Source organism: Nonomuraea bangladeshensis (assembly GCF_039529455.1).
GTDB lineage: Bacteria > Actinomycetota > Actinomycetes > Streptosporangiales > Streptosporangiaceae > Nonomuraea > Nonomuraea bangladeshensis.
Window position 1 is genome coordinate 281209 of record NZ_BAAAMV010000008.1, and the last position, 227888, is coordinate 509096.

Sequence of the window (227888 nt, forward strand, 5' to 3'; positions counted from 1 at the left end):
ACGGACCTTTGCTGGATGCTGGACGAGATGTGGTCGACACCAGTGGGAGACGGGTCGGACGCCTACTTAGCGAGCCATGAATACAGGGCGACTGGAACCTTGGCAAGGAGAAGAGGGTCGAGGCTCGTCCGCATCGTGGTTCGAGTGCCTGATTACTACATGACCTGCTGAGTTCCTACGATCGAATTCGCCGCCGCGAGCGGCAAACACGCACCGCATGACAAGGTGGCGCGCCACGTTCTGGCGTCACCTCCCTTTCTGCTGCCCAAATCGAATCTTTACCGTCCTCGAAACTCAAACAACAAGAGCCTTGTCATAGATCAGAACCTATGTAAGCATTAGGTCAAATGTCCGGTTAATACCCCTGACACCTCCGAAGGAGGCTAGGCGTGGTATTTCCCAAGAAGGAGGATTCTTTATGAGAATGCGCGCGAAACTGCTCGCCGGCGCAGCGATCATTGCGTCTGCCTTAACGGCTACCGCCGCCTGGGCGGACACCACCTACCCACCCGAGGGCGGCATCTGGAACCACGGCGTCAGCCAGGGGTACACCTACTCGGACTACTGGCATGACGCCGACTGCCATGGTTCTACGGCGGTGGGGGTCTCCACCGTTCGCTCACCGAACATGAACCCCGGGAGTTGGTCGAGGGCCAAGGTGGCCTCTTCGAGCTTCGGAAACGCGGCCTACTACAGGATTGAGGCCGGCGGCTCTTGCCCGTGATCGACCGTCCGGCTTCATGGGTCGGTGTGTCATGCGGCGGGCATACATTACGCTTACCGTGTCGCTAACTCCTGAACTGCGGCATTCACGGTGGAATTGACCATTCTCGGCCGGATCTCTAGGGCTAGAAAGGGTCTAGCCATCTGAGCGGTTAAAACGAGGCGGTCAGACGTCCGGGAGTGCATGAACTCGGCTGGTATCGTTTGCCGGGCCCATGACGTTCGAAGGTCAATGGCGCCAGACCCCTGCCTGGCGCCATTGACGATCACACAGATTCCTCGCATGAATTGCACCGGCCACGTGGTGTGCAGAAAAGTCGCTTGCATCTTCAGGTTCTGATATCGACAGCCGGATTGTTCGTGCTGCGCTAAGGCGTATCCTATAGTAGTTGCCGAGCGCGCAGGTCAGAGTTCAGTCCCGGGAATAAGACAACGTCGTGCATAGGGGGATGGTGTTGCTGCCTCGCAGCATCAGGCTTGCATATGTGCTGGCCATTACGTTCTCTGCGGTGATGGCTTTCAGCCTGGTGAACAGGATCGATGGAGATATAATCATCGGCGCGAAAGAGGTGCTGCGAGTCGCCGATACGGAGAACGCGCCACCTGGGGCGTCGGCGACAGAGAGGCTTGAGAAGTTTGCCCGGGATAGCAGCATAAACGTCGGCCGAATGGCACTTGACCTTGGTGACTTGCGGAAGCGAGTACTCTATCTTGCTGTCGGCGACCCGGGTGATGACTCTGCCGACTGGCTTCGGGATGGTTATCCAGCATTCAATACGGACACCGATATATCAGTACTTCCGATGGCAGCGACCACCGGCCTCGACTCACGCGGCTACTATTTTCTCTTCGGCGACCATGTCGACGCTGGCGTAATAGAGTCTTTTCAGGAAGAGATCCGATCTTTCGGGCTCACAGCGACTGTGGCTCCACCGCTGACCATGATGACGGCATATGCCATCTTCGTCTATGGGGCACCGCTCCAATGCTTCCTGGCGGTCTGCGGGGCGATCATCTGTCTGGTGATGCTCGGCGTTGTCTTTGGTTGCAAGTCCTACGGGATCCATCGGCTACAAGGACGTGGTTTCGCCGGTGTCCTGGGGCGTGACCTCAAGATCATCGCGGCGTTCGGGATATCTTCCCTGAGCGTGAGCATGCTAGCGGCGGCGGGAGCGCTGTTCGCCTACAACCGGCTGCATAGATTCGACTTCTATCTCTTGATATGGTTCGGCATCCTCGGACTCCTTGTCTCACTCGCTCTTGTGGCTCATTTGCTGGCGCTACTGCTCGCCTTCAGAGTCAATATTCCCTCGGCGATCAAAGGGGAAGTCCCGGCCAAGCAGGCCATCGTCGGCATATTCGGCGTCAGGATTCTTTCCGCCGGCGTCGCCCTAGCCATTGCGTCTGCGCTGCTGGTCACATGGCAGGTGCTGGACGGCAAGCAGGAAGGCCAGGAAAAGTTCCGCGCTGCCGGCGACGCGGTCCGAATCTCATTCAATGGAACGCTCGAACAGGAGGGCAATCGCCAATTCCGTGAAGTGGGCGCCTGGATCCGCCAGGCAGATCGGGCCGGGCAGGCAATCGTCTCCCATCGTGGGATGCTCGCCGATTTCTTTCCCGAGCACGCGCCTTATGGTGAGGTCCTGACGGTGAATGACGCTTACCTGGCGCGGCAAGAGGTCCGTACGCAATCTGGAGACAGGGTATTGCGAGACTCGGGTGCAAATCATGTCCGTGTCCTGGTTCCGCCGGCGCTCATGCGCGACGAAGAGCGCATCGCGCGGGCGATGAGTAACTGGGTGACCACTCAAAGCAGGAGGAACGGGGTTCCCTCCTCACCTGTGGAAATATCGGTGGCGTTGGCCGGTCAGCGGCTCTTCACCTACGGATCCGGCGCCGCCGAGGTGGGGAATCCGTTGATCTCGGACCCCATCGTGGTGATTGTTCCTGCTGCTAGGATTTTTTCGGACATCGGCTATGCGGCGTACGCGTCGCAAGCTTCAATCATCTTCACTGAGTCGGACCTCGTCGAAAATGCCCGACGCAATGGGGCGTTCAGGACCTACATCAATGGCGTGGAACCAATCGCTTTGCGAGCCGCTTACGAACACAGAGACATGTCCGTGAGCTTCTGGTTCATGCTGATCAACCTGGTGATCGCCGTAGCGGTCATGATGGTGTCCGCCATCGGGATGAGCCATCTCTACTTCCAGAAGAACGCCCAGCGTATCTTCGCGCAGAACTTGTTCGGCTGGTCAGCCGTCAGGGTTCACAGCCGTCTGCTCACGGCCGAGGTCATCGCGACGCTTTTGTTCGTCGCATACGTCGCCTTCGACACCCTCGAACGGTGGCAGTTTCGAGAACAGGGTGCACCCAGGATGATGGCTCCCTCCGTAGCTCAAGAGATCATGTCGGTGACCGGCTGGGAACCTGCACTGGCCGCAACGCTGGTCTGCGCAGGGCTCTGTGGCAGCCTCGGCGTTCTCGGTGTACTTGGCAGGCGCGCGGGACGGAACGCAGCGGCCAGAATGTGATCAGTATGGACGTCGATGCCTGCTCTAAACAAAGGAAATACGAATGTTGCTGGTGGAGAGCGCGGTCAAGTCGATTGGGGAACGTACGATCTGGAGCGATCTCAGCTTCAGCGTCGAGACGGGTGAGATGATGGCCGTCACCGGGCGGAGCGGGAGTGGGAAGTCAACCCTCCTGAACTGCATAGGATTGCTCGACCGAATAGATGAGGGTCGGATTGTCATAAATGGCCATAACGTTACCAGGTGCAACTCTAAGAAGGCACGGAAATTCCGGAGGGACCATCTTGGCTATGTCTTCCAGAACTACGCCCTTATTGAAGGGGCTACGGTGCGGGACAATCTCGACGTCGCGGTTGTGCGCGGCACTAGGAGGGCAGCGCGGGGATCGTACGAGAGCGTTTTGGATCAGGTTGGGCTGGGAGGGCGGGTAAAGGACAAGATTTTCCAGCTCAGCGGGGGCGAACAGCAACGGGTTGCGTTGGCTCGGCTCCTGGTGAAGCGTCCCTCGATCGTGCTCGCCGATGAACCCACAGGGTCGCTTGACGCGTGGAACGCAGAATTGGTCGTGCAGATTCTCCGGGATATGGCGAACGCGGGTTGTGCGGTGCTCATAGCGACGCACAATGAGCTAGTCGCCAAGGCATGTGACACGCAACTCGAGTTGTAAGTCGAACCACGCCCTCTCGTAGAGAAGCGGTCAACGGCGGCGTGTAGCAAGGGGTGAGCCGGCCGGCCGCCATAGTAGAGCAGTGCCCATCGAACAACGGACACGCCCAGCCGTAGGCGAACTACGCGCATGCCGAGCCAGATCAACAGCAGCTTGCCGTACTACACCGGCATCGGATGATCTGGTCGGTATCGGTGGCTTGGCCATGACCGTTCACGCGAGCCAGGGCATCTACCACTGCCTGCGCTCGGCATCCGAGGGGACCGCGCATCTCGACGGCGGCACCGTTCGGGCTGCTAGGCGACGTGAATGGAGAAACCGTCGCCGCTCACGACCTGGCCGGCCCGGATCTTGGCGGTCTTGCGCAGCTCCACCTCCCCGTCCACGAGGACCAGGCCCTCGGCGATGAGGTGCTTGGCCATGCCGCCGGTCTCGGTGACGCCGCAGTACTTCAGCAGGTCGCAGAGCGGGATGAAATCGGAGCGCAGTTCGAAGTCGAGGTCCACGGGGACAAGCCTAGATACCTCTCATGCGCAGGACGTGCAGGGCCAGCGTCAGGTTGAGCCGCAGGTGCGGGTCGTCGGTGAAGTTGCCGAGCATCCGCTCCAGCTTGCCGATGCGGTAGCGCAGCGTGTTGTAGTGGAAGTGCAGCCGGCGCGCGGTCTCGGCCACGTTGAGGTTGGTCTCCAGCAGCACGTGGAGGGTGCGGCGGAGGTCGGCGTTCTCGGCGTCGTCGTCGGCGGCCAGCGGGCCGAGCGTCTCGCGGACGAACGCGTGCAGCTCGTCGGTGTCGTTGACCAGCGACAGCAGCCGGTAGACGCCGAGCTGGTCGAAGTGGGCGACCGCGCCGGGGCCGTGGAGCTGGCGGCCGACGCGGGCCGCCTTGAGCGCCTGCGCGTACGCCTCGGGCAGCGCGTCCGCTCCCGGGCTCGGCCGGGAGGTGCCGGTGGAGAACGTCGCGGGCGGCAGGTCGGCGAAGGCCGCGGCGGCGTCCTTGGCCACCCGCGCCGCGTCGAGCCCGGCGTCGATCACCGCCACCACCTCGTGCGAGAACCCGGCCACCGCGCCGCGCGGGTCGTGCCGCCTGACGGCCGCCGTCCAGCAGGCGACGAGCCGGTCCTGGGCGCTGCGTTCGTCGCCTTCGGGGTCGAGCTCGGCCACGAGCACGGTCACCGGCCGCGACAGGTCCCATCCGAACGCCCGCGCGCGGCCGTTGACCCGTTCGGCCGTGCCGGCCCGGCCGGTGAGCACGTCGCGCAGGAAGTCGGCGCGGTATTTGCTCTCGACGGCGTTGACCGCCTCCTGCCGGGTGACGACGAGCGCGGCCACGGTGGCGGCCCGCTCCAGGATGCCGACGTCGCTGTCCCTGATCGCGGTCGAGGCGCTGTAGGCGACGATGCGGCCGTGGTGATGCCCGCCGGCCAGCACGGGCACCGAGGCGAACTCCCGGCCGCCGCGCCCCCCTGCCCCGGTCCTGGCGGCCCCGCCGGTTCCGGACTTCGCGGCCCCGCCGGTCCCGGCCCTCGCGGGCGCGCGGGCGGCCGTGGTGGGCGGCCCCTCGCGGGAGATCGACTCGCGCAGCGCGGCCACGTGCTCGGCCGGACCGGCGGTGGCCAGCACGGCACCGGCGCCGTCCACGACCGCCACCGACACGTCGAGGAGCTGCGCCACCTCGGCGGCCACCTCGCCCAGCCCGCCACCGGCCAGCACGACCTGCACCAGCGCGCGGTGCGCCTCCTCGGCGCGGGCCAGCACGGCGGCCTGCCGGTTGAGAATGTCGGTGAGCACCTGGTTGAGGATGTCGTCGAAGCCCACGTCGTTGGGCAGCAGGATGAGCGGGAAGCCGAGCCGGTCGGCCTGCTCCACCATGTCGCCCGGCAGCTCGTCGACGTACCTGCCGAGCTTGATCGCGAGGGCGGCGAGGCCGCGCTCGTCGAGGTCGGCGACCAGCCGGCCGAGCGACTGCGGGGTGTTGCGCAGCGGGTAGCCGGTGGTGAGCAGCAGCTCGTGCGGCTTGACCCAGGCCAGGATGTCGGGGACCTCCATGACGTTGAGCCGCTGCACGATGCGGCCGAGCCCGCTCTCGCCCGCGATGAGCCTGGCCTCCGCGAGGGTCGACACGCCCAGCACCTCCCCGACGGAGACACCGTGAATGATGGTGCCGGTGCTGGCGAGACGGACTGGGGGCTCCATGGGGAGATTGTGACCCCCGGAACGGTCTGTCAGGAAGAGCCAACCTTCCCGCGCACTGTTGGCAAATTTCTCCGTACGGAGGGTTCGCCGGCCGTTCTACGGTCAGGTCCAAGGTCGGTCAGGGAGGTCCGTTGCCCGTCGGTGTCCATGTCAGCACGTCCGCGCGGCGCACCCGCGTCCGTGCCTCGGCTCACGTCCCGGGAGCGGCCAGCACCGCGGTCCGTCCGCTCCTGGAGGCGTCGCGGCGGCCCGCCCGGGTACTCGCGGCGTTCCCCGCCGGGGTCTACCTGGAGGTGCGGACGGAGCTGGAGCCGACGGTGATCGCGGTCATCACCGGCGAGGCGGTCCGGCTCCCCAACTCCGTGCTGCTGGCGGGCGGACTGCCCAGGGTCGAGGTGGGCGAGGAGGCGTGGGTGGGCGACCGGGGCGTGGACCTCGGGCCGCTGAGCCTGCGCGTCCGGCGCTGGTGGGATCCCGCGCCGCCGCTGGGGCAGGTGGACCTGGCGGGCCTGGAGGGGGCCGCCACGGTCCTCGCCCGGCCGGCGGAGCCCGCTCCCGGGCTGCCGGGCAACGGCGCGGTCGCCGCGCTCGCGGCGGCCTGCGGGCGCGGCTGGCTGCTGGGCATGGCGACGGCGGCCGAGCAACTGGTCGGGCTCGGTCCCGGGCTCACGCCGAGCGGTGACGACGTGCTGGCCGGGCTGCTGGTGACGCTGCGGCACCTCGGGACGGCGACGGGGACGGAGCGGGCGGTGTGGCTGGCCGGCTGGCTGGCGGCGACCGTGACGTTCGACGCGCGCACCCGTACCACTCCCCTGTCGGCGACGCTCCTGCACTGCGCGGCCAGGGGCGAGGCGAGCCCGGAGGTGACGGCGGTGCTGCGCGGCGTCGCCGGCGCGCAGCCGCTCGAACCGGCGCTGCGGCGGCTGCGCCGGGTCGGCCACACCTCGGGGGCCGACCTCGCGCAGGGGATCGCGATCGGCGTGGACGCCGTGCTCTCACTCGGCGGGCGTCCGTGAGCGGGGAGGTCGTCCTCGTCCGCAAGGGCGCCTATCACGACTCGGTACGGCTCATGCGGGTGAGCAGGGCGCTGTCGGCGACGCCGGGCGTCGAGACGGCCATGGTCGCCATGGCGACGGAGCTGAACGTGGCGGTGCTCGGCGACCTCGGCTTCACCGTGCCGCCGGCCGGTCCCGGCGACCTGCTGATCGCCGTACGGGCCGACGACCCCGGCGCGGCCGTGGCGGAGGCGGACCGGCGGCTCGGCGAGCTCGAACGGCCCGGTGAGGCGGGGGCGGACGGGCAGCCGCCGCTGACGACCGGGTCGGCGATCCGCCGCGAGCCCGCCGGGCTGGCGGTCGTCTCGGTGCCGGGCGAGCACGCGTTCTGCGAGGCGTACGACGCGGTGGCGGCCGGGCTGCCGGTCATGATCTTCAGTGACGGCGTGCCGGTCGCGCTGGAGCGGCGGCTGAAGGAGCTGGCCGAGGAGCGGGACGTCCTGGTCATGGGCCCCGACTGCGGCACCGCCTCGATCGGCGGGGTGGGGCTCGGGTTCGCGAACGTGCTCGCGCCGGGGCCCGTCGGCGTGGTGGCGGCCTCCGGCACCGGCGCGCAGCAGGTCACCTCGCTGCTCGACTGGGCGGGGGCGGGGGTCAGCCACATCCTGGGCGTGGGAGGCAGGGACCTGTCGGCCGAGGTCGGCGGCCTGTCCACGCTGCGCGCGCTGCGCCTGCTGGACGACGACCCGGCCACCGAGCTGATCGTGCTGATCTCGAAGCCGCCCGCGCCGGAGGTGGCGGGGGCGGTGGCGGAGGCCGTGGCGGGGCTGCGCACCCCGGTGATCAGCGCGCTGCTCGGGCGGGACGCCACCGACCTGACCGACACGGCCGAGGCCGCGCTGCGGGCGCTCGGCCGGCCGGTGCCGGAGTGGCCGTCCTGGCCAGGCCCGGTGCGCGGCGGCGCGCGCAAGGCGCTCAAGGGCCTCTACTCCGGCGGGACGCTGAGCACGGAGGCCGCGCTGGTCGCCGGGCAGGGCGACTTCGTGGACTACGGCGACGACGCCTACACGCGGGGCCGCGCGCACCCGATGATCGACCCCGCGCTGCGCGTGGAGGCGCTGGCGCGGGCGGCGGAGACGGACGTGGTGCTCATGGACGTCGTCCTCGGCCACGCGGCCGACCCCGATCCCGCCGTGACGCTCGCTCCGGCCATCGCCCGTACGCCGGCCACCGTGGTCGTGGCGCTGGTCGGCACCCAGGGCGACCCGCAGGACCTGCACCGCCAGGCCGCGGCCCTGCGGGAGGCGGGGGCGGCCGTCTACCTCTCGAACGCCCAGGCCGCCCGGCACGCCAGGAGCCTCCTGTGACCTTCCTGTCCGCCCCGTCCCGCGTCGTCACGACCGGGGCCGGTCTGCTCGACGAGTCCCTGGCCGCGCAGGCCGTGGCCACCACGCCCGTGGACTGGCGCCCGCCGCTGCCGGGCACCGCCGAGGCGCTGGTCAGGGTGCTGTCCGACCCGCGCAGGCAGGCCGCGAACGAGCTGGCCGCCCGCCGCCTGACGTCCGCCAGGCCGCATCTCGTGGGCGTCCGGCGTGCCTCGGAGGTGCTGGGCGAGGCGCTGGCGGGCGGCGCGTTCCTGCACGCGGGGCCGCCGATCACCTGGGAGCGGGCGTCCGGGCCGCTGCGCGGCGCGCTCATCGGCGCGATGCTGCTGGAGGGCCGGGCGGGCGACGAGCGCGACGCGGAGCGCGGGCTGGCGGCCGGCGAGGCGGCGCTGCGGCCCTGCCATGAGCACGGCGCGGTGGGGCCGATGGCGGGCGTGGTGAGCCCGTCGATGTGGATGTTCGAGGTGCGCGACGAGGAGCACGGCGGGCTCGCGTACTGCTCGCTGAACGAGGGCCTGGGCAAGGTCCTGCGGTACGGCGCGTACGGCCCCGAGGTGCTGGAGCGGCTGCGCTGGATGGACGAGGTGCTCGGCCCCGTGCTCGCCGCGGCGCTGGCCGCGACCGGGCCGCTCGACCTGCGCGCGCTCGTCGCGCAGGCGCTGCAGATGGGCGACGAGCTGCACAACCGCAACCGCGCGGCCACTTCGCTGCTGCTGCGCGAGCTGGCCCCGGCCGTGGTCGAGGCCGCGCCGGGGCGGGCGGCGGAGGTGCTGCGCTTCATGGGCGGCAACGACCACTTCTTCCTCAACGCGGGCATGGCCGCGGCCAAGGCCGCCACGGACGCCGCCCGCGACGTGCCCGGCTCGTCCATGGTCGTGGCGATGGCCCGCAACGGCACCGAGTTCGGGGTGCAGGTGTCGGGGCTCGGCGGGCGCTGGTTCACCGGCCCGGCGGGGGTGCCCGACGGGCTCTACCTCGGCTCGTACGGCCCCGACGACGCCAATCCCGACATCGGCGATTCCACGATCACCGAAACCGCGGGCCTCGGCGGTTTCGCGATGGCGGCCGCGCCCGCGATCGTGCGTTTCGTGGGCGGCGAGGTGGCCGACGCCGTACGGGCCACCCGCTCGATGTACGAGATCACGCTCGCCGAACATCCGGCGTACCAGATTCCCGGGCTCGGCTTCCGCGGCACGCCGGTCGGCGTCGACGTGGCCCTGGTGGCCAGGACGGGCGTGCTGCCGGTGGTCAACACCGGTATCGCGGGCCGCGTGGCGGGAACCGGGCAGGTCGGGGCGGGTCTGGTCGAACCACCCGCACAGGCGTTCGTGGCCGCTTTGCTGGCATTGGCCGCAGCGGTAAATGATCCAATTTCTTGAAATTCGCCATATCTGCACGTCAAGGGCGTTGTAACGACGTATCAGCTTCCCTTGCGCATTCGCCGCCGTTATCGTAACGAACCTCATAATCTGCAAGTAGCGTGATGAACGCACGTGACGGATGAGGGAGATGGGGGCGGGATCATGGCAGCCGACCGCTTGCTCGGCGGATCCGGCCAGGCAGGGGACGCCGTGAGCGGCGCCGCCCAGGGCCAGGGCCGGCTGGTCGGCCGGCGCTACCGCCTGATGTCCCCGGTCGGCAGGGGCGGCATGGGCATGGTGTGGCACGCCCACGACGTGCTGCTCGACCGGGACGTGGCGGTCAAGGAGCTCATGCTGCCCTACGGGCTCGACCAGGCGGGCAAGGAGCTCGCGCACCGGCGGATGCTGCGCGAGGCGAGATCGGCCGCCCGCCTGCAGCACCCCGGCATCGTGACCGTCCACGACGTGGTCGAGGAGGACGGGCGGCCCTGGATCGTCATGGAGCTGGTCCGCGCGTGGTCGCTGGAGCAGGCGGTGCGCCAGAGCGGGCCGCTGCCGGTGATCCAGGCGGCCGAGATCGCCATCCGGGTGCTCGACGCGCTCATGCACGCGCACGCCGCCGGCATCCTGCACCGCGACATCAAGCCCGGCAACGTGCTGCTGACCTCCGACCGCGTCGTGCTGACCGACTTCGGCATCGCGGCCATCGAGGGCGACGTGACGATCACCCAGACCGGGCTGCTCATGGGGTCGCCGGCGTACATCCCGCCGGAGCGGCTGTCGGGGCAGACGATCACGCAGGCGGCCGACCTGTGGTCGTTCGGCGCCACCCTGTACGCCGCCGTCGAGGGGCGGCCGCCGTACGAGGGTCCTGACCCGGTCGCGGTGCTCGGCCAGGTGCTCACCCAGCCCCCGATCACGCCGCAGCGCGCCGGCTCGCTCATGCCGGTGATCGAGGGCCTGCTGCGCAAGAACCCCGAGGAGCGGCTGACCGCCCCGCAGGTCGTCGAGATGCTGGAGGCGGTGCTGCGGGCGCACGGCTCGGTCCGGCCGCGCACGCCCGAGCCGCTGCCGAGCCCGGTGGAGCCGGTGCCCGCCGACCTGCTGCCGCCGCTGGACCCGCCGTCGGGGCCGATGCCCTCGCGGATCGTGGAGACGCCCTCGGGGCCGGTGCGGATCCCGTACGACCCGCTCACCAGCCCGTCGGGCGGGCACGCGATGCCGTACGACGGGCTGGGCTCGCCGTCCGGCAGTCACCGCACCGACCAGATCCCGCGCCCGCAGGGCTTCGGCGACCCCGCCTACCCCGGCGGGCCGCCCCCCGGCCTGTCCCCTGGGCTGAACAGGGAACCGGACGACGACCTGATCGGCGGGTCCGGCCCGCATCCGCGCCCGATCCTGCCGCTGACCACGGACAGCCGCTCCGCCGGCCCCGCGGACACCCCGTGGCCGCTGGCCTCCCCCGACGACCTGCGCGAGCACTCGCGCGGCCTGACCGACGACCTGCGCCCCGGCCGCCTGACCCGGCTGCCCTCCGCCGCGCCGCGCACGGGCAGGAGCCGGCGGCGGACCGAGGACGACGACGGCCTGTGGATGCGCGACGGCCGGCCCACGCCGCTCACGATCGCGGGCTCCCTGGTGGTGGTGGGCGGCGCCATCGTCGCGGCCGTACTCGGCCTGTCGAGCGGCGGCTCCCCCACGCCGGTGGCCGGGCAGCCCGCCGCCACGGCCACCGCACGCACCCTGCAGAGCGAGCCGTCGGCGGCGCCCGACGGCTACCGGGAGCAGACCGCGGCCGGGTTCACGGTCGCGGTGCCCGAGGGCTGGAAGCTGGCGGCGGCGGGCGGCGTGGCGACGTTCACCGGGCCCAAGGACTCCGGCCTGCGCGCGGTGGTCGAGGACGCGAGCCCGGAGGCCGACGGCGGCCTGGCGGAGCTGAGCCACCGGGAGTCCGAGGGCGGGAAGGAGAGCTACATCCAGGTGCAGCTCCAGGGCGTGAACTACCGGGGCTGGAAGGCGGCCGACTGGGAGTACACGTACACGACCGCGGCCGGCGTCCCCATGCACGCGCTGACCCGGTACGTCACCGTGGACGACACCACCGCCTTCACGATCACCTTCGACGTGCCCGAGCTGAAGTGGGACGAGCAGGCCGACATGCGCAAGGTGTTCCTCAACACCTTCCGCCAGACCACCTGACCCCCGTTTTGCACTGACCGTTCCAGAACGTGCTAGCGTGGCCGCCATGGCACGACCGAGGACGTTCGACGAGGAGGCCGCCGTCGAGGCGGCGATGCGCGCGTTCTGGCGGGCGGGTTACGAGGCCACCTCGACGCAGGACCTCTGCGCGGCCACGGGGCTCGGGCGCAGCAGCGTCTACAACACCTTCGCCGGCAAGCACGACCTGTTCCGCAGGGCGCTGCGCCGCTACATGGACCAGCGCGACGCCGCGCTCATCGAGCTGATGGACGGCGAGCTGCCGATCAGGGAGAAGGTGGCCACGGTGCTGGGCTGGGCGGTCGCGCCCGACCCCGACGACCCGGACGGCTGCCTCGTGGTCAACTCGATGATCGAGCTGGGGCCGCGCGACGCGGAGGTCGCCGAGATGCTGCGGCGCGACACCGAGCTGCGGGTGGGGATCATGCGCGCGGCGTTCGAGCACGCCAGGGCGCGGGGCGAGCTCGCGCCGGACAAGGATCCGCTGGAGCTCGCCAGGTTCGTGACCGCCACCGTCTCCGGGCTGCGCGTGCTGGGGCGCGGCGGGGCCGACCGGGCCGCGCTGGAATCCGTCGTGCGGACCGCGCTGGGCGTGCTCTGATTTTTCGTGCCCGAATTTTGGACTGAACGATCTAAAAGGAAGGAGACCGCCGTGCCCTTGGCGGTTTACGTACTGGGCCTGTCGATCTTCGCGCAGGGCACCTCGGAGCTGATGCTGGCCGGGCTGCTGCCCGAGCTGGCCGCCGACCTCGGGGTGTCCGTGCCGCGGGCCGGGCTGCTGATCTCGGCGTTCGCGATGGGGATGCTGGTGGGCGCCCCGGTGCTGGCCGTGGTGACGCTGCGCTGGCCCCGCCGTACGGCGTTGCTGACGTTCCTGGTGATCTTCGCGCTCTCCCACGTGGTCGGCGCGCTGACCAGCGACTACACCACCCTCTTCGTCACCAGGGTGGCCGGCGCGTTCGTGTACGCCGGGTTCTGGGCCGTGGCGGCGGGCACCGTCATCGGCCTCGTGCCCGCCGGAGCCCGCGGCCGGGCCATGAGCGTGCTCGCGGGCGGGCTGACCGTCGCGACCGTGCTCGGGCTGTCCCTGGGCACCGTGCTCGGGCAGCATCTCGGCTGGCGGGCGGCGTTCTGGGCGGTGGCCGCGATGACGCTGCTCGCGGGCGTGGGCGTGCTCACCACCATCCCGGGCGGCGGCGGGCGCGGTGACTCGGCGCCGCGGGTCGGGGCGGAGCTGCGCGCGCTGGTCAACCCCCGGCTCTGGCTCGCGTACGGCACCACCGCGCTCGCCACCGCCGCGCTGCTGGCCACCTTCAGCTACCTGAGCGCGCTGCTCACCGTCACCACCGGGCTGGCCCCCGCCTGGGTGCCCGCCGTGCTGGCCGGATACGGACTCGGGGCGCTCGCCGGCATCACGGCCGGCGGCAGGACCGCCGACGCCCGGCCGTTCCCGACCCTGTTCGTCGGCGTCGCGGGCGTGATCGTCGTCTCGGCGGCGCTGGCCCTGGCCGCCCCGGTCCCGGTGCTCGCCGTCGTGCTGGTGGTCCTGCTCGGCGGGTTCGGCTTCGCCACCAACCCGGCGCTCAACACCCGCGCCTTCGCGCTGGCTGAGGGCGCGCCGACGCTCGCCGCCGCGGGCAACGTCGCCGCCTTCAACGCCGGCATCACGATCGGCCCCTGGCTGGGCGGCCTGGTCATCGACGCGGGCCTCGGCTACCCGTCGGTCTCGTGGCTCGGCGCGGCGATCGGCCTCGCGGCCCTCGCCGCGGTCGCGCTGGCGGCGCGCCTGTCCCGCGGAGAGGCTTCCGCGACCCAGGACCGGGCCGTGCCCGGTGCGGTACGGTCAGCGCTTTGACATCCTCCCCCTCGTGAACGAGGGGGATTCCGACCGTCGCCGGTCGGCCTTCCTGCTTCACCGCCGGTCGCCCGCCGCGAGAGGAGGACTCCCGCTTGAGGTCTTACACCAGCTCCACAGGCGTTTCAGCTCTCCGCCAGCCCGGCGGCGAGCAGCATGTTCTGAGCCGCGTTCACCTCCCGGTCATGAACCGCACCGCACGCACAGACCCACTCACGGACGCTCAACGGCATCTGCCCTTGCAGCGCTCCGCAGAGCGAGCACAACTTGGAGGAGGGAAAAAAGCGGTCTGCCACCGCCAGCGTGCGGCGGTACCAGTCGGATTTGTACTCCAGCATGCGCCGCAGCTCCCGCCAGCCGGCGTCGGAGATGGCGCGGGCCAGCGTGTGGTTCTTGAGCAGGTTGCGGACGGCCAGGTCTTCCACGGCGATCACTTGATTCTCGCGTACCAGCCGGGTGGTGACCTTGTGCAGGTAGTCGCGCCTGCGGTCGGCGATCCGGGCGTGCACCCGCGCCACCTTCAGTCGGGCCTTGGCCCGGTTCTTCGACCCCTTCTTTTTACGGGCCAGGGCCCGCTGTGCCTTGGCCAGCCTGCGCCGCTCACGACGCTCATGACGCGGATTGGCGATCTTCTCACCGCACGACAGCGTGAGCAGCGCGGTCAGGCCCGCGTCCAGGCCCGTCGACCGCTCAGCCGGCGGCAACGGCGCGATCTTCTCCTCCACCAGTAGGGACACGAACCACCGCCCGGCCGCGTCCCTGGACACGGTCACCGTCGACGGTTCGGCCCCCTCGGGCAGCGGACGCGACCACACGATATCCAGCGGCGCGCCCATCTTCGCCAGGGTCAGCCGGCCATCCCGCCAGCGGAACGCCGAACGGGTGAATTCAGCCGACGCCCGCGACCGCTTCCTGCTCTTGAACGTCGGATACTTCGCGCGGCGGGCGAAGAAGTTCGCGAACGCTGCCTGCAGATGCCGCAGCGCCTGCTGCAACGGCACCGACGACACCTCACACAAGAACGCCAGCTCGGGCGTTCTCTTCCACGCGGTCAGCGCGGCCGACGACTCGCCGTAGGAGACGCCGCGGCCCTCCAGCCTGTAGGCGCGACTTCGCTCTTCGAGTGCTTTGTTGTAGACCAGGCGCACGCAGCCGAACGTCCGGACAAGCTGTTCGGCCTGCTCGGGGGTCGGATAGAAGCGGAACTTGTAGGCCCGCTTCACCAGCTGCGCCATTTTTCTATCCTAGGGGCGAGATCACTCGCGCACCGGACGATTCAAAGACGACGGTTCGCCTGGCGGCGCACCGCCTGCTCCTGCCCTGCTCCTGCCCTGCTCCGCAGGAGTCCGATTCCTCCCCTGCCTGAAGGCGGGGTCTCCTCGGAGGTATCTGATGAGACTGGCCAGCATCCACCGATACCCCATCAAATCGACTGCCGGGCACGACCTCACCGAGGCCGAGGTGCAGCCCTGGGGCCTGGCGGGCGACCGCCGCTACCTCATCATCGACGAGCGCGGCGACCTCCTCACCGCCCGCGACGAGCCGCAGCTGCTGTCCTGCGTGGCCCGGCTCGACGGCGACCGGCTCACCCTGACCGGGCCGCACGCCGATCCGTTCCCCGTGGTCCCCGAAGGCACGCTGTCCACCGTGGACGTGTGGGGCACCCCGGTGGAGCTGACCGACTGCGGCGACGCGGCCGCGCGCTGGCTGTCGGAGCTGGCCGGCCGGCCGGTCCGGCTCAAGTGGCTCGACGACCCCACGCGCCGCCGCATCGACCCGCCGTACGGGAGGCCGGGCGACAGCGTGAGCCTGGCCGACGGCGCCCCGCTGCTGCTCACCACGACCGCCTCGCTGGCGCGGCTCGACGAGTGGGTCGCGGAGGGCGCGCTGGAGCGCGGCGAGGAGCCGCCCGCGCCCCTGTCCATGCGCCGCTTCCGGCCGAGCGTGGTCGTGGACGGCGCGACGGCCTTCGCCGAGGACGAGTGGAAGCGGCTCAGGATCGGCGACGTGGCCTTCCGGGTCACCAAGGGCTGCGACCGCTGCGTGCTCACGACCATCGACCCGGAGACCCACGCGAAGGGCAAGGAGCCCATCCGCACGCTGTCCCGGCACCGCAAGTGGGACGGCAAGGTCTGGTTCGGCATCAACCTGATCCCGGACACGACCGGCAGGATCAAGGTGGGGGACGGCGTCACCGTCCTCTGAATGCTCCCGTTTTTCTGAAATATCGCAGAAAAAGGTCTTCCCAGGCGGAAAAGGGTTGCTGCCCTTCTTTGGGGTGTTGTTGAGGTACATGCGAGACTTCACACGTGACCAGCGCCCCCACCAAACCCACCCAATCCTCGCCTGACCGGATCCAGAGCATCCAACGCCGCACCTTGGGCGTGCTGTCGGCGGCCCAGATCATGGGCGGCGTGGGGGTCGCGGTCGGGCTCGCGCTCAGCTCGGTCGTCGTGGACGAGCTGTCGGGATCCACGGTGATCAGCGGCTTCGCGGGGACCGCGACCACGCTCGGCGCGGCGCTGCTGGCCCTGCCCACCGCCAAGGCCTCCGGCAGGGGCGGGCGCCGCGCGGGGCTCACCCTCGCGTACGCGGCCGCGCTCGCCGGCAGCGTGATCTCGGTGGCCGCCATCAGCCTGCGCACCTGGCCGCTGCTCCTCGCCGGGCTGGTGCTGGTGGGCGGCGGCAGCGCGGGCGGCCTGGCGGCGCGCTACTCGGCCACCGACCTGTCGCCGAAGGGCCGCTCGGCCCGGCACCTGTCGCTGGTCGTCTGGGCCGCGACCATCGGCTCCGTGGCCGGCCCCAACCTGGCCGAGCCCGCCGACCTGATCGGCACCCGGCTGGGGCTGGTGCACAAGGCGGGCCCGTTCGCGTTCGCGGCGCTCGCCTTCACCCTGGCGATGATCATCATCCTGGGCCTGCTGCGCCCCGACCCGCTCCGGCTGGCCCGCCGCCTGGACGGCACGGCCGAGGACGGACCCGCCGGGAACCGGACGATCCGCACCGCCTGGGACACCCTGCGCACCACCCCGGCGGCCCGCCGCGCCCTGGTCATGATCGCGGTGAGCCACACGGCCATGGTGTCGGTCATGTCGATGACCCCGGTCAAGCTCCACCACGACGGCTCCACGCTGGACGTCATCGGCCTGGTGATCAGCCTGCACATCGCCGGGATGTACATGCTCTCGCCGCTCGTCGGCTGGCTGGCGGACAAGGCGGGCAAGGTGCCCGTGCTGCTGCTCGGCTCGGCGCTGCTGGTGACCGCCGCCGCGCTCGCCGGCACCGCCGGGCACCGGGTCGGGCAGGTGACGGCGGCGTTGTTCCTGCTCGGCCTCGGCTGGTCGTGCGGGCTGGTCGCCGGCTCGGCGCTGGTCACCGAGTCGGTGCCGATCGAGCGCCGCCCCTCTGTCCAGGGACTGTCCGACCTGATCATGAACGTCTGCGGCGCGACCGGCACGATCGTCGCGGGCGCGATCGTCGGCGTGCTGTCCTACGGCGTCCTGGGGCTGGCCGTCGGCGTCATGGTCGCCCTCGCCGGGCTCTGGCTCCTCGCGGTGCGCTCCCGGCCATGACCGGGATCACTTCGCGTCGCGTAAGGCTCATTTGGCATCGCCGTAGCAGGTGACGGCCACCGCCTCCATGGGGAAGCGGACCGGGGTGTCGCCGAACAGCAGGCGGGTGGCCTCGGCGGCGGCCGCCTGCACCGCCGCGACCGCCTCGTCGGCCTGCTCGCGCGGGCAGTGCACCATCACCTCGTCGTGCTGGAAGAACACCAGCCTGGCCGGCTCGGGCAGCAGCCCCCGCAGCACCGCGAGCAGCGCGAGCGCCCACTCCGCCGCGGTGCCCTGCACCACGAAGTTGCGGGTGAAGCGGCCCCGGTCGCGGGCCGCGCGCCCGCCCTCGGGCCCCGACACGAGCTCGCGCCAGCGCGCCGATGGCGGCGGGCTGGTGCGGCCCAGCCACGAGCGCACCAGCCGGCCCTCCTCCCCCGCCTTGGCGGCGTCCTCCACGAACTGGTAGGCCTTCGGGAAGCGCTGCCGCATCACGGGCAGCAGCTTGGAGGCGTCGCCGCTGGTGCCGCCGTACATCGCCGACAGCATGGCGATCTTCGCGTGGTCGCGCTGCCCGCCGAAGGACGTGGCGAGCGCCGAGTAGAGGTCGATCTCGCCGGCCGCCCTCGCCAGCCCGACGTCACCGGCCATGGCGGCGAGCACCCGGGGTTCGAGCTGGGCGGCGTCGGCCACGACCAGCGTCCAGCCCTCGTCGGCCACCACCACGCGGCGCATGACCTTGGGGATCTGCAGCGCGCCGCCGCCGCTGGTGGCCCACCGCCCGGAGACCACGCCGCCCACCACGTATTCGGGGCGGAACCGCCCGCCGCGCACCCACTGGTCGGCCCACGCCCACCCGTGCGCGCTGAACAGCCTGGCCAGCTCCTTGTAGGCCAGCAGCGGCGCCACGGCGGGATGCTCGACCCGCTTGAGCTCCCACGACCGGGTGCTCTTGAGCTCGACCCCCGCGTCCTTGAACGCCTTGACGAGCTGGCGCACCGAGTCGGGGTTGACCGGGCGGCCGAACGCCGCGGCCACCTCGTCGGCCAGCGCCTGCAGCCTGGCCGGCCGCATGCCGTGCACGGGACGCGGCCCGAGCAGGCCGGTCAGCAGCTCGTCGTGCAAGTCCTTGCGCCACGGCATGCCCTCGTGCGTCATCTCGGCGGCGACCAGCGCGCCCGCGGACTCGGCGGCCACCAGCAGCCGGAACCTGCCCGGCTCGGGCAGCGCCGCGACGCGCCGGAGCTGGTCGGCCAGCACCTCGGCCACCGCCTCCGCCGCCATCGGCTCGGGCGCGAACAGCGTGCCCGGCGGGCTCGGCGCCTCCTCCGGCACGGGCAGCCCGCGCAGCCGCGCGTGGGCGGCCCGCGCCGTGCGGCTCTCGCCGTGGCGGCCCTGGTACGCCAGCAGCAGGCCCTCGGTGAGCGCGAGGTCGTGGCAGCGGCCGACCCGCACCCCTGACTCCAGCAGCGCCGGATAGCTCTCGCGCGTGTCGGCCCACACCCACCGGGACCGCTCGGCCGCCTCGATCTCCCGCACGGCCGCGGCCAGGTCGGCGGGACGGCTCACCTCGCCCCCGACCGGGAGCACCGTCTCTCCGGCGACCACCACGTACACGTGCTCAAGGGTGCCAAACGGCTACGACAGACTGATGCGCACCTCGTCCTCGACGGGCGGCTCCAGCTCCTGGTCGAGGCAGCCGGTGACGGCGAAGCAGCGCAGCGTCAGCTCCTGCGGCGTCACCGAGGCGTGCAGGAAGTGCTTGAAGAACGGCGGCGCGTCCCAGTCGGACAGCTCCGACAGGAAGCGGTGGTTGGTCTTGCCCACCGGCAGCCGCAGCGGCCACGGCCAGGCGCCGAGCAGCCGCGCCGCCCACCGCATCCGGCGGGTGACCTGGACCGGACCCTCGGGCGTGCGGGGCGGCTCGTTGCCGATGCGCTCCGCCGAGATGCACACGGCCTCCCGCGGCCGCAGGTAGAGCCACCTCATCCGGAGCCGGCGGGCGTAGAGGTGGCTGTAGTACGACAGCGAGTCGCCGCGCAGCGGGTAGCACTTGAAGTCGTCCTCGGCCACCCCGGCCACGTCGACCCGGTCGATGGTGTGCGTGGCGTGCATGAACGCGCCGCCGCCGCCGGAGACGACGTACTGGATGACCCGGTCGCCCACCCGGACCGGGTAGCGCTGGTAGTTGTGCACGTCGCCGCCGATGGCCGCGACGTAGCGGTGGGCCGGGTCGCGCACGATGTCGTCGATCGTGCCGCCGCCCTCCAGCGCCGACGGTTTGTACGCGTTGTTGACGTAGATCGGCTTGCCGGTCACCAGGATCTTGGGGCGCGGGTCGAGCGAGACCCGGCGCAGCCAGGCGGTCTGGCCCTCGTCGATGACGTTCTTGATGCCGGTGTCCACGCCGACGATGAGCAGGCTGTCGGTCTCGATCGCCCAGTAGGGCCCCGGCTGGGCTCCCTGCTGGGACGGCCGGCCGCGCAGCGCGCGGGACTCCTTCAGCAGGGCCTCGTCGATGGTCTCCGGCTTGCGCCAGAGCAGCCCGCGCAGGCCGCGGTCCGGCTTGGGCTTGAGGGCCGGCGCGTCGCAGAAGACGCGCATGAAGCCGCCGAGGCCGTCGTACCAGTCGTGGTTGCCGGGGATCGCGTAGATGGGGGCGTCGTAGTCCTTGTACGGGCGGAAGAATTTGGGGCCGTACTCGTTGCCGGATCCGGTCGGATAGATCACGTCGCTGGCGATGACGGCGAAAGCGGTGCCGGCGCCCACTTTCAGCATCGGGGGGACGACGGCGTACTGGGAGGCGTCGCCCTCGCCGGTGTCACCCAGCAGGAGGAAATCGAAATTTCCCTTTACTGGCGGCCTGATGCGAAATTCCGGATCGACCCCGCGAACTTCCTGTTCCGCCACCCACCGCGCCCGCACCTCGCCCGACGGATCCCCGAACAGCCCCGCCAGGATCTCGTTGCGCGAGCGCCACAATGTTCTCGCGTTGAGCCAGGTGAAACCCCGGTCATCCGGTCTTAACGCCGCGAATGTGCCCATCTGCGAGCAGGCCCATCCCGCTCCTTCCTCAGACTCCCGCGAAGAGAGCCTTTTTCCACGCTCGGCCGCCGCTTCCACCATGACCACATCTTTACCTCACTCCACCCTTCACGCATCATGGACGCTCTGTGCCGTGAAGAACACAGAAGGTTCACAATGGTGTACCCTCACCCCCCAAGCAAGCGGTTGGGACCACCGAGGGGAGGCTCCCATGACGCGTAACGGCCCGGACGACGCGACCCGGAGGGGAACCGCGGAGACGGCCGAGATCGAGGGCCTGCTCGCCCTCGCCGCCACCCGCCCCAAGTGGGGCAGGGCGGCACTGAACGTCATGAGCGAGGCGATCGCCAAGTGCAGGGTCCTCCGGCGCAGGTTCCCCGGCGAGCACGACGCGCTGCTCGCCCGCTGCCTCTGGACGGCGGCCCTGATGCTGCTCGACCGGCACCAGGCCGTCGAAGCCCTCCCGCTCGCCCAGGAGGCGGTGGCGCTCACGCGCGAACGCGGCGGCGCCCCCCTGGTGCAGGCGCTGCGCCACCTGGCGAGCGTCGAGGAGGCGCTCAACCGCTTCAGCGAGGCCGCCGCGACCCTGGAGGAGGCCGACCGCGACAACCGGCCGCCGGGCTGACGGCCTCCGCCGAACTGACGGCCTTCACCGGGCTGACGGCCTCCGCCGAACTGGCGGCCTGCGCCGGACTGACGCCTGCGGGCTGAGGGTCTACGGGCCGGCGACCAGCGCGCCCGGGTTGAGTATCCCGGCGGGGTCGAGGCGGGCCTTGACCGCCTGGAGCACGGCGACGCCCAGCGGCCCGATCTCGGCGGCGTAGGCGTCGCGGTGGTCGCGGCCGACCCCGTGGTGGTGGGAGATCGTGCCGCCGGTGGCCACGATGGCCGCGTTCACCTCGGTCTTGGCCCGCTCCCACTGCGCCACCGGGTCGCCGTCCTGGGGGGTGACGACGGTGAAGTAGAGGGAGGCGCCGGTCTCGTACACGTGCGAGATGTGGCACATCACCAGCGGCGAGCCGAGCGCGCCGAGCAGCGCGAGCCGGACCGCGTCGTAGAGCCGGGGCAGGTCCGCCCAGAACCCGGCGGTCTCCAGCGTCTCGACGGTGGCCCCGGCGGCGAGCAGCGAGTCCCGCAGGTACGGCGCGGAGAAGCGCCCGTGCTCCCACGCCCGCCCGGGCTCCTCCCCCAGCGGCTCGCCGCCGAGCCGGGCCAGCACGGCCCCCGCGGCCTCCCGCCGCGCGGACACCGACGCGCCCTCGTAGCCCGCGACCAGCAGGCACCCGCCCGAGCCGCCCGAGCCGATCGCGTCCGGCTTGGCCAGCCCGATCATCGTCTCGGTCTCGTCCGACAGCCGCAGCACGGCAGGCGTCGGCCCCTCCTGGGCGAGCGCGCGCACGGCCGCCGACCCGGCCGTCCAGTCCGGGAAGCGCCAGCCCTCGTAGACCCGCTCGGCGGGGGCTCTGCGCACGCGCAGCCGCAGCGCGGTGATGACGCCGAACGCGCCTTCCGAGCCGAGCACGAGCTGGCGCAGGTCGGGGCCGGCCGCCGACTTGGGCGCGCGGCCGAGTTCGAGCGTGCCGGAGGGCGTGGCCAGGGTGAGGCCGACCACCATGTCGTCGAAGCGGCCGTAGCCGGCGGAGGCCTGGCCGCTGGAGCGGGCCGCGGCGAAGCCGCCGAGCGTGGCGTACTCGAAGGACTGGGGGAAGTGGCCGAGGGTCAGCCCGTGCGCGGCGAGCAGCCGCTCGGCGTCGGGGGCGCGCACGCCCGGCTCGAACTCGGCGGTCATCGACTCGGCGTCCACCGAGCGCAGCCGGTCGAGCCGTGTCAGGTCGAGCGCGATCACGCCGGCGAAGCCGTCGCGGGCGCTCGCGGCGAGCCCGCCCACCACCGAGGTGCCGCCGCCGAAGGGCACGACCGCGACGCGCTCGCGGGCGCAGAGGGCGAGCAGGGCGGCGACCTCCTCGTGCGAGCCGGGCAGCACCACGGCGTCGGGCGCGTCGGAGCCGTCGCCGGCCCGAATACGCAGCAGGTCGGGGGTGGACTTGCCGCGCGTGTGGCGGACCCGCTCCTCGTGCCCGGTCCGTACGTGCTCCGCCCCCACGACCCCGGCCAGCGCCTCCAGCTGGGCCGGGGTGAGGGCGACCGGCGGCAGGCGTACCGACTCCAGGGCGGCGGCCGGCGCGTCGGGGGCCCGCACGCCCAGGAGGTCGCGCAGCAGCCCGCGCACCTGTTCGGGCAGCTCGCGGGCCTTGGCGGGGTCGCCCCAGCCGCACCACAGCATCGGTTCTCGGGTCATGCGTACACTGTGACATATGACGGCTATTCGTCACAATGACGGCGTTCTGGACGCGGCCCGCGACTGCGTGCTGGCCTACGGCGTCCGCAGGACGACGCTCACGGACGTGGCGCGGCGGGCCGGCGTGTCCCGGATGACGCTCTACCGCCGCTGGCCCGACGTGCGCACCCTGGTCGCCGACCTCATGACGCGGGAGTGGGTGCGGGTGCTGTCCGGGCTCGACCTCGGCGACCCGGTCCCGGCGGTCGTCGCGGGCGTACGGAGCCTGCGCGACCACCCCCTCTGGCGCAAGATCGTCGAGGCGGACCCCGACCTGCTGCTCCCCTACCTGCTCGACCGGCGCGGCGCCACCCACGAGGCCGTGCTGGAGCTGCTGGAGCCCGCCGTCGGCGACCCGGCCAGGGCGCGGGCCGTGCTGCTGGTGGCCCAGTCGTTCCTGCTGTCGGCGCCCACCATGCTCGACCCCGTCACCATGGACGAGCTCGACGCCGAGCTCGCCGCCCTGCTGGAGGCCTATCTTGGACAGTTCGCTCAACGCCGCCCGCCGCGCCCGTGAGCTGCGCAGGGTCGCCGAGGAACGGCTCGACGTGCTGGTGGTCGGGCTGGGCGCGACCGGTGCGGGAGCCGCGCTGGACGCCGCCGCCCGCGGCCTGCGCGTGGCCGCCATCGACGCGCACGACCTGGCGTTCGGCACCTCGCGGTGGAGCTCCAAGTTGATCCACGGCGGGCTGCGCTACCTGGCGAAGGGCCAGGTGGGCGTGGCGCACGAGAGCGCCGTCGAGCGCGGGATCCTGCTGCGCAGGACGGCTCCGCACCTGGTCAGGGCGCATCCGTACGCGCTGCCGCTGACCCCCGCCGTGTCACGGAAACAGGCCGCGCTGGTGATGTCCGGCTACCGGCTCGGCGACGCGCTGCGGGCCGCCGCCCGCACCCCGCGCCGCCTGCTGCCCGGCCCGTCCCGGCTGGACGCGGCGCGGGCGCACACGCTCGTCCCCGTCGCCCCCGCGGGGAGCCTGCGGGGCGCGCTGCTGTCCTGGGACGGCCGGCTGCTCGACGACGCCCGCCTGGTGGTGGCGATCGCGAGGACCGCCGCCGCGCGCGGGGCTCGCGTGCTGACCCGCTGCCGCGCCCTGCGGCTCACGCATTCGGGCGGCGGGATGACCGTCGCCGTGCGCGACGAGCTGACCGGCGAGGAGTTCGAGCTCCGCGCCCGCACGGTGATCAACGCCACCGGCGTGTGGGCCGGGACCCTGGACCCCCGCGTACGGCTGCGCCCGTCCCGTGGCACGCACCTCGTGCTGCGGCCGGGGACGCTGCCCGGCCTGATCGCCGGCGTGCATCTGCCCCTTCCGGGCGAGACCAACCGGTTCGCTGTGGTGCTCCCCCAGCACGACGGCCGCGTGTACGTCGGCCTCACCGACGAGCCCGTGGACGGGCCGGTGCCCGACGTGCCCGAGGCCCCCGAGGAGGACGTCACAGCGCTCCTGGAGGTGCTGAACGGGGTTCTCGAGACTCGGGTGGCCAGAGAGGCGGTCGCGGGCGCGTACGCGGGCCTGAGGCCGCTCCTGGCGGCCGGCGGCGCCGGGGACGACGCGGCGGACGGGCGCACGGCCGACCTGTCCCGGCGGCACGCGGTGCTGTCGGAAGGCGGCCTCGTCACCGTCGTCGGCGGAAAACTCACCACATACCGTCGTATGGCGGAGGACGCGGTTGATCGTGCGGTTACGTGCGGAAACCTGCGGGCAGGACGGAGCAGCACCCGGCGCATCCCGCTCGTGGGCGCGCAGCCCCTCGCGGCCGACGGCGTCCCCGCCCGGCTGACGGAGCGCTACGGCGGCGAGGCGGCCGCCGTCCACGAGCTCGTACGGGCGCACCCGGAGGAGGTCGGCCTCGGCATCACCGTGGGCGAGCTCCTGTGGTCCGTCCGCCACGAGGGCGCGCTCGACGCGAGCGACCTGCTGGACCGCCGGACCAGGATCGGCCTGGTCAAAGAGGACAGGGAGCGCGCTCTGCCCGCGACACGTGACGTGCTGGCGCGAATCCCCCACCTCTGATGTCGCCGATCCGTTAGGTTAGTCTTACCTAATTCACAGGCGAACGAGGAGGACCGGCGTTGGGGAAGGGCTGCGACCATCCGCTCGGGTGCCACAGCGGGGAGGTGCCGACTCTCGCCAGCGCCACCGTGGGCGCCCGGCTGTGGCTGCTCGTCGAGTATCCCGGCCCCTGGCCCTCCCACCTGGAAAGCTTCGAACTTCCTGAAGAAATCTCAGAACTCGTCCGCAGGGCGCTCGAACGCGGTATCAGGCCCCAGCTGATCCGCCGTCCAGGCCGCCGGACCCGCCCGCGGGAGCAGGGGATCCGTGTGCTACTCGCGTACGCGGCAGGAGAGCGTCCCTGGCTCGCGAGCGGCATCGTCGCAGGTCCCGAAGATCTTGACCTGGACGCGCTGGTGGCCGGAGTGGTCCCAGGGTCCTGCATACTGGAAGACGAGCCGGTATTTCTGGTCTGCACGCACGCCAAGCGCAATGTGTGCTGCGCCCGCATTGGACTACCCCTCGCTCGGTCCCTGGCCGAAAACTTGCCGGACAGAGTATGGGAAACGTCACACGTTGGCGGCGATCGCTACGCCGCCAACCTCGTGTGCTTGCCACACGGAATTTTCTACGGCAGCATGTCTCAGGCTGCTGCACTGGCAGCGGCTAACGCGTACCGGTCGGGCGAGGTCATCCTCGACCGCTACCGGGGACGCGCAGGCATCCCTGAGCCATTGCAAGCCGTCGAGCACTTCGCCCGAGCCCATACGGGAGAGTGCTCCGTCGGCGCGGTGGCCGTGGAATCCTCCAGGACGGACGGCGACGTCACCGAAGCCATCGTGCGGGTGCGCACGAAGCGGCACGGCGACGTACGGTTCCAGGTTGTGGTTGAGCCATCGGCGTTCACGACGCCGTGTGGTACGGCTTGCGCCGAGACGATCATGACCTACCGGCTGGTTTCGCTGGACAGGCTCACGCCTGTGCGGTACGCCACGCCCGCCCTCGCCTGATCAGGGAACATCACGGCTCCTCCTTGCGTTGGAACAGTGACGCCAAAAGCGTCCAATGCGGCTCAATTACCGAAATACCTCTCACGAAGGTGGTTTTCTCATGTCTCAGGTACGTCGGCAGCTCGCCCGCCCGCGCCCCAGCTGGGGTTGGCAGGATGATGCCGCGTGCCGGGGTGAGGACCTCGTGCTCTTCTTCGGCCCCGACGGAGAGCGGCAGCCCGAGCGTGACGTACGTGAGCGGAAGGCCAAGGCGATCTGCGCCCAGTGCCCCGTCCGCAACGAGTGCCTTGACTACGCGCTGTCCCGGCCGGAGAAGTACGGCACGTGGGGCGGTCTCAACGAGGACGAGCGCGCCAGCGAGCGTCGCCGTCGCATGCGCCGCGCGGCCAGCGCCGGCATCTCCGCGGCCTGACACCTCACCCGGCAGCAACGCCATCATCGCGTGATCACGTAGTTGTTCCGATGAACCGGAGCCTGGCGTCCCACGACCAGGCTCTGGCGAACCCGGTCGGGACAACTGCCTGATCAGGCGCACACGAACCACGAGGAACCCGACGCACGGCGGCCCCCACTAGCCGCCGGGCGCTCGGGTTCCTCTCGTTTTCCGCCTTCGACGAAGGTGACCCCTGATCGGGGGTCGCCGGCCGTGCGCGTTAGAGTGCCCGGCATGGCACGGACGAAGCGGACTCCGGTGACGGCCGACGACCTGCTGCGGGTCGTCCACCTGCCGTCGACCTGCTCGCCGGCGCGCCCGCGGGCGCGTGGGAGCGCAGGGCGGGCTCGCTGGAGTGGACGTGCCGCGAGACCGCCGACCACCTGGCCGACGACCTGTTCGCCTACGCCGCGCAGCTCGGCCCGCGACGTCCGCCGCTGGATGGCTATGTCCCCTTCGCGGTGAACGCCCGCCGGGAGGGCGCGCCCGTGGAGACCATCCGCACGCAGCCCGAGGCCGGGCCGGAAGGGCTGCTGCAGGTGGTGGAGGCGTGCGGCGCGCTGCTGGCCGCGATGGTGCGCACCGCGCCGCCGGACGTGCTCGCCCATCACGGGTTCGGCGACGCCGATCCCGAGGGCTTCGCCGCGATGGGGCTCGTGGAGACGCTCGTGCACACGTACGACCTGGCCGAGGGGCTCGGCCTGACGTGGGAACCACCCGCTGAGGTGTGCGCGCGGGTGCTCGCCCGGCTCTTCCCCGACGCCCCCGAGGACGTCGAGCCGTGGCCGGCGCTGCTGTGGGCGACGGGACGCGCCGAGCTTCCTGGGCGCCCGCGCCGCACGGAATGGCGCTGGTACAGCGCGCCCCGGGACTGACCGGCGGCCCCGGCCTCACACGATGAGCCCGGGCTCACACGATGAGGTCGTCGAACTCCCCGTCCTTGGCCCCGAGCACGAACGCGGCGATCTCCGCGGGGGTGTAGACCAGGGCCGGCCCTTCGGGGAAGCGCGAGTTGCGCATGGCGATCTCCCCGTTGGGCAAGGTCGCCACCTCGACGCAGTTGCCGTTGGGGTTGCTCCGCTTGCTCTTGCGCCAGACGACGGGAAGGCGGCCGGCGGGGGTTCCGTTCCGGAACTCGTGCATGGGGGCGGCTCCTCGCGATCTTACGGATGCACGTGCATCCGCGTTTGCGAAAGGACAATACGGCAGCACGAAGACCTCCATATACCGGACGACCAAAAATCCGGTATGGAGTGGATCACAGGGATATCAGCAGGTCATGAAATGAGACGTTCCAGGAAGCGGCGCGTCTCCCTGGGCGTCTCCGCCTGGACGCTGAGCCGGTCCATGACCTCCATGTAGTGGTCGGAGTCGGCAGGTTTGTCCAGGTAGAGGGCGCTGGTGAGCTGTTCCATGTAGACCACGTCGGGCAGCTCGCGCTCCGGGAAGCGCAGGATGCTGAACGGCCCGCCCGCCGCCGCGTGCCCGCCCCGGTCGAACGGCATGACCTGGACGGTGATGTTGCGCTCGGCCGTGACGTCCAGCAGGTGCGCGATCTGGGCCCGCATGATGTCGGGCCCGCCGAGCGTGCGCCGCACCACCGCCTCGTCGATGACGGCCCACAGGGTGAGGCCGCTCTCCAGCCGCCGCTGCCGCATGGTGCGCAGCGCGACCCTGCGGTCCAGCTCGGACCTCGTCGCCTTCTCGTGGGCGAGCTCGATGACCGCCCGCGCGTAGCCGGCCGTCTGCAGCAGGCCGGGGACGAACTGGTTCTCGTAGGTGCGGATGCTCGACGCGGCGCCCTCCAGGCCGATGTAGACCTCGAACCACGTCGGCAGCACGTCGCCGTACTTGTGCCACCAGCCCGGGGCGTTGGCCTGCTTGGCCAGGTCGAGGAGCTGCTGGCGCTCGCCGGGGTCGGTGACGCCGTACAGGGTGAGCAGGTCGGCCACGTCACGCTGCTTGAAGCTCACCTGACCGAGCTCCAGCCGGCTGATCTTGGCGTGAGAAGCGCGAATCGAGTATCCGGCGTCCTCCCGCGAGATACCCTTCTCCGTACGGAGCCGGCGAAGCTGGGTTCCGAGGAGGATCCGCAGCACCGTCGGGCTCCCCGGCGCATAGCTGAGAAGCTTCCCCTCCGCGCTCTCTGCGCTCACCGTACCGCTCCTAGATCATCTGCACGTGCAGATGCGATTCGCATCCGTAAACTACGAAAAGTCTTGCATTGGTAAGCGCTCCCCGTAAAGATGGGCATTGGATCACCAGACCGCGCTTCGGGGGCCAGAATGACGACTTTCGACGCTCGGCCGCAAGCCGCCATCGGTTCCCGGCCTCCCGGCTGGCTGTTCTCCATCTTGGTGGACGGCCTCGCCGGTGAGTGTGACGCTGTCTTCCCCTTTCAGGAACGGACGGCGCTGGAGCCCGCCTGCGTCGCCACCGCCCGCCGCTTCGTGGACCGGACGCTGGGCACGTGGGGCGTCGGCGACATCGCCTTCGAGTGCCAGCTCGTGGTCTCCGAGCTCGTGACCAACGCGATCCGGCACGGCGGCGGCGCCGCCCAGCTCCGGCTGCTGACCCACGGCCCCGAGCTCGCCTGCGTCGTGACCGACCACAGTCGCACCGTGCCGGTGGCCGCCACGCCCGACGTGTTCTCCGAGTACGGGCGGGGCCTGCGGCTGGTCGACGCCCTCTGCAGCGGCTGGGGCTGGCTCACGACCGGCGCCAGCCGCAAGTGCGTCTGGGCCGTGCTCGCCAACTGAGCGAAGGCTCTGCTCAGACCTGTCCCAGCAGGTCCAGCACGTCGGCGTCGCTGAGCTGCTCGAAGTGCACGTACCACTGGCCGACCGCGCGGAAGTCCACCGGCGTGAGCAGCACCACCACCTCGTCGGCCTCGTGGCGCAGCGACTCCACCGTGCCGAGCGCCCCCACCGGCACCGCCAGCGTCACCCTCGCGGGCCCGGCCGCGGCCACCGCCCGCAGCGCCGCCCGCGCCGTGCCGCCCGTGGCCAGGCCGTCGTCCACGACGATCACCTCGCGGCCCGCCAGCGCGGGCAACGGCCGGTCACCCCGGTAGACGCGCACCCGGCGGGCCAGCTCGCGCCGCTCCTGCTCCACCACGTCCGCGACCGACTCCGGCGTCATGCCGAGCCGGCGCAGCAAGGTCCGGTCGAACACCGGCTCGCCGCCTTCGGCGACGGCGCCGACGCCCAGCTCGGGCTGCCGCGGATAGCCGATCTTCCTGGTCACGAGCACGTCCAGGGGCACGCCGAGCCGGCGCGCGATGGGCGCCGCCACCGCCACGCCGCCGCGCGGCAGCGCCAGCACCACGGGATCGTGGACGTCCAGCAGCCGCTCGGCCAGGCGCCTGCCGGCCTCGGCCCGGTCCGCGAAGAGCTCCATGCTCTCTGCCTACCCACCAGCCCCCGTCCCTCGCCCCTCCGGCCCTGGTCAGGGCCGGAGGGCGACGGGGCGTGCGGCGTCAGGGCCGGCTACGGCCCGAGCGGCGCATCTCCTTCGTGATGATCTTCCACTTGTTCTGCTGCTCCTTGCGCAGCCGCGCGTCCGTCCTGGACGCCATCCAGGCCGCCTCCCGCTGCAGCTTGCGCCAGCTCTCCAGACGCCGCTCCGGCAGCTCGCCGCGCTCCAGGGCGGCCACCACCGCGCAGCCCGGCTCGCCGTCGTGCCCGCAGTCGCCGAACCTGCACCGCTCCGCCAGCTCCTCGATGTCGGAGAAGACGAGGTCGACGCCCTGGTTCATGTCGTACAGGCCGATCCTGCGGATGCCCGGCGTGTCGATGACGATGCCGCCGCCGGTCAGCGGGATCAGCTCCCGGTGCACGGTGGTGTGCCGGCCGCGGCCGTCGGCGGCGCGTACCTGCTGGGTCTCCATGACCTCCGCGCCGGCCAGCGCGTTGACCAGGGTGGACTTGCCGGCCCCGGACGGGCCGAGGATGACCGCCGTGCGGGAGCCGCCGAGGTAGGAGCCGACCAGCTCGACCCCCTCGCCGCGCAGCGACGAGACGGCGTGCACGTCCACGCCGGGCGCGGCCGTGCGGACGTCGGCGAGCAGGTCGTCGAGGCCGTCGTCGAACAGGTCGGACTTGGTGACGAGCACGACCGGCGTGCCGCCGGACTCCCAGGCGAGCGCGACCAGCCGCTCGATGCGGCCGAGGTCGGCGAAGTCGGTGGAGTGCATGGACGGCTCGGCGACGAAGACCACGTCCACGTTGGCGGCGAGCACCTGGCCCTGGCCGTCGCCGGACAGGCCGCCGACCGAGTCGCGGCTCACGCCGCCCCGGACGAACGCGGTGCTGCGCGGCAGCACCGCGTCGAGCTCGTAGCGGCCCTCGGGCAGCAGCCGCAGCGCCGCCCAGTCACCGACGCAGGGCAGCGCGACCGGGTCGGCGGCCGAGGCCCGGCGTACGGGCGCGGAGTAGCGGACGTGGTGCTGACCGTCGGCCGCGATCACCTCGGCGGCGCCGCGGTCGACCCGGGCCACGCGGGCGGGAACGGTGCCGTCGGGCAGCTCGGCGGCACGCGAGTCGGTCCAGCCGAGCAGGGAAAGGTCAAAAGAAGACACTGGAGTGGAAACCTTTGATCGAGAAGGAAGAGAAGAGCCGGGGCGGCGTCTAGCCGCGCGCCCGGAGGTGGACTGACGGAACGCAGAACAGGACGACCCGCATGGTCCTCACCTCCTCGATCGTTGGAACGGGACGACTCTACGCATCCCGCTCCCGGTAGGCAAACCTTTTTGGTCTGGCGTGTCGTTGAACCGCCCCAGGCCGGCTCCCCGTACCTCCTCGCGACGGACACGAGAAAGGGGAGCACATGCGGACGAGCACGTACCCCCCGCCCTCGGCCGACGGAGCCACCGCGCAGGGCAAGCCGCGCGCACGCCACTGGATGCGGCGCGTGCGACCGGAGCACGAGGTGCCCGACGACGAGGTGGCCGTGTCCGCGCTCTACCGGGAGTATCACGGCCCGCTGATGGGCTTCGTGATCCGGCTGACGGCGGGCGATCGGCAATGGGCGGAGGACGTGGTGCAGGAGACCATGATCCGGGCCTGGCGCAGCGCCGAGCGGCTCGACCCCGACGCGGTCTCGCTGATGCCCTGGCTCGCCACGGTGGCCAGGCGGATCGTGATCGACGACCGGCGCCGCAGGGACGCGCGCCCGCGGGAGTCGGGCGACGGGCCGCTGGAGAGCATGCCCGTGCCGGACGAGATGGAGGGACTGCTGCACCAGGTGGTCGTGACAGAGGCGCTGAAGGCGCTGTCCCCGGCCCACCGCGAGATCCTCAACGAGACGATCCTGCGGGACCGGTCGGTGAACGACGCCGCCGCGGCGCTCGGCATCCCGGTGGGCACCGTCAAGTCCCGCGTGTACTACGCCGTGCGCGCGCTGCGGATCGCGCTGGAGGAGAGGGGGGTGACGGCATGACGGCGGGAGTCGAGCACACGGACGTGGGCGCGTACGCGCTCGGCCTGCTCGAAGAGGAGGACAAAGCGGCGTTCGAGACCCATCTGCTGCACTGCGGCGGCTGCCGGGCCGAGCTCTCCGACCTGGCGGGTGTCGCCAGCGCGCTGGACGGCCTCGCTCCCGTGCGGGACCTGTTCCCGCCCGGCGACGACTCCGCGCCCGGGCCGGCCATCGACCTGATGCGCCGCAAACGGGCCGCCGACCGGCGGACCCGCAGGGGGACGTTCATCATCGGGATGGCCGCCGCGGTCACGCTGGTGGCCGGCGGGCTGACCGTCGGCACGCAGCTCGCCGGGGGCAGCACCGCCCAGCTCGCACGGGACCACTCCGGTCACGCCAGCCACATGGGACCGGCCGAGCAGTTCTACGCCGACGGGCGGCCCATCGAGGGCAAGGGCGTGGACGGCGTCACCGGCGGGCTCGTGGTCGAGTCCAAGGGCTGGGGCACGCACGCCGCGCTCAGGCTGGCCGGCGTCAAAGGGCCGCTCCAGTGCGAGCTGGTCTCGGTCGGCCGGGCGGGCGAGCGGCGGGTGATGACCGGCTGGGCCGTGCCGACGGCCGGGTACGGCGTGCCGGGCTCGCCCGATCCGCTCTACATGCACGGTGGTAGCGCCACGCCGCTGAAGGAGATCGACCACTTCGAGGTGGTGACCTCGACGGGCAAGCGGCTGCTGACCGTCCGGGTCTGAACGCGGGGGTTGTCCATGCCGGTACGAAGATCAGCCGTTTCCCGCCTGATGCTGGCCGCCGCGCTGCTCGCCGACCCGGCCGCCTTCCACGCCGCCGTGCGCGACGCCCGGGGCTCGGTCCGCGGCCGCCTGCACCGCCTGTCGCGCCCCGTCGACCTGAACGGCGTGCTCAACGGCCCCGACCAGGCCACCCTCGCCGCGGCGACGACTTCGCGGGGACGGGCGACGTGGTGGCTGCGGCCCGCGGGCGCGGCCCTCGCGTACGCCGCGTCCTGGTTCGGCGCCCCCACGCCGGTGACCGGCGGTCTGGTGGCGCGCGAGGGCGTCACCAGACCGGCCTCGGTGAGCCTGTTCGCGGGCGCCCTGCCGCGGAACGTGACCGGCGTCTCGGGGGTGACGCCGGTCCCGCCCGAGGTCCTGCGGCGGATCGCCGCCGCCCCCAACCGCTGGGACGCGGTGCTGCGGACGCCGGGTCCGCCGGTGCGCGCGCGGCTCGGCGGCGGGCCGGTCACGCACCCGCGCGCCCTCACGGCGCCGGTGCTGCGCGGCGAGCAGATCTACACCTGCGCGCGGCAGCCGTCGGGCGCGTACGCCTTCGCCCAGCTTGGCGTGGCGGCCACGCTGCGCCGAGGCATCGAGCACACGTACGTGACCCCGGGCGGCGGCCCGCCGCAGTGGGTCGCGCCCGACGGCAGCGCGGTGCGCGGCTCGGTCGTCACCCGGACGCCGAACGGCGACGGCGTGATCCCCGAGCTCGTGCTGGACGCCGCCCAGGCGGGCGCGGCCGACGGCCTGCTCACGCGGGTCGCGCAGATCCTGCGGGTCAACACCACGGGCGGCACGGCCCCGGCGGGGCCCTGCGAGCCCGGGACGGAGGCCAGGGCGCCGTACGGCGCCGACTACGTCTTCCTGAGCTGAGGCCCGGCGGGGGGCGACTCGGTCCCGTCCCCCGCCGGCCGTCCCCGGCCGTGCGGCGCTCCCCGGAGCATCGCGCGGCCACCGCGAGCGGGGCGATCCGGCCTGCTCCGCTCGCGCCGGGCGCCCCGCCGCACACGGAGCCCGTGCGGCGGGGCGTTCGCGCGCTCTCGGCTTACAGGCCGGGGGCCGGGAACTGCGAGGTGAGCTCGCTGACCTCGCGGTGGACGCGGGCGATGACGTCCTCGGCGTCGCCCTTGGCGAGGGCGGTGACGACCTCGTCGATCCAGGCGCCGATCTGCCGCATCTCGGCCTCGCCCATGCCGCGCGAGGTGACCGAAGGCGTGCCGATGCGGATGCCCGACGGGTCGAACGGCTTGCGCGGGTCGAACGGCACCGTGTTGTAGTTGGTCTCCAGCCCGGCCCGGTCGAGCGCCTGGGCGGCCGGCTTGCCGCCGATGCCCTTGGGCGTAAGGTCGAGCAGGATGAGGTGGTTGTCGGTGCCGCCGGAGACGAGGTCGAACCCGCGGCTCGCCAGCTCCTCGGCCAGGGCCTTGGCGTTGGCGACGATCTGGTGGGCGTAGTCGCGGAAGGCCGGCTGGGCGGCCTCGTGCAGCGCGACGGCGATGGCGGCGGTGGTGTGGTTGTGCGGGCCGCCCTGGAGGCCGGGGAAGACGGCCTTGTTGAGCGCCGTGGCGTGCTCGTCGCTGGTCGCCATGAGCATGGCGCCGCGCGGGCCGCGCAGCGTCTTGTGGGTGGTGGTGGAGATCACGTCGGCGTGGCCCACCGGGGAGGGGTGGGCGCCGCCCGCGACGAGGCCGGCGATGTGCGCGATGTCGGCCGCCAGCACGGCGCCGACCTCGCGGGCGATGGCCGCGAAGCCCTCGAAGTCGATGGTGCGCGGGATGGCGGTGCCGCCGCAGAAGATGACCTTGGGCCGGTGCTCCAGGGCGAGCTCGCGGACCTCGTCGAGGTCGACGCGGCCGGTGTCCTTGCGCACGCCGTAGCGGACGGAGTTGAACCACTTGCCGGTGGCCGAGACCGACCAGCCGTGGGTGAGGTGGCCGCCGAACGGCAGGCCCATGCCCATCACGGTGTCGCCCGGCTGCAGGAACGCCAGGTAGATGGCGAGGTTGGCGGGCGAGCCCGAGTAGGGCTGGACGTTGGCGTGGTTGACCCCGAACAGCGACTTGGCGCGCTCGATGGCCAGCGTCTCGATCTGGTCGATGACCTGCTGACCCTCGTAGTAGCGCTTGCCGGCGTAGCCCTCGGAGTATTTGTTGGTCAGGACGGTGCCGGTGGCCTCCAGCACGGCCTTGGAGACGTAGTTCTCCGAGGCGATCAGCTTGACCGTGTCGGCCTGGCGGCGCTCCTCGGCCTTGATGAGGTCGGCGATCTGCGGGTCGACGCTAGCGAGAGAACCCATGACTCCCCTGTCATCGTTGACGACTGCGAAGACCCAGGCGCCCGGCCTCCGCTCCTTTCGCTCCCTGGTGGTCGATCCCACCCAATGCGCCAGTCGCGTCTCGCTGTAGACGATAGCGGATGCGGCGGTGGGCTTTCCCCGCTCCGATCAGCGCATCCGCCCCGCTCGTACGGTCAGGCCGGGGTGATCGGTACGTCGCGCAGGACGCCGAGCACCCTGAGGTCGACGTCGACCGTCTCCACGTCCTGGGGGACGTTCTCGAAGATCGCGTACATGCGCATCTGATCGCCGCCGCCGAACGGCGCGGCCGCCATGTCGGTGCACTGGCAGGAGCCGTTCTTGACGGCGGGGCGGATCGGTTCCGCGACGCCGGGCGGGATGAGGTTGACCGCCGAGACGGAGAAGTCGAGCGCGCCGTTGCCGAACTGGTCGTAGAGGGGCGCGTTGCCGGTGCCGACGTTCGTGACCGTCCACTGCAGGCGGACCGTGCCGCCCTGCCGGGTCAGCGCGTCGATCCGGACGCTGAGCCTGCTGCCCGCGGCGTCGAGGGTGGCCGCGACGGTGGGCTCGCCGGACCCGCCTCCCCGCGCCTCCCAGGGGCGGAGCACCGCGAGCGTGGCGGCCACGCCGAGCGCCGCGGCGGCGAGGCCGACCAGGACGGTCGGCAGCAGGCGCCGCCTGGCCGGAGGGGGCGGCGGGTCCTGCCGGGTGGGCGGGGCGACGACGGGCGTCCAGGTCTCGGAGACCGCCCTGGTGGCGGCGTCCACCGGCACCGCGGAGCGCCCCATGAGCAGGTCCATGAGCTGCTGGGCGCTCGGCCGCCTGGCCGGGTCCTTGTCCAGCGCCCGCTCCACGAGCGGCCGGACGCGCTCGTCCAGCCCGTCCAGCGCGGGGGCGTGGTGGATCACCCGGTAGACGACCTCCGCCACCCCGCCGGTGCCGAACGGCGGCCGGCCGGTGCCCGCGTACGCGACCAGCGAGCCCCAGGAGAAGACGTCGCTCGCGGGGGTGGCCTGCTCGCCTCTCGCCTGCTCGGGCGACATGTACGCGGGCGTCCCCATCCCCTGCGCCAGGGTCGCGGGCGCGTGCCCGGAGGTGTCGGCGAGCTGGGCGATGCCGAAGTCGATGACCCGGGGCCCGACGGGGCTGAGCAGCACGTTCGACGGCTTGAGATCGCGGTGCACGACGCCCGCCTGATGGATGGCGGTGAGCGCGGTGGCCACGCCGATGGCGAGCGCCTCCAGGTTCGCGCCGGTCAGCGGCGCCTGGCGGACCACGGAGGCGAGGTCGGGGCCCTCGACGTACTCGGTGGCGAGGTAGGCGACGCCGCCGTCGAACCCGGCGTCCAGCACGGGCGCGGTGCAGAACCTGGCGACCCTCCTCGCCGCCTCGGCCTCCTTGCCGAACCTGCGGCGGAACTCCTCGCGGGCGGCCAGCTCGGGCCGCATGGTCTTGAGCGCGACGCGCCGCCCCGACGCGTCCTCCGCCAGGTGCACCACGCCCATGCCGCCCTCGCCCAGCTTGCTGAGCACGCGGAAGGGCCCGACCTGCTGCCGCATGACGTCCATCGGGGGGATTATCGCGAAGATCCCCGCTATTTGGTACGGCTTTCTCCCGGCCACAGCCGATCGACCTCGGCGTTGAGAATCGCCCCGATGAGCACGGCGAGGGCCGTGATGTAGAGCCACAGCAGCACCGCGATGGGGGCGGCCAGGGAGCCGTACACGGAGACGGGCGAGAACCAGGCCGCCAGCACGGCGCGCAGCACGGCGGCGCAGACGATCCAGAGGAACAGGGCGAGGATCGCGCCGGGCAGCTCGCGGAACCACCGGGTGCGCACCGGGACGCTGACGTGGTAGAGGACGGTCAGGAAGAGCACCGACCCGATGGTGACGACGGGCCAGTAGAGGATGTCGATCATGACGCCGTACTGCGCGGGGAGCGCGTCCTTGAGCAGCGTCGGGCCGACGACCAGGATCGGCATGATGATGATCGCGATGACCAGGCCCACGACGTAGAGGCCGAAGGACATGAGCCGGGTGCGGATGATGCCGCGCTCCTCGCCGAGGCCGTAGGCGACGGAGATGAGGTCCACGTAGACGTAGAGCGCCCGCGAGCCGGACCACAGCGACAGCAGGAAGCCCAGCGAGATGATGGACACCTTGCTCGCGTTGTCGCTGAGCACATCGGTGATCAGCGGGTTGACGACCTTGGTGACGGCCTCCTGGGTGAACAGCAGGCCGGCCTGGTGGATCACCCAGGTCTTGACCTCGGTGACCACGCCGCCGCCCACCCAGGTGCCGATCTTGCCGAGCACCCCGATCAGGCCGAGCACGAACGGCGGCAGCGACAGCAACGCGAAGAACGCCGCCTCCCCCGCCAGCCCCGTCACCCGGTAGGCGACCCCGGCGTTGGTCGAGGCCCGGACGATCGCCCACGCGTTGGTGTCGAGCACCCAGCTCAGCCTGGCCCGGGCATGCCTGACCAAGCCTTTTTTCGGCCGCTTCTTCAGCCGGGAAGGCGCATCGGTGGACGTCATGGCACCCAACGTTCGCAGTGGTTCTTCGGGACAGCTTACGTCCCTGGCCCCTGCCCTAGTCGAGGTCCACGATGCGGGCTCCCAGCGGAAGGAGGGAGACGGGCACCAGCTTGAGGTTCGCCACGCCCATCGGGATGCCGATGATGGAGAGGAACAGCGGGATCGAGGTGACGACGTGCCCGATGGCGAGCCAGACGCCGGCCACCACGAACCAGATGATGTTGCCGATCAACGAGAACACCCCGGCGTCCGGATCGCGCACGACGGTGCGGCCGAACGGCCAGAGCGCGTACGCCGCGATCCGGAACGAGGCGATGCCGAACGGGATGGTGACGATCAGGATGCAGCAGATGACCCCCGCCAGCGCGTAACCGATCGCCAGCCAGATCCCCGCGAACACCAGCCAGATGACGTTCAGCAGAGTGCGCATGCCTTCAGCATGTCACCCGCCGGGCGGCCGCCGGCATCGGGGAACCACCCTGATCGCACCCTGAGGAGCACCCCGTCACGAGGAGCGCGGCGGCCGTCCCTCCCCTGGCGGACCCGCGAACGCCTGGGCGGTCTCCATCCAGGCCCGCGCCGGCTCGCCGACGACCTCCAGGCCGGTGTCCGACAGGTGGATGCGCTGGGTGACGACGAGGCAGAAGTCGAGCATGGGGCCGCGTACGACGCTCGCGGCGTCCGCGGGGCCGGCCGTCCAGACGTCGCCGCCGGGCATGACGAGCTCCACGCGCACCGGCTCGGCCGGCTGGGGCAGGCCGCGCACCGCGAAGCCGTACGGGCGGGCGCGGTAGCCGATCGTGGCGACGTGCCTGAGCCGGTCCGTGGGCTCCCTGACGACCCCGAGCGCGTCGGCCACGTCCTGGCCGTGCGCCCAGGTCTCCATCAGGCGCGCGGTGACGAAGGAGGCGGCCGACATGGGAGGCCCGAACCAGGGCACCCGGTCACGGGCGTCCAGCCCGGCGAAGACCTCCATGCTGCGCCCGCGCGCGGCGCGGAACCACTCGCGCAGCTCGTCCGGCGGCATGCCGCGCGCCTGGCGGGCGAGGTCGTCCACGGAGGTGACGGCGGGCAGGCCGGCCGTGAAGCCGTCGGGGTCGGTGACGGCCCGGGTGGCGGCCTCGTCGAACCAGGCCAGATGGCTCACCTGGTCGCGGACGGCCCAGCCCGCGGCGGGCGTGGGCAGCTCCCAGTCGGCGTCCCGCAGCGGCTCCAGCAGCCGTTCCAGTGACGCGGTCTCGGCGCGCAGGTCGTCCAGCAACTCGGCCATGAGGTCCACGCGCGCCAGCCTAACCCGAACAACGTTCGGGGAGAATAATCGGAGGTGTGATCTGCGAGAGCTGCAAGGACAAGCGTCACGAGGACTGCCGCGGCGGCTCCTGGTGCGACTGCCAGCACCAGAGCCCCGAGCGGCCGGTGGAGTCCGAGCTCGACTGGCCGCGCCAGGGCTAGCCCGGAGAACCGGCTCCCAACTCGGACAGTCCCACACTCTGGACCCGGTCTTGGACATCCCGGACCCCCAAGGTATCGTCGAAGGCATGCCAGCGGACCCCATGCTCGTCGGTCGACGCCACGTCGACCTCCAGCGTGTCCGCAGTGCCATCTGTTGCGACGCCCGCTAACTCCGCTTTTTCTCTGCCGCTGAGCGCGTCGCGACCCTCCTGGAACTTCCTGCCCCTCGATGACGAGGCCAGGTAGGGCCCTTGCGCGCGCCCATGAATCGAAGGACGCGCAATGAGCACCCCTGCCAGCCGCACACCCGCAAGCCGGCATCACAAGCGCCCGCGTGGCGAGGGCCAGTGGGCTCTCGGCTACCGGGAGCCGCTGAACAAGAACGAGGAGAACAAGAAGAACGACGACGGGCTCAACGTCCGCCAGCGCATCATCGACGTCTACTCCAAGCGCGGGTTCGACTCGATCGACCCGGCCGACCTGCGCGGCCGGATGCGCTGGTACGGCCTCTACACCCAGCGCAGGCCCGGCATCGACGGCGGCAAGACCGCGGTGCTGGAGCCGGAGGAGCTCGACGACCGCTACTTCATGCTGCGGGTGCGCATCGACGGCGGCCAGCTCGACCTGGCCCAGCTCCGCGCGATCGCCGACATCTCCAACGAGTACGGCCGCGGCACCGCCGACCTGACCGACCGCCAGAACATCCAGCTCCACTGGGTGGAGATCGAGTCGGTGCCGGACATCTGGGAGCGCCTGGAGGCCGTCGGCCTGTCGACGACGGAGGCGTGCGGTGACACGCCGCGCGTGATCCTGGGCTGCCCGCTGGCCGGCATCGACGTGGACGAGGTGCTGGACGCGAGCGAGCAGATCCGCGAGATCCAGGACCGGGTGGTCGGCAACCCCGCCTACTCGAACCTGCCGCGCAAGTTCAAGACCGCGCTGAGCGGCTGCCCGGCGCACTGCACGGTGCACGAGATCAACGACGTGGCCTTCGTCGGCGTCGTCAACGAGCACGGCGAGGCCGGCTACGACCTGTGGGTGGGCGGCGGCCTGTCCACCAACCCGATGCTCGGCAAGCGCCTCGGCGTGTTCGTCCGGCCCGAGCAGGCGGCCGACGTGCACGAGGGCGTGGTCGGCATCTTCCGCGACTACGGCTACCGCAGGCTGCGGCACCGGGCGCGGATCAAGTTCCTGGTCAACGACTGGGGCGTGGAGAAGTTCCGCGAGATCCTGGAGACCGAATACCTGAAGGCGCCGCTGCCCGACGGGCCCGCCCCCGAGCAGCCGCGCGGCAGCCGCCGCGACCACGTGGGCGTCTTCCCGCAGAAGGACGGCAACTTCTACGTCGGCTTCGCCCCCAAGGTGGGCCGGCTGGACGGCGACGCGCTGCACAGGATCGCCGACATCGCCGAGCGGCACGGCTCCGGCCGGGTGCGCACGACGGTCGAGCAGAAGATGGTCATCCTCGACGTCGCGCCGGACCAGGTCGACTCGATCGTGGCCGAGCTGGAGGCGAGCGACCTCCAGGTGCGACCCTCGACCTTCCGCCGCCAGACGATGGCGTGCACCGGCATCGAATACTGCAAGCTGGCCATCGTCGAGACCAAGGCCACCGCGGCGCAGCTCATCGACGAGCTGGAGCGCCGGCTGCCCGAGTTCGCCGAGCCGCTGACCATCAACGTCAACGGCTGCCCCAACTCCTGCGCCCGCATCCAGGTCGCCGACATCGGGCTGAAGGGCCAGCTCGTCGTGGACGAGAACGGCGACCAGGTCGAGGGCTACCAGATCCACCTGGGCGGCTCGCTCGGCGTCAACGCCGGCTTCGGCCGCAAGGTGCGCGGGCTGAAGACCACCGCCAAGGCCCTGCCCGACTACGTCGAGCGGGTGGTGAAGAACTTCGACGCCCAGCGCAAGGAGGGCGAGTCGTTCGCCGACTGGGTGCAGCGGGCCGACGAGGCGGACCTGCGATGAGCGAGCGCGCGGTTCCCTTCCACTGCCCGTACTGCGGTGACGAGGACCTGGAGCCCTACGAGGGCGACGGCGGCTGGTACTGCCGGTCCTGCGCCCGCGCTTTCAAGCTGAAGTTCCTGGGGATCGGAGTGACGAGATGACGCTGGTGGACATCGAGGTCGGTTTAAGAGATCAGCGCGGCACGCTCGACCTGCAGGACATCGTCGAGTCCGCCGCCACGTTCCTGGAGGGCGCCACCGCCAGGGAGATCATCCGCTGGGCGGCCGCCACGTTCGGCGACCGGCTCTGCCTGACCTCCTCGATGAGCGACGCGCTGCTGATCGACCTGGTGAGCAGGGTGAAGCCGGGCGTGGACGTGCTGTTCATCGACACGGGCTACCACTTCGCCGAGACCGTCGGCACGCGGGACGCGGTGCGCCAGGTCTACGACGTCAACGTGATCGACGTGAAGCCGTCGCGCACGGTGGCCGAGCAGGACCGCGACCTCGGGCCGCGGCTGTTCGGGCGCAACCCCGACCTGTGCTGCTACCTGCGCAAGGTGGAGCCGCTGAACCGGGCGCTGGAGCCGTACCTCGCGTGGATCTCCGGCATCCGGCGGGACGAGTCGCCGGCCCGCAAGGACGCGCGGGTCGTCGAGTGGGACGCCAAGCGCCAGATGGTGAAGGTCAACCCGATCGCCGCCTGGACGCAGGAGGACGTCGACAACTACATCGCTGACAACGGGGTGCTCATCAACCCGTTGCACTACGACAACTACCCCTCGATCGGGTGCGCGCCCTGCACGCGGCAGGTCGCCGAGGGGGAGGATCCGCGCAGCGGGCGCTGGGCGGGCCTGGGGAAGGTCGAATGCGGCATTCACCTGTGATCCCCGGAAGGGGTCTCGTCCCGTTGGCAGGCGGGACGGCCCCCGGTCGCGTGCCACTGGTGGCGGTGGCGCACGGGTCGCGTGACCCGCGTGCCGCCGCCACCGTGGCCGCGCTGCTCGACCAGGTGCCGCTGGACGTACGGGTGGCGTACCTCGACCACTGCGCGCCGACGCTCGGGCAGGCCCTGCACGGCCTGGAGGAGGCCGTGGTGCTGCCGCTGCTGCTCACCGAGGCCTACCACAGCCGGGTGGACCTGCCGGCGGCGCTGAACGAGGCGCGGGCGCACCAGCCCCGGCTGCGCGTCCACTACGGGACGACGCTCGGGCCGCACCCGCTGCTGCGGGCCGCGCTGGAGCGGCGGCTGGCCGAGGCGGGCGTGCGGCCCGGCGACCCGGACACCGCCGTGGTGCTGGTGTCGGCCGGGTCCAGCGACGCGCGCGCGAACGCGGTCGTCTCGCGCATGGCGCGCGAGTGGCGGCGCGGCGGATGGTGGACGGTCCGGGCCGCGTACGCCTCGGCCGCCGGGCCCACGCCCGCGCAGGCCGTGGCGGAGCTGGTGCGGGCGGGCGCGCCCCGCGTGGTGGTGGCGCCGTACCTGCTGGCGCCCGGCTACTTCGCCGACAAGGTGCGGCGGGAGGCGCTGGAGGCGGGCGCCATCGTGGTGGCCGACGTGCTCGGCGCCGCGCCCGAGCTGGTGGACGTGCTGCTGGAGCGGTACGAGGGCGCGCAGCGCGACCCGGTGTCCCTGGTCGGCTGACCCCCGCCCTCGGGTGTGTCAGTAGCCGCGCCCCATGCCGTCGTGCTCGCCGCCGAGCTGGCGGCGCAGCTCGCGCCCCTCGTGCCGGAGCTGGCGGCCGAGCTCGCGCCAGTCGTCGCCGTGCAGCTGCCGCCAGTGCTCGCGCCAGGCGGCGAACCCGCGCCGCAGCGGCTTGGCCCGCGAGTCGCCGACCACCTTGACGTCGCCCATCACGGCGTAGGCGTGCACCCGCACCACGGGGACGTTCATGCCGGGCGCGGCCTCCAGCACGTCGATCTTCTTGTCGCCCATGATCGCCATGCCGTCGAGGTCGACGTGGACGCCGTCGGGGACGATGATCTTCACGTCGCCCATGACGGAGACGGCCGTGATCTCGACCAGGTCCGTGCGCACCTCGGCCTCGCGCAGGTCGAGCAGCACGTCGCCCATCACGGCGACCGCGCCGAGCTCCTGGTCGACGCGCCACGAGCCGCGCCGCTTGGTGTCGCCCATCACCCCCACGAACCACCGCCGCTTGCGCTCCGGCCGCCCGGACGCGGGCGAAGGCGCGGGCACGGCGCCGCCGGCCGGGAGGTCCTGGGTGAGCAGCGCGAGCTCGGCATGCGTGGTGGCGGAGTAGGCGGCCTCCGTGCGGTCGGTCAGCTCGACCAGCGTGAGCCTGCCCTCCACCGAGGCGACGCGGAGTTGTTCGACGACGGCCTCGCGCTCGGCGTCGGACGCGCGGACCCCACCAGGATCGGTCATACTCGCAACATATCGCGTTTCGTCGGCGGCTGACTCCTCCCCCAGGAGGAGTTGCCGCCCGCCGAAGGATGCACGCCCCCGCGTCGGGGACCTGTCGCGGCTTGGCCCAGTGCGCGGCCTCACCAGGCTAGGGTCCGTGTCATGCATGAGGAACAGCTCTACCGCGCGGCGTTGAACGGCGAGACCGACACGGTGGCCAAGCTGCTCGCCGCCGGCGCCGACCCCAACAGGCCCAGCGAGGGCGAGGAGGAGGGCCTGCCGCTCTGCGCGGCCGCCGCATGGGACCGCGAGGAGGTCGCCGAGACGCTGCTCGCCGCCGGGGCCGAGGTGAACGGGCGGGAGGCCGGCGGCTGGACGGCGTTGCTCTGGGCGGCCGCCAACGGCCAGGCCGCCGTCGCCCGGCTGCTGGTCGAGGCGGGGGCCGACGTCGACGCGACCAACGACGACGGCGACACCCCGCTCACCCTGGCCGCCAGGCGCGGCGCGCTCGGCGTGACGCAGGTGCTGCTGGAGGCGGGCGCGGACGCCGGCAAGTACGACGGCGACGGCGACACGCCGCTGGACATCGCCGCCGACTGGGTGGGCGTGCACCTGGAGAGCGCGCTGCTCGACCAGATCGAGCAGGACGGCTGGGAGTACGTCGTGGCCCGCCAGTACGCCAAGGACGGCACCGAGCTGGTCACCGTGGCCGGCCGCTCCCCCGACGGCGAGCACAGCGAGCAGGTCCAGGCGCAGCGCGGCCACGCCGCGATCGCGACCTTGCTGGAGGACGCCGCGGGCGTCGAGACGCCGGTCGAGCGGCTGGTGGCGCGGGCGCTGGCGCACCGCGACGTCGACGAGGACGCCGAGACCTGGTGGATCGTGGCCGACACGCTGGCCAAGCGGGCCGACGACGACACCTACGAGGCGCTGGCCCGGCTGTGCGTGAGCGAGGACGCGAGGGAGCGCGAGTTCGGCGTGGACGCGATCGCGCAGTTCGGCTTCGCCGACGGCGAGAAGCCCTACCTGGAGCGTACGCTGCCGCTGCTGCTCAAGATGGTCACCACGGAGGGCAACGGGCAGGTGCTGCGCTCGGTGCTGGCCGCGCTCGGCCACCAGGGCGACCCGCGGGCGCTGCCCGCGGTGCTCGACATCATCGGCCGCCCGGAGCACAAGCGCACGATGACCGACCCGATCGCGCTGGCCGACGTGCTGCCCCCGGACCACGAGGAGGGGCTGGCCCTGCTGATCGAGATGAGCGAGGACGACGACGCCGAGGTGCGCGACTGGGCGACGTCCGGGCTGGCGGGGCTCGACGCCGATACGCCGCGCATCCGCGAGGCGCTGGCGGCCCGGCTGGGCGACGCCGACCTGCGTACGGTGGCCGAGGCCACGCGCGGGCTCGCCGTGCGCGGCGACGACCGCGCCGCCCAGGGCACCGCGCGGGTGCTCGCCGAGAGCGACGACGAGTACGCGCGCGACCTCGTCACCCAGCCCCTGGCCTGACCGGCGCCGCCGGAGACGGTCACGGGACGCCGCCGCCGTTGAGCACGCGCACCACCCAGTCGAGGGTGCCCGTGCTCAGCGCCTCCTCCGCGAGCCGCTTGCCGGTGGTGGTCGTGATCGCGGCCAGCGAGCTGTCGATCCACCCTTGCGTGTTGTGGTTGCCCTGCTCGCGGTACTCGACGGCCTGGAGGAGGCATTCCAGCTTGTCGGCGTCGCGCGCGCAGACGGCCTCGATGCTGGTCTTCTCCTCGTACTCGGCGACCGCGTCGCGCACCATGTCGGCCACCGGCCCGGCGACATTGCGCGTCTGGTCGGCGGTGACCTCCTCGTTGGAGGCCGCCTTGAGATAGCGCTTGCCGAGGTAGGGGATGTCGGTGACGCGCGTCTCCTGCGAGTCGTGGAACAGCGCCATGAACGCCGCCCGCTGCGGGTCGCCGCCCTCCAGCCTGGCGATCACGGCCGCGATGACCGCCGTGCGGAAGGAGTGGTCGGCCACGCTCTCCGGGTCGCGTACGCCCGCGACCAGCCATCCCGTGCGCTTGTAGCGCTTGAGCAGACCGAACTCGTACAGCAGGTCCGTCAGCCCTGTCACGTCGCTCGCCACGATGAGCCCCCTCTCGTCATGCGCCCCGAGCCCGAACGTGCGCGGGGTGCAGATGTACCCAGCGAGGCGGCGGCTCACCCTCCCGGTCAGGGGCCGGAGAGCGCGGGGGCGGTGCGGAGGACGTCGGCGGCGAGGGCGCGGTCGCCGGTGACCGTCGCGGGGAACGCGGCGGGATCGCCGCGGCCGCCGAGCAGGAAGCAGAAGGCGCGGACGTCCGCCGTCAGGTGCGCGTCGGGCTCGCCCGGCGTGGTCTCCTCGACGCCCAGGGGCAGCAGCCACTCGCCCCCGCCGGCCCCGGTCAGCGTGAGCCGCAGCGTACGGCCCGAGCCGTCCAGCCCCGCGAAGAGCATCGTCCAGGGCAGCAGCCGCGCGCACAGGTCGGCGGTCGGCCGGATGTGCTCGGGGATCGGGTCGGGCAGCCGGACGCCGGCGGCGCGGGCCGCGTCGTCGGCGTGGATCCACGTCTCCAGGCCGCGCCCGAGCACGTGGTCGCGCACCGGCACCTCCAGCCCGTCCAGGGTGGCGGGGGCGGTCTCCGGCAGCCCGGCGAGGTGCCGGCAGAGCGCGTCGGCCTGCGCCCGCCAGTCGCGCCGCGTCTGCTCGGGGCTGCGCGCCCGCTCGTACGCCTGCACGTCGCCGGTGCGCCCCATCGCGTCGAGCGCCCGCAGCGGCGGGCCGAGGACGGGGGCGCCCACGGAGGCGGCCAGCAGCCCGTCCTTCGCAGCGAGGTGCGCGACGAGCTCCTGGAGCGTCCATCCTTCGACGACGACGCGCGCCCAGTCGTCGTCCCCTGCCGTGGCGAGCAGGGCGTCCATGGCGGCCACCCGGCCCGCGTACGGGGCCGCCCACGAGGCCGTGGCGGCCGCGGGCCTGCGCCGTGCCCGGGCCCCGGCCAGGAGCTGGGGCCGCAGCGAGTGGGCCGGCACCGCCGGCTCCTCCATCAGCGCGTCCAGGTAGAGACGCTCGACGGGGTCCATCACACCTCTTCCTCCGCCAGCGCGTCCGCCAGCCGCCTGAGTGCCAGCCGGATGCGCGATTTGGCCGTGCCCTCGGGCACGCCCAGTTCCTCCCCGACCTGCCGGTACGTCCGGCCGCCGTAATAGGCCAGCTCGACCGCCTGGCGTAATCCGTCGGGCAGCTCGGTCACCGCCTGGCGTACGCGTTCGGCCTCGTCGGCGGCGAGCACGCCGTCCTCCAGCCGGGCCGGCTCGCGCTCGAAGAGCCGGGGGCCGAGCGCCGAGACCCGCCGCCGCTCCTCGGCGCGCACGTGGTCCACCGCCCGCCGATGGGCGATGGTCGCGAGCCAGGCGCGCAGCGTGCCCCGGTCGGGGTCGTAGGCGAGCGGCCGCTCCCAAAAGACGAGGAACACCTCCTGGGTGATGTCCTCGGCGATCACCCGGTCCCTGGTGACCCGCAGGGACAGGCCGAAGATCAGCGGGGAGAGCCGATCGTAGACCTCGCCCAGCGCGGACTCGTCGCCGCCGACCACCCGCTGGTGCAACAGGCGGTCGTCGTACGGTGCCTCCACTGGCACCACGCTCCCGTTGTATCCGGACCCAGGCGGCAGGTGCGCCGCGACCCGAGCATGTCATTATTCGCCGCAAAAGTAGAGCCGGATGAGTGCCTCGCCGGATTCGCCGCTCCCGGGGGCAGGGTTCCTGACAGGGTAGGGTCGGAAGTCCGTACAGGAGGGAGCACGTCAATGGCCACCACCCGCACCGCGACCACGCAGTGGAAGGGCGCACTGCTCGACGGGTCGGGCACCGTCTCGCTCGACACCTCGGGCGTGGGCACGTTCGAGGTCTCGTGGCCGTCGAGGGCGGAGGCGGCCAACGGCAAGACCTCCCCCGAGGAGCTGATCGCGGCGGCCCACTCGTCCTGCTTCTCGATGGCGCTCTCGCACGGCCTGGCCGGCGCGGGCACGCCGCCGGAGTCGCTGCGGACCAGCGCGGACGTCACCTTCCAGCCCGGCGAGGGCATCACCGGCATCGTGCTGAGCGTGCAGGGGCAGGTCCCCGGCATCACGGCCGAGCAGTTCCAGCAGGCCGCCGAGACGGCCAAGGCCAACTGCCCGGTGAGCAAGGCGCTGGCCGGCACCACGATCACGCTCAAGGCCGAGCTGCTCTGAAACGTCATCCACGGCGCCGGTATCCTTCCGGCGCCGTGCAGGTGAGGGCATCCGCACATTGAGAGACCAAAACCGGCTTCCCATGCGACAATTGGGCCACATGCGCGAGGTCTGGCCGGGGCAGCCCTATCCACTCGGCGCTACCTGGGACGGCGTTGGCACGAGCTTTGCGGTGTTCTCAGAGGTCGCCGAGCGGGTCGAGCTTTGCCTCTTTCACGATGACGGCTCCGAGGATCGGGTGGAGCTCCCTGAGGTCGACGGGTTCGTCTGGCATGGCTACCTGCCGGGCATCCAGCCGGGCCAGCGGTACGGCTACCGCGTCCACGGCCCCTACGCCCCTCAGCACGGGCACCGGTGCAACCCGAGCAAGCTGCTGCTCGATCCCTACGCCAAGGCCATCGACGGCGAGCTGACCTGGAACCAGGCGCTGTTCCCCTACTACTTCACCGATCCCGGGCGGCGCAACACCGAGGACAGCGCCCCCTACATGCCGAAGAACGTGGTGATCAACCCGTTCTTCGAGTGGGGCAACGACCGGTCGCCGGGCGTCCCCTACCACCAGACGGTGATCTACGAGGCGCACGTGCGCGGGCTGACGATGCGTCATCCCGACGTGCCGCCCGAGCTGCGGGGCACCTACGCAGGGATGGGCCATCCGGCGGTCATCGACCACCTGCTGTCGCTGGGGGTCACGGCGGTCGAGCTGATGCCGGTGCACCACTACGTGCCCGAGCACTTCCTGGTCGCCCGCGGGCTCACCAACTACTGGGGCTACAACACCATCGCCTACCTCGCCCCGCACGGCCGCTACTCCAGCAGCGGCACCCGGGGGCAGCAGGTGCTGGAGTTCAAGGCCATGGTGCGGGCGCTGCACGAGGCGGGCATCGAGGTCATTCTCGACGTGGTCTACAACCACACCGCCGAGGGTGACCACATGGGCCCGACGCTGGGTTTCCGCGGCATCGACAACGCCGCCTACTACCGCCTGCACGACGGCGACCGGCGCTACTACCTCGACTACACCGGGTGCGGCAACTCGCTCAACGTGCGCTCCCCGCACGCCCTGCAGCTCATCATGGACTCGCTGCGCTACTGGGTGCTCGAGATGCACGTCGACGGGTTCCGCTTCGACCTGGCCTCGGCGCTGGCCCGTGAGCTGCACGACGTCGACCGGCTGAGCGCGTTCTTCGACCTCATCCAGCAGGACCCGGTGATCTCGCAGGTCAAGCTGATCGCCGAGCCGTGGGACGTCGGGCCGGGCGGCTACCAGGTGGGCAACTTCCCGCCGCTGTGGACGGAGTGGAACGGCAAATATCGCGATATCGTGCGCGATTTCTGGCGGGGGACGCACTCGGCGCTGCCCGAGTTCGCCTCCCGGCTGACCGGCTCGGCCGACCTCTACGAGTCCTCCGGCCGCCGCCCGGTCGCCTCCATCAACTTCGTGACCTGCCACGACGGGTTCACGCTGAGCGACCTGGTCTCCTACGACCACAAGCACAACGAGGACAACGGCGAGGACAACCGCGACGGCACCAACGACAACCGCTCCTGGAACTGCGGCGCGGAGGGCCCGGTCGAGGACCCGGAGATCGTGGCGCTGCGCCGCCGCCAGCGCCGCAACTTCCTGGCCACGCTGTTCCTGTCGCAGGGCGTGCCGATGCTCTCCCACGGCGACGAGATCGGCCGCACCCAGCACGGCAACAACAACGCCTACTGCCAGGACAACGAGCTGGCCTGGGTCGACTGGTCGAGGGTGCGCACCGAGTCCGACCTGCTGGAGTTCGTCCGCGCGCTGGCGAAGCTGCGCCGCGAGCACCCGGTCTTCCAGCGCCGCCGCTTCTTCCACGGCCGCCATCCCGACAACGGCGACCGCGACCTGGTGTGGCTCACGCCGGGCGGCTCCGAGATGACGGCCGGCGACTGGCACATCGGCTACGCCAAGTCGCTCATGGTCTATCTCAACGGCGAGGCGATCACCGAGCCGGGGCCGCGGGGCGAGCGCATCGTGGACGACTCGTTCCTGCTGCTGATCAACGCCCACCACGAGAACATGCCGTTCACGCTGCCGGGGCCGGAGTGCGGCGACGGCTGGCTGCCGGTGCTCGACACCGCCCACGACTCGATCGAGGACCTCGTCGCCGAGCCGTGGCAGCCGGCGGGAGGCGTGGTGACGGTCACCTCGCGCTCGCTCCAGGTGCTCCGCCGCCCGCGCGAGGCCCAGTAGCGAGGGGCCGTCAGAAGACGCGGGCGGCGCTGGCCGTGAGGAACACCAGCGCGAACACCGTCACTCCGGCGAGGCCGTGCAGCGCCACCGCCAGCACGGGCAGCCCGGACACGGCGTCCCCGTGCCTCCCGCTGCCGAGCCACCTGGTGAACATCACGAACCCCAGCAGCGCCGTCGCCGCCAGCCCGGCCGTGGCCAGCCAGGCGAGGGTCCGGCTGCCGGTGGCCAGCGCGGCGGCCCAGCACGCCATCGCCGACACCGCGAGCGCGGGGTGGGAGAGGATCAGCGCCAGCGGGAAGCGGGTGACCTTGGCCCGGCGGCCTCCGCCGCCCGCCAGCCAGCGGCGCAGCAGGTACGCCCCGGCGAGCGCGGCGATCGTCCACGTTCCGGCGGTGACCAGACCCATGGGCCCTCTCCCCCTGTCGTCCCATGCCTGCCTTGACGTCACTTGACGTTAATCGTCACGTTAAGCAGAGCGTCGGCGTTATGTCTGCCGATACACAAAGGTGCGATATGACCGAGACCGGCGGACGCCCCCGGGCCGGTTGTCGGTGGCGTGTGCCAAGGTAGAGGGGTGCGGCGCATCCTTCCCGACATTTACGACAATCCGGACATCGCCCAGGCGTACGCCTATCCCGAGGGCCGGCCGTGGCTGCGGCTCAACATGGTCTCCAGCGCCGACGGCGCCGCCTGGCTCAAGGGCCGCTCCGGCGGCCTGTCCACCCGTGGCGACAAGCGCGTCTTCCAGGTCCTGCGCGGCCTCGCCGACGTCGTCATGGCGGGCGCGGCGACCGTGCGCACCGAGGGCTACCGCCCGATCGAGCCGCGCGCCTCCTGGGCGGACCTCCGCGCGGGCCGCCCCGACGTGCCCCCGATCGCGGTCGTCTCCCGCACCCTCGACCTCGACCCCCGCCACCCGCTGTTCACCGGCGCGCCCAGCCGCACCCTCGTCATCACCTGCGAGGCCGCGCCGCGCGAGCGGCGGGCCGAGCTGGCCAAGGGCTGCGACGTCATCGTGGCCGGCGACGAGAGCGTCGACCTGCGCGAGGGCGTGGCGCGGCTGCACGAGCGCGGTCTCGGCCGCATCCTGTGCGAGGGCGGTCCTCTCGTCAACGCCCAGCTCTCGGCCGCCGGGCTGGTCGACGAGCTGTGCCTGACGATCAGCCCGCTGCTGGTCGGCGGCGACGCGGCGCGCATCCAGAACGGCGAGGCCGCGCTGGTCGGCCTGGACCTCGTCCAGGTGCTGGAGGAGGACGGGGCCCTCTTCTGCAGATACGTCACGGGGAAGGAAGATCACGCATGACCACGGACCCGACAGTCAACGCGGCGCCGGCCGAGGAGCCCGAGCCGGAGCCGGTGCCCAACCTGGTCGTACGCCCGCCGGTGCCGCCCATGCTGGCCAAACCGGTCAAGGCCATGCCCAGGCAGGACGGCAACCTCTTCTACGAGCCCAAGTGGGACGGCTTCCGCTGCATCATCTTCCGCGACGGCGACGAGGTCTACCTCGGCAGCCGCAAGGAGCGGCCGTTCACCCGCTACTTCCCGGAGATCGTCGAGGCGGTGAAGGCCGAGCTGCCCGACAAGGTGGTGATGGACGGCGAGATCGTGCTGCCCAGGGGCTCGCAGCTCGACTTCGACGCGCTGCAGCAGCGCATCCATCCGGCCAAGTCGCGGGTGAAGCTGCTGTCGGAGGAGACGCCCGCCCAGTTCATCGCCTTCGACCTGCTGGCCATCGGCGAGGAGTCGCTGATGGAGGCGCCGTTCGCCGAGCGCCGGGCCCGGCTGACCGAGCTGTTCACCAAGGACGGCGGCTCGATCCGGCTGACGCCGGTGACGACCGACGACCGGCAGGCGGACGAGTGGTTCGAGACGTTCGAGGGGGCGGGGCTCGACGGGATCATCGTCAAGCCCGGCGACCAGCCGTACGTCCCGGACAAGCGCACCATGTTCAAGGTCAAGCACGAGCGCACGGCCGACGTCGTGGTGTGCGGCTACCGCGAGCACAAGTCGGGGCCGATCGTCGGCTCGCTGCTGCTCGGCCTCTACGGCGACGACGGCAAGCTGCACCACGTCGGGGTGGCGGCGTCGTTCCCGATGGCGCGCCGGGCCGAGCTGGTGGAGGAGCTGCGGCCGCTCATCGCCGACCTCGGCGAGCACCCGTGGGGGCACTGGGCCGAGGCGGCGCAGGCCAACGTGGGGCAGCCGGCCGCCGGGCCGTCGAGGGGCGGCCAGCGCGTGCCGGGCGCGGTGTCGCGGTGGAACGCCAAGAAGGACCTGTCGTTCATCCCGCTGCGGCCGGAGCGGGTGATGGAGGTCGCCTACGACCAGATGGAGGGCGACCGGTTCCGGCACACGGCCCATTTCCGGCGGTGGCGGCCGGACCGCACGCCGGAGTCGTGCACGTACGAGCAGCTGGAGCGTCCGGTCAGTTACAACCTCGATGACATCCTTGCCCACTGAGCGGAATGCCCCAATAGTCTCTAGGCATGAGCACTGGGGATGAGTTGAAGGCCGCTGTCTCGGCTCGCCGAGACTTAGGGCCCGACTTCGAGGACGCCATCGTGGAGTCGTTCCTCGACAAGATGGGCAAGGAGGTCGACCGGCGGGTGGACGAGCGCCTGGCCCAGGCCGGCCCGAAGGCGTCGGCCCAGCGCCGGTCGAACGACGGACAGCGGCTCGCCCTGGCCATCGTCTCCCTGTCCCTGGGCACGGTCGCCACGCTGACGCTGGCGCTCGTGGGCGAGGGGCAGAGATTCCTCCTCATACCCGTCTGGGTCGGCATCATCATCGTGAACGTGGTCTTCAACAACGGCCGGGGCAAGGACTGAGCGCAGCCGGCCGCGGGCGTCAGTCGAGCCAGACGAGGCCCGCGAACCGGCCGCCCGGCTGCTCGCGACGGTGGGAGTAGAGCTCCATCGACTCGATGGTGCAGCGCGCGTCGTGCCGGATCTCCGCCAGCCCCGCGGCCCTGAGCTGGGCCTCGATGCCGGCCCGCAGGTTGAGCGCGGGCGTCTGCCACGACGTCGTGGACCACGTCTCCGGCACCTTCGCGGCCACGCGCTCGCGCAGCTCGGCGGGCACCTCGTAGCAGCGGCCGCACGCGCCGGGGCCGATCAGCGCGACCATCCGGCCCGGCTCGGCGCCCTTCGCCGCCATCGCCGTCACGAGCGCCGTCGCGATGCCCGCCTCGGTGCCGGGGCGGCCGGAGTGCGCGGCGCCCACCATGCGCGCGACCGGGTCGGCCACCAGCACCGCCGGGCAGTCGGCGCCGAGCGAGGCCAGCGCCAGCCGGGGCTCGGTGGTGAACACGCCGTCGAGCGGCGGCGGGTCGTCGCCGAACGGCTCGCTCACGTACGCGACGTCGGCGCTGTGGACCTGGCGCATGTAGACCACGGCCCGCACGCCCAGCTCGGCCGCGACACCGGCGCGGTTGGCGCGCACGGCGGCCGGGTCGTCGCCGACCATGCCGCCGAGGTTGCGCGAGCCGTAGGGCGGGGCGCTGACGCCCCCGTGCCGGTCGGTGACGGCGACGTGCACTCCGGGGGCCAGTTGCATACCCCGATCCTAGAACGCCCCCGGCCCCGCCTCGCCTGGCCCCTTCTGTCAAGCAAGCATATGCTTGGTCGCGTGCCTGACTATCGTCATCTCATCGGCGGCGAGCTGGTCGCCGCGTCCCGCATGATGGAGTCGGTCGACCCGAGCACCGGCGAGGCGTGGGCGCGCGTCCCGGCCGGCGGCCCGGCGGAGGCCGAGGCGGCGGTGGCCGCGGCCGCCGCGGCCTTCCCCGCCTGGGCGGCGCTGCCCGCCCTGGCCCGCGCCCACCACCTGCGCAAGGTGTCGGAGATCTTCGGCCGGCACGCGGAGGAGCTGGCCCGGCTGGAGACCCGCGACAACGGCCGCATCCTGCGCGACACGCTGAGGAGGGACCTGCCGGGGATGGCCTTCCTGTGGCAGCTCGCGGCCGGGCAGTGCCTGGACGCGGTCACCGGCGACACCGTCATCCTGGGGCCGGACACGCTCGGCCTGACCCGGCGCGAGCCGTACGGGGTCGTGGTCTGCATCATCCCGTGGAACTCCCCCATCTCGACCTTCTCCGCCAAGGCCGCGTACGCGCTGGCGGCCGGCAACACCGTGGTCGTCAAGCCCGCCGAGCAGGCGAGCGCGTCGGTGCTGCGGCTGGGCGAGCTGCTGGCCGAGGTGTTCCCGCCCGGCGTGCTCAACATCGTCGGCGGGCTCGGCGAGGAGGTGGGCGACGCCCTCGTACGCCACCGCGACGTCGCCAAGATCAGCCTCACCGGCTCCACGGAGACCGGCCGGGCGATCACCCGGGCGTCGGCGGACGCGCTGAAGCCGATGACGTTCGAGCTGGGCGGCAAGTCGCCCAACATCGTCTTCCCCGACGCCGACCTCGACGCCACCACCCGGGGCGTCACCGTCGACTCGATCTACACGGGCAACGCCGGGCAGGTGTGCGTCGCCGGCTCGCGCATCCTCATCCACCGCTCGATCTGGGACGAGATGCTCGGCCGGATCAGGGACGCCTGCGCGGGGCTGGTGCTGGGCGACCCCCAGGACCTGCGGACCACGATGGGGCCGATCGTGTCGGCCGGGCAGTTCGAGCGGGTGACCTCGTACCTGGAGCTGGCCGCGAAGGAGGGCGCCCGGCTGGTGTTCGGCGGCCGGAGCGGCGCCGAGGTGGTGCCGGAGCTGCCGGGCGGCTACTGGGTGGAGCCGACGCTGTTCGCGACCGAGGACAACGCGCTGCGGGTGTGCCAGGAGGAGATCTTCGGGCCGGTGGCGGTGGCGCTGCCGTTCGACAGCGACGAGGAGGCGCTGGAGATCGCCGACGACTCGCCGTACGGGCTGGCGGCCGGCGTCTGGACCCGCGACCTGGGGCGGGCGCACCGGTTCGTCCGGGACCTGCGGAGTGGGACGGTCTGGGTGAACACCTACCGGCAGATGCCGCCCGGCCTGCCGTTCGGCGGCGTCAAGGACAGCGGGTACGGCCACGATTCGGTCCTGGAGTTCACCCGGGAAAAGGCGGCCATTATCCAGATCTAGTGGATAGAGTTCCGCGTCATGAGCGAGGGGATCAAGGACCGGGCCGAGCCCGGAATGCCCGAGGCGGCGGCTCAGTCGCGGGCGTCGGTGCTGCGCAGCCGCGCCGAGTCGTACATCGCCCTGTCGCGGTACGAGGCCGCGATCGCGGACCTCACCGAGTCGATCACCCTGGTGCCCGACAACGCCCGCGCCTGGCGGCTGCGCGGCGAGAGCCACCGGATGATCGAGCGGTACGACGCCGCGCTGACGGACTTCGACGAGTCGTTGAAGCTGGAGCCCGACAGCGCGTACGCGCTGGGCTCACGGGGGCAGACGTACGCGGCGATGGACCGCCTGGAGGAGGCCATGGCCGACTTCGAGCACGCCCTCACCCTGACGCCCGACTCGCTGTGGATCCTGGAGGCGAAGGCGGACGCGCTGGTGGACCTCAACCGTCTCGACGAGGCCCTGGACGAGCACGCCAAGATCATCAGGATCAACGGCGAGCAGCCGTACCCGTGGGTGGCCCGCGGCGACCTCTACCAGCGGCTCAACCTCTACCCCGAGGCCATCGACGACTACGCCAAGGCCCTCGCCATCGACCCCGGCCACGTACGCGCCCTGAGCAGGCGCGGCGAGGCCCTGCGCATGATCGACCGCTACGAGGAGGCCCTGGAGGACCTCAACCGCGCCCTGGAGCTGGACCCGGACAACGACCGGGCGCTGGGCAGCAGGGGCGCGGTGCTGAGCGAGCTGGGCGACAACGAGGCGGCCCTGCACGACCTGGACCGGGCCCTCGAACTGGACGACGAGTACGTCTGGGCCTACCGGGTGCGGGGCGAGATCCTCCAGGAGCTGGACCGCCACGAGGAGGCCGTTGCCGACTTCACCCGGGCGCTGCACCTCGAATTCGGCGATTGAGCCTCGCGGCGGGCGGCGGACACGATAGAAAAGCAGCGAAGCCCCCGGCATCGACGGGCGTGGTTGTGGTGGCCCTCCCGTTCGCCGGGGGCTTCGCTGTTTTCAGTGCTGTCTCAGATCGCGAGCAGCGCCGAGGCCGGGAGCCGGCCGCCCGCGGACAGCGGACGCATGGCGATCCGGAGCAGCGCCAGCGCGTTGTCGTCGCCGGCGATGCGGTTCGCGCTGAGCTCGTCGCACGACTGGCAGTGATGGATGATCAGCCACTCGCCGTCCGGCCGGACGGTGACGCTGAACGCCGCCATCCGGCCCCGGCAGCCCGCCCGGCGGTCCCCGGGCACCCGGCGATCGACGTGCAGGCTGGTCAGGCAGTGCGGGCAGTGGTTGCGGTGCGCGGTGCCGGGCGCGGACATGGGCACGTCCAGCCGGCAGCCGACACAGCGGAACGCGTCGCCGCGCTCGCCGTGCCGGACCGCGATCTTGCGCCGTTGCGGCCGTTCGCCACGGCCGGGGTTCCTCCTGGGCATGTCACAGATCACCGAACGCCTCAAGAGGGAACGGCGGCTGCGCGAGCGGGCGTACCGCCATGCGCATGAGGATGAGCTGGTTGTCGTCCCCGCAGATGGGGTTGGACGTCAGCTCGCCGCAGCGGGTGCAGCGGTGGATGAGCATCCAGTCGCCGGTGCGCAGGACCGCGATCGAGATCGGGATCATGCGCGAGCGGCACTCGGACGGGCCGCCCTCCACCCGGTCGAGCACGTGCAGCGAGTGCAGGCAGCTCGGGCAGTGGTTGCGGCGGGCGCCGTCGGGCGCGGCGGCGGTCACGGTGAGGCCGCAGCGCACGCAGGCGAACGTGTCGGTGGAGATGGTGGATCGTGGTTTGCCGTTGCTGGACAACGCGGGTTGCTCCTTGCCGGAAGAAGAACGATGAGCGTCGACGAATGCGGCAAGGGTGCGCCTGGCGGGCCGTCGCGCGTATGGACGCGCGGGCACGCCGGTGCCGTGGGCTGTCGTCCTCCGGCCGGTCGGTGCGGGTGAACGCGGGTCAGCGGCAGGAGGGGCCGGCGGCACGTCGAGGCGCACGCCGCAGCGTGACGGTCATAAACGCACTCCCTCCAGGGGCGGCGGGGTCGCCTGCCCGGCTTTCTCCTCGATCCGATGCTGACGATTCGGACTGTAGCCGGGACGGGTGGCGGGGGGCCAACCATTTTTCCCGGGCTGGAGGTACACCGAACAATGTTCTAGGTTCGGTGCCATGAGTATCGGGTTGAGTGAGGAACACCTGGCGCTGGCCGCGTCCGTGCGCGGGCTCGCCGGGCGCGGCGCCGAACACCCGGCGCTGGCCGCGCAGGGGCTCCTGGGGCTGCACCTGCCGGAGCGCTGCGGCGGGCAGGGGTACGGGCTGCTGGAGCTGTGCGTCGCCCTGGAGGCGCTGGCCGAGCGGCGGGCCGGCGGGCCGTACCTGGCGAGCGTCGTGGCGTCGGCCGTCCTGGCGCGGAGCGGTGGCCACGACGACGTCGTGGCCGCCCTGGCGGACGGGTCGAGAACCGCCGCCGTCGCCCTCCGCCCGGCGGGCGAGACCGCCGCTGAGGCACAGCGCCCGGCCGGAGGACCCGCCGGCGGCGTCCTCCGCCCGGTCGGTGGTGGCTTTTCCGTGCTCGCGCTCGGGGCGGCCGGCGCCGACCATTTCCTCGTGCCGGTCGGTGACGGGTCCTGGGCGCTGCTGGGGCGGGACGCCGTCACCGTCACCCCCGCCGACGGCGTCGACCTCGACCGGAGCCTCAGCACCGTGACCCTGGAGCGGCCCCCCGCGGCGGAGGCGGTGCTGCGCGACGCCCCCGTACGGGAGATCGCCGCCGTCCTGCTGGGCGCGGACGCCTGCGGGGTCGCCGCCTGGGCGGTCGCGACGGCCGCCGAGCACGCCAAGGTCCGCGAGCAGTTCGGCCGCCCGATCGGCCAGTTCCAGGCCGTCAAGCACCGGGTGGCCGCCGCCCTCGTGGCCCTGGAGCAGGCCCGCGCCGCCGTCTGGGACGCCGCCCGCGCCCTGGACGGCCCCACCCTCGACGACGAGACCCGCCTGGCCGTGGCCGTCGCGGGCGTGCTGGGGCCGGACGCCGGCGTACGGTGCGCCGCCGACGCCATCCAGGTGCTCGGCGGCATCGGCTACACCTTCGAGCACGACGCCCACCGCTACTACCGCCGGGCGCTGTCCGACCGCATGCTCGCCGGCGACCCCGGCGCGTGGGCGGAGGAGGTGACCGGGCTGGCGGTGGCCGGCGTACGGCGGGCGATGGAGCCGGATCTGCCCGAGGAGGCCGCCGCCGTCAGGGACGCCGTCCGGGCCGAGGCGGAGTCGCTGCGCGCCGAGGAGCCGGAGGCCAGGAAGGCGAGGTTCGCCCGGGAGGGATGGATCATGCCGCACCTGCCGAAGCCGTGGGGCCGGGGCGCGTCGCCGCTGGAGCAGGTGATCATCCACCAGGAGTTCCGCGGACTCAAGCGGCCGAACCTCGGCATCGGCGCCTGGGCGGCGCCGTCCATCGTCGCGTACGGCACCCCCGAGCAGCGGGAACGTTTCCTGCCGAGGACCTTCACCCGCGAGATCGTGTGGTGCCAGCTCTTCAGCGAGCCCGGCGCGGGCTCGGACCTGGCGGGCCTGACGACCAGGGCCGTGCGCGTGGAGGGCGGCTGGTCGCTCACCGGGCAGAAAATCTGGACCTCGCTCGCCCAGTACGCCCACTGGGGCATCTGCCTGGCCCGCACCTCGCCCGACCGGCCGAAGCACGACGGCATCACGTACTTCCTGGTGGACATGTCCTCCCCCGGCGTCACCGTACGGCCGCTCAAGGAGATCAACGGCGACGAGATCTTCAACGAGGTGTTCCTCGACGACGTCTTCGTCCCGGACGACCTGGTCGTCGGCGAGGTGGACCAGGGCTGGCGGGTCGCCAGGGACACCCTCTCCCACGAGCGGGTCGCGCTCGGCGACTCCTGGGGGCCCGGGTCGCAGCACACCGACATGGCCGATCTCATCGCCCGGCTGCCCGCGCTGGGGCAGGCGCGGCGCGAGCAGGCGGGCCGGCTGTGGGCGGAGGGGCAGGCCATCTCGGCCCTCGGGCTGCGGGTGACGCTGTCGAAGCTGTCGGGGGGCGACGCGGGGGCCGCCGCGAGCGTACGGAAGCTGCTCGGCATGCGGCACTCGCAGGCGATCTCCGAGTTCTGCTGGTCGCTCGCCCCGGACGACCCCTACTGGAGCCGCATGATCCTGACGACCCGGGCGTTCACGATCGGCGGCGGGACCACCGAGGTGCAGCTCAACATCATCGCCGAGCGGGCGCTCGGGCTGCCCCGCGACCCGTGACCGTCAGCTCCCGGCTCCGGGATAGTACGGGGCCGCGAGGTGGGCGTACACGATCGTGTTGTCCCGGTAGCTGTGCGCCCGCCGGTCGAACGTCCCGCCGCAGGTCACCAGCCGCAGGCCCGGGTAGGAGAGCTTGCCGTAGACCTTCCGCGCCGGGAAGCCGGACTTCGGCGCGTGCTCGACCCGGTCGACGACGAAGACGGCCACCGAGCGGTCGGCGCGCAGCACCTGCACCTGGTCGCCGCGCCTGACGTCCTTGAGGCGGGCGAAGACGGCGGGGCCGCTCCTCGTGTCGAGGTGGCCGGTGATGACGGCGGCGCCGCGCTGGCCGGGGACGGGGGCGTAGCGGTACCAGCCGGCCAGGTTCAGATGGTCGAGCGGCGGGTTCTGGATCGCGCCGCCGGCGTCCAGGCCCAGCTCCATCAGAGGGGCCGCCACGCCGACGGACGGGATGTAGACGGCGGTGGGGCGGGCGGCCTTCATCGGCCGGGCGACCACGCCGACGGGCAGGGGGCCGGTGACGGGCGCGGCGCCGGGCGGCGCCTGCCGCGCCGTCGTCCCCGCCGTCGTCCCCGCCGGCGTTCCCGCCGATGGGGCCGGCTCGCCGCCGTCCCCTGTCATGCCGCGCAGCCCGTACGCGATCAGCGCCAGCCCCGCCACCGTGACCACGGCCGCCAGCGCCCAGATCCCCCACTGCCCGCCCCTGCCGGCCGTTCGCGCGGGGGGCGCAGGGTCAGTCGGCATCCCGGCGGCGGCGTACCGCGACGCCGGTCAGGCCCGCGCCCGTGATCAGGGCGAATCCGCCGACCGCGAGCGCCCACACCGGCCCGTCATGGACGAGCCCGCCGCCGCCCGTCTCGGGGTGGCCGCGGGGGACCCGGTGCTCGCGTTCCCGGGCCGGCCGCCAGGGCGCGTCCGACGGCTGCGGGGTGGGCGCCGAGGACCAGGAGTCCTGCGGGGCGGGGCCCCCGGACCAGGTGTCGCCGGGGGTCGGGACGCTGGACCAGGTGTCGCCGGGGGCCGGGGCGTCGGAGCGAGGGTCGCCGGGGACCGGCGACCAGGAGTCGCCCCGGCCCGACCAGGAGTCGCCGGAGCCCGACCACGAGTCGTCCCCGCCGCTCGGCCGGGAGGCGGGCGGCCCGGGGTCGCCGCCCGTCCACGAGCTGTCGGCGGGCGCGTCGCAGCGGAGCGGCGGCGGTAGGACGCAGTCGGATCCCGTTCCCGGCACCTGGGGATCGGTGCGGATGACGGCGGAGGCGGAGGCGGAGGCCGCGAGGCTCACTCCCGCCACCGCTAAAGCTGCCACCGCTCCCGCGGCCGCGAGACGTCGCGCTCTTGCCATGGAAGGCTCCCGAAGAGTCGGCTGTCGCCCCCGATGCTCTAGCGAGCCTTGCGAACTATTGGACCGAGCGTCAAGTTATGTGACCGAAGTGAAACAGGCCGGTACGTTCTGTTCGCGGCGTTTGGCTCTCGACCGAGGTGGCAGGGGACCTCGGACAAGCCGTACAAGTAAGGACGAAGCACAATGAGTAACCCACAGCAGCCCGAACTGCGCAGATCAGGCAAATCTGCCACCGAGTCCAAGTCCGCGAACGCCATCCCCGAGACGAGGAGCGGCGGGAAGCGCTCGGCGCGACCGCACGGCACCGACAAGGGCGGCAAAGGCGGCGGCAAGGGCGGCGGCGTGCCCCCCGGACAGCAGTCCCCGCACCCGGAGTGAGCGCCGCCGTGAAAGGGAGCATCCAGTTCATCGGGAACGCGACGACGCTGATCCGCTACAACGGCTTCACGCTGCTGACGGATCCCAACTTCCTGCACCGCGGACAGCGCGCCTACCTGGGCCACGGCCTGGTCTCGCGCCGCCGTACGGACCCCGCCCTGGAGATCGAGGACCTGCCGACCCTGGACGCGGTCGTGCTCTCGCACATGCACGGCGACCACTGGGACCGGGTCACCCGCAGGGGCCTGGACCGCGACACGCCCATCGTGACCACGCTCTCCGCGGCCGGCAAGCTCCGCCGCCGGGGCTTCCGCCAGAGCGTCGGCCTGCGGCAGTGGCAGCAGCACGAGCTGCGGAACGCGCAGGGCAGCGTCACCATCACGGCACTGCCCGCCAGGCACGCGCCGGGGCCGCTGGAGCGGCTGCTGCCGCCGGTCATCGGGACCATGCTGGAGTTCCGTGACCGCGATGAACGGGTGGAGCTGCGCCTGCACATCAGCGGCGACACGCTGCTCGACCGCCGGCTCGACGCGATCCCGCGCCGCTTCCCGGAGATCGACGTGGCACTCGTCCATCTGGGCGGGACCAAGCTGCTCGGGACCGTGCTCGTCACGATGGACGGCAGCCAGGGCGCCTCGTGGGTGGACCTGCTCGATCCGCGCACGGTCGTGCCGATCCACTACGACGACTACACCGTCTTCACCTCGCCGCTGGACGACTTCCGGCACCACGTGGAGCAGGCGGGCCTGGGCGACCGGGTGGTCTATCTGGAACGGGGCGAAACGCGGGAACTGGCTCCGCACCAGATCGCCCGCCACTGACCGCCACACATCAACCTGATGCGCCACCTGGCCCGGCATGGATCGACCCGCCGCCGATTCGTCACCGGCATGCCCCGGCATCCCGGTGCCTCCCGGGCACCCGGCGGCGGCGTCAGGCTTCCGGGTGGCGGGCGCGGCTGGGCTGCACGCGCATCGGCTCGCCCGGCATCTTCGGATAGTTGGGCGGGTAGGGCATGTCGCCGCGATCGTCCTTGGCATAGAGCTCCAGCAGCGGCTCGATCGAGTAGGCGTGGTCGTCGATGGCCGCGTGCACGTCGCCCAGCTCGGCGAAGCGGGCGGGCACGGTGCGGATGTCGAAGTCGCGCGGATCGGCGTCGGCCAGCTCGTCCCAGGTCAGCGGGGTGGAGACGGGCGCGTGCGGCTGGGCCCGCACGGAGTAGGCGCTGACCACGGTGCGGTCGCGGGCGTTCTGGTTGAAGTCGATGAAGACACGCTCCCCGCGCTCCTCCTTCCACCAGGCGGTGGTGACCAGGCCAGGGTCACGCTCCTCGACCGCCCTGGCCAGGGCGATGCCGGCGTGACGGACCTGGATGAAGTCCCATCTCGGCTCGATGCGCACGGCGATGTGCGCGCCACGGTTGCCCGAGGTCTTCACGAAGCCGGTCATGCCCAGCTCGCCCAGGACCTCCCTGGTCAGGAAGGCGGCCCGGCGCGCGGCGTCGAAGTCGAGGCCGGGCTGCGGGTCGAGGTCGATGCGCAGCTCGTCGGGGTGCTCGACGTCGGCGGCCCGCACCTGCCAGGGGTGGAAGTCGATGGTGCCGAGATTGGCGCAGTAGGCCAGGGCGGCCACCTCGGTGACGCGCAGGGACTGCGCCGTGCGGCCGCTCGGGAAGGTGACGGTGACCGACTGGAGCCAGTCGGGGTGCTTGGGCGGCATGCGTTTCTGGTAGATGGCGTCGGTCTGCACGCCGTCGGGGTGGCGCTTGATGTTGGTCGGGCGGTCGCGCAGCGCCCGCAGCGCGCCCTCACCGACGCTGACGTAATACTCCACCAGCTCGCGCTTCGTGGCGCCGAGCTGCGGGAAGTAGACCTTGTCGGGGTTGGTCACCTTGACGGTGCGCTCCCCCACCTCTAGCTCGATGAACGGCGATGCCATGCCCAGGAACCTACAGCCCTTCTCCGACAGAAACCGGGTGGCAGGCCGGTCGCGAGCAGGGTGGGCCCGCCCCGGAGCACTTCTCGGTGGCGGGACCGAGGGCTCGACAGGGCGGGCCTGCAGATCGTCCACCGCCGTTCCGGGCGCTGGCGCGCCACCCGGCCGGCCGTTCCGACCCCTTCAGCGGCGCCAGCACGGGCGTGGGCTGTGCCGCTCATCGGGTCCGCGGACGATCTCACCCCTTCGCAGGAGGCGATGACACCCCCTTACCGACAAAGACGCGAATTCTCCCCAGAATGGATGCTTCACCCTGCGGAGATCTCTTTTTGCCGGATCTCGCACTTCGGCCGTCTCGTACTCTGGGGGTATGGAAAAGGTCGTCAAGAGCGAGGCCGAATGGCGGTCGCAGCTCTCCCCGGAGGAGTACCACGTCCTCAGGGAGGCCGGGACCGAGCGCCCGTTCACGGGGGAGTACGTCGACACCAAGGTCGAGGGCGTCTACTCGTGCCGCGCCTGCGGCGCCGAGTTGTTCCGCTCCGACACGAAGTTCGAGTCGCACTGCGGGTGGCCGAGCTTCTACGCCCCCTCGGAGTCGGACGCGGTGAAGCTGATCGAGGACCGCAGCCTCGGCATGGTGCGCACCGAGGTGCGGTGCGAGAGGTGCGACTCGCACCTGGGGCACGTCTTCCACGGCGAGGGCTACCCCACGCCCACCGACGATCGCTACTGCATCAACTCGGTGTCGCTGCGCCTCGAACCCAAGGCGTGATCACGCAGCGACTCCGCGTACCAATCTTGGGCCACGGGTAAGCCTCCCCGCGTGCGGTTCATCCATCTCCGCCACCGGTGGGTGACGATCGAGACCATCGGCCGGGTCGTCACCCAGCGGTGCGAGGTGTGCTCGAAGACGCGCGTACGGGTGCGTTGAGCCCTCATTCCGGGGCGGGGTGGGTGAGGGTGCAGCTGCGGTCGGAGGGGCCGATGATGTTGGCGAGGACGGGGTTGCCGTTCCCGCCCAGGCGCGCGTGCACGAACACCACGCGGCGGGTCGCTCCGGCGGCGCGCAGGTAGTCCATGCCGCGTTCGCACAGGACGACGGCGGTGCGGGAGTTGCGCGCGGACTCCGGCAGGTTTGTGTAGATGCGTAAATATCCGCCGACGGAGCGGATGTCCGTGACGCGGCTCTGTGCCTTGTCGGCGGGGGTCCAGTGCGCGCGGAAGTAGTCCATCGCGCGGTGGTCGGTGTGCGAGGACGGGCCGTCGGCCCGGTAGCCGTCCGTGCGGTAGTCGTCGGCCCGGTAGCCGTCGATGGTGTAGCCGTCCACGTTGTAGCCGTCGGTGCGGTTGTCGTCGGCCGTGTCCGTACCGGGGATGGCGAGCAAGCCCTCGTCCTGGGGTGGGGTGGCGCCGGGGATCGCGGCCGGGCCGGTGGTGCCGGTGCCCGGGACCGGCGCGGTCGTGGCGGCTCCGCCGTTGAGCGCGTCCGCCGCAGAGGTGGTCTGTCTGGGAGCGGCGGTCCCCCGGGAGGTGGCCGACGAGCCCGGGGCCGCAGTTCTCCCGGACGTGGCGGACGAGCCCGGACCTCCCGGTGCCGCCGGCCGGGCCGCGTCGCTCGCCGCGGACGGAACGCCCGCTCGCGGCCCTGTACCGTCCGCTCGCCCGGATGACGCCGGACCGTCCGACCGCGTCCCGTCCGGCAGCGCGGCGAGTCCCAGCCCGCTCGTCCCGCCGCCGGCCAACGCGCCGCCGAACACCCCGCCGGCGAGCGCCCCCGCCACTCCCCCGGCCAGCACGAGCGCCCCCACGACCATCACGACCACCGGACGCCGAGAGGCCGGACGGGTCGCATCTTCCCGCGCCCCGCGCCCCCACAGGTCGCGCCGCGGGCGCCGGGCCGCGTGTCGTCCGCTCGCGTGCCTGCGGCTCCCCGGCCGCGGGACCTCTTCCCGCCGTGCCGGATCCGGGTCCGGCGTGCGGCGGGGCTTGCCGGGTGGACGCATGGCGGCCTCCTCACCCCCGTGGGCCCCGGTCGGTCGGGGCTTGCCGGTGTAGGACGCCTACGATCACACTACGGTTGTGGCCCAGGACGAGATCCTGCAATGTCATGAGTTACGCAAGACGTTCGGCGATCTCGTGGCGGTCGCCGACGTCAGCTTCGCCATCACCGCCGGCGAGACGTACGGCCTGCTGGGCCCCAACGGCGCGGGCAAGACGACCACGATCTCGATGATCGCCGGGATCCTCGGCCGCGACGGCGGCGAGGTGCTGGTCTGCGGCCGTCCGCACAGCCCGTCGAGCACCTGGGGCAAGCGCCGCATCGGCTACGTCCCCCAGGAGCTCGCCCTCTACCCCGACCTCACCGCCCGCGAGAACCTGCGCTTCTTCGCCCGCCTCCACGGCCTGGGCCGCGCCGAGGCCCGTCGCCGCATCGAGGAGGTGCTGGCCGTCGTCGGGCTCACCGACCGGGCGAAGGACGCCGTCAAGGAGTTCTCCGGCGGCATGAAGCGGCGGCTCAACATCGGTGTCGGCCTCCTGCACCGCCCGCCCCTGCTGATCCTGGACGAGCCCACCGCGGGCGTGGACCCGCAGAGCCGCAACGCCATCCTGGAGAGCGTCGCCGCGCTCGCCGGCGAGGGCACCGCGATCCTCTACACCACCCACTACATGGAGGAGGCCGAACGCCTCTGCGACCGCATCGGCATCCTCGACCTCGGCCGGATCAGGGCCGAGGGCACCCGCAGGGAGCTGGTCGGCCTGGTGGGCGAGCTGGACCGGATCACGCTGACGGTCGAGGGCCCGCGGGTGGTGCCGGCGCTGCTGGCGCTGCCCGAGGTGCGCGCGGCCACCGGGCACGAGGGCCGCGTCGAGGTGATGGTCGAGGACGCCGGCCGGGCGCTGCCCCGGGTGCTCGGCGCGGCCACGGAGGCGGGCGTGACCGTACGCGCGGCCGAGGTGCACGAGCCGAACCTGGAGTCGGTGTTCCTGCACCTCACCGGCAAGGCGCTGCGGGACTGACATGCGCGCGACCCTCCTCGTCATGGCCAAGGACCTGCGCCAGCGGGTACGCGACCGCTCGCTGTTCCTGCTCGCGCTGGTGGTGCCGTTCGCCCTGGCGGCCGTGTTCAGCCTGGTGTTCAGGGGCATCGACGCCCAGCCGGCGCCGACGCTCGCGCTGGCCGACCGGGACGGCGGGCCGGTCGTCACCGCGTTCGCCGAGCAGGCGCTGCGCCCCCTGGAGCGGAACGGCGTCATCAGGCTGCGCCCGGTCGCGGACGAGCGGGAGGCGCGCGCGGCGGTGGAGCGGGGCGAGGCGGACGCCGCCTACGTCGTCCCGCCCGGGTTCAGCGACGCGGTGACCGGCGGCCGGCCTGCCACCCTCCAGATCATCGGCGACTCCGGCCAGGGCGCGTACGTGGCCCGCGCGATCGCCGAGTCGTTCGCCGCCGAGGTCCGCTACGTGCAGGTCACGCTCGCGGTCGTGGACGGCGGGACGTTCGAGGGGGCGACGCTGGTCCCCCGCCCGGTCACCGTCGAGGACCTGGGGGCGGAGCGGCGGCAGCTCTCGCTCGCGGAGGGGTTCGCGGCCGGGATGGCGGTGTTCTTCCTCTTCTTCACCGTGCAGTTCGGCTTCAGCTCGATCCTGGACGAGCGCCGCGACGGCACCCTGGCCCGGCTGCTGGCCGCGCCGGTTCCGCGGACCGCGATCGCGCTGGCGAAACTGCTGACGGGGTTCGTCGCCGGCGTCGCCGCCACGGCCGTCCTCATGAGCGCCGCCGCGCTGCTGCTGGGCGCGCGCTGGGGGCATCCGCTGGGCGTGGGGCTGCTCGTCGTGGCGGGTGTGCTGGCCGCGACCGGGGTCATGGCGCTGGTGGCGACGGTGGCGAGGACCGCCGAGCAGGCGGGCAACCTACAGAGCGTCGTCGCGGTGCTGTCCGGGGTGCTCGGCGGCGTGTTCGTGCCGGTCCAGCAGCTCGGCGACGCCTTCGCCGCGCTCAGCCTGCTCACCCCGCACCGCTGGTTCCTGCAGGGCCTCGCCGACCTGCACGGGGAGCACGCGCCGGCGGTCGCGCCGGGGCCGACGCTGGCGCTGCTCGCCTTCGCGGCGGTCACGACCGGCCTCGCGCTCCTCCGGGCGGGAAGGATGCTGCGGCCATGACGATCGCGCGCGCCGCCGGGGCGATCGCCTGGGCGAACCTGGTCCGGCTCTTCCGCGACCGGACGAACGTCTTCTTCGTCGTCATCTTCCCGATCGTGCTGATCATGGTGTTGGGGCTGTCGTTCGGCTCCGGCTTCCGTCCCCCGCTCGGCGTCGTGAACGCCGACGGCGGCCCCCGGGCGGCCGAGCTGGTACGGGCACTGGAGGCGGCCGGGCAGCGCGTCGTGCCGGTGAGCGGCGACGCCGAGGCGCGCGACGCGGTCGAGCGCGGCAGGCTGGCCGGAGCGCTGATCGTCCCGGCCGGGTACGACCGCGCCCTGCGCTCCTACACCCCCGTCACGCTGGCGTTCATCGGCCGGGACGAGCCTGCGGCCCGCCGGCTCGGCGCCGCGCTGAACGCCGTGGTCACGCGGGTGACGATGCCGGCGCGGGCCGCCGCGTACGCGCGGAGCGCCGGCCTGCCCGGCGGCTTCGACGAGCTGGTGGCGAGGGCGGAGGCCGCTCCCGCGCCCGGCGTCACGGTCGCCGTGAGCGCCGCCGGGGCGGCCGGCCCGTCCCCTCCGGGCGGCTACGAGGTCGCCGCGACCTCGCAGCTGCTCCTGTTCATGTTCCTGACCTCGCTGAACGCCGCCCCGGCGGTCATCGAGACGCGCCGGCTCGGGATCTCGCGCCGGATGTACGCCGCCCCGGTGCCGGTCGGCGTCATCCTGCTCGGCGAGGCCGCGGGCCGGGTGGGCGTGGCCCTGCTCCAGGGCCTGGTCATCATGGCCGGGTCGGCGCTGCTGTTCGGGGTGCGCTGGGGTGACCCGGCCGGCGCGGCCCTGCTGCTGGTGGCGTTCGCGCTGGTGAGCGGCGGGGCCGCGATGCTGCTCGGGGCGGCGGCGCGCACCGAGCAGCAGGCGGGCGCGCTGGGCCTGCTGCTCGGCCTGGGCCTGGCCGCGATCGGCGGCGCGATGGCGCCGCTGGAGTTCTTCCCCGCGCCCATGCGCCTGCTCGCGCACGTCACCCCGCACGCCTGGGCCCTGGACGGCTTCGCCGGGCTGCTGCGCGGGGACGCCGGCCTGGCCGGCGTCCTGCCGCAGCTCGGCGTGCTGACCGGCTACGCGGCGGCGCTCCTCGCGCTCGGCGCGTGGCGCCTGCGCGCCTCTCTGTCGCGATGAAGCCGCTAGGGAAGGGCTTCGACCAGCTCGCGCACCGGCTTGCGGGCGCCGGTGTAGAACGGGATCTCGACCCGGGTGTGACGCCGGGCCGAGGCGCCGCGCAGCGTACGCATGAGGTCGACGATGCGGTGCAGCTCGTCGGCCTCGAAGGCGAGCATCCACTCGTAGTCGTTGAGCGAGAAGCAGGAGACCGTGTTGGCCCGCACGTCGGGGTAGTCGCGCGCCATCCGGCCGTGCTCGGCCAGCATCGCCCGCCGCTCGGAGTCCTCCAGGAGGTACCACTCGTAGGAGCGGACGAACGGGTAGACGCTGACGTAGGCGCGCGGCTCCTCCTCGGCGAGGAAGGCCGGGATGTGCGACTTGTTGAACTCGGCCGGCCGGTGCAGCGCCATGGCCGACCAGACGGGCCTGCTGTGCCGGCCGAGCGCCGTGCGGCGGAAGCGGGAGTAGACGTCCTGCAGGTCCTCCGGCGTCGGCGCGTGCCACCAGAACATGAAGTCGGCGTCGGCCCGCAGCCCGGACACGTCGTAGACCCCCCTGGTCACGACGTCCTTGCCCGCGACCTGCTCCAGCAGCTCCTCGACCTCGACCGCCAGGCCGTCGCGGTCGGCGGGGCACGGCTCGGTCGCCTGGAAGACCGACCACATGGTGTAGCGGATCACCTGGTTGAGATCGCGGGCCTTCGGCCGCGGAGCTCCTTCTGTCATCGTTCCTCTTCTCCTCGCTGGGACAGCTGGTCCAAGATCCGGGCGGCCGCCGTACGTGCGGTGCCGATGCAGGCCGGGATGCCGATGCCGTCGTAGGCCGCGCCGCACACAGCGAGCCCCGGCTCGACCGCGACCGCCGCGCGCACCCGGGCCACCCGGTCGAGGTGGCCCACGTTGTACTGGGGAAGCCCGCCTCCCCAGCGGGTGACCCGGCTGTCGACCGGCAGGCCGCGCGCGCCCATCACCTCGGCCATCTCGGCGATGGCGAGCGACACCAGCTCGGCGTCCTCGCGCTGGAGCAGGTGCTCCTCGCCCAGGCGGCCGATCGAGCAACGCAGGATCACCAGGTCCCTGGCCAGGTGGGGCCACTTCACGGAGCTGAACGTCACCGCCTTGACCGGGCGGCGCTCGACCGGCGGCACGAGGTAGCCACTGCGGGCGGGCGGCTGCGGGAACGCCGACAGCGGGTAGGCGAGCGTGACGACGGCCATGCTGGCGTACTCGATCCTGGCCAGCTCAGCCGCGGCCTTCGGCGCCTCGTCCTGGAGCAGGCGGGCGGCGGCGGGGCCCGGCGCGGCGACGATCACGGCGTCGGCCTCGACGGTCTCGGGTCTCGGCACCGGCCCGGTCACCAGGCGCCAGCCCTGCCCGGCGCGGCGCAGCTCGCGTACGGTGACGCCGGTCCTGACGTCGGCCTCCGACGCCTTGGCGACCGCCTCGGGCAGTGTGCCGACGCCGCCGCGCAGCGTCGTGAAGACCGGCCCGGCGTTCTTCGGGGTCTCCTCGACCAGGTGGCGGGCGGCCGACAACAGCGAGCGCTCAGCCCGGGCCACGGCCGCCACGCGGGGCATCGTGGCCTCCAGCGAGAGCAGGTCGGCGCGGCCCGCGTAGACGCCGCCGAGCAGCGGCTCGACCAGCCGGTCGACGATCTCGCCGCCCATCCTGGCGCGGATGTAGGCGGCCACGGACACGTCGGTGCGGACGAGCGTCGCGGGCAGGATCTGGTCGAGCGGCACGCGCAGCAGCCCGGCGGGCGAGATGATGCCGGACTTCGCCAGCTCGGTCAGGTCGGCGGGCACGCCCATGACCTGGCCCTTCGGCATGGCGTGCAGGGCGCCCCTGGAGTAGATGGCCGAGCTGGTGGTGCCGGGGAAGACCAGCTCGTCGCCGAGGCCGACCGCCCTCGCCAGCTCGGCGCCCTCGGGGCGGCGGGCCAGCATGGCCTCCGCGCCGGCGTCCACGCTCACCCCGGCGACCTCGGAGGCGTGCAGCTTGCCGCCGATGCGCGGGCTCGACTCCAGCACGGTGACCTTGACCCGTTCGTCCGCGCCCTGACGGAGGTACCACGCGGCGGCGAGGCCGGAGATCCCTCCGCCGATCACGACGACGTGCGCCCGATTCCCTTCCACGCCTCCTGACGCTACCGCCTCGGCGGGCCGCCCACCTGCGCGGGGCGCGTGACCGGACCGTGATTCATGCCATCAAACCGATCCGCCCGCCGATCCGTCTTCAAGGCATGAGGAGAATCCGGTACGGCATCACGTCATTGCTCGCGGCAGCCGTTCTGCTCCTGGCGGGCTGCGGCGGGGGCGAAGCTACGGTCCAGGGCGCGTCCGCGCCCGCGGTGGCACAGCAGGACATGGCGGCAGAGGCCCGGCCGATGCCCACGGCCTCGAAGGCGGTCCAGCGCGACGCGAAGGCCGATCAGGTCGGCCTGGTCTCCAAAGTCGAGGTGACCGCGCAGAACCGCCAGGTCATCTACACGGGCAGCATGACGGTCCGGGTCAAGCAGGTCGGTGACGCGGTCGAGCAGGCCAAGCAGATCGTCACCGCGGCCGGCGGCTACCTGTCCAGCGAGCAGAGCAGCTCGGCCAGCAAGGCGCGGGAGACCGCGACGCTGGAGTTCAAGATCCCGCCGACCGGCTACAACGCCGCGCTCGGCCGGCTCGGCAAGGAGCTCGGGACCCAGGTCTCCATGAAGCAGTCCACCCAGGACGTCACGCTCCAGGTCGCCGACGTCGAGAGCCGGCTCAAGTCGGCCGAGCGGTCGCTGGAGTCGCTGCGTACGCTGCTCAAGCGGGCCGACACGATCGGCCAGGTGCTGGACGTCGAGCGCGAGATCGCCACCCGCCAGGCGGACCTGGAGTCGTTGCAGGCGCAGCAGAAGGAGCTGGCCACGCAGGTCGCGATGGCGACGCTCACGCTGCGGCTGCTCGGGCCGGTGGCCGAGGCGGCGCAGCCCGAGGAGGAGTCCGACGGGTTCCTCGCCGGGCTGAAGAGCGGCTGGAAGGCGCTGCTCTCCAGCCTGGTGGTGCTGCTGACGCTGCTCGGCGCGGTGCTGCCGTGGCTGCTGGTCTCGCTGCCGCTGGTGGCGCTGCTGGTCTATCTGGTGCGCCGGGACCGCGCCCGCCGCGCCGGTCAGGGCCGCGTGCCCGCCGCCCCGCCCTCCCGCCCGGCCGACCCTGACCCCGGGACCGCGTGACCCGATCCCGAGGCCGCATGCCCCCGGGACCCGGGGCCCTGTGGCCCGGGTCAGGCGGAGTGCTCGTGGACCAGGTCGGTGAGGCGCTTGAGCTGGTCGGGGTCGGTCGAGGGCAGGACGCCGTGGCCGAGGTTGAACACGTGCCCCTCGGCGGCGCGCCCCTGCCGCAGCACCTCGCGCGCCTTGCGCTCGACGACCTCCCACGGGGCGAGCAGCACGGCCGGGTCGAGGTTGCCCTGCAGCGCCTTGCCCGGCCCCACGCGGCGGGCCGCCTCGTCGAGCGGCACCCGCCAGTCGACGCCCACGACGTCGGCGCCCGCCTCGCCGAGCAGGCCGAGCAGCTCGCCGGTGCCGACGCCGAAGTGGATGCGCGGGACGTCCGTGAGGCCCTCGAAGATGCGCCGGGTGTGCGGCAGGATGAACTCGCGGTAGTCGGCGGGGGCCACCGCGCCGACCCAGGAGTCGAAGAGCTGCACGGCCGAGGCGCCGGCCGCCACCTGGACGCGCAGGTGCGCGAGGACGATGTCGGACAGCCGCTCCATGAGGTCGTGCCAGAGCTCGGGGGCGCCGTACATCATGGCCTTGGTGCGGTCGTGGTTCTTCGACGGGCCGCCCTCGATCAGGTAGGACCCGAGCGTGAACGGCGCTCCCGCGAACCCGATCAGCGGCGTGCCGCCCAGCTCGCCGGTGAGCGCCCGGATCGACTCGGTCACGAACGGCACGTCGTCCGGCTCCAGCGGCCGCAGCGCCGCGAGCCCCTTGGCGTCGCGGATCGGGTCGGCCACGACCGGCCCGACCCCCGGCTTGATGTCGAGGTCGATGCCGATGGCCTTGAGCGGCACCACGATGTCGCTGAAGTAGATGGCCGCGTCGACGCCGTAGCGGCGGACCGGCTGCATGGTGATCTCGACGATCAGCTCGGGGGTCGCGCACGCGGTGAGCATGGGGACGCCCTCACGCACCTTGAGGTATTCCGGCAGCGAGCGCCCCGCCTGGCGCATGTACCAGACCGGGGTGTGCGGAACGGGCTGGCGGCGGCAGGCACGCAGGAACGCGGAGTCGGCGAGATTCACCCATCAAGGGTGCCATGTCCGGGCGCCGGTCCCGCCATCGGTGCTGGGAGACGCGCGGTGTCGGAAAAAGATGCATTGGACACCCAAAATCATGATCAGATAGCAAGATGAAGGTTTACCGGTCTGCTCGACATCGGCGTCCCGTGCGGGTCGAGCACACCCCACGGCCGGGCAGAGAGCCGGTCCCGGCTGCGTCAAATGTTCGCCAACCCACCGCGCGGCACCGATTCAGCGACCACTTTCGGGACACGCCGAGCGCGTTGCGGGGAATTGTCAGCGGCTCGTGCCAACGTCGGAGCCACGACCCGAAGAAAGGCCCCGTTGCGATGTCCGCGTTGTGGAGTTCCCCAGAGCGCCGTAGTGAGCGCTGCGCTTCCTGCGGTGGCGATCGGCCCTTCGAGCAGCCCCCGTGCCCGGACGGGCACGAGCCGGGCGAGTGCCCCGAGTGGGCCTGCTCCGGCTGCGGCCACGCGATCGTCCTCGGCTCCGCCGAGACCGCCCGACCGGTTCGCCAGCTTGTTACGGCTTTGGCTTGATCACCAAGGATGCGCACCCCCGTGGTCCCCTTCCGCCCGACATCGACCTACGCTTCGGCTATGCCACTCGGTGACCAGCCACCGCCTCCGGCCACGTTCCTCCGCGCGGCCCAGAGCCTCCGGCTGTCCGAGGTGCGGCCGGAGATCGAGCTGGAGGACCTGCCCGCGCCCCAGCGTCTGGCCCCCTACTCGGCCGCCATCGGCGCGTCCGTCTACCGCGACGACGACGAGCTCGCCGTCGGCCGGCTGATCCTCCTCTACGACCCCGACGGACAGCGCGGCTGGGAGGGGCCGTTCCGGCTGGTGGCCTATGTCAGGGCCGACATGGAGCCGGAGATCACCTCCGACCCGCTGCTCGGGCCGGTCGTGTGGAGCTGGCTCACCGAGACTCTGGAGTCCCATCAGGCCGACTACTCGGCCGCCGGCGGTACCGTGACTAGAGCCGTGTCCGAGGGGTTCGGCAACAAGGCCGAGGATCCGGTCACGACCGAGCTGGAGCTGAGAGCCTCCTGGTCTCCCGCACAGGAGGATCTGTCCGGCCATGTCGCCGCCTGGTGCGACCTGATGTGCCTGGCCGCGGGCATCCCGCCGCTCCCGCCGGACGTGGCCGCGCTGCCCCGGCGACGTGATGATCCGGAGAGTGACCGTACGAAGTGAGGGCACCAGTCGACACCGCACGAGCGTCATGAGGTCGGTGAACTCATGACAGAAGAACGAACCGTCGAGCCGCTGCTCGAACCCCGCGAGGGCATCCCGCCGGTGATCGCCGACGCGGACGGCCTGGCGAGGATGGTCGAGCGTTTCACCGCGGGCGAAGGGCCCGTCGCCGTGGACGCCGAACGCGCCTCGGGCTACCGCTACGGCAACCGCGCCTACCTCGTGCAGCTCCGCCGGGCGGGGTCGGGCACCGCGTTGATCGACCCGATCGCCTGCCCCGACCTGTCCGCGCTGGACGCCGCCGTGGCCGAGGCGGAGATCGTGCTGCACGCCGCGTCGCAGGACCTGCCGTGCCTGCTGGAGGTGGGCTTCCGGCCCCGGGAGATGTTCGACACCGAGCTCGCCGGGCGGCTGCTCGGCTACGAGCGGGTGGGGCTCGGCACGATGGTGGAGACCGTGCTCGGGCTGCGGCTGGAGAAGGGCCACTCGGCCGCCGACTGGTCCACCAGGCCGCTGCCGGAAGACTGGCTGCGCTACGCGGCGCTCGACGTCGAGGTGCTGGTCGAGCTCCGTGACGTGCTCCACGCGCAGCTCGCCGAGAGCGGCAAGCTGGAGTGGGCACGCGAGGAGTTCGCCGCCGTGCTCGGCACGCCGCCGCCCGTGCCGCGCTCCGACCCGTGGCGGCGCACCTCGGGCATCCACAAGGTACGCAACGTGCGGGCCCTCGCCATCGTGCGCGAGCTGTGGCTCATGCGCGACCGCATCGCCCGCGAGGCCGACCTCGCGCCCGGGCGGGTGCTGCCCGACGCGGCCATCGTCACGGCGGCGCTCGAAGGACCGCGCACCAAGAAGGCGCTGACCGAGATCTCCGCCTTCACCGGGCGCAGCGCCCGGCGGCACATGAGCGACTGGCTGGCCGCCGTCCACCGCGCCCGCAACCTGCCCGACAGCCAGCTCCCCGCCCCGAGCACGCCGGGCGACGGACCGCCGCCGCCCAACCGCTGGGCCGACCGCGACCCGGCCGCCGCCAAGCGCCTGGCCGCGGCGCGGGCCGTCATCGCGGCGCTGGCCGACGAGCACCACATGCCGACCGAGAACCTGTTGCAGCCGGACGCGGTGCGCCGGCTCACCTGGGAGCCTCCCGACGATCTCGACGACGAGACCGTGGCCGACCGGCTGCGCGCCCTGGGCGCGCGGGAGTGGCAGATCACCCTCACGGCCCACCCCATCGCCAAGGCCTTGTCCCGGTTGCAGATCCGGGGCGAGCTCTGACCCCTCGCCCGGGAGCGGTCTCGTGATCATGAGACCGCTCCCGCTACGGCGGCAGTCAGGGGATGCCGAAATTCCGTCGACAAGGCTGTCACCCGCCGCCTAGGTTGCGGATCATGGCAGGAAGCCCCGAGTGCGACTGCGGCGCGGTCGCCGGCCCGCTGGGCGCTTGCGTGGACTATTACCACGCGGTCCTCTCCGAAGAGCAGGCCGATACTCAGATGTACAGGTGGCACGCGCCCGTGGTCTGCGTCTATCTCCTGCAGCATCCCTCCAGAGCGCACCAGAAGTACCTGGACGGGCAGTTCCGCCAGTTGCAGCTCTACCTGGACAAAGGGCTTGACGCGCTGCTTCGCGTGGCGGCTCATCAGGTGGCCAGGAACAACCACCGGGCGCGGGCGGGCTACGACGCGAGCCCGCTGGCGGCGTACGAGCCGCTGCCGCCCGGCGGGCCTCCCGTGCGCTTCCGGGCCTCGTTCTGCGGGTTGCCGGTCAGGGACGGCAGCTTCGTGTTCGACGGGCATCAGGCGTACGGGCACCGCATCGAGCTCATCGCCGAGGCGACAGTGGAATCCTGGAGATCCGTCCAGGCGCAGTGAGGGGACTTGACGCGTTCGGGCGCGCAGCCGTACCGTTCGGGAAAGCGCTTTCCCCGTTTTGTCCTTGAAGGGATCCCTATGAGCGTGCGCACCATCGGCGTCGTGATGAACGGCGTCACCGGACGGATGGGCTACCGCCAGCACCTGGTCCGTTCCGTCCTGGCCATCAACGAGCAGGGCGGCGTGACGCTCTCGGACGGCGAGCGGGTGAAGCTGCGGCCCGTCCTCGTCGGCAGGAGCGCCGGCAAGCTCGCGGACATCGCGGCCAGGCACGCGATCCCCGACCACACCACCGACCTCGACGCCGCGCTCGCCGACGACGACAACCTGATCTACTTCGACGCCCAGGTGACCAGCGCCCGCGTGAAGGCCGTCCTGAAGGCCATCGAGGCGGGCAAGCACATCTACGCCGAGAAGCCCACGGCCGAGTCGGCGCAGGAGGCGGTCGCGCTGGCCGAGGCCGCCACCGCCAAGGGCGTCAAGAACGGCGTGGTGCAGGACAAGCTGTTCCTGCCCGGTCTGCTGAAGCTGAAGCGGCTGATCGACGGCGGCTTCTTCGGCCGGATCCTGTCGGTGCGCGGCGAGTTCGGCTACTGGGTGTTCGAGGGCGACTGGCAGGAGGCCCAGCGCCCGTCCTGGAACTACCGCGCCGAGGACGGCGGCGGCATCGTGCTCGACATGTTCCCGCACTGGCACTACGTGCTGGAGAACCTGTTCGGCCGGGTCGAGTCGGTCTACGCCCGCGCCGTGACGCACATCCCGTCCCGGGTGGACGAGCAGGGCGCCACCTACCAGGCCACCGCCGACGACGCCGCGTACGGCGTGTTCGAGCTCGAAGGCGGCATCGTCGCGCAGATCAACTCGTCCTGGGCGGTCCGCGTGAACCGCGACGAGCTGGTGGAGTTCCAGGTGGACGGCACGCACGGCAGCGCCGTCGCGGGCCTGCGCAACTGCCGCGTCCAGCACCGCTCGGCCACGCCGAAGCCGGTCTGGAACCCCGACCTGCCGGTCACCGCGCGCTTCCGCGACGACTGGCAGGAGGTGCCGGACAACGGGGAGTTCGACAACGGGTTCAAGATCCAGTGGGAGGCGTTCGTCCGGCACGTGCTGGAGGACGCGCCCTTCCCCAACGACTTCGCCTCGGGCGCGCGTGGCGTCCAGCTCGCCGAGCTGGGGCTGCGCTCGTCGGCCGAGGGCCGCAGGATCGAGGTGCCGCAGCTGTGAGGATCGACCTGCCGGGGCACGGCCCGTACACGGTGCGGGAGCGTACGGACTGGGCGGTGTCCGCCGCGCCGGCCGCGAGCCGCGTCGCCTACGCCGCCGCCCACGTGGTGGCCGACCCGCTCGGCGACAACACGCCTGGCTCCCCCGCCGCCGTGGACTGGGACGCCACCCTCCGCTTCCGCCACCACCTGTGGGCGCACGGCCTGCGCATCGCCGACGCGATGGACACCGCGCAGCGCAACATGGGCCTGGACTGGGCGGCGACCGCCGAGCTGATCCGGCGCACCGCCGCCGAGGCGCGGACGCTCGGCGACCCGGCCACGCTGGTGGCGTGCGGCGCGGGCACCGACCACGCGCCGGACGCCGCCGACCTGGACGCGATCACCGCCGCCTACGCCGAGCAGATCGAGACCGTCCAGTCGGCGGGCGCGGGCGTGATCGTCATGGCCTCCCGCCAGCTCGCCAGGGTCGCCACCGGCCCCCGCGACTACCACCAGGTGTACGGCAAGCTCTTCGGCCTGGCCGAGCGCCCGGTGATCCTGCACTGGCTGGGCGAGATGTTCGACCCGCAGCTGGCCGGCTACTGGGGCTCGCGGGACGTGGCGGCGGCGACGGAGTCGTTCCTGGAGCTGGTGCACGCCCACGCCGCCATGGTGGACGGCGTGAAGGTGTCGCTGCTGGACGAGGAGCACGAGGTGCGGCTGCGCGCCGCGCTCCCCGACGGCGTGCGGCTCTACACCGGCGACGACTTCAACTATCCGTCGCTGATCGCCGGCGGCTCGCACGCGCTGCTCGGCATCTTCGACGCCATCGCCCCCGCGGCCGCGGCCGCGCTGCGCGAGCTGGACGCCGCCGAGGCGGGCGACGAGGCGGCCAGAGCCCGCTACGAGGAGATCCTGGCCCCGACGGTCCCGCTGTCGCGCAAGATCTTCGAGTCGCCGACCTACCACTACAAGACCGGCATCGTCTTCCTGTCCTGGCTGAACGGCCACCAGGACGCCTTCGCCATGGTCAACGGCGCGCAGTCGGCCCGCTCGCTGCTCCACCTGGCCGAGGTGTTCCGCCTGGCCGACCAGGCGGGGCTGCTGGCCGATCCGGAGCTCGCGGTGCGCCGCATGTCGGCGCTGCTGGCGGTGAACGGCCGGTGAGCCTGTCACTCAACCAGTGGACGACGCGGCGCTGGTCCGTGGCCGAGGCCGTGGACGGCTGCGCGCGGCACGGCCTGGAGGCGATCGGGCTGTGGCGGGAGAAGGTGGCCGAGCAGGGCCTCGCGGCCAGCGCCAAGCTGGTACGTGACGCCGGCCTGCGGGTGTCGTCCCTGTGCAGGGGCGGCTTCCTGACGACGGGCGGCGAGGCGTTCGCCGCCGCGCTGGCCGACAACCGGCGGGCCATCGACGAGGCGGCCGAGCTGGAGGCGGCCTGCCTGGTGCTGGTGGTCGGCGGCCTGCCCGGGATCAGGCCGGGCGAGCCGCTGACCGAGACGTCAGGGCGGGACCTGGCGGGGGCGCGGGAGCGGGTGGCCGAGGCGCTGGCCGAGCTGGCGCCGTACGCCGGGGAGCGGGGCGTCAAGCTCGCCCTGGAGCCGCTGCACCCGATCTACTGCCCCGACCGGGCGGTGCTGTCCACGCTGGGCCAGGCGCTCGACCTGGCCCTGGCCTACCCGGAGGAGCAGGTCGGCGTGGTGGTGGACACCTTCCACGTGTGGTGGGACCCTCACCTGTTCGCCGACGTGGCGCGGGCCGGTCGCCGGATCGCGAGCTACCAGGTGTGCGACTACCTGCATCCGCTGCCGGCGGACGTGCTGCTCGGGCGGGGCATGATGGGCGACGGGGTGATCGACTTCCCGCCGATCACCCGCGCGGTGCTGGACGCCGGCTACACCGGCGACGTCGAGGTGGAGATCTTCAACGCCGACGTCTGGGCCGCCGACCCTGACGAGGTGCTGGCCACCATGAAGGCCCGCTACGCGGAGGTCGTACGGGCCTGATCCGGTGACGACGGCGTGACCGTGCCGGCCGCGCCGTCGAGCTCGATCTCCTGCCCGGTCGTGATCCGGTGGGTGGCGTCGGCGACGCCGACGACGGCCGGGATGCCGTACTCGCGGGCCACGACCGCGCCGTGCGACATGGCCCCGCCCATCTCCATGACCAGCCCGCCCGCGGTCAGGAACAGCGGCGTCCAGCCCGGGTCGGTGGACGGGCAGACCAGGATCTCGCCCGGCTCCAGGTGCGCGCCGACGGGGTCGAGCACGACGCGGGCCCGGCCGGTGACCGTGCCGGCCGAGGCCGCGGTGCCGACGAGCGCGCCCTCGGCCGCCGGGGTGGCCAGCGCCTCGGGCTCGGTGCCGTCGGACAGCAGCATCCGGGGCACGTGCCGGCGGCGCGACTCCCGCTCGTGCTCGGCCCTGCGCCGGGCCACCAGCTCCCGCAGGTCGCCGCCGGCCAGCGCGGCCCTGGCCTCGCGCAGGTCGAGGAAGAACACGTCGCCGGGGGCGTCGAGCACGCCCAGATCGGTCAGGTGCTCCCCGACGGCGAGCAGGCTGTGCCGGACCCCGGACAGCGCCTTGACGAGGTAGAACTTGGGCAGCTCGCGCAGCCCGGCGTAGGCACGGGTGCGCCGCAGCGCGAACCGCGTCACCGGGCCCCGCCACCGGCCCCTGGCGCGGGCCGCGGCGGTCACGCGGGCGGCGGCCGCCCGCGCCTGGGCCTCGCCCTTGGCGAACAGCGCGGCGGGCGCGAGGTCGGAGCCGGCGTCCATGCGCAGGTAGTTGGCCAGCGCGCCGAGGATGTGGGCGGGCTCCTCCGACCAGCGGGGCACACCGAGGTCGATCTCGGCGACGCCGCGGTGGCCGTACTCGGCGAGGAACGCGGCGAGGCCGCGCTGCGCGACCGGCGGCAGCTCGCCGGCCTCGTAGCGGCGCACCAGCTCGGCGACCGACAGCTCGGCGAACGGCTCCGGCTCGACGCGGGTGGCCAGCTCCCACAGCTTCAGGTCCATCTCGGTGGTGGGGTTGTGCGGGAGGCCGCGCAGCACGTCCTGCATCTCGCCCAGCGGCAGGCCGGAAAGCCGTCCCGCCAGCGCGAACAGGCCGTAGCCCGTGAGCACGATCGGCATCACCGAGACGATCGACGGGAACGTGGCGGCCAGCAGCCGCTCGGCGTGGTCCAGGCGTTGCGCGGGCGTGGCGGTGGCGGGCACCCGCAGCCGCCGGTCGAGCACCTCGCCGACCCGCCGGGCGTAGCCGAGCGCGCGTTCCGGCGCGGTGAGCGCCAGGAACACCCGCGACGGCAGGTGCACGCGCCGGGCGAAGCGGGCCAGGCCGCGCAGGAACGGGCGGCGCGAGGAGCGGGCGAGCTCCAGGCGCGGATCGTCGAACAGCCGTCGCACGAGGGCGACGCCGCGGGCCTCGCCGAGGGTGAGGGCGCGCGGCAGGACGGCCCGGCCGGGGCGGCTGCGCAGCGCGGTGGTGAGGTCGAGCCAGAGGCGCTGCCCGGAGACGGACATGAAGGCCGGGCCGTCGAGCGGGTCGGCGGGGCCGTGGCCGACGATGCCCGCCGCTCCCCCGCCGATCAGCCGGAACGCCGCCAGGCCCATCGGGGTGAGCGGGCCCATGACGCCCTGGACGACGTTGAGCGAGAAGTAGACGCGCAGGCCGGGCCGGGCCGGCTCGGGCAGCGGGTAGAGCGTGGTGATCGGCCTGGCCTGGGTGAGCCAGATCTCGCCGTCGGCGTCGACGGCCCACTCGGTGTCCTGGGGGGCGCCGTAGTGGTCCTCGACGCGGCGGCCCAGCTCGGCCAGGCGCAGCACCTCGGCGTCGGTGAGGCAGAGCTCGTCTTGGGGCTCGTCGTGAGCGGCTTCGACGCGTTCGGTGCCGCCGCCGGGCAGCGGGCGGACGGCCACGCGCTTGTCGCCGGCCCGGCGCTCCAGGATGTCGCCGTCGTACGCCACGAAGCGGTCGGGGTTGACCGCGCCGGAGACGACGGCCTCGCCGAGCCCCGGGCTGGCGTCGATGACGGTCTCGCGCCGCCGCCCGGTGACCGGGTTCGCGGTGAACATCACGCCCGCCACCCGCGCGTCCACCATGACCTGGACGACCACGGCGAGGCGGACGGCGGCGTGGTCGATGCCGTTGGCTTCGCGGTAGGCCACCGCCCGGTCGGTCCAGAGCGAGGCCCAGCAGCGGCGTACGGCCTCGACCGCGGCCTCGGCCCCGACGACGTTGAGATAGGTGTCCTGCTGCCCGGCGAAGCTGGCGAACGGCAGGTCCTCGGCGGTGGCCGACGAGCGCACGGCCACCGCCACGTCGGGGCCGAGCGCCGCGTAGTGCTTGACGATCGTCTCGTGGACGGCGTCGGGGACGGGGGCCTCCAGCAGGTGCCGCCGGGCGCGCTCGGCGAGCGTGCCGTCCGGCGTGAGATCGAGGCCGGTAGCGGCCAGGCCGTAGGCGTCGGTGGTCAGCACCCAGCCGGGCGGGACGGGCAGCCCCGCGCGGGTGAGCTCGCCGAGGTTCGCGGCCTTGCCGCCGACCTCGGCGAGCATGCCGCCGTCGATCTCGGAGAAGTCCAGTGCCGTGTTCATCGCGCGCACCCCTGCCGTTCAGCGTCGTGTCACCAGTGTCACGCCTGCCGGACAGAAATTCAACACCCGATGAAAATCGATCACGGCTCCAGGGGCGCGCCGTCCAGGTCCCAGGCCGGCTCGATCGGCACGCCCAGCGCGGCCAGGGCCGTCGGGCCCACGTCCACCAGGCGCGGAGCGGCGAGCCGCCGCCCGCCGAGGTCCCGGCCGAGGTGGTGGGCGATGACGAAGACCGTGCGCTCCTCGTCCGAGACGCCGCCGTGGCCGCCCTCGTCCACGTGGCCGTGGTCGGTGGTGACGAGGACGGTCCAGCGCTCCTCCCGGTACGCCGGCCGGGCGCGTACGGCGTCCAGCAGGCGGCCCAGGTACGCGTCCTGGGTCCGGAGCGCGGCGGCGTACTCGGGGCAGTGGGGGCCGAGCTCGTGGGCGACCTCGTCGGTGTCGCCGAGGTAGACGAAGACCGCGTCAGGGTCGTCCTCGCCGAGGTGGCGCTCCGCCTCGGCGGTCACCCGCTCGTCGGCCGCGCTCCAGCCGCCCTCGCAGGTGTAGCCGTCCAGGACGAAGCGGTGGTCGATGGCCGGGCCGAAGGCTCCGTGCTCGGCGAGCGCGGCCCAGGAGAAGAACGCCGAGGTCACCAGGTCGGGGCGGGCATTCTTCGCCCGCGTCAGGAAGTCCGGAAATTTCAGGAATCGGGGGTCGGTGAAGGCGTTGTCCACGACGCCGTGCTTGTCGGGCCACACCCCGGTCGCGATGGACGACCAGCCGGGGCCCGAGTCGGTACGCGAGCGGATCGCCCGGGCCGCGGCGCTGCCGTCGTCGCCCGGCTCGGGGCTCTTCGGCACGACCTCGCCGATCGACTCGGTGTGCGGCGCGCCGGCCTCGCCGTAGGGGAGCATGCTGGTGCCGTACGCGCCGGCGGACATCAGCGCGGTCAGGACCGGCGCGCCCGAGGCGGCGAGCAGGTCGAAGCGGAGCCCGTCCATGCCGACCACGAGGACCTTGTTCCTCGCCGTGTTGGATCTTGCCAAGTTAGATGCGGACATACCGCTATCTAAGCGGCACAATCCGGTCGGTTCACCCCGCGAAGCGGCGCACCCAGGCCGCCGCGCCCGGCAGGATCTCCTCGACCGGCGCGACGTGCGGATACCACGTCCGCTCCCACTCCAGCGACACCCAGCCGGTGTAGCCGGCCGCACGCAGCAGGGCGCCCGCCTCCTCCAGCGGCACCGAGCCCGTCCCCAGGGGGACCGGCGTGGTGTCCTCGGCCGAGACCGCGTCCTTGATCTGCACGTACGCGAGGTGCGGCCCGAGCGCGGCCAGCGACTCGGCCGGCGGCTCGCCGTGCCGCCAGGGGTGCAGCAGATCCCAGATCGCGCCCGTGACGCCGGGGCGATCGGCCGCGTCGAGCAGCCCGGCCACGGCCGCGCCGGTCGCCATCGCGTCGTGCGTCTCGACCAGCACCCGGACGCCGAGCCCCGCGGCGCTCTCGGCGACCGCCCTCAGCCGGCGCGCGCCGATCGCCGGGTCCGCGCCGCGCGGGAACACCCGGACCCCGGGCGCGCCCAGGTCGGCGGCCAGGCGCAGATCGGCGAGGAGGGCATCGGTGACCGGCTCGTCCGGCCCCGGCTCGCAGATCCTGACATATCCCGCCAGGGCGGCGATCTCCAGGCCCGCGTCCGCCACCCTCGACCGCACCGCCCGCCGCTCCGCCGCGTCCAGCCCGGCGTGCACCCCGGTGTCCGGATGCAGGCGCAGCTCCAGCCCCTCGCACCCGTGCCGCGCCGCGAGCTCCACGGCCCGGCCGAGACCTTCGCCGGGCATGCCCAGCGTGCTGACCGCCAGCCTCACAGCGTCCTCACCAGGGCCTCCCGCTCGCCCCGCGTCAACCGAGCCTCCGTACGCTCTCGCGCAGCACGACCTCGCCGGCGACCTGCTCGACCACCGGGGCGACGTCCTCGGCGAGCGCCAGCTCCAGCGCCCGCGCCCCCATGTCCTTGAGCGGCAGGCGTACGGTCGTCAGCGCGGGAACGTGATCACGCAGCGTGACGATGTCGTCGAACCCGGCCACCGACACGTCCTCAGGCACCCGCACCCCGGCCTCGCGGTAGGCGGCCAGCGCCCCCACGGCCATGACGTCGTTGACCGCGAACACGCACGTGACGTCCGGATCGACGCGCCGCGCGGCCTCGTGCCCGCCGTCGCGGTCGAACGGCCCGGGGACGATCTGCGGCGCGGGCAGCCCCAGCTCCTCCAGCGCCCCGGCGAAGCCCGCGCACCGGTCGGCCGCCGTCACCAGGTGCGGCGGCCCGGCCAGCACCGCGAAGCGGGTGTGACCGAGCCCGGCGAGCGCCCGCGCCAGCTCCGCCGCGCCCGCGCGGTTGGCCGGCGCGACGGTGTCGACGCCGAGGAGGTCCTGGCCGACGCAGGCGGCCCGGCCGCCGCCCGCCCGGTAGCGGGCCAGCTCGTCGCGGAGCCGCCCGGTGACCTGGGCGTCGGCCACGCGGGAGCCGACCAGCAGCACCGCGCGGACGCGCTGGGCGCTCAGCGTGGCGACGTAGGCGATCTCCTGCTCGGGGTCGCGGTGCGTGGTGCCCACCATGACCAGCAGGCCCTGGGTGGCCGCGGCCCGCATCGCGCCGTCGGCGAGGGCGGCGAAGTAGGGGTCGGTCAGGTCGTGCACGACGATGCCGATGACGTTCCCTGCTCCCCTGGCCAGCGTCTGGGCCGCGATGTTGGCGCGGTAGCCCAGCTCGTCGGCGGCCTGCTCGACGCGGGCCCGCAGGGCCGCGCCCACCTGGCGGGTGCTGCCGTTGAGCACCCGCGAGGCGGTCGCCAGCGAGACGCCCGCCTGCTTGGCGACGTCCTCAAGCGTGACCACGAGACCTCCCCCTAGGAAAGCGGTTTCCATTGTGCCCGAACAGCACCGTGATCCGCATCCTCGCACGGCTCCGGCCCTGGGCGACACCACGGCCGGGGCCGTTTCCCTGACCGGAGGCTCAGGCCCAGGGGAAGAGGTAGTCGAACAGGCCCTTACGCTCCTCCTGGGCCGGCGTGGGCGCGGGCTCCTGGGTGGCAGGCTCCTCGGTCGGCTTCTCCTCCGCCTCCGTGCGCTGCTCGGACTGCGTACGCTGCTGCTGCTCCGTCTGCGAGTCGCGGACCGTCCCGGCCTGCTCGTCGGTGTCCCGCATCTCGGGCTCCTGCGAACGGGACGGGCGCGCGCTCGGCCGCGCCTCCGGCTCCTCGCTCCGGGTGGCCGTGGGCCGGGCTGCCGGCTCGCGGGTCGGCCGTGCCTGCGTGGTGGTCGGGGACGCGTCCGCCGTCGGGGTCTCGGCCGGCTCGGTGGTCTCCTCCTCGGCGGGCTCGGCGGTCTCCTCCTCGGCCTCGTCGTCGGCGGCGGCGGAGTCGAGGGGCGTGCTCACCTGGCCCGCGCTCGCGCACCGGCCGTCGGCGCACGGGTCGTCGGAGCCTCCGGTGAGCGCGAAGCCCGCCCCCACGCCGACCACCACCACCGCGGCGGCGGCCAGCACCAGCATCCGGGTACGGCCGCGCCCCTCACGCCCCTCACGCTCGGAGCGGCCGGAGCGGCCGGCGTCCTCGGAGTCGTCGGTCCAGCCGGAGCCGAGGAAGCCGCGCCGGGGCCGCTCGTCGTAGGAGCCGCCGTTGTAGGAGTCGCCGTCGTAGGAGCCGGCGTCGTAGGAGCCGGCGCCGTCGTAGGCGCGGGTCTCGTGGGGGCCGCTGTCGCGCGAGCCCTCGTCGTACGCGCTCTCGTCATAGGAGCCGTTGCCGTACGAGCCCTCGTCGTGGACGTTGCCCTCGCGAACGTCGCCGTCGTACGCGCTCGCGGGCCGGTCGTCGTCGGACGGGCCGTCGTAGGCGCGGTCGAGCGGCAGGTACGCGGGCTCGCCGCCCTGCCCCTGACCGGCGGAGGAGAGGGTGTCCTGCGGGAGGTCGTCGAGCACGTCGCGGCCGGTCTCGGGCGGCAGGATGTAGGTCTCGCCGGCGGGCGAGACCTGGATGGCGGGCTGCTCGTCGGTGTCGTCCGTGCTCCACCGTGGGGACAGCACGTCGCCCGTCAGGTCCGGGTTGACCGGCCTCCCCTGGCCGTCCTCGTATGGCCTGTCGTTCTCGTCGCGCACCACGATGGAACCTCTCTAAGTACGTATTGTGACCGCGCCCTTTCTTAGCAGAGTCGAACCCGACTTGTCCGGAAATTCCACCTGTTTCGCTAAAATCACTCTAAGTAACATGCGTCGCTCCCGTGCAGCACGGAAGGGACGCGGACCCGCCCTACTTGCAGGGGTTGGTGTTGACGTCGACGACCTTGTCCTTGAGCGAGTCAGGGATCGCCGACAACACCCGCACCCCCGGCCAGTCGGCCCCGATGACGAGCTGCACGACCGGCCCGCCCTTCGGCGCAGGCACCTTCGACTGGTAGACGTCGGTCTTCACCGGCGCGACCTTGCCCGCCACCGGCGTCCGCTTGTCCTTCGACAGCCGGGCGGCCACCGCGTCGGCGTACGCCGGCCCGTCCTGGGCGTCCTTCTTGGCGTAGCGGATGGAGGTGGTCGGGGTCGTGGGCGCGTTGCCGACCTGGATGACCGCGAACCCCTGCGCGGCCAGCTCCTCGGCCACCTGCAGGGCCTTGCCCTGCTCGCCGGTGCCGTTGAGCACCTGCACCCGCACCTGGCCGTGCTCGATCTTCGGCGTGGCCGCCTTGCCGGGCGTGGGGGTGGCGGTGACCTCGACGTCGTTGCGCACGGCCTCGAAGAAGTTGCGCGCGGCCGGCTCGCTGAACTGCACCCGGTTCTTGTCCTGCGGGTACGCCTCCACCGGCACCGTGATGCCCTTGAGCTCCTTGGCCGTCAGCCCCTTGACGCTGTTGGCGATCTCCAGCATCCGGTCCGGCGTCAGCCCGCTGTCCACGGTGACGGCGGCCGCGGCCGAGTGGAGGAAGTCGTTGAGCTTGATCGGGTTGGTGAGCAGGCCGCCGTCGGTGACCTTGGCCAGCACCTTGGTGAGGAAGACCTGCTGGCGCTGGATGCGGCTGAGGTCGCTGCCGTCGCCGAGCGCGTAGCGGGTGCGTACGTACCCGAGGGCCTGCTCGCCGCTCACCACGTGCTTGCCCGCGCCGAGCACCAGCTTCGCCTTGGGGTCGTTGACCGGCTTGGGCAGGCAGATCTCGATGCCGCCGAGCGCGTCGATGATGCCCTTGAAGCCGGTGAAGTCGACCTTCACGAAGTGGTTGATCTTGATGTTGGTGAGCGACTCCAGCGTCTTGATCGTGCAGTTGATGCCGCCGTCGTTGAAGGCGGCGTTGATCTGCCGGATGCCGGGCCCGATCACGGTGCCGTTGTGGCCCGTGCACTGGGGCACCTGCACCATCGAGTCGCGCGGGAAGCTGATCATGGTGGCCTTGTCCCGGTTGGGGGAGATGTGCAGCAGCATGATCGTGTCGGTGCGCTCGCCCAGGCCCTGCGACTTGGGGCCGTACTTCTTGTTGTCGCCCTCGCGCGAGTCGGAGCCGACGAGCAGCACGTTGAGCGCGCCGGTCTCGGGAGGCCGGGTCGCGTCGACCACGATGTCCTCCTGCTCGAGGCCCGCGAGAATGCTGCGGTAGTAGCCGTAGCCGCCCAGCGTCCCCGCCACCAGCACCCCGGTCAGCCCCACGCTCACCCACCCCAGCGGCGTGAGGGACTTGCGCCGGGGGCGCGGCTCGTCGTTCCGTGACCGCCGCGAACCCGGGGCGACTTGGGAACCCGCAACCGTATTGCCAGGTCTTGCTCTCACACGGTCCATCCCTTGCGCCATGATCGCGCAGCTTAGTCACAAACAAGCAGCCACGACGACAAATCTCCGCTTCTTGACCCTCCACGGCCCCCGAAGGCCCCGTGACGCCGGCCCCCTCACGACAGTTCGCCCTCCGCGGGCCCCGCAGGCTATGGCCCGCCCGCCACTCCTTGCTCACCTTCGTCCAGCGGCAGGCAAGGGCTCCATCCGAACCGCGCGTACTCCCGCGAGGTCGCGCGCACTGCCGTCATCATGGCGTTCATGCTGCTGACCGAGATACCGCCGCCTCCCGGGGCCACGGAGCTTGCCGCGCTGCGGGCCGGGGCCCGGGCCGCCCGCCACCGCGCCTGCATCGCGCTCGTCGCCTCCCTGGCTTTGCTGGCCGCCGCCCAGGTGCTCGCCGACCGGTCCGGGCGGGAGCACGCGCCGGCGCTCGCCGTGGTCTCCCTGGCGATCTTCGCCGCCGCCCTGCCCGCGCTCGGGGTCACCCAATGCATGTGGGGCCTGCGCGCCCGCCGGGTCCGCCGCAGGGAGCGCGAGCTGTACGCCGTGTCCCGCTCGGGCCGGGCCAGGCCGCTCACCCGGCTGGCCGTCGCCGCCGGCTGGGCGGTCACGCTGCTGCTGGGCGGCAGCCTGCCGCAACTGCTGCGCCGGGCCGGGTACGAATCCGCGGCGACCGTGCTGACCTGGACGGTCGAGGCGTCGGTGATGATCGGCCTGGCCGCGGGGGTGTCGTTCCTCCTGTGGTGGGCACGTGACTCCACGGGGATGCCGGCGCGCGCCCCGCGCCCGGGAGGGTCACCTGGCGACCCGTGGGACCCGGGCCCCGGCGCGCGTCCGCGGACGGGCGCGGCGCTCTGGACCGGCGCGACCCTGGCGGTCGCCGCCCTGGTCGGGGCCCGCGCCCATCTCTGGGAGCCGGCGACGGGATGGGTCTACACGCTGCTCACGGCCGCCCTCGTCTGCGGAGTAGTTACTGACGAGTAGCATAGGCACGGAATCCCATCCAGAACGAGGAGCGAATCCGTGCCTTCCTCTCGTGACGTCGTGTTCGTCGACGGCGTGCGCACGCCTTTCGGCCGGTCAGGGCCGAAGGGGCTGTACGCGGAGACCCGTGCGGACGACCTGGTCGTCCGGGTCATCCGCGAGCTCATGCGGCGCAACCCCAACCTTCCGCCCGAGCGCGTGGACGAGGTCGCCATCGCCGCGACCACCCAGATCGGCGACCAGGGCCTGACCATCGGCCGCTCGGCCGCGGTCCTGGCCGGGCTGCCGAAGACCGTTCCCGGCTACGCCATCGACCGCATGTGCGCGGGCGCGATGACCGCCGTCACCACGGTCGCGGGCGGCATCGCGTTCGGCGCGTACGACGTGGCGATCGCGGGCGGCGTCGAGCACATGGGCCGCCACCCGATGGGCGAGGGCGTCGACCCCAACCCGCGCTTCCTGTCGGAGAAGCTGGTCGACCCGAGCGCGCTCGTCATGGGCATGACCGCCGAGAACCTGCACGACCGCTACCCGGCGATCAGCAAGGAGCGCGCGGACGCGTACGCGGTGCTGTCGCAGGAGAAGGCGGCCAAGGCGTACGCCGACGGCCGGATCCAGCCCGATCTCGTCCCCACGGCCATCAGGACCGCGGAAAAGGGCTGGGGGCTCGCCGTCGAGGACGAGGCGCCGCGCCCCGGCACCACCATGGAGGGCCTGAGCGCGCTCAAGACGCCGTTCCGGCCGCACGGGCACGTCACGGCGGGCAACTCCTCCGGCATCAACGACGGCGCCACCGGCTGCGTCGTGGCGGCCCGCGAGGTGGCCGAGGAGCTGGGGCTCGGGCCGCGGATGCGGCTGGTGTCGTACGCGTTCGCGGGCGTGGACCCCGAGGTGATGGGCGTCGGCCCGATCCCGTCCACGGAGCGGGCGCTGCGCCTGGCCGGGCTCGACATCTCCGACATCGGGCTGTTCGAGATCAACGAGGCGTTCGCCGTGCAGGTCCTGGCCTTCCTCGACCACTTCGGCATCGCCGACGACGACCCCCGCGTCAACCCGTACGGCGGCGCGATCGCCTACGGCCACCCGCTCGCCTCCTCGGGCGTGCGGCTGATGACGCAGCTCGCCCGGCAGTTCGGCGAGCGTCCCGACGTGCGCTACGGCATCACCACCATGTGCGTCGGCATGGGCATGGGCGGCACTGTGATCTGGGAGAACCTGGCATGAGCACGATCGAGAACTGGCGGGCGCTGCTGGGCGAGCGCAACCCCGACGAGGTCGTCACCAAGGCGCTGGTCCGCGACGTGCAGCTGCCCGGTGGCGCGGGCACGATGGCGCTGATCACCCTGGACAACGGCTTCGACCACACCAAGCCCAACACCTTCGGCCCGCTCGGCCTGTTCGCGCTGGACGAGGTGCTGACGGAGATCGCCGGGCGCACCGACCTCGCGGCCGTCGGCGTGACCGGCAAGCCGTTCATCTTCGCCGTCGGCGCCGACCTCAAGGGCGCGGCGGCGCTGCGCACCCGCGAGGAGGCCCTCGCGATCGGCGCGCTCGGCCACCACGTCTTCCGGCGGCTGGGCGAGCTGGACGTCCCGTCGTTCGCGTTCGTCAACGGCGCGGCCATGGGCGGCGGCCTGGAGATCGCGCTGCACTGCACGTACCGGACGATCTCCTCCGGCGTGCCCGCCGTGGCGCTGCCGGAGTGCTTCCTCGGCCTGGTGCCGGGCTGGGGCGGCACGCAGCTCCTGCCGCGCCTCGTCGGCCCGGCCGCCGCGATCAAGCTGATCATCGAGAATCCGCTCGCCCAGAACCGCGTGACGAAGGGCGCCGACGCCTTCGCGCTCGGGATCGCCGACGCCATGTTCGAGCCGGCCGACTTCCTGGAGGAGTCGCTGCGCTGGGCGTCCCGGGTGCTCAAGGGCGAGGTGACGGTCGAGCGCGCCGCCCACGACGGCGGGGAGAAGGCGGTCGCCGACGCGCGCTTCCTCGTGGACATGAAGCTGCGCGGCGCCTCCCCCGCCCCCTACCGGGCGCTCGACCTCATCGCGAAGGCCGAGACCGCCTCGCGGGACGAGGGCTTCGCCGCCGAGGACGAGGCGCTGGCCGACCTGCTGACGGGCGACGAGCTACGGGCCGGGCTCTACGCGTTCGACCTGGTGCAGCGCCGCGCCAAGCGGCCGGCGGGCGCGCCGGACAAGGCGCTGGCCCGCAAGGTCACCAAGGTCGGCGTGGTGGGCGCGGGGCTGATGGCCTCGCAGATGGCGCTGCTGTTCGCCCGCCGTCTGGAGGTGCCGGTCGTCCTCACCGACCTCGACCAGGCCCGGCTCGACAAGGGCGTCGGCTACGTCCACGCCGAGGCCGACAAGCTGCTGGCCAAGGGCCGCATCTCCGCCGACCAGGCCAACCGGCTGAAGTCGCTGGTCACCGGCTCGCTGACCAAGGACGCCTTCGCCGACGCCGACTTCGTCATCGAGGCCGTCTTCGAGGACCTGGCGGTCAAGAAGCAGGTGTTCGCCGAGGTCGAGGCCGTGGTGCCGGCCGAGTGCGTGCTCGCCACCAACACCTCCTCGCTGTCGCTGACCGAGATGGGCGCCGATCTCGCGCACCCGGAGCGGCTGGTCGGCTTCCACTTCTTCAACCCGGTCGCGGTCATGCCGCTGCTGGAGATCATCAGGGGCGCCGCGACCGACGACGCCACGCTCGCCACGGCCTTCGCCGTCGGCAGGACGCTGAAGAAGTCGTCCGTGCTGGTCAAGGACGCCCCGGCGTTCGTGGTCAACCGGCTGCTGACCTGCTTCATGGGCGAGGTCGTCGCCGCCGTGGACGAGGGCACCCCGCTGGAGGTCGCCGAGCACGCGCTGGACGGGCTCGGGCTGCCGATGACGCCGTTCGCGCTGCTGCAGCTCGTCGGCCCGGCCGTCGGCCTGCACGTGGCCGAGACGCTGCACGAGGCCTTCCCCGACCGCTTCGGCGTCTCGGCGAACCTGGCCAAGCTCGTGGCCGCCGGCAAGCCGGGCGTCTACCTGCCGGACTTCACCATCGACCCGGAGGCGGTGGCCTTCTTCGCGGGCGGCGACCGGCCCTCCACGGCCGAGGAGGTCCGTGAGCGGGTGCTCAAGGCGCTCGCCGGGGAGATCCGGATCATGCTCGACGAGGGCGTGGTGGCCGCGCCGCAGGACATCGACCTGTGCATGATCCTCGGCGCGGGCTGGCCGTTCCATCTGGGTGGCATCACGCCTTATCTGGACAGGACCGGCATCGCCCAGCCGCGCTTCCTTTCTCCCGGTGTGGCCTCCGTACCGGCCTGATTCTGCCGACGTTCTTTACGGAGGCCCGGTCCGGGCCTCCGCATTTCATGACCTTCGCCGCCGTAGCGTTACGTCCCGCACGACGAACGGAGAGTAATCATGAAGCGAGCAATCGGCACGATGGCCCTGTGCGCGGCGTTCCTGGCGTGCGCGTCCCCCGCCCTCGCACAGGCGCCCCGCCCCGCCAAGGGCAAGCTCAAGATCGCCGTCGCGGTGAAGGGCTCCCCCACCAGAGGGGTCACCCTTCGCTGCAACCCCGACGGCGGCACGCACCCGCACGCCAAGGCGGCCTGCGACGTGCTGCGCAAGTACAAGGGCGACCTCAGCACGATGCACGTCCCGAAGAGCAACACCTGCGGCGCTGAGGTCCAGCCGTACGCGGTGGTCATCAAGGGCACCTGGAACGGCAAGCCGGTGGAGTGGAGCAAGGGCTACCGCAACGCCTGCGTGATGAAGGCCGCGGGCGGGGCGCTGCTGTCCTGACCTGTGGGCGGGAGGGGCGGACTGGGCTCGGTCCGCCCCTCTTCGCGTCTCAGCGGCGGGTGCCCGCGCCTCCGGTCCTGCTGTGCCGGTAGCTGTAGCCGAAGTAGACGAGCACGCCGAGCGCCATCCAGATGACGAACCGCAGCCAGGTCTCCACCGGCAGGTTGAGCATCAGGTAGAGGCAGGCCAGCACGGACAGGATCGGCAGCAGCGGCACCAGCGGGACGCGGAAGGACCGCGGCAGGTCGGGACGGGTGCGCCGGAGCACCACCACGCCGATCGAGACCACCACGAACGCGAACAGCGTGCCGATGTTGACCAGCTCGGCCAGCTCACCGAACGAGACGAACCCGGCCAGCGCCATCGTCACCACGCCGATGACGAGCGTCAGCCTGGCGGGCGTGCCGAAGCGGGGGTGCACCCGGGCCAGCGAGCGCGGCACCAGCCCGTCGCGCGACATCGCGAACAGCACCCGCGTCTGGCCCAGCAGCAGCACCAGGACGACGGTGGTGAGACCGGCCAGCGCGCCCAGGCTGATGATGGTGGCCAGCCAGTCCTGGCCGACGGAGATGAAGGCGTCGGAGAGCGGCGCCGCGGTGCTCAGCTGGGTGTAGTTCTGCATGCCGACGACCACGAGGGAGACGGCGACGTAGAGGACCGTGCAGATGGCCAGCGAGCCGAAGATGCCGCGCGGCACGTCCCGCTGCGGCGTGATGGTCTCCTCGGCGGCCGTCGCCACGACGTCGAAGCCGATGAAGGCGAAGAACACGATCGCCGCCGCCGAGAAGATGCCGAGCACCCCGAAGGCCACCGGCGTGATCCCGAACAGCACCTGGAACAGCGGCGCCTTCACGCCCTCCACGCGCGCCGTGCTCACCGCCTCGGGGATGAACGGCGTGTAGTTGGCCGCCTTGACGAAGAACAGCCCCGCCACGATCACCACCAGCACCACGGCGACCTTGGTGATCACCAGGATGAGGTTGACCCGGGACGACAGCTTGATCCCGGCCACCAGCACCGCCGTGAGGATCGCGACGATGATCACCGCCGGCAGGTTGACCACGGCGGTGTCGCCGGCGATCGCGGCCGGCAGCGGGAGGCCGATGGACTCCAGCATCGACGCGAAGTAGCCCGACCAGCCGACCGCCACCACCGCCGCGGCCAGCGCCAGCTCCAGGATCAGGTCCCAGCCGATCACCCACGCGGGGAACTCGCCGAGGGTGGCGAAGGCGAAGGTGTAGGCCGACCCGGCGACCGGGATCGTGGAGGCGAACTCGGCGTAGCAGAGGGCCGCCAGGCCGCACACCACGCCCGCCACGACGAACGACAGCGCCACCGCCGGCCCCGCCGTGTCCTTGGCCACCTGACCCGTGAGCACGAAGATCCCGGTACCGATGATCACACCGATGCCGAAGACCGTGAGATCCAGCGCGGTCAGGCGCTTGCGCAGCTGATGCTCCGGATCCTCGGTGTCGCGGATCGACTGCTCGACGCTCTTCGTGCGAAAGATGTTCACGGCCGTTGATCCTTCCCACACCCTAGGCGGTCATTCCCTCGCGTGGTGCGTGCAGCGGCGGCCAAAAGGTCAGGGGCGGACGGCCTCCGCTGCGGAAGAGGTCCGCCTCGCGACGGCCTCGGTGATCCGGCGGGCGAGATCCTGGCCGGTCAGGCCGACGCGGCCGAGGATCGCCGCCCGCTTGGCGTGGTCGAGGAACTCCTGCGGGATGCCGAAGGTGCGTACGGGCACATCGACGTCGGCGTCGCGCAGCAGGCGGGCCACGGCGTCGCCCACGCCCCCCACGCGGCCGTTGTCCTCGACGACGGCGACCAGCTTGTGCACGGCGGCGGCCGGCGCCAGCGCCTCGTCCAGCGGCTTGACCCAGCGCGGGTCCACGACGGTGGCCGCGATGCCCTGCGCGTCGAGCAGCCTGGCGGCGTCGAGGCAGACCTGGGCCATCGGGCCCACGCCGACCAGCAGCACGTCGGGCTCGGCCGCCGGGGTCAGCAGCACGTCCATCTCGCCGAGCTTGCCGACCGCCTCGACGGGCTCGGCCACCGGGCCCTTGGGGAAGCGCAGCACGGTGGGGCCCTCGGTGACCTCGACGGCCTCGCGCAGCAGCTCGGCCAGGCGGTCGCCGTCGCGCGGCACCGCGACGCGCAGGCCGGGCACGACCTGGAGGATGGACAGGTCCCACATGCCGTTGTGGCTGGCGCCGTCGTCGCCGGTGACGCCCGCCCGGTCGAGCACGACGGTGACCGGCAGGCGGTGCAGCGCGACGTCCATGAGGAGCTGGTCGAAGGCCCGGTTGAGGAACGTGGCGTAGACGGCCACGACCGGGTGCAGGCCGCCGAGGGCGAGCCCGGCGGCGCTGGTCAGCGCGTGCTGCTCGGCGATGCCGACGTCGTAGATGCGCTCGGGGAAGTGCTCGGCGAAGGCGTTGAGGCCGGTCGGGTGGAGCATCGCGGCGGTGATGGCGACGAGGTCCTCGCGCTCTTTGCCGAGCCGGACCAGCTCCTCGCTGAAGACGTTGGTCCAGATGCGGCCCTTGGGCTTCTCCGCGCCGGTGGCCCGGTCGAAGGCGCCCGGGGAGTGGAACTGGTCCTCGTCGTGGTTCTCGGCGGGGCTGTAGCCGCGGCCCTTCTGGGTGAGCGCGTGCACGATGACCGGCCCGCGGAAGCCGCGCGCCTTGCGCAGGGCCGCCTCCATGGCCTGCTCGTCGTGGCCGTCGATGGGACCGACGTATTTGAGCCCGAGGTCCTCGAACATGGCCTGCGGCGCGAGGACGTCCTTGACGCCCTTCTTCACGCCGTGCAGGGCGTCGTAGAGCACGGGAACGTTCCCGATCTTGTCCTTGACGTAGCCGAGGAAGTCCTCGTAGCGGCGGTTGACCCGCAGCGAGGACAGGTGGGAGGCGAGGCCGCCGATCGTCGGGGAGTAGGAGCGGCCGTTGTCGTTGACCACGATGACGACCGGCAGGTCTTTGACGGCGGCGATGTTGTTGAGCGCCTCCCAGGCCATGCCGCCGGTCAGCGCGCCGTCGCCGATCACCGCGACCGCCGTGCGGTCGCGCTCGCCGCGCAGCTTGAACGCCTTGGCCAGGCCGTCGGCGTAGGACAGCGCGGTGGAGGCGTGGGAGTTCTCGACGAAGTCGTGCTCGGACTCGGCCTGGCTCGGATAGCCGGACAGGCCGCCCTCCTGCTTGAGCGCGTCGAAGCCGCCGGCCCTGCCGGTGAGCACCTTGTGCACGTAGGACTGGTGGCCGGTGTCCCAGATGATGGGGTCGCGCGGGGAGTCGAACACGCGGTGCAGCGCGATGGTGAGCTCCACCACGCCGAGGTTGGGGCCGAGGTGGCCGCCGAACCGGGCGCACGAGTCGACCAGCAGGTCACGGATCTCCCCCGCGAGCCGCGGCAGCTCCTCGGCGGCGAGCCGTTTGACGTCTTGCGGTCCTGCGATCGAACCCAGCAACCCGCTCACGGATTCGACTCCCCTCTGCTTTTGTCAGCCGACGCCCTGAGTCTAGTTCGCCGAGGCCTCACTGACTCCATCGAGTCAATTCCACCCACATATGTCCGATCTTGACCTAGTCTTTCGGTACCTATGAACTCCGCACAAACTGGCAAGATCGTGGCGATCGTTGCTGCCCTGCTGGCGCTGGTGCTCGCCGCGGCCGGTCTGGTGTTCGTACTCGCCGACTCCGCCACGACCTCGGCCAGGCCCGTGAACGAGGCGCAGCAGATCGTCTCCCCTCCCGTCAACGGCGCCGAGACCAAGAAGGTGCCGCTGCCCGGCAGGCGCCTCGCCACGGACAGCCCGCTGTATCGGACCGGCCGGCTGACGGACGTGAACTGCTCGCCGGGAGAGCTGCCCGCCGGCAGCATGACGGCCTACCGGCGCTTCCTGCTGCGGGTGACGGCGTGCCTGAACAAGGCGTGGGCCGCCCAGTTCGCCAAGGCGGACATGCCCTTCAGCAAGCCGAAGCTGCGCATCATCACCGGCAAGGTGCGCACGCCGTGCGGGGCCTGGAACGCCGGCGCGGACGGGGTCTACTGCTCCACCGACCGCACCATGTACCTGATGATCAGCCGCGACCAGCTCCGCAATCCGTTCCCGCTCGGCATCACCCGGCTGATCGCCCACGAGTACGGCCACCACGTGCAGCAGATCTCCGGCATCTGGAGCTACTACTGGACGGCGCGGTCGAGCGCGGGCAAGGCCGGCCGGCTGCTGCTGTCGCGCCGGTCCGAGCTCCAGGCCGAGTGCTTCTCGGCGATCTTCATGAGCACGATGAAGGGCACCTCGCTGGTGACGGACGCGGACTGGTCGTACACCGTGGACTGGTTCCGCAAGAACGGCGCGAAGGGCTGGCCGCAGAACGACCACGGCAAGGGGCCGACGCAGGCCGCGTGGATGACCCGGGGCTTCAACCGGGGCACTCCCGCCGCCTGCAACACCTGGGCCTCGGCGGCCCGCAACGTCACCTGATCGTTCTTTACCTGGGGCTCCCTCTTCACTAGGGTGCCGTCCCATGCGTATCCCTCGATCGGCGCTCCTGGCGGGCGTCCTGACCAGCGTGCTGTTAGGCGGCACGGCCCACGCGGAGGCCGCTCCGGCGTTCAAGCCGGCGCTGACCGCCAACCCGGTCTACAAGACCGGCGAGCTCGACCTCGGGACGTGCAAGGAGGAGCAGGCCGCGCCCGGCGACCTGCAGGACGTCAAGAAGTACCTCACCGGCGTGCTCGGCTGCCTCAACGAGGCCTGGGCGCCGAAGATCAGGAAGGCCGGCTTCGCGTTCAGCAAGCCGTCGCTCCAGGTCATCGCCAAGCCCCGTGCGAAGACGGGCTGTGGCGGCTACCCAGCGGGCGCGCAGGCCGTCTACTGCCCGCGCAACAACAAGATCACTTACTTGGTCTCCCCCGGCCTGCTGCGTCATCCGGACAACCTGGCGCTCATGGCGGTGCTCGCGCACGAGTACGGCCACCACGTCCAGCAGCTCACCGGCATGCTCGACGCCGGCACGGAGTACAACGGCAAGAACGCCCGGCGCATGCTCGACGAGAGCCGCCGCTACGAGCTGCAGGCGGAGTGCCTGGGCGCGGCGTTCATCGGCGACGTGTGGCACTCGCTGGGCCGCTCCCACGACGACTGGTACTACTTCGTCAGGAACAACGGCAGCGGCTCCTTCCTGTCGCTCTTCGGCCTGAAGGACTTCGGCGAGGAGACGCACGGGGCCGGCGCCAACGTCGGTTACTGGCTGGAGCGCGGCTTCGCCAAGGAGTCGGCGAGCGCCTGCAACACGTGGAAGGCCCCTAAGTCCAAGGTGTCCTAACAAAAAGGGACATATTGATCTATGATCCGCCATCGTGCGCACTGTTCTCGTGCCGGTGGCGGTGTTCATCACCGTGTCCGTGATCGCGGGTGAGCCCGCGTCGGCCGCGCCGCGCACCGGGCAGGAGTCGCTGTCCCACGTCATGGGCGGAGACCTGCCACGCATGAGATGCGCGGTGCCGGCGATCAAGGCGGGGTCGGCGGGCTCGCTGCGCGCCTTCCACCGGGCCATGGCGGCGTGCGCGGACCGCTTCTGGGCGGAGCGGTTCGCGGCGGCCGGGCTGCCCTACAGCTCGCCCGAGGTGACGATCACCTCCGGCGCGGACTCGGTCTGCGGGCGCGTCTCGGGCGCGGGCGCCCACTACTGCCCGGAGCAGCGGGCGATCGTCATCCGCATCACCCGGCACGACCTGCGCGACCCGTTCAGGATGAACGTCGCCCACTCGGTCGCCCACGAGTGGGGCCACCACGTCCAGCAGCTCACCGGGGTGCTGAAGGCGCACGAGGCGCTGTACCTGCCGGCCTCGGAGCGGGCCCGCACGGTGCTGAGCCACCGGCTGGAGATGCAGGCCGAGTGCTACGCGGGCGTCTTCTACAGCGCCGCGCTGAAGTCGATCGGGCCGGGCATCGCGTGGGACGACTGGCTCGACGCGGTACGGCAGGCGGAGGAGAGCGAGGTGCACGGCAAGCCGCGCAACCTGGCGTTCTGGCAGGACCGCGGCTACAAGGGCGGGGCCACCGGCTTCTGCAACACCTGGACGGCGGCGCGGGCGAAAGTGGGCTGACCCGGCCGGCTAGCCGTTCGCGCGGGCCAGGACCTCCAGGGGATCGGCGAGCACGTGCGCGAAGGCCAGCTCCGCCGCGCCGACCAGAGTGGCGGAGTCGCCGAGCGCGGAGGTGCGCAGCCGCACCTGCTCGCGCTGCGCGGCCATGGCGTGCAGGGTGAGCTGCGTGCGCACCTGCGCGGCCGAGCCGAGATAGACCTCACGCAGCATGCCGCCGAAGATCACCATCTCGGGGTTGAAGATGTTGACGAGGTTGGCGACGCCGAGGCCGAGCCATTCGCCGGTGCGGCTCAGCGCCTCCTGGGCGACGATGTCGCCGCGGTCGGCCGCCTCGACCACGGCCCGGACCGCGTCGCGGCCCTGCTGCCCGGCGCCGAAGCGGCCGGCCGCCTCCAGCAGGGCGCGCTCCCCCACCTCGGCCTCCAGGCAGCCGTGCGAGCCGCAGCCGCAGGCCCGGCCGCCCGGGTTGACGACCATGTGGCCGACCTCGCCGCCGTAGCCGTCGTGGCCGCCGAGCAACTGGCCGCCGGCGATGATGCCGCCGCCGATGCCCACGTCGCCGTGCAGGTAGATGAGGTCCCTGACGGCGACGCCGACGCCGCGGCTGTGCTCGGCGAGCGCGCCCAGGTTGGCGTCGTTGCCGACGCTGACCGGCAGGCCCAGGCCGAGCTTGCGGCCCAGCTCCTCGCCGAACGGCACCTCCTCCGCCTTGAGGTTGGGGCCGAAGGTGACCACGCCGTCGGCCTTGCGCACGCCGCCGGACACGGCCGCCGCCGCGCCCACGCAGACGGTGTCGGCCCTGGTCTTGCGGCGCATCTGCCGGGCGAAGCCGGCGAGCGCGCCGGTCAGCTCGTCCAGCTCGAACACCTCACGGCGGCGTACGGCCTCGCGCCGGTCGAGTATGACCCCGCCCAGCCCCACGCGCGCGACCGCGAGCCGGTCGGGCCCCACGTCGAAGGCGAACACGTAGACCCGCGACGACTCCGGCCGGACCACCAGCGAAGGGCGGCCGGCCCGGCCGGTCTCGCGGGGCAGCTCCTCGCGTACGAGCCCCGCAGCCGTGAGGTCGGAGGTCAGCGCCATGATCGTGCTGCGGTTGAGCCCCATCTTGGCGGTGAGCTCGGCACGCGAGGTCGGCCCGCCCAGGTGGACGTGGCGAAGGAGCGCGCCGAGGTTGTGGCGCCTGATGTCCTCCTGCGAGGGGCCGGCACGCATGATCTGGGGTTCCTTGAGAGGCTGCGGGTCGCTGATCACCTTAGACCAGCGGCAGCCGCCCGCCTGCGCGCCAGGGCGTCGACGCCCGCGGCGAGGAGCAGCACGCACCCGGTGACCAGATACTTGACGCTGGCTCCGTAGCCCATGAGGCCCATGCCGTTCTCGATGACGGCCACCACGGCGCCGCCGAGCACGGCGTCGAGCACCCGGCCCTTGCCGCCGAACAGGCTCGTGCCGCCGATGACCGCGGCGCCGACCGCGTACAGCAGGACCGAGCTGCCGCCCGTGTTGGGGTCGACGGAGCTGGCGCGGGAGGCGGCCACGATGCCGCCGACGGCGGCCATCGCCGAGCAGATCACGAACGCGCTGATCTTGAGCCGGTCGACCGGGATGCCGGCCCGGCGGGCGGCCTCGGTGTTGCCGCCGACCGCGTACAGGTGGCGGCCGAACGACGTGCGGCGCAGGATGACCGTCCACACGACCAGCAGCACCAGGATGACCGGCACCACGATCGGCACGCCGGTGAGCGAGACCAGCGCCGGGTTGCGGCTGCGCTCCAGGTTGAGCACGAACACCGCGGCGCCGGCCAGCACCGCCAGCGCCCCCACGCGGAAGGCGATGAGCGACAGCGGGTCGGCGGTGAGGCCGCGCTTGGTGCGCCGGGCGGCCCGGACGAGCTGGATGGCCGCGAAGGCGCCCACGCAGACGGCGTAGAGCGCCCAGCCGAGCCACGGCTCCAGGTTCTTGTTCGCGATGGCGAGGATCACCGGGTCGCGGACCGAGATGTTCGTGCCCTCCTTGACCAGCACCAGGACCAGGCCCTGGAAGGCGAGGAAGGCGGCCAGCGTCACCACGAACGACGGGATGCCGACCTTGGCCACCAGCGCGCCGAGCACGACGCCGATGATCACGCCGGTGAGGATGGCGGCCAGGGCGCACACGTACCAGGGCAGGCCCAGGCTGGCGAGGGTGACGGCGAGCACGGCCGCGCAGACGCCGCTCGCGTACCCGGCGGACAGGTCGATCTCGCCGAGCAGCAGCACGAACACCAGGCCCATCGCGATGAGCGTGATCGCGGCGCCCTGGGTGAAGAGGTTGGCGAAGTTGATCGCGGTGACGAACGAGGGGCGGGCGATCGCGAACACCGCGCAGAGCACCACCAGGCCGAGGACGGCGGGCAGTGACCCCATGTCGCCGCCGCGCACCCGCTGGACGTACGCGCGGAAGCTGTTGCCGATGGACGGGGCCTGCGTCGCGGCGACGATGGCCTCGCCGGGCAGTTCCTTGACCTTGCTCATGGGGTGACCCCGTTCTTGAGACCGAGTTCCCCGCTGCGGCCGGCGGTGATCAGTTCGACGACCTGCGCGTGCGTCACGTCGGAGGTCTTGACCTGGGCGGCCATCCTGCCGAGGTAGAGCGCCGCGATCCGGTCGGAGACGGCGAACACGTCGTTCATGTTGTGCGAGATGAGGACGACGGCGAGGCCGGTGTCGGCCAGCCTGCGGACCAGTTCGAGCACCTGCGCGGTCTGGGCCACGCCCAGGGCGGCGGTGGGCTCGTCGAGGATGACGACCTTGCTGTTCCACAGCACGGCCTTGGCGATGGCGACGGTCTGCCGCTGCCCGCCGGACAGGCTGGAGACCTGCTGCCTGATGGACTTCACGGTGCGCACGGACAGGCTGCTGAGGGTCTTCTCGGCGAGCTCCTCCATGGAGTCCTCGTCGAGCAGGAGCCCGCTCTTGCGCTCCCGGCCGAGGAACATGTTCTGGACGATGTCCAGGTTGTCGCACAGGGCCAGGTCCTGGTAGACGATCTCGATGCCCAGCTCGCCGGCGTCGCGCGGGGTGTGGATCTGCACCGGCTTGCCGTCGAAGGAGATCGTGCCGCCGTCGATCGGATAGATGCCGCCGATGCACTTGACCAGGGTGGACTTGCCCGCCCCGTTGTCGCCGACCAGTGCGGTGACCTCGCCGGGGTAGGCGGAGAACTCGACGTTGTGCAGGACTTTGACCGGACCGAAGCTCTTGTCGATCCCGCGCACTTCAAGGAGGGGGGTCATGGGGCTCCCTAGAGGGGAGGGTACGGCCCCGCGCCGGTGACGCGGGCCGTACCCCTCTCGGTTCTACTGAATTCCGGCCTCGGTGCACTTCGCGGCGAAGTCACCGGTGCACAGTTCCTCCTTGGTCACGTAACCGTCGGCCACCACGTCCTTGACGTTGTCGAGGTAGATGGCCTGCGGCTCCATGAGCTCGGCGGGGACGTCCTGCCCGCTCTCCGGGTCCTTGACGCTGGAGCTCGCCGTGGGCTTCTCGCCCTTGGCCAGCGCCACCGCCAGCTTGGCCCCGGCGTCGGCCTCCTTCTTGACCGCCTTGTAGACGGTCATGCACTGGTCGCCGGCGAGGATGTTCTGCAGGCCCTGGACGGTCGCGTCCTGGCCGGTGACCGGGACCTTCCCGTTGAGGCCGTTCTTCTTGAGGATGGTGATGGCGGCGTTGCCGAGACCGTCGTTGGCGGCCAGGACGCCGGCGATCTTCGGCTGCTCGGTCAGCATCTGCTCGAAGAGCGTGCCGGCCTTGGTGTTGTCCCACTCGGGCACCGACTCCTCGGGGCCCTTGACGTAGTCGCCGGAGTCGAACTTCGGCTTGAGCACACCGTCGTAGCCCTGCTTGAACAGCGTGGCGTTGTTGTCGGTGGGAGAGCCGTTGAGGTAGGCGACGATCGGCTTGTCCGCCTTCTTGTCCGTCAGGCACTTCGACAGGCCCTCACCCTGGAGGGTGCCGACCTTGGTGTTGTCGAAGCTGACGTAGTAGGCGGCGCCGCCGCCGAGCGTGAGCCGGTCGTAGTCGATCACGGCGACGCCCTGCGACTTGGCCTTCTCGATGACGGCCTTGCCGCTGCCGCTGTCCAGGTTGACGATCATGAGAACGGTGGCGCCGTTCGTGATCATCTGGTCGGCGATGGTCTGGAACGCCGTCTTGTCGTTCTGGGCGTTCTGGATGTCGTACTCGACGCCGGCGGCCTTGAACGCCTCTTCGAGGTACTTGCGGTCCGCCGTCTCCCACCGGGCCGAGGACTTGCTGTCCGGCAGGATGACGCCGATCTTGCCGGCCTTGGCCGCCGCCGTGGCCGACTCGGAGGTGGTCGACGTGCTGGTCTGACCGCCGTCGCCCCCGCAGGCGGTGAGACCGAGGGCGAGCGCGGCTGCCGCGGCGGTCAGGCTGAGGATCCCCTTGCGCATGGTGCAGGGTCCTTTCTTCCGGAGGGGCCCGGATGAATGTTGTTTGCGGCAACGTATTCCGGGACGGCCTGCTTTGGAAGGGGGTCGGGGCCGGGAGTTTGTTGTTTCCGGTAACAATCCAGAAACGCAGGCTCAACCTCCCGGACTCCTGGGCGTCGAGGCCTGGCAGATCTGGGAGCCCGGTGTGTCACGGGTGTGATGGTTCTCCTGTGGCGGCATGAGCCGCTTTTGAACGTGTTCAGCCAGCCGCGCTAGGCTTGCCCTACTCACCTTGGGGGAAGCCGGATGAAGATCGTGATACCTGGGGGGACCGGGCAGGTAGGCACCGTCCTGAGTCGCGCACTGACCGCTGCGGGCCATGACGTCGTGATCCTGACCAGGCGGCCGGTGCACGATCGCGACGTCCGCTGGGATGCCGAGACACTCGGCCCATGGGCGAAGGAGATCGACGGCAGCGACGTAGTGATCAACCTGGCCGGACGCAGCGTCAACTGTCGCTACACGCCTGACAATCTGCGGGCCATGATGGATTCGCGGGTGCATTCCACCCGGGTGGTGGGCGAGGCCGTCGCGGCCGCCGTACGGCCTCCCAAGGTCTGGCTTCAGATGAGCACTGCCACCGTTTACGCCCACCGCCTCGACGCCCCCAACGACGAGGTGACCGGCGTGCTGGGCGGCGCCGAACCGGGCGTGCCAGGCTACTGGGCCTACAGCGTTGAGATCGCGAAAGCGTGGGAGCGGGCGCAGGAACAAGCCGAAACCCCCCACACGCGCAAGGTCAGCATGCGCGCCGCCATGGTGATGAGCCCCGACCGTGGCGGCGTCTTCGAGGTCTTGCTGCGGCTCGTGCGCCTTGGACTTGGCGGCCCGGTCGCCGGCGGTGCGCAATACGTGTCCTGGATCCATGACCGCGACTTCGTCCGCGCCGTCGAGTTCCTGGCCGACCGGGACGACCTCGCCGGGCCGGTGAACCTCGCCGCTCCTGTCCCTTTACCGCAACGTACGTTCATGCGCGTGCTGCGCGCCGCGTGGGGTGTTCCGGTGGGCCTGCCCGCAACGAAGTGGATGGCCGAGCTCGGCGCGTTCGCGCTGCGCTCGGATACCGAACTCCTGTTGAAAAGTCGCCGCGTCGTCCCCGGTCGCCTGCTCGAAGCGGGCTTCACATTCGACCACCCGCAATGGCCGGAGGCCGCCGACGACCTCGTGCGACGCCTGCGCGGCGGGCCTGGATCCACCATGTGAGCCTTGGCTCCCGGCACCGCGGCCGGGGGCGCCGCTCAAGCGGACAGGACCTGCGTGATCACGTTCTGCGCGATGAGCCCGGCGGCCGACACCGCGGCCACGACGAGCACGGCCGTCCGCGCCTTGCCGCCGTCGAGGTAGCGGCGCAGCGGCTTGGACACCAGGAATCCCAGCACCATGGGGACGATCAGGGTCGCGCCCGCCGACAGGGCCCGCCCGGGCAGTTCCCCCACGATTGCCAGGATGGCCAGCGACTGCACCGCGCTCAGGAAGAAGAACACGGCGAGCGTGGAGCGGATCTGGGGCCCCTTGGCGGTCTGGTAGACCAGCGCGATGGGCGGCCCCCCGATGCCCGTGGCGGTCCCGGTCACGCCCGAGACGAAGCCCGCCGAGGTGATGGTCACGCCGTTGCGCGGCACGCTCAGCGCCCTCGCGGTCAACGCCACCGCGACGAGCACCATGGCCGCCACGAGGAGGCCATGGGTGTATACGGAAACGTAGACAATGATGAACGCACCCAGGACGCTCCCCGGCACCCTGCCGAGCACCGCGAAGCCCAGCCCCCGCCAATCCACCCCGCGCCACTCGACGGCCAGCGTGAACAGCGGCAACGTCGCATTGACGACCTGGATGGCGCCCGGCATGAGGTCGGGATCGAGCAGGGTGAGCACGGGAGCCGCCACCAACCCCAGGCCGAACCCGACGCTGCCCTGCACGATCGCGCCGATGAAAACCGCTGAACCACCAAGGATCAGCACCAATGCCGTATCAGTCACGCAGGAGAGTCAACCATCTTTACGCAGAGTTGCCGTTCATCACGTGAGTGTAACCACGGTCATGTAGTGTCACCGAAAGACGCCGACGTAGTCTCAGGAGTATGGCCGTGAAGCCGAAAGCGACGACGATACGTGTCAGCGTCAAGACCCGGGACAGGATCGCAGCGCTAGCCAAGAAGGCAGGTGAGCCCATGACCGCGATCATCGACCAGGCCATCAGGGAGATGGAGAGGAAATACCGCTGGCAGCGGGTCGCGGAGCAGATGGAGGAGACACGACACGAGGACCCCCGAGCCTGGGCCGACTACCTCGGCGAGTCCGAGGCGGTCCAGGGTCCCCCACCGCGCTCTTCCCGCGTCGCGCCCGAATGGGAAGGGCTGATCCCCGAGGAGAGAGATGAGGGTGATCCAGGGCGAGATCTGGCTCGCTGACCTGGGCGATCCGATCGGCCGCGAGCAGGGTTTCCGCCGGCCGGTGCTGGTCGTGAGCAACGACGGATTCAACGCCGCCACACCCGTCAAGATCGTCGTGCCGCTGACCACGACGAATCGAGGATGGGACAACCACATCTCCGTCAGCTGTGACGGCACGGGCCTGGAGAAGCCCAGCTGGGCCATGGTCGAGCACGTGCGGAGCGTGTCGGCGCAGCGGTTCGCCAGGAGGATCGGGATCGCTCCCGACGAGGTGGTCCGCGAGATCATCGACTGGCTCACGGACGCGCTGTAGGGGATGCCGCCCGGCGAAAGCGAACTTCGCCGGGTGGCGTCCCTCATCGTGCCACACGCGGTCACTGGCTAGGCTGCCGATCGTGCGATTCCTCCCGATCAAGCGCGCCCTTGTCCTCGCCGCGGTCCTGGCGGTCTCCCTGCCGCCCGCTCCGGCCGGGGCCGCCGTCCAGGATCCGTTCCGGGAGAAGGCGGGCAGGCTGCCGGTCACCTCGTGCCCGGAGACGGCGATCAGCTCCGGGGGGATCCCGCGGACCCGGGAATACCTCCAGACCGTCGTCACGTGCCTCAACACGTCGTGGCGGGCGTACTTCGCGAAGGCGGGGCGGACGTTCGCGAGGCCCGTGGTGCGGTACTTCGACGAGCCCGCCGACCGGATCTGCGGCGGGGACTGGCCCGCGCAGGCGGCGGCGTTCTACTGCGTGGAGCGGCGCACGCTCGTCTTCCCGCTCACCGGGCCCTGGATCGAGAACCGTACGGACCTCTATCCGCTCAAGGTCGCCGCCCACGAGTACGGCCACCACGTGCAGCGCCTCATGGGCGTGAGCCTCCCCAAGGCGCGTGAGAGCGTGGCGCGGCGCCGCTACGAGTTGCAGGCCGACTGCCTCGCGGGAGTGTTCCTGGGCAGCGTGCAGGGCTCGCTGGGGCGCACCGGGCAGGACTGGGCGGCCCTGGTGGAGACCGCCAGGGCGAGCGGCGACGACTTCGACGGCGTCCGCAGCCACGGCAAGGGCGTCAACCGGGCCCGCTGGCTGGAGCGCGGCCGCCAGTCGCTCTCCCCCGCCGCCTGCGACACTTGGTCCGCGCCGGCCGGGCGCGTCGCGTAAGCGGGGAACGGCTAAGGGGGAACGGCTAAGGGGGAACGGCGAAGGCCGCCCGGCGGAGGGTGTTCCGCCGGACGGCCTCGTCGGTTCGGGTGGTTCCCCCGATGCGGGGCGCGTGAGGATCACGCCCCAACCCCCGGCCCCCGCCCGGCTCATGACCGGGCGGCGACCAGGAAGATCACTTGGCCAGCAGCGAGCGCAGGACGTACTGCATGATGCCACCGTGCCGGTAGTAGTCGGCCTCGCCCGGCGTGTCGATGCGGACGACGGCGTCGAACTCGACGTCGCCGGCCTTGACGTGCACGGTCTGCGGGATGCCGCCCTTGTTGAGCTCCTCGACGCCGGTGATGTCGAACGTCTCCTCGCCGGTCAGGCCCAGCGACGCCGCCGTGGCGCCCTCCGGGAACTGCAGCGGCAGCACGCCCATGCCGATGAGGTTGGAGCGGTGGATGCGCTCGTAGGACTCGGCGATGACCGCGCGGACGCCCAGCAGCGCCGTGCCCTTGGCCGCCCAGTCGCGCGAGGAGCCGGAGCCGTATTCCTTGCCGGCCAGCACCACCAGCGGCGTGCCCGCGGCGGCGTAGTTGACCGAGGCGTCGTAGATGAACGACACCGGTGCGTCGGGCTGGGTGAAGTCGCGGGTGTAGCCGCCCTCGGTGCCCGGCGCGATCTGGTTGCGCAGGCGGATGTTGGCGAACGTGCCGCGGATCATCACCTCGTGGTTGCCGCGCCGCGAGCCGTAGGAGTTGAAGTCCTTGACCTCGACCCCGTTGGCCTGCAGGTATTGCGCGGCCGGGGTGCCGACCTTGATCGAGCCGGCCGGCGAGATGTGGTCGGTGGTGACCGAGTCGCCGACCTTGACCAGGACGCGGGCGCCGCTGATGTCCGTCACGGGCTCCGGCTTCTCCGGCATGCCGTCGAAGTAGGGGGCCTTGCGGACGTAGGTGGAGTCGGGGTCCCACTCGAAGGTGTCGCCGGTCGGGATCGGCAGCGAGCGCCAGTGGTCGTCGCCCTTGAAGACGTCGGCGTAGTCGCGCTCGAACATCTCGCGGCCGATCGAGGAGTGGACGACCTCGGCGACCTCCTCCGGGGAGGGCCAGATGTCGCGCAGGTAGACCGGCTGCCCGTCACTGCCGACGCCGAGCGGCTCGGTGTCGAGGTCGAGGTCCATGGTGCCGGCCAGCGCGTACGCCACCACGAGCGGCGGCGAGGCCAGGTAGTTCATCTTGACGTCGGGGTTGATCCGGCCCTCGAAGTTGCGGTTGCCGGACAGCACGGCGGTGACCGCGAGGTCGTTGGCCTGGATGGCTTCGGAGATCTCCGGCAGCAGCGGCCCCGAGTTGCCGATGCAGGTGGTGCAGCCGTAGCCGACCAGGTTGAAGCCGATCTTGTCGAGGTAGGGCTGGAGGCCCGAGCGCTCGAAGTAGCCGGTGACGACCTGGGAGCCGGGCGCGAGCGAGGTCTTGACCCACGGCTTGCGGGTGAGGCCCTTGTCGACGGCGTTGCGGGCGAGCAGGGCCGCGCCGAGCATGACGTACGGGTTGGAGGTGTTGGTGCACGAGGTGATCGCGGCGATCGAGACGATGCCGTGGTCGATCTCGAACGACGTGCCGTCGGCCAGCGTGACGGGCACCGGCTTGTGCGGCCGGCCGCCGTTGGCGGTGGCGTTGGAGGCGGGCGCGTCGGAGGCCGGGAAGCTCTCCTCGTTGGCCTCGTCCACGCCGTCGCTCACGTAGTTGTCCACGTCGCGGCGCCAGGCGTCCTTGGCGTCGGACAGCGCGATGCGGTCCTGCGGGCGCTTGGGCCCGGCGATGGACGGGACGACCGTGCCGAGGTCGAGCTCGATGTATTCGGAGAACACCGGCTCGGGCGCCGACGGGTCGAGCCACAGGCCCTGGGCCTTGGCATAGGACTCGACGAGGGCGATCTGCTCCTCGGTGCGGCCGGTCAGGCGCAGGTAGTCGACGGTCTGGCCGTCGATCGGGAAGATCGCGCAGGTGGAGCCGAACTCGGGGCTCATGTTGCCGATGGTGGCCCGGTCGGCCAGCGGCACCGAGGAGACGCCCTCGCCGTAGAACTCGACGAACTTGCCGACCACGCCGTGCTTGCGCAGCATCTCGGTGATGGTCAGCACCAGGTCGGTGGCGGTGGCGCCGGCGGGCAGCTTGCCGTTGAGCTTGAAGCCGACCACGCGCGGGATGAGCATGGAGATCGGCTGGCCGAGCATCGCGGCCTCGGCCTCGATGCCGCCGACGCCCCAGCCGAGCACGCCGATGCCGTTCTCCATCGTGGTGTGGGAGTCGGTGCCGACGCAGGTGTCGGGGTAGGCCTTGCCGTTGCGGATCATGACGACCCTGGCCAGGTGCTCGATGTTGACCTGGTGGACGATGCCGGTGCCGGGCGGGACGACCTTGAACTCGTCGAAGGCGGTCTGGCCCCAGCGCAGGAACTGGTAGCGCTCGCGGTTGCGCTCGTACTCGCGCTCGACGTTGCGCTGGAAGGCGTCGGGGTGGCCGAAGTAGTCGACGATCACGGAGTGGTCGATGACCATCTCGGCCGGGGCGAGCGGGTTGATGCGGGCCGGGTCGCCGCCGAGGTCGCGGACGGCCTCGCGCATGGTGGCGAGGTCGACGACGCAGGGCACGCCGGTGAAGTCCTGCATGATGACGCGCGCCGGGGTGAACTGGATCTCGACACTGGGCGCGGCGTTGGGGTCCCAGGAGCCCAGCGCGCGGATGTGGTCGGCGGTGATGTTCGCGCCGTCCTCCGTGCGCAGGAGGTTCTCCAGGAGGATCTTCAGGCTGTACGGGAGGCGTGCGGCGCCCTCGACGGCATCCAGCCGGAAAATCTCATATGACGCGTCGCCGACGCGCAGCGTGTCACGGGCGCCGAAGCTGTTCGCGGACACGGTGATTCGCCTCCTCATCAGACCGGTGTTCACTCAAATCCTGCCGCACAGCCGGAACCACTCGTACGTTAGGTACGCCTAACTCCACGGCCGGAGGCGGATGTCTCGACGTCAAGATATTACTAGGATATCTCGACATCAAGTTAAACCGGCGCGAGGCGCCAGAAGAGCAGGCCGATGATCGCCACCGACAGGAGCGGGGCCAGGATCTTCTGCTCGAACTTCTTGCCGGTCTTGATGCCGATCTTCCACGGCAGCACGAACTTCACCCCGAGCGGCCATAACACCGGGCAGCCGCGCTCGGTCATGCAGTCGCCGACGACATGGATCAGACAGCCGACGCCGACCGCGAGGCCGAGCCAGGCGTAGCCCACGCCGAGGGAGAGGAAGACGGCGTAGAGCCCGGCGGTCATGCCGATGTTGACCATCGCCGAGCCCAGCTTGTTGCCGGGGATGCCGACGCCGATCGCGCGCAGCGCGAGGCCGATGAGCAGCACGACCATGATGTCGCGGCCGATGGGATAGGTGTTGGCCAGCCAGTGCGTGCCTAACCCGAGCGCGACCGCGAAGGCCAGCGAATGGGTGGCCCCCCGGTGGCCGCCGGCCAGCCAGGACACGCCCTTGCTCAGCAACCAGGTGACCGGCCCGAAGGTCTGGGCGATCGTGGCGCTGGGATGGTCGAGGTCGGGCAGCATCGCCGCGCCCGCGCAGATGATGGCGCCGGCGATCAGCTCGGCGGGTCCGAGCGCGCCGACCATGATGCCGGTTTCGATGAAGCGGGAGGATTCGGTCAGCAGCGGCAGGGCGGCCAGTGGTGGCGCCAGCCCCAGCCAGGCGATGGCCCCGGTCATCGCGTGCGTGTGCCCCATCATGATCGGGAGCGTACCTGCTTATTGCCCGCGCTTCGCGCGGGCGGCTCGGTCGCCGTGTTCCGGAAACTTCCCACACTGCGCGTTGGGGATTGCGGGCGCTGCGCGCGTTCGGGATTGAGGACGCTGCGCGTTCGGGGGCTGCGAGGGAGCGCCGTCGCCTGGACTGAGGAGCGCAGGGAGCGAAGCGACCGGAGCGACGAGGGAAGGCGACGGGTCTGAGCGACCGAGCCAGCCCGCGCGGAGCGCGGGCCATGGAAACGCAGACGAGGTCGTCTCCACGGCGACAGCACCCCCCAGCCCTGCCGACGCGGAACGACCTCGTCTGCTCTGTTCAACGGCTCCATCCCCGATCCTGTTCCCCGATTTCGCAACTTTTTCGTGATCTGGCTCACGTTGACAGGGGGCTTGCTGCCGACACAGTAGCGATATATCGTTGATGCATCGAGAACGAATCACGATATAGGGGGAAACCTATGAGTTCCGCACAGGCAGCGCCCGGCCCCTGGCCCGGGGCGCACGACTACAAGCGAGCCGCCCGCGAGGCGTTCAAGTCGCTGGCCGAGGCCTTCGAGGAGATGGGCGGCCACCGGCACCACAGGCACGAGCACCGGCACGAGCACCGGGAGCGCGGCAGGAGAGGCGGGCCCGGCGGGCCGTTCGGACCCGGTGGGCCGTTCGGGCCGGGTGGCCCGTTCGGCGGCGGGCCGTTCGGCGGCGGCGGGCCGTTCGGGCCCGGCGGGCCGTTCGGCGGCCACCGCGGCTGGGGCGGCCGGGGCCGCAAGGCCAAGCGCGGCGACGTCCGCGCCGCCATCCTGGCCCTGCTCGCCGAGGAGCCGCGCAACGGCTACCAGATCATCCAGGAGATCGCCGAGCGCAGCGAGGGCGGCTGGAAGCCCAGCCCCGGCGCCGTCTACCCGGCGCTTCAGCAGCTCACCGACGAGGGCCTGGTCATCTCCGAGGAGAGCGAGGGCCGCAAGAGCTTCCGTCTCACCGACGAGGGACGCGCCTACATCGAGGCGCACCCCGACGAGGTCCGCACCCCGTGGGACGAGATGCGCCCCGACGTCGACGACAACGTCACCGAGCTGTGGCAGATCGGCCGCCAGTCGGCCTTCGCGATGATGCAGATTCTCCAGACCGGGAACGACGCACAAATCCGCGAAGCGCGTAAGACTTTGGTGGAGACCCGGCGCAAGCTCTACCAGATTCTGGCCGACGGCGACCCGGGCGACGAGTGACCCTGCGAGGCCCACGGAGCGAGGAGCCAGGCATGGACCCGAACGACCTCCGCATCGGCGACGCCGAGCGCGAGCAGACGATGGCCGCCCTGCGCGAGCACTTCGCCGAGGGCCGCCTGACCCGCGAAGAACTCGACGAGCGGCTGGACCACGCGCTGGCCGCCAAGACCGCCCGTGACCTCGCCCGGGTCACGGCCGACCTGCCCGGCTCCCAGCCCGCGGCCCGCTCCCGGGTGCCGGGATTCCCGGAGCCTCCCCCGCTTCCCGGCATGGGCGGCGACTGGCACGAGGCGATGCGCGCCCATCGCCACCAGATGCACCAGATGCACCACGACATGCGCCAGGCCCGCAGGGAGATGCGCCACCAGTGGAAGCACGGCCCGGCACGTCACCACCGGCACCACGGGCCGCACCCGTTCGTCGGGCTGCTCTTCGTGCTCGTGATCGTCGGTTTCGCGGTGGGCGGCTTCGGCGTCCTCAAGGTGCTGTTCGGTGTGTGGCTGGTGGCCATGCTCTTCAGCCTGGTCCGCCGGCGCGCGCACCACCGCGGCTGAGCGAGCCCGCGCGGATCGTTTTTGGGCCTTGACCCTGTCAGGGACGCCATTGATGATCTGGGCGGGTTTTCAGCCGACGGAGGGAGCCGCATGACCGAGCACGGCGCGTCGAACACGGTCGACCACCCGGGCCATGATCCGGCCCAGGACCTCGTGGGCAACCCGTTCGCCGCCGTGGCGCACGCCGACGCCCTGGTCCTCGACGCGGAGGGCTATCACGCCGCCTTCGACCGCGACCACGCCGTGACCGCCGAGCCGATGTGGAAGCTGGAGCGGGCGCAGACCTTCTACGAGCCGGACGTCGCGAGCTGGCGGGCCATGATGGACGGCGACTGGGCGGGCTCCCTCGCCCTGGTCGCGGAGATGGCGGGCCCGCTGCGCCGCTACTTCATGAGCCGGGTGCCGGTCAGGCGGGTGCGGGTGGCGGAGCTCCCCGTCACGGCGTACCTGCAGTGGGAGATGCACGTGCTGGCCGTGCGGGCGCGCGCGGGATCGCCGTGCCGGGTGCTGCCGGCCGCGCGGGTCGCGCACCTCGACCCGCTGCCGGAGCTGGTCGTCTTCGGCCCGTCCCTCATGTACGAGGTGCTCTACGACGAGTACGGCGGCTGCCGCGGCGGCCGCCGGATCACCGACGCCCGCGTCGTGGGCCCCTGCCTGGCGGCGGTGCGCGCGCTCTTCGCCGCCGGTGAGGACGTGCTCGCCTTCCACGAGCGCGAGATCGCGCCGCTGCCGCCGCCCGCCGTCACCGACGCGATGCGGGCCGCGGTGCCCGGCTACGGGCACCGCACCGAGGAGTTCAGGGTCTGAACAGCGCGCCGCCCGGCTCGTTGACGCACCGCAGCACCGGGAAGCCGGTCAGCGCGGCGGCGTCCAGGGCCTTCGCCGTGGTGACGTGGAAGACCGCGCTCTCGCCGGGCAGCAGCGTGACGAGCTGGTCGTCCACGCCCGCGGCCGGGTCCAGCCGGTCGGGGAAGAGCGCCAGCTCGCGCAGCACGGTGCGGGCGGTGACGGTCACCCGGTAGCCGTCCTGCGCGGGCGCGGCGTCGGCGTCCCAGACCGCCGGGGGGAACGCGACGGCCGGGTCCTCGGCGTAGAAACGCACCAGGCGGACCGAGCCGAGCCGGGCCGACAGCAGCTCGCGCGCCGGGTCGTCGGCCGCGGCCACCGCCGGCGGCAGCGCCACCCTGGTCACCGCGCGCGGCGCCACGTGCACGGCGACGACCTCCTTGGCCAGCGGCTCTCCGGTCAGCCGGCGCCGGACCAGCTCCAGCTCGCCCGACCACGCCTGCGGGGCGTCGTTGACCACGGCCAGCTCGCCGTCGAGCATCGTGATCAGCCGGTCGGCGTAGGCGCGGCGCAGCGCGTGCCAGAGCGGCTTGCGCCGCCCGTCGCCGTCCACCGCCGCCCACGACGTCACCGGCCAGCAGTCGTTGAGCTGCCAGACGATCGTGCCCATGGTGTGCGGCATGAGCGCGCGGAAGCGCTCCACGCCGAACGCCACCGCCCGCGCCTGGTTGAGCTGGGTCAGGTAGTGCCACTCGTCGAACGTGCCCGGCCGCGGCAGGTGCCCGCCGAGCCCGCGCAGCAGCTTCTCCTGGCCGTCCACGGCCTTCTGGTGGGAGGAGCGCGGGGTCAGCGGCTCGTCGGAGGAGGCCCGGCGCAGGGTCGCGTACGCGGGCGGCCCCTGGAAGCCGAACTCGGCGACGAAACGCGGCCGGTAGGCGGCGTACCGGGTGTAGTCCTCGCGGTTCCAGACGTCCCAGATGTGGACGGTGCCGCGGGCGGGGTCGTTCGGCGGCAGGCCGGGCGCGCCCGAGTAGGGGCTGCCCGGCCAGTACGGCCGCGTCGGGTCCAGCTCGGCCATGATGCCGGGCAGCAGGTCGTGGTAGAAGCCCGCGCCCCAGCTGCGCCCCTGGAGCTTGTCGCGCCAGCCCCAGTCGGCGTGGCCCTCCAGGTTCTCGTTGTTGCCGCACCACAGCACCAGGCTGGGGTGCGGGGCCAGGCGGGTGACGTTCTCGCGGGCCTCGGCGGCGACCTCGGACCGGAACGGCTCCTCCTCGGGGTAGGCGGAGCAGGCGAACGGGAAGTCCTGCCAGACCATGAGGCCGAGCTCGTCGGCGAGGTCGTAGAAGTCGTCGCTCTCGTACAGGCCGCCGCCCCAGACCCGCAGCAGGTTGACGCCGGCGTCGAGGGCCTGCCCGAACCGCGCGGCCAGCCGCTCCCTCGTCACGCGGGACGGGAAGCAGTCGTCGGGGATCCAGTTGACGCCCCTGACGTAGACGGGGCTGCCGTTGATCTTGAACCGGAACGCCTCCCGTTCCAGCTCCACCGAGCGGAAGCCGATCCTGCCGTGCCACTCGTCCTCGCCGAGCCGTACCGTCAGGTCGTAGAGCGGCTGGTCGCCGTGGCCGCGCGGCCACCACAGGTCGGGGCGGGGCACCTTGAGCGCGAGCACGGCCGAGCGGCCGTCGATGCGCCGCTCGGCGGTGACCCCGGCGACCTCGGCCGACAGCGTGAGCGGCCCTTCGGCGGTGCGCTCGACCCGGACGTGCACCCGCACCGTCCCGTCGGCGTCGGCCAGAGGGCGCACCTCGGCCAGCCGGGCGCCGCTCCAGCTCTCCAGCCCGATCGGCCGCCAGATGCCGGCCGTGACCAGCGTGGGGCCCCAGTCCCAGCCGAAGTTGCAGGCCATCTTGCGGATGAACGCGTACGGCTCGTCGTAGGCGCCCGGCCGCTCCCCGAGCGCCGCCCGCTGCTCCTCCGCGTAGGCGTAGGCGGAGCGGAAGGTGACCGTCAGCTCGTTGGCCCCATGGCGCAGCAGGTGGCGGACGGGGAACCGGTAGGAGCGGTGCTGGTTGGCGGTGCCGCCGACGCGCACCCCGTTGAGCGTGATCTCGGCGACCGTGTCGAGCCCGCGGCACACGAGGTCCGTACGCTCGTGCTCGTCCGGCGACCAGGCGAACGTGGTGCGGTAGGTCCAGTCCCTGCGGCCGATCCAGGCCAGCCGCCGCTCGTTGTCGTCGAGATAGGGGTCGTCGATGAGCCCGGCGGCGAGCAGGTCGGTGTGCACGCAGCCGGGCACGGTGGCCGGGACCCCGGTGATGAGATCCGCGGCGTCCCGCGACGACAGGGTCCAGCCGTCGTGCAGCGGACGGTGGTTCAAGGACATCTCCTTAACAGGTCTTCGACCGGGCGCACGCGACGAAATGGCCCGGAGCGGCCTCCAGCAGGCCGCCGGAGCCCCCGCGCTCGTGGTAGAGGCAGGTGCCCGTGTCCTCGGCGTCGGCCCAATCCTCGTGCAGGCGCGGCACCGCCGACAGCAGCTCGCGCGTGTAGGCATGGAGCGGGTCGCCGAAGACCTCGCCGGTCGGGCCCATCTCCACCACCGCGCCCTCGCGCAGCACGATCGTCCGCTCGGCCAGGTAGTTGCCGAGCGACAGGTCGTGCGTGATGTAGAGCACGCCGAGGCCGCGCGTCTTCAGCTCGGCCAGCAGGTTGAGCACGTCGATGCGGGTGGAGGCGTCGAGCATGCTGGTGATCTCGTCGGCCACCAGCAGGCGGATCTCCAGCAGCAGCGCGCGGGCGATGAGCAGGCGCTGGAGCTGGCCGCCGCTGAGCTGGTGGGGGAACTTGCCGAGCACCTGGTCGGGGTTGAGCCGCACGTCGCGCAGCGCCGCGCGGACCCGCTCGGCCCACTCCCCCTCGGACACGCCCGGATGGTACGACTCCTTGACCATCGCGAACACCCGGTCGGCCTTGAACACCGGGTTGAACGAGCTGAACGGGTCCTGGAAGATCCCCTGGACGTCGCGGTAGTAGTCCTTGCCCGCCCGCGCCGGCCGCCCGTCGAAGGTGATCGTGCCGCTGGTGGCCTTGTTGAGCCCGAGGATCAGACGGCCGAGCGTGCTCTTGCCGCTGCCGCTCTCCCCGATGAGGGAGACGACCTCGCCGGGCGCGACGTCGAAGCTGACGTCCCTGACGGCGGTGACGGTACGGCCGCCGAAGGCGCCGATCCTGAACACCTTGGTGACATGGTCGAGTCTCAGCATCAGGCCTTCCAGCAGGCGACGTGGTGGCCGGGCGCGACCTCGGCCACGGGCGGATCCTCGGCGCACTCGTCCCCGGCGAGCGGGCAGCGGGCGCGGAAACGGCAGCCGGCGGGCGGGTCGAGCAGCGACGGCGGGCTGCCGGCGATGCCCTCCAGCCGCCGATCGGCGTAACGGACGCCGACCTCGGGCAGCGCGTCGATGAGCAGCCTGGTGTACGGGTGCCTGGGCGCCTTGACGAGCGCGTCGGCGGGGGCCTTCTCGGCGAGGCGGCCCGCGTACATGACCATGATCGTGTCGGCGATGTGGTGGGTGAGCGCGATGTCGTGGGTGACGAAGATCATGCTCTTGACGTAGCCGCTGTCGCGGAAGCCGAGCAGCGCGCGGGCGACGGCCTTCTGGGTGGAGACGTCGAGCGCGGAGGTGACCTCGTCGGCGATGAGCAGCGACGGGTCGAGCAGCGTGGAGATGACCATGACCATGCGCTGCTTCATGCCGCCGGACAGCTCGATCGGGTAGCGGTCGAGCACCTCGCGCGGCAGCCCGACCTGGTCCATGCGCCGCTCCAGCTCGGCGGCGTCGAGCGTGACGCCGCGCGAGCGCAGCAGCTCGCCCACCATCTTGCGGATCTTGCGGGTGGGGTTGAGCGCGCTCATCGCGTACTGCGGGATGAGGGAGACCTCCTTGAAGCGGAAGCCGTTCATCGCCCGGTCGTCGGCGATCGGCAGCTCGCGCCCGTCGAGCACGACCCGGCCGCCGACGTGCCGCATGCGGCCGTCCATGCGGATGAGGGACTTGCCCAGGGTGCTCTTGCCGCAGCCGGACTCGCCGACCAGGCCGAGGATCTCGCCGTCGCCGAGCTCGAAGGACATGCCGTCGAGCGCGCGCACGTCGCCCCTGAGCGTCCGGTAGTGGACCCTCAGCTCGCTGACCTGAAGACTCATGTCTCCCTCAACTTCGGGTTGAAGACCTCGTCGAGGCCGACGTTGGCGACGTACAGGGCGCCGACGATGGCGGTGATGGCGGCGCCCGGCGGCACGAACCACCACCACATGCCGAGCTGGAGCGCGCTCCACTGGTTGGCGTTCTGCAGCATCAGGCCCAGCGAGACGCCCTCGGTGGGGCCGAGGCCGATGAAGTCCAGCGAGGAGGCGATGAGCACCGAGCCGCCGAACAGCAGGATGAACGTCATGAACAGGTAGGAGCTCATGTTCGGGGCGATCTCCCTGGCGATGATGCGCCCGGTGCCGGACCCGCTCATCCTGGCCAGGTCCACGAACTCGCGGGTGCGCAGCGAGAACGTCTGCGCCCGGATCGCCCGCGCCGCCCACGGCCACTGCGTCAGCCCGATGAACAGGCCCTGCACGGCCACGCTGCGGATGCCCAGGTAGGCGTTGACGATCAGCAGCACGGCCAGGCTGGGGATGACCAGGATGATGTTGGTCAGCATGTTGAGCACCTCGTCCACCAGGCCGCCGACGTAGCCGGCCACGAAGCCGACGACCATCCCGATGACCGCGGCGATGCCGCCGCCGACCACGCCGACGGCGAAGGTGGCGCGCAGGCCGTGGACGAACTGGGCGAAGATGTCCTGGCCGAAGGTGGTGGTGCCGAACCAGTGCTCGCCGGTGGGCGGGCTCATCGCCTGGACGCTGTACTCGTTGGGCGCGGCGGCCACGAACAGCGGGCCGATCAGTCCCAGCAGGAGCAGCGCCAGGACGATCGTCAGGCCGGTCATGAGCTTGCCGTTGCGCACCGCGAAGTAGAGCGCCTCGCGCCGGACCGCGGCCCGCTCGCGCGGCACGGCTTCCTGGATCGTCGTCATGCCTGCGCACCCGCCATTCCCGCCCTGGTCCGAGGATCGACCACGACGTAGACGATGTCGATGATGAAGTTGGCGATCAGCACGCCGAGCACGATGAACAGGAACGCGCCCTGGAGGAGGAAGAAGTCCTTGTTCTGGATGGCCTTGAGAATGAGGCTGCCGAGACCCGGGTAGGCGAAGACGATCTCGGTGACCAGCGCGCCGGCCACGAGCACGCCGAGCTGCAGGGCCAGGCCGGTGATCTGGGGCAGGACGGCGTTGCGGAAGGCGTACCTGCGGATGAGCCGGGCGGGCGCGCCGAGCGCCGACAGGTAGGTCGAGTAGTCCGACTCCAGCTCGTAGATGATCATGTTCCGCATGCCGATCGCCCAGCCGCCCAGCGCCACCAGGAACAGCGACAGGAACGGCAGCGTCCAGTGGTGCAGCAGGTCGAGGAAGAACGTCCACGACAGGTTGGGGCGCATGGAGAAGCTGTAGCCGCCGGCCACCGGGAACAGCCCGGCGATCACGCCGAGCGACCAGGCCAGCAGCACCGCCAGCCACATGTACGGCATCGCCGTCAGCACGTAGCCGACCGGCAGGACGGTGTTGTCGAGCAGCTTGCGGCGGGCCGCGTACGCGCCGAACTGGTTGCCGACGACCCAGCTCAGCAGCACCGACGGGACGACCAGCGCCAGCGTGTACGGCACCGCGCCGCCGATCACCTGGCTCACCGGGGTCGGGAACAGCCAGATGCTGGTGCCGAAGTCGCCGCGCAGCAGCGCGCCCCAGAAGTTGGCGTACTGGGTGAGCAGCGGCTGGTCCAGGCCGAAGAGGTTGTTGTAGTAGGCCCGCATCGCCTCGACGGCCTCGGGCTTGGTGACGTTGGCCCGCGCGACCATGCTGGCGACCGGGTCGCCGGGCATGAAGCGCGGGATCATCCAGTTGACCGTGACGGCGACGAAGAACGTCAGCCCGTAGATGAGCAGTTTCCTGCCGAAGTATCGACGCACGTGATCTGTCTCCGTGAGGGCCCCGCTCCCCGGCGCCGGGGAGCGGGGCTTCGAGGGTCCGGCTAGGAGGCGGCGGGCTGGATCTGGGTGAGGGTCTCGAACCCGCCCAGCTCCAGCCAGTTGCGCCACATCACGGCGGGGGTCTTCGGCGCGCTCCCGGCCGCGGCCGGCCAGTTCTTCCACACCGAGGTGCTGGACTGCGCCCAGAGGCCGTTGTACCAGAGCGGGATCACCGGCAGGTCGTCCAGGTGGATCTGCTGGAGCTGGGAGATGATCTTCTGCATGCCGGCGGTGTCGTCGGTCTTGACCTGGTCGAGCTGCTGGACGAGGTCCCAGGCCTTCTTGTTCTCGTAGCGGCCGAAGTTCACCGTGTTCTGCTGCTTCTGGATCGGCAGCTGGAACAGGTACTCGTAGTACGTGTACGGCGAGTTCGACAGCTGCCGCTCGTTGTTGATCACCAGGTCGAAGTCACCCTTGGTGCGCTTCTCCACCAGGGCGTTGAAGTCGGGGAAGTCGGGCGTGACCTGGATGCCGGCGGCCTTGGCGCTGGCGGCGATCGAGCGGGCCGACTCCATCCAGTCGGTCCAGCCGGACGGGACGATGAGGGACAGGCTGATCTTGGAGCCGTCCTTGTTCTCGACGTAACCGTCGCCGTCGCCGTCCTTGTAGCCGGCGTCGGCCAGCAGCTTCTTGGCCTTGGCGGCGTCGAAGGTGAAGCCGGACTTCGCGACCACGTCCTGGTCGACGTACTTGTCCCACTGCGGCAGCAGGCCGGTCGGGCTGGCGGCCTTGACGAGGTTGCCGTAGACGCCTTCGACGATCTTCTTGACGTCGATCGAGGAGGCGAGGGCCTTGCGGAAGGCGGGGTCGTCCATCGGCTTCTTGGTGGTGTTGGGCACCAGCCAGGCGGTGTTGGCCGACAGCATGTACGGCGGCTCGTTGTAGAAGGTGGTCAGCCCGAAGTTGCCCTTGACCAGGTTGGCCACGCCGGGCAGGAAGTTGTTGCTGAGGTCGAGGCCCTTCTGCAGCAGCAGGCCCATCGCGACCTCGTTGCTCGGGGTGGCGATGTCGACGATGTAGCGGGGCTTGGGCTCCATGTTGAGCGCGGTCTTGCCCCACCAGTCGTCGCGGCGCTGCAGGGTCACGCGGTCCTGGTCCTTGCTCAGGAACTTGTACGCGCCCGTGCCGACCGGGTTCTCGTTGATCCCGTCCAGGACCTCCTTCTCGGAGCGGTCCTTCCAGATGTGCTCGGGGACCATCGTGCGCGTGTAGAGCATGAAGTCCCACTCCTGGTAGTTGGCCGTGGAGAAGGTGAAGCGCGCGGTCCGGTCGTCGACCGCCTCCGCCTTCTGCAGCCAGTTCCACAGGTTGTGGTACGGGATCGTCTCCATCTTGCCGAGCTCGAAGGAGAAGACGACGTCCTTGGCCGTGAACGGCTGCCCGTCGGACCACTTGATGCCGGGGCGCAGCTTGATCTCGTAGGTGGTGTCGTCCGTCCACGAGCCGCTCTCGGCCAGCCAGGGGGTGAGCTTGGCGGCGGTGGTGTCGTAGTGGAACAGCGACTCGTACACCAGGCCCTTGGTGCCGACGGCCGAGTCCCACTCCCTGATCGGGTTGAAGTTGGCCGGCGGGCCCCACTGGGTGCCGGTGGTGTAGAGGGTCTCGCCGCGCGGGAGCTGGTTCGGGTCGGCGTTGGCCGGCGCTCCCTGGCTCTGGCCCTGGCTGGGGGCGGGGCCGGTCGGGGTGGAGGGGCCGCCGCTGCAGGCCGTGGCGGCGAGCAGGACCGCCGCGAGGAGCGGGATGATCTTCCTGGGCCGGTGACGCATCGCTTCTCTCCTTCCTTCGCGTGGGGGCGCGAAGGTTCCTACGAGCACGTACCTGTGGGAGCGCTCCCAGGCTGTCGCCGCCATGAGCGCTGGGGGTTGCTGAACCGGATAAGTACCGCGAACGTAAATTCCTGGTGTCGCTCGCGTCAATAGCCGTGACGGTTTCGAGACATCAGCGCCGGGAGCGCTCTCAACGGTCACCTAACCGGTTCGGTGACCGGATTTCGGGCGGCCGGAACGGGGCAGGGAGCGGAAGCGCCCACCACATGCCGAGGGGGGCGAATGCCGCCTCTGACGCACCAGGAGACGCTTTGGTTTACCTGCGACATCACAGAAATGTTGCGAAATGGGAGACAAATGGGTTGCGGCCCCGCCAGAATGCCTTGCGATCCAGCGTCCATCGCAACTGGAGGAACCCCCCTATGCGTAGACCCCTTGGGGTCCTTGCCGGCCTGGTGAGCGTCGCCGCCCTGTGCGCGCCGATCACCGCGGCCGAGGCCGCGACCGCATCGCAGGCGGCCTGCCGGGTGACCGTCACCAAGCCCAGGCTCAGCGGGAACGCCCTGAAGATCGTCTCGTCGGCCGCCCGACGCGGCTGCTTCTCCCCTTCGCTCGTACGCGTCCGCATCCTGCGGGCCGTCCCCGGCAAGGACCCGGTCATCAAGAGCGGCGCCACCAGGAACGGCCGCGTCAGCCTGGCCGTGGACTGCCGGCCCGGCACGTACTACGCGACCGCCACCGACTACCGCGGCCGCCCGGTCAAGTCGCGGGCGGTCCGGCTCACCTGCGACCCGGGCTCGGCCACCCCCACCCCGACGCCCACGAGTTCTCCCAGCGGCTCGCCCACCGCGACGCCGACCAGCAGGCCGACCACCTCGACCTCCCCGACGACCGGCCCGACGACCGGCCCGACGACCGGCCCGACCGGCGGCGCCGTGGGCACCGCGGAGGAGAACGAGGTCGTCAGGCTGGTCAACGCCGAGCGCGCCAAGGCCGGCTGCGGCGCCCTGACGCACAACGCGCAACTACGCGCGGCGGCTTTCGGCCACTCCGCCGACATGGCGAAGCAGAACTACTTCGACCATGACTCGAAGGACGGCCGGAGCTTCATGGACCGCATCCGCGCGGCCGGCTTCACCGGAGGCTCCGCCTGGGCCGAGAACATCGCCAAGGGCCAGACCTCGCCCGCCTCCGTCATGCAGTCGTGGATGAACAGCTCCGGACACAGGGCCAACATCCTGAACTGCCGCTACAACCTCATCGGGGTCGGCGTCGCCAGGAGCCCCCAGGGCACGGTCTACTGGACGCAGGACTTCGCCGCCCGCTAGGACTGGGCGAGTGAGGATCGCAGGCGGCGCATCTCGTCCGCGATCCCGGCCAGGGTCCAGTGGGCGTTGAGCCCGCTCGGGTTGGGCAGCACCCACACCCTGGCCCCGCCCACCGTCTCCTCCTGCGGCCCGATCCGCGCCTTGGGCCGCAGGAAGGCGGTGCGGTAGGCCGACACGCCCAGCACCGCGAGCGCCTTGGGCGCCAGCCCGGCCACCTTCGCCGCCAGCGCGGCCCCGCCCTCGACCAGCTCCTCCCGCGTCAGCTCCGACGCCTTGGCGCTGGCGCGGGGGGCGAGGTTGGTGATGCCGAGCCCGTACTCGGGCAGCAGGTGCTGCTCGGCGGGCGCGAGCAGGCGGGGCGTGAACCCGGACAGGTGCAGCGCGGGCCAGAACCGGTTGCCGGGCCGGGCGAAGTGGTGACCGGTGGCGGCGGACATGAGGCCGGGGTTGATGCCGCAGAACACCACGTCGAGCGAGGGACCGAGGACGTCGTCGAGCACGCCACACCTTAGCCCGAAATTTACGGTGGCCGGCCGCGCGCCCGTCAACGGCGCCGCAGGACGGCGATCCCCGGAAGAGGCAAGCCGTTGAAGATCCCTCACAAAGAGGGCTAGCGGGGCGGCCGGACCTCGCGATGGCGTACGGCCGGCGCGCCGCCCAGCTCGTCCAGCAGGTCCGCGAGCAGCACGCGGCACTCCTCCAACCGCCGCTTCCCGCCGCGTTCGGCCAGCCGCGACTCCAGCGCCTCGCGGGCCCGCCGGGCGGTCGCCACCGCCTCGCGGCCTCGCCCGGTCAGGTGCACGCGGCGGATGCGGGCGTCGCGCGGGTCAGCCAGGCGCTCCACGTAGCCGAGGCGTTCGAGCTCGGCCACGGTCTTGGACGCCGCCTGCTGCGTCACGCCCAGCTTCGGGGCCAGGTCGCCCACTGTGGGACCGGCGTCGCCGACGAGATGCTGGAAGACGTATCCGTGTGCGAACCGCAGGCCGGAGAAGCCCTGCTCCGCCAGGCTCTCCTGCACGACGGAGGCGGCCGCGAATCCGACGAAGAGGGCGAGCGTCCCGGTGTCCAGGTCGCCGGGTTGTACAGGCTGCATGAAGACATTCTGTAGTTGACAACCTTGGTTGTACAACTATGGTTGTGAATATGACCGACCTCCAGCAGCACGCCAACGTGGACCTCGCCGTTCGTTACCACGAGGCGGTGTCCCGAGGCGAGAGTCCCGAGCCGTACTTCCACGAGGACGTCGTGCAGCGCGAGCTGCCCAATGCGCTCTTCCCCGACGGGGCCGTACGCGACCTCGGCGGTCTGCGCGCGGCGGCCGAACGCGGCCGCTCGACCATCAAAGAGCAGCGCTTCCAGGTGCTGAACGCGGTCGCGGCCGGCGACCAGGTCGCCCTCGAGGTGCTCTGGACCGGCACACTCGCCGTACCGCTGGGCGACCTGCCGGCCGGCCACACCCTGCGGGCGCACATCGGGACATTCCTCGAGTTCCGCGACGGCAAGATCGCGGCCCAGCGCAACTACGACTGCTACGAGCGCCTGACCCGCCGCTGACATCCCGCCACACAGCGGTGGGCGCCCGCGCAGCACGTGCTGGCGGCACGTACGGAAACGGGGCTAGCCCATCTCCTCCAGCTTGCGGCCCTTCGTCTCCTTGATCCGCCGGAGCACGAAGACGAACGACAGCGCCGCGAAGACCGCGTACGCCGCATAGGTGAGCGGCAGGTTCCAGGCCGCGAGCGCCGGGAACGACACCGTGACCGCCCAGTTGGCCAGCCACTGCGCCGCGGCGGCGACGCCGAGCGCGGCGGCCCGGATCCGGTTGGGGAACATCTCCCCCAGCAGCACCCAGACCACCACACCCCAGGACAGGGCGAAGAACAGCACGAACAGGTTGGCCGCCACGAGCGCGATCGGCCCCTGCGGATCGGGCAGCGCGACCACGCCGCCCCTGTTCACCCGGGGGGCGCTGAACGCCCACGCCGCCGTGGCCAGCGAGAGCGCCATGCCGGCCGAGCCGATCAGCAGCAGCGGACGCCGCCCGATCCTGTCCACGAGCGAGATCGCGATGAACGTGCCGATGATGTTGATGATCGAGCTGGAGAAGCTGATCAGCAGCGAGTCGCTCTGGTTGATGCCCACCGACTGCCACAGCACCGACGAGTAGTAGAAGATCACGTTGATGCCGACGAGCTGCTGGAAGGCCGACAGGACGATGCCGGCCCACACGATCGGCAGCAGCCCGAGCGCGGGCCCGCGCAGGTCGCGCAGCCCCGGCACCCGCTGGGTGCGCACCACGTGCTGGATCTCGGCGATGCGCGCGTCGAGGTCGGTGTCCTCGCCCTCGACCTCGGCCAGCACCTCCCGCGCCCGCCGCGACTTGCCCGCCATGATCAGGTAGCGCGGCGACTCGGGGATGACCAGCGCGAACATCAGGTAGAGCAGCGCCGGGACCGCGCACGCGCCCAGCATCCACTGCCAGGCCTGCAGCACCCACAGGTGGTTGTTGACCGCGCCGCCCGCCAGCCGCGCGATCACGTAGTTGACGAGCTGCGAGACGGCGATGCCGAGCACGATGGCGAGCTGCTGGAACGAGCCGAGCCGCCCCCGGTAGGCGGGCGGCGCGACCTCGGCGATGTACGCCGGCCCGAGCACCGACGCCATGCCGATGGCGAAGCCCGCGATCACCCGCCACAACGCGAGGTCCCAGATGGCGAACGGCAGCATCTGCCCGATCGAGCTGACCGCGAACAGCAGCGCCGCCACCTGCATCGACCGCGTACGGCCCCACCGGTCGGCCAGGTTGCCGCCGAACCAGGCGCCGACGGCGGAGCCCAGCAGCGCGATCGCCACCACGACGCCCGTCTGCACAGGACCCACCTGGAAGTGCCGCTGGATCCCGACGACCGCGCCGTTGATGACGGAACTGTCATAGCCGAACAGGAACCCGCCGATGGCGGCGGCCGCCGTGATGAACACGACGTAGCTCAGATGCTCCTGATGCGTGTGCTGAGTGGCCATGCAGGTCCTTTCCCCGTCACCGGGGCATACCCGCACGTCAGGGACCTAGCGGACCCCTTACCCAACCTTTAGAGGCGTGGGTCCACCGGCTCGGACTCCAGCGCCAGCACCGCGAAGACCGGCTCGTGCACCCGCCAGGCCGCCTCGCCGTCCGCCAGCCGCGACAGCGCCTCCAGGCCGAGCGCGTGCTCGCGGAGGGCGAGCGAGCGCTTCTTGCCGAGGAAACGCCTGCGCAGCACGTCCAGCGACTCGGTGTAGTCGGGGCCGTAGATGATCCGCAGGTACTCGCGCCCGCGCACCTTGATCCCCGGCTGCACCCGGCCCGGCGTGTGGACCGCGGGCTTGACCACCATGCCCTCGCCGCCGGCCGCCGTCAGCGACTCCCACCACTCGGTGGCCGCCGCCCGCGACGCGGGCGAGCCGAGGTCGGCGAACACGTGCCGGGTCGGGGCGATCAGCGGCGCGTCCAGCCCGCCGAGCGTGGCCAGGTGCCAGGCGTGCGGCTCCAGCGCCGTGGCCCGCCCCTCGCAGGCCAGGATCTGGAACGGGGCCACCTTGACCCCCTCCAGGCCGTCCACCGGCCAGCAGTAGCGCGCATACGCCTCGCGGAACAGGGCAGCGTTGGAGGAGCGGCGCCGGGTGCGGATCAACAGCTCGCCCACATCCAGTCCGCGCCCGGCCGCCGCTTCCAGCGCCGCGACCGCCTCCGGCAGGGCCGCGCGGGCGGCCGCGCCCACCGAGGCGTACTGGCGTCTGATCAGCTCGCCCGCCTTCGCCGACCAGGGCAGCAGCTCGCAGTCGAGCACCACCCAGTCGGAGCCGAGCTCGTCCCACAGCGGCGCGCAGGCCGCCCGCAGCCGCTCGGTCAGCGGGCCGGTGTCGGCGAAGAACGGCCGCCCGGTCCGGGTGTAGACCGCGCCGCACGTGCCGTCGCGCACGCCGAAACGGGCCTCGGCGGCCTCCGGCGTACGCGCCAGCACCGCCACCGCGCGCGAGCCCATGTGCTTCTCCTCGCACACGACCTCGCGCACGCCGGCCGCGGCCAGCTCCTCGAACGCCTCGTGCGGGTGCTCCAGGTAATCGTCCAGGCGGGAGGTCTCCGGCGGCGCCATCGTCGGCGGCAGGTAGACCAGCCAGCGCGGATCGACCGCGAAACGGCTCATGACCTCCAGTGCGGCGGCCGCGTTCGCCTCGCCGATCTTGATCCGGCCGCCGTGCCGGGTCTCGACGTGCCGGGTGCCGGTCACGTCGACGATGTCCAGCGTGCCGGGATCGCGGCCGAGTCCGGTGCCGAGCGGCTTGACCGGCTCGTACCACACCTTCTCCGCCGGGACCTGGACGAGCTCCCGCTCCGGGTAGCGCAGCGCCGTCAGGTGGCCGCCGAAGGCGCAGCCGGTGTCGAGGCAGATCGTGTTGTTGACCCACTCGGGCCGCGTCGTGGGCGTGTGCCCGTAGACGACCATGGCGCGGCCGCGGTAGTCCTCGGCCCACGGCAGGCGGACGGGCAGGCCGTACTCGTCGGTCTCGCCGGTCGTCTCGCCGTACAGGGCGAACTCGCGCACCCGCTTGGAGGCCCGCCCGTGGTAGGACTCCTTCAGCCCGGCGTGCGCGACCACGAGCCGGCCGCCGTCCAGCCGGTAGTGGCTGAGCAGGCCGTCCATGAACGCCTTCGCCCGCGCCACGAACTCCGGCGGCTGCGCGGCGAGCTGGTCCAGCGACTCCTGCAGGCCGTGGGCGATCCTGACCTTGCGGCCGTCGAGCGCGCGCACCAGCTTGTGCTCGTGGTTGCCGGCCACGCAGATCGCCGTGCCGGCCTCGACCATGTCCATGACCAGGCGCAGCACGCCCGGCGTGTCCGGGCCGCGGTCCACGAGGTCGCCGACGAACACCGCCGTACGGCCCTCGGGATGCCGCACTCCCTGCCAGCCCAGCCGGGCCAGCAGCGCCTCCAGCTCGGCCCGGCAGCCGTGCACGTCGCCGATGACGTCGAACGGCCCGGTGAGGTGGGTGAGGTCGGACCACGCCTTCTCGTAGCCGATGACCGCCGCGTCGATCTCCTCGGGGCCGCGCAGCACGTGCACCTTCCTGAACCCCTCGCGGGCGATCCTGCCCATCGAGCGGCGCAGGTCCTTGCGCTGGCGGATCACCACGCCGGGGCCGAAGTCGCGGTCGGGGCGGGCGGCGTTGCGCGCGATGGCCACCTGCTCGGGCACGTCCAGGACGATGGCGTCGGCCAGCACGTGGTGCCTCCTGGCCAGCGCGACGAGGCTCTCGCGGGCGGCCTGCTGGACGTTGGTGGCGTCCACGACGGTGAGCAGCCCGCGGGCCAGCCGCACGCCCACGATGTGATGCAGCAGGTCGAACGCCGCCGGGGTGGCCGCCTGGTCGTTCTCGTCGTCGGCGACCAGGCCGCGGCAGAAGTCGGAGGAGATCACCTGCGTCGGCTTGAAGTGCCGGCGCGCGAACGTCGACTTGCCGCTGCCGGAGACCCCGACGAGCACCACGAGCGACAGCTCAGGAACGCTGATCACGGGTGAACACTCCCATCTGGGTCGGCGGGCCGACCTCCGGGTCGTCGTCGCCGACCGGCTCGAACGCCACCGCGTAGCCGTGCTCGGCCGCCACCCGGCTTGCCCAGGCGGCGAACTCGGCGCGGGTCCACTCGAAGCGGTGGTCGGGGTGGCGCAGGCCGGTCAGGAACTCGTAGCGGACGTTGTACTCGACGTTGGGCGTGGTGACGACGACGTGCCGGGGGCGGGCGTGGCCGAACACGACACGCTCCAGCGCCGCCAGGCGGGGCGGGTCCACGTGCTCGATCACCTCCATGAGCACGGCGGCGTCGTAGCCGGACAGGCGCTTGTCGGTGTAGGTGAGCGCGCCCTGGAAGAGGGTGAGGCGGGCCCGCTTGGCCTCGGGCATGCGGTCGAGGCGCAGGCGGCGGGCGGCGATGGTGAGGGCCAGCGGGGAGACGTCCATGCCGGCGACCCGCGCGAACGCCGGGCGCGACAGCAGCGCGCCGACCAGCTCTCCCTGGCCGCAGCCCAGGTCGATGACGCTGGCCGCGCCGAGCTCGGTCAGCTTGCCCAGCACCGCCTCCCGCCGCCGCACACTCAGCGACCCGCCCTTGACCTCCGGCTCCCCGGCCTTCTCGCCGCCGGCCGCACCCGGCTCGCCGACCTCGCCGGCCCCCGCGGCCGGCGCCTCCCCGGCTACCGTGGCCTCGGTCTCGCTCGCCTCGGCCTCGGCGGCGGCGGCCTCGTCGGCGGCGGTCGCCTCGGGCGGGGCGTCCTCGGCGAGCGCCGGCTCCAGGTGCTCCTCGGTCTCGTCGCCCAGCTCGGCGAGCCGGGTCAGCGCCGTACGCGCCAGCGACCAGCGCCGTCCCAGGTAGCGGCGGGTGATCAGGCCCCGCTCCGGATGCCCGCGCAGCCAGCCCTCCCCCGCCCGGATCAGCTTGTCCACCTCGTCGGGGGCGATCCAGTAGTGCTTGCCGTCGTCGAGCACCGGCAGCAGCACGTACAGGTGGTTGAGCGCGTCGGCGACCCGCACCGTGCCGCGCAGCGCGAGACGGACATAACGGGACTCACCCCACTCGGGGAAACCCTCGTCGAGCGGCAGCACCCGCGCCTCGACCTCCCACCCCAGCGGCTCGAACAGTCGCCGGGCCAGGTCGGGCCCGCCACGGCAGGGCAGCGCGGGCAGCGTCAGCTCCAGCGGCAGCGCCCTGCCCGGCAGCTCGGGCCGGGCCGCGCACCGGCCCGCCCGCGCGGTGCGGAACACCTCGCCGAGCGCCACCGCGAGCAGCGAGGAGGCCGCGTAGGGGCGGTCGTTGACGTACTGCGACAGGCTGAAGTCGGGCGAGCCCTTGCCGCGCGCCCTGGCCAGCGCGACCGGGTCGATCTCCAGCAGCAGCGCCGCCGTGCAGCGCTCCTCGCCCGCCTCCGGGTAGAACACGGTGGCCGTGCCGGACGACTGGCGGAACTCCTGCACGCGCTCGGGATGCTTGTGCAGGAGGAAACCCAGGTCGGTGGCGGGCCTCGCGGTGTTCGTGATCGTCAGCAGCACCCTCCCAAGTGTGCAGGAACGCCGCGAAAACCCGCCATCCGTTTACCTACACGTGCGGCAGCACCTCGGCCGCGATCAGCTCCAGGTGCTCCAGGTCGCCGAGGTCGAGGACCTGCAGGTAGAACCGCTCGGCGCCGAGCGCGCCGAACTGCCCGATCCGCTCGACGACCTCGGCCGGCGTGCCGCACAGGCCGTTCTCGCGAAGCTTGTCCGCGTCCTCGCCGATGGCCGCCGCGCGCCGCTCGATCTCCGCCCGGTCCGCGCCGACCACCGTGGTCTGCGCGGCCGACAGCACGACCTCGCGCCCGGTCTCCTCGCACGCCCGGCGCACCCGGTCGTACGCCGCCCCGGTGTCGGACAGCGAGCGGAACGGCACGTTGTACTCGTCGGCGTACGTCGCCGCGAGGCGCGGCGTGCGCTTGGCGCCGACCCCGCCGATGATGATCGGCGGCCGGGGCCGCTGCGCCGGCTTGGGCAGCGCGGGCGAGTCGGCCAGCCGGTAGTAGCTGCCTTCGAAGGAGTAGCTCTTCTCCGCCGTCCACAGACCGGTGATGATCTCCAACTGCTCCTCGAAACGGCCGAAGCGCTCGCCGGCGGGCGGGAACGGGATGCCGTACGAGGTGTGCTCGGCGTCGAACCACCCGGTGCCGAGGCCCAGCTCCACCCGGCCGCCGCTCATCTGGTCGACCTGGGCCACGCTGATCGCCAGCGGCCCGGGCAGCCGGAACGTGGCCGGCGACACCAGCGTGCCCAGCCTGATGGCCGAGGTCTCCCTCGCCAGGCCCGCCAGCGTGACCCACGCGTCGGTCGAGCCGACGCCGGGGTCGCCCGCGCCGATGCGCTGATAATGGTCGGACCGGAAGAACGCGTCGAAGCCCAGCCGCTCGGCGGTCTGGGCGACGGTGAGCAGGTCGTCATAGGTGGCGCCCTGCTGGGGCTCAGTGAAGATCCGCAGCTTCATGTCAGCCATTATCAGCGCACAACGGACGCGAACCGGAAAGGGGTCACGTCGCGTCGCCCGGCTTGCTAGCGTTCAACCCAGCGCCCTAGGTAGCCGATCGAACACGGGGAGTGCTCTATGCCGCGGCACCAGAGGGAGCCGGGCCTGCTCCCCCGTCCTCTCGCCGTTCTCGCCGGGCTCGCGCTCGTGGCCGCCACCGTCGTGGCGGTCCGGCTGCTGCCGCCCGCGAGCGCCGTCGCCACGTCCCCGCCGCCCGCGCCGCCCGCCTCCCGTGCCGCGCCCCTCGGCCTGCACACGCCCGCGCTCTCGGCCGCGGTGGCCGAGGCGCCGCCGCCCGGCTTCATGCGGCCCGGCCTCGTGGGGCCCGCCACCGTGGGTCCCGGCTTCGTGGGGTACGTCGACACCGCCGCCGACCCCGCGTTCGACCTGCCGGCCACGGCCCTGCGCACCGGCGTGCTCCACTACCTGCTCGGCCACCTCGTCGCGGGCGGCGCCGACGGCTGCTCCCCCGCCTGGGCGAGCGCGGGCGGCACGCTCATCGACCCCGGCGTCAACCAGGTGGTCAACAGGATCGGGCGGCTCAGGGCGCTCGGCGGCGACGCCGCGCCGTCGTTCGGCGGCGGGAGCGGGGACGGAGACGGGAGCGGGGGCGCGGGCGCGGGCGGCGCCGACCCGGCCGCCCGCTGCACCGAGCCGCGTGCGCTCGCCGCGGCCTACCGGCGGGTGGTGGGCGCCTTCGACGTCTCCGCCGTCGACTTCGAGCTGCCCGCCGAGGGCGAGAGCGCCGCGACGGCGGCGCGCCGGGCCCGCGCGCTCCGGGCCCTCCAGCGGGAGCGGGAGCTCCAGGTCAGCTTCACCGCGCCGCTCACGGCGTCCGGGCTGGGGGCGTCCTGCGTGGCGGCGCTGCGGGCCGCCCACCGGGCCGGGGCCGAGGTCGGCACCGTCAACCTGCTGGCCGGGCTGGAGCCGCGCACGGCCCCCTCCGGCCGGCTGTCCCGGCTCGCCGCCGCCGTACGGCTGGCCGAGGCGCAGATCGCCCGCGCCCAGTCGCTGCCGGACGAGGAGGACGCCTGGCGGCGCGTCGCGCTGACGCTGGTGCTCGCCGACGGGTCCGAGCTGAGCGAGCAGGACGCCCGCACCCTCTCCGATTACGCCGTACGCCACAACCTCGCCTGGCTGTCCCTGCGCGGGGCCGATCCCGAAGAGGGGGCTGCGACCGTTCTGCGCGGATCCGTACCCTGACTATAGGATTCCCTTACCGTCAACATGTCCAGGCGAGTGGGGAGGGGGCGATGGCGGCTCGTCCTGAGACGGCCAGGAAGATCCTGATCTACTGGATGGACGGCGTCGTGGCGATGATCGCCGTCATCACCGTGGCGTTCACCGTCGGCCGGAGCATGGCGGGCGTGATCTCGCCCCTCCACGCCGCGGTCACCGTCACCTGTCAGCTCGGGCTGTGCGCGCTGTTCCCCGTCCTCCTCAGGGAGGCCTTCGACCACCGGCCGCGCCCCACCTGGAGGCTGGCGCTCGCGGGGGTGTTCGCGCTGACCGCGACGCTGCTGCGCCCGCCCGCTTACGACAACTCCTCGCCGTGGATCGAGGTGGGCACGCTGTGGCTGGCCGCGGCCGCACTCTACCTGTCGCCCCGGGCGATCGCCTGCCTGTCGGCGGCGGTTGCCGGGCTGCTCACCGTCCACGGCGCGCTCGTGCACGGGCAGAGCTGGCTCGGCGTCCTGATCAGCCTGTCGATCAACTTCGCCTTCATGATCCCGGCCATGCTCCTGTGGCGCTGGCTCTGGTGGATCATCAGGGACGCCTCCAACGCTCGCGAGGCGCGGGCCCGGCTCGCGGTCGCCGAGGAACGGCTGCGCTTCGCCCGCGACCTGCACGACCTGCTCGGCCACAGCCTGGCGGTGATCACGCTCAAGAGCGAGCTGGCCGCCAAGCTCGCCACCAAGGACGCCGGGCGGGCACTGACGGAGATGACCGAGGTCCGTGAGCTGGCCGGCGACTCGCTGGCCGAGGTCCAGCAGGCGGTGCACGGCTACCAGCACCTCGACCTCGACCAGGAGGTGGCCGGGGTGCGGGCGGCGCTGGAGGCGTCCGGCACGCGCTGCGTCGTCCACGTACGCGCCGACGGGCTCGGACCGGCCGCGCGGGCGCTGCTCGCGTGGGTGGTGCGCGAGGGCGGCACCAACGTGCTCAAGCACAGCAGGGCCACGCGCTGCGCCATCACGATCGACGGCGGCCTGCTGGAGATGCGCAACGACGGGGTGGCGCGGGGCGCGGCGCCGTCGCCGGGCAGCGGCCTGCGCGGGCTGGCCGAGCGGCTGGTCGCCGCGGGCGGCACCCTCTCGGCCGCGCCCACGGCGACGGGCGAGTTCCTGCTGCGCGCGACCGTGCCGGTCGTGGGCGAGCTGCCGGCGCGGGAGACGGTGCCGGCATGACACCGACTTCAAAGGCCGGCCCGGCAGACCCGAAGCCCGGCGCCACAGACCCGAAGTCCGGCCCGACAGGCCCGAAGCCCGGCCCCACAGACCCGAAGTCCGGCCCGGCAGACCCGCAGCCCGGCCCGGTGACCCCGGAGGCGGGTGCGGCCGTCGGGGACGGGCGGCGGGTGGGGCCGTTGCGGCGGGTGCGCGGTGCGACCAAGCTCGACAAGGTCCGCTGGGTGATCGTCTACTCCACCGACATCGTGACGCTGCTCGGCCTGATCGGCCTCTACACGCTCTACGTCCAGTGGCAGATGGGCCTGCCCGCCGCCGTGGCGGGCGGCGCCGCCGTCCTGCTGGTGATCTTCACCGCGCTGTGCACGCGGCCGTTCCGGGTGGCGGTGCGCGGCGGGCCGCGGCCCACGAAGCTGCTGGCCGTGACCGGGGCGCTCGCGCTGCTGCTGGCCGTCGTGGCCGTGGTGTGGGCGCTGCCGCCCTGGCTGGGGGCGCTGACGCCGTTCGTCCGCAGGCGCACGATCGCCGTCGTCTCGACCGGCTCGATCGTGATCCTCGCCCTGATCGGGGTGCTGTCCGGGGCGAGGCTCGCGGACATGCTGGCGCTGGTGCTGGTGATGACGTTCCTGACGGCGCTCGCGGTCGTCGCGACGTGGGCGAACCTGCGGCTGTGGCGGCTGGCCCACGAGGCGCACGAGGGCGAGGAGGCGCTGGCCAGGCTCGCGGTCTCGGAGGAGCGGCTGCGCTTCGCCCGCGACCTCAACGACCTGCTCGGCCAGAGCCTCACCGACGTGGCCGCCCGCGCCGGGCACGCCGAGGAGCGGCTGCGCGTCGATCCGGAGGCGGCCGCGGCCGAGATGTTCGAGGTGCGGGACCTGGCCCGGCGCTCGCTGCGCGAGGTGCGCGCGGTCGTCCAGAACTACCGCGCCGTCGACCTCGACGAGGTCCTCGCCAGCGTACGGGCGGTGCTGGAGGCCGCGGGCGTGCGCTGCGCCGTACGCGCCGACACGGCGGCGCTGTCCCCCGAGAGCCGCACGCTGCTGGCCACGGTCGTCCGCGAGGGCACCACCAACGTGCTCAAGCACAGCCGGGCCGAGCGCTGCGAGATCAGGATCGAGGACGGTGTGCTGGAGATGTCCAACGACGGGGTGAGCGGCCAGGTGGGCCCGCACGCGCCCAACGGCCTGGCCGGACTGGCCGAACGGGTGCGCGCGGCGGGCGGCAGCCTGGAGGCGGCGCCCACGCCCGAGGGCCGTTACCTGCTGCGGGCGGCGGTGCCCGCGTGAGACGTGGGGAGAGACCATGACCATCCGCGTGCTGCTCGCCGACGACGAGCACCTCGTCCGCGGCGCCATCGCGGCCCTGCTGGACCTGGAGGAGGGCATCCAGGTGATCGCCCAGGTCGGCCGGGGTGACGAGGTCGTCGCCGCCGTGTCAGAGCACCGGCCCGACGTGGCCGTGCTGGACATCGAGATGCCCGGCATGGACGGCCTGAGCGCGGCCGAGCAGATCAGCGCCCATTGCAAGATCGTCATACTGACCAGCCTGGGCCGGCCCGGCTACCTGCGCCGGGCCATGGCCGCGGGCGTGGGCGGCTTCCTCGGCAAGGACGCCTCCGCCGAGGAGCTCGCCATGGCGATCCGCAAGGTCCAGGGCGGCGGGCGCTACCTCGACGCCGAGCTGGCCGCGGCGGCCATGGCGGCCGGCGACAGCCCGCTGACCGACCGCGAGCGCGACGCGCTGCGGCTGGCCGGCGACGGCGCGACGATCTCCAGGATCGCGGGCGAGCTGCACCTGACCGAGGGCACCGTGCGCAACTACCTGTCGAGCGCGATGACCAAGCTCAACGCCCAGAACCGGCTGGAGGCCATCCGTACGGCCCAGCGCATGGGCTGGCTCTGACCCCGGCCCGCCAGGAGCGGGGGTCAGTGCTGGGAGAGCAGGTGAGCCAGCTCCTGCTCGACCTCCTGGTTGGCCACGAAGAGCAGCTCGTCGCCCGCCTCCAGCGGGTCGTCCGCCGACGGCACCAGCACCCGCCCCTCGCGCAGGATCGCGACCAGCGCGGAGTCGTTCGGCCACGGCACCGCGCCGGCCCGCTGGCCGACGACGGGGGCGTCCTCGGCCAGGGTGAGCTCGACGAGGTTGGCCTGGCCCTGGCGGAACGTCATGAGCCGCACCAGGTCGCCGACGCTCACCGCCTCCTCGACCAGGGCGCTCAGCAGGCGCGGGGTGGAGACGGCGACGTCGACGCCCCACGACTCGTTGAACAGCCACTCGTTGTTGGGGTGGTTGATGCGGGCCACCACGCGCGGCACGCCGTACTCGGTCTTGGCCAGCAGCGACACCACGAGGTTGACCTTGTCGTCGCCGGAGGAGGCGACCACGACGTTGCAGTTGTTGAGCCCCGCCTCGTCGAGTGAGGCGATCTCGCAGGCGTCGGCGAGCAGCCATTCGGCCCGCGGCACGCTGTCGATCTTGATGGCGCGGGGGTCGACGTCGATGAGCAGGACCTCGTGGCCGTTCTCCAGCAGCTCCGCGGCGATGGAACGCCCGACCGCGCCCGCTCCGGCGATGGCGACGCGCATCAGTCATCCTCTTCCGGCGCCCCGGCGAGCGCCTTGTTGATCCGGTCCATGTCGTTCTCGGCGGCGATGACGTGCAGCACGTCGCCCTCCTGCACCACCAGGTCCTTGGTGACGGTGAGGGCCTCGCCCATGCGGTTGACGAACGCGGCGCGGGCGCCGACGCGCTTCTCCACGTCGATGACGCGGGTGCCGATCCAGGAGGGGTTGACCGCCACCTCGGCGAGCACGACGGTGCCCGTGGGGTCGCGCCACAGCGGCTCGGCTCCCTCCGGCAGGATGCGGCGCATGATCTGGTCGGCGGTCCAGCGGACGGTGGCCACCGTGGGGATGCCGAGGCGCTGGTAGACCTCGGCCCGGCGGGGGTCGTAGATGCGCGCCACGACGTTGTCGACGCCGAACGTCTCGCGGGCCACCCGCGCGGAGATGATGTTGGAGTTGTCACCGCTGGAGACGGCCACGAACGCCGCCGCCGACTCGACGCCGGCGTCGGTGAGCACGTCGCGATCGAAACCGACCCCGGTCACCCGGCGGCCCCGGAACCCGGCCCGCAGCCGCCGGAACGCCTGGGGGTCACGGTCGATGATGGCGACGGAATGACCGTTGTCCTCGAGGATGTGCGCGAGGGTCGATCCCACACGGCCACACCCCATGATCACAATATGCATGTTCCCCCGCATGTTCGCGGCCGGCGGTTGCTCAGCCTCCAGTATGGCGCTAGGGGGGAGCACCTCGTTTAAGCCGTACGTCTGGGGCTAGCATCTCGTTACGTGGCGAAGGTAACGGATCTTGTCAAACGCTTGCTCGTGGGGCGCGCCCTGCGCAGCGGGCAGCTCCACGAGCAATTGCTCCCCAAACGCGTCGCCCTGCCGGTCTTCGCCAGTGACGCGCTCTCCTCCGTGGCGTACGCGCCGCAGGAGATTTTGGTCATCCTGTCGCTGGCCGGCGTCTCCTTCTACGCCTACAGCCCGTGGATCGCCGCCGCCGTCGTCGTGGTGATGCTCACAGTGGTCGCCTCCTACCGGCAGAACGTGCACGCCTATCCCAGCGGGGGCGGCGACTACGAGGTGGCGACCACCAACCTCGGCAAGAACGCCGGGCTCACGGTGGCCAGCGCGCTGCTGGTCGACTACGTGCTGACCGTCGCGGTCTCCGTCGCCAACGGCGTCGACTACGTGGGCGCCACCATCCCGATCGTGGGCCAGCACAAGCCGGCCGTCGCCATCGCCATCGTCGTCCTGCTCACCGTGATCAACCTGCGCGGCATCCGCGAGTCCGGGGTCGCCTTCGCCATCCCCACGTACGCGTTCATGATCGGCGTGCTGGGGCTGATCGTCGTGGGCGGGTTCCGGCTGCTGGTGCTCGGCGACGAGCTGCACGCCCCGAGCGCGGGCTTCACCGTACGCCCCGAGCAGACCAATCTGACGGCCTTCGCCGCGGCCTTCCTCATCCTGCGGGCGTTCTCCACCGGTTGCGCGGCCCTCACCGGCGTCGAGGCCATCAGCAACGGCGTGCCCGCCTTCCGCAAGCCCAAGAGCAAGAACGCGGCCACGACGCTGCTCATGATGGGCCTCGTGGCCATCACGATGTTCGGCGGCATCATCGCGCTCGGCCTGGCCTCGGGCGTGAAGGTGGCCGAGCCGTCCGTGGTGGCCGAGGACCTGATCCGGCAGGACGGCACGCCGGTCGGCCCCGGCTACTACCAGCAGCCGATCATCTCGCAGGTGGCGGACGCGGTGTTCGGCGGCGGGTCGCTGATGTTCGTGCTGATCTCGGCGGTGACCGCGCTCATCCTGTTCCTGGCGGCCAACACGGCCTTCAACGGCTTCCCGGTGCTGGGCTCGATCCTGGCCCAGGACCGCTACCTGCCGCGCCAGCTCCACACCCGGGGCGACCGCCTGGCCTTCTCCAACGGCATCATCCTCCTGGCGGCGGGCGCGTGCCTGCTGCTGTGGGGGTTCAACGCCGACGTCAGCCGCCTGCTCAACCTCTACATCGTCGGCGTCTTCGTCTCGTTCACGCTCAGCCAGACCGGCATGGTCATCCACTGGACCCGCCACCTGCGGACCGAGCGGGACCTCAAGCTCCGCCACCAGATGCACCGCTCCCGCGTGATCAACTTCTTCGGCGCGGTCATGACCGGGCTGGTGCTCATCGTCGTGCTGCTGACGAAGTTCATGGTCGGGGCGTGGATCGTGGTGATCGCGATGCCGATCCTGTTCCTCATGATGAAGGGCATCCGTCGCCACTACGACAACGTGGCGGCCGAGCTGGAGCTCGACGAGGACTACGAGCCGGCCATGCTGCCCGCCCGCAACCACGCGGTCGTGCTCGTCTCGAAGATCCACAAGCCGACGATGCGGGCGCTGGCCTACGCCCGCGCCACCCGGCCGTCCACCCTGGAGGCCGTCACCGTGGGCGTGGAGGGCGAGGAGGCCCGCCAGCTCCAGGAGGAGTGGGAGCGCCGGGGCATCCCGGTGCCGCTGAAGATGCTCGACTCGCCCTACCGGGAGATCACCCAGCCGGTCCTCGACTACGTCAAGTCGCTGCGGCGACGCTCGCCGCGCGACGTCGTGACGGTGTTCATCCCCGAGTACGTCGTCGGCCACTGGTGGGAGCACCTGCTGCACAACCAGAGCGCGCTGCGGCTGAAGGCGCGGCTGCTGTTCAAGCCGGGCATCATGGTGACCAGCGTGCCCTGGCAGCTCCACTCCTCCGACCGGCTGACGGGCCGGCGGGAGCCGTTCGCGCCGGGCGCGGTGCGCCGCCCCGGGCAGGTCAAGGACGACGAGATCACGACGAGCTGAGCAGCGCCCGCAGCCGTACGTTGTCCGCCGCGTCCCAGCCGGGCGGCGCCGCCACGGCCGCCCAGGCGTCCACGACGTTGGCGTTGTAGCGGTGCCCGTGGCCGGGCGGCACCGACAGCGCCGAGGTCATGTCCACCAGCACCTGCCAGAACGTCACCAGCGGGAACCAGTTCATCTCCGGGTTCACGCCGGGCCCCCGCTCGCCCTCCAGCCAGGCGGGCCGGCGCAGGATCAGCGCGGGCGTCCACCAGACGACGGGGTCGGAGGCGTTCTGCAGGTAGACCACGCGCGGCCGGGCCCAGGGGCCGGGCGGGAGGTCGAGGTCGCCGGGCGTCTGGGCGAAGCGGACGGTGCGGCCCCCCTCGTACACCGGCCGCCACACCGGGCTGCCCGGCTCCCTGCCGGTGGTGACGCGGTGCCAGATGGGGTTGGCGTTGGGCGGGCCGACGAAGACCGCGCCGTCGGTGCGGGCCGCCAGGTCGTCGAGGTCGCGGAAGGCGTTCTCCAGCGCGTACGAGCCGAGGCTCTCCCCCGCCAGCACCAGCTTCGGCCGGTCGTCCGCGGGCAGCTCGGCCCAGCGGGCCCGCACCGCCTCGAACAGCGCCCGTCCCGCCCTGGCCGCCCGCCCCCTGTCCACCATGAACGACACCCAGCTCGGCAGGTACGAGTACTGCACGGCGACCGTGGCCGAGCGGCCGTCGTACATGTGCTCCAGGGCGGCGGGGATGCTCGGGTCCACCCATCCGGTGCCCGTGGTGCCGAGCACGGCGAGCACCGGCCGCCGGAAGGCCCCGGTGCGTTCCAGCTCGCGCACGGCCAGGGCCGCCTGGGCCTCCGGGGTGGGGGCGGCTTCGAGGCCGACGTACACGCGGATGGGCTCGGTGGCCGGATGGCCGGAGAAGGCGGTGAGGCGGGCGGGGCTGGGGGCGGTGGCGACGAAGGTGCGCCCCTCCTTGCCGAGCGTGTCCCACGGGACGAGCGAGCCGGGGCCGCCGGACACGAGGCTCGTCGCGGGCCGCCGTACGCCCGGATCGGTGCCCTGGTTGGCGACCGAGGACACGTCGCTCACCCGGGCGACGAACGCCGAGAACAGCACGTCGTCGGCGAACACCGCGACGAGGACGGCGACGAGCACCACGCCGATCGCCTGCCCCACGTAGATCGGCACGAACCGGCCGAGCCAGCCGATGAGCTTGCGTCCGCCGAGGCGTACCAGTCGGGCGAGCAGCAGCCCCAGCGCGAACAGCACCACCGCCACGGCCAGGATGAGCGGCGGAAACCAGGTGATGCGGGTGTCCACGCCCATGAACGCGCGCAGGTCGCGCTGCCAGTCGTGGCTGTACCAGAGCGCCACCACGCTCAGGGCCGCGCAGCCGCCGATCAGGGCCTGCCAGGCGAGGCGGCGCCCGCGCTCGGACGGGCGGTAGGCGATCAGCGCGCGGCAAAGCGCGCCGATCGTGGCGCCGACCGCGTAGCCGATCAGGGCGGTGACCGCGGCCATCACCCCTTGGTACATCCAGGTGCGCGGCAGCAGCGAAGGCGTCAGCGAGGCGCAGGCGAACAGGGTGCCCAGCAGGACTCCCCCGAAGCCAGGCCACCGCCGTACCACCCGCGCCGTGTCCACGACGACCAACAGTAGTGGATCAATTCCGAGGGTAGTGGGCCAGGTCAGGGCATAGGGTGTGGCATGTGGAACAGGCAACTCTGGAGCTGACGGTGGGTCCGGTCGCGCACGGCGGCTGGTGTGTGGCGCGGCACGAAGGACGGGTGGTGTTCGTCCGGCACGCGCTGCCGGGCGAGCGGGTGGTCGCCGAGGTCACCGAGGAGAGCGCCAAGTTCCTGCGCGCCGACGCGGTGAAGATCCTGGAGCCCTCGCCCGACCGCGTGGTCCCGCCCTGCCCCTACGCGGGGCCGGGCCGCTGCGGCGGCTGCGACTGGCAGCACGCCACGCTGGACGCCCAGCGGCGGCTCAAGGCGCAGGTGGTGGCCGAGCAGCTCCAGCGGCTGGCGGGCATCGAGCGTGAGGTCGTGGTCGAGGAGGTGCCGGGCGCCGAAGACGGCCTCGGCTGGCGCACCCGCGTGCAGTTCGCCGCGCTGCCCGGCGGCGAGCTGGGCTTCCGCCGGCACCGCTCGCACGACATCGAGCCGGTCGACGCCTGCCTGATCGCCCATCCCGAGGTGGAGGCGGTCGCCGCGGAGGCCCACGCCTGGCCGGGGGCGGCCGGGGTCGAGGTGATCGCGTCGTCCGGCGGCGAGCGGGCCGTGGTCGTCAGGCCCCGGCCGCGGCGCAGCGTGACCGTGCCCGACCTCGACGCGCCCGCCTCGATCCTGCTCGACCAGGGCAAGGGCCGCACCGAGCCGCGGCGCGGCTCAGGGGTGCTGCACGAGCAGGTGGGCGAGCGCGGCTTCCGGGTGATGGGCAGCGGCTTCTGGCAGGTGCATCCGGGCGCGGCGGAGACCCTGCTGGACGCGGTGCTGGCGTACGCGGCGCCGGAGCCCGGCGAGTGGGCGCTCGACCTCTACTGCGGGGTGGGCCTGTTCGCGGCGGGCCTGGCCGAGGCGGTGGGGCCCGAGGGCGCCGTGTTCGGACTGGAGTCCGAGGCCGCGGCCGTCCGCGACGCCCGCGCCAACCTCCGCGACCTGCCGCAGGCCCGGGTGGAGCGCGGGCGGGTGGAGGAGGCCCTCGACCGCTTCCAGATCGAGCGCGCCGACCTCGTCGTGGTGGACCCGCCGCGGGCGGGGCTCGGCCGCGAGGTGGTGGAGCGCGTCGCCGCCCTGGAGGCCACGCGCATCGTCTATGTGTCCTGCGACCCGGCCACCTTCGCCCGCGACCTCAAGTGGCTGGCCGAGCGTGGCTACGTGCTGTCGGACCTGCGGGCGTTCGACGCCTTCCCGATGACCCACCACGTGGAGTGCGTGGGCCTGCTGCTGCCCGCCTGACCGAGCAGGCGGGTCAGGCCGCGGCCGGGGGCTTGATGGGGGTGCGGCCGCGGCCGAGCACCCAGAGCATCGCGGCCAGCGCCGCGACCTGCAGCGGCCACCCCATGATGATCTTGGCGAGGCCGAGCGCCGCCACCGCCTCGTCGCCGCCGCCGAACAGGTAGACCGGCCCCTGCACCGCCACCCGCACCGCGCACGGCAGCATGAGCAGCCAGGTGAGCCTGGTGCAGAGCCGGACGATGCCGGGGTCCTTGTGCCAGGCGGTGGGATCGCCGGTGACCGAGCCGATGAGGAAGCCCACCACCGGCCACCGGGCGACGATGGAGACGAGCATGCCCACCATGTAGCCGGCGTTCCACAGGATGCCGGGCAGGAAGTAGTCCTTCGCGTCGCCGGTGCGGCTGGCGAAGAACGCCCCGATCGCGATGCCGATCAGGCTGTTGATGACGAACTGCGGCGTGGACCGCTGCACGACCCTGGCCACCAGCAGCAGCACCGCCAGCGCGATGCTGACGATGAGCGACGTCTTCAGCTCCTCGGTGACGAGCCAGCACACCGTGAAGGCGATCGTCGGGACCGCCGCCTCGATGATGCCGCGCACGCCGCCGAACGCCTTGGCGAGCTGCGCTCGCACCGCCGCTTCCACCGTGTCGTGGGCGACCTCTTGCGCCTCAGCACTCACCTGATCAACTCCCTGGCCGGAGCTCGTATCGCGGATTGAACATCACCTTGCGGCCGTCCTGCATGCTGACCAGCCCCTCGGCCTTGACCGTGCGGCCCGGCTCGATGCCGGCGATCTTGCGGCGGCCGAGCCAGACCAGGTCGATCACGTCGGACCCGTCGTAGAGCTCGGCCTCCAGCGCGGGGGCGCCGCCCCTCGGACGCAACGTCACGGTACGTAGCGTACCGGCCACGCAGAAGCGCCTGCGCCCGCCGCATGACACGATCGGGGTCGCGCCGACCTCGTCGGCGTCCTCCCGTAGTTCCTGGGCCTCGATCTCCGACTGGGGAGATGCCAGTCGTGCGAAGAACCCACGCAATCCCCCGCGTTTCGCGGGCTCTGCCGTACTCATGATGACTCAGCCTACGTGATGTCAGCTCTCAGCGAATCTCACTGATCTCCGGCCCCCGCTTGAACGGGTTGAGCCCGGGGCGCTCGTCCGCCTGGTCGCCGCTCCCCTGCTCGTTGGGCCGGCGCAGCGGGATGGGCTCCTCGCGGGCCATCGGCTCGTCGCCGCGCACCACGACGACGTCCTTGACGAAGTCGACGAACGCGCCGGCGACGGCCTCGTCGTACGCGCCGGGCCCGGAGATCACCGCGAGCAGGAACCAGCGCGGCCCGTCGATGCCGAGGTAGCGGGCCGGGCGGCTGGCGCCGTCGACCCGGAGCTCGCCGGCCAGCTCGGTGCCGAACGGACCCTCGCGCTCCTCCAGGTCCTTCGCCTGCGCGCGGATCTTGGTCTTGACCTCGTCCCACAGGCCGGAGCTGCGCGGCGCGGCCAGCGCCTGGAGCTGCAGCGTGTCCTCCCCGCTGATGACGACCACGCCGACGTGCTGGTCGCCGACCGAGGCCAGGCGCACCTCGAAGTCGGGGTTGTGCGGCAGCCGGAGGCCGCCGAGGTCGATGCGTTCGCTGTCCGGGTGGGGCTCGTCGGCGTCCCACGGGCCGGACTCGCGCGTGGGGGCGGCCTGCTCCTGCTCGGCCACCGCATCCGGCTGCTCACGACGACGACGTCGGAACACGTTCCTCACTCTCCCTGATAGTGCTGCTGAAAGGGGCCGTCAGCGCCCCGTCGAACCGAATCCGTTGGCGCCGCGCACCGAGCCGGGCAACCGCTCGACCTCGTAGAAGGCGGCGCGCTCGACCCGCTGGATCACCAGCTGGGCCACCCGGTCGCCGCGCCGGAGCCGGAACGGCTCCTTGGCGTCGGTGTTGATCAGCGTGACCCTGATCTCGCCGCGGTAGCCGGCGTCGACCGTGCCGGGCGCGTTGACCAGGGTGACGCCGTGCCGGGCCGCGAGGCCGGAGCGCGGGTGCACGAAGGCCGCGTAGCCGTCGGGCAGGGCGATCGCCACCCCCGTGCCGACCACGGCCCGCTCGCCCGGCGCCAGCTCGACGTCCTCGGCCGCGTAGAGGTCGGCCCCCGCGTCGCCCGGATGGGCGTAGGAGGGCGGCGGCAGCTCGGCGTCGAGCCGCTGGATCAGAACCTCCACCTTGCTCACGGATTCACCTCGAAGTCCTGGTGTTCGGCGGCGATGGCGGCCAGATCGCCGTGCGCGGCGAAGTGCTCCATGCTCACCTCGATGAACAGCGCCGCCGCCCGGACGGCGACCGGCCCGTCTGGGGCGCCGTTGCGCCCCTCAGCCTCAAGGTACGCCTTCCGCCCCGCGATGCCGTTGCACCAGGCACGCAGGTGGAGTGTCGTGCCCACGGGAACGGGCTGAAGGTAGTCGGTCTCCAGCCGTCCCGTGACATACGGCTTGTGGAACAGGTAGACCGACATTCCGATGACCTCGTCCATGGCGGCGGCCAGCACGCCGCCGTGCGCCAGCCCGGGCGCGCCCTGGTGCGCCTCGCCCACCGTGAACTCGGCCTCGACGGTGGCGCCGTCCGGGGTCCTGGCCTTGAGGTGCAGGCCGGTGGGGTGCTCGGTGCCGCAGCCGAAGCAGCGGCCGTAGTGGGAGCCGAGGGCGGCGCCAGGCCGCGGGGCTCCAGGCGGCGCCGCGGGCGCCACGGCGCCGGGCGGCGGGGTGGTCAGGGAGGAACGGGTCACGGGTGACGAGGTTACTCGGTGTCCGCGCTCCGCTCGTCCGCCTCGGGAGCGGCGGCCCGGCCGGGGCCTGGCTCGTCGGCCGGTTCGCCCTGTTCGTGCGCTGATGGGGGTGGCGGCAGGGCCGGCTGCTGGTGCCGCAGCTCGGGCAGCGCCCGGTAGATGACGGCCGCGACCGGCACCGCCACCGCGGCCCCGGCGATGCCCGCCAGGATGCCGCCGATGGCCAGCACCAGGATGATCGCGAGCGGGTGGAAGTTGAGCGCCCGGCCGACGATCAGCGGCTGCAGGACGTGGTTCTCCAGTTGCTGCTCGACGATGAGGATGCCGAGGAAGACCAGCGCGAGCACGAGGCCCTTGGCGCCGAGCGTGACCAGCGTGGCCACGGTGCCGGCGAAGAAGATGCCGACGATCGGGATGAAGCTGGCGAAGAAGATCAGCACCGCGAGCGGCGCCCAGAGCGGCACGCCCATGCCGGCCAGCACGATGCCCATGATCACGCCGTGCACGGCGGCCACGGCGACCGTGCCCTGCACGTAGTGGGAGAGCGTGGTCCACGCGGCCCGCCCGGCCCGGTCGACCCGGGGCGCGACGCCGCCGAAGCCCTTGAGCACCCACGACCAGATGCGGTCGCCGTCCTTCAGCAGGAAGAACGTCACGAACAGCAGCAGCACGATGGACGCCAGCACCTCGAAGGCCACCGCCCCCGCGCTCAGGACGGTCGTCGTGATCGCCTGCCGCTGGGTGTTGACCATGGTGGCGACCTCGTCGACGTAGGCGGTGATCTGCGCCTGCTGCAGGTGCAGCGGGCCGGTGATCAGCCACTCCTGGACGTCTCTCGCGGTCGCCTGGACCTGCTCGACCAGGTTGGGGAACTCCTCGCTGGCCCGCGCGCCGACCAGCCAGCCGGTGCCGGCCAGCACGGCCAGCGCGATCAGCATGGTGACCCACGTGGCGTAGATCGGCCGCATGCCGGCCTGGCGCAGGCTGTTGGTGAGCGGATAGAGCAGCGCGGTCAGCAGCAGCGCGACGGCCACCGGCAGGGCCACGAACGTGAGCCTGGCGATGATCAACGCGAAGAAGTAGACGACCACGCCGACGAGGATCAGGCACACGCACCAGGCGGCCATCTTGGCCAGCGTGGGCGGCACGAGCTTGGTGGGGCGGTCGGGAAGCACGTGTTCAAGACTGTCACGTCCGGGCGGCGAGTGCGCGCCCCATGCGCCTCCGGATCGGCTTCAGGGATCGGTCGCGGAGATCGGGCCTGGGCAACCGCCGGGGCGCGTGTCACCGTCATGGGCATGAAGGCCGTGGCGATTCTCACCCTGGCTCTGCTCGCGCCCCTCGCCGTCGCGCCCGCGCCCGCGCGGGCCGCCGCGCACGGCGCACTGGAGCTGGAGGTGCTCTCCAGCCGTCCCGACCAGGTGAGCGGCGGTGACGCCCTGGTCAGGGTGCGCCGCCCGAAGGGCGCGAAGGTCAGGGTCCTCCGCAACGGCGAGGACGTGACCGGCGCGTTCACCGAGACCCGCGACGGCCTGACCGGCCTGGTGACCGGCCTGGCCGTCGGCCGGAACACCGTCACGGCCGTGGCCGGGCCGCTCCGCCGCACGCTGACGGTCCGCGACCACCCGATCGGCGGCCCGATCTTCTCGGGCCCGCACCAGTACCCGTTCCTGTGCAAGACCGAGCGCGCCGGCCTCGGCCCGCCGGTCGCCGACAACCAGGACGGCCAGGGCATGCGGACCACGGGCGGCTGGAGCAGGGACTGCTTCGCGCCGGTCGTGACGGACCGGCTCTACCGCTCGACGGACGGCACGTACAAGCCGATGCCCGCCGAGCGGCCCGCCGACCTGGCGACGACCACCCTGCTGGGCGGCCGCACGGTCGACTTCGTGGTACGGCGCGAGCGCGGCGTCATCAACCGCTTCCTCTACTCGATCGCGATGCTGGAGGACGGCTGGAACGGCCGGGCGATCTACCGCTTCGACGGCGGCGTGGCGATCGGCCACGACCAGGGCACGCTCGGCGGCGGCGCGCTGGACCCGTACGGGCTCGGCAAGGGCTATGCGATCCTCCACTCCTCGGGCACCCGCACCTCGACCCACTACAACCTGATCCTGGGCGGCGAGACGGCCCTCATGGTCAAGGAGCGCTTCATCGAGCGCCACGGACCGCCGCTCTACACGGTCGGCGTCGGCGGCTCGGGCGGGGCGATCCAGCAGTACATCTACGGCCAGAACTACGGCAACCGGGTGATCGACGCCGCGATCCCGCAGTATTCCTATCCGGACATGGTCACCCAGACCATCCACGTGGGCGACTGCGAGCTGCTCGAACGCTACATGGACCACAACCCGCGCTGGGCCCGCTGGGACGACCGTACGGCGCTCATCGGCATGAACGCCAGTGACACGGTGGCCAACCCGTACACCGGCAGGCCGGGCTCGGACGAGTGCGTCAACGGCTGGCGCGGCCTCACCCCGCTCACCATGAACCCGCTGTGGACGTCCAACAACGACCCGGAATGGGCGCTGATGGACCCACCGGGCGTCAAGGACACCGTCAGGTGGACGCACTGGGACGACCTGCGCGAGGTCTACGGCGTGGACGAGCGCGGCCACGCCCGCTCCACCTGGGACAACGTCGGCGTCCAGTACGGGCTGAAGGCGCTGGTGGACGGCGTCGTCACCCCGGCGGAGTTCCTGGACGTCAACGCGAAGGCCGGCTCGTGGAAGGAGGCGGACGACATGGTGCAGGAGGGCTGCCCGTTCGTACGGACCGCCTGCCCCGGCGACCTCGACCCGTGGAGCGCCCGCAACATGAACCTCGGCGACCCGGCCCCCCGGCGCACCGGCGACCCGGTCGCGATCAGGAACGTCGAGCGCAGCGGCCTGGTCTTCCGCGGCGACATCGACATCCCGGTCATCGACTGGCGGCCGTACCTGGAGGACCAGCTCGACATGCACAACGCGCACCAGTCGTTCGCCTCGCGCCGGCGCATGCTCGACCACGACGGCAGCGCAGGCAACCAGGTCATCTGGTTCACCGACGCGCGCCCCGACGGCCCCAAGTTCGACCAGACGCCCGAGGCGCTGCGGGTGATGGACGAGTGGATGGCCAACCTCCGGGCGCGGCCGGGGCGCGGCGTCGCGGGCAACCGGCCGCCGCTCGCCGTGGACCGCTGCTTCGCCACCGACGGCACCCAGCTCGCGGCCGGCCCGCACGTGTGGGACGGCGTGCTGGACCGCCGCCCGCCGGGCGCGTGCACCCGGCTCTTCCCGCTCTACGGGACCTCCCGCACGGTGGCGGGCGGCCCGCTCGCGGGCGGCGTCTACAAGTGCCGCCTGCAGCCGGTCGGCCGGGCGATCGCCCGCGGGGTGTACGGCTCGTGGCGGCCCACGCCGCAGGAGCGGGCGCGGCTGGAGCAGATCTTCCCCACGGGGGTGTGCGACTACTGACCGGTCGCGGCAGGAGGCGGAAGCCCCCTGCCACGAGCGGAAGTCAGCCCAGGTGGACCTCGACGGCGAGCTCCTCACCGGAGCCGAGCACGAACTCCTCGACGTTGCCTGCCGCGCACAGGTCGTCCTGCGCCTGCCGCACCAGCTCCGCCTCGGGCCCGGTCACGGTGAGCCGCGCCACCTCGGCCCGCATCGACAGCTTGGCCTCGGACTTGGCCTTGCGCACCCGCCCGAGCACCTCGGAGGCCACGGCCAGCACCGCCGGGTTGCCGTCGCCGGGCTCGGGGACGGGCCACGGCGCGCGGTGCACCGAGCCCTCCCGCCACCACGACCAGACCTCCTCGGTCACGAACGGCAGGAACGGCGCGAACAGCCGCAGCAGCACGTCGAGCGCCTGCCGCAGCGCCGCGTGCGCCGAGGCCGCGCCCGGCCCGCCCTCCTCGTACGCGCGGGCCTTGACCAGCTCCAGGTAGTCGTCGCAGAACGCCCAGAAGAAGCGCTCCACGGTTTCCAGCGCCCGGCTGTGCTCGTAGGCGTCGAACGCCTCGGTGGCCTCGCGCACCACGCCCGCCAGCGCCGCCAGCATGGACCGGTCGAGCGGCTCGCTCACCTCGCCGCCGCCGTCGCCGGCCAGGCCGAGCACGAACCTGGAGGCGTTGAGGATCTTGATGGCGAGCCGCCGCCCGATCTTGAGCTGCCCCGGCTCGAAGGCGAAGTCGACGCCGTAGCGCCCGCCGGCCGCCCAGTAGCGCACCGCGTCGGAGCCGTGCTGCTCCAGCAGGTCGAGCGGGGTGACCACGTTGCCCTTGGACTTCGACATCTTCTTGCGGTCGGGGTCGAGGATCCACCCCGAGATCGCGACGTCGCTCCACGGCAGCCGGTCGGACTCCAGGTGGGAGCGGGCCACCGTCGAGAACAGCCAGGTGCGGATGATCTCGTGCGACTGGGGCCGCAGGTCGGCCGGGTAGACCCGCCGGAACAGGTCGTCGTCGCGCTCCCAGCGCCCGGCGATCTGCGGCGTCAGCGACGAGGTCGCCCAGGTGTCCATGACGTCGGGGTCGGCCATGAACCCGCCGGGCACGCCGCGCTGCTCCTCGCTGTAGCCGGGCGGCACGTCGCTGGACGGGTCGACCGGCAGGGTGTCCTCGGCGGGCAGGATGGGCGCGTCGTGGACCGGCTGCCCGGCCTCGTCGAGTGGGTACCAGACCGGGAAGGGCACGCCGAAGAAGCGCTGGCGGGAGATCAGCCAGTCGCCGGTGAGCCCTTCGACCCAGTTGTCGTAGCGCACCTTCATGTGCGGCGGGTGCCAGCGCAGCTCGCCGCCGCGCCGCAGCAGCCGCTCGCGCAGCTCCTCGTCGCGGCCGCCGTTGCGGATGTACCACTGGCGGGTGGTGACGATCTCCAGCGGCTTGTCGCCGCGCTCGTAGAACTTCACCGTGCGGCTGACCGGCCGGGGCTCGCCGTCGAGGTCGCCGGAGGCGCGCAGCAGCTCCACGATGCGCTCGCGGGCGCTGTGCACGGTCTTGCCGGCCAGCTCTTTGTACGGCTCCGCGTCCACGCCCTCGGGCGGCTCGGGCAGCAGCCGCCCGTCCCAGCCGATGATCGGCCGGGTGGGCAGGCGCAGCTCCCGCCACCAGGTGACGTCGGTGATGTCGCCGAAGGTGCAGATCATCGCGATGCCCGAGCCCTTGTCCGGCTCGGCGAGGTGGTGCGCGAGCACCGGCACCTCGACCCCGAACAGCGGCGTCAGCACGGTGGTGCCGACCAGCGCGCGGTAACGCTCGTCGTCGGGGTGCGCGACCAGCGCCACGCACGCCGGGATCAGCTCCGGCCTGGTCGTCTCGATCCAGACCGGCCCCTGCTCGCCGTAGAAGGAGACGCGGTGGAACGCGCCGGGGTGCTCGCGGTCCTCCAGCTCGGCCTGGGCCACGGCGGTGCGGAACGTGACGTCCCAGAGCGTCGGCGCCTCGGCGAGGTAGGCCTCACCGCGCCGCAGGTTGCGCAGGAACGCCCGCTGCGAGACCGCCCGCGCCTCGTCGCTGATCGTCGTGTAGAGCAGCGACCAGTCGACCGACAGGCCGACCCGCCGCCACACCTCCTCGAACGCCCGCTCGTCGACGGCGGTCAGCTCGTGGCACAGCTCCACGAAGTTGCGCCGGGAGATCGGGATCTCACGTTTGCCCGGCTTCTCCGGTGGAACGAACTCCGGGTCGTAGGGCAGCGAAGGGTCGCAGCGCACGCCGTAGACGTGCTGGACCCGCCGCTCCGTGGGCAGGCCGTTGTCGTCCCAGCCGATCGGGTAGAAGACCTCTTTGCCGGTCATCCGCTGGTAGCGGGCCATGATGTCGGTGTGGGTGAAGGAGAAGACGTGACCGACGTGCAGGGAGCCGGACACGGTCGGCGGCGGCGTGTCGATGGAGTAGACCTGCTCGCGCGGCTTGGACCGGTCGAAGCGGTAGGTGCCGTCGGCCTCCCAGCGGGCTACCCATACCTGCTCCAGGCCGTCGAGAGAGGGTTTCTCGGGCATGGAGGCATGGCGTAGCCGCTGTTCAGTCATGCCACCTTATGGTACGGCTTCGCGGCCACCGCGAGCGGTACAGACTAGTGTTCGTTACATATGGGGAAGGAGATCGGCATGGCGGATGACAAGCCGGACGTTGCCTGGCGGATCATCGGCGGCCTGGTGGGGCTCGCCACGGGTTGGGCGGCCCGCAAGCTGCTCACCTTCGTGTGGGTGAAGGCGACCGGCAAGGAGCCGCCCGTCGACACCGATGCGCCGGAGGTCACTCTGGCCGAGGCGATCGGCTACGCGGTCCTCATGGGCGTCGGCATGTCCGTGGCGCAGATCGTGGTCAACCGGACCGCCAGGAAGCGCTATGACGCGTGGCGGGCTCTGAGGCAGGTGACTCCAGGGCAGTGAGGAACTCACTCGCCCAGCGGTCCACGTCGTAGGTGGCGACCCGGCGGCGCATCGTACGCATCCGCCGGGCCAGCTCGTGCGGCGTGGCCCGCATCGCGGCCAGCATCTGACGCTTGACGTCCTCCACGTCGTACGGATTGACCAGATAGGCCTGGCGCAGCTCGTCGGCGGCCCCGGCGAACTCGCTCAGCACGAGCGCCCCGTTGAGGTCGTGGTGGCAGGAGATGTACTCCTTGGCCACCAGGTTCATGCCGTCGCGCAGCGGGGTGACCACCATGACGTCGGCGGCCAGGTAGAGCGCGGCCAGCTCCTCCTGGTTGTACGACTGGTGGAAATACCACACCGGCTGGTAGCCGAGCGTGGCGTGCTCGCCGTTGATCCGCCCGACCTGCAGCTCGATGTCGTCGCGCAGCCGGCGGTATTCGTCCACCCGTTCGCGGCTCGGGGTGGCGATCTGCACGAACACCGCCTCGCCGGTGCGCAGCCGCCCGTCCTTCAGCAGCTCGCCGAAGCCCTCCAGGCGCTGGCCGATGCCCTTGGTGTAGTCGAGCCGGTCCACGCCGAGCAGCACGTGCTCGGGCTCGCCCAGCTCGGACCTGATCTCCTTGGCCCGCGCCACGATGTGCGGCTCGCGCACCAGCGAGTCGAGCTGCCCGAAGTCCACCGAGATCGGGAACGCCTGGGTGCGCACCACGCGGTCGTCGAGGAAGATCTCGTTCCCCTTGTACGGCAGCCCGAGCAGCCTGCGGCACAGCCGCCGGAAGTTGGAGGCCCCGCCGGGGAGCTGGAAGCCGACCAGGTCGGCGCCGAGCAGCCCCTCCACGAGGTCCTTGCGCCACGGCAGCCGCCAGAACAGCTCGACCGGCGGGAACGGGATGTGCAGGAAGAACCCGATCCGCAGGTCGGGCCGGAGCTTGCGCAGCATGGAGGGCACGAGCTGGAGCTGGTAGTCCTGCACCCAGACGACCGCGCCCTCCTCGGCGATCTCGGCGGCGGCGACCGCGAACCGCTCGTTGACCGCCCGGTAGGCGTCCCACATCGAGCGGTGGTACACCGGCGGCGCGACGGCGTCGTGGTAGAGCGGCCACAGGGTGGCGTTGGAGAAGCCCTCGTAGTAGAGCTCCACCTCCTCCGCCGACAGGGCCACGGGGATCAGGTTCATGCCGTCCTGCTCGAACGGCTCCAGTTTCTCGTCCGGTGCCCCGTGCCACCCGGCCCAGGCTCCGTGACGGCGCTGCATCACCGGCGCGATCGCGGTGACGAGCCCGCCGGGGCTCCTGCGCCACGAGGCCGTTCCGTCGGGATCGATCGTCCTGTCCACCGGCAACCGGTTGGCGACGATCAGAAACGAACTCCGGCCAGTCACGCAGTCCCTCCTCTTGTGGGGTCAAGTTTCGGTAGAACCGCCGAGAGCGCGGCTCACGGCGACCGCCACCGACTCCGGACCCGCATGAGGGATGATGGCGGCGATGTGCGCATCCGGCCTGATGAGCCATGCCTCATCCGGCCCGGCGCCGAGCCTCTCAGCGAGCGAGCCGGTTCCGTCCATCTCCGCGAGCCCGCGTACGGCGAGCGGCGCCGTAGTGACCTTGCCCAAGACCTGCGCAAACAAACTCGAATCACACATTTCACCCAGCAGTACGAGGAAACCATCCCGGCAGCTCTCACGCAATCGCCCGCCCGGCAGAACCGCGTCCGGCAGGATCACGCCCGGCGCCGGCGGGCAGGCCATGCCCCTCGGCGGACGGCCCGCGAACGGGCGGGACGGCTCCGGCGTGGTGAGGGGCGAGTCGACGTACCAGAAGGGCTCGGCGAAGCGGCCGGAGTCCACCTGGTCCAACGGCCCGCCCTCCAGCACCGCCCGCCTGCGCACCCGCTCCTCGACGCTCCTCGGCGCGAGAAAGCGCATGGTGGCGCCGGTCACCTCCAGGTTCTCGCGCGCCGCCGCGTGCCGCTCGGCGTGGTACGACTCCAGCAGCTCCGGCCCGGCCCACCCGTTGAGCGCGAACGCCAGCTTCCAGGCCGCGTTCTCGGCGTCCGGGACGCCGGAGTTGAGGCCGCGCGCCCCGAACGGGGCCAGCAGATGCGCGCAGTCCCCCGCCAGCAGCACCCGCCCGGCGCGCATGCGGTCGGCCAGCCGGTGGTGGAAGCGGTAGGTGCTGTGCCACAGCAGCTCGTACGGCCGCTCGCCGACGATCCATCGGATCTTCCGCGCGATGTCCTCCCGCGTCGGGACGTGGTCGGGCGCGATCTGCCAGTCGATCCTGAACGTCCCGCCGGGGCACGGATGGATGAGCACCTGCCGGCCGGGGTTCCAGACGGGGTCGAAGTAGAAGCGCCGCTCGTCCTCCCAGCCCGGCAGGTCGGTCCTGACGTCGCAGATCAGGAACTGGTCGCCGAACGTCTCGCCGCGGAAGCGCACGCCGAGCGCCCGCCGCAGCGGCTCGGCCCGCCCCCCGGCGCACAGCAGCGCGTACGGCGCCCGCAGCCGCCGCTGCCCGCAGTGCACGGTGACGCCGCAGGAGTCCTGCGTCAACCCGGTGACCTCGTGGTTCCAGCGCACCTCGACGAGCGGCTGCGCGGCGGCGGCCTCGTCCAGGATCTGCTCGGTGCGGGCCTGCGAGAGGTTCACGAACGGCGGCAGCGGCCCGTCCCGGTCGAACGAGCACGACAGCAGCTCGCGGTCGCGGTAGTAGGTGCGGGCCGTCGTCCAGGTCACGCCCTCCTCGGCGATCCGCCCCGCGCCGGCGGCGGCCCAGATGTCGAGCACGTCGCGCTGCTGGCAGATCGAGCGCGACCCGGCCGCCTCCCGCCCCGGCCGCCGGTCCAGCACCAGTGCGCTGATGCCCCACCGGGCCAGCAGCAGCGCCGCCGTCAGCCCCACGGGCCCGGCCCCGACCACGATGACCTGCGCGTCGTCGCCCATGACCGGAGCCCGTCTCAGACCTCGCGTACGGGGTGGCGGGACTGGACGACGTGGAAGCGGCTCGCGACGTAGCCGGGGTCGGTGAGCGAGGCGGTGGCGGCCGGGTTGGCGCCGGTGCCGTGGTAGTCGCTGAAGGCGGCCGACTGGTTGACGTACACGCCGTCCGTCAGGTTGCACGACAGGTTGACCCCCGCGTCCAGCGCGGCCCGCTCGGCGTCGTCGAGCACGCGCGGCGAGGTGGAGTAGACGGAGGCGGTGAGCGCGCCCCGGGCCTTCACCGTGCGCCGCAGCAGGTCGAGGCTCTCCCCCGTGGAGCCGGTGGGGATGAGGAACGACACGGGCCCGAAGTGCTCGCGCCCGTAGACGTCGTCGGCCGAGGCGTGCACCCGGACGATCGCGGGCGTGCGCACCACCGCGTCGGGGAACGTCGGATGCCGGATCGCCCGCGGCTCCAGCACCACCTCGCCCAGCTCGGCCGCCCCCTCGACGCGGGCGAGCACGTCGGGGTTGACGATCGCGCCGGTCAGCTCGACCGCCCGCGCGTCGTCGCCCAGCAGCCGGCCGACGGCGGCGGCCAGCCCTTCCGCGACCTCCTCGAAGCTCTTGTGCCCCTCGTCGGTCTCGACGCCGGCGGCCGGGACGAAGAGGTTCTGCGGCGCGGTGCACATCTGCCCGCTGTAGAGCGACAGCGAGAACGCGAGGTTGGCGAGCATCCCGCGCCACGAGTCGGTCGAGTCCACGACGACGGCGTTGACCCCGGCCTTCTCGGTGTGCACGAGCGCCTGGCGGGCGTTGCGCTCCAGCCAGTCTCCGAACTCGGTGGAGCCGGTGAAGTCCACGATCCGCACGCGGGGGTGGGTGGCGAGGGTGGTGGCCAGCCCCTGCCCCTCCTCGGCGGCCAGCGACACCAGCGCGGGGTCGAACCCGGCCTCGGCCAGCACCTCGCGCGCCACCAGCACGGTGATCGCGAGCGGCAGGATCGCCCGGGGATGCGGCTTGACGATCACCGGGTTGCCGGTGACGAGCGAGGCGAACAGCGCCGGGTAGGCGTTCCAGGTGGGGAAGGTGTTGCAGCCGATCACCACGGCCACGCCCCGGGGCACGACGGTGAAGCGCTTGGTCATGACCAGCGGCTCGCCCTTGGCCGGTTTCTCCCAGCGGGCGCTCGCCGCCGAGGAGGTCATGGCCTCCAGCCCGTAGGCGACCGCCTCCAGCGCGCGGTCCTGCGCGTGCGGCCCGCCGGCCTGGAACGCCATGACGAACGGCTGCCCGGTGGTGTGCTGCACCGCGTGCGCGATCTCGAAGCTGCGCCGGTGGAGCCGCTGGATGATCTCGGCGCAGACGAGGGCGCGGGCCTCCGGTCCGGCGTCGCGCCAGGCGGGCAGGGCGGCCGAGGCCGCCGCGATCAGCTCCTCGGCGATGGGCTCGGGGTAGGTGACCCCGAGGTCGATCCCGTACGGCGAGCGCTCCGCGCCGATCCACGACCCGGTGCCGCCCGCCTGCTCCAGCGGGAACGGCTTGCCCAGGTAGGACTCGAACGCCGCCCTGCCCCGCTCGGCCGCCCCCTCGCCGTGGACGCGGGGGCTCGGCGACTCGGGGTAGGCGCTCCAGTGGCCGCGCCCGGCGATGGCGGCCCGCGCCTGCTCCAGGGTGTCACGGTGCTGTTCGTACATGTTTGCTCACCCTCTTGACAGAAATCCGCCGGACGGTGAAGTGTTTACCGAACATTCGGTCAGTTAAACAAGGAAGACCCCTCCGTGGCCTTGGACGTCTCCCCTTCTTCAGACAGGTCCGCCCGGCCCCGCCGGCGCGGGCACGACCCCGAGTCCGTCCTGTCGGCCGCCGTGGCCGTCTTCAACGAGCGCGGCTACGACGGCACCAGCATGGAGGACCTCGCGCGGGCGCTCGGCGTCACCAAGTCGGCGATCTATCACCACGTCCCCGGCAAGGAGCAACTTCTCGCGCGGGCGCTCGACCGGGCCCTCGACGGGCTGTCGGAGCTGGCCGCCGACGAGCGCGCGACCCGTGGCCCGGCCGTCGACCGGCTGGAGTGGGTGGTCAGGCAGAGCGTGCGCGTGCTGACCGAGCGGCTGCCGTACGTGACGCTGCTGCTGCGGGTGCGCGGCAACAGCGCCACCGAGCGGGCGGCGCTGGCGCGGCGCGCGGAGCTGGAGGCGTTCGCCGGCCGCCTGGTGGAGGAGGCGGCGGCGGAGGGCGCCATCCGCCCCGGCCTGGACCCGGCGCTGGTGACGCGGCTGCTGTTCGGGGCGGTGGGCTCGATCGCCGAGTGGCACCGCCCCGAGCGCGACGCGCCGGCCGCGGACGTGGCCGACGCGCTGGTGAGGATGACGTTCGAGGGCCTGAGGAGGGCCTGAAAGGGGGATGGAAGGGGGTCAGGTGGGCAGCTCGCCCCGGCTCGGGCCGCTCGGCAGCTTGCCGCGCAGGTCCTCGCGGATGGCCTCGCCCAGCTTCTTCGTCGCGATCCGGTTGAGCGCGCCGCCCGCGACGGCCCCGGTGAGGAACGGGCCGAACGTCGTGAGGTGCCGGCCCAGCGTCCGCATGAGGCGGTTGCGCAGGGCGGTCTTGGTGGCGGCGCCGAGGGCGAGCGACACGGACGCGGGGGCGAGGGGGTCGATCCCGCGTTGTTTGGCCCAGGCGGCCGTGAAGGCGATCGCGCGCTGGGCGCCGGTGCCGTGCACCCGCACGCCGTAGACCTCGTGCAGCTCGGCCAGCAGTTTGACCTCGATGGCGGCCACGACGATCGTCTCGGCGACGAGCTGCGCGGGCGCGGACAGAAGGAGGGGCGGTGCGGCGAACTGGGCCGCGGCGAGCGCTCCGCCGATGGCGCCGACCGTCATCGTGGCCTTCTGGGCGGTGCGGATCAGGTCGTCGGCCAGTTGCTCGCCGGTCAGGCCGTGGTGGTGCTCGGAGAGGGTGTGCAGGTCGCGGATGGGGATGCGCGGCGCGACGTTGAGGAACACGTCGGCCAGCCAGCGCCCGCGCCCCGCGCCGGACTCCTTGGCCTTCTTGGCGCCCGCGGACAACGCCTTGGCGAGTCGGCCGAGCAGCCTGCGCCGCTCGGCCGGCTCCAGCTCACCGGGCTCGGTGAGCTGGCCCACGAGCTCGCCGACCTCCTTCTCGGGGTCGGCGATCTCGTCTCCTGCTCGACGGTCTTTCTCTGGTACGGCCACGCGATGCCTCCGTCCTCATGGTCGTGACCTTCAGGGTTCGTCGGCTCGATGTCCCGCTCTCGTACCCTGAGGCACGGCGATCAGGCGGCGCACTCCCGGCAGACCTGCTGACCGTTCTTCTCCGAGGCCAGCTGGCTGCGGTGATGCACCAGGAAGCACCGCGAGCAGGTGAACTCGTCGGCCTGGCGAGGGATGACCCGCAGGGAGAGTTCTTCGTTCGACAGGTCGGCGCCGGGCAGCTCCAGCGACTCGGCGAGGTCGGTCTCGTCGATGTCGATGCTGCCGGACGACTTGTCGGTGCGCCGCGCCTGGAGCTCTTGGAGGCTGTCCTCCCCCAGGTCGTCGTCTGTCTTGCGCGGGCTGTCGTAGTCGGTAGCCATTGTGCTTACTCCATCCCCCTCATCAATATGTCGGCGCGCTCGGTCGCGCGTCTTCTAACGTCCGGGAGGCCCGTCTTGTGCCCGTTCCGCCGGGGAGATTTCCCATCGGTACCCCGGGGGAACGGACCACGAACCTCCCGACACGCCAGGGCGTGCTGCCGACGGCAATGGTTAGCCAAATATGGCGAAACCCACAGCCTTGGCGTCATGCTCCACCGTGTTCGACGGCACATCCAACCACATGTGCGGCGCGAACGAGACGCCCCCCGTGCATCAACACGCGGACGAACGTCCCGGAGCATCACACGTCAGCCCTTCGGCAGTCGAATGGTCACCACGAGCCCTCCGCCGTCTCGCGGCACGGCGGCCACATTTCCGCCGTGAGCCTGCATCACCGCACGGACGATGGACAGCCCGAGACCCGCTCCCTTGGCCGAGTCCACGCGGTCGGCGTGGAGCCTCCTGAACGGCTCGAACAGGCTGTTCACCTCGTACGCCGGGACGTGTTGTCCCGTGTTGGCCACCTGAACAACGACGGCGTCGTCCACCATTCCCGCCCGGACCCATACTTTTCCGTTTTGGGGAATGTTGTACTTCACCGCGTTCTCCACCAGGTTGCTCACGCAACGCTCCAGGAGCACGGGATCGCCGACGGTAGGCGCGCTGACCAGTTCGGTGCTCACGGTTACGCCGTGTTCCTCGGCGAAGGGCGTGAGCTGTTCCACGGCGGTCTCGGCGATGTCCCGTACGTCGAGCGGTTTGCGCACCGCGAGTTCGCGTTCGCTGCGCGCCAGCAACAGCAGTCCCTCGATGAGCTTCTCGTTACGCGCGTTCACTTCCAGAAGCGTGCGCCCGAGCGCTTTGAGGTCTTCCGAAGCCTCCGGATCCGACAGGGCGATCTCCAGGACCGTCCGGTTGATGGTGAGAGGAGTGCGCAATTCGTGAGAGGCGTTCGCCACGAATCTGCGCTGGGTGTCGAAGGCCACATTGAGCCGGGCGAGCATGGCGTCGAAGGTGTCGGCCAGCTCCTTCAGCTCGTCGTTGGGGCCCTCCAGGGCGATGCGCTGGTGGGCCAGCGTGCTCTCGGAGAGCCGGCGGGCGGTGGCCGTCATCCTGGCCACCGGCCGCAGCGCCCGGTCGGCCACGAAGTAGCCGATGATGAGCGACAGGATGCCCACCCCGACCAGCGCCATCACGCTGCTGCGCAGCAGGGCGTCCTGTGCCGCCGCGACCGCGTCCTGCCTGGACTGGCGCCAGATCAGCTCGTCGCGGGCGTTCCACCAGCTCAGCGCGGGCCAGTTCGTGTCGATGGCGCGCGCGACGATCGAGTAGACCGAGAACAGCAGCACCGCCGAGGCCACGAAGACGAGCGCGCCGTAGGTGAGCGTCAGCCGCCAGCGGATGCTCACCTTGCCGGGGAGCGCCCGCATCCACTCCATCGTCGTGCGCTGGACGGGAGGGTACTCAGGAGGGGGCGGGCCGTCCCAGGCCGGCGGGCCGCTCGGCGGCGGCGGGGCCTCCTGGACCCGCGTCGCCTTGTGTGCCGAGTGCGGGCTGATCATGGGATGCGTCGGCTCCGCCTGGTGCTTCGGCCCTTCAGTCACAGTTTGTACCCAACCCCGGGCACAGTCTCGATCACCTGAGGCTCGCCCAGCTTCTTCCGCAGCGTCATCATGGTCACCCGGACCACGTTCGTGAAGGGATCGATGTTCTCGTCCCATGCCTTGTCCAGCAGGTCCTCCTGGCTGACGACGGCGCCCTCGGCGCGCATCAGCTCCTCCAGGACCGCGAACTCCTTCTTGGTCAGCACGACCTCCCTGCCCTCGCGCTCCACCAGGCGCTTGCCCGGGTCGAGCCGGATCCCGGACCGCTCCAGCACGGGCGGCAGGGCGGGCGCGGAGCGGCGGCCGAGCGCGCGCACCCGCGCGACCAGCTCGATGAAGACGAACGGCTTGGCGAGGTAGTCGTCGGCGCCGAGGCCGAGCCCCTCCACCTTGTCGTCGACGTCGCCCGAGGCGGTCAGCATGAGGATGCGCGAGGCGGAGCGCTGCTCCACGAGCCGGCGGCACACCTCGTCGCCGTGCACCACCGGGAGGTCCCGGTCCAGGACGATCACGTCGTAGTCGATGTAGGAGGTCCGTTCGAGGGCGCCGCCGCCGTCGTAGGCGACGTCGACGGCCATGGCCTCGCGGCGCAGGCCCGTCGCGATCGCGTCGGCGAGCACCCGCTCGTCCTCCACCACCAGCACTCGCACGCTGGAACACCTCTCTCCGTCTCCGGCCCCTCATTGTCCCCTCAGGGGCGATAAGCGCACGGTAAGGCATGTTCAGGCGTTGGCCACCCACAGGTGAGGCGGACCGCCGAGAAATTCATGTTTCGGAGGGGGACGCCGCGGGGTATGCCTGCGGGACACCCTTTGCCAGGACATCGACCTGCAATGGGCGTACATCGCCCTACGCGGCACGAACCCCTAGAGAGTAGGTGAGATGGGCGAGTTCACCACCACGATCGAACACCGCCTCGACCAGGCTTACAGGGGCCTCCGGGAGGCCCGCAGCGCCGGCGACGAATACCTCGCCGACACGCTCACCGCCGAGATCGAGGACCTCCGCCGGCTGGCGGACGACCACGGCATCGCCCTGCCCGGCTGACAGACCGTAGGCGGACGGCCGGAGCTTCGGCTCCGGCCGTTCGCGCGTTCAGCTGTTTCCGCAGGTCAGGCCCCGCGCTCGGGGTCCAGCGGCGCGAGCAGGTCGTGCAGCTCCTCGAACAGCCCGGGAGCCGCGCAGATCGCGAAGTCCGGGCTCACCGGCCGGCCGTTGAGCCCGGCGAGCCGCGCGCCCGACTCGGTCGCCACCAGACCGGCGGCGCCGTAGTCCCAGGGGTTGATGCCCCGCTCGTAGTAGGCGTCCACCCGGCCCGCGGCGAGCGAGCACAGGTCGATGGCGCACGAGCCGCCCCGCCTGATGTCGCGCACCCGCGGCAGCACCTTCGCCACCACCTCGCCCTGCACGGCCCGGCCGGCCTGGGAGTAGCCGAACCCGGTCGCGACCAGCGCCTGCGGCAGCGGCACCCCGGTGTTGCAGCGCAGCCGCGCGCCGCCGAGCCAGGCGCCCTCGCCCAGCGCGGCCGTGAAGACCTCGCCGCGCGTCGGCACGTTGACCACGCCGGCCACCACCCGGCCGCCCACCTCGACGGCGATCGACACCGCCCAGTCGGGCAGGCCGTACAGGAAGTTGACGGTGCCGTCGATCGGGTCGACGATCCAGCGCACGTCCGACTCGCCCGGCGCCTCTCCGCCCTCCTCGCCGAGGATGCGGTCACCCGGGCGGGCGGCCTCGATGCGCTCGCGGATGAGCCGCTCCGACGCCTTGTCCAGGGCGGTGACCACGTCGGTGGGGCTGGACTTGGTCTCGATCTCCGCGGACATCGTGGGCCGCTTGGCCAGCAGCATGTCGCCGGCCTCGCGGGCGATGTCCTCGGCGAGCGTCAGGAAGTCGGTCATCAGGCCACCGACTCCGGGCGCTTCCACTCCTCGCCGAGCACGTGCTGGGCGAGGAAGGCGAGGACGGTCTCGTACCAGGCGACGGTGTTGCCCGGCTTGAGAATCCAGTGGTTCTCGTCGGGGAAGTACAGGAACTTGGCGTCGACCTCGCTGCGGCGCAGGTCCCACCACAGGCGCAGCCCCTCGCCGATCGGCACCCGGTAGTCCTTGTCGCCGTGGATGACGAGCATCGGGGTGGTGATCTTGTCGAGCGAGAGGTGCGGCGACAGCAGGTCGTAGCGCTCGGAGCCGGGCGCGCCGAACTCGCGCTGCCAGTAGTGGGCGGCGTCGGTGGTGCCGGCGAACTGGTCGAGGTTCCACAGCGAGGCGTGGGTGACGATGGCGCGGTAGCGGTCGGTGTGCCCGGCCAGCCAGTTGGCCATGTAGCCGCCGAACGAGCCGCCCATGGCGGCGATGCGCTCGCTGTCGATGTCGTCCCTGGCCAGGGCGACGTCCACGATCGCGTCGAGGTCGGCCTGGGTGCGCGGGCCCCAGTTGCCCCAGCCTCGATCGATCATGTGCTGACCGTAACCCGTGGACATGCACGGGTCGGGGAGCAACACGGCGTAACCGTGCTCGGCCATGATCCAGGACTGCCAGCGCCACTGCCAGTCGTTCCAGGACCCCAGCGGGCCGCCGTGGATCCACAGCAGGAACGGCGCGGGGTCGTCGGCGGAGGCGCCCTCGGGCAGCACGAGCCAGCCGCGGATGGTCTCGCCGTCGTCGGCGGTGGCGGTGATCTCGGTGAGCGTGCCGCGCACCTCGGGGCGGGGCGCGGGCGAGGGCAGGTCGGTGATCTCGCCGGTGGCGAGCTCGATCCTGGCCGGGCCGGGGGCCAGGTTGACGGCGCTGCGCAGGACGTACAGGAAACGGCCGTCGGCGGTGACGTCCGGCTGCGCGTACGCGGCGTCGTCACCGGTGACCCTGCGGACCTCGCCGTCGAGCGGCACGTGGAAGACCGGGCGGCGGCCCTGGTGGTCGGCCACGACGTAGACGGAGGCGGAGTCGGGCGCCCAGGCGACGCCGGAGGGGAACAGGTCGGGCGCGTACGCCCGGCCCTCGCCGGTGGCGAGGTCGGCGATCCACAGCTCGCTCCTGGCCGAGACGTCCATGGAGGTGAACCGGCCGCGCGAGCAGGCCACGCGGGCGCCGTCAGGGGAGATCGCGAGCGGGCCCTCGAAGTCCTGGCCCTCCTCGGTGAGCAGCGTGCGCCGCTCGCCGGTGGCCACGTCGATGACCACCAGGTCCGTACGCACCTCGCCGCGCGGCAGCTCCACCCGCCAGGTGGTGACCACGCGCGTGCCGTCGGGCGTCAGCTCGAAGGCGGCGTTGCGCAGCGCGTTCCCCGCGTCGGGGGTGAGCTCGCGCACGTCCTCCAGCCGGTCGGCGCCGAGCCGGGCGGCGAACAGCCGGGGGCGGCCGGGGCCGAGGTCGTGGTCCCAGTAGCGGACCGCCGCGCTCTCGTGCAGGATCGCGCTGATCCCCGCGTCCTTGCGGGCCCTGCGCCGCTCCTCGTCGCCGGCCTCCTCGCCGTCCAGCACGTCGGAGACGAAGACGACCACGTCGCCGGCGGTGCGCACCCCGCCGATCCCGCCCGGCCTGGTGGCGACCTGGCGGGCCTCGCCGCCCGCGCGCGGCAGCAGCCACAGCGCCGGGACCTCCTCACCGGCGTCCTTCACGGTGGGGTCGGGGCGGGCGGAGGTGAACAGGACGTCGCCGGCGTCGGTGAACACGGCGGCCGACTCGCCCTTGGCCGAGCGGGTCAGGCGGAAGGGCTCGCCCCGGCCGTCGAGGGGGATCTCCCAGAGCGCGGTGCCGTACGACTTCCCGTCGGGATTGAGTGACTGGACGGTGGAGACGAGCCGGGAGCCGTCGGGCGAGAGCTGGACCGAGAGAACCCGGGGGATGGCCACATAGTCGCGTATGTCAGTAAATGCGCTCACTCGACCGAACCTACCTCGCGAGAGGACCACCGGCGCTCGCGAATAGGCTGGTTCACGTGGCTGATTACGACGCTCTGCTGCTCCTGTCGTTCGGCGGCCCGGAGGGCCCCGACGACGTGATGCCGTTCCTGGAGAACGTGGTCCGAGGGCGCGGCGTGCCGCGCGAACGGCTGCTGGAGGTCGCCGAGCACTACCAGGGCTTCGGCGGGGTCAGCCCGATCAACCGGCAGAACCGCGAGCTCCTGGAGGCGCTGCGCCCGGTCCTCGACGTGCCCGTCTACTGGGGCAACCGCAACTGGCACCCGTTCGGCGAGGACACCGTCCGGCAGATGAAGGACGACGGCGTGCGCAAGGCGGCCGTCCTCGCCACCTCCGCCTTCGCCGGCTACTCCAGCTGCCGCCAGTACTACGAGGACATCAGCCGCATCTCGATCGAGGGCGGCCCCGAGCTGATCAAGATGCGGCACTTCGGCGACCACCCCGGCTTCGTGGCCGCCATGGCCGACCACACCCGCGAGGCGCTGGAGCGGCTCGGCCGCGACGACGCCCGCCTGGTGTTCACCGCCCACAGCATCCCGGTCTCCATGGCCGAGACCGCCGGTCCGAACGGCGGCCTGTACGAGGCCCAGATCCGCCGCAGCGCCGAGCTGGTCAACGAGCTGGTCAACAAGGCGCTCGGCCGCGACCAGCCGTGGGACCTCGTGTGGCAGTCGCGCAGCGGCCCGCCGCAGGTGCCGTGGCTGGAGCCGGACGTCTGCGACTTCCTGCACAAGACGGACGCTCCGGCGGTCGTGCTGGTGCCGATCGGGTTCGTCTCCGACCACATGGAGGTCGTCTACGACCTCGACACCGAGGCCAGGGACGTCGCCACCGAGCGCGGCCTGCCGCTGGAGCGGGCGGCCACCGTGGGCACGCACCCGCGCTTCGTGGGGATGGTGCGCGAGCTGATGGCCGAGCCCGAGCCGGTGCCCTGCCCGCTCACCTGCTGCCCGGCGCCCCGCCGGCACCGGTCCTAGGCATAGGTCCTGGCGTACGCCTCGGCGATCCCCATGACCTTGTTCACGTAGTCCCACGAGTGGTTGTAGAACCAGATCGCCTTGCGCAGCTTCTCGCCGCCCTTGCCCGCGCCGTTGGCGCACAGGTAGCCGGCCGCGCTCGGCACGGCGTCGTACGGGCTCCAGATGTCGGCCTTGCCGTCGCCGTCGCCGTCCACGCCGTAGTGCTTCCACGTCGCGGGCATGAACTGCATCGGCCCGAGCGCGCCCGCGCTCGACGGGCCGTTGTTGCGGCCGTGCCCGCTCTCGACCTGCCCGATCGCGGCCAGCACCGTCCATGACAGGCCGGGGCAGCGGGTCGCGGCGAGCCGGTAGAGCTCCAGGTAGCTGCCGGGACGGCCGACGCTGACGTTCTGCGGGGTCTGCTGGGCGGCCGCCGTCGGCCGCTGCTTCCGCACGCGGGCGGCGGCGTCCAGCAGGGCGACCTGGACGCCCTTGCCGAGCAGCTTGCGCACCCCGGCCGCGCTGATCCTGCCGGGCTTGCCGTGCAGCAGCACCGCCACGCCGGGCGCGAAGCCCAGCGAGCGGCCGAGGTCCACGCCGACCAGGCCGTCCACGCCGGTGAGCCCGAGCGGCGCCGAGGCCGCGAGGCGCAGTTTGGGTCCGCCGTCCACCTGGTAGTACGCGCCGGGCACCATGCCGTACCTGCGGGCCGCGTCCGACTCCGCGACCAGCTCTCCCCTGGTCAGGGCGCTCCACACGGCGGGCTGGTCGGCGACGGCCTGCGGCGTCCAGGAGCGGAAGTGGGCCGGGTCCACGGCCAGCAGGTTGAGCGGCGTGCCGGTGAGCTTGACCCGGCCCGCGTCCACGACGACCACCTTCTCCACGTTCTTCAGCGCGCCCAGCCTGAGCCTGGTCTCCTTGGGCACCTCCGACCCGGCGACGGCGAGCACCCGCGGCGGGGTGACGGTCACGCCGGGTCCGCCCTCGCCGAACTCCCGCCGCTCCCCCGCGGGCTCGGTGGTCGGCACGAGCTGGTCGAGGCGGGGCGCCGCCGTGGGTGAGCGGGCGGGCTCGGCGGATGGCTTCCGCGTGCCGCTGACCAGGTCACCGTCCAGCAGGACGATGACGCCGCCGGTCGCCACGGTGGCCACGACCACCGCGATGACCATGAGCATGACCGCACGGAAGGAGGGAAGACCGGACACGCGGGACACGTTAGCCCAGCCGACGGGGAAATCATTTGCAATCCGGACATCGGGTGCGCAAAGGTTGGCGGGCGCAAGTAAGGGGGAAACGGGGTGGTCGGGCCTTACCGGGGGCTGTTCGACGGGCCTGGCATCAAGGCGTTCGTGCTGGCCGGGTTCGCCGGCCGGATGCCGATGTCCATGCTGGGGATCGGCGTCGTCTTACTCATCTCCGGCGTCACCGGCTCGTACGCCACCGCGGGCGGCGTCGCCGCCGCCAGCAACCTCGCCTTCGCCATCGGCGCGCCCATGTCGGGACGGCTGATGGACCGGTTCGGCCAGAGCCGCGTCATCCCGCCGTTCGCCGTGCTCAACGCGCTCGCGCTGACCACGCTCATGGTCTGCGCGTTCCTCGGGCTGCCCGAGTGGACCCTGTACCTGTCCGGTCTCGTCGTCGGCGGCACCTCGCTGTCGGTGGGCTCGCTCGTACGGGCCCGCTGGTCGGCCATCCACGGCGGCTCGCCGCGGCTGCACACGGCCTTCGCCTTCGAGTCCGTCGTGGACGAGGTGGTCTTCGTCACCGGGCCCGCGCTGGTCACGCTGCTGGCCACGCGGTTCAACCCGTACATGGGGCTGGTGGTCGCGCTGGTCTTCATGCTGTCCGGCTGCCTGACGCTGGCGGCGCAGCGGCGCACCCAGCCTCCGGTGTCCGAGGTCCGCGCGGCGGGTGGCACGCCCATCCTGATCCCCGGCATCGCGCTGCTGTCGTGCGTCTACGTGGCGATGGGCGCGGTGTTCGGGTCCGTGGACCTGATCACGGTGGCCTTCGCCGAGGAGCAGGGGGTCAAGGGGGCCGCGGGGCTGCTGCTGGCCTCGTTCGCGGGCGGGTCGATGGTCTCGGGGCTGTGGTTCGGGTCACGGCACTGGAAGATCTCGCTGCGGGGGCGGTTCGTGCGGGCGCTGATGGTGTTCGCGCTGGGGCTGCTGCCGATCTCGTTCATCGGGAACGCGTGGGTCATGGCCGCCGCGCTCTTCCTGGCCGGCTTCGCCATCTCGCCGACCCTCATCACCGGCTTCTCGCTGGTCGAACGGCTGGCGCCGCCGGCGCTGCTCACCGAGGGCATGGCGTGGATCTCCACGGCGCTCGGCATCGGCGTGGCGATCGGGGCCTGGGCGGGCGGGCACCTCACCGAGGCCGCCGGCGCGTCCGCCGCGTACGTCGTCGCGCCGGGCGCCGCCGTGCTCGCGCTCGTCGTCGGGATCGGAGGTTCGGGTTTGCTGAGACTTCCCGAGGCAGCTTCACCCGCCGAAGGCTGATCCGCTACCGTCGGGACATCCCTCGCAACATCCATCACAAATGGAAGCTTTTCTGATGTCCCGACAACTCACCTCACTTCTGACCATCGCGGCGGTCTGCGTCACCGTGGCCTCTGCGCCCGCGCAGGCCGCCGCCAAACCGGCCGAGAAGTCCGCTCCGGTGGACTGCGCGAAGGTCAAGTGCATCGCGCTGACCTTCGACGACGGCCCAGGGAAGTACGCGGGCACGCTGCTGGACACGCTGAAGAAGTACGACGCCAAGGCGACGTTCTTCCTTGAGGGCCAGTACGCCAAGAGCCGCCCCCAGTACGTCAAGCGCATGGTCGCCGAGGGGCACGAGCTCGGCAACCACAGCTACAGCCACCCTGACTTCACCAAGCTCGAACCTGGGGCCATCAGGAACGAGATCCAGAAGACCCAGGACGCCGTCAAGAAGGCGGCGGGCGTGGAGCCGAAGCTGCTGCGGCCCCCGTACGGGCTGGCGGACCTTCAGGTGTCCGACATCGCGGACGAGTACGGCATGCCGATCATCCTCTGGACCGCGGGTTCGGAGGACTGGGCCAGCAAGAACGTCGAGGCGATCAAGAAGAAGACCCTTGAGGTGGCCAAGCCCAACGGCATCATCCTCATGCACGACTGGGTGAAGCAGACCGTCGACGCCATGCCGTCCATCGTCAAGAGCCTGCAGGCCAAGGGCTACCACCTGGTGACGGTCTCCGACGTCATCAAGAACGAGGGCCTGGAGGCGGGCGACGTCTTCCCGCTTCCCGCGGGCTGGGAGAACTGAGTATCGTTCACGTTTGACGTCGGAGGTGCCCGGGCTCCTGCCCGCTCGCGGAGGTGCTGCTCAATGGTCTTCACGAACTGGGCGGGGAACCAGACCGGCGAGCCCGCCGAGGTCCGGGCACCGGCCTCCGTCGCGGACGTCGTACGGGCCGTGCGCGACGCCGCCGCCTCCGGGCGGCGCGTCCGCATGGTCGGCACCGGGCACTCCTTCACCGGCGTGGCGCTCACCGACGGCGTCATGCTGCGGCCCCACGCGCTGACCGGCGTCGTCTCCTGGGACGAGGACCGCGTCACCGTCCTCGCCGGCACCCCGCTGCGCGAGCTCAACGAGCTGCTCCACCGGCGCGGCCTCGCCCTCGCCAACATGGGCGACATCACCGAGCAGACCGTCGCCGGCGCCATCCAGACCGGCACGCACGGGACCGGCCGCGACAGCGGCGGCCTCGCCGACCAGGTGACCGGGCTGGAGCTGGTGCTCGCCGACGGCACGGTGGCGAGCGCCGCCCCCGGGGACGAGCTGTTCGACGCGGCCAGGGTGGGGCTCGGCGCGCTCGGCGTGCTGACCTCGGTCACCCTCCGGGTGGAGCCCGCGTTCCTGCTGCACAACCGGCGGCGCAAAATGGCGCTCAGCGACATCCTCGCCTCGCTCGACGAGCTGACCGCCGGCAACGAGCACCTCGACTTCTTCTGGCTGCCGCACACCGACGCCTGCCTGGTCAAGACCAACAACCGGCACCCCGGACCGGCCCGTCCGCGCAGCGCCGCGCGGCACTGGATGGACGACGTCCTGCTGGAGAACACCGTGTTCGGGGCCGCCTGCGCGCTCGGCGCGCGCGTCCCCGGGCTGATCCCGCGCATCAACGCCGTCAGCGCGGCGGCGCTCGGGGACTCCGAGTCGGTGGACGCCTCGTACAGGGTCTTCACGGCCCGGCGCGACGTGCGCTTCCTGGAGATGGAGTACGCGGTGCCGCGCGAGCGGCTGGCGCAGGCGCTGCGCGAGACCCGCGACCTGGTCGAGCGCATGGACTGGAAGATCACGTTCCCGGTGGAGGTGCGGGTGACGCCGCCGAGCGACGCCTGGCTGTCCACGGCGTACGGGCGGGCGTCGGCGTACGTCGCCTGCCACATCTACCGGCCCACCCCGAACCCGGCGTACTTCGAGGGCGTCGAGGAGATCATGACGCGGCTGGACGGCCGGCCGCACTGGGGCAAGCTGCACACGCGCGACGCGGCCTACCTCGCCAAGGTCTATCCCCGTTTCGCCGACTTCACCGCGCTGCGCGACCGGCTCGACCCCGGCCGCCTGTTCGGCAACGCCTACCTGGACCAGGTGCTCGGCTGAGCCTCGGCCTCCGGGTGGTCCGGCTCGGGAGCCTCGTCGACCGCGGTGGGCTCCGGCTCGGGCGGAGCGGTGGCGCTCGGCTGCGGCTCGGCCGGCTCCTGGCCGGTGGTGGCGGTGGGAGCGGGCGGGGCCGCGGGCGTGGCGGTGACCGTGGTCGTCACGGTCGGCGTGGCGCTCGGCGTCGGGGCCGGCGTGCGCGTGACATCGGCCTCCGGCGTGGCGACGGGCACGGCGGGGACGCTCGCCCGCACGGCGGGCCCCGACGGCGTCCGGCGGTCGGAGGTCGCGGGCTTGTGCCGCGTCGTCCCGCCGGTGACCTGCTCGTGCACCGTCTGATGGGCGGCCGCCTGGTAGACGAGGATGCCGCCCATGCTGACCGCGAACACCAGCCCCGCGGCCAGCGCCACCCGTCCCCACGGCAGCCTCCTCGGCGGCTCCCCGGCCTCGACGACGGGCATCACCAGCGTGTCCCCGCCCGCGCCGGATCCGGACGCCTCCTCCTCGCGGCCTGGAGAACCGGCCCGCAGCCGCACCCGCTCCCCCGTCCGCTTCAGGTAGTGCGTGTAGACGGCGGTGCCCACGGTGCTCCCGATGCTCATGACCGCCGCGCCGATCACCGTGCCGGCCACGCCCAGGAAGGAGGCGGCCACGGCGGCCGTCACCGCCGCCAGGGCGCTCCCCAGGATCTGCGGCACACTCAGCTCGAAGTTCCGCTGTCCGCCGCCCATCCCCCGGATCAGTCCTCTCTCATCATGCGCTCGGTAAAGACCTGTCCCGTGAATAGACGAGACGGCGTGTCCCGATGTTGCTGTGACATGGGTGACAGGCACCCTCGTGGCTCGTGCCCCGACGATACGGCCTGCCCTCCGTGTATCTGGCCGCGGCCGCGGCGACGGCCGCCGCGACCGCCGTACCCCTGGCCATGACGCCCGCCTCCGGCCTCACCGCGCGCCCCGCCGTCACCGAGCCCACCCGGCCCTACATCGTCGTCGCGCGCGGCCGGGCCGCCGCCCGCGACCTCGTGGGCGAGGTGCGCTGGCGGGTGCGGCGCTACTACACGGCGGCGCTGCCCGGCTTCGCCACGTATCTCACCGCCGCCGAGCTGGCGTCGCTGCGCTCCGACCCCCGAGTGCGCGCCGTCGAGCCCGACCGGCAGATCCACCCTATGCCCGTACGGCGTCCCGCCCACCCTCTCACCGGGCCCGCGACCGGGACCGGAACCACGATCTACCTGGTGGACAGCGGTGTCGACACCGGACGCGCCGAGTTCGGCGACCGGGCGTGGCGGGCCTACGACGCCACCGGGGGCACCGGCCGCGACTGCACCGGCCACGGCACCCAGGTCGCCGGCCGGACGCACGCCGCCGCGCCGGGGGCCGGCATCACCTCGATCAGGGCGCTCGGCTGCGGCGGGCCCGGCTCGCTGGCCGACGTGCTGGCGGGGCTGGAGTGGATCCGCAGACACGCCCGGGGACCGTCCGTCGCCGCGCTGCCCGTGGACGGCGCGGGCTCCCCCGCTCTCGGCGAGGCCGTGCGCTCCCTGGTGGGCGCCGGCGTGTTCGTCGTGGGGGCCGCCGACGGCGACGGGTGCCGGATCGGGCCGGGCGGGGCCGCGTACACGGGGGCCGTGCCGCACCTCGCGGCGGCCGCCGCGCGGCTCCTGGAACGCACTCCCGACGCGAACCCGGCGATCCTCGCGTCTCTGCTCAACTGCGCCTTTGCCCGAGACGCGATTCGCCAGAACCCGTCGAGGGCCCTTAACCTCCTCATGCATAGCGGCAGGCTCTAGAGGGATGGATTCGACGAATGTGACCGGCGTCACATCGCCCCTTGGCTATCCCAGGAAGGCGATGTTCGGACATGCCGGGTACGGTGCTGGCAGGCAACCGGCACACGCGAGAGACTCAAGGGTCCGGGGGAAGAATGGCGACGCTGACGAAGGGACTCGCATGCAGGAGCTCCGACTCGTCGCGGTGAGTGAGGACGGCACCTATCTCGTACTGGCCACGGCCGGACGGGGAACCCGCTTCACTCTTCCCGTGGACGACCGGCTCCGTGCTGCCGTCCGCGGCAATTTCTCCCGTCTCGGCCAGTACGAGATCGAAGTGGAGAGTCCGTTGCGTCCCAAGGAGATCCAGGCTCGCATCCGCGCCGGGGAGACCGCCGAGGAGATCGCGGCGACCGCCGGGATCCCCGTCGAGCGGGTGCGCTGGTTCGAGGGGCCCGTCCTGCAGGAGCGGGAATACGTGGCCCAGCAGGCGCAGCGCGTCGCCGTACGCATGCCGGGCGAGTCCGCCCCGGGCCCCACGCTCGGCGACCTGGTCGCCGAGCGGCTGACCAGGCGCGGCGTCCCCACGGACGAGATCGACTGGGACTCCGCCAAGCGCGACGACGGCCTGTGGCGGGTCAAGCTCGGCTACGTCTGGAACGGTCACACGCGCCACGCCGAGTGGCTGTTCGACCCGCGCAAGCGCCACGTGACGCCGCACGACGACGAGGCCGTCCGGCTGTCGTCGGCCGACTTCGACCCGGAGCCGGCCGTGGTGGAGGACACCACGGTGACGCCGTTCGCGCCGCGCGTGGCCAAGCTGCAGCCGGTGCCGCCGCTCGCCTCCGACGCGCTGCCGTTCCCTTCGGTGGTGCGGCGCGAGCCGGAGGAGCCCGCCGTCGGCTACAACCCGCCCCCGCGCCCCGCCGACGCCTCGGCCCGCGACCACACGGGGACCTCCTCCCGCGAGTCGACCTACCGCGCCGACCCGCCTTCTCGCGAGTCGACCTACCGCGCTGACCCGTCTTCTCGCGACTCCGCTTACCTCAGCGACTCGCCTTCTCGCGAGTCCGCCTACGTCAGTGACCCGTCTTCTCGCGAGTCCGCTCACCGCGCTGACCCGCCCTCCCGTGAATCGACCTACCGCGTTGACTCCCCTTCTCGTGAGTCCGCCTACCGCGCTGACCCGCCGTCCCGCGAGTCGGCCTATCGCCCTGACTCCGACTCTCGCGAGTCCGCCTTCCGTCAGCCGACCGACGCCACCCGCGAGCAGCCCTCGGCGAGCCGCGACCCGCTGCGGCCCGACTCGCCGTCCCGCGAGCACGGCCACGCCCGCCCCGGCGACACCTCGTCCCGCCGTGGCGGGACTTCGCCGTGGCTGCCCGACTTCAGCTCGGGCCGCCCAGCCGACCGCGACAACGACACCATCTACGCCCCCTCCGCCCGCGCCTCCACGCCGGACGCCCTGGCCACCCACGAGCCTCCGGCCGCCGAGACCGGCACCACCCCGCAGCCGACGCCGCCCTTCGCCGAGAGCGTCACACCTGGTCAGGTGACCCCGTCGCCGGTCCAGGAGGCCGCACCCGCCGAGCCGACCTGGCAGGCGTCTCCGTCTGCCCCCACGGCTCCAGGCGCCGACCCGACCCCTTCCGCCACCACAGAACTTCCCACTGGCGAGGGACGGTCCACCACCGAGCAGCCGTCAGCCACCGAGCCGGCGCCTGCCAGCGTGGCGACGCCCGGTGACGCGGCGTCGAGCGAGGCGGCCCAGCCGAGCGAGGAGCCCGCGCCCGCCGCCCCGGCGGCGTCCGCGCAGGTGACCCCTGCGGCTCAGGTGGCCCCGTCCGACGAGCCCTCCACCACCACCGATGCCGCCGCCACTGCGGAGGCGCCCACCATCGCGCAAGGGCCCGCCTCTGCGGATACGGCCGCCCAAGGGCAGCCGGCCACCGACGCGAGCGTCACAGCGGACTCCTCCGCCGGGCCATCGTCGGACGCCGCTGCCACCGTCGAGCCGACCGCTCCCGCCGTCGAGGCCACCAGTGGGACGGCCACCGCCGACGCGGCGACGTCGGCCGCCGAAACCTCGCCCACCGACGCCGCCACCACGGCCGCGACGACCTCGCCTGCCGTCGAGGCGAGCACCGTCGCCGACGCAGCATCCGTTCAGCCGACGACCAGCGACGCCAGCAAGCCCGCGGACGCGCCGAGCCAGGCCGCGCCCGTCGCGCCGGAAGCCCCGGCTGCGGAGACAGAGCCGAGCACGGAGAACGCGGAGCCCGACAAGCCCGCCACCGCCGAGCCGGCCGCCGCTGCCGAAACCGCCGTCGCCGATTCACCTGCCGTTACCGAGCCCGCCGCCACGGAGCCTTCAACCACCGAGCCCACCGCTGGTACGGCAGCCGCTGCTGCCACCGCAGGACCCGCCCAGCAGTCCGACACCGCCGAGCCCGCCACCGCAGGACCTGCCCCCGCAGAGCCCGCCGTGGCTGAGCCCGCCACTGCCGAGCCCGCTACCGCCGAGCCCGCCGTCGCTGAGCCCGCCGTCGCTGAGTCCGCCACTGCCGAGCCCGCCGTCGCTGAGTCCGCAGCCGCCGAGCCCGCCGCTTCCGAGCCCGCAGCCGCAGAGCAGCAGGCCACCACGCCGCCCGCTCCCGACGCCGAGGCTCCCGCTGTCGAGCAGCCGGTCGTCGAGGACGCGGCCCCCGCAGCCGAGCAGCCCAAGCCCGAGCAGCCGAAGGCGGACGAGCAGTCGAAGCCTCAGCAGCCCGAGACCGAGCAGGAGGCGGTCAAGGAGGAGGCGGTCAAGGAAGAGGCGGTCAAGGAAGAGGCCAAGCCTCCGGCGCCCAAGCCGAAGCCCGCCCCCGGCGCCGAGCCCAAGGTCCCGGCCGCCCGGCCCGGGGGCAAGGACGCCAAGGAGGAGCCTCCGGTGCCGGTTCCGTCCCCGCCGCCCGCGCCCGCCGCCCGGCAGGCGCGCAAGGGCTCCCGGGGCCGCCGCGCCTCCGTCCCGACCTGGGACGAGATCATGTTCGGCGCCCGCCGCCAGGACTGACCGGCGAAGGAACACCAGGACAGCGCCCCAGCACGGCGCTGGTCGACTCCCCGGCCCCTCCAGGCCGGGGAGCGCGTCAGGAGTGCTCAGCGCCGCCGAGGAACGGAGTGAGCCATTCCGGCGTCACCTCCGCCGGAAAAGCCACCCCCTGCGCCTCCGAGACGTCGATCGCCTCGTAGCCGCCCGTGCCGGCCCCCACCCCGGCGATCAGGGTGAGCACCCCGGCGCGCCGCTGGAACCAGGTCTGCCGCAGCCGCCACCCCACCACGGCCCGCCGTTCGATCACGGCCTGGGACCGGCGCAGCGACCCCGACCGTACGCTGAGCCGCGCCCCGTCGTAGCCGTGCCCCAGTGACGCGTACCGGTCGAGCCCCAGGGGGATGCCCGCGCCGGCGAGCAGCAGCGCGACCACGGCCACGATCCACCCCAGCGTGATCCCGGTGGCCGCCGCCGCCACGGCGCTCAGCAGGGCCAGGACCGTCCAAGGGAAGATCGCGCGGAAGAGGCGGCGGTTGCGGGCCACCGGCGGGTGGGCGCGCAGGGCGGCGTCGTACGGCCCGACGGCCTCGCCGGTGACCGCGTACGCGACCGGCCGTGGCACGTCGGGGAGCAGCTGGCCGCGCGTCCGCGAGTCGCCGAGGCCGGTCACGATGGCCCAGGCGCGTACGACGCCCGCCCACCGCTCGGCCAGCCCGTCCACGATCTCGTAGCCGCGCACCCGTTCGGACTCCAGCGACACGCTCCGCCGGTTGACCAGCCCGCGCTCGGCCACCAGGTAGCCGTCGCGCCGCTTGAGCACGAAGTCCCAGTTGAAGACGGCGTACATGACCCCGCCGAGCACCGGCATCAGCAGGACGAGCAGCACCGCCACGGCCAGCAGCAGGTAGGGGCGCTCCCACAGCCACTCCCCCGCGTGCCAGGCGACGTCGCGGCCCACGCCCAGGTCGTCGCCCCACTGAAACGCCAGCCCGATCGCGCCGCCCGCGAACGCGAAGGGCGTGAGCAGGTAGGCCCCGGACAGCGGACCGTACAGCAGCCACCGCTTCGGCACCCTGACGATCTCCCGCTCGGTCCGCCCGGCGACGGCGTGCGCGGGGACCACAGGGCCGGCAGGCGCGGGTTGTGCGGGCGCGGTGCGGCGCAGCAGGACGGTCTTGAGGCGTTCGGCCTCGGTGAGCGTCACCCCGTCGAGCCCGGCCTCCTCGTTCCCGCCGCTCGCCCCGGTGTCGATCTTGAGAACGGCCAGGCCCAGCAGCCGGTGCATGGGAGGCGTGGAGACGTCGACGCCGCGGATCCGCTCCAGCGGGATCGTACGGACCGACCGGCTGATGAGCGCGCGCTTGGTCTCCAGGCGGTCGCCCACGAGCTCGTACGTGAACGTTGCCCACCGGATGACCGCGAACACCACCGTGCCGACGACGCCGAGGGCGGCCCAGATGTACGACCTGGGCGAGAACCCTCCCACGAACAGCACGCCCACCAGGGGAAGGAGAAGGGAGGGCAGCATCCGCACCGGGTCGATGAGCAGCACCTTCGGGCTCAACCGCAACGGCACGGAGACAGGCATCGGCGGCGGGTACGGCCCCTGAGCCGGCGGGTACGGCCCTTGAGGCGGCGGCGCAACCGGATGACCACCGGGAGGCGGACCTGGCGGACCCGGCTCCCCCGGCCCGAACTCGCTCTGATGAGGACGGGGTTCGGTCATGTCGCGTCGTCCCTCAGCACCTCGGCCCGCCGCGCGAGCTGTTCCGCCAGCCCCGCCGCCACCCCGTACTCCAGCCCCTGGATCGTGGACGACCCGGCGTGCGACGCGGTGCGGATCTCCAAAGTGGCCAGCCCGAGCATCCGCTCGAACCACCCCTGCCCCTTGTCGACGGTCTGGATGCGGCTCACGGGCACGAAGACCCACTCCCGGGCCAGGAACCCCGACCTGGCGTAGACGACGTCGCCTGAGAGCTCCCAGCGGTGCACGGCGTAGCGTACGAACGGCTCGGCCGCCAGGAACGGCAGCCCCAGCACCACGACCGCGACGGGCAGCAGCCAGGAGTGCTCGGAGAGCCAGTCGGGCAGCCACCCCCACCCGCCGACCAGCCGCGCCACCAGCAGCGAGCCTCCCAGCATGAGGACGAACGCCACCAGTGACTGCAGCAGCCACAGGCGTACGGCCTTGGGCGAGACGCGGTTGGCGGGGTCGCGTAGCGGGCCTTGAGAGGTCACAAGGCCAGCTTAGGACGGAAGGCGAGGCACGCCGCCGGGCCGGTAAAGATCGACGTTCCGCGCGGCGTGTCCGCCTGCCGGTCCGCGCCGCCGGTGCCATGCTCGATGGCGGCCCGGCCGCAGGCTGTCGTGCCTGGCCACGTCGGCGGCGCCACGTTCGTGCCAGCCAGGCCCAGGGCCAGCGCCAGGCCGCACCCGGAGCGCGATCGCCCCCACGCAACGTGGCAGCCGCCGTCCCCCGACCCTTCACCCGCCGGCCCCCTGCCCTTCACCCGCCGGCCGCCGGCCGCTCGCGGCCATGTCGCGATACCGGCAGGGGGTTGCGACCAGTGGGGCGGGTGTGGCGAACTTCACTACGCGGATCCCGCGATTCCGGCTGGTTTCGGTTCCTTTACCGGGCGCGGACCATCGAGAAACGGTCTGCGCATCGCCGAGAGCCGCGTAGCATCGTCCGGCATGGGGCTGTGTAACACGGCAACGCGTCTGCGACGCATCACCGTCACTGTGACGGCTGTGGCCGCCGCGTTCGCGCTGACGGGTTGCGGCAGTCTCATCGGCAGATCACAGGCCAAGGACATCGCGGAGATCAACGTCTCTAGCCCGGAGCTGCGCGACGGCAAACCGCTGCCGCGCGAATACTCCTGCCAGGGCGGTCAGGGCAGCCCGCCGCTGCGCTGGTCGAGTCAGCCGCTGTCGGAGGCCAAGTCGATCGCGATCGTGGTCGACTCGCACACCTCCTCGGACGCGGCCGTGCACTGGGTGCTCTACAACATCCCGGCGACCACGACCGAGCTGGGCCCCAACGCCGCCGAAGACCCGCCGGAGGGCAGCGGTCAGGCGAAGGTGACCAGCGGGAAAACGGGTTACGACCCCCCATGCAGGACCCCGGGGAGCTACCGCTTCACGGTCTACACGCTGAACGGCAAGGTCGATCCGGCAGCGGGGAGCACCCTCCCCGAGATTCTCAAGAGCATTGCGGACCAGACCATCGCCCGCGGCAGACTGACGGCGGTCGACATCGAGTGATAGGGCGAACACCCCTGGTAATAGGGTGTACCAATTCTTCACGTAGGGTGTGACAACGCTCATAGTGGTCCGACACAATCAGATCCAATCGTTAGGCATTGGTGATCAAAGGGGGCAGATCGCGTCGATGGCCGCGCGATCTCACCGATGCCAGAGGGAGGCCATGGCTTTGAGGGTGGTGCAATGACAGCGGTCGTCGTGAGCTTGGTCGCTATCGTGCTCCTCGTGCTCGTCGTCGTGGCACTGGGCATGCGTTCGATGAGTCGGCGAGAGAGCTCGTTGCCTCCTGAACGGCTGAAGGAGATGGCCGAGAAGGAGGAGAAGACCCATGCGCGCTCCACGGACGAGTTCGCGTCCCACGAGCCGCGGATGGCGAACTTCAGCCCCGACTTCAGCCCCATAGACGCGCCCAAGCAGCCCAAGCCGGTCCGTACGGGCCAGCGCGGCAAACGCGGCGTGGACGAGTGGGGCAACCCCGTCAACGACGAGGACGACGAGGAGTTCTGGGCCAACATCCGCAGCGACGCCGAGCAGGGCGGCTTCGGCGCGGGCGGCACCGTGGCGGCCAGGAAGGCCGCCAGCCGCCCCGGCGAGCCCGCCTCCGAGCGTCCCGCCGAACGCCCCGGTGAGCGTCCCGCCGAGCGGCAGCCGCAGCGCGCCGCCGAGCGCCCCGGCCGCCAGGACCGCTCCACGGAACGTCCCGGCGACCGTCCTAGCGAGCGGCGCGCCGAGCGCAAGGCCAAGCCGCGCCCCGTGGCCGCGAGCGTCGACCCCGACGCGACCACCATCCAGGCCCCTCTGCCGCAGCGCCCGGCTCCGGCCGCCGCTGCCGCCAATCTCGCCGACCTCGTCGAGCCCGGCCGGCGCACTCCCTCCCAGGCCGAGCTCGCCGAGCAGCGCACCGTGACCTTCGCCGCCCCTACGCCCGACGTGATGAGCATCCTCGGCGCGGGCGCGCAGCCGGTGCCCGCCGCCCGGCCCGAGCCGTCCCCGGCGCCCCGCTCCTCGCGCTCCTCCCGCTCCCGCTCCCGCGCCGCGGCGAGCCCCGCCGCCGCGAGCCCGGCCGCCCCGGCCCCTGCCGCGACCCCGGCCACCGCCGGTCCCGCCGCCACGAGCAGCGGCTCCTACCCGGCCATCTCCTCCAACAGCGCCACCACCAGCGGCTCGTTCCCGGCCGCCACGCCCACCTCCAGCGGCTCGTTCCCGGCCGCCTCGCCCACCTCCAGCGGTTCGTTCCCGATCGCGCACCCGGCGCCCATCCACGGCGCGCCGACGAGCGACCCGTTCCCCGCCGCCTACACCGGCGCCCCGGCCGACGCCCTCGACACCACGTGGACAACGCCCGCGCCGACCTCGTCCGGCTCCTGGCCCGCGGGGCCGGTGGCCGACATCCTCGACGACGCGGCTCCGGCCGCCGCCTCCTACCCCGGCCCGGCGAGCTCCTGGCCGGCGTTCGAGCAGCCCGCGTCCCGCTCGTCCTACCCCGCCTCCTACGAGGTGCGTCCCGGCTGGGCGGTGGCCGACGACTCCGACCCGGTGACCGGGCCGACCCCCGCCGCGGGCACCCCGACGGTGCCGAACCGCGCGGTCTCGGCGTCCGGCTCCTACCCGGACGTGCTGTCGACCCCGACGCCGGCCTCGCCGCCGTCCGCGTACCCCGCGTACGAGACCGGCGACATCACCAGCCTGCCCGCCACCGCATGGCCCGAGCCGCCCGCCGCGGGCGGCGCACAGGCCCCGTGGCCCGGCTACGGCGCCCAGCCGCAGCCGGCCGCCCCTCAGGCGGCCCCCAACGCCGCCGACGCCACCCCCGGCGGCCGCAGGCGCCGCGAGCAGGACTACCCGCACGACTACTACCGCTGAGACACCGGCCGGCATCCCGCTGAAGGACACATTTGTTGAGCGCCGCCCTCGCGCGGCGCATCTCACCGGGCCGCCGGCCGTCCTCATTACTCGGTAAAACCCACGCGAAGCGCAGCCAAAGCGCGGAAGCCCGCGGACTAGGGTTTCCTGCATGTTCCGCGACACGCAGGGTCGCCTGCTGAACACCCTCCGTCATGACGTGCCTGCCTCGCTGGTGGTCTCCCTCGTGGCGGTGCCCCTCTCCCTCGGCATCGCGCTGGCCTCGGGGGCCCCGCTCGCGTCCGGACTGATCGCCGCCGTGGTGGGCGGCGTGGTCGCGGGCGCGCTGGGCGGCTCGTCGGTGCAGGTGAGCGGGCCGGCGGCGGGACTGTCGCTGGTGGTCGTGGACCTGGTGCAGACGTACGGCTGGCGCGCCACCTGCATGATCACGCTGCTGGCCGGCGCGGTGCAGCTCGTGCTGGGCATGCTCAAGGCGGCCAGGGCGGCGCTCGCGGTCTCGCCGGCCGTCATCCACGGCATGCTGGCGGCGGTGGGGGTGATCATCGCGCTGTCCCAGCTCCACGTGGTGCTGGGCGGCTCGCCGCAGCAGTCGGCGGTGGCGAACCTGATCCAGCTTCCCGGCCAGCTCGCCGACGTGCACGGCCACAAGGTCATGGTGGGCCTGGTGACGATCGGGGTGCTCGCGCTGTGGACGCGGCTGCCCAGGCGGGTCAGGGCCGTCCCCGCGCCGCTGGCCGCGCTGCTGGCCGCGGCGGCGACGGCGTGGATGTTCGACTGGAACGTCACCCGCGTCGACCTGTCCGGCAGCGGCGTCGAGTGGGCCTTCCCCGTGCTGCCGCAGGGCGACTGGCACCTGGTGGTGGCCGCGGTGCTGCTGGTGGCGCTGCTGGCCGGCTGTGAGTCGCTGCTGTGCTGCGTGGCCGTGGACGGCCGGCACGGCGGCCGGCGCGCCGACCTCGACCAGGAGCTGACCGGGCAGGGCGTCGCCAACATGGTGTCGGGCGCGCTCGGCGGCCTGCCGGTGGCCGGGGTGATCGTGCGCAGCACCGCGAACGTGGTGGCGGGGGCGCGTACCCGCTGCTCGACCATCCTGCACGGGGTGTGGGTGCTGGTGTTCGCGCTCGGGTTCGGCTGGTCGATCGCGCTGATCCCGATGGAGGCGCTGGCGGCGCTGCTGGTGTTCATCGGCGTGCAGATGGTGAACCTCGGCCACATCAGGAAGGTGCACGGCCACGGCGAGGTCCCCGTGTACGTCGTGACCATGGTCACCGTGATCCTGCTGGGCCTGGCCGAGGGCGTACTGGCCGGGCTCGGGCTGGCCGCGCTGCTCGCGCTGCGCCGGCTGACCTGGGTGACGGTGCTCAAGCGCGACGGCAGGGACGGCCGGCTGCACGTGACGGTGTCGGGGTCGCTGACGTTCCTCGGGGTGCCGCGGCTGACCCGCGAGCTGCGTACGATCGCCTCGGGCACGCCGGTCGACCTCGACCTCAACATCGACTTCATGGACAACGCCGCGTTCGAGGCGTTGCACTCCTGGCGGCTGGACCACGAGCGGACGGGCGGCACGGTCGACATCGACGAGCTGCACGACGAGTGGTACGCGCTGACGGCGAGCGGCGCACGGAGCCGCCCGACGAAGAAGTCGCTGCCGGTGGCGCCGGACCGCTGGTGGCTCCCGTGGGATCAACGGCGCCGCGGCCCCGGCCGGCGCACCGTGGTCTCGAACGGCGGGTCCGTCCAGGTGGACTGCCAGCTCACGGCGGGCGCGCACGAGTACCACCGGCGCACGGCCCCGCTGGTGCGCCCGCTCTTCACCGAGCTGGCCCGCAGGCAGCAGCCGTCGCACCTGTTCATCACGTGCGCCGACTCCCGGATCGTGCCCAGCCTGATCACCGCGAGCGGCCCCGGCGACCTGTTCACCGTACGCAACATCGGCAACCTGGTGCCGCGCCGCGGCGCCGAGCCGCCCGACGACTCGGTGGTGGCCGCCATCGAGTACGCGACCCAGGTGCTGGGCGTGCACACCATCACCGTGTGCGGCCACTCGGGGTGCGGCGCGATGGCCGGGGTGCTGAGCGCGGGCGTACGGGCGGGCAGCCTGCCGGGGCTGCGGCGCTGGCTGCGGCACGGCCATCACAGTCTGGCCAGGTTCATCGAGACGGAGGGCGACCGGCTGCACTCCGGGGCGCTGGACGTGCTCTGCCGGGTCAACGTGCAGCAGCAGCTGGAGAACCTGCGGACGTACCGGAAGGTCGACGAGCAGGTCAGGGCCGGGAAGCTGGAGCTGGTGGGGTTGTTCTTCGACATCGCGACGGCCCGGGTGCACCTGGTGCCGCCGCTGCGGGCTACGCCCTCGGTGAAGATGTCCGATGGCGGGGTGCTCGCGGGCGAAGAATGGGGCGCATGAAGGTTCTTGTCATAGGTGGTTCGGGGTTCCTGGGGCGTGCCGTCGTGGAGGAGGCGCTGGCCCGGGGCCATGAGGTCACGACGTTCAACAGGGGGCGCAGCGGCGCCGACGTGCCCGGGGTGGAGGCCGTGCGCGGCGACCGCGAGTCGCCGGCCGACCTGGAGCGGCTGGCCGAGGGCCGCAAGTGGGACTACGTGGTCGACACCTCCGGCTATGTCCCCCGCGTGGTGGGCGCGTCGGCGCGGGCGCTGACCGGGCACGCGGGCACCTACGCGTTCATCTCGACGATCTCGGCGCTCGCCGGGTTCCCCGCCGAGCCCGCCGGCGACGACGCCGAGCTCTGGCCGTGCGCGCCCGACGCCGGCCCCGAGGACGGCAACTACGGCGTGCTGAAGGCGGGCTGCGAGCGGGCGGTCGAGCAGGGCTTCGACGGCGACGTGCTGATCGTGCAGCCGGGCATCATCCTGGGGCCGTACGAAGACGTCGCCCGGCTGCCGTGGTGGCTCACCAGGATCGCGCGCGGCGGCAAGGTGCTGGCGCCGGGCGAGCCGGACGAGCCGCTGCAGTTCGTGGACGCCCGCGACCTGGCGATCTTCACGCTCGACCAGGCCGAGCGCGGCGGCAACGGCCGGTTCGTGGTGACCGGGCCGGTGGGCCAGACCACCTACGGGGAGTGGCTTCAGGCGTGCAAGGACGCCACCGGGTCCGACGCCGAGTTCGTGTGGGTGGACAGCGAGTTCCTGATCGAGCAGGGCGCCGGGGCGTTCGTGGAGCTGCCGCTCTGGCCCGGCCCGCCGTCGCCCGAGAACACGCATTTCTGGACCGTCCCGACCGACCGGGCTCAGGCCGCGGGGCTGCGGATCCGCCCGGTGGCCGAGACCGTACGCGACACGTGGGCGTGGCTGCGGGAGATCCCGGAGCAGGAGCGCAACTTCGGCAAGAGGAGCACGCACGGCATCGCGCCGGAGAAGGAGGAGGCGATCCTCGCCGCCTGGGCGGCCCGTTCTGCGTAATCCTCCACAGACCGGGAGCGTCCGGCGGACTAGTGTCCCGCTCGTGGAGCCGGTCCTCACTCCCAGGGGCCGGAGGGGCGGAGACCTGCGGCGTCTCCGCCCCTCGCACGCCTGAAATTTTTCTCGGCCGGCATGTAGAGAACCCGCCCCCTGCTCCGACTCCTTCGTGAGAACCACCCCACCACGAAGGAGAATGCGAGATGAGCAAGGTCACCTGCGACATGGCGATGTCACTGGACGGCTTCACGGCCGGCCCGAACCAGAGCCTGCGCAACCCGTTCGGCGAGGGCGAGGACGGGCGGCTGACCCGCTGGATGGTCGACGAGCCGGAGGCGCACGCCGAGGTCATGGCGAGCATCACGGACGCGGGGGCGTTCATCATGGGCCGTAACATGTTCAGCCCCGGGCGCGGGGCGTGGGACCTCGGCTGGACCGGCTGGTGGGGTGAGGAGCCTCCGTACCACGCGCCGGTCTTCGTCCTCACCCACCACCCGCGCGAGCCGCTGACGATGAAGGGCGGGACGACGTTCTTCTTCGTCACCGACGGCATCGAGGCGGCTCTGGAGCGGGCGCGGGAGGCGGCGGGGGGCCGCTCGGTCGCCATCGCGGGCGGGGCGCACACGGTCAACCAGTATCTGGCGGCGGGGCTGATCGACGAGCTGCGCCTGCACGTCGCGCCCGTCTTCCTGGGGCGGGGCGAACGGCTGCTCGCCGGGATGGAGAACCTCGACCTCGAACCGGCCGGCGAGCCGTGGGGCACGGCCCTCGTCACGCACCTGACGTACCGGCTGCCCCGCCGCGCCTGAACCCCCTGCCGGCTGCTCGACTCAGGGCCGCGGGCGCCGGGCGCCCTCTCGGTCGAAGGCGGCGCCCTCTCAGCTGCTGGAGGCGGCGCCCTCCCCGCTACTGGTGGGGGCGCCCGCCCCGCGGCTGGAGGCGGCGCCCTCGCCGCTGCCGCTGGAGGCGGCGCCCTCCCCGCTGAAGTACGCCGCCACCACCCGCGTGTGCAGCGAGAACGCCAGCTCCCGCGGCCCGTCGATCAGCAGCCACTCCGACGTCTCCGCAGTCGCCACCACCGGCGGGAGCGCGTCGGCGGCCACCTGCGGCCCGACCCCGAACACCAGCAGCGTCCCGTCAGGCGCGCTGATCACGTCCAACAGTCGCACCTCCCCCGCGTCCACGACCACCCCGGTCTCCTCGCGCAGCTCCCGCACGGCCGCCTCCTGCCACGACTCCCCCAGGTCGATGAAGCCGCCCGGCAGCGCCAGCTCCCCCCGCCGCGGCTCGACCGCCCGCCGCACCACCAGCACCCGCCCGCCCTCCACCGGCAGCACCAGCACGGCGACGGGCAGCGGATTGAGATAACTAGTGTTCCCGCACGCGGCACAGGTGCGCGGCCACGGCTGCCCGCCCGCGAAAGCCGCACCGCAGAAGGAGCAATGAGAGTTCCTGGTCGTCATCGGCCCAGCCGTTCCATGAGTTTCCCGGCGAACCGGTGCATGTGGGGATCAAGGTGCTCGCCGGGCTCGTCGAGCAGCCGCCGCGGCGCCACCCACCTGATCGCGGAGAACTCCCGCCGGTCGTAGGTGGTGACGGTGTCGACGTCGAGGACGTACCAGAGCGAGATGTCAGTGTGCGCCCCCTCACCCCGCGTCCGCGCCGAGCTGACGAAGAACGGCCGATCACCACTGACAGCCCCCGGAACCGCCGCCGTGTGCAACTCCTCCTGGCACTCCCGGACGACGGTGGCCCAGGGATCCTCCTCCGGCTCCACATGCCCGCCGCTGGGCAACCACAGCCCGGCCTTGCGATGCGCCACCAGCAGCAACTCCTCGTTCGGGTTGAGCGCCACGAAGTAGCTCACCAGGTGCAGATCGGGAACATCGGGCTTCCTGGTCCGATACAGCGGCGCCCCGCCGGCGATCCAAGCCAGCGCGCCGGCCACCTGCTCCTCCTCCATCCGATCCCAGGGCGTGATCGCCTGGATCCGCTCCATGAGCCGGACCCGCGCGGACGCGGCATTCGAAGATCCCTCGGCGACCATGCAGAGCAATCTAGCCGTACGGCCGTACCTACGGCAGGGGCAGCGCTTTGGCCTCAAGATGGAAGCATGCTCGGAGAGCGCTTGCAGTCTCACCGGAAGCTGCGCGGCCTCAGCCAGCGCGAGCTGGCCGCGCGGTCCGGTGTCGCCCTGTCCCTGATCCGGAAGGTGGAGCAAGGCGAACGCAAAAGCGTACGTATCGAAACCGTTCGAGCTTGGGCGACAGCACTGGACGTGACCACCACTGCGCTACTCGGCCCCGTTCCGGAGGCCGAACGGCAGAACGGGGACGGGGATCGCCTCGCGCCGCTGCGGCAAGCGCTACAGGGCGCGGCCCCAGCCGACGTGGAAGAGGTGCCGACCGCTGACGGTTTGCGGTCCGCCATCGCAAGCGCCGTACGGCTGTACCACGACGACGAATACGGCGACCTGACCACGATCCTGCCCGTCCTGGTCAAGGAAGCACAGACCCTCGTGGAGCAAGGCGGGCCGGAAGCCCTGGCTGTTCGCGCCAGAGTCCTGCAACTGGTCGGCTCACTGGCTACCCAGACCCGAGTGTTCGACGTGGCCGAGATCGCCCTGGAAGGCGCCGTGACCGACGCGATCGAGACTGGTGACCGCATAGAGGCTGCGTCCGCCGTCATCACTTCGTGCTGGCTGCTCCTGCGCCAGGGTCGCCTTGATGAAGCACGTTCGCGGGCCGTCGACTGGGCGGACGAGATCGAACCACGCATGTCGCGAGCGACCAGCACGGAGCTCTCAGCCTGGGGATGGCTGCTCCTGCGCGGCAGTGCGGCAGCCATCCGGGACAACCGGCCGGACGAAGCGGACGAGATGATGCGACTGGCCCTGTCGGGCGCGGTTCGCATGGGGCGAGAACACGGCTCGTACCACGAATACTTCACGACGTTCGGACCGGCCACGGTGCAGATGAAGCGGGTGGAAAGCGCCATCATCGAGCATCAGCCAGAGCGAGCCCTACAGCTCGCACGCGAGGTACCCCCAGGTTTGAGACCAACCAGCGACAACCGAAACCGGCATCTTCTGGACGTGGCCAACGCGCGAGTCATGCTGCGCGAGTACGACAAAGCCCTCGATGTCCTGTCGCAGCTCGCACGCGAAGCGCCCGCATGGCTGCCGAACCAGCGTTACGCCAAGGACGTGCTCCGGACGATCGTCGGTCGCCGCCGCACGCTGACACCGGAGATGCGGAAACTGGCGAATGCGGTTGGTCTAGAACCATAAACGTGTGGCACTTCACTGCGCGGCCCGCCGAAAGTGCCACAGACAGCTTGACCTCGGTCTTTCTACCTTGTGGTCATGCACTCTCGAAACACATCCGCACAGCTCAAAGGACTAGAACGAGGCGAGCCCGTCACAGAGGCGGAAGCCGAACGGCAGCGGGCCGCGCTGGACCGCGTTCTGGAACACCTGGCGGAAACAGTAGGCGTGCATGCTGAGCTGATTACCCGGATTGCTATCGACCGCGAAAGGCAACCTGAATCGAGCGCCGAGAAACGCCGGTATCCGCCAGCGCTGCTCGTCTACGCGGACGCCGGGCGAAGAGTCGCGAAGGTCTCCATTGGAGAGCGCTCCGGTAGTTACCTGGTCGAGCTGGCACGCATGGCGGTGCCGGCCGCAGACATACCCCGTGACTGGATCGCAGTCGTCCCCGCGCACCTCCCCGATCAGGCAGCGCTAGTGATCGCACAGCACGCGAGGTGCACCGGCGAATGATGGCACAACCCGCACCCACGAAACCATCGAAGATCTGCAGGCCAAGCGCGGCGATCATTGGGAAATAGCGTCGAATTCTGGTGTCGGTGTAACCCAAATCGCGGAACAAGAGGTCCAGCATGCGAGTGGTCGTTCCCGTCATAATCTGGCGTCCAGGCAACGCCCGTGGACTCGAATACGGGATGATGGGAAGCGTTAAGGCTTTCTCAATTCATTACTACCTCAACCGGTACGCTCTCTCCCCTCGCCTCCATAAGGCGGAAGGTGTGCCGTACCCGGTTGAGGAATTTCGCTCGCCCGAGCAAGCTCGGCGGCGCGCGGAGGAGATCCGCGAAGATTGGCGTCGAGCTCTCACCAGGGCGTACGACGGCCCACAGGGGCGGGCGTCCAGGTAGAGGTGTGAAGCTGACGCCCCCGCGTGGAGAGAATGGTCCCTTCCTGGCGCGCAGAAGCCGCCCGGCTCTACCGCCACCTACTCCTCTCAGGGCGGTCTGCAGCCACATGCTCCAGCCAGCGGCGTGTCTCGGCGCGGCTGGTCAGGAACACCACCGGCTTGCCCGCGGCGAGTTCGTGGATCTTCGCCAGCACCTTGGGACGCATGCGTCGCCGGTAGGTGGCCACGTAGGTGATCACGCCCCAGTGGATGCGGTTGTAGACGCCGGAGGTGTGCTGGCCGGCGCCGTGCTGGAGCTGGCGGGAGAGAATCCCCCACAGGGCGCGGGCAGAATGTAGAGGCGAGATCCAGACATCTCATTGCCGTGATGGACGTCCTGCAGTTGTTCAGCCTGCGGACCTTGACGGGTTGCGTCACCGGGCCTCCCGAGTGCCGATCGAACGTGATCAGCACCATCCAACTGGCAGGAGCGTCCTACGCGCCAACCCCGTGATCGTTTCCGGCCACAGCACTAGCAGCACTGCCATAAGAAGCGGCCTTCCTGCTCGTCCGGGCTGAGGAAGCCGTAGCCCACCCCTGCGTCGCCGAAATTGACGTCGTTGCGCAGGGGCCCGACCGAGTCGAGTTGGAACAGGAAGTCCCACGCGCCGGGAGGGTGTTCCTCGAACTGCAGCCACGTCGGGAGCCCGCCGATGCGGCTGTCGTAGACGTCGTCGAGCTCGCCGGGGTTGGCGACATCGACCTCGGCAGCGTATTCGCAGATGGCCGAACCGTAAGCATCAGCACGCACCTCGACGAACGGTGGCACCCGGCCGGGCTGGACGATCAGCGCGTTCTCCCCCGCCTCGCTCTCCTAGGTGCAGCCGATGTCGTCGTAGGTCATGAACAGGTATGCCATCCGCGGCTCCGGGCCCGGGAGCCGGAACTGGCCGATGAACATCATCGGCCGCTCCAGGCGCCGAGAAAGCGGCCACTGGGGCTCGTTCACCCACACCGGTGCACCGCCGAACTTGGTCACGTGCTCGCGGATCGGCTTCTCAGCGGGGGTGAGGAGCAGCCGGTACGGCGGGTTCTCGATCGTCATGCCGGGACCCTAACCATCGTGACCGACATCGTCCGGGCGTCACGGCCGCAGAGGGGTGGGAGTGACGATTCGGCCTGTAGGCCCTGTGGGTCGGTTCCCTCCGGCTACCGCCCTCTTCGGCCCACTCGGCTTGCCCTGATGGCACGCTGATGGCACGGCGATCATGCCCTTCCACCCGCGTCGCCAACGCTTTGGATCAACGTCTTGGGGCCACTTCTCCCCATCGAACACTGTGCGTCTGGATGCGTACCTGATGACCGCGTCACCCGGAGGCGACCGACACAGCCGAGGGCGCGTCGAGGTCGTGGGCGGAACGGGCCAGCCAAACCACGGCCAGGACACCTGCGACCGCCACCACGTCGTCGTAGATCTCCCGCGGCACTCCGCTCAACCCGCCCGCCATCATGAGCACGAGGGGCAGCACCAGAGCGAGGATGCCGTACCTGACAGTGGCTCGCTGGAAGCGGTCGTTGTCCCACTGCGCCCGCAGGACCAACACGTTCCAGATCAACGACCCGAAGCCGGCGACCAACTCGAGAACTCCGACTGCGTGCCCGGACAACGCCAACCCCAAGCCGACGGCGGCGCTCCCATACCCAAGCATGCCGCAGACCAGCAGGATGAGGACATGTCTTCGGGTCCGTCCCACGACCGGAGAGAGCAGGAGCACGACCCCAACCATCGGCACGAACGACACCACGGTCCCCCACAGGGACCAGCTCACCAGGAACGGACTGACCAGGGTTGACGCTGCCGCGACGTACAGCGTCACGCGCAAGCGCCATGTGTCCCGGTCCTGCTCCGCCGACGTCCCAGTCAGCGGTCCCCGCAGGAACTCCCACAACGCCCAGGCCACCACCAGTCCCGCCAGGGTCAGCAGGAGCACGTTCAGCCACGTCACCTGGATGCTCGCGTCCGGCGCCGCGAACAACGTCATCCACCACAACGCGCCGAGGTCGCCGGCAGCCAATGCGACCACGACGGCGACGACCAGCGCGGAGAGGTAGACGCCCGTGACTATGAAGGCGGGAACGCCTAAACGGTGACGACGGAGCACGTGACACTTCCTGGAGGAGAGAAGGCGGGAGGGGACGCCTCACCATAGCGAGCCCTGCACCCTCCTTTCCTCGATCAAGGCAAGGGGGGACGATCGTCACGCCGACCTCGGGGAGGCTCGTTGCGAGTTCACGCTGGTTCGGGTACGAGGTCAGGTCGATCAATCGGGTTCAGACCTGTTCGTGCTCGTGCAGCCTGGGTGGCTCCCGGTCTGGCTCCCCTTTGGGCTCTCAGCCCATCACACTTCTCGGGGTCGGCTGCGTCCGCCTGCGCCCTAACGCGCGTGGCACGCCCGAAGTCAAATTTCACCAGCAGCGGGGATCCCAGAGAGGCCTTCCGTAGTATTCGATGTCCACGTCGACGATCACGGTCTGGTACTCATATCCGGCCTCTTGCCTCGTCGGCTGCTGGTAGCCGTGTTGCACCCAGGCGCCGATCGAGAGTTCGGAATAGCGCTCGTCACCGTCAGCGATCTTGGCGGCCTCGTAATGCTTCACCACCTCGTCGACCGGCCTATCCGTGACCAGGTCAAAGCGGGTGTGGAATGTACAGTCGCCCGAGTCGCCGCTTACTCTTGATTGCGGGCCGTAGAAGGCGGGTCGCGAGCCGCCGGGTGGCGGCTGGTACTCTACGAGTCGGTCCACAAGCTGGGATAACTGATGGTCGTGGATCCACACAGGCGTCTTGAAGAGCGCGTAGAGCAGAAGTAGCGGCACCATCACGACAACTGTTCGGCGAAGCCAACGCGGACTCCTCGATGCAGCGATCGACATGGTCCGTCATCCTTCCGTATCAACCGCGAAGCTGCGCGGAGCGCCACACTGCATGGGTCCTTCCCTGGACCGGGTGTACGGCGACGAAGGCATGATTAGGATATCGGCAGGTTGTGGTCATCAGTCGACGACCGCAGTTCGGCCTGCCGAAGACCTCCGCGTCGTTGCGAGACGTGCCCATGCCCGGCTTCGTCGCGGCAGCGATCGACCAGCACGCCAAGCGGTTCGGGCTTGCCTCGGATGGCGTGCTGTGCCGAACCGGTCGGGGCACCCAGTTGCGACGCGATTACTTCGACAAGAGGAGCTGGAAACCCGCCCTGGCGGTCGCCGGCCTTGCCGGGGACGTGACCTTTCACGATCTACGCCATACCTTCGCGAGCACCGCCCTGGCCGAAAGCGTCCCGATCTCCGAGGTGTCCCGCTGGCTGGGGCACAAGTCCATCACCACGACTGTGGACTTGTGCGGCCATCTGATCCCGGAGGCGACCGGGTGCGCCCGTGATGCCCTGGACAAGGCGTTCAAGTCAGCGCTGAATGTGCCCGGAAAGTGCCTTGGCGGATCTTGAGAGTGGCTGCGGTGCAGGTCACAGGGGTTGATGGGGTGACGAGTCGGCCTGTAGGCCGGGTTCTGTCCTTCGTGTGAAGGGGCGACCATCCATCTAGGGCCGTCGTTGCCGGCGGCCTCGAGCGGTCTACCCGCGCGGCTCGGGCGGGCAGCCCTCGAACGTCGCGCGCGGAACGCTCCGAGAAGCGTTCCTTCTTGACCTTGCTCCGGGTGGGGTTTACCTAGCCGCCCACGTCGCCGTGGGCGCTGGTGGTCTCTTACACCACCCTTTCACCCTTACCTCCCGGCGTGCGGGAGGCGGTTTGCTTTCTGTGGCACTGTCCCGCGGGTCACCCCGGGTCGGTGTTACCGACCACCCTGCCCTGTGGAGCCCGGACCTTCCTCGGCGGGCCCGCTGGGAGCCCGACGCGGTCGCCCGGCCGACTCGTCTGGCACAGGCTATCAGTTTCAAGCCGTTCTCAACTCAGCCGCAAGATCGCTCCGATGGAATGGGCAGGTCATCGCCTGAGGGGGGCGATGCGCAGGCGGCCGTGCCGGGGCCTTGGCGGACCCCGGCACGGCCACAGCTCCGCCCCAGCTCCGGCGCAGCTCCGCGTGAGCGTCAGGTCAGCGCAGGTGGGCGGTGTCGTTGAAGGACTTCACGACCGCGGGGCCGTCGGCGTAGTACTCGATCAGGCTCAGGCAGGCCAGGTCGAGGTGCATGCGGTAGAGAGACTCCAGCGGGGCCATGAGTGCCAGGCGCAGGAGCATCTTGATGGGGGTGACGTGGGAGACGGCGAGGACGGTCTTGCCCTCGTACCGCTCCACCAGGCGTTCCCCCGCCGCCTGCACGCGGCGCGCGGCCACGGCGAAGCTTTCGCCGCCGGGCGGGGCGGCCTCCGGGTCGGCGAGCCAGGCGGTCAGCTCGGCAGGCCAGCGGCGCTGGATCTCCGTGAAGGTGTGTCCCTCCCACTCGCCGAAGTCGGCCTCCCTCAGCTCGTCGTCCACCTCGACGTCGAGGCCGGTGCGGGCGGCGACGGCGGCGGCGGTCTGGCGGGCGCGCTTCAGCGGGGAGGAGACGATCACGTCGGGCCGGTACGGCTCCCGCGACAGGCGTACGGCGGCGGCCTCCGCCTGGGACAGGCCGTTGGGCGTGAGCTCGGGGTCGCCGAGGCCGGAGAAGCGGCGTTCGAGGGAGAGCTCGGTCTCGCCGTGGCGGAGGAGGAGCAGGGATGTGGCGACGCGGGTGGGGGGACGCCATCCAGTGCCCGTCTCCACCTTCTTCCCGGCGGCCCGGGTGCGCTGCTGGGCGGCGGCCACGGAGGCGGTAGGCGCGGAGAGGTCCGACGAGCCGCGGGCTGGGGCGGAGATGCTGCTGACGTCCAGGAGATCGGTTTGCGAAGGCGAAGGCGAGGGGGAAGGGGGCAATCCCGGTTCGTCGCTGTCGCTTGTGCCGCCGGCCTTCCAGCGCAGCCCCTGGGCGGCGGCGTCCATGGCCTCGTTGGCCAGGCGGTCGGCGTGCTTGTTGCGCTCGCGCGGGATCCAGGTCCACTCCGTGACCCGCAGCCGCCGCACCAGCGCCCCCGCCTCGGAGGCGAGCGGCCGCAGCCCTTCGTTCTTGATCTTCCAGCGGCCGGCCATCTGCTCGACGACCAGCTTGGAGTCCATCCTGACGGCGACGGCCGCGCCCTCGCCGCCCACCCGCAGCACGGCCTGGAGCCCGGCGATGAGCCCGCGGTATTCGGCCACGTTGTTGGTGGTGACGCCGATCGCCTCGGCGGCCTCGGCGAGCACCTGGCCGCTCGCCGCGTCCTTGACGACCGCGCCGTAGCCGGCCGGGCCGGGGTTGCCGCGCGAGCCGCCGTCGGCCTCGATGACGTAGTGACTCACAGGCCGGACTCTGGGGTGCGGACGAGGATCCGCCGGCACTCCTCGCACCGGAGCACCTCGTCGTGGGGTGCGGCCTTGATGCGGTTCATCTCGGCGATGGACAGAGCGACCTTGCAGCCCTGGCAGCGCCCGTGGCGGAGCATGGCCGCGCCGACGCCGTACTGCTCCCTGAGCTTCTCGTAGAGCTTGAGCAGGTCGGCGGGGATCTCGGCGGCGACGCCGGTGCGGCGGCCCTGGACGTCGGCCGCCTCCTTGTCGATCTCCTTCAGCGCGGCGTCGCGGCGGTCCTCGGCGGCCGACCGCGCGGCGGCGGTCTCGTCGCGCCTGGCCACCAGGTCGCGCACCTTGCTGTCGGCGGCCTCGCGCCGCTCCATGATCTCCAGCACGACCTCCTCCAGGTCGCCCTGACGCCTGTGCAGCGAGGCGATCTCGGACTGCAGGCTCGCCAGGTCGCGCGGGGAGGTCACGGCGCCGGAGTCGAGGCGCTTCTGGTCGCGGTCGGCGCGGGTGCGTACGGCGTCGACGTCGCTCTCTGCCTTGGCCTGCTCGCGGGCGAGGTCGCCAGCCTCGGTCTCGGCTTCGATGACCTGGGTGGCGAGCCTGGCGTACTGCTTGGAGCTCTCGTCGATCTCGGCCAGCTCGGGCAGGGTGCGGCGGCGATGGGCCAGCCGGTCCGCCACGGAGTCGAGCTCTGCCAGGTCGAGCAATCTCTTCTGGGCGTCAGGCGCAGCTTTCATGATCAATATCCTCTTGTCCAAGCATCGGTGACCGTGGCGGAGACACGCGTCTCAACGGTAACGCCACTGGCGTGCAGGATGGACGCCGCGCTCTCCAGCCACGGCCACTCGGTCGCCCAGTGCGCGGCGTCGATGAGCGCGGGCCCGCCCGACTCGACGAACTCGCTGGCCGGATGGTGGCGCAGGTCGGCGGTCAGGAACACGTCGACGCCGGCCTCGGCGGCGGCGCCGAGCAGGGAGTCGCCCGCTCCCCCGCTGACCGCGACCCGGCGCACCGGCCGGGAGAGCTCGCCCGCCACCCTGATGCCCCAGGCCGTGCGGGGCAGCCCCTCGGCCGCCCGCGCCGCGAACTCGCCCAGCGTCGTCGGCTCGGACAGCTCGCCGATGCGGCCGAGGCCGCGCCACGGGTCGTCGGGGAAGGGCCGCAGCGGCACCAGGTCGCCGGTCAGCCCGACGGCGCGGGCCAGCGCGTCGGAGACGCCGGGGTTGGCGACGTCGGCGTTGGTGTGGGCGGTGTAGAGGGCGACGCCGCGCCTGATCAGGGTGTGGATCAGCCGTCCCTTGGGCGTGGTGGCGGCCACGCTCGTGGTGCCGCGCAGGTAGAGGGGGTGGTGGACGACGATGAGGTCGGCGCCCCACTCCAGGGCCTCCTCGGCCACGGCCGCGACGGGGTCGACGGCGAGCAGCACCCGCCGCACCTCCTGATCGGGATCGCCGCACACCAGCCCCACGGCGTCCCACGACTCGGCCCGGGCGGGCGGGTAGGCCGCCTCGAGCACTCCGATCACGTCCGTCAACGTCACAGCAGCCACCTGCGAAGACTATCGGCCTCCGGGAGGGTCGCGGCGAAACGACGTTCGGCGTAATGTAAGTGGACACTGACAGGCGGAGGGTGGCATGGCACCAAGCGTCGCGATCATCGGAGCCGGCTTCGGCGGACTGTGCATGGCGATCCGGCTGGAAAGGGCCGGCATCCGCGCGTACACGATCTTCGAGAAGGCGGACGACCTCGGCGGGACCTGGCGCGACAACAGTTATCCCGGGGCGGGCTGCGACATCCCGTCCCACCTGTATTCCTACTCCTTCGAGAAGTACGCGAGCTGGACCCGTCGTTACCCGGACCAGCCGGAAATCCTCGGCTATCTGCAGCACTGCGCCGACAAATACGACGTACGGCGAAAAATCAGGTTCCGCAACGAGGTCAGGAGCGCGGCGTTCGACGGCCGTCAGTGGCAGATCACCGCCGCCGGGCCGGACGGGGACGAGCGGACGGAGGCGTTCGACGTCATGGTGGTGAGCGTCGGCCAGCTCAACCGCCCCCACCTCCCCGACATCCCCGGAATGTCGGACTTCGCGGGCGTCTCCTTCCACTCCGCCCGCTGGAACCACGACCACGACCTCACCGGCAGGCAGGTCGCCGTGATCGGCACCGGCTCGTCGGCGGCCCAGCTCATCCCGCCCGTCGCCGAGCGGGCCGCGCGGCTGCACGTCTTCCAGCGCACCCCCAACTGGGTGATCCCGAAGCCGGACGCCACGTTCGGCCCGCTGACCAAGCTCGCCCTCCACTACGTCCCCGGCCTGCAGCGGGCCTACCGCGAGTGGATCTACCGGTACGCCGAGGCCACCCTCTACCCCGCGCTGGCCCAGGGCTGGAGCACCGGCCTGCTGCGCAAGCGGGCGCTCGGCCACCTGTACGAGCAGGTGCCGGAGCCGGAGCTGCGCGCCAAGCTCATCCCCGACTACCCGCCCGGCTGCAAGCGCGTGGTCATCGACAGCCGCTTCTACCCCGCCCTCACCAGGGACAACGTGGACGTGATCACCGACAAGATCGTCCGCATCGGCCCGCGCGGCGTCGAGACCACCGAGGGGCTGCGCGAGGTCGACACGATCGTCTACGCGACCGGGTTCAGGAGCACGGAGTTCCTGACCCCGATGGAGATCACCGGCCGCTCCGGCCGCTCACTGAGCGAGCGGTGGGCGAACGGCGCGGAGGCCTATCTCGGCATCTCGGTGCCGGAGTTCCCCAACATGTTCCTGCTGTACGGCCCCAACACCAACCTCGGCCACAACTCGATCATCTTCATGCTCGAATGCCAGGTCGCCCACATCATGGCCTGCCTGCCCCGGCTGGCCGAGCAGGGCCCGATCGAGGTGCGCCCCGAGGTGATGGCGGCCTGGACCCGGCAGCTCGACGCCGCCATGGACCGCATGGTGTGGGGCGGCGGCTGCCAGAGCTGGTACAAAACGACCGAAGGCCGCGTCACCAACAACTGGCCGGGCCCGACGACGCTCTACCGCAGGCTCACGGGCAAGGCGCCGGGCGGCGCCTACCGGCCGGTCCCGGCACGGTAACGTCCGAGCATGACGCTTCACCCCTTGCACCAGCGCGCCGTCGTCGCCGACACGCACAACGACCTGCTGATGGCCGTCTCCGCCCGCCCGCCGCACGTGTGGTCGTCGTTCTTCCGCGAGCGCTGGCTGCCGCAGCTCACGGCGGGCGGCGTCGACCTGCAGGTCCTGCCGGTCTTCATCGACGACCAGTACCGCCCCGAGGGCGCCTTGCGGCAGACCCTGCGGATGATCGAGTGCGCCCACGTGATCGCCGAGGGCAACGCCGACCGGGTCGCGCTCTGCCGCGACGCCCGCGAGATCGACGCGGCGCTGGAGTCGGGCAGGATCGCGCTGGTGCTGGCGCTGGAGAGCATGCCGGGCCTGGACGCCAGCGTCGAGCTGATCCCGACGATGCACCGGCTGGGCGTACGGGTGGCGTCCATCGCGCACTTCGGCCGCACTCCGCTGGCCGACGGCAGCGCCGAGGACGCCACCGGCAGCGGCCTGACCTCGCACGGCGTCGCCGTCCTCGCGGAGATGGAGCGGCTCGGCATCATCTTCGACGTCTCCCACCTCGGCGCCTCGGGCGTCGCGCACGTCCTGGAGCTGGCCACCAGGCCGGTCATGGCCACCCACTCCGCGGCCCGCGCGCTGCGCGACCACCACCGCAACCTCACCGACGAGCAGCTGCGCGGGGTGGCCGCGACCGGGGGCGTGATCTGCGTCAACTTCTTCGCCCCCTTCCTGGCCGAGCAGCCGGCCGGCTACACGCTCGACCGCCTGCTCGACCACATCGAGCACATCGCCGGGGTGGCCGGCGTCGACCACGTCGGCCTCGGCCCCGACTTCGTCAAGGAGGTCTACGACGACCTGCTGCCGCCGTTCTGCGAGGGCGAGAACGACCGCGGCGTGGACCCGAAGGCGACGGTCCCCGGCCTGGCCGGGCCGGAGGGTCTGCCCCTGGTCACCGAAGGGCTGCTCACCCGCGGCCTGCCGGAGAAGGACGTCGAGAAGATCATCGGCGGCAACGTGCACCGGCTCTTCGGCGAACTGCTGAGCTGAGAACATGACACCCGCGAGCGAGCAGGCGGCGGCCAGGGCCGGCGTCGTGATCAGGGAGCTGTCGGAGATCGACGAGTTCCAGCAGGTCAACCGGCTGTTCGACGACATCTGGCATCCTGAGCCGCGCAACGTGCCCGTCCCGCTGGAGTTGATGATCGGCTTCGCGCACGGCGGCGGCTACGTGGCGGGGGCCTACGAGGGCGGCACGCTGGTCGGCGCGTCCGTCGGGTTCCTGGCGGCCGACCGCACGCTGCACTCGCACGTCACGGGCGCGGCGGCGGGCCGCGGCGTCGGCTACGCGCTGAAGCTCCACCAGCGCGACTGGTGCAGGAAGCGCGGGCTGCGGCGGATCACCTGGACCTTCGACCCGCTGGTCCGCCGCAACGCCCACTTCAACCTGGTCAAGCTGGGCGCCCGCCCGGAGGAGTACCTGAAGGACTTCTACGGGACGATGGCGGACGCGATCAACGAGGGCGACGCCTCCGACCGGCTGCTCGCGGTGTGGCAGGTCGACCAGGACCGCCGGGCGGCGGCGGACGCGCCCACCGTGGACGATCCGCCGCGCGCGCTCCTGGCCTGCGAGGACGGCCGCCCGGTCTTCCACCTCGCGGGCGGCGAGGTGGTGCTCGTCGGCACCCCGCCCGACGTCGAGGAGCTGCGCCGCACCGACCCCGGCACGGCCGCGGAGTGGCGCGCGGCGGTGCGCACGGCGCTCGGCGGGCTCATGGGCGCGGGCGGCGAGGTCATCGGGTTCACCGATCGGGGCGAGTACGAAGTGTGGGTTCACTGACCACTTCACCCCCGTTGGCGGTCTTTGTAAGGTGATCGGTGAGGCACGCCGAGCAAGGAGATCCGCATGGCGGAATTCACCCCCACCGTTCCTGCGCGAGTCCTACCCCCCGTCACCGTCCGCGACCTGCCCGAACCACCCCGATCCACCTGGCGCGTCATCGGCCCCGGCCTGGTGGGCGCGGGCGTCGGCCTGGCGTCGGGCGAGTTCATCCTCTGGCCGTACATCGCCTCCCAAGTCGGATTGATCTTCGTCTGGGGCGCGGCGATCGGCATCATCACGCAGTGGTTCATCAACATGGAGATCGAGCGCTACACGCTCGCCACCGGCGAGACCGCGCTCACCGGCTTCAGCCGCATGTGGCGGCACTGGGGCCTGGTCTTCGTCCTCATGACGCTCTGCTCCAACCTGTGGCCGGGCTGGGTGACCAGCTCGGCGACCATGGTCACGTACCTCACCGGGACGGGTGCGGGCAGCGTCCGGTGGATCGCGATCGGCATGCTGCTGCTGATCGCGCTCGGCCTGACCCTGGCGCCGGTGATCTACACGCTGCTCGAACGGGTGATCTTCCTCAAGATCGCCCTGGTCGTGACGCTGATCGTGGTGGCGGTGCTGTTCGCCATCACCGCCGACAGCTGGGTCGAGCTGGGCAAGGGCATGACCGTGAACGCCGGGTTCCCGGTGCCCGAGCTGGAGTTCGCGGTGCTCATGGGCGCCATCGCGTACGCGGGCGCCGGCGGCGGCCAGAACCTGTGCCAGAGCAACTGGATCCGCGACAAGGGCTTCGGCATGGGCCTGTACGTCCCCCGCCTGGTCAGCCCGGTCACCGGCCAGGAGGAGGCGGCGCCCACGACGGGCTACCAGTTCGCCCCGACCGAGGGCAACCTGGCCCGCTGGCGGCGGTGGTGGCGCTTCGCCAACGTCGAGCAGGCGTGGACGTTCGCCCTGGTGTCGTTCGTGACGATCGCCCTGATGTCGATGCTGGCGTACTCGACCGTCTTCGGCCGGGAGGGGCTGCAGAACAGCATCGGCTTCCTGGAGGTGGAGGGCCGGGCGCTGCAGGAGGCCGTCGGCGCGTGGTTCGGCGTGCTGTTCTGGGTGATCGGCGCGCTGGCGCTGTTCGCCTCGGCGATGGGCATCGTCGACTACACCTCGCGGCTCGCCTCCGACACGATCAAGACCGTCTACCTGCGCGACCGGCCGGTGTCGGTCAACCGGGTCTACTTCCTGACCGTGTGGGCGCTGGTGCTGGTCGGCGTCGTGATCCTGCTGCTGGGCTTCGACCAGCCGCTGATCCTGCTGGTGTTCTCGGCGAGCTTCGCGGCCGTGATGATGTTCGTGTACTCGATCCTGCTGATCGTGCTCAACCGGCGGGCCCTGCCCAGGGAGATCAGGGTGCGGTCGTACCGGCTGGGGGCGCTGGTCTGGTCGGTCGCGTTCTTCGGCACGCTGACCGTGCTGACCGTCGTGCAGCAGGCGCAGAAGCTGTTCTGAACAAGGAACGGTTCCTTCCGCGAGAGCGGGCAGACTGGGCGTCATGCTGGAAACCTCCGCCCGCCTGCTCAAGCTGCTCTCGCTCCTCCAGGCGCACCGCGAGTGGTCCGGCCCCGAGCTGGCCTCCCGGCTCGGGGTCTCGACCCGGACCATCCGCAACGACGTGGAGCGGCTGCGCGCGCTCGGCTACCCGGTGCACGCCACGCCGGGCGTCGCGGGCGGCTACCGGCTCGGCGCGGGCGCCGCGCTGCCACCGCTGCTGCTCGACGACGAGGAGGCCGTGGCGGTGGCCGTCGGGCTCGGCCGGGCGGCGGGCGGCGGCGTCGAGGGCATCGAGGAGACGTCGGTGCGCGCGCTGGCCAAGCTGGAGCAGGTGCTGCCGGCGCGGCTGCGCCGCCGGGTGCAGGCGCTCAACTCCTACACCGTGCAGGCCGCGTACCCGATTCCCGGCGCGCCCGCCGTGCCGCCCGAGCTGCTGACCACGATCGCGAACGCGGCCCGCGACCACGAGCGCCTGCGCTTCGACTACACCGGTCACGACGGCGACGACACCGTGCGCGACGTCGAGCCGCACCGGCTGGTGCACCGGCGGGGCCGCTGGTACCTGGTGGCGTACGACGTCGAGCGGCGCGACTGGCGTACGTTCCGGGTGGACCGGATCCGGCCGCGCACCCCCGGCGGCCCCCGGTTCGTCCCGCGCGAGCTGCCGGCGGACGGCGACGTGGCGGCCTACGTGGAGCACGGCGTCACCACGGCGATGGTGCGCCACCGGGCGACGCTGCTCGTGCACGCCCCGGCCGGGCGGCTCGGCTACCTCGCGAGGCTGGGCATGGAGGCGCGCCCGCGCGACGAGGCGAGCTGCCTGGTGGAGGTCGGCGGCGACGACCTCGAAGGGCTGGCGGTCTGGGTCGGGTTCATCCGCGAGGACTTCGAGGTGCTCGACCCGCCGGAGCTGGCCGAGGCCGTGGGGCGGCTGGCGGAGCGCTACCGCCGCGCGGCCGGCGGCCGGTCCGGGCCCGGCGGGCGGCCGGGCCCGGAGTAGTGCCTATGCCGTTCCGTCCAGGTACTCGGCACGCACCTTCGAACGCGACAGCTTGCCCGTGGGGGTGCGCGGCAGCAGCTCGCGGTACTCGACGACCTTCGGGTGCTTGAACCTGGCGATGCGCGGCCCGCAGTGCTCCAGCAGCTCGGCGGTCAGCTCGGGACCCGCCTCGACGCCCTCGGCCGGCTGGACGAGCGCGACCACGTTGTGCCCCCACTCCTCGTCGGGCACGCCGATGACGGCCACGTCCGCCACGGCCGGGTGCTCCAGGAGCGCGGCCTCGATCTCGGCCGGGTAGATGTTCACCCCGCCGGAGACGATGAGGTCGGTGCGCCGGTCGCACAGGAACAGGAAGCCGTCCTCGTCGAGATAGCCGATGTCGCCCGGTGTGTACCACTCGCCGCGCATGCTGGCGGCGGTCTTCGCCGGGTCCTTGCGGTACTCGAAGCGGCCCATCGTGGACTTGACGTAGATCATGCCGGGCTCGCCGGGCGGCAGCTCCTCGCCGTCCTCGTCGAGGATCTTCGCCTCGAACGTGGGCGCGGGCCGGCCGACCGTGCCGGGCCGCGCCAGCCAGTCGTGCGGCTTGACGGCGAAGGCGATCGTGGACTCGGTGGAGCCGTAGTACTCGTAGAGCACCGGCCCCCACCAGTCCATGATCTGCTGCTTGACCGCGACCGGGCAGGCCGCCGCGGTGTGGATGACCTGGCGCAGGCTGGAGACGTCGTACTTGGCGCGTACGTCCTCCGGGAGCTGGAGCATCCGGTGGAACATCGTCGGCACCATCATCGCGTTGGTCACCCGGTATCGCTGGACCAGCTCCAGGATGTTCTCCGGGTCGAACCGCGGGGTGATCACCACGGTGTGCCCGAAGTGCAGCGCGAACTGGGTGTGCGCGCACGGCGCGGAGTGGTACATCGGCGAGGTCACGAGGTGGGTCTCGTCGCCCGGCCTGAGGTCCACGACCTCGCCGAAGAACCACGCGTACAGCGGCACGATCGCCTCCGGCTCGGCGCCCGGCAGCGACCGCTGGACGCCCTTCGGGAAGCCGGTGGTGCCGGAGGTGTACCACATGACCGCGCCGCTGGTCCGGTCGGCGGGCGCGTCGCCCGGCTGCCCCGCGGCGAGCCCGGCCGTGCCGACCTCGGCGCCGGGCACCTGGTGGTCGGGGCCGGTGACGACGACCTTGGCGTCGCAGTCGCGCAGGATGTACGCCACCTCGGCCTCGGTCAGGTGCCAGTTGATCGGCACGTAGTAGAGGCCGAGCTGGCCGGTGGCCATGAGCATGACGACCGCGTCGATGCCGTTGGGCAGCACGCCCGCCACCACGTCGCCGACGCCGAGCCCGCGGGCGCGCAGGCCGTGCGAGACCTGGTTGACGCGGGTGAGCAGCTCGCCGTAGGTGGTGCGGGTGCCGTCGGTGTCGATGACGGCCAGGCGGTCGGGGTGTGCGGCGGCGATGGCGTAGAAACCGGGAGTCTTGTCGAAGTCCATCACAGCTCCAGGAGCTCCGCGAGTCGGGCACGGTGGATCCGGGGCGGGCCGAGCAGCACCTCGTCGGTCTTGGCCCGCTTGTAGAACAGGTGAGCGTCGTGCTCCCAGGTGTATCCGATTCCGCCGTGCAGCAACAGGTGGTCGCGGGCGACCTCGAAGCAGGCGCGGCCGATGTACGCCTGGGCGAGCGCGGCGGCCTCCGGCAGCTCGTCCGGGGCCTCGTCGGCGGCCCAGGCGGCGTACCTGACGATGGACTCGGCCTGTTCGAGCTTGTTGTGCATGTCGGCGAGCTTGTGCTTGACCCCCTGGTAGGAGCCGATGTAGCGGCCGAAGGCGACGCGGATCTTGGCGTAGGCGACGATGGCGTCGAGCGCGGCCCGCATGACGCCGAGCTGCTCGGCGGCGAGCGCGACGCACACCCGGTCCATGACGCCGTCGTCCCTGCGGGGGCCGAGCACCCGGCAGGGCGCGCCGTCGAGGACGATCTCGGCCTGGCCGCGCGTGAGGTCGAGGGCGTCGAGGGCGGTCCTGGTGACTCCGGGGGCGGTCAGCTCGACGGCGACCATGACCGCGCCGCCGTCGGCCGCGGTCGCGGGCGTGACCAGCACGTCGGCCTCCATGCCGCTCAGCACCTGCGCGAGCCGCCCGCTGACGGACGTGCCGTCGCAGGTGAGCGCGTCGCCGGCGGGCAGGCCCAGGGTGGCGGCGAGGCGGCCGTCGGCGATGCCGGACAGCAGCTCCTTGTCGGGCGTCGCGGTCAGGGCGATCGCGGCGAACGCGGTGGCGAGGAACGGTCCCGGCAGCAGCGCGGCGCCGGTCTCCTCCAGCGCGACCGACAGCTCGGTGAGACCGGCGCCGGCGCCGCCGTACTCCTCGGGGATGATCAGGCCGGACAGGCCCAGCTCGCCGTTCAGCCGGGCGTAGACCTGCGGGTCGTAGCCCTCGCGGGCCTTGCGCAGCGGCGAGGCCGACCCCAGGAAGGACCTGACGGACTCCTGGAGCTGCCGCTGCTCTTCGCCGAGTACGAGCTTCACGCCTGCGTCCCCACCTTCAGGTCCTTGAACGGCACGTTCTTGTCCACCCGCGGCTCCGGCGGCAGCCCGAGCACGCGGTCGCCCACGATGTTGCGCATGATCTCGTTGGTGCCGCCGCCGAGCGCCATGCCGGGCGCGATGGACAGGGCCTGGGCGAGCGGATGGTCGGCCAGCGCCGTCTCCGGCCCGACGAGCTGGGTGGCGAGGTCCGCCTGGAACATCGTGAGCTCGGCCAGCAGCAGCTTGGCGCCGCTCCCCCGCGCGCCGGGGAAGATGCCGGCCTTGGTCTCCTGGGACAGGCGCTGGTTGAACAGGGCCAGCGCGCGGCTGCGGATGTGCAGCTCGACGAGCTGGTCGCGGACCAGTGGATCGCTCGTGTCGAGGACCTTGCGCAGCGCCTCCACGGAGGCCGGGTGGTCCTTCGAGCCGCCCATGCCGACGCCCGCGGAGATCGACAGCCGCTCGTGCAGCAGCGTCGTGACGGCCACGCTCCAGCCGTCGTTGACCTCGCCGACGCGGTGCTCGTCGGGGATGATCACGTTGTCGAAGTAGATCTCGTTGAAGTTGGACCGGCCGGACATGTCCTTCAGCGGGCGTACGGTCACGCCCGGGTGGTGCATGTCCACCACGAACATGGTGAGGCCCTTGTGCTTGGGCACCTCCACGTCGGTGCGGGCCAGCAGCAGCCCCCAGTCGGCGTGGTGGGCCACCGAGGTCCACACCTTCTGGCCGTTGACCACCCAGTGGTCGCCGTCGCGCTCGGCCTTGGTCTGCAGGCTGGCGACGTCGCTGCCCGCGCCCGGCTCGGAGAAGAGCTGGCACCAGATCTCCTCGCCGCGCAGGAGCGGGCGGACGAACCGTTCGCGCTGGGCGTCGGTGCCCCGGTCGACGAGGGTCGGGCCGGTCATCCCGAGGCCGATCGAGAAGACGTAGGTGGGCAGGGTGTAGTCGCGGGCCTCGGCGGCGAAGGCGCGCTCCTCCGCCTGCGTCAGCCCCTGGCCGCCCCATTGCGCGGGCCAGGTGATGCCGGAGTAGCCGGCGTCGTAGAGCTTGGCCATGAACTCCTTGGCCCTGGAGATGGCGTCCGTCCCGGGCGGATCGCCGTGCGGAGCGTTCTCCTCCAGCCAGGCCCTGGCTGCACGCCGGTAGTCAGCAAGGTTCACTTCGACTCCTCGGTATCAGTGCTCACTTACTCTAATCAGGCGAACGCGGGACGCATAGAGCATTGCTCTGCCGACGCGGCGTACCTGGGGGTGAAGGCCCAGGCGAGCGGGTAAGGGATGGTTTCCGGCCCTGATCGACTACGGGCGAGGACCGGCCGATACCATGATCATGAAGATAGTCAGCATTGAAAAGAGTTACCCGTTGTGACATCTGGTTTCAGCCGATTACGGCGTGAGGATCTCCTGAAGACCGCCTGCGAGGTGATCGCGGAACAGGGCTTCGGCCACACCAGGACCGTCGACATCGCCCGCGCGGCGGGGGTCAGCCAGGCCCTGCTCTTCTACCACTTCGAGAGCAAGGAACGGCTGTTCGCCCAGGCTTTCATGTACGCCGCCCGGCAGCACCTGACCACGCTGGAGGACATCGAGCAGTCCAAGGCCGCGCCGCTCGACCGGTTGCGCCGGCTGCTGCGCGTGTGCGCCCCCACCATGCAGCCGGAGGGCTGGCGCCTGTGGATCGACGCGTGGGCGGAGGCGATGCGCAACGCGGAGCTGGAGCAGATCTCCCGCCGCATCGACACGCACGGCCGCCTGCTGCTGCGGGCGATCATCGAGGACGGCGCCGCGGCGGGCGAGTTCACCTGTCCCGACCCCGACGGGGCGTCCTGGCGGATCTTCGGGCTCATCGACGGGCTGGCCATCCAGATCAACGTGCATCCCAAGGTGCTCTCGCGGCGGCGGATCAACACGCTGATCCGTACGACGGCGGCGAACGAACTCGGCGTATCCCTAGAAAAGCTGTGAAACACCCCTCTTCCCGAGTTATTGGACAGTTCGTACAATTACTTGGCGAGGAGAGGAGTGCATGCGATGACACGCGCACCGAGCTCTATCACCGCCAGGGAAGCCGACGAGCAGGTGGCCGGCCGCGCCGCCTACCGGGCGGTCATCGACCGCCTGTCCAAGGCGTCGGTGGACAAGCACTGGGAGCCCTACCGCGACATCCCCTGGGACGACCCCGAGTACCGGGTGGACCCCGCCGACCCCCGGTGGGAGCTGCCCGGGGTGGACAAGCTGGGCGGGCACCCCTGGTACCGCGCCAGGACCCCGGAGACGCGCGCCGCGATCGGGCTGTGGCGGGTGGCCACCGCCATGAAGATCGGCCTGCAGTTCGAGAACCTGCTCAAGCGCGGGCTGCTCAACTACGCCTACCGGCTGCCGAACGGGTCGCCGGAGTTCCGGTACGTCTACCACGAGACCATTGAAGAGGGACATCACGGGATGATGTTCCAGGAGTTCGTGAACCGTACCGGGATGCCGATCCGGGGCATGCCGCGGCCGCTGTCGTTAGTCGCGCAGGTCGCGCCGTTGATCCCGCTGATCTCGACCGAGCTGTTCTTCGTGTTCGTGCTCGGCGGGGAGGATCCCATCGACCACGTGCAGCGCAAGGTGCTCAAGGACGACCGGCCGCACCACCCGCTGGAGGAGACGATCATGCGCATCCACATCGCGGAGGAGGCCAGGCACATCTCCTTCGCCCGGCACTACCTGCGCAACCGAGTGCCGCGCATGCCCGCGTACCGGCGGTTCATGCTGGGCGTCGCCGCGCCGCTGATCCTCGGCGTGATGGCCCGCATCATGCTCGCGCCGCCCGGCGCGATGATCCGGCACTTCCGCATCCCCCCGAACGTCGTCGCCGAGGTCTACCTGCGCAACCCCGAGGCGCGGCGCGAGATCCGCGACTCGGTGGGCAAGACCCGGGAGCTCTGCGCCGAGCTGGGGCTGGTCAACCGCTTCACCCGGCGGCTCTGGCGGGCCATGGGCATCTGGGCGGAGCCAGGGGCGGCGGGCCGGTGAGGACCGCGATCGTCACCGGAGGGGCGTCCGGGATCGGGCGGGCGCTGGCGCGGGCGCTCGCCGCGCGCGGCGTCGCCGTCACGGTCGCCGACCTGAACGAGCCCGCCGACCTCGCCGGCTGGGGCAAGGGCGAGCTGGAGTACGCGCGCGTGGACGTCACCGACGCCGAGGCCGTGGCCGCGCTCGTCGAGCAGGTGGCCGGCGAGCGCGGACGGCTGGACTTCATGGTCAACAACGCCGGCATCGCGGTCGGCGGCACCGCGCTGGAGATGACGCGGGCGCACTGGGACCGGACGATCGACGTCAACCTGCGGGGCGTCGTGCACGGGGTGCTGGCGGCCTACCCGATCATGGTGCGGCAGGGGCACGGGAACATCGTCAACACCGCGTCGATGGCGGGGCTGGTGCCGGCGCCGCTGATGCTCCCGTACACCGCCACCAAGCACGCCGTCGTCGGGCTGTCGCTGGCGCTGCGGGCCGAGGCGGCCGAGCACGGCGTACGCGTGTGCGTGGTCTGCCCCGGCTTCGTGGACACGCCGCTGCTCGACAACGCCAACCCCGGGCTGCCCGCCACCAGGATCGGCGCGGCCGCGCGGCAGGCGATCGGCCCAGGACGGCTCTACTCCGCCGACGCGCTCGCCGCGGACGTCCTGCGCGGCATGGCCCGCGGCAAGGCCGTCATCGCGGCGCCCGCGTCGGCGCGGATCGCCTGGCGGCTGGCGCGGCTATGGCCCGGCGGCGCGGTGCGGGTCGCCGGGCTGGCGTCCCGGCTGGTCAACCGCGGGGAGGACGGCCGGGAGGACGGCGCGCCACGACCACCTCGGTCTGCCTGACGTGCTCCCACTCGCCTGAGGGGTTGTCGGCGAGCAGCTCTCTCCTCGCGTCCTCGACGAACGCCTCCAGCCGCTCGCCGAGATACGTGGGCGTGCTGTAGGAGTAGGAGAACTGCAGGCCGAGCACGGTGTCGAGGCCGCTCGTCACGGGCCGCTCCCAGCAGGCCGTGGTGAGGTCGGAGAAGGGCGAGGCGGCCAGGACGTCGTGGTGGTGCAGGCCGGTCGCCTGGTAGGTGCCGGACGCCGGCTGCTTCCCCACGCCGAAGCGGGCGCGCACCCGCCGCATCGCCGGCTCCCACGGGTCCTCCGGCGGCTGCCGGGACGGCCCCAGCAGCACGACCACGCCGTCCGGCGGGAGCAGCCGGTCGAGCTCGGCCAGCACCGCGCGGCGATCCATCCAGTGGAACGAACGGCCCATCACCACGTGGCCGAACGGCGGCAGCGCGGCCAGCCCCGTGGAGTCGCCGGACAGCCAGCGGACGTTCGGCAGGTGCGCGCCCCGGCGGCGGCCCTCCGCCAGCATCTCCGGGTCCGGGTCCACGGCCAGGACCTCGCGTACGTGCGGGGCCAGCGGGATCGCCACCGTGCCGGGGCCGCAGCCGAGGTCGAGCACCGTCGCGTCCCTGCCCAGGACGGCGGCCACGTGGGCGATGGCCTCCTCGCCGTGATCCAGCCGGTGGCGGGCGTAGTACGGCGCAGCGCCGCTGAACGGGCTTCCTCCCATGGGTGGGACCATATACGGGTTCTTGACGTGTTCGATGGAAGGCTTTCGGCTTTGAGGCGGCTACTCACGGTCCTGCTGCTCGCCTGTGTCGCGGCGGTGGTCGTACCTCCGTACGCGGCTCAGGCGCACAACGTGCTGGTCGGCAGCGACCCCCGGGACGGGGCGACGCTGACGGCCGCGCCCGGGCGGGTGACGCTGGTCTTCGACCAGGCGGTGCGGCAGGGGTACGCGCAGATCGGGGTCACCGGGGCGGACGGCTCCTCCTGGGCCGACGGGGACGCGGTGGTGGCCGCGGAACGGGTGTCGGTGAAGCTCAAGGCGCTGCCGGGGGGCGGGGCGTATGTGGTGGGCTATCGCATCCTGTCGGCCGACGGGCACCCGGTAACCGGCAAGCTCACCTTCACTGTGGCCTCGGCCGGCCCCGCCGCCCCGGCGCCCGCGGAGGCCACCCCGAACGCCGCGGGCACCCCGAATGCCGCAGGGGCCCCGGACGGCATGGCCACCCCGGACACTGCGACCACGCCGGACGCTACGGCCCCGGATGCTGCGGCGGCCCCGGACGCTGTGGCGACCTCGGAGGCTGTGGCGGCCTCGGACGCCGCGGGGGCCTCGGGGGCGGCGGCTGAGGCGGCGGCGAACGGCGGGGCCGGGATGGCGGTCGTCTGGATCGTCGGGGCGCTGGTGCTGCTCGCCGCCGGCACCGTCGTCGCCCTCCGCCGCACCCCACCCCCGGCCCCCGCCACACCAGGCACCCCGCCCTCGGCCCCAGCGGCACCCGCTGCTCCGGACCCGGCGGCACCCGCTGCCTCAGCTCCGACGGGGCCCGCCGCCCCCTCCACCACCGATTCCGGTGAGGGGGTGCGGTCGTGAGTGTCGCGGCTCCTGCCCTTGCCCGTCCCCGGACCGGCGGGAAGCTGCTGGCCGGGGCGTTCGGCGTGTGCGCCGTGGTCGCGGCCGTGGCGGCGAGCACGTTCACCGCGCAGGAGGCCGTCCCCGGCATCCCGATGCCCGGCCCGGTCGTCGAGGTGGGCCTGCCCGTCGTACGGGTCCTGCTCGACCTCGCCGCCGTCGCCGTGGTCGGCCTGAGCCTGCTGCCGAAGCTGCTCGGCTTCGACGCCCCCGACCGCACCGAGCCGATCCTGCTGCGGGTGCGTCCGCTGGCCGTGGTCGCGGCCTGGGCGTGGGCGATCTGCGCCCTGCTGACGATCGTGTTCCAGACGGCGGAGCTGAACCCGGGCGTCGTGCCGACGTTCGGGATGATCGCCGACTATGTCGGGAATGTCGGGACGGGTCAGGGCCTGCTGTTCAGCGCCGCGTGCGCGCTCGCCGCCGCCGGGATCGGCCTGATGGCGGTGCGGTTCGGCGAGAAGGTCCCCGCCGAGCTGCGGGTGATCGTGGCGCTGTTCGGCCTGCTGCCCATCCCGGTGACCGGCCACGCCGTCGACTCGGTCTGGCACGACCCGATCATGGTCTCGATGGAGATCCACGTGATGGGCTCGGCCGCCTGGACCGGCGGCCTGATCGCGACCGTTGCGTTCGTGGGCCCGCACCGCGACCTGCTGGCGGTGACGCTGCCGAAGTTCTCCCGGCTGGCGACGTTGTGCCTGCTGCTGGTCGGCCTGTCGGGCCTGGTGACCGGGCTCGGCACGATGGCGCTGACGCCGGGCGTGACGCTGCCGGACGCGATCGTGACCAGCCACTATGGACTGCTGGTCGTGACCAAGACCGCGCTGGTGGCCGCGCTGGTGCCGCTGGCCGCGCACATCCGCTTCCGCCTGCTGCCCGCCATCAGGACCGGCCGGGCCACCGCCCTGGTGGGCTGGGCGGTGGCCGAGGTGTCGGTGATGGGCCTGGCGTACGGGGTGGCGGTCGCGCTCACCCGCGCCTCCATCGCCTGACCGTCCAGGGGCCAGGATCGGGGCTCAGGCGGTGACGACCGCCGGGGCCTCGATCGGCGCGGGGGCGGGGACGCGCCTGCGGGCGATCCACTCGGCGGCCAGCCAGGCGGCCAGCAGCCCGAGCCCGGCCCAGACGGCCGAGGGCGTGGCGAGGGGCGGCGCGCCGGCCAGCCCCTCCTGGCCCTTCACGGCGCCGTACACCGCGCCCATGATCGTGCTCTGGACGACGAGCGCCCCGTACGCGACCGCGGTCGCCCCCACGGCCCCCACGACGGCCCGTACCGCGGGCATCCGCAGCAGGAACGCCACGTCCACCGCGAGCCCGGCCACGACCAGGAAGAACGGCACCGCCGACGGCGGGAAGCCGGTGAAGGTCAGCAGCGGCCAGATCAGCGTGCGGAAGGCGACGTACGCCCCGGCGACGAGGGTGGCGGCGCCGAAGCGGCCGATCAGCAGCCGGGCCACCACCAGCACCGACAGCCCGGCGACCACGGCGTAGACCGGGTAGAGGAAGTCGGGCACCGGCAGCGCGAAGCCGAGCATCATCGTACGGTCCACCGGCCGCCCCATCTGGTCGGCGGCGAACTGCAGCAGGATCGGCTCGGCGTAGACGGCGTTGTTGTCCCAGGCGCCGACCGACAGGATGCCGTACTCCTGGTGCTGCTCGGGGAAGTGCACGTTCTCCAGGAAGAAGGCGAGGAACGCGGCCAGCACGAGCGTGCGCTCCCTGCCGGGTGGCGCGCCCATGAACCAGCCGCGGATCACACCCGCGATCATGAAGAACGTTCCAACGTAGAGCATGATGTGCGACGGGCTCCACGAGGTGATGTCGAGCCCGTTGACGCGGTGGTTGATCAGGTCGAGCGGGACCGCGACGAGGAAGATCCCGGTGCCCCACTGGATCAGCCTGAGCGCGAGCTTGTCGACGCCGTAGCCGGTGTAGCCGTGGATGATCGTCAGCGCCACCACGATCGCGGTGCCCGCCGAGTTGAGCAGGTGGGGCGGGGCGAGGTCGTCGCGCAGCCACTTGAAGTGCCACGAGACGTCCCAGGCCGAGCCGAGCAGCTTGAGCGTGAGCGCCACCAGCCATCCGAAGTAGAGCACCCTGAACAGGTCGTTCGGCGTCTCGCGCCCCGCCTGGCCTCTGGTCCAGTACGGCAAGGCCCACTCAGCGGCCTTTTTGATCGATGCTGGAGACTTCACGGGAGTGAATCTTACGGTCCTCGGCGACCTCGGGTCTCGGTCCCGTGGACGTCAGGGACATCCACCCCTCCTACTGCGACAATCCGCCATATGTCATACGAAATTCGGGCGGCTCGGCCGGAGGACGCCGGTGTCATCGAGGAGGTCCGCCTGGCGACCTGGCGCGTCGCCTACCGGGACGTCATGCCTGCGGACTTCCTCGCCGGGCTGGAGGTGCGGCCCGAGATCGTCCGCAACCGCGCCGACGCCCTGGCGAGCGGGCGCGTGACGGGCCGGGTGGCGGTGCGTGACGACGTACGCGGGTTCGCCCTGTACGGCCCCTCGCGGGATGAGGACGTGCCCGGTATGGAGGTGTACGCCATCTATGTGCTGCCCGAGGAGTTCTCGACGGGCATGGGGCGGGCCCTGATGGCCGCCGCCGTCGAGGACCTGGCGTCGTCCGGGCATCGGGAGGCCGGGCTGTGGGTGCTGGCGGCGAACGCGCGGGCGCGCCGGTTCTACGAGCGGTTCGGGTTCAGCCCGTCCGGCCGGTCGAAGATGCTGCCCGATCCGCCGCTGGAGGAGGTCCACTACCGGATGGGCCTGGCAGGGGGCGCGGGGTCAGGCGTACCGGCAGGCTCTTGAGCCCGTTCTGGAAGTTGGAGGTGAGGCGCCGGGGCTCGCCGGCGAGCTCGACGTCCCAGCGCAGCAGCTCCCTGAGCGTCGCGCGGAACTGCGCGCGGGCCAGGTGCGCGCCCAGGCAGACGTGCGGGCCGAAGCCGAAGCTGACGTGATCGTTGGGGGCGCGGGCCAGGTCGAGGCGGTCGGGGCCGGGGAAGACGGACGGGTCGCGGTTGGCCGAGGCGTGGTAGACGACCACCTTCTCGCCCGTGCGTACGTGCTGCCCGCCGAGGGTCAGGTCACGGGTCGCCGTACGGCGGAAGTGGATCACCGGCGGCCAGAACCGCAGCAGTTCCTCGACCGCGGACTCCAGCAGGGACGGGTCGGCGCGCAGGCGGGCCAGCTCGGCCGGGTGCTCCAGGAGCGTGAGCAGGCCGCCGGGGATGCCGTTGCGCAGGGTCTCGTTGCCCGCGACGGCGAACAGGAAGAACATGTTCTCGAACTCGCTCTCCGTCAGGCCGCCGCGCCGCATCGCGGACATGACGGACCCGTCGTCCTCGGACGCCCCGGCGAGCGCGTGCGCATATCCGAACATGTCCGCCAGCGCCGCCCGCGACCTCGGGTTCACGCCCGGCCACGGCTCCGGCCTGGACGCGACCGCCCGGCGGCCCATCGGCGTGAGCGAGGCGACGTCGGCCGTGGACAGGCCCGCGTGGTCGGCGTCCTGGTAGCCGATGACCCGCGAGGCCCAGTCGTACAGCAGCCGCCGGTCCCGCGCGGGAACCCCCATCACGTGGGCCAGCGTCCAGACGGGCAGGTCGGCGGCCACCTCCACGAAGTCGCACGTGCCCTGCGCGAACAGCGCCGCCGCGCGTCCGGCGATCGCCCGCTCCAGCGCGCGGACCGCGCGCGGGGTGAAGGCCGCCGCCACGATCCGGCGCAGCCTGGAGTGGTCCGGCGGGTCCATGTTCAGCATCATGTCCTGGACGAACGCCAGGTCGAACGGGGTGTCGGGATCACGGATCTGGGTGGCGCCGAGGTGCGAGGAGAAGTCCTCCGGGGTGCGGAGCACGTGCTTGACGTCGGCGTGCCGGAAGACGGCCCAGAAGCCGGGGCCCTCGCGCCAGGGGCCGACGGCGGGCTCGGGGATCCAGCGGACCGGGGTTTCTTCGCGTAGGCGAGCGAAGAGGTCGTACGGGACGGAGCTCTCGTACGTGGACGGCAAGAAGACCCGGACCGCCTCCGCGTCCGTCGCCGCCGCCATGTCCGACCGATGCGCCGTCATCCCCCGCCCCTTCCTGCCGGCCCTCTCGCTCCGCATACGAGCTTTCCCCCGCCCCCGCACGTAGTTATCCACAGGCAGGCACTTCTCGCCTTCGCGATGCCGGGCGAGCGTGCATGATGACCGCGTGACCTCAGCAGACCTGACACCACAGACTCCGGCCCCGGCCGGCGGCATCGTCCCGGAAGCCCTGGACGCCATCCTCCGTGACAACTTCGCCCCGTGGATCCAGCGGCTCGGCCTGCGGGTCGAGGAGGCGGGCGAGCGCCGCACCGTCCTGCGCCTGCCCTGGTCCGACGAGCTGGCGCGCGAGGGCGGCGGCCTGTCCGGGCAGGCGATGATGGCCGCCGCCGACACCGCCACGGCCCTGGCCGTCTGCGCCGCGCGCGGCGGGTTCGTGCCGATGACGACCGTGCAGCAGTCCACGACGTTCCAGCGTCCGGTGTCGGGCCGTGACGTCCTGGTCGACGTACGCATCACCAAGCTGGGCCGCACCCTCGCCTTCGCCGAGATCACCCTGACCGCCGAGGGCACCGCCGAGCCGGCCGCCCAGGCCACCACCGTCTACGCCCTCCTGGGCTGACCTTTCAGTGATCTTCCTGTTCCCGCAGGTCAACGGCACCGAGCGCGACCGTGACGGGCCGCCGGGACGTCCGTCTCAGAAATCTCTCAGGTGCGGAAAGTAGGCTCTCGGCATGAAACGTGTGGCCGCGCTGGTGGCAGCACTCGCCCTGATCGGGGTGACGACCTGGCTGGTGTGGCCGTCGGCTCCGCAGGCGCGGGGCCAGGACCAGGCGATAAGTGTCGTCGACGGACCCGACGATGACCAACGGGTGCAGCTGGACGCCACCTTCTTCCCTCCCTCCGGCGGCGGCAAGGCGCCGGTCGTGCTGCTCGCGCACGGGTTCGGCGGCAGCAAGCAGAGCATGAGGCAGCAGGCGGCACAGCTCGCCCAGGACGGCTACGCGGTTCTGACCTGGTCGGCGCGGGGCTTCGGACGTTCGACGGGCGAGATCGCGCTCAACTCCCCCGACTACGAGGTCAAGGACGTCAAGCAGCTCATCGACTGGGTATCCAAGCGGCCCGAGGTCCAGCTCGACGCGGCGGGCGACCCGCGGGTGGGCATCGTGGGCGGCTCGTACGGCGGCGCCATCGCGCTGATGACGGCGGCCTTCGACCAGCGCGTCGACGCGATCGTCCCGCAGATCACCTGGGCCGACCTGGCCGACGCCCTGTTCCCGAACAACGCCGCCCGGGCGACATCGGGCGGGCTCGGCGACCCTGAGACCGGCGTCTTCAAGCGCATGTGGTCGGGCATCTTCTTCGGCCGCGGGCTGTCCCTCGAAAGCTTCGCCCAGCAGAGCCAGAGCCAGAGCCAGACGCAGGGCCAGGGGCAGGGGCAGGGCTCCGCGCAGAACGGGCAGGGTCAGAACGCTCAAGGTCAGAACGGGCAAGGCCAGAGCAGCCAAGGACAAAACGGCCAGACGCGCGGTCAGGGCCTCGGCCAGACGGCCACGCCGATGACGCCCGAGGAGGCGCGGTGCGGCCGGTTCCTGCCGGCCATCTGCGACATCTACCAGACCGTCGCCAAGGACGGCCGGGCCACCGACGAGGCGATCACGCTGCTGCGCGCCTCCAGCCCGATCACCGTGGCCCACCGCATCAAGGCCCCCACGCTGCTGCTGCAGGGCCAGCGCGACTCGCTGTTCCCGCTGAGCCACGCCGACGCCAACGCCAACGCGATCGCCTCCGCGGGCACCCCGGTCAGCATCGCCTGGTTCGACGGCGGGCACGACGGCGGCAACGGCGAGGCCGACTGGCTCTACGAGCAGACCTCGGCCTGGCTCGCCCGCTACCTCAAGGGCGAGGGATCGGCGCAGGCGACGCCGCCGGTCAGCGGCTTCACGGTCACCCGTGACGGCGGCCGCGACCCCGGCACCCGCCAGCGCATCCGCCTGCACCCGGAGACGGCGTCGTACCCGGGTCTCGGCGGCACCGACACCACCACCGTCCGGCTCACCGGCCCCGAGCAGAACGTCGTCAACCCGCCCGGCGGCGCCCCCGCGGCGATCTCGACCGTGCCCGGCGTCGGCTCGCTCCTGGGCGGCCAGAGCGGCGGCGTGTCGATCGACATGCCCGGTCAGAGCGCGGTGTTCGAGTCCGCGCCGCTGACCGCGCCGTTGCAGCTCACCGGCAGCTCCACCGCCGTGGTCAAGGTGACCGGCGAGGGCGAGGCGACGCTGTTCGCCAAGGTGTACGACGTGTCCGACGGCTCGCAGCTTCCGGTCCTGCCCGCCGGGCAGGTGGCGCCGTTCCGGGTGACGTTCCCGGACGGCGGCGGCAGTGTGGAGGTCACGGTCGCGTTGCCCGCCGCCGACCACAACTTCGCTGCCGGGCACCGGCTGCGTCTGGTGGTGGCCACGACCGACATGGGGTTCGCCACGCCGGCCGAGCCCGCCACGTACCAGGTGGCGCTCTCCTCCCCTGGGCTCGCCGTCCCGACGGTGCGCACCCTGTCGGCCCCGCCGGCCGGGATCGCCTGGTGGGTGTGGGCGATGCCGCTGACCGCGATCGTGATCGCCGCCATCATCCTCGCGACGGGCCGCACCTCCTCGGGCCGCACCTCTTCGGGCCGCGCCACCGCCACAACCGACCCGAGCGCCCCCGACCCGGCCACCGCCACGCTCGACCCCACGACCACCACCACGTCCGACCCCGCCGTCGCCACGCCCGAGCCGGGCGCGAACGGCGACCCGGCGGTTCCGTTGGACATCAGGGGGCTCACGAAGGCGTACCGCAACGGGGAGCTGGCCGTCGACGGGCTGTCGTTCCGCGTCGAGCGGGGCCAGGTCCTCGGTCTGCTCGGCCCCAACGGCGCCGGCAAGACGACCACGATGCGGATGATGATGGGCCTCATCCGCCCCGACGACGGCGAGGTCCGCATCTTCGGCGAGCGGGTGACTCCGGGCGCGCCCGTGCTGTCCAGGCTCGGGTCGTTCGTCGAGGGTCCGGGTTTCCTGCCGCACCTGTCCGGCCGCGACAACATCCAGCTCTACTGGGCGGCGACCGGGCGTCCCCCCGCCGACGCGCACTTCGAGGAGGCGCTGGAGATCGCGGGCCTGGGCAAGGCGCTGGATCGGGCCGTACGCACCTACTCCCAGGGCATGCGGCAGCGGCTCGCCATCGCGCAGGCCATGCTCGGCCTGCCGGATCTGCTGGTCCTCGACGAGCCCACGAACGGTCTCGACCCGCCTCAGATCCGCGAGATGCGCGAGGTGCTCAAGCGCTACGCGCGCGACGGCCGTACCGTGATCGTCTCCAGTCACCTGCTCGCCGAGGTGGAGCAGACCTGCAGCCACGTCGTGGTCATGCAGCGGGGGCGGCTCGTGTCGGCGGGGCCGGTGTCGCGGCTGCTCACCTCGGCCACGCCCACGAACGGGCACGGGCCGCGCCTGGAAGACGTGTTCCTCGACCTCATCGGAGACAAGCCATGACCGCCGCGCCGGGCTACGCGCCCCGCCGCACGCTGCCGCTGCGCGTGGAGATCGTCCGGCAGTTCAAGCGGCGGCGGACGCTCGTCATGTTCGGGCTGCTGCTGGCCCTGCCGTGGATCCTGGTGATCGCCTTCCAGTTCGGGCCCCAGTCCAGCAACGGGGGGCAGTCGCTGCGCATCTCCGACCTGGCGACGCAGAGCGGGCTCAACTTCGCCGCCTTCGCCCTGTCGGTGTCGGCCAACTTCCTGCTGGTGGTGGCGGTCGCGATGTTCTGCGGCGACACCGTGTCCAGCGAGGCCAACTGGTCGTCGCTGCGCTATCTGCTGGCCGCGCCGATCCCCCGGGACCGGCTGCTGCGGCAGAAGCTGATCGTGGCGCTCGGCTACTCGGCGGCGGCGGTGATCTGCCTGCCGGTGATGGCGCTGGTGGCGGGCACGCTGGCGTTCGGCTGGAACGACATCCAGGTGCCGGTCACCGGCGAGATCATCCCGGCGGTGGACGTGCTGCCGCGCTTCGGCATCGTGATCGGCTACGCGCTGGTCAGCCAGCTCGTGGTGGCGGCGCTGGCGTTCCTCGTCTCGACCATGACCGACTCCCCGCTCGGGGCGGTCGGCGGGGCGGTGGGGCTGTGGATCGTCTCGACGATCCTGCAGGCGGTCGAGGCGCTGGGGTCGCTGCGCGAGTTCCTGCCCACCTACTGGAACAGCGCCTGGACGGACGCGCTCACGCCCGAGGTGGACTGGGGCGGGATGGTCAAGGGCGCGTCGGTGTCGATCACGTACGCGGCCATCCTGATCGCGATCGCCTTCCGCCGCTTCCGCCGCAAGGACGTGGTGAGCTGAACCACCGGGACTCGACCGGCCGGGCGAGGACGCGTGCCTCCTGGGCCGCGTACGTGAGGGCGGGCCCCAGGAGGATCGTCTCCCCTGAGGGCCGCCCGTCCCGCGATGGACGCGCAGGTGTGCCCCGGCGGTGCCGGCCGAGCCCCCACCGATGAAGGTCAGGGGAGGGTGCGTTCGAAGGTGATCAGGGTGGTGCCGGGGCCGTTGTAGGCGGGGTGCGGGCCGCGGACCGTGAAACCCATGCGTCGGTGGAACGCGATGGACGCCTCGTTCACGGGCGAGGTGATCGCCCTCACCACCTGCCGTCCGTGGTCCCGCGCGATGCCGAAGAACGCCTCGTACAGCCTCCGGCCCAGACCGGTGCCCCGGGCCGCCGGGGAGACGCCGACGAAGTGGATGTACGCCTCGTCCTCAGCCGACGGCGAGGGGAAACCGACGAGGAAACCGGCGAGCTCGCCCGCGTCATCCGAGGCGATCAGGCTCGTACGGTGAAAGTGGTCGAGGAAGAGCCGCGGCAGGGAGGGGAGGATGGGCCGGCCCCACCACGTGTCGACGACGGCGGCGATGGCGTCGTAGTCGCCCGGTGTGGCGGGGCGCAGCCCAGGTGCGGTCACAGCAGTCCCTCGGCGGTCATGGCAGCGCGGGCTGCAGTCCCAGTGCGGGGCCTCAGTCCCAGTGCGGGGCCTCAGTCCCAGTGCGGGGGCCTGTTGTCCAGGTAGAAGCTGTCCGCGTCCTCGTCGGGGAGGTCGTCGCCCCAGCCGAGGTCCAGGTCGTCCGAGGTCTGCTCGGGGTAGAAATCTTCCACGACCGACATGCTACCCAGACATACAAAGCAACACCGCGCGTGTCCCCAGGTCCAGGGACACGCGGCATTCGCGGGGGTACGATGCCAGGGTTGGTGTCGCCTATCCCCCGTGAGGCTGCGCATGGCCACCCCGACAGGCTGGCGACGAGAGGGCAATCTTCCGGCGGAGCTCACCAGTTTCGTCGGCCGCACGCGCCTGCTCGCCAACCTCAAACGGCACCTCGGTGAGTCCCGGCTGGTGACGGTCACGGGCATCGGAGGCGTCGGGAAGTCGCGGACGGTGCTGCGCCTGGCGCACCAGGTCCGCGCGCAGTACGCGGACGGCGTCTGGTTCGCCGATCTGGCCCGGCTGCAGGACGCGGGCATGGTCAAGCACACGATCTCCTCGGCGCTGCGCATCGCCGACCAGTCCTCGCGGGCGGAGTCGGAGTCGCTGTCGGAGTGGGTGGGCGAGCGCGACATGCTGCTCATCATCGACACCTGCGAGCACGTCGTGCAGGGCTGCGCGGAGCTGGTGCACGAGCTGCTGGAGGCCGCGCCCAACCTGAAGGTGCTGGCCACGAGCCGCCAGTCGCTGCACCTGCCGTACGAGCACGTGGTCCCGGTCCCGCCGCTGCAGGTGCCCGGCGACGACCCGGCGGAGAACCTGTTCACCAACGAGTCGGTGCAGTTGTTCGCCGCCCGCGCGGGGGCCAGCGTGCCCGACTTCCAGCTCGACGAGAGCAACATCGGCACGGTGGCCGAGCTGTGCCGGCGGCTCGACGGCATCCCGCTGGCGATCGAGCTGGCCGCGGTGCGGCTGCGGGCGCTGTCGGTCGATCAGATCCTGGGGCTGCTGGCCGACCGGTTCAGCCTGCTGGCCGGGGCGAGCCGTACGGCCCTGCCGCGTCACCAGACACTGCGCGCGGCGATCGGCTGGAGCCACGAGCTGTGCGAGCCGGCCGAGCGGCTGCTGTGGGCGCGGCTGTCGGTGTTCGCGGGCGACTTCGAGCTGGACGCGGCCCGTTTCGTCTGCTCCGACGGCCGCCTGCCGTCCGAGGACATCACGGACCTCGTGACCGGCCTGGTGGAGAAGTCCGTCCTGCTGATCAGGAGCAACCACGCCGGCGTCCGCTACAAGCTGATCGACACCCTGGCCGAGTACGGCGACGAGTGGCTGGACAAGCTCGGCCAGCGCGAGCAGATGCGCCAGCGGCACCTGGAGTACTACCTGAGCCTGGCCCAGCGCAGCGAGGACGCCTGGTCGGGCCCGCGGCAGATCTACTGGTTCGTACGGATGCGCCAGGAGCACGACAACGTGCGGGTGGCGCTGGAGCACGCGCTGAAGACGCCGGGCAGGGAGATCCAGGCGCTCACGCTGCTGTCGTCGCTGTGGTTCATGTGGGTGTGCTGCGGTTTCGCCCGCGAGGGACGGCTCTATCTGGAGCGGGCGCTGGAGGCCAACCCCGAGTTCAGCAAGGAGCGCTGCAAGGCGCTGTGGGTGCTGTCGTACGTCAAGAGCGCCCAGGGCGACAGCGTCGGAGCCCAGTCATCGGCCGAGCAGTGCAGCACCGAGGCGGTGCGGGTGGGCGACTCGCGCGCGGTGATCCTCGCCTCGAAGATGCAGGGCACGGCCGCGCTGCTCCAGGGCGACCTGCAGAAGGCCAGCGCGCTGCTGGGCGTGGCGATCGAGTTCAACACCGACAACAAGGAGCTCAACCCGGGCCTGCTGCCCGCCATCGTCGAGCTGTCGCTGGTGCTGTCCTCGCAGAGCGAGCTGTACGAGGCCGAGTCGCTGCTGCTGGACTGCCTGCAGGTGTGCCGCGAGCGCGGTGAGCTGTGGGTCAGCTCGCACGCGCAGTGGGCGCTGGCCGGCACCAGGCTGACGACGGGCCGGCCGGACGAGGCGCTCCAGAACGTCCGGGAGGCGCTGCGCATCAAGCGGCACTTCCACGACACGCTCGGCACGCTGCTGGCGCTGGAGACCGCGGCGCGCATCTTCGCCGCGCTGAACGACGCCGCGACGGCCACGCAGTTGCTGGGGGCGCTGCAGCAGAACTGGAAGACGGCCGGCCTGCCGCAGCTGGGCGCGCCCTGGATGACCGGCGACCACGACGCGTGCATACGGGCGTGCAAACAGGAGCTGGGCGAGCTGACGTACAAGAACACCTTCGAGGAGGGCGCGCGGCGCGACCTGGACGAGGCGTCCGCGCTCGCCCTGGGCGAGCTGGACGCCACTGACGACAACCGGCCGTGACGCGGCCGGCCGGCTAGACGGCTCGGGGCCAGCGGGTGTCGTCGGGCCACGCGCCGATGTAGCGGGCGCTGCCGAGCGAGAACTCGATGTGCCCGCGGACCCAGTGTTCGAGGCCGCGGACGTACTTGCGGACCGGCAGGGTGGCCCAGCGGTCGAGCGCCGCGCGCCGGTCGAGGAAGGCGGCGACGGCGTCGTTGTGCATCTGCGCGACTTCGACGAGGGCGTTCTGGAGCGTGAGCGACTTGTGCGTGGCCAGCACCGTGACGAGGTTGTGCCGGGCCTTGTCCTTGCCGCGCTCCTTGGCGTAGGACAGCAGGTCGTTGTCCCAGCCGATGAGGTCGCAGGCGAGGTCGGAGAGCGTGCGCACGTCGGGGTGGTGCCACTCCTCGGCTTCGAGCCGGTAGCCGCCGCCGACGTCGATGAGGGCGAAGCAGGTGTACGTGGCCCCGGTGATGCGGCGCATCATGACGTAGTCCTCGGGGGTGGGGATCAGGTCGACCTCGCGGTTGGCGGCCTCCCATATCTGGGCGAACAGATACTCCTTCACCGTCGTGCGCCAGCGGTCCACCTGGGCGGGGGTGGCGAGCTCGGAGATGCGGTGGAGGAGCTGCTTGAGCGCCAGGCCGAACGCGTCGCCCTCGTCGGGCTCGCGGCGGTCGTCCAGGATCTCGAGGAGCGGGGGCAGGGCGCGGGCCAGCGCCGAGGCGCGGTGTCCCATCAGCTCGCCCTCGCAGAAGGCGTCGTCGAACGCGAACAGCCAGTTGTACCAGTCGTTGATCAGCCTGAGGCTGTCACGCGGCACCGTGGGATTGGTGCGTGCCGCGAGCATACCGATCTTGGAGCGCCGGAAGTGCTCGATGGTCTCGGCGCCTTTGAGCATGTGCGAGGCGGCCAGCCAGGTGTGGCTCTCCGCATCGACCGCGACGCCGTGCTCGTTGGTCTCCGAGGGGAACGGGCACGGCAGCGGAGGGATGTGGAGCGGCCGCCCAGAGAAGGAATGCGCAGAAGTAGCCACGCCCTAAGCATGACTACGGACTGCTCGAATGGCCACAGTCAGCATGTTCACCGGCTTTAATTCTTATTTCACACTGTGAATCCCATCGCGCACGCCTCGATAGGGTGCCGTGCGCGGAATCGTTCCGACCCGCCATAGGTTCTGGAAAGAGTACCTAGGGAAAGGCTGTCCAACCGTGTTCGACCCGAAGGATCTCTACGAGCTCGCAGATGAGCTGCCGGAGCTGCGTGAGCCGGTGTTGCTGTACCACTTCGACGGCTTCGTCGACGCGGGGGGCTCCGGGCGTCTGGCGCTGGGCCACCTGCTGGCAGAGCTGGAGCACCGGGTCGTGGCGACGTTCGACGTGGACCGGCTGCTCGACTACCGGTCCCGCCGGCCCATCATGACCTTCGACACCGACCGCTGGGTGGAGTGCGAGAGCCCGGAGCTGGCCGTTCACCTGTTGGAGGACGCGACGGGCACGCCCTTCCTGCTGATGCAGGGTCCCGAGCCCGACCGGGAATGGGAGCTGTTCACCGCCGCGGTGAAAACGCTGGCGGAACGGCTGCGGGTGGGCAAGCTGGTGACCGTGCACGGCATCCCGATGGCCGTGCCGCACACCCGCCCGCTCGGCGTCACCATGCACGCCAGCCGGCCGGAGCTGGTCAACACGCAGAACAGCGCGTTCGGGCGGGTCCAGGTGCCGGGCAGCGCGGCCGCGCTGATCGAGCTGCGGCTCGGCGCGCAGGGCTTCGACGCGATGGGGTACGCCGTCCACGTGCCGCACTACCTGTCGCAGGCGGAATACCCGACGGCCGCCGTGACCGCGCTGGAGGCGGTGACGCGGGGCACCGGCCTGGTGTTCCCGATGGACGCGCTGCGCGACGCCGCCGAGCGCACCACGGCGGAGATCGAGGAGCAGATCCGGGCCTCCACCGAGCTCTCCACCGCGATCACCGGCCTGGAGCAGCAGTACGACGCCTTCGCCGCGGGCGCCGAACGCGAGAACCTCATCGCCGAGTCGACCCCGATGCCGACCGGCGACGAGCTCGCCGCCCAGTTCGAGCGTTTCCTCGCCGAACGGGAGGACCCGCCCGCCTCCTGAGCTTGGGTAGCCTGGCCGGATGAGCGAGATCAGGGTCGGGCTGGTCGGGTACGGAGTCGCCGGGGCGTTCTTCCACGCGCCGCTGATCGCCGCCACCCCGGGGCTGCGGCTGACCACGGTCGTCACCCGCGATCCGGGGCGGCAGTCCGAGGTGGCCGGCCGCTACGGCGCGCAGGGCGTCGCCGACGTACGTGAGCTGTGGGAGCGGAGCGACCTCGTCGTGGTCGCCTCGCCCAACAGGACCCACGTGGCCACCGCCGCCGCGGCCATCGAGCAGGGGCTGCCGGTCGTGGTGGACAAACCGCTGGCCGGCACCGCCGAGGAGGGCCGCGAGCTGGTCCGCCTGGCCAAGGAACGCGGCGTGCTCCTGACCGTCTTCCAGAACCGGCGGTGGGACGGCGACTTCCTGACCGTGCGCCGGCTCGCGGAGGAGGGGGCGCTCGGCGAGATCCGGCGCTTCGAGTCGCGCTTCGAACGCTGGCGGCCTGTGCCCAAGGGCGGCTGGCGGGAGAGCGGCGGGCCCGAGGAGATCGGCGGGCTGCTCTACGACCTCGGCAGCCACCTGGTGGACCAGGCGATACGGCTGCTCGGGCCGGTCCGCGAGGTCTACTGCGAGAGCGACGTACGCCGGCAGGGGGTCTCCGCCGACGACGACACGTTCGTGGCGCTGACCCACGACGGCGGGGCGCGTTCGCACCTGTGGGCCAGCTCGGTGGCGGCGCGGCTCGGCCCGCGTTTCCGGGTGCTGGGATCGGCCGCCGCGTACGTCAAGCACGGCATGGACGTGCAGGAGGAGCGCCTGCGCGCCGGGATCGCGCCCGACGCGCCGGGCTTCGGCGAGGACGAGGAGGACCGCTGGGGCGAGCTCGGCACCGCCGAGGAGCACCGGCGGGTGCGCACCGAGCCGGGGTCCTACCTCGACTTCTACCGGGGCGTGGCGGCGGCGCTGCGCGACGGCGGGCCGCCGCCGGTCGACCCGGAGAGCGCGGTGGACGTGCTCACCGTGCTGGAGGCGGCCCGCCTGTCGGCCACCCAGCGCATCCTCGTCCACCTGCCCTGAGCGCCGCCGACCTCAGGCGTCAGTCCCGCAGCCGGGCGCGCATGGCGGCCGTGTCGTCCGCGGTCCAGCCGTTGGCCTCCAGCCAGCCCATCGGCCCGCCGAACCGCTCGTCCAGCACCCGGAAGAACTGCTCCAGGTAACGGGCGCGGGGCGCGTGGTCGTCGGCGGGACGGGAGTCGAGGTCGCCGCGGTAGGTCTCGCTGGCGCGCAGGCGCTCCAGGATCAGCTCCAGCCGCTCGCCGGTCGCCACGTAGTCGGCCACGACGGCCTCCCGCGTCGCGCCCGCGACCTCCAGCGCCAGCGCGCACAGCACACCGGTGCGGTCCTTGCCTGCCGCGCAGTGCACCAGCGCCGCCCCGTCGTCCAGCGCCATCGTGCGCAGCGCCTCGATCACCGCGGACGGCCGGTCGCGCAGGTAACCGAAGTAGAAGCCGGTGACCCGCAGCTCCTCGTCCAGCGCCCGCTCGGCCCACGGCAGCACCCGCTCGCCGTCGATCCCGGTGGGCGCGGTATCTGCCTCGACGTCGGTGTAGCGCCCGCCCTCGGCGAACAACGTCAGATGGTGATGCCGCACCTCCGGCACCCGCGTGAGCGGGCCGGGGCCCTCCAGCGCGACCTCCGCCGTGGAGCGGAGGTCCACCACGTGCCGCAGCTTCAGCTCGCCGACCAGCAGATCGACGTCGCGGGGCGTGAGCCCCTGCAGGTTGTCGGACCGGAAGATCCGGCCACTCTTCGTGACTCCGCCGTCGCCAAGAGCGACGCCACCCAGGTCGCGCGCGTTGACCGCGCCCTCAAGCTCGATCCACCTCGTCATTTCGCTCATCATCTTCGACCCTATATGTCCACCAAATATGAGCGGATTCGAGCTTCATAACGCAGCATTAACTTATGGATCCACGAGCTCTGCCTCCACGGCTGGTGATCGATCCCTCGCTGCCCCGGGAGATCTCGGTAGAGCTGCGGTCGAGCCCGCACATCCTCCGCATGGCTCGGACCGGCAAGCGCATGGACACCACGTTCAACCCCGCGCTGCTGTTCATACTGCCCGCCTTCCTGCTGCTGATCGGCCTCCTGGTCAACCTGCCGCTCGCCATCGTGGCCACCGCCGGCGTCGGGTTGATCACGTTGTTGCGGTGGGCGGCGGTGGAGGGGGCGTACCGCACGACGAGACGGCGGCTGCGGCTCGCCTACGCGCACGCCGACCACTATGTCCTCGCCGAGGACCTGGACTACCCCTGCCAGCAGTTGCTGCGGCGGGCCCAGAACGCGGTCGAGGTCATCCTCGGCTCCAAGGTGCACCGCGCGGGCCTGATCGACACGATCGACAACCAGGTGACGCTGCCGGAGGAGGTCTGGCAGATCGCGCAGCGGCTGCGCAAGCTGTCGGCCATGCACGCCGAGCACGGCAAGCTGGTGCCGCGCGAGCTGCCGCCCGAGATGGAGGAGGCGTTCAAGCCGTACTCCAACGCCCTCGACGCCGCCTGGACGTCGCTGTCGCAGCGGGTGCGCCACCTGGAGAAGTACGCCAAACAGGTGGTCAAGACCGACAAGGTCTACCAGACGCACCGGCGGCTGGAGGCGCTGGCCGCCAGGACGCCGGACTACCAGCGGCTGATCGCCGAGACCGTCCACGACGAGCTGGCGCACCGGCACATCAGGGAGCTGGCCGACCAGGCGGCGCACGCGCGCAAGATGTTCGAGGAGAGCATCACGCAGGCGAGGCAGGCGGCGGGTGCGCTGCTGCGTACCCCGCTGACGTGAGGGCTCAGGGGGCGGCCCGCCGGAGCAGTTCGAGGGTCCTGCGCATGCCCGCCTCGTTGCCGAGGCTGCGGTAGATGTCCCTGGCCTGCTCCAGCGGCCCCACGGCGGCCTGTGGCGCGCCCGCGTCCAGGTGGACCTCCCCGAGGTAGCGGAGGCTGAGCGCCATCCACCACCGGTCCTGCAGCTCCTCGAAGGCGGCGACGGCGCGGCGCAGCTCCCGTTCGGACTCCTCGGTGCGGCCGAGGCGGGCCAGCGCGCGGCCCGCCGAGACGGCGGTGCGGGCCACGCCCCAGGAGTCGCCGAGCGCGGCCAGGATGTCCTCGGCCCTGCGCACCTGGTCCAGCTCGCGCAGGCCGCTCGCGGGGTCGCCGACCTCGCCCGCGGCGCGCAGGCAGCGGGCCTCCTCCCACAGCTCGCCCCGCTGCCGGAACATCTCGCCCGCCCGGTCGAGGCTGACGCCCGCCCGGGTGAACAGGCCGGCGGCGATCCTGCGGTCGCCCTCACGGTGCTCGCCGCGGGCCTGCGCCGCCAGCACCTCGCCGTAGACGCGCAGCGTCTGGGCCTCGGAGTAGCGGTTGCCCTGGCTCTTGAACACCTGCAGGGCGTCCTCCAGCAGCTCTCTCGCCTCCTCGGGCCGCCGCTCGGCCATCCGCATCTCGGCCAGGTTGCGCTGGGTGCGGGCCATCCACCACGGGTCGTCCTCGCCCTTGAAGGCGGTGATGGCGCCGATCAGGTAGTCCTGCGCCCGGTCGAGGTGCCCGTCGTTGAAGAGCGTCATGCCGATCGTGCGCATGGCCCTGGCCGCCCACCAGCTCTCGCCCAGCTCGGTGAAGACGTCCATGGCCCGCCGGGCCTCCTCCAGGGCGCGCTCGCGCAGGCCGAGGCCGCCGTGCACGGCGGCGCTGTCGAGCAGCGCGATGGCGAGGGCCCGCGCGTCGCCGGCGCGTTCGGCCGCGACCCGGCCGATCTCCGCGACGGCGTTCCAGTCGGCCCAGTACGCGCGCAGCGAGTGGCACAGCGAGCAGAACGCGCGGGCGAGGCCCCAGGTGAGCTCCCACAGTTCGAGCCGGCGGGCCAGGTCGACCATGGCCAGCAGCGCCAGGCGCTCGGCGTTGAGCCAGTCGGCGGCGCGTACCTCGCCGTCGGTCGTGGAGCGGCGGCCGCCCTTGCTCCAGTCCTGCGGCCAGCGGTTCTGGGCGGCCTCCTCGGCGCGGCGGCGGTAGCCGTACAGCACCCGCTCCAGCGCGGCGCGGCGGCGGGCCGGCTCGTCCTGGTCGGTCAGTTCGGCGGCGAAGACCTGGACGAGGTCGTGCAGCCGGTAGCGCATCGCGCCGGTCTGGTCGGTGCCGGAGCATTCGGCGAGCTGGGCGTCGATGAGCGCTTCGAGCTGGTCGCCGCCTTCGAGGCCGCTGATGTCGAGCAGCTCGCCGGCCACCCAGCCGGGCACGTCGGGGGCGGGCAGCGCGCTGAGCAGGCGCAGCAGGCGGCGTTGCATGCCGGTGCAGTCGTCGTAGCTGAGCTGCACCGACGCGCGCACGCTGGTCTCGACGGTCTGGGCCACTTCGAGCTGGTCGAGGCGGCGGCGGGTGTCGGCGAGCCGGCTCGCCATCTCGCGCAGCGTCCACTGCTCGCGGGTGGCGAGCCGGCCGCCGCAGATGTTGATCGCGAGCGGCAGGTGGTCGCACAGCCGGACGATCTCCTTGGCGGCGGCGAGGTCGTCCACGACGCGGGCGCCGCCGGCGAGCCTGGCCAGCAGTTCGACGCCGTGCGCCTCGGTGAGCACGCCGAGTCGGCTGTCGTGGGTGCCGGCCAGGAACAGCGGGGAGCGTGAGGTGACCAGCACGGCGCAGCCGGGCTCGGCCGGGATGAGCGGCTTGACCTGGTCGGCGTCGTGGGCGTTGTCCAGGCCGATGAGGATCTTGCGGCCCTTGGTCCAGGTGAGCCAGAGCTTGCGCAGCTCGTCCAGCCCGCCGGGGTCGGTGGTGAGGCGCACGCCGAGCGCGCGCAGGAAGCCGATGAGGACCTCGTCGGGGCGGACCGGGGCGCCGACGCCGCCGCGCAGGTCGGCGTAGAGGCGGCCGTCGGGGAACCAGCCGGCGATCTCCTGGCTGAAGCGGGTCATGAGGGCGGACTTGCCGACGCCGCCGCGGCCGTAGACGGAGATGACGAGCGGCGGCGCGAGGTCGCCGGCCCGGCGGCGGGCGGTGGCGACGCCGCGCAGCTCGGCCAGGGCTTCGGCGCGGCCGGTGAAGTGCTCGGGGACGGGCGGCCACTGGTCGGGCGCCTGGCCGCCGCCGGCGCGTCCGGCCGCGCGGCGTCGTGGCTGGGACTCGGTGGTGGCCCAGGTGGTGAGGCCGACGAGAACGGCGGCGGCCACGGTCACGCCGACCTTGGCGGCGGGCGGGATGTCCCATTCGACGCTGGCCGCCAGGATGCTCGCCGCGGCGGCGGCGAGGCCCGCCGACACGGACGCGGCCCACGGCACCTTCCCGTGCCTGCGCCGGGGCCTGTCGGGTAAGTCCTCGATCTTCTCCGGCAGCTCGTCGCTCAACCGGCACCCCCTTCCGGGGGTCGATTCAAGCCGATGGGGCACGGCCGCGCCAGCCGTGCCCCACCGTTTTCCACGGGATCTCGCTACAGGCCGATCACCTGGCAGGTGGCGGTCATCGTCTTGGTCGGGTCGCTCTCGGACGTGGCCGTGAGCTTGACCTGGGCCAGGCGGGCGCCGCCGGCCTCGCGCAGCGCGTTCACGGTCACGGTGTCGTGCTTGCCGAAGGCGACGGCGGCCAGCTCGTTCGGGACCTGGACGGTCCAGCCCTTGCCCTTGACCTCGGCCGACAGCCGGTAGACGTCGGAGCCGAGGTAGGCGCTGACGTCCTCGGGGTGCTGCCCCTGCGCCGGGGCCGCCTTGCCGGTGTTGAACAGGGGGAACTTGCAGGAGGAGAGGTTCTTGCCGGTGGGGACGCCGGCGCCGGGCAGCAGCTTGACGCCGCGCCGCTGCGGGCCCGCGCCGTCCAGCGAGCGGACGGCCACCTTGTACGTCAGCTCGCCGTCCTTGTTGCGCTTCAGGTCGAGGACGTAGAAGTGCAGGCGGTTGGCCTCGTCGACGTGCTCGTACTGGCTGCCGGAGCCGGTGCCGGCGTGGAAGAGCGCGTCGGAGAGCTGGCGGTAGTCGCCGATGGTGATCGGGACCTTGGTGCCGTCCGGCAGGACGTAGTCGGTCATGCCGATGTCCTGCGGGTTGGCGTCGATCACCCACTCGAATGGGGAGCGGTCCTGGTTCTTGGTCTTGGCCAGCAGGACGCCCGAGTCGGGGGTGAAGGAGTCGGCGCCCATGCGGTCCACGACCTCGACGGTGTAGTTCTCGTAGCCGCCGCCGTCGCACAGCGGGTCGGCGGCGTTGCAGGAGCTGTTGTCGGCGCCGTCGAAGGCGATGTTGACGCCGGACAGCTCGTTCTTGCCGGGCTGCACGGCCCGCGCCAGCACGTCGGCCACGACCAGGCCGGACTGGGCGAGGGCGGGGCGGGACAGGCGCAGCACGTTCTGCTCGTCCACCATATTGAGCTTGATCTTGTTGCGCAGCATGTGCTGCGCGCCCATGGACCCGCCCGAGGTCGGCGGGATGAGCCAGCGCGAGTGCGGGCCGCCGGGGCCGTTGAAGCTGCCGCGGCTCAGCATCTCCCAGATGCCGGTGTAGGCGCGCTTCGGGGGCACCGCGTACGGGTTGTTGTAGTTGTCGGCGATGCCGAAGATGTGGCTCAGCTCATGGGCGTAGACCCCCATGCCCGAGCTCTCGGCCTGCACCGAGTCGACGCCGAAGCGGGCGTTCGGCCAGAAGGTGGAGCCGGCCTGCCAGGAGGTCCAGTCGACGTAGCGGGTCTTGGACCAGTTGGGCAGGGCGGGGTCGTCGGGGCCCCATTCGTCCGGCACGTCCTCCTTGGTGGGGAACTTCATCATGCCGAACTCCTGCCAGGTGGACGACTCGTCCTGGCCGGCGCTCAGGTAGAAGACGAAGTCGAACTGGGCGGCGCCCTCCTGGCCGACGTCGGCGAGCCAGGCGGCGTTGCCGTCGCCCCGCAGGTTCCTGGTGCAGGTGTCGCCGGCGGGGCAGGCGTCCCGCTGGTACTCCATGGCGTACTCGTGGTCCTTGCCCGGCATCGTGTACGGGCCGAACCCGGTCAGCTCGACCCCGATGCGCCCGCCGGAGTCCTCCATCCAGTACTCGTGGATGGTGTGCCCCTTGTTGAGGGCGTTGGGGGTGTTGAGGAAGTCCTGGTAGAACTTCGCGACCTGGTCACGCGGGACGTCGTGGGCCTCGGCGCTCGGGTTCGCGAAGATCGTCGAGCCCTTCGACTGGGTGACGACGAACGGCTGGTTCGGGTAGTCCAGCAGGACGAGCGCGCCCTTGAAGGTGCGCTGCGAGCCCTTGACACCGGGGTCGTTCCACTGGGTGCCGGGCGGCTTCTTGTAGTCCGCCCAGGTCATGTTGTCGGGGTTCTCCCAGTTCTGCGGGTCGATCGGCTGGACGCCCGGCGTCGTGGGCCGGCCGCGCAGGGTCTGGGGGGTGTCCATGGGCGTGTCGCTCTGCCACGGCTGCGTCTGGGGCCAGTGGGCGCGGCGCCACGGGTGCTCGGGGTCGCTGGGGGGTGCTGCGGAAGCTGGGGTCGCCACCAACGCGATCGGAACCATCACGATGGTCGCGAGCAGCCCCTTGAATAGCTTCTTCGGGACAATCACGACACGACGCTATAGACGTTGTTGACCCAGATCATCGCGCAGTTGTAGGGAAGACCCATAGCGCGTTGTCCTACAAATGCAGAAATCTCCAGGTGAAGGGGTCTTCGTGGCGGATCTCCAGCGGACCGTGGACGAGCTCGCCGCCCGTCTCGGCCGCCCCCTGCTGCTGGAGGACCGCGTGCAGCGCGTCGTGGCCTACAGCGAGCAGAACGGCGCCATGGACGACATCCGCCGCGACTCGATCCTGCGCCGGCGTACGACGCCGGAGGTGCGCGCCTGGTTACGGTCGGCCGGCATCCACGAGGTCACCGCGCCCATCCGCACCGCGGGCGCGCCGCACCTGGGCCTGCTGCCGCGGGTGTGCGTGCCGGTCCGGCACGCCGACGGGCTGCTCGGCTTCCTGTGGTTCATCGACTCGGACCCGCCCATGGCGGACGCCCAGGTCGCCGAGGCCCTGGCCGCCGTACCCGGCCTGGCGCTCGCGCTCTACCACGAGAGCCTGGCCTCGGAGCTGGCCTCGCACCGGGAGCTGGAGGCGGTCACCGGGCTGCTGCTCGGCGAGCAGGACGCGGCCAGGCAGCTCATCGAGGCGGGCGCGTTCCCGCAGGCGCGGGCGGTGACCGTGCACGTGGCCAGGCCGCTCGCCGCCGAGCCGTCGGACTCGCTGCGGCTGGCGCTGGAGCAGGGGCTGCTGGCGCTGCGGCGGCGGCTGAGCGGGCACCATCCACTGCACCTGGTCCGCTACGACCACGGCGTGCTGCTCACGGCCGGGACCGGGCTCGCGGCGGACGAGCTGCACACGGCCATGCCGGTGCCGGTGGTCGTCGGGGTCGGGCGGGAGCGGGCGGCGCTGGCGGAGGCGGCGGAGTCGTACCGGGAGGCGCGGCACGCGGCCGAGGTCGGCGCCCGTGTGCCCGCGCTCGGCCGGACGACGGAGTGGGCCCGGCTCGGCGTGTACCGCATGCTCACCCACCTCCCCGCCCAGGAGCTGCATCCGGGGCTGGAGGAGCTGCTCGCCGACGCCCAGCACCTGCCGCTGCTGGAGACCCTGGAGATCTACCTCGACCTGGCGGGCAGCGCGGTGGCGACGTCGCGGGCGCTGCGGCTGCACCGCACCTCGCTGTACTACCGGCTGCAGCGGGTGGAGGAGCTCGCGCGCACCGATCTGAAGGACGGCGAGGAGCGGCTGGCCCTGCATCTCAGCCTCAAGCTCGCCCGGCTGTCGGGACGTTACTCACCTCGGGATTTGCCCTAGCGATTTGCGTACTTGGACCTGATTGATTCCCTGGCCCGGCTCACGTTTAATGCCCTGAAGGGTTATCGGACGGAGAGTGCTGATGCCGCTGGCGACGCGTGCGGGACCGATGCTCGGGCGGCCCGCCCGGCCGCGCCCGGGGCGGCGGCGCCCGTCCGCGCCGGTCGTGCTCCACTCCGCGCCGATCGTGCTGCCCGTCAGCGCCGCGCCGCTCCGCGACGGGGCCGTGGTGGTCCGCGGCGACCGGGTCCTCCAGGTGGGGGCGCGGGCGGAGCTGCTCGCGTACTTTCCTGTCGAGACCGAGCACCGCTGGCCCGGGATGATCGTG

Annotated in this window: 208 protein-coding genes, 1 other RNA gene, 1 pseudogene and 1 riboswitch (1 of these 211 running past the window's edge); of the genes and pseudogenes, 108 read left to right on the top strand and 102 right to left on the bottom strand. The window is 71.9% G+C overall.

Going from position 1 to position 227888, the window contains the following annotated elements; translation table 11 throughout:
• The first annotated feature begins 418 nt into the window (after positions 1–418).
• The 3 genes from ABD292_RS27385 to ABD292_RS27395 all read left to right on the top strand — a co-directional run bounded on the left by ABD292_RS27385 (position 419) and on the right by ABD292_RS27395 (position 3924).
• Positions 419–724: a lactococcin 972 family bacteriocin gene (locus ABD292_RS27385; protein WP_344212149.1), complete on the top strand. Its 306-nt coding sequence runs from the start codon at positions 419–421 to the stop codon at positions 722–724.
• 484 nt (positions 725–1208) lie between these two features.
• On the top strand, positions 1209–3257 hold the full coding sequence (locus ABD292_RS27390; RefSeq protein ID WP_344212151.1) for a hypothetical protein: 2049 nt from the start codon (positions 1209–1211) through the stop codon (positions 3255–3257).
• A 43-nt stretch (positions 3258–3300) separates the two neighbouring features.
• The gene (locus ABD292_RS27395; RefSeq protein WP_344212153.1) at positions 3301–3924 is read left to right on the top strand and encodes an ATP-binding cassette domain-containing protein; all 624 of its coding nucleotides are present in this window, start codon (positions 3301–3303) and stop codon (positions 3922–3924) included.
• A gap of 296 nt (positions 3925–4220) precedes the next feature.
• On the opposite strand, the gene ABD292_RS27400 is transcribed toward ABD292_RS27395, so the two are convergent.
• Together ABD292_RS27400 and ABD292_RS27405 are read right to left on the bottom strand one after the other, a co-directional pair.
• Positions 4221–4430, bottom strand: a complete 210-nt coding sequence (locus tag ABD292_RS27400; protein WP_020540721.1) for an RNA-binding S4 domain-containing protein — start codon at positions 4428–4430, stop codon at positions 4221–4223.
• 10 nt (positions 4431–4440) lie between these two features.
• Positions 4441–6117, bottom strand: a complete 1677-nt coding sequence (locus tag ABD292_RS27405) for a PucR family transcriptional regulator (RefSeq protein WP_344212155.1) — start codon at positions 6115–6117, stop codon at positions 4441–4443.
• A 131-nt stretch (positions 6118–6248) separates the two neighbouring features.
• Here ABD292_RS27405 and ABD292_RS27410 point away from each other — a divergent pair, with 131 nt between their 5' ends.
• From ABD292_RS27410 to ABD292_RS27435, 6 genes are all read left to right on the top strand, one after another.
• Positions 6249–7133, top strand: a complete 885-nt coding sequence (locus ABD292_RS27410; RefSeq protein ID WP_344212157.1) for an oxamate carbamoyltransferase subunit AllH family protein — start codon at positions 6249–6251, stop codon at positions 7131–7133.
• Positions 7130–8479 (top strand): AllF/FdrA family protein, encoded by a 1350-nt coding sequence (locus tag ABD292_RS27415; RefSeq protein ID WP_344212159.1) that lies wholly within the window; start codon positions 7130–7132, stop codon positions 8477–8479. Before ABD292_RS27410 ends, ABD292_RS27415 begins: the two co-directional genes overlap by 4 nt.
• Positions 8476–9876, top strand: coding sequence for a YlbE family protein (locus ABD292_RS27420; protein WP_344212161.1), 1401 nt, complete (start codon positions 8476–8478; stop codon positions 9874–9876). The genes ABD292_RS27415 and ABD292_RS27420 overlap by 4 nt, the downstream gene beginning before the upstream one ends.
• A gap of 144 nt (positions 9877–10020) precedes the next feature.
• Positions 10021–12057 (top strand): serine/threonine-protein kinase, encoded by a 2037-nt coding sequence (locus ABD292_RS27425; protein WP_344212163.1) that lies wholly within the window; start codon positions 10021–10023, stop codon positions 12055–12057.
• Between the two features lie 46 nt (positions 12058–12103).
• Positions 12104–12676, top strand: coding sequence for a TetR/AcrR family transcriptional regulator (locus ABD292_RS27430; RefSeq protein WP_344212165.1), 573 nt, complete (start codon positions 12104–12106; stop codon positions 12674–12676).
• A 51-nt stretch (positions 12677–12727) separates the two neighbouring features.
• Positions 12728–13930 carry a Cmx/CmrA family chloramphenicol efflux MFS transporter gene (locus ABD292_RS27435; protein ID WP_344212167.1) on the top strand — a complete coding sequence of 401 codons (1203 nt, stop codon included), beginning with the start codon at positions 12728–12730 and terminating at the stop codon, positions 13928–13930.
• A gap of 22 nt (positions 13931–13952) precedes the next feature.
• On the opposite strand, the pseudogene ABD292_RS27440 reads toward ABD292_RS27435, so the two are convergent.
• Positions 13953–15165: pseudogene (locus tag ABD292_RS27440) on the bottom strand (RNA-guided endonuclease InsQ/TnpB family protein); the annotation flags it as partial.
• A gap of 157 nt (positions 15166–15322) precedes the next feature.
• Here ABD292_RS27440 and ABD292_RS27445 point away from each other — a divergent pair.
• A complete protein-coding gene (locus ABD292_RS27445) occupies positions 15323–16135 on the top strand; it encodes an MOSC domain-containing protein (protein ID WP_344212169.1) in 813 nt (270 codons plus the stop codon).
• A 104-nt stretch (positions 16136–16239) separates the two neighbouring features.
• Positions 16240–17502 carry an MFS transporter gene (locus tag ABD292_RS27450; protein WP_344212171.1) on the top strand — a complete coding sequence of 421 codons (1263 nt, stop codon included), beginning with the start codon at positions 16240–16242 and terminating at the stop codon, positions 17500–17502.
• A 27-nt stretch (positions 17503–17529) separates the two neighbouring features.
• Here the strand turns inward: ABD292_RS27450 and ABD292_RS27455 are convergent, their stop codons facing one another.
• Positions 17530–19098, bottom strand: coding sequence for a bifunctional 3'-5' exonuclease/DNA polymerase (locus ABD292_RS27455; protein ID WP_425565173.1), 1569 nt, complete (start codon positions 19096–19098; stop codon positions 17530–17532).
• 21 nt (positions 19099–19119) lie between these two features.
• Positions 19120–20526, bottom strand: a complete 1407-nt coding sequence (locus ABD292_RS27460; RefSeq protein WP_344212173.1) for a metallophosphoesterase family protein — start codon at positions 20524–20526, stop codon at positions 19120–19122.
• A 211-nt stretch (positions 20527–20737) separates the two neighbouring features.
• On the opposite strand from ABD292_RS27460, the gene ABD292_RS27465 reads away from it, so the two are divergent.
• The gene (locus tag ABD292_RS27465; RefSeq protein WP_344212175.1) at positions 20738–21151 is read left to right on the top strand and encodes a hypothetical protein; all 414 of its coding nucleotides are present in this window, start codon (positions 20738–20740) and stop codon (positions 21149–21151) included.
• Between the two features lie 90 nt (positions 21152–21241).
• On the opposite strand, the gene ABD292_RS27470 is transcribed toward ABD292_RS27465, so the two are convergent.
• Positions 21242–22810, bottom strand: coding sequence for an FAD-binding oxidoreductase (locus ABD292_RS27470; protein WP_344212809.1), 1569 nt, complete (start codon positions 22808–22810; stop codon positions 21242–21244).
• A gap of 31 nt (positions 22811–22841) precedes the next feature.
• On the opposite strand from ABD292_RS27470, the gene ABD292_RS27475 reads away from it, so the two are divergent.
• The 5 genes from ABD292_RS27475 (at position 22842) to ABD292_RS27495 (ending at position 27176) form a co-directional block, all read left to right on the top strand.
• Complete coding sequence (locus tag ABD292_RS27475) at positions 22842–23381, top strand: TetR/AcrR family transcriptional regulator (RefSeq protein ID WP_344212177.1); 540 nt, start codon at positions 22842–22844, stop codon at positions 23379–23381.
• The gene (locus tag ABD292_RS27480; protein ID WP_344212179.1) at positions 23344–24879 is read left to right on the top strand and encodes a glycerol-3-phosphate dehydrogenase/oxidase; all 1536 of its coding nucleotides are present in this window, start codon (positions 23344–23346) and stop codon (positions 24877–24879) included. Before ABD292_RS27475 ends, ABD292_RS27480 begins: the two co-directional genes overlap by 38 nt.
• 104 nt (positions 24880–24983) lie before the next feature.
• Positions 24984–25868, top strand: coding sequence for a sucrase ferredoxin (locus ABD292_RS27485; RefSeq protein WP_344212181.1), 885 nt, complete (start codon positions 24984–24986; stop codon positions 25866–25868).
• A gap of 100 nt (positions 25869–25968) precedes the next feature.
• Entirely contained in the window at positions 25969–26280 is a 312-nt protein-coding gene (locus ABD292_RS27490; protein ID WP_080036407.1) for a WhiB family transcriptional regulator, read from the top strand.
• A gap of 371 nt (positions 26281–26651) precedes the next feature.
• Positions 26652–27176 (top strand): maleylpyruvate isomerase N-terminal domain-containing protein, encoded by a 525-nt coding sequence (locus ABD292_RS27495; RefSeq protein WP_344212811.1) that lies wholly within the window; start codon positions 26652–26654, stop codon positions 27174–27176.
• A 34-nt stretch (positions 27177–27210) separates the two neighbouring features.
• On the opposite strand, the gene ABD292_RS27500 is transcribed toward ABD292_RS27495, so the two are convergent.
• A complete protein-coding gene (locus ABD292_RS27500; protein ID WP_091082158.1) occupies positions 27211–27444 on the bottom strand; it encodes a DUF397 domain-containing protein in 234 nt (77 codons plus the stop codon).
• A 134-nt stretch (positions 27445–27578) separates the two neighbouring features.
• Complete coding sequence (locus ABD292_RS27505; RefSeq protein ID WP_344212186.1) at positions 27579–28457, bottom strand: helix-turn-helix domain-containing protein; 879 nt, start codon at positions 28455–28457, stop codon at positions 27579–27581.
• 129 nt (positions 28458–28586) lie between these two features.
• Between ABD292_RS27505 and ABD292_RS27510 the strand changes: the two genes are divergently transcribed.
• Positions 28587–29060 (top strand): ATP-binding protein, encoded by a 474-nt coding sequence (locus ABD292_RS27510; protein WP_344212188.1) that lies wholly within the window; start codon positions 28587–28589, stop codon positions 29058–29060.
• 13 nt (positions 29061–29073) lie between these two features.
• Here the strand turns inward: ABD292_RS27510 and ABD292_RS27515 are convergent, their stop codons facing one another.
• Both ABD292_RS27515 and rsgA read right to left on the bottom strand, forming a co-directional pair.
• Positions 29074–29700: a phosphoribosyltransferase gene (locus ABD292_RS27515; protein WP_344212190.1), complete on the bottom strand. Its 627-nt coding sequence runs from the start codon at positions 29698–29700 to the stop codon at positions 29074–29076.
• A gap of 79 nt (positions 29701–29779) precedes the next feature.
• A complete protein-coding gene (rsgA, locus tag ABD292_RS27520; protein WP_344212192.1) occupies positions 29780–30880 on the bottom strand; it encodes a ribosome small subunit-dependent GTPase A in 1101 nt (366 codons plus the stop codon).
• 248 nt (positions 30881–31128) lie between these two features.
• Between rsgA and ABD292_RS27525 the strand changes: the two genes are divergently transcribed.
• Genes ABD292_RS27525 through ABD292_RS27535 form a run of 3 tightly spaced genes read left to right on the top strand, consistent with a single transcriptional unit; the run spans position 31129 to position 33386 of the window.
• On the top strand, positions 31129–31740 hold the full coding sequence (locus ABD292_RS27525; protein ID WP_425565174.1) for a sigma-70 family RNA polymerase sigma factor: 612 nt from the start codon (positions 31129–31131) through the stop codon (positions 31738–31740).
• Positions 31737–32468, top strand: coding sequence for an anti-sigma factor family protein (locus ABD292_RS27530; protein WP_344212194.1), 732 nt, complete (start codon positions 31737–31739; stop codon positions 32466–32468). Before ABD292_RS27525 ends, ABD292_RS27530 begins: the two co-directional genes overlap by 4 nt.
• Before the next feature lie 15 nt (positions 32469–32483).
• A complete protein-coding gene (locus ABD292_RS27535) occupies positions 32484–33386 on the top strand; it encodes a DUF3455 domain-containing protein (RefSeq protein ID WP_344212196.1) in 903 nt (300 codons plus the stop codon).
• Positions 33387–33558: 172 nt separating this feature from the next.
• Here ABD292_RS27535 and glyA read toward each other — a convergent pair whose 3' ends face one another.
• From glyA to ABD292_RS27560, 5 genes are all read right to left on the bottom strand, one after another.
• Positions 33559–34809, bottom strand: a complete 1251-nt coding sequence (glyA, locus tag ABD292_RS27540) for a serine hydroxymethyltransferase (protein ID WP_344212198.1) — start codon at positions 34807–34809, stop codon at positions 33559–33561.
• A gap of 24 nt (positions 34810–34833) precedes the next feature.
• A riboswitch (ZMP/ZTP riboswitch) is annotated at positions 34834–34916 on the bottom strand.
• A gap of 66 nt (positions 34917–34982) precedes the next feature.
• A complete protein-coding gene (locus ABD292_RS27545) occupies positions 34983–36377 on the bottom strand; it encodes a serine/threonine-protein kinase (RefSeq protein WP_344212200.1) in 1395 nt (464 codons plus the stop codon).
• A 26-nt stretch (positions 36378–36403) separates the two neighbouring features.
• The gene (locus tag ABD292_RS27550) at positions 36404–37264 is read right to left on the bottom strand and encodes a YihY/virulence factor BrkB family protein (RefSeq protein ID WP_344212202.1); all 861 of its coding nucleotides are present in this window, start codon (positions 37262–37264) and stop codon (positions 36404–36406) included.
• Positions 37265–37403: 139 nt separating this feature from the next.
• Positions 37404–37778, bottom strand: coding sequence for a YccF domain-containing protein (locus ABD292_RS27555; RefSeq protein ID WP_344212204.1), 375 nt, complete (start codon positions 37776–37778; stop codon positions 37404–37406).
• 75 nt (positions 37779–37853) lie between these two features.
• Positions 37854–38627 carry a TIGR03084 family metal-binding protein gene (locus tag ABD292_RS27560; RefSeq protein ID WP_344212206.1) on the bottom strand — a complete coding sequence of 258 codons (774 nt, stop codon included), beginning with the start codon at positions 38625–38627 and terminating at the stop codon, positions 37854–37856.
• A 47-nt stretch (positions 38628–38674) separates the two neighbouring features.
• Here ABD292_RS27560 and ABD292_RS27565 point away from each other — a divergent pair, with 47 nt between their 5' ends.
• The 6 genes from ABD292_RS27565 to ABD292_RS27585 all read left to right on the top strand — a co-directional run bounded on the left by ABD292_RS27565 (position 38675) and on the right by ABD292_RS27585 (position 42394).
• Positions 38675–38800: a hypothetical protein gene (locus ABD292_RS27565; protein ID WP_344212208.1), complete on the top strand. Its 126-nt coding sequence runs from the start codon at positions 38675–38677 to the stop codon at positions 38798–38800.
• Positions 38801–38886: 86 nt separating this feature from the next.
• Positions 38887–38970 carry a putative leader peptide gene (locus ABD292_RS49035; protein ID WP_311132608.1) on the top strand — a complete coding sequence of 28 codons (84 nt, stop codon included), beginning with the start codon at positions 38887–38889 and terminating at the stop codon, positions 38968–38970.
• 112 nt (positions 38971–39082) lie between these two features.
• A complete protein-coding gene (locus ABD292_RS27570) occupies positions 39083–40771 on the top strand; it encodes a nitrite/sulfite reductase (RefSeq protein WP_344212210.1) in 1689 nt (562 codons plus the stop codon).
• On the top strand, positions 40768–40911 hold the full coding sequence (locus ABD292_RS27575) for an Insertion element protein (RefSeq protein WP_329573976.1): 144 nt from the start codon (positions 40768–40770) through the stop codon (positions 40909–40911). The genes ABD292_RS27570 and ABD292_RS27575 overlap by 4 nt, the downstream gene beginning before the upstream one ends.
• Positions 40908–41636: a phosphoadenylyl-sulfate reductase gene (locus ABD292_RS27580; RefSeq protein WP_020540752.1), complete on the top strand. Its 729-nt coding sequence runs from the start codon at positions 40908–40910 to the stop codon at positions 41634–41636. The genes ABD292_RS27575 and ABD292_RS27580 overlap by 4 nt, the downstream gene beginning before the upstream one ends.
• A gap of 59 nt (positions 41637–41695) precedes the next feature.
• Positions 41696–42394 carry a sirohydrochlorin chelatase gene (locus tag ABD292_RS27585; protein ID WP_344212213.1) on the top strand — a complete coding sequence of 233 codons (699 nt, stop codon included), beginning with the start codon at positions 41696–41698 and terminating at the stop codon, positions 42392–42394.
• Positions 42395–42412: 18 nt separating this feature from the next.
• Here ABD292_RS27585 and ABD292_RS27590 read toward each other — a convergent pair whose 3' ends face one another.
• Positions 42413–43138, bottom strand: coding sequence for a DUF1707 SHOCT-like domain-containing protein (locus ABD292_RS27590; protein WP_344212215.1), 726 nt, complete (start codon positions 43136–43138; stop codon positions 42413–42415).
• Between the two features lie 141 nt (positions 43139–43279).
• Between ABD292_RS27590 and ABD292_RS27595 the strand changes: the two genes are divergently transcribed.
• Positions 43280–44623: an ankyrin repeat domain-containing protein gene (locus ABD292_RS27595; protein WP_344212217.1), complete on the top strand. Its 1344-nt coding sequence runs from the start codon at positions 43280–43282 to the stop codon at positions 44621–44623.
• Positions 44624–44642: 19 nt separating this feature from the next.
• Here ABD292_RS27595 and ABD292_RS27600 read toward each other — a convergent pair whose 3' ends face one another.
• The 3 genes from ABD292_RS27600 to ABD292_RS27610 form a co-directional block, all read right to left on the bottom strand.
• A complete protein-coding gene (locus tag ABD292_RS27600; protein WP_344212219.1) occupies positions 44643–45227 on the bottom strand; it encodes an HD domain-containing protein in 585 nt (194 codons plus the stop codon).
• Positions 45228–45313: 86 nt separating this feature from the next.
• Positions 45314–46204: a maleylpyruvate isomerase family mycothiol-dependent enzyme gene (locus ABD292_RS27605; protein WP_344212221.1), complete on the bottom strand. Its 891-nt coding sequence runs from the start codon at positions 46202–46204 to the stop codon at positions 45314–45316.
• Positions 46204–46755, bottom strand: coding sequence for a sigma-70 family RNA polymerase sigma factor (locus tag ABD292_RS27610; protein WP_344212223.1), 552 nt, complete (start codon positions 46753–46755; stop codon positions 46204–46206). The genes ABD292_RS27605 and ABD292_RS27610 overlap by 1 nt, the downstream gene beginning before the upstream one ends.
• Before the next feature lie 174 nt (positions 46756–46929).
• On the opposite strand from ABD292_RS27610, the gene ABD292_RS27615 reads away from it, so the two are divergent.
• Both ABD292_RS27615 and glgX read left to right on the top strand, forming a co-directional pair.
• On the top strand, positions 46930–47355 hold the full coding sequence (locus ABD292_RS27615; RefSeq protein WP_329573962.1) for an OsmC family protein: 426 nt from the start codon (positions 46930–46932) through the stop codon (positions 47353–47355).
• Positions 47356–47455: 100 nt separating this feature from the next.
• Positions 47456–49579: a glycogen debranching protein GlgX gene (glgX, locus tag ABD292_RS27620; protein WP_344212225.1), complete on the top strand. Its 2124-nt coding sequence runs from the start codon at positions 47456–47458 to the stop codon at positions 49577–49579.
• Positions 49580–49589: 10 nt separating this feature from the next.
• On the opposite strand, the gene ABD292_RS27625 is transcribed toward glgX, so the two are convergent.
• A complete protein-coding gene (locus ABD292_RS27625) occupies positions 49590–49985 on the bottom strand; it encodes a hypothetical protein (RefSeq protein WP_344212227.1) in 396 nt (131 codons plus the stop codon).
• A gap of 168 nt (positions 49986–50153) precedes the next feature.
• Between ABD292_RS27625 and ABD292_RS27630 the strand changes: the two genes are divergently transcribed.
• The 3 genes from ABD292_RS27630 to ABD292_RS27640 are packed head-to-tail and all read left to right on the top strand — an operon-like array spanning position 50154 to position 52407.
• Positions 50154–50882: a pyrimidine reductase family protein gene (locus tag ABD292_RS27630; RefSeq protein WP_344212229.1), complete on the top strand. Its 729-nt coding sequence runs from the start codon at positions 50154–50156 to the stop codon at positions 50880–50882.
• The gene (locus ABD292_RS27635) at positions 50879–52039 is read left to right on the top strand and encodes an ATP-dependent DNA ligase (protein ID WP_344212231.1); all 1161 of its coding nucleotides are present in this window, start codon (positions 50879–50881) and stop codon (positions 52037–52039) included. The genes ABD292_RS27630 and ABD292_RS27635 overlap by 4 nt, the downstream gene beginning before the upstream one ends.
• Positions 52040–52065: 26 nt before the next feature.
• On the top strand, positions 52066–52407 hold the full coding sequence (locus tag ABD292_RS27640) for a hypothetical protein (RefSeq protein WP_344212233.1): 342 nt from the start codon (positions 52066–52068) through the stop codon (positions 52405–52407).
• 19 nt (positions 52408–52426) lie between these two features.
• On the opposite strand, the gene pgeF is transcribed toward ABD292_RS27640, so the two are convergent.
• Positions 52427–53134, bottom strand: coding sequence for a peptidoglycan editing factor PgeF (gene pgeF, locus ABD292_RS27645; protein WP_344212235.1), 708 nt, complete (start codon positions 53132–53134; stop codon positions 52427–52429).
• 72 nt (positions 53135–53206) lie between these two features.
• On the opposite strand from pgeF, the gene ABD292_RS27650 reads away from it, so the two are divergent.
• Together ABD292_RS27650 and ABD292_RS27655 are read left to right on the top strand one after the other, a co-directional pair.
• On the top strand, positions 53207–54640 hold the full coding sequence (locus ABD292_RS27650) for an aldehyde dehydrogenase family protein (RefSeq protein WP_344212237.1): 1434 nt from the start codon (positions 53207–53209) through the stop codon (positions 54638–54640).
• Positions 54641–54658: 18 nt separating this feature from the next.
• A complete protein-coding gene (locus ABD292_RS27655; RefSeq protein WP_344212239.1) occupies positions 54659–55540 on the top strand; it encodes a tetratricopeptide repeat protein in 882 nt (293 codons plus the stop codon).
• Between the two features lie 113 nt (positions 55541–55653).
• Here the strand turns inward: ABD292_RS27655 and ABD292_RS27660 are convergent, their stop codons facing one another.
• On the bottom strand, positions 55654–56064 hold the full coding sequence (locus ABD292_RS27660) for an RNHCP domain-containing protein (protein WP_344212241.1): 411 nt from the start codon (positions 56062–56064) through the stop codon (positions 55654–55656).
• A 1-nt stretch (position 56065) separates the two neighbouring features.
• Complete coding sequence (locus ABD292_RS27665; RefSeq protein ID WP_344212243.1) at positions 56066–56434, bottom strand: RNHCP domain-containing protein; 369 nt, start codon at positions 56432–56434, stop codon at positions 56066–56068.
• Between the two features lie 358 nt (positions 56435–56792).
• Between ABD292_RS27665 and ABD292_RS27670 the strand changes: the two genes are divergently transcribed.
• Positions 56793–58895, top strand: coding sequence for an acyl-CoA dehydrogenase family protein (locus ABD292_RS27670; protein ID WP_344212245.1), 2103 nt, complete (start codon positions 56793–56795; stop codon positions 58893–58895).
• 3 nt (positions 58896–58898) lie between these two features.
• Here ABD292_RS27670 and ABD292_RS27675 read toward each other — a convergent pair whose 3' ends face one another.
• Positions 58899–59639, bottom strand: coding sequence for a class F sortase (locus tag ABD292_RS27675; RefSeq protein ID WP_344212247.1), 741 nt, complete (start codon positions 59637–59639; stop codon positions 58899–58901).
• Entirely contained in the window at positions 59629–60201 is a 573-nt protein-coding gene (locus ABD292_RS27680; protein WP_344212249.1) for a hypothetical protein, read from the bottom strand. The genes ABD292_RS27675 and ABD292_RS27680 overlap by 11 nt, the downstream gene beginning before the upstream one ends.
• Before the next feature lie 219 nt (positions 60202–60420).
• On the opposite strand from ABD292_RS27680, the gene ABD292_RS27685 reads away from it, so the two are divergent.
• Together ABD292_RS27685 and ABD292_RS27690 are read left to right on the top strand one after the other, a co-directional pair.
• Positions 60421–60615 carry a hypothetical protein gene (locus tag ABD292_RS27685; RefSeq protein ID WP_344212251.1) on the top strand — a complete coding sequence of 65 codons (195 nt, stop codon included), beginning with the start codon at positions 60421–60423 and terminating at the stop codon, positions 60613–60615.
• Positions 60616–60623: 8 nt separating this feature from the next.
• Entirely contained in the window at positions 60624–61436 is an 813-nt protein-coding gene (locus ABD292_RS27690) for an MBL fold metallo-hydrolase (protein WP_344212253.1), read from the top strand.
• A 112-nt stretch (positions 61437–61548) separates the two neighbouring features.
• Here the strand turns inward: ABD292_RS27690 and ligD are convergent, their stop codons facing one another.
• The gene (gene ligD / locus ABD292_RS27695) at positions 61549–62553 is read right to left on the bottom strand and encodes a non-homologous end-joining DNA ligase (RefSeq protein WP_344212255.1); all 1005 of its coding nucleotides are present in this window, start codon (positions 62551–62553) and stop codon (positions 61549–61551) included.
• Positions 62554–62920: 367 nt separating this feature from the next.
• On the opposite strand from ligD, the gene msrB reads away from it, so the two are divergent.
• Positions 62921–63322 (top strand): peptide-methionine (R)-S-oxide reductase MsrB, encoded by a 402-nt coding sequence (gene msrB / locus ABD292_RS27700; protein ID WP_020542927.1) that lies wholly within the window; start codon positions 62921–62923, stop codon positions 63320–63322.
• 163 nt (positions 63323–63485) lie between these two features.
• On the opposite strand, the gene ABD292_RS27705 is transcribed toward msrB, so the two are convergent.
• Positions 63486–64373, bottom strand: coding sequence for a hypothetical protein (locus tag ABD292_RS27705; protein WP_344212257.1), 888 nt, complete (start codon positions 64371–64373; stop codon positions 63486–63488).
• Between the two features lie 256 nt (positions 64374–64629).
• On the opposite strand from ABD292_RS27705, the gene ABD292_RS27710 reads away from it, so the two are divergent.
• The 3 genes from ABD292_RS27710 to ABD292_RS27720 are packed head-to-tail and all read left to right on the top strand — an operon-like array spanning position 64630 to position 67869.
• Positions 64630–65568, top strand: coding sequence for an ABC transporter ATP-binding protein (locus ABD292_RS27710; protein ID WP_344212259.1), 939 nt, complete (start codon positions 64630–64632; stop codon positions 65566–65568).
• Between the two features lies 1 nt (position 65569).
• A complete protein-coding gene (locus tag ABD292_RS27715) occupies positions 65570–66709 on the top strand; it encodes an ABC transporter permease (protein ID WP_344212261.1) in 1140 nt (379 codons plus the stop codon).
• Positions 66706–67869, top strand: a complete 1164-nt coding sequence (locus tag ABD292_RS27720; RefSeq protein WP_344212263.1) for an ABC transporter permease — start codon at positions 66706–66708, stop codon at positions 67867–67869. Before ABD292_RS27715 ends, ABD292_RS27720 begins: the two co-directional genes overlap by 4 nt.
• 5 nt (positions 67870–67874) lie before the next feature.
• On the opposite strand, the gene hemQ is transcribed toward ABD292_RS27720, so the two are convergent.
• Both hemQ and hemG read right to left on the bottom strand, forming a co-directional pair.
• A complete protein-coding gene (gene hemQ / locus ABD292_RS27725; protein WP_344212265.1) occupies positions 67875–68576 on the bottom strand; it encodes a hydrogen peroxide-dependent heme synthase in 702 nt (233 codons plus the stop codon).
• Positions 68573–69985 (bottom strand): protoporphyrinogen oxidase, encoded by a 1413-nt coding sequence (gene hemG / locus ABD292_RS27730; RefSeq protein ID WP_344212267.1) that lies wholly within the window; start codon positions 69983–69985, stop codon positions 68573–68575. The genes hemQ and hemG overlap by 4 nt, the downstream gene beginning before the upstream one ends.
• Positions 69986–70092: 107 nt before the next feature.
• Here hemG and ABD292_RS27735 point away from each other — a divergent pair, with 107 nt between their 5' ends.
• A complete protein-coding gene (locus tag ABD292_RS27735; RefSeq protein ID WP_344212269.1) occupies positions 70093–71058 on the top strand; it encodes a DUF4349 domain-containing protein in 966 nt (321 codons plus the stop codon).
• A 50-nt stretch (positions 71059–71108) separates the two neighbouring features.
• Here ABD292_RS27735 and hemE read toward each other — a convergent pair whose 3' ends face one another.
• Positions 71109–72107 carry a uroporphyrinogen decarboxylase gene (hemE, locus tag ABD292_RS27740; RefSeq protein WP_344212814.1) on the bottom strand — a complete coding sequence of 333 codons (999 nt, stop codon included), beginning with the start codon at positions 72105–72107 and terminating at the stop codon, positions 71109–71111.
• A 620-nt stretch (positions 72108–72727) separates the two neighbouring features.
• On the opposite strand from hemE, the gene ABD292_RS27745 reads away from it, so the two are divergent.
• The 6 genes from ABD292_RS27745 (at position 72728) to ABD292_RS27770 (ending at position 78403) form a co-directional block, all read left to right on the top strand.
• Positions 72728–73324 carry a DUF3000 domain-containing protein gene (locus ABD292_RS27745; RefSeq protein WP_329573918.1) on the top strand — a complete coding sequence of 199 codons (597 nt, stop codon included), beginning with the start codon at positions 72728–72730 and terminating at the stop codon, positions 73322–73324.
• A gap of 45 nt (positions 73325–73369) precedes the next feature.
• Complete coding sequence (locus tag ABD292_RS27750; RefSeq protein WP_344212273.1) at positions 73370–74596, top strand: HRDC domain-containing protein; 1227 nt, start codon at positions 73370–73372, stop codon at positions 74594–74596.
• Between the two features lie 113 nt (positions 74597–74709).
• On the top strand, positions 74710–75192 hold the full coding sequence (locus tag ABD292_RS27755) for a DUF5946 family protein (protein WP_344212275.1): 483 nt from the start codon (positions 74710–74712) through the stop codon (positions 75190–75192).
• 78 nt (positions 75193–75270) lie between these two features.
• A complete protein-coding gene (locus tag ABD292_RS27760; RefSeq protein WP_344212277.1) occupies positions 75271–76416 on the top strand; it encodes a Gfo/Idh/MocA family protein in 1146 nt (381 codons plus the stop codon).
• Positions 76413–77564 carry a dihydrodipicolinate synthase family protein gene (locus ABD292_RS27765; protein WP_344212279.1) on the top strand — a complete coding sequence of 384 codons (1152 nt, stop codon included), beginning with the start codon at positions 76413–76415 and terminating at the stop codon, positions 77562–77564. Before ABD292_RS27760 ends, ABD292_RS27765 begins: the two co-directional genes overlap by 4 nt.
• The gene (locus ABD292_RS27770; RefSeq protein WP_344212281.1) at positions 77561–78403 is read left to right on the top strand and encodes a sugar phosphate isomerase/epimerase family protein; all 843 of its coding nucleotides are present in this window, start codon (positions 77561–77563) and stop codon (positions 78401–78403) included. The genes ABD292_RS27765 and ABD292_RS27770 overlap by 4 nt, the downstream gene beginning before the upstream one ends.
• Here ABD292_RS27770 and ABD292_RS27775 read toward each other — a convergent pair.
• From ABD292_RS27775 to ABD292_RS27800, 6 genes are all read right to left on the bottom strand, one after another.
• On the bottom strand, positions 78379–80994 hold the full coding sequence (locus ABD292_RS27775; RefSeq protein ID WP_344212283.1) for a PEP/pyruvate-binding domain-containing protein: 2616 nt from the start codon (positions 80992–80994) through the stop codon (positions 78379–78381). The two genes, ABD292_RS27770 and ABD292_RS27775, sit on opposite strands and share 25 nt — an antisense overlap.
• Positions 80995–81074: 80 nt before the next feature.
• A complete protein-coding gene (locus ABD292_RS27780; protein WP_344212285.1) occupies positions 81075–82022 on the bottom strand; it encodes an alkaline phosphatase family protein in 948 nt (315 codons plus the stop codon).
• Positions 82023–82068: 46 nt separating this feature from the next.
• The gene (locus tag ABD292_RS27785) at positions 82069–82842 is read right to left on the bottom strand and encodes a sugar phosphate isomerase/epimerase family protein (RefSeq protein ID WP_344212287.1); all 774 of its coding nucleotides are present in this window, start codon (positions 82840–82842) and stop codon (positions 82069–82071) included.
• Positions 82843–82876: 34 nt separating this feature from the next.
• The gene (locus ABD292_RS27790) at positions 82877–83872 is read right to left on the bottom strand and encodes a LacI family DNA-binding transcriptional regulator (protein WP_344212289.1); all 996 of its coding nucleotides are present in this window, start codon (positions 83870–83872) and stop codon (positions 82877–82879) included.
• Positions 83873–83990: 118 nt separating this feature from the next.
• The gene (locus tag ABD292_RS27795; RefSeq protein ID WP_344212291.1) at positions 83991–85133 is read right to left on the bottom strand and encodes a hypothetical protein; all 1143 of its coding nucleotides are present in this window, start codon (positions 85131–85133) and stop codon (positions 83991–83993) included.
• 148 nt (positions 85134–85281) lie between these two features.
• Positions 85282–86667: an LCP family protein gene (locus ABD292_RS27800; RefSeq protein WP_344212293.1), complete on the bottom strand. Its 1386-nt coding sequence runs from the start codon at positions 86665–86667 to the stop codon at positions 85282–85284.
• 375 nt (positions 86668–87042) lie between these two features.
• On the opposite strand from ABD292_RS27800, the gene ABD292_RS27805 reads away from it, so the two are divergent.
• The 4 genes from ABD292_RS27805 (at position 87043) to ABD292_RS27820 (ending at position 91559) form a co-directional block, all read left to right on the top strand.
• Positions 87043–87768, top strand: coding sequence for a hypothetical protein (locus tag ABD292_RS27805; protein WP_344212295.1), 726 nt, complete (start codon positions 87043–87045; stop codon positions 87766–87768).
• A gap of 60 nt (positions 87769–87828) precedes the next feature.
• On the top strand, positions 87829–88992 hold the full coding sequence (locus ABD292_RS27810; protein ID WP_218155836.1) for a thiolase family protein: 1164 nt from the start codon (positions 87829–87831) through the stop codon (positions 88990–88992).
• Entirely contained in the window at positions 88989–91076 is a 2088-nt protein-coding gene (locus ABD292_RS27815) for a 3-hydroxyacyl-CoA dehydrogenase NAD-binding domain-containing protein (protein WP_344212297.1), read from the top strand. Before ABD292_RS27810 ends, ABD292_RS27815 begins: the two co-directional genes overlap by 4 nt.
• A gap of 99 nt (positions 91077–91175) precedes the next feature.
• Complete coding sequence (locus ABD292_RS27820; protein ID WP_344212299.1) at positions 91176–91559, top strand: SSI family serine proteinase inhibitor; 384 nt, start codon at positions 91176–91178, stop codon at positions 91557–91559.
• Positions 91560–91608: 49 nt separating this feature from the next.
• On the opposite strand, the gene ABD292_RS27825 is transcribed toward ABD292_RS27820, so the two are convergent.
• A complete protein-coding gene (locus ABD292_RS27825) occupies positions 91609–93075 on the bottom strand; it encodes an amino acid permease (RefSeq protein WP_344212301.1) in 1467 nt (488 codons plus the stop codon).
• 69 nt (positions 93076–93144) lie between these two features.
• Positions 93145–95028: a 1-deoxy-D-xylulose-5-phosphate synthase gene (gene dxs / locus ABD292_RS27830; RefSeq protein ID WP_344212817.1), complete on the bottom strand. Its 1884-nt coding sequence runs from the start codon at positions 95026–95028 to the stop codon at positions 93145–93147.
• 159 nt (positions 95029–95187) lie between these two features.
• Here dxs and ABD292_RS27835 point away from each other — a divergent pair, with 159 nt between their 5' ends.
• The 3 genes from ABD292_RS27835 to ABD292_RS27845 are packed head-to-tail and all read left to right on the top strand — an operon-like array spanning position 95188 to position 97673.
• The gene (locus tag ABD292_RS27835) at positions 95188–96045 is read left to right on the top strand and encodes a neutral zinc metallopeptidase (protein WP_344212303.1); all 858 of its coding nucleotides are present in this window, start codon (positions 95188–95190) and stop codon (positions 96043–96045) included.
• 43 nt (positions 96046–96088) lie between these two features.
• Complete coding sequence (locus ABD292_RS27840) at positions 96089–96889, top strand: neutral zinc metallopeptidase (protein ID WP_344212305.1); 801 nt, start codon at positions 96089–96091, stop codon at positions 96887–96889.
• Positions 96890–96923: 34 nt separating this feature from the next.
• Positions 96924–97673, top strand: a complete 750-nt coding sequence (locus ABD292_RS27845) for a neutral zinc metallopeptidase (RefSeq protein ID WP_344212307.1) — start codon at positions 96924–96926, stop codon at positions 97671–97673.
• Positions 97674–97682: 9 nt separating this feature from the next.
• Here the strand turns inward: ABD292_RS27845 and ABD292_RS27850 are convergent, their stop codons facing one another.
• From ABD292_RS27850 to ABD292_RS27865, 4 genes are all read right to left on the bottom strand, one after another.
• Positions 97683–98888: an ROK family transcriptional regulator gene (locus ABD292_RS27850; protein WP_344212309.1), complete on the bottom strand. Its 1206-nt coding sequence runs from the start codon at positions 98886–98888 to the stop codon at positions 97683–97685.
• A 35-nt stretch (positions 98889–98923) separates the two neighbouring features.
• Positions 98924–100186, bottom strand: a complete 1263-nt coding sequence (locus ABD292_RS27855) for a sugar ABC transporter permease (protein WP_344212310.1) — start codon at positions 100184–100186, stop codon at positions 98924–98926.
• The gene (locus ABD292_RS27860; RefSeq protein WP_344212312.1) at positions 100183–100947 is read right to left on the bottom strand and encodes an ATP-binding cassette domain-containing protein; all 765 of its coding nucleotides are present in this window, start codon (positions 100945–100947) and stop codon (positions 100183–100185) included. Before ABD292_RS27860 ends, ABD292_RS27855 begins: the two co-directional genes overlap by 4 nt.
• Before the next feature lie 63 nt (positions 100948–101010).
• The gene (locus ABD292_RS27865) at positions 101011–102126 is read right to left on the bottom strand and encodes a sugar ABC transporter substrate-binding protein (RefSeq protein ID WP_344212314.1); all 1116 of its coding nucleotides are present in this window, start codon (positions 102124–102126) and stop codon (positions 101011–101013) included.
• Between the two features lie 285 nt (positions 102127–102411).
• Between ABD292_RS27865 and ABD292_RS27870 the strand changes: the two genes are divergently transcribed.
• Entirely contained in the window at positions 102412–103368 is a 957-nt protein-coding gene (locus ABD292_RS27870) for a TIGR01777 family oxidoreductase (RefSeq protein WP_344212316.1), read from the top strand.
• Between the two features lie 35 nt (positions 103369–103403).
• Here ABD292_RS27870 and ABD292_RS27875 read toward each other — a convergent pair whose 3' ends face one another.
• Positions 103404–104144: a sulfite exporter TauE/SafE family protein gene (locus ABD292_RS27875; RefSeq protein ID WP_344212318.1), complete on the bottom strand. Its 741-nt coding sequence runs from the start codon at positions 104142–104144 to the stop codon at positions 103404–103406.
• Between the two features lie 101 nt (positions 104145–104245).
• Here ABD292_RS27875 and ABD292_RS27880 point away from each other — a divergent pair, with 101 nt between their 5' ends.
• The 3 genes from ABD292_RS27880 (at position 104246) to ABD292_RS27890 (ending at position 105696) form a co-directional block, all read left to right on the top strand.
• Complete coding sequence (locus ABD292_RS27880) at positions 104246–104575, top strand: hypothetical protein (protein WP_344212320.1); 330 nt, start codon at positions 104246–104248, stop codon at positions 104573–104575.
• On the top strand, positions 104541–104870 hold the full coding sequence (locus ABD292_RS27885; RefSeq protein WP_329573875.1) for a type II toxin-antitoxin system PemK/MazF family toxin: 330 nt from the start codon (positions 104541–104543) through the stop codon (positions 104868–104870). The genes ABD292_RS27880 and ABD292_RS27885 overlap by 35 nt, the downstream gene beginning before the upstream one ends.
• Before the next feature lie 82 nt (positions 104871–104952).
• The gene (locus tag ABD292_RS27890; protein ID WP_344212323.1) at positions 104953–105696 is read left to right on the top strand and encodes a neutral zinc metallopeptidase; all 744 of its coding nucleotides are present in this window, start codon (positions 104953–104955) and stop codon (positions 105694–105696) included.
• A gap of 175 nt (positions 105697–105871) precedes the next feature.
• On the opposite strand, the gene acnA is transcribed toward ABD292_RS27890, so the two are convergent.
• Positions 105872–108601 carry an aconitate hydratase AcnA gene (acnA, locus tag ABD292_RS27895; protein WP_344212325.1) on the bottom strand — a complete coding sequence of 910 codons (2730 nt, stop codon included), beginning with the start codon at positions 108599–108601 and terminating at the stop codon, positions 105872–105874.
• Positions 108602–108744: 143 nt separating this feature from the next.
• The gene (locus ABD292_RS27900) at positions 108745–109473 is read right to left on the bottom strand and encodes a metal-dependent hydrolase (protein WP_344212327.1); all 729 of its coding nucleotides are present in this window, start codon (positions 109471–109473) and stop codon (positions 108745–108747) included.
• A gap of 473 nt (positions 109474–109946) precedes the next feature.
• Between ABD292_RS27900 and ABD292_RS27905 the strand changes: the two genes are divergently transcribed.
• The 3 genes from ABD292_RS27905 to ABD292_RS27915 all read left to right on the top strand — a co-directional run bounded on the left by ABD292_RS27905 (position 109947) and on the right by ABD292_RS27915 (position 112072).
• Positions 109947–110711 (top strand): PadR family transcriptional regulator, encoded by a 765-nt coding sequence (locus ABD292_RS27905; RefSeq protein WP_344212329.1) that lies wholly within the window; start codon positions 109947–109949, stop codon positions 110709–110711.
• Positions 110712–110743: 32 nt separating this feature from the next.
• Positions 110744–111265, top strand: a complete 522-nt coding sequence (locus ABD292_RS27910; RefSeq protein ID WP_344212331.1) for a DUF1707 SHOCT-like domain-containing protein — start codon at positions 110744–110746, stop codon at positions 111263–111265.
• A gap of 90 nt (positions 111266–111355) precedes the next feature.
• Positions 111356–112072, top strand: coding sequence for a DUF6879 family protein (locus tag ABD292_RS27915; RefSeq protein WP_344212333.1), 717 nt, complete (start codon positions 111356–111358; stop codon positions 112070–112072).
• On the opposite strand, the gene ABD292_RS27920 is transcribed toward ABD292_RS27915, so the two are convergent.
• From ABD292_RS27920 to ABD292_RS27945, 6 genes are all read right to left on the bottom strand, one after another.
• Positions 112062–114428 carry a glycosyl hydrolase 2 galactose-binding domain-containing protein gene (locus ABD292_RS27920; RefSeq protein ID WP_425565178.1) on the bottom strand — a complete coding sequence of 789 codons (2367 nt, stop codon included), beginning with the start codon at positions 114426–114428 and terminating at the stop codon, positions 112062–112064. The two genes, ABD292_RS27915 and ABD292_RS27920, sit on opposite strands and share 11 nt — an antisense overlap.
• A 10-nt stretch (positions 114429–114438) precedes the next feature.
• Positions 114439–115314: an ABC transporter ATP-binding protein gene (locus tag ABD292_RS27925; RefSeq protein WP_344212337.1), complete on the bottom strand. Its 876-nt coding sequence runs from the start codon at positions 115312–115314 to the stop codon at positions 114439–114441.
• A complete protein-coding gene (locus ABD292_RS27930; RefSeq protein ID WP_344212339.1) occupies positions 115314–116255 on the bottom strand; it encodes an ABC transporter ATP-binding protein in 942 nt (313 codons plus the stop codon). Before ABD292_RS27930 ends, ABD292_RS27925 begins: the two co-directional genes overlap by 1 nt.
• Complete coding sequence (locus ABD292_RS27935) at positions 116252–117136, bottom strand: ABC transporter permease (RefSeq protein WP_344212341.1); 885 nt, start codon at positions 117134–117136, stop codon at positions 116252–116254. Before ABD292_RS27935 ends, ABD292_RS27930 begins: the two co-directional genes overlap by 4 nt.
• Positions 117133–118128 (bottom strand): ABC transporter permease, encoded by a 996-nt coding sequence (locus ABD292_RS27940; RefSeq protein ID WP_329573855.1) that lies wholly within the window; start codon positions 118126–118128, stop codon positions 117133–117135. The genes ABD292_RS27935 and ABD292_RS27940 overlap by 4 nt, the downstream gene beginning before the upstream one ends.
• A gap of 62 nt (positions 118129–118190) precedes the next feature.
• Positions 118191–119954, bottom strand: a complete 1764-nt coding sequence (locus ABD292_RS27945; protein WP_344212344.1) for an ABC transporter substrate-binding protein — start codon at positions 119952–119954, stop codon at positions 118191–118193.
• Positions 119955–120376: 422 nt separating this feature from the next.
• Between ABD292_RS27945 and ABD292_RS27950 the strand changes: the two genes are divergently transcribed.
• On the top strand, positions 120377–121282 hold the full coding sequence (locus ABD292_RS27950; protein WP_344212346.1) for a CAP domain-containing protein: 906 nt from the start codon (positions 120377–120379) through the stop codon (positions 121280–121282).
• Here ABD292_RS27950 and mug read toward each other — a convergent pair.
• Positions 121279–121782, bottom strand: coding sequence for a G/U mismatch-specific DNA glycosylase (mug, locus tag ABD292_RS27955; protein ID WP_344212348.1), 504 nt, complete (start codon positions 121780–121782; stop codon positions 121279–121281). The two genes, ABD292_RS27950 and mug, sit on opposite strands and share 4 nt — an antisense overlap.
• A gap of 110 nt (positions 121783–121892) precedes the next feature.
• A complete protein-coding gene (locus tag ABD292_RS27960) occupies positions 121893–122375 on the bottom strand; it encodes a MarR family winged helix-turn-helix transcriptional regulator (RefSeq protein ID WP_344212349.1) in 483 nt (160 codons plus the stop codon).
• Between the two features lie 50 nt (positions 122376–122425).
• On the opposite strand from ABD292_RS27960, the gene ABD292_RS27965 reads away from it, so the two are divergent.
• Entirely contained in the window at positions 122426–122836 is a 411-nt protein-coding gene (locus ABD292_RS27965; protein ID WP_344212350.1) for a nuclear transport factor 2 family protein, read from the top strand.
• A gap of 63 nt (positions 122837–122899) precedes the next feature.
• Here ABD292_RS27965 and ABD292_RS27970 read toward each other — a convergent pair whose 3' ends face one another.
• From ABD292_RS27970 to ABD292_RS27985, 4 genes are all read right to left on the bottom strand, one after another.
• Entirely contained in the window at positions 122900–124303 is a 1404-nt protein-coding gene (locus tag ABD292_RS27970) for a sugar porter family MFS transporter (protein WP_344212351.1), read from the bottom strand.
• A gap of 68 nt (positions 124304–124371) precedes the next feature.
• The gene (locus ABD292_RS27975; protein ID WP_344212352.1) at positions 124372–126834 is read right to left on the bottom strand and encodes a polynucleotide kinase-phosphatase; all 2463 of its coding nucleotides are present in this window, start codon (positions 126832–126834) and stop codon (positions 124372–124374) included.
• Positions 126818–128365 (bottom strand): 3' terminal RNA ribose 2'-O-methyltransferase Hen1, encoded by a 1548-nt coding sequence (locus ABD292_RS27980; protein WP_344212353.1) that lies wholly within the window; start codon positions 128363–128365, stop codon positions 126818–126820. The genes ABD292_RS27975 and ABD292_RS27980 overlap by 17 nt, the downstream gene beginning before the upstream one ends.
• Positions 128366–128411: 46 nt before the next feature.
• A complete protein-coding gene (locus ABD292_RS27985; RefSeq protein WP_344212354.1) occupies positions 128412–129326 on the bottom strand; it encodes an LLM class F420-dependent oxidoreductase in 915 nt (304 codons plus the stop codon).
• 117 nt (positions 129327–129443) lie between these two features.
• Here ABD292_RS27985 and ABD292_RS27990 point away from each other — a divergent pair, with 117 nt between their 5' ends.
• From ABD292_RS27990 to ABD292_RS28005, 4 genes are read left to right on the top strand one after another with little or no spacing between them, the layout of a single operon-like run.
• Positions 129444–130568 carry a glycoside hydrolase family 18 protein gene (locus tag ABD292_RS27990; protein WP_344212355.1) on the top strand — a complete coding sequence of 375 codons (1125 nt, stop codon included), beginning with the start codon at positions 129444–129446 and terminating at the stop codon, positions 130566–130568.
• 50 nt (positions 130569–130618) lie between these two features.
• Positions 130619–131773: a sensor histidine kinase gene (locus ABD292_RS27995; RefSeq protein ID WP_344212357.1), complete on the top strand. Its 1155-nt coding sequence runs from the start codon at positions 130619–130621 to the stop codon at positions 131771–131773.
• Positions 131770–133059, top strand: coding sequence for a sensor histidine kinase (locus ABD292_RS28000; RefSeq protein ID WP_344212359.1), 1290 nt, complete (start codon positions 131770–131772; stop codon positions 133057–133059). The genes ABD292_RS27995 and ABD292_RS28000 overlap by 4 nt, the downstream gene beginning before the upstream one ends.
• Positions 133060–133075: 16 nt before the next feature.
• On the top strand, positions 133076–133675 hold the full coding sequence (locus tag ABD292_RS28005) for a response regulator transcription factor (RefSeq protein ID WP_344212361.1): 600 nt from the start codon (positions 133076–133078) through the stop codon (positions 133673–133675).
• A 23-nt stretch (positions 133676–133698) separates the two neighbouring features.
• Here the strand turns inward: ABD292_RS28005 and ABD292_RS28010 are convergent, their stop codons facing one another.
• Both ABD292_RS28010 and ABD292_RS28015 read right to left on the bottom strand, forming a co-directional pair.
• Complete coding sequence (locus ABD292_RS28010) at positions 133699–134358, bottom strand: potassium channel family protein (protein ID WP_344212363.1); 660 nt, start codon at positions 134356–134358, stop codon at positions 133699–133701.
• On the bottom strand, positions 134358–135023 hold the full coding sequence (locus tag ABD292_RS28015) for a potassium channel family protein (protein WP_344212365.1): 666 nt from the start codon (positions 135021–135023) through the stop codon (positions 134358–134360). The genes ABD292_RS28010 and ABD292_RS28015 overlap by 1 nt, the downstream gene beginning before the upstream one ends.
• A gap of 102 nt (positions 135024–135125) precedes the next feature.
• Between ABD292_RS28015 and ABD292_RS28020 the strand changes: the two genes are divergently transcribed.
• A complete protein-coding gene (locus ABD292_RS28020; RefSeq protein ID WP_344212367.1) occupies positions 135126–137162 on the top strand; it encodes an APC family permease in 2037 nt (678 codons plus the stop codon).
• On the opposite strand, the gene ABD292_RS28025 is transcribed toward ABD292_RS28020, so the two are convergent.
• On the bottom strand, positions 137149–138786 hold the full coding sequence (locus tag ABD292_RS28025) for an alpha/beta hydrolase (RefSeq protein ID WP_344212369.1): 1638 nt from the start codon (positions 138784–138786) through the stop codon (positions 137149–137151). The genes ABD292_RS28020 and ABD292_RS28025 overlap by 14 nt on opposite strands.
• A gap of 65 nt (positions 138787–138851) precedes the next feature.
• Between ABD292_RS28025 and ABD292_RS28030 the strand changes: the two genes are divergently transcribed.
• The gene (locus ABD292_RS28030; protein WP_344212371.1) at positions 138852–140102 is read left to right on the top strand and encodes a class I SAM-dependent RNA methyltransferase; all 1251 of its coding nucleotides are present in this window, start codon (positions 138852–138854) and stop codon (positions 140100–140102) included.
• Between the two features lie 13 nt (positions 140103–140115).
• On the opposite strand, the gene ABD292_RS28035 is transcribed toward ABD292_RS28030, so the two are convergent.
• The 6 genes from ABD292_RS28035 to ABD292_RS28060 all read right to left on the bottom strand — a co-directional run bounded on the left by ABD292_RS28035 (position 140116) and on the right by ABD292_RS28060 (position 144051).
• Complete coding sequence (locus ABD292_RS28035; RefSeq protein ID WP_344212373.1) at positions 140116–140784, bottom strand: DUF3159 domain-containing protein; 669 nt, start codon at positions 140782–140784, stop codon at positions 140116–140118.
• 4 nt (positions 140785–140788) lie between these two features.
• The gene (locus ABD292_RS49040) at positions 140789–140995 is read right to left on the bottom strand and encodes an OB-fold nucleic acid binding domain-containing protein (protein WP_225289212.1); all 207 of its coding nucleotides are present in this window, start codon (positions 140993–140995) and stop codon (positions 140789–140791) included.
• A 208-nt stretch (positions 140996–141203) separates the two neighbouring features.
• Complete coding sequence (locus ABD292_RS28045) at positions 141204–141845, bottom strand: DUF3710 domain-containing protein (RefSeq protein WP_344212375.1); 642 nt, start codon at positions 141843–141845, stop codon at positions 141204–141206.
• 39 nt (positions 141846–141884) lie between these two features.
• Complete coding sequence (gene dut / locus ABD292_RS28050) at positions 141885–142325, bottom strand: dUTP diphosphatase (protein WP_344212377.1); 441 nt, start codon at positions 142323–142325, stop codon at positions 141885–141887.
• A complete protein-coding gene (locus ABD292_RS28055; RefSeq protein ID WP_344212379.1) occupies positions 142322–142876 on the bottom strand; it encodes a PaaI family thioesterase in 555 nt (184 codons plus the stop codon). Before ABD292_RS28055 ends, dut begins: the two co-directional genes overlap by 4 nt.
• An 11-nt stretch (positions 142877–142887) precedes the next feature.
• The gene (locus tag ABD292_RS28060; RefSeq protein WP_344212381.1) at positions 142888–144051 is read right to left on the bottom strand and encodes an AI-2E family transporter; all 1164 of its coding nucleotides are present in this window, start codon (positions 144049–144051) and stop codon (positions 142888–142890) included.
• 123 nt (positions 144052–144174) lie between these two features.
• Here ABD292_RS28060 and ABD292_RS28065 point away from each other — a divergent pair, with 123 nt between their 5' ends.
• Positions 144175–146331, top strand: coding sequence for a DUF6351 family protein (locus ABD292_RS28065; protein WP_344212383.1), 2157 nt, complete (start codon positions 144175–144177; stop codon positions 146329–146331).
• 43 nt (positions 146332–146374) lie between these two features.
• Here ABD292_RS28065 and valS read toward each other — a convergent pair whose 3' ends face one another.
• Positions 146375–148888: a valine--tRNA ligase gene (gene valS, locus ABD292_RS28070; RefSeq protein ID WP_344212385.1), complete on the bottom strand. Its 2514-nt coding sequence runs from the start codon at positions 148886–148888 to the stop codon at positions 146375–146377.
• A gap of 78 nt (positions 148889–148966) precedes the next feature.
• On the opposite strand from valS, the gene ABD292_RS28075 reads away from it, so the two are divergent.
• Positions 148967–149251: a DUF4235 domain-containing protein gene (locus ABD292_RS28075; RefSeq protein ID WP_344212386.1), complete on the top strand. Its 285-nt coding sequence runs from the start codon at positions 148967–148969 to the stop codon at positions 149249–149251.
• Here the strand turns inward: ABD292_RS28075 and ABD292_RS28080 are convergent.
• Genes ABD292_RS28080 through paaN form a run of 3 tightly spaced genes read right to left on the bottom strand, consistent with a single transcriptional unit; the run spans position 149184 to position 153850 of the window.
• Complete coding sequence (locus ABD292_RS28080) at positions 149184–150617, bottom strand: alpha,alpha-trehalose-phosphate synthase (UDP-forming) (protein WP_344212388.1); 1434 nt, start codon at positions 150615–150617, stop codon at positions 149184–149186. The genes ABD292_RS28075 and ABD292_RS28080 overlap by 68 nt on opposite strands.
• 21 nt (positions 150618–150638) lie before the next feature.
• Positions 150639–152177, bottom strand: a complete 1539-nt coding sequence (locus ABD292_RS28085; RefSeq protein WP_344212390.1) for an FAD-dependent monooxygenase — start codon at positions 152175–152177, stop codon at positions 150639–150641.
• Between the two features lie 14 nt (positions 152178–152191).
• A complete protein-coding gene (gene paaN / locus ABD292_RS28090) occupies positions 152192–153850 on the bottom strand; it encodes a phenylacetic acid degradation protein PaaN (protein ID WP_344212392.1) in 1659 nt (552 codons plus the stop codon).
• An 84-nt stretch (positions 153851–153934) separates the two neighbouring features.
• Between paaN and ABD292_RS28095 the strand changes: the two genes are divergently transcribed.
• Entirely contained in the window at positions 153935–154552 is a 618-nt protein-coding gene (locus ABD292_RS28095; protein ID WP_344212394.1) for a TetR/AcrR family transcriptional regulator, read from the top strand.
• A gap of 18 nt (positions 154553–154570) precedes the next feature.
• Here ABD292_RS28095 and ABD292_RS28100 read toward each other — a convergent pair whose 3' ends face one another.
• The 4 genes from ABD292_RS28100 to ABD292_RS28115 all read right to left on the bottom strand — a co-directional run bounded on the left by ABD292_RS28100 (position 154571) and on the right by ABD292_RS28115 (position 158002).
• Positions 154571–155368: a hypothetical protein gene (locus ABD292_RS28100; protein ID WP_344212396.1), complete on the bottom strand. Its 798-nt coding sequence runs from the start codon at positions 155366–155368 to the stop codon at positions 154571–154573.
• Between the two features lie 80 nt (positions 155369–155448).
• Complete coding sequence (locus tag ABD292_RS28105) at positions 155449–155748, bottom strand: DUF4193 domain-containing protein (protein WP_020542847.1); 300 nt, start codon at positions 155746–155748, stop codon at positions 155449–155451.
• A 308-nt stretch (positions 155749–156056) separates the two neighbouring features.
• The gene (locus ABD292_RS28110; RefSeq protein WP_371249620.1) at positions 156057–157310 is read right to left on the bottom strand and encodes a sensor histidine kinase; all 1254 of its coding nucleotides are present in this window, start codon (positions 157308–157310) and stop codon (positions 156057–156059) included.
• Between the two features lie 38 nt (positions 157311–157348).
• Positions 157349–158002: a response regulator transcription factor gene (locus ABD292_RS28115; RefSeq protein WP_344212400.1), complete on the bottom strand. Its 654-nt coding sequence runs from the start codon at positions 158000–158002 to the stop codon at positions 157349–157351.
• A gap of 232 nt (positions 158003–158234) precedes the next feature.
• On the opposite strand from ABD292_RS28115, the gene ABD292_RS28120 reads away from it, so the two are divergent.
• Positions 158235–158399 carry a hypothetical protein gene (locus ABD292_RS28120; RefSeq protein WP_329573795.1) on the top strand — a complete coding sequence of 55 codons (165 nt, stop codon included), beginning with the start codon at positions 158235–158237 and terminating at the stop codon, positions 158397–158399.
• Between the two features lie 65 nt (positions 158400–158464).
• Here ABD292_RS28120 and ABD292_RS28125 read toward each other — a convergent pair whose 3' ends face one another.
• Together ABD292_RS28125 and ABD292_RS28130 are read right to left on the bottom strand one after the other, a co-directional pair.
• Positions 158465–159253 carry an inositol monophosphatase family protein gene (locus ABD292_RS28125; protein WP_344212402.1) on the bottom strand — a complete coding sequence of 263 codons (789 nt, stop codon included), beginning with the start codon at positions 159251–159253 and terminating at the stop codon, positions 158465–158467.
• Positions 159253–161235 carry a S9 family peptidase gene (locus ABD292_RS28130; protein WP_344212404.1) on the bottom strand — a complete coding sequence of 661 codons (1983 nt, stop codon included), beginning with the start codon at positions 161233–161235 and terminating at the stop codon, positions 159253–159255. The genes ABD292_RS28125 and ABD292_RS28130 overlap by 1 nt, the downstream gene beginning before the upstream one ends.
• A 56-nt stretch (positions 161236–161291) precedes the next feature.
• Between ABD292_RS28130 and ABD292_RS28135 the strand changes: the two genes are divergently transcribed.
• Positions 161292–162251, top strand: coding sequence for a ferrochelatase (locus ABD292_RS28135; protein WP_344212406.1), 960 nt, complete (start codon positions 161292–161294; stop codon positions 162249–162251).
• Here the strand turns inward: ABD292_RS28135 and ABD292_RS28140 are convergent.
• Positions 162248–163438 carry a lytic transglycosylase domain-containing protein gene (locus ABD292_RS28140; protein ID WP_344212408.1) on the bottom strand — a complete coding sequence of 397 codons (1191 nt, stop codon included), beginning with the start codon at positions 163436–163438 and terminating at the stop codon, positions 162248–162250. The genes ABD292_RS28135 and ABD292_RS28140 overlap by 4 nt on opposite strands.
• Positions 163439–163531: 93 nt before the next feature.
• Between ABD292_RS28140 and ABD292_RS28145 the strand changes: the two genes are divergently transcribed.
• The 3 genes from ABD292_RS28145 (at position 163532) to ABD292_RS28155 (ending at position 166862) form a co-directional block, all read left to right on the top strand.
• Positions 163532–164734 (top strand): MFS transporter, encoded by a 1203-nt coding sequence (locus ABD292_RS28145; RefSeq protein ID WP_344212410.1) that lies wholly within the window; start codon positions 163532–163534, stop codon positions 164732–164734.
• 55 nt (positions 164735–164789) lie between these two features.
• The gene (locus ABD292_RS28150) at positions 164790–165521 is read left to right on the top strand and encodes a polysaccharide deacetylase family protein (RefSeq protein WP_344212412.1); all 732 of its coding nucleotides are present in this window, start codon (positions 164790–164792) and stop codon (positions 165519–165521) included.
• A gap of 63 nt (positions 165522–165584) precedes the next feature.
• Positions 165585–166862, top strand: a complete 1278-nt coding sequence (locus ABD292_RS28155; protein ID WP_344212414.1) for a D-arabinono-1,4-lactone oxidase — start codon at positions 165585–165587, stop codon at positions 166860–166862.
• On the opposite strand, the gene ABD292_RS28160 is transcribed toward ABD292_RS28155, so the two are convergent.
• The gene (locus ABD292_RS28160; RefSeq protein WP_344212416.1) at positions 166838–167590 is read right to left on the bottom strand and encodes a hypothetical protein; all 753 of its coding nucleotides are present in this window, start codon (positions 167588–167590) and stop codon (positions 166838–166840) included. The genes ABD292_RS28155 and ABD292_RS28160 overlap by 25 nt on opposite strands.
• A gap of 113 nt (positions 167591–167703) precedes the next feature.
• Between ABD292_RS28160 and ABD292_RS28165 the strand changes: the two genes are divergently transcribed.
• Entirely contained in the window at positions 167704–168651 is a 948-nt protein-coding gene (locus ABD292_RS28165; RefSeq protein WP_344212418.1) for a S8 family serine peptidase, read from the top strand.
• Between the two features lie 160 nt (positions 168652–168811).
• Positions 168812–171682, top strand: a complete 2871-nt coding sequence (gene sepH, locus ABD292_RS28170) for a septation protein SepH (protein WP_344212420.1) — start codon at positions 168812–168814, stop codon at positions 171680–171682.
• Between the two features lie 76 nt (positions 171683–171758).
• On the opposite strand, the gene ABD292_RS28175 is transcribed toward sepH, so the two are convergent.
• Positions 171759–173249 (bottom strand): PH domain-containing protein, encoded by a 1491-nt coding sequence (locus ABD292_RS28175; protein ID WP_344212422.1) that lies wholly within the window; start codon positions 173247–173249, stop codon positions 171759–171761.
• A 134-nt stretch (positions 173250–173383) separates the two neighbouring features.
• Complete coding sequence (locus ABD292_RS28180) at positions 173384–173899, bottom strand: PH domain-containing protein (RefSeq protein WP_344212424.1); 516 nt, start codon at positions 173897–173899, stop codon at positions 173384–173386.
• Between the two features lie 504 nt (positions 173900–174403).
• On the opposite strand from ABD292_RS28180, the gene ABD292_RS28185 reads away from it, so the two are divergent.
• The 5 genes from ABD292_RS28185 (at position 174404) to ABD292_RS28205 (ending at position 181014) form a co-directional block, all read left to right on the top strand.
• Complete coding sequence (locus ABD292_RS28185) at positions 174404–174925, top strand: YbhB/YbcL family Raf kinase inhibitor-like protein (RefSeq protein WP_344212425.1); 522 nt, start codon at positions 174404–174406, stop codon at positions 174923–174925.
• Between the two features lie 198 nt (positions 174926–175123).
• Entirely contained in the window at positions 175124–176788 is a 1665-nt protein-coding gene (locus tag ABD292_RS28190) for a hypothetical protein (RefSeq protein WP_344212427.1), read from the top strand.
• Between the two features lie 151 nt (positions 176789–176939).
• Positions 176940–179195: a SulP family inorganic anion transporter gene (locus ABD292_RS28195; protein ID WP_344212429.1), complete on the top strand. Its 2256-nt coding sequence runs from the start codon at positions 176940–176942 to the stop codon at positions 179193–179195.
• Positions 179192–180208: an NAD-dependent epimerase/dehydratase family protein gene (locus tag ABD292_RS28200; protein ID WP_344212431.1), complete on the top strand. Its 1017-nt coding sequence runs from the start codon at positions 179192–179194 to the stop codon at positions 180206–180208. The genes ABD292_RS28195 and ABD292_RS28200 overlap by 4 nt, the downstream gene beginning before the upstream one ends.
• Positions 180209–180408: 200 nt before the next feature.
• Positions 180409–181014, top strand: a complete 606-nt coding sequence (locus ABD292_RS28205; RefSeq protein ID WP_344212433.1) for a dihydrofolate reductase family protein — start codon at positions 180409–180411, stop codon at positions 181012–181014.
• 69 nt (positions 181015–181083) lie between these two features.
• Here ABD292_RS28205 and ABD292_RS28210 read toward each other — a convergent pair whose 3' ends face one another.
• Together ABD292_RS28210 and ABD292_RS28215 are read right to left on the bottom strand one after the other, a co-directional pair.
• Positions 181084–181548 carry an NUDIX domain-containing protein gene (locus tag ABD292_RS28210; protein WP_344212435.1) on the bottom strand — a complete coding sequence of 155 codons (465 nt, stop codon included), beginning with the start codon at positions 181546–181548 and terminating at the stop codon, positions 181084–181086.
• Positions 181549–181664: 116 nt separating this feature from the next.
• Positions 181665–182252 (bottom strand): NUDIX domain-containing protein, encoded by a 588-nt coding sequence (locus tag ABD292_RS28215; RefSeq protein ID WP_344212437.1) that lies wholly within the window; start codon positions 182250–182252, stop codon positions 181665–181667.
• 66 nt (positions 182253–182318) lie between these two features.
• On the opposite strand from ABD292_RS28215, the gene ABD292_RS28220 reads away from it, so the two are divergent.
• The gene (locus ABD292_RS28220) at positions 182319–183494 is read left to right on the top strand and encodes a helix-turn-helix domain-containing protein (RefSeq protein ID WP_344212439.1); all 1176 of its coding nucleotides are present in this window, start codon (positions 182319–182321) and stop codon (positions 183492–183494) included.
• Between the two features lie 954 nt (positions 183495–184448).
• Here the strand turns inward: ABD292_RS28220 and ABD292_RS28225 are convergent.
• The 5 genes from ABD292_RS28225 to ABD292_RS28245 form a co-directional block, all read right to left on the bottom strand.
• The gene (locus tag ABD292_RS28225) at positions 184449–184619 is read right to left on the bottom strand and encodes a hypothetical protein (RefSeq protein WP_344212441.1); all 171 of its coding nucleotides are present in this window, start codon (positions 184617–184619) and stop codon (positions 184449–184451) included.
• 272 nt (positions 184620–184891) lie between these two features.
• Entirely contained in the window at positions 184892–185170 is a 279-nt protein-coding gene (locus ABD292_RS28230) for a YwqG family protein (protein WP_344212443.1), read from the bottom strand.
• Positions 185171–185233: 63 nt separating this feature from the next.
• Positions 185234–185464, bottom strand: a complete 231-nt coding sequence (locus ABD292_RS28235) for a hypothetical protein (RefSeq protein WP_344212445.1) — start codon at positions 185462–185464, stop codon at positions 185234–185236.
• A gap of 262 nt (positions 185465–185726) precedes the next feature.
• A complete protein-coding gene (locus tag ABD292_RS28240; protein WP_344212447.1) occupies positions 185727–186521 on the bottom strand; it encodes a hypothetical protein in 795 nt (264 codons plus the stop codon).
• A gap of 304 nt (positions 186522–186825) precedes the next feature.
• Positions 186826–187293, bottom strand: coding sequence for a hypothetical protein (locus ABD292_RS28245; RefSeq protein WP_344212449.1), 468 nt, complete (start codon positions 187291–187293; stop codon positions 186826–186828).
• 113 nt (positions 187294–187406) lie between these two features.
• On the opposite strand from ABD292_RS28245, the gene ABD292_RS28250 reads away from it, so the two are divergent.
• Positions 187407–187859 (top strand): tyrosine-type recombinase/integrase, encoded by a 453-nt coding sequence (locus ABD292_RS28250; protein WP_344212451.1) that lies wholly within the window; start codon positions 187407–187409, stop codon positions 187857–187859.
• Positions 187860–187894: 35 nt separating this feature from the next.
• Here ABD292_RS28250 and rnpB read toward each other — a convergent pair.
• The 4 genes from rnpB to ABD292_RS28270 form a co-directional block, all read right to left on the bottom strand.
• An RNA gene (rnpB, locus tag ABD292_RS28255) (RNase P RNA component class A) lies at positions 187895–188285 on the bottom strand.
• Positions 188286–188464: 179 nt separating this feature from the next.
• Positions 188465–189727 carry a bifunctional RNase H/acid phosphatase gene (locus ABD292_RS28260; protein ID WP_344212453.1) on the bottom strand — a complete coding sequence of 421 codons (1263 nt, stop codon included), beginning with the start codon at positions 189725–189727 and terminating at the stop codon, positions 188465–188467.
• A complete protein-coding gene (locus tag ABD292_RS28265; RefSeq protein ID WP_344212455.1) occupies positions 189724–190464 on the bottom strand; it encodes a zinc ribbon domain-containing protein in 741 nt (246 codons plus the stop codon). The genes ABD292_RS28260 and ABD292_RS28265 overlap by 4 nt, the downstream gene beginning before the upstream one ends.
• A gap of 2 nt (positions 190465–190466) precedes the next feature.
• Positions 190467–191267, bottom strand: coding sequence for a Nif3-like dinuclear metal center hexameric protein (locus ABD292_RS28270; protein ID WP_344212457.1), 801 nt, complete (start codon positions 191265–191267; stop codon positions 190467–190469).
• A 94-nt stretch (positions 191268–191361) separates the two neighbouring features.
• On the opposite strand from ABD292_RS28270, the gene ABD292_RS28275 reads away from it, so the two are divergent.
• From ABD292_RS28275 to ABD292_RS28295, 5 genes are all read left to right on the top strand, one after another.
• Positions 191362–192816 carry a flavin-containing monooxygenase gene (locus ABD292_RS28275; protein WP_344212459.1) on the top strand — a complete coding sequence of 485 codons (1455 nt, stop codon included), beginning with the start codon at positions 191362–191364 and terminating at the stop codon, positions 192814–192816.
• A 9-nt stretch (positions 192817–192825) separates the two neighbouring features.
• A complete protein-coding gene (locus tag ABD292_RS28280; RefSeq protein WP_344212461.1) occupies positions 192826–193857 on the top strand; it encodes a dipeptidase in 1032 nt (343 codons plus the stop codon).
• A gap of 4 nt (positions 193858–193861) precedes the next feature.
• The gene (locus ABD292_RS28285) at positions 193862–194647 is read left to right on the top strand and encodes a GNAT family N-acetyltransferase (RefSeq protein WP_344212463.1); all 786 of its coding nucleotides are present in this window, start codon (positions 193862–193864) and stop codon (positions 194645–194647) included.
• Positions 194648–194713: 66 nt separating this feature from the next.
• Positions 194714–196141, top strand: a complete 1428-nt coding sequence (locus tag ABD292_RS28290; RefSeq protein WP_344212465.1) for an Nramp family divalent metal transporter — start codon at positions 194714–194716, stop codon at positions 196139–196141.
• Between the two features lie 43 nt (positions 196142–196184).
• Positions 196185–197183: a helix-turn-helix transcriptional regulator gene (locus ABD292_RS28295; protein ID WP_344212467.1), complete on the top strand. Its 999-nt coding sequence runs from the start codon at positions 196185–196187 to the stop codon at positions 197181–197183.
• Positions 197184–197186: 3 nt separating this feature from the next.
• Here ABD292_RS28295 and ABD292_RS28300 read toward each other — a convergent pair whose 3' ends face one another.
• The 3 genes from ABD292_RS28300 to ABD292_RS28310 are packed head-to-tail and all read right to left on the bottom strand — an operon-like array spanning position 197187 to position 200874.
• Complete coding sequence (locus tag ABD292_RS28300; RefSeq protein ID WP_344212469.1) at positions 197187–198677, bottom strand: AMP-binding protein; 1491 nt, start codon at positions 198675–198677, stop codon at positions 197187–197189.
• Positions 198677–199711: an acyl-CoA dehydrogenase family protein gene (locus ABD292_RS28305; protein WP_344212471.1), complete on the bottom strand. Its 1035-nt coding sequence runs from the start codon at positions 199709–199711 to the stop codon at positions 198677–198679. Before ABD292_RS28305 ends, ABD292_RS28300 begins: the two co-directional genes overlap by 1 nt.
• Positions 199708–200874 carry an acyl-CoA dehydrogenase family protein gene (locus ABD292_RS28310; RefSeq protein WP_344212473.1) on the bottom strand — a complete coding sequence of 389 codons (1167 nt, stop codon included), beginning with the start codon at positions 200872–200874 and terminating at the stop codon, positions 199708–199710. The genes ABD292_RS28305 and ABD292_RS28310 overlap by 4 nt, the downstream gene beginning before the upstream one ends.
• A gap of 204 nt (positions 200875–201078) precedes the next feature.
• Here ABD292_RS28310 and ABD292_RS28315 point away from each other — a divergent pair, with 204 nt between their 5' ends.
• The 3 genes from ABD292_RS28315 to ABD292_RS28325 all read left to right on the top strand — a co-directional run bounded on the left by ABD292_RS28315 (position 201079) and on the right by ABD292_RS28325 (position 203564).
• A complete protein-coding gene (locus tag ABD292_RS28315; protein ID WP_344212475.1) occupies positions 201079–201678 on the top strand; it encodes a TetR/AcrR family transcriptional regulator in 600 nt (199 codons plus the stop codon).
• A 66-nt stretch (positions 201679–201744) separates the two neighbouring features.
• A complete protein-coding gene (locus ABD292_RS28320) occupies positions 201745–202731 on the top strand; it encodes an AurF N-oxygenase family protein (protein ID WP_344212477.1) in 987 nt (328 codons plus the stop codon).
• Complete coding sequence (locus tag ABD292_RS28325; RefSeq protein WP_344212479.1) at positions 202728–203564, top strand: SDR family NAD(P)-dependent oxidoreductase; 837 nt, start codon at positions 202728–202730, stop codon at positions 203562–203564. Before ABD292_RS28320 ends, ABD292_RS28325 begins: the two co-directional genes overlap by 4 nt.
• On the opposite strand, the gene ABD292_RS28330 is transcribed toward ABD292_RS28325, so the two are convergent.
• Complete coding sequence (locus tag ABD292_RS28330; protein ID WP_344212481.1) at positions 203506–204288, bottom strand: class I SAM-dependent methyltransferase; 783 nt, start codon at positions 204286–204288, stop codon at positions 203506–203508. The genes ABD292_RS28325 and ABD292_RS28330 overlap by 59 nt on opposite strands.
• Before the next feature lie 51 nt (positions 204289–204339).
• Between ABD292_RS28330 and ABD292_RS28335 the strand changes: the two genes are divergently transcribed.
• Together ABD292_RS28335 and ABD292_RS28340 are read left to right on the top strand one after the other, a co-directional pair.
• Positions 204340–205158: a copper resistance CopC family protein gene (locus tag ABD292_RS28335; protein WP_344212483.1), complete on the top strand. Its 819-nt coding sequence runs from the start codon at positions 204340–204342 to the stop codon at positions 205156–205158.
• On the top strand, positions 205155–206186 hold the full coding sequence (locus ABD292_RS28340) for a copper resistance D family protein (RefSeq protein WP_344212485.1): 1032 nt from the start codon (positions 205155–205157) through the stop codon (positions 206184–206186). Before ABD292_RS28335 ends, ABD292_RS28340 begins: the two co-directional genes overlap by 4 nt.
• 24 nt (positions 206187–206210) lie before the next feature.
• Here the strand turns inward: ABD292_RS28340 and ABD292_RS28345 are convergent, their stop codons facing one another.
• The gene (locus ABD292_RS28345; RefSeq protein WP_344212487.1) at positions 206211–207389 is read right to left on the bottom strand and encodes a hypothetical protein; all 1179 of its coding nucleotides are present in this window, start codon (positions 207387–207389) and stop codon (positions 206211–206213) included.
• Between the two features lie 90 nt (positions 207390–207479).
• On the opposite strand from ABD292_RS28345, the gene ABD292_RS28350 reads away from it, so the two are divergent.
• Positions 207480–208013, top strand: a complete 534-nt coding sequence (locus ABD292_RS28350) for a GNAT family N-acetyltransferase (RefSeq protein ID WP_344212489.1) — start codon at positions 207480–207482, stop codon at positions 208011–208013.
• Here the strand turns inward: ABD292_RS28350 and ABD292_RS28355 are convergent.
• Positions 207904–209274: a cytochrome P450 gene (locus tag ABD292_RS28355; RefSeq protein ID WP_344212491.1), complete on the bottom strand. Its 1371-nt coding sequence runs from the start codon at positions 209272–209274 to the stop codon at positions 207904–207906. The genes ABD292_RS28350 and ABD292_RS28355 overlap by 110 nt on opposite strands.
• Positions 209275–209398: 124 nt before the next feature.
• Here ABD292_RS28355 and ABD292_RS28360 point away from each other — a divergent pair, with 124 nt between their 5' ends.
• From ABD292_RS28360 to ABD292_RS28370, 3 genes are all read left to right on the top strand, one after another.
• Entirely contained in the window at positions 209399–209854 is a 456-nt protein-coding gene (locus ABD292_RS28360) for a PaaI family thioesterase (RefSeq protein ID WP_344212493.1), read from the top strand.
• A 112-nt stretch (positions 209855–209966) separates the two neighbouring features.
• Positions 209967–212765, top strand: a complete 2799-nt coding sequence (locus ABD292_RS28365) for an alpha/beta fold hydrolase (RefSeq protein ID WP_344212495.1) — start codon at positions 209967–209969, stop codon at positions 212763–212765.
• Positions 212762–213607: an ABC transporter permease gene (locus ABD292_RS28370; RefSeq protein ID WP_344212497.1), complete on the top strand. Its 846-nt coding sequence runs from the start codon at positions 212762–212764 to the stop codon at positions 213605–213607. Before ABD292_RS28365 ends, ABD292_RS28370 begins: the two co-directional genes overlap by 4 nt.
• Positions 213608–213765: 158 nt before the next feature.
• On the opposite strand, the gene ABD292_RS28375 is transcribed toward ABD292_RS28370, so the two are convergent.
• Positions 213766–214221 carry a GNAT family N-acetyltransferase gene (locus ABD292_RS28375; RefSeq protein ID WP_344212499.1) on the bottom strand — a complete coding sequence of 152 codons (456 nt, stop codon included), beginning with the start codon at positions 214219–214221 and terminating at the stop codon, positions 213766–213768.
• Positions 214222–214521: 300 nt separating this feature from the next.
• On the opposite strand from ABD292_RS28375, the gene ABD292_RS28380 reads away from it, so the two are divergent.
• Positions 214522–216648: an ATP-binding protein gene (locus tag ABD292_RS28380; protein ID WP_344212501.1), complete on the top strand. Its 2127-nt coding sequence runs from the start codon at positions 214522–214524 to the stop codon at positions 216646–216648.
• Between the two features lie 13 nt (positions 216649–216661).
• On the opposite strand, the gene ABD292_RS28385 is transcribed toward ABD292_RS28380, so the two are convergent.
• Positions 216662–217663 carry a terpene synthase family protein gene (locus ABD292_RS28385; RefSeq protein WP_344212503.1) on the bottom strand — a complete coding sequence of 334 codons (1002 nt, stop codon included), beginning with the start codon at positions 217661–217663 and terminating at the stop codon, positions 216662–216664.
• Between the two features lie 175 nt (positions 217664–217838).
• Here ABD292_RS28385 and ABD292_RS28390 point away from each other — a divergent pair, with 175 nt between their 5' ends.
• Positions 217839–218747 (top strand): proteasome assembly chaperone family protein, encoded by a 909-nt coding sequence (locus ABD292_RS28390; protein WP_344212505.1) that lies wholly within the window; start codon positions 217839–217841, stop codon positions 218745–218747.
• Between the two features lie 19 nt (positions 218748–218766).
• Positions 218767–219807: a Gfo/Idh/MocA family oxidoreductase gene (locus tag ABD292_RS28395; protein ID WP_344212507.1), complete on the top strand. Its 1041-nt coding sequence runs from the start codon at positions 218767–218769 to the stop codon at positions 219805–219807.
• 19 nt (positions 219808–219826) lie between these two features.
• Here ABD292_RS28395 and ABD292_RS28400 read toward each other — a convergent pair whose 3' ends face one another.
• Positions 219827–220621: a tyrosine-protein phosphatase gene (locus tag ABD292_RS28400; protein WP_344212509.1), complete on the bottom strand. Its 795-nt coding sequence runs from the start codon at positions 220619–220621 to the stop codon at positions 219827–219829.
• 74 nt (positions 220622–220695) lie between these two features.
• Between ABD292_RS28400 and ABD292_RS28405 the strand changes: the two genes are divergently transcribed.
• Positions 220696–221568: a hypothetical protein gene (locus tag ABD292_RS28405; protein WP_344212511.1), complete on the top strand. Its 873-nt coding sequence runs from the start codon at positions 220696–220698 to the stop codon at positions 221566–221568.
• A 4-nt stretch (positions 221569–221572) separates the two neighbouring features.
• Here ABD292_RS28405 and ABD292_RS28410 read toward each other — a convergent pair whose 3' ends face one another.
• Both ABD292_RS28410 and ABD292_RS28415 read right to left on the bottom strand, forming a co-directional pair.
• Complete coding sequence (locus tag ABD292_RS28410) at positions 221573–224119, bottom strand: ATP-binding protein (RefSeq protein WP_344212513.1); 2547 nt, start codon at positions 224117–224119, stop codon at positions 221573–221575.
• Between the two features lie 83 nt (positions 224120–224202).
• On the bottom strand, positions 224203–226305 hold the full coding sequence (locus ABD292_RS28415; RefSeq protein ID WP_344212515.1) for a M6 family metalloprotease domain-containing protein: 2103 nt from the start codon (positions 226303–226305) through the stop codon (positions 224203–224205).
• A gap of 106 nt (positions 226306–226411) precedes the next feature.
• On the opposite strand from ABD292_RS28415, the gene ABD292_RS28420 reads away from it, so the two are divergent.
• Together ABD292_RS28420 and ABD292_RS28425 are read left to right on the top strand one after the other, a co-directional pair.
• Complete coding sequence (locus tag ABD292_RS28420; RefSeq protein WP_344212517.1) at positions 226412–227560, top strand: PucR family transcriptional regulator; 1149 nt, start codon at positions 226412–226414, stop codon at positions 227558–227560.
• An 82-nt stretch (positions 227561–227642) separates the two neighbouring features.
• Positions 227643–227888: the 5' end (the start) of an amidohydrolase family protein gene (locus ABD292_RS28425; protein WP_344212519.1), read on the top strand. It continues 795 nt past the right edge of the window; only the first 246 of its 1041 coding nucleotides appear in the window; its start codon is at positions 227643–227645; the stop codon falls past the right edge of the window.

Bases quoted from the DNA above. Each gene is read 5' to 3' on its own strand.
- ABD292_RS27660 (WP_344212241.1), bottom strand. From the start codon at position 56,064: ATGCCCAGGAGGAACCCCGGCCGTGGCGAACGGCCGCAACGGCGCAAG.
- ABD292_RS27720 (WP_344212263.1), top strand. From the start codon at position 66,706: ATGACGATCGCGCGCGCCGCCGGGGCGATCGCCTGGGCGAACCTGGTC.
- ABD292_RS28265 (WP_344212455.1), bottom strand. From the start codon at position 190,464: ATGAAAGCTGCGCCTGACGCCCAGAAGAGATTGCTCGACCTGGCAGAG.
- ABD292_RS28405 (WP_344212511.1), top strand. From the start codon at position 220,696: ATGGATCCACGAGCTCTGCCTCCACGGCTGGTGATCGATCCCTCGCTG.
- ABD292_RS27655 (WP_344212239.1), top strand. From the start codon at position 54,659: ATGAGCGAGGGGATCAAGGACCGGGCCGAGCCCGGAATGCCCGAGGCG.
- ABD292_RS27745 (WP_329573918.1), top strand. From the start codon at position 72,728: ATGCCACTCGGTGACCAGCCACCGCCTCCGGCCACGTTCCTCCGCGCG.
- ABD292_RS27570 (WP_344212210.1), top strand. From the start codon at position 39,083: ATGAGCACCCCTGCCAGCCGCACACCCGCAAGCCGGCATCACAAGCGC.
- ABD292_RS27640 (WP_344212233.1), top strand. From the start codon at position 52,066: ATGAGCACTGGGGATGAGTTGAAGGCCGCTGTCTCGGCTCGCCGAGAC.
- ABD292_RS27905 (WP_344212329.1), top strand. From the start codon at position 109,947: ATGAGTTCCGCACAGGCAGCGCCCGGCCCCTGGCCCGGGGCGCACGAC.
- ABD292_RS28290 (WP_344212465.1), top strand. From the start codon at position 194,714: ATGGCGGAATTCACCCCCACCGTTCCTGCGCGAGTCCTACCCCCCGTC.
- ABD292_RS27575 (WP_329573976.1), top strand. From the start codon at position 40,768: ATGAGCGAGCGCGCGGTTCCCTTCCACTGCCCGTACTGCGGTGACGAG.
- ABD292_RS28245 (WP_344212449.1), bottom strand. From the start codon at position 187,293: ATGTCGATCGCTGCATCGAGGAGTCCGCGTTGGCTTCGCCGAACAGTT.
- ABD292_RS27910 (WP_344212331.1), top strand. From the start codon at position 110,744: ATGGACCCGAACGACCTCCGCATCGGCGACGCCGAGCGCGAGCAGACG.
- ABD292_RS27990 (WP_344212355.1), top strand. From the start codon at position 129,444: ATGCCGCGGCACCAGAGGGAGCCGGGCCTGCTCCCCCGTCCTCTCGCC.
- ABD292_RS27445 (WP_344212169.1), top strand. From the start codon at position 15,323: ATGAGACTGGCCAGCATCCACCGATACCCCATCAAATCGACTGCCGGG.
- ABD292_RS27760 (WP_344212277.1), top strand. From the start codon at position 75,271: ATGAGCGTGCGCACCATCGGCGTCGTGATGAACGGCGTCACCGGACGG.
- ABD292_RS28200 (WP_344212431.1), top strand. From the start codon at position 179,192: ATGAAGGTTCTTGTCATAGGTGGTTCGGGGTTCCTGGGGCGTGCCGTC.
- ABD292_RS28005 (WP_344212361.1), top strand. From the start codon at position 133,076: ATGACCATCCGCGTGCTGCTCGCCGACGACGAGCACCTCGTCCGCGGC.
- ABD292_RS28350 (WP_344212489.1), top strand. From the start codon at position 207,480: ATGTCATACGAAATTCGGGCGGCTCGGCCGGAGGACGCCGGTGTCATC.
- ABD292_RS28075 (WP_344212386.1), top strand. From the start codon at position 148,967: ATGGCGGATGACAAGCCGGACGTTGCCTGGCGGATCATCGGCGGCCTG.
- ABD292_RS27995 (WP_344212357.1), top strand. From the start codon at position 130,619: ATGGCGGCTCGTCCTGAGACGGCCAGGAAGATCCTGATCTACTGGATG.
- ABD292_RS27465 (WP_344212175.1), top strand. From the start codon at position 20,738: ATGACGCGTAACGGCCCGGACGACGCGACCCGGAGGGGAACCGCGGAG.
- ABD292_RS27775 (WP_344212283.1), bottom strand. From the start codon at position 80,994: ATGAACACGGCACTGGACTTCTCCGAGATCGACGGCGGCATGCTCGCC.
- ABD292_RS27460 (WP_344212173.1), bottom strand. From the start codon at position 20,526: ATGGGCACATTCGCGGCGTTAAGACCGGATGACCGGGGTTTCACCTGG.
- ABD292_RS27615 (WP_329573962.1), top strand. From the start codon at position 46,930: ATGGCCACCACCCGCACCGCGACCACGCAGTGGAAGGGCGCACTGCTC.
- ABD292_RS27855 (WP_344212310.1), bottom strand. From the start codon at position 100,186: ATGAGCAAGGTCAAGGAACTGCCCGGCGAGGCCATCGTCGCCGCGACG.
- ABD292_RS27470 (WP_344212809.1), bottom strand. From the start codon at position 22,810: ATGCTGTGGTGCGGCTGGGGCGACCCCGCCAAGGCCCGCGAGCTGCCC.
- ABD292_RS27490 (WP_080036407.1), top strand. From the start codon at position 25,969: ATGTCTCAGGTACGTCGGCAGCTCGCCCGCCCGCGCCCCAGCTGGGGT.
- ABD292_RS28110 (WP_371249620.1), bottom strand. From the start codon at position 157,310: ATGATCAGCCCGCACTCGGCACACAAGGCGACGCGGGTCCAGGAGGCC.
- ABD292_RS27515 (WP_344212190.1), bottom strand. From the start codon at position 29,700: ATGGAGCTCTTCGCGGACCGGGCCGAGGCCGGCAGGCGCCTGGCCGAG.
- ABD292_RS28300 (WP_344212469.1), bottom strand. From the start codon at position 198,677: ATGGACTTCGACAAGACTCCCGGTTTCTACGCCATCGCCGCCGCACAC.
- ABD292_RS27605 (WP_344212221.1), bottom strand. From the start codon at position 46,204: ATGGACCCCGTCGAGCGTCTCTACCTGGACGCGCTGATGGAGGAGCCG.
- ABD292_RS28010 (WP_344212363.1), bottom strand. From the start codon at position 134,358: ATGCGCGTCGCCATCGCCGGAGCGGGCGCGGTCGGGCGTTCCATCGCC.
- ABD292_RS27935 (WP_344212341.1), bottom strand. From the start codon at position 117,136: ATGACGACGATCCAGGAAGCCGTGCCGCGCGAGCGGGCCGCGGTCCGG.
- ABD292_RS28155 (WP_344212414.1), top strand. From the start codon at position 165,585: ATGGTCTTCACGAACTGGGCGGGGAACCAGACCGGCGAGCCCGCCGAG.
- ABD292_RS27590 (WP_344212215.1), bottom strand. From the start codon at position 43,138: ATGACCGATCCTGGTGGGGTCCGCGCGTCCGACGCCGAGCGCGAGGCC.
- ABD292_RS27735 (WP_344212269.1), top strand. From the start codon at position 70,093: ATGAGGAGAATCCGGTACGGCATCACGTCATTGCTCGCGGCAGCCGTT.
- hemQ (WP_344212265.1), bottom strand. From the start codon at position 68,576: ATGACAGAAGGAGCTCCGCGGCCGAAGGCCCGCGATCTCAACCAGGTG.
- ABD292_RS27950 (WP_344212346.1), top strand. From the start codon at position 120,377: ATGCGTAGACCCCTTGGGGTCCTTGCCGGCCTGGTGAGCGTCGCCGCC.
- ABD292_RS28120 (WP_329573795.1), top strand. From the start codon at position 158,235: ATGGGCGAGTTCACCACCACGATCGAACACCGCCTCGACCAGGCTTAC.
- ABD292_RS28215 (WP_344212437.1), bottom strand. From the start codon at position 182,252: ATGGTCGCCGAGGGATCTTCGAATGCCGCGTCCGCGCGGGTCCGGCTC.
- ABD292_RS27945 (WP_344212344.1), bottom strand. From the start codon at position 119,954: ATGCGTCACCGGCCCAGGAAGATCATCCCGCTCCTCGCGGCGGTCCTG.
- ABD292_RS28370 (WP_344212497.1), top strand. From the start codon at position 212,762: ATGACCGCCGCGCCGGGCTACGCGCCCCGCCGCACGCTGCCGCTGCGC.
- ABD292_RS27675 (WP_344212247.1), bottom strand. From the start codon at position 59,639: ATGCCGACTGACCCTGCGCCCCCCGCGCGAACGGCCGGCAGGGGCGGG.
- ABD292_RS27850 (WP_344212309.1), bottom strand. From the start codon at position 98,888: ATGCGTGCCGGCCCCTCGCAGGAGGACATCAGGCGCCACAACCTCGGC.
- ABD292_RS28205 (WP_344212433.1), top strand. From the start codon at position 180,409: ATGAGCAAGGTCACCTGCGACATGGCGATGTCACTGGACGGCTTCACG.
- ABD292_RS27860 (WP_344212312.1), bottom strand. From the start codon at position 100,947: ATGACCCCCCTCCTTGAAGTGCGCGGGATCGACAAGAGCTTCGGTCCG.
- ABD292_RS28365 (WP_344212495.1), top strand. From the start codon at position 209,967: ATGAAACGTGTGGCCGCGCTGGTGGCAGCACTCGCCCTGATCGGGGTG.
- ABD292_RS28195 (WP_344212429.1), top strand. From the start codon at position 176,940: ATGTTCCGCGACACGCAGGGTCGCCTGCTGAACACCCTCCGTCATGAC.
- ABD292_RS27670 (WP_344212245.1), top strand. From the start codon at position 56,793: ATGAGTATCGGGTTGAGTGAGGAACACCTGGCGCTGGCCGCGTCCGTG.
- ABD292_RS27805 (WP_344212295.1), top strand. From the start codon at position 87,043: ATGCTGCTGACCGAGATACCGCCGCCTCCCGGGGCCACGGAGCTTGCC.
- msrB (WP_020542927.1), top strand. From the start codon at position 62,921: ATGGAAAAGGTCGTCAAGAGCGAGGCCGAATGGCGGTCGCAGCTCTCC.
- ABD292_RS27580 (WP_020540752.1), top strand. From the start codon at position 40,908: ATGACGCTGGTGGACATCGAGGTCGGTTTAAGAGATCAGCGCGGCACG.
- ABD292_RS28320 (WP_344212477.1), top strand. From the start codon at position 201,745: ATGACACGCGCACCGAGCTCTATCACCGCCAGGGAAGCCGACGAGCAG.
- sepH (WP_344212420.1), top strand. From the start codon at position 168,812: ATGCAGGAGCTCCGACTCGTCGCGGTGAGTGAGGACGGCACCTATCTC.
- ABD292_RS28330 (WP_344212481.1), bottom strand. From the start codon at position 204,288: ATGGGAGGAAGCCCGTTCAGCGGCGCTGCGCCGTACTACGCCCGCCAC.
- ABD292_RS28000 (WP_344212359.1), top strand. From the start codon at position 131,770: ATGACACCGACTTCAAAGGCCGGCCCGGCAGACCCGAAGCCCGGCGCC.
- ABD292_RS27405 (WP_344212155.1), bottom strand. From the start codon at position 6,117: ATGGAGCCCCCAGTCCGTCTCGCCAGCACCGGCACCATCATTCACGGT.
- ABD292_RS27525 (WP_425565174.1), top strand. From the start codon at position 31,129: ATGCGGACGAGCACGTACCCCCCGCCCTCGGCCGACGGAGCCACCGCG.
- ABD292_RS27930 (WP_344212339.1), bottom strand. From the start codon at position 116,255: ATGAGTCTTCAGGTCAGCGAGCTGAGGGTCCACTACCGGACGCTCAGG.
- ABD292_RS27965 (WP_344212350.1), top strand. From the start codon at position 122,426: ATGACCGACCTCCAGCAGCACGCCAACGTGGACCTCGCCGTTCGTTAC.
- ABD292_RS27865 (WP_344212314.1), bottom strand. From the start codon at position 102,126: ATGCGCAAGGGGATCCTCAGCCTGACCGCCGCGGCAGCCGCGCTCGCC.
- ABD292_RS27545 (WP_344212200.1), bottom strand. From the start codon at position 36,377: ATGGACGTCATGCGGCAGCAGGTCGGGCCCTTCCGCGTGCTCAGCAAG.
- ABD292_RS28160 (WP_344212416.1), bottom strand. From the start codon at position 167,590: ATGGGCGGCGGACAGCGGAACTTCGAGCTGAGTGTGCCGCAGATCCTG.
- ABD292_RS28015 (WP_344212365.1), bottom strand. From the start codon at position 135,023: ATGCATATTGTGATCATGGGGTGTGGCCGTGTGGGATCGACCCTCGCG.
- ABD292_RS27820 (WP_344212299.1), top strand. From the start codon at position 91,176: ATGAAGCGAGCAATCGGCACGATGGCCCTGTGCGCGGCGTTCCTGGCG.
- ABD292_RS28400 (WP_344212509.1), bottom strand. From the start codon at position 220,621: ATGACGAGGTGGATCGAGCTTGAGGGCGCGGTCAACGCGCGCGACCTG.
- pgeF (WP_344212235.1), bottom strand. From the start codon at position 53,134: ATGCAACTGGCCCCCGGAGTGCACGTCGCCGTCACCGACCGGCACGGG.
- ABD292_RS27500 (WP_091082158.1), bottom strand. From the start codon at position 27,444: ATGCACGAGTTCCGGAACGGAACCCCCGCCGGCCGCCTTCCCGTCGTC.
- ABD292_RS27475 (WP_344212177.1), top strand. From the start codon at position 22,842: ATGACGGCTATTCGTCACAATGACGGCGTTCTGGACGCGGCCCGCGAC.
- ABD292_RS27885 (WP_329573875.1), top strand. From the start codon at position 104,541: ATGAGGGTGATCCAGGGCGAGATCTGGCTCGCTGACCTGGGCGATCCG.
- ABD292_RS49035 (WP_311132608.1), top strand. From the start codon at position 38,887: ATGCCAGCGGACCCCATGCTCGTCGGTCGACGCCACGTCGACCTCCAG.
- paaN (WP_344212392.1), bottom strand. From the start codon at position 153,850: ATGTACGAACAGCACCGTGACACCCTGGAGCAGGCGCGGGCCGCCATC.
- ligD (WP_344212255.1), bottom strand. From the start codon at position 62,553: ATGGCATCGCCGTTCATCGAGCTAGAGGTGGGGGAGCGCACCGTCAAG.
- ABD292_RS27755 (WP_344212275.1), top strand. From the start codon at position 74,710: ATGGCAGGAAGCCCCGAGTGCGACTGCGGCGCGGTCGCCGGCCCGCTG.
- ABD292_RS28125 (WP_344212402.1), bottom strand. From the start codon at position 159,253: ATGACCGACTTCCTGACGCTCGCCGAGGACATCGCCCGCGAGGCCGGC.
- ABD292_RS27840 (WP_344212305.1), top strand. From the start codon at position 96,089: ATGCGTATCCCTCGATCGGCGCTCCTGGCGGGCGTCCTGACCAGCGTG.
- ABD292_RS27970 (WP_344212351.1), bottom strand. From the start codon at position 124,303: ATGGCCACTCAGCACACGCATCAGGAGCATCTGAGCTACGTCGTGTTC.
- ABD292_RS27685 (WP_344212251.1), top strand. From the start codon at position 60,421: ATGAGTAACCCACAGCAGCCCGAACTGCGCAGATCAGGCAAATCTGCC.
- ABD292_RS27960 (WP_344212349.1), bottom strand. From the start codon at position 122,375: ATGCAGCCTGTACAACCCGGCGACCTGGACACCGGGACGCTCGCCCTC.
- glyA (WP_344212198.1), bottom strand. From the start codon at position 34,809: ATGGGTTCTCTCGCTAGCGTCGACCCGCAGATCGCCGACCTCATCAAG.
- valS (WP_344212385.1), bottom strand. From the start codon at position 148,888: ATGACTGAACAGCGGCTACGCCATGCCTCCATGCCCGAGAAACCCTCT.
- ABD292_RS27880 (WP_344212320.1), top strand. From the start codon at position 104,246: ATGGCCGTGAAGCCGAAAGCGACGACGATACGTGTCAGCGTCAAGACC.
- ABD292_RS27750 (WP_344212273.1), top strand. From the start codon at position 73,370: ATGACAGAAGAACGAACCGTCGAGCCGCTGCTCGAACCCCGCGAGGGC.
- ABD292_RS27385 (WP_344212149.1), top strand. From the start codon at position 419: ATGAGAATGCGCGCGAAACTGCTCGCCGGCGCAGCGATCATTGCGTCT.
- ABD292_RS28355 (WP_344212491.1), bottom strand. From the start codon at position 209,274: ATGACGGCGCATCGGTCGGACATGGCGGCGGCGACGGACGCGGAGGCG.
- ABD292_RS27625 (WP_344212227.1), bottom strand. From the start codon at position 49,985: ATGGGTCTGGTCACCGCCGGAACGTGGACGATCGCCGCGCTCGCCGGG.
- ABD292_RS27530 (WP_344212194.1), top strand. From the start codon at position 31,737: ATGACGGCGGGAGTCGAGCACACGGACGTGGGCGCGTACGCGCTCGGC.
- ABD292_RS28395 (WP_344212507.1), top strand. From the start codon at position 218,767: ATGAGCGAGATCAGGGTCGGGCTGGTCGGGTACGGAGTCGCCGGGGCG.
- ABD292_RS27900 (WP_344212327.1), bottom strand. From the start codon at position 109,473: ATGATGGGGCACACGCACGCGATGACCGGGGCCATCGCCTGGCTGGGG.
- ABD292_RS27635 (WP_344212231.1), top strand. From the start codon at position 50,879: ATGACCACGGACCCGACAGTCAACGCGGCGCCGGCCGAGGAGCCCGAG.
- ABD292_RS28295 (WP_344212467.1), top strand. From the start codon at position 196,185: ATGCTGGAAACCTCCGCCCGCCTGCTCAAGCTGCTCTCGCTCCTCCAG.
- ABD292_RS28220 (WP_344212439.1), top strand. From the start codon at position 182,319: ATGCTCGGAGAGCGCTTGCAGTCTCACCGGAAGCTGCGCGGCCTCAGC.
- ABD292_RS27715 (WP_344212261.1), top strand. From the start codon at position 65,570: ATGCGCGCGACCCTCCTCGTCATGGCCAAGGACCTGCGCCAGCGGGTA.
- ABD292_RS27425 (WP_344212163.1), top strand. From the start codon at position 10,021: ATGGCAGCCGACCGCTTGCTCGGCGGATCCGGCCAGGCAGGGGACGCC.
- ABD292_RS28175 (WP_344212422.1), bottom strand. From the start codon at position 173,249: ATGCCTGTCTCCGTGCCGTTGCGGTTGAGCCCGAAGGTGCTGCTCATC.
- ABD292_RS27815 (WP_344212297.1), top strand. From the start codon at position 88,989: ATGAGCACGATCGAGAACTGGCGGGCGCTGCTGGGCGAGCGCAACCCC.
- ABD292_RS27535 (WP_344212196.1), top strand. From the start codon at position 32,484: ATGCCGGTACGAAGATCAGCCGTTTCCCGCCTGATGCTGGCCGCCGCG.
- ABD292_RS27870 (WP_344212316.1), top strand. From the start codon at position 102,412: ATGAAGATCGTGATACCTGGGGGGACCGGGCAGGTAGGCACCGTCCTG.
- ABD292_RS27430 (WP_344212165.1), top strand. From the start codon at position 12,104: ATGGCACGACCGAGGACGTTCGACGAGGAGGCCGCCGTCGAGGCGGCG.
- ABD292_RS28285 (WP_344212463.1), top strand. From the start codon at position 193,862: ATGACACCCGCGAGCGAGCAGGCGGCGGCCAGGGCCGGCGTCGTGATC.
- ABD292_RS28105 (WP_020542847.1), bottom strand. From the start codon at position 155,748: ATGGCTACCGACTACGACAGCCCGCGCAAGACAGACGACGACCTGGGG.
- ABD292_RS28085 (WP_344212390.1), bottom strand. From the start codon at position 152,177: ATGGGCGACGACGCGCAGGTCATCGTGGTCGGGGCCGGGCCCGTGGGG.
- ABD292_RS28065 (WP_344212383.1), top strand. From the start codon at position 144,175: ATGAAGGCCGTGGCGATTCTCACCCTGGCTCTGCTCGCGCCCCTCGCC.
- ABD292_RS27925 (WP_344212337.1), bottom strand. From the start codon at position 115,314: ATGCTGAGACTCGACCATGTCACCAAGGTGTTCAGGATCGGCGCCTTC.
- ABD292_RS28235 (WP_344212445.1), bottom strand. From the start codon at position 185,464: ATGACGATCGAGAACCCGCCGTACCGGCTGCTCCTCACCCCCGCTGAG.
- ABD292_RS27510 (WP_344212188.1), top strand. From the start codon at position 28,587: ATGACGACTTTCGACGCTCGGCCGCAAGCCGCCATCGGTTCCCGGCCT.
- glgX (WP_344212225.1), top strand. From the start codon at position 47,456: ATGCGCGAGGTCTGGCCGGGGCAGCCCTATCCACTCGGCGCTACCTGG.
- ABD292_RS28150 (WP_344212412.1), top strand. From the start codon at position 164,790: ATGTCCCGACAACTCACCTCACTTCTGACCATCGCGGCGGTCTGCGTC.
- ABD292_RS27555 (WP_344212204.1), bottom strand. From the start codon at position 37,778: ATGCGCACTCTGCTGAACGTCATCTGGCTGGTGTTCGCGGGGATCTGG.
- ABD292_RS27915 (WP_344212333.1), top strand. From the start codon at position 111,356: ATGACCGAGCACGGCGCGTCGAACACGGTCGACCACCCGGGCCATGAT.
- ABD292_RS27595 (WP_344212217.1), top strand. From the start codon at position 43,280: ATGCATGAGGAACAGCTCTACCGCGCGGCGTTGAACGGCGAGACCGAC.
- ABD292_RS28280 (WP_344212461.1), top strand. From the start codon at position 192,826: ATGACGCTTCACCCCTTGCACCAGCGCGCCGTCGTCGCCGACACGCAC.
- ABD292_RS27395 (WP_344212153.1), top strand. From the start codon at position 3,301: ATGTTGCTGGTGGAGAGCGCGGTCAAGTCGATTGGGGAACGTACGATC.
- ABD292_RS27985 (WP_344212354.1), bottom strand. From the start codon at position 129,326: ATGAAGCTGCGGATCTTCACTGAGCCCCAGCAGGGCGCCACCTATGAC.
- ABD292_RS28275 (WP_344212459.1), top strand. From the start codon at position 191,362: ATGGCACCAAGCGTCGCGATCATCGGAGCCGGCTTCGGCGGACTGTGC.